Origin of the sequence: Streptomyces sp. NPDC050439 (genome assembly GCF_040655335.1) — a bacterium.
In the GTDB taxonomy this organism is placed as follows: Bacteria; Actinomycetota; Actinomycetes; order Streptomycetales; family Streptomycetaceae; genus Streptomyces.
On sequence record NZ_JBFAJT010000003.1, the window covers coordinates 220350 to 451035 of the forward strand.

Here is a 230686-nt window from a genome sequence, read left to right on the forward strand (position 1 = left end):
GAGAAGGAGAAGAAGACGAACCACGAACAGAACAACTCCCGCAAAGAGACCGGGACTTCGGAATCGGAGAAGCTGCTCTTCGGCGGGCCCCTGCGCTACGACACCGGCTGGGCCCAGTACGAGGAGGCGTTCCTCCAGCTGGGGTTCCGGTCCATGCTGAAGCGGCTTCCCGCGCTGCTCGCCGCCAGCTTCCGGCTCGCGTGGCAGGCCGACCGGTCGGCGGCGCGCATCGTCGTCACCGCCGAGGTGGGCCGCGGCCTCGCCCAGGCGGTGAGCCTCCTCGCGGTCAACAGCGTGCTCGCGCGCCTGCTGACCGACGCCCCGATCGCCGACCGGCTGCGCGGCGCTGCGCCCGCCCTGGTGACGGTGGCGTCCGTGCTGTTCGTGGCCGCGCTGCTGCGCGCTGCGTCGACGTACGCGACGGGGCGTCTCGAACCGAAGGTCGAACGCGTCGCCACCGAGCAGTACTTGGAGCGAGCGGCGTCGGTGGAGCTGTCGGCCATCGAGGACGACGCGTTCCACAAACTCCTCGACACGGCGCAGTACGGGGCCGCGTCCGCGCGCCGCATGATCAGCATCGCGACCCGTGTGGTGAACGCGCTGATCTCGCTGGTCGCCGCGGCGAGCGTGCTGACCGTCCTGCATCCCGCGCTGCTTCCGCTCCTGGTGACGATGACCCTGCCGAGCGCGTGGAGCGCCCTGACGATCGCCCGGCGCCGCTATGTCTCCTTCCACGCGTGGGTGCAGCACGCCCGCGCGGGCCGCCTCATCGGCAGCCTGCTCACGGAGGAGCGGGCGGCACCGGAGATCCGCGTGCACGGCGTGGGTCCTTTCCTGCTGCGGCACTTCCGGTTCATGTCGGAGGCCGCGGAGGAGGAGCAGGCGCGCCTGGCGCGCCTGGCCGCCCGGACGGGTCTGATCGCGGCGGCCTGGACGGGCGTCGCCACCGTGGCGACGTACGCGACGCTCGGCGGCCTGATGCTCGCCGGGGCGATGGCGCTGTCCGTCGCGGGCACCGCCGTCATCGCGATCCGTACCGGCGCGTCCAATCTCGACACGCTCGTCGTGGAGATCAACTCCCTGCACGAGGATGCCCTGTTCGTCGGCGACCTGGAGCGGCTCTTCGTGGAGGCGGCGCAGCGCGAGATCCCGGTCGGCGGCGCCGAACTGCCGCCCGAGCCTGGGGAGATACGGTTCGAGAACGTCACCTTCCGCTACCCGGGGGCCTCGGAGAAGGACGCGCTCAGCGATGTCTCCCTCACCCTGCCCACCGGGAAGATCGTCGCGCTCGTGGGCGAGAACGGCTCCGGCAAGACCACGCTGGTGAAGCTGCTCGCCGGTCTGTACGCGCCGAAGAGCGGCCGGATCATGTGGGACGACGTCGACGCGGCGACCGCGGACCGGCAGCAGCTGGCGGAACGCATCGCCATGGTGGCGCAGGACTTCAAGCGCTGGCCGTTCACGGCGCGGGTGAACATCGCGATCGGCCGGTCGTCGGTGCCGCTGACGGACGACCGGATCGGCGCGGCGGTCGAGGAGGCCGGCGCCGATGACGTCGTGGCCGATCTGCCGCGCGGGCTCGACACACTCCTTGCCCGCGCGTTCACCGGCGGACACCAGCTGTCGGGCGGTCAGTGGCAGCGGCTCGGCATCGCGCGCGCCGCCTACCGGCGCGGCAGCATCCTCATCGTGGACGAGCCGACGGCGGCGCTCGACGCCCGCGCCGAGCTCGAGGTCTTCGAGAAGATCCGGGCCCTCGCCGGGACGGGCCAGACCGTCATCCTCATCACCCACCGCCTGGCGTCGGTGCGCCACGCCGACCTGGTCCATGTCCTGGACGGCGGGCGCCTGGTCGAGTCGGGCACCCCGGACGAACTCCTGAGGACAGGCGGTGTCTACGCGGAGCTGTACGCGCTGCAGGCCGACCAGTTCACGGCGAAGGTGCCCTCGCCGAACGGGCACGCCGAGCGCTGAGTCGAGCGCTGCGGGATGTCGTGCCCGGTCCTATGCCGCGGCGGCTATCTCCGACAGGTCGGTGACGGCGGACTCGCCCGCCACGGGCTCGCGCACGATCACCAGGAAGGCGTCGGACGCGAGGTCCATCACGACCTCCGCCCGCTGTCCTTCCATGCGGCGGGCCCGCGCGAAGTCCTCCGCGGGCCACGATCCTCGCGGCCCACCGGCCGGAAAGCGTTCCAGTACGACTCGACTGTTCATCATCGTCCTTCTGTTCCCCCGTTGGCAGTCCTTATGGACTCTTTCGGAGAAGAACGCGCCCAGGGGCGGAAAGGACTCGCAACGTGACGGACCTGACACCTGGTTGTACCGGTTCCTCACATCTCGTACTCGTCGTGATACCTGAGCCGGTCGCTGCCCGCGGGCGCCCCGAGCCCCGTCGCCCGGCCCTTGGGCTCCTCCCACTCCTCCTGGCGGCCGAGGGCGGTGAGGTCGAGGAGGCTCGAGTAGGAGGCGACCCAGTCGGTGCCGCGTGCGTATGTCGAGTACGTGTGGAAGACGCGGTCGCCGTCCCGCAGGAAGCAGCTGAGGCCCGGCTGCTCGTAGGAATCGTCGCCCTCGCCGACGGTGGCGTCGAAGTCGTGGTTGAAGTCGCCGCCGTGCGAGGAGTACCACGGCACGGTCCAGCCCATCCGCGCCTTGAAGGGCAGGATCTTGGTGAAGGGCGCGCGGGAGACGGCGATGAAGTTGGTGCTGCGGGACCGCAGATGGGCCAGGTGTCCGATCTGGTCGAGGAAGGCCGAGCAGCTGCGGCAGCCCGCGTCCCACTCCGGGGCGAACATGAAGTGATAGACGATCAGTTGGGAGTCGCCGTCGAAGAGGTCGAACAGCGTGGCCTTGCCGTCGGAGCCGTCGAAGAGGTACTCCTTGCCGATCTCGACCATCGGGAGCCGCCGCCGCTCGGCGTTGAGCGCGTCACGCGCCCGTGTCTGCGCCTTCTCCTTGGCGAGCAGTTCCTGGCGCGCGGCGAGCCACTCCTCGCGCGTGACGATGTCGGGAAGTCGCATGATCCCTCAGTCCCTCCTGCGGACCCGCCCCTCGGATCCGTGCCTCTGCGAGGGGTGACCCGCGCGGTCATCGGAACTCATCGGTCGCGGCGGAGAAACTTCGGGGAATTCTTCAGCCCTCGTAATCCTGGATACGTTTGCCGTGGCTGCGGTCGATCAGGGCGGGCAGTTCGGCGGCCATCTCCCGTACGGTCTCGGGCACGTCGACGGTCAGGAGCCGCCGGTCGCGCATCAGGATCCGACCGTCGACGATCGTCGTGGTGACGTCCGACGAGCGGGCGCTGTGCACGAGCGTGGCCGCGAGGTCGTGCACGGGCTGGGTGTGCGGTCCCGCGAGGTCGACGAGGACGATGTCGGCGCGGCGGCCCGGCGCGAGACTGCCGATCTCATCGCCCAGGCCGACGGCCCGCGCGCTCTGCACCGTGGCGTGACCGAGCGCCTGGCGCGCGGTCAGCCAGGCCGGGTCGCGCCGCGTGGACTTCTGGACGAGGGCGGTCAGCGTCATGGACTCCCAGACGTCCAGGGTGTTGTTCGACGCTGCGCCGTCCGTGGCGAGCCCGACGGGGATGCCGATGTCGCTCAGGGCGCGCACGGGCGTGGTGTCCCAGCCGAACTTCAGGTAACCGCGGGGCGCGGACGCCACGGCGATACGTCCCGTGCCCTGCCCGAGGACGGGCAGGTCGCGGTCGAGGATGCCGGTCCCGTGGGCGATGAGGACATCGACGTCGAGCAGTCCGGTGCTGTGCAGGATCTCGATGGGGGTGCGGCCGTGGCGCTCCAGGCTGTTGTCGGTCTGGGCGCGGTTCTCGGCGGCGTGCAGATGGACCATGAGGCCGTGCTCGCGGGCGAGTTCCGCGGTGGCGGCGAGGTCCGCGTCGTCGACGGTGTACGGGGCGTGCGGGGCGAGCGAGGTGGTGATGCGGCCGCCCGCGGCGCCGCGCTGCCGCAGCGCGAACTCCAGGGAAGCGGCGCGCCCCTCGGGCCCTTGAGAAGAGAAGTAGGCCGCGCCGAGGTTGGCGCGCAGACCGCTCTCCGCCACGACGTCGGCGACGGTGTCCATCGCGAAGTAGTGGTCGGCGAAGGTCGTCACGCCGCCCCTGATCATCTCGGCGCAGGCGAGCCGCGCGCCGAGCCCGACGACCCGCTCGGTCAGGTTGGACTCGATGGGCCAGATCCAGTCGTTGAACCACTCGTGCGCCGGCAGATCCTCGGCGAGGCCGCGCAGCGCCACCATCGGCGTGTGCGTATGGCAGTTGATCAGCCCCGGCAGGGCCGCCTGGCCACGGGCGTCGATGCGTTCGGCGGCCTTGAGTCCGGTGACGTCGGGGGTGGTGGTGACGGCTTCGATGCGACCGCCGCGTACGACGACTGCGGCGTCGTCGAGGAATCCGATCCGGCCCTCCGTGTCGTGGACGAGGGCCGTGCAGCCCGTGATGACGAGATCGGCGGGGCCGTGCGCGGAAGGCGGCGTCATCTCTTCAAGGTACGGGGAGTGCGCATCCCGTGCCCTGTCGCGTCACCGGTTTCGCGGGCACGCTGACGTCAACCCGCCGACCACGACGAACAGTTGGAGCCCGCCATGCTCGTCGGCACCTGGAACCTGGAGAACCTCTACCGGCCCGGCGGAAAGTTCGGGCCCAAGGACAAGGCCGCGTACGAGGCGAAACTGGCCTCGCTCGCGGCGACGATCATGGCGCTGAACCCGAGCGTGCTCGGCGTGCAGGAGGTCGGCGACCCCGAGGCCCTGTCGGATCTGGCCGGGATGCTGGAGGGCACCTGGCACACCACGCTCTCGGAGCACGCGGACGAGCGCGGCACCCGCGTCGGCTTCCTCAGCACGCTGCCGGTGTTCGTCGTGGCCGACGAGGTCCGCTTCCCCGAACCGCTGCGCCCGGTGCAGTCCGGCGACGCGGGCAGGCCGGTGACGCGGGCGGGCCGCGGGGTCCTGGCGGTGACGGTGACGACGCGCGCCTTCTTCTTCGACGTGGCCGTCTGCCACCTGAAGTCGAAGCTCCTGTCCTACGGCAACGGCCGGTTCCAGCCGCGGGACGAGGGCGAGCGGGCCCGCTTCGGGGCGTACGCGCTCTACCGGCGTGCGGCGGAGGCCACGCTGGTGCGCTCGCTGTCCGACCGCCTCCTGAAGGGCGACGGCCGCCGGCACGACGTCGTCGTGCTCGGAGACCTGAACGACGAGGTGGCCGCGGCGACGACCCAGATCCTGCTCGGCCCGCCCGGCTCCGAGATCGGCACCCCCGGGTTCGACAGGGCGGACAAAGGCGACGCGCACCGGCTGTGGAACGTGGCCCCGCTCATCCCGCCCGAGCAGCGCTGCTCGCGCATCCACGCGGGCCGCCGCGAGCTGATCGACCACGTCCTGGTGAGCCGCGGCTTCCTGAACCTGGTCAAGGCCGCGGGCACGGGCGTGCCGGGCCCGACGGCGACCGCGCTGCCGTCGGTGGAGGACGGGGACCCGGCGGAGCGCCGGGACGCGACGGGCTCGGACCACGCCCCGGTCTGGGTACGGATCGAACGCTAGCCGCGCGGGAGCACTGTCGAGAGGACGCCCGGCAGCGGGTACCAGTCCGACGAGACGATGCTGGCGTTGCCGCGCGCGAGCAGGGCGACGCGGTCACGGGCCTGCGTCTCGGTCGGGTGCACGGCGTCGATGGCCGGGGCGACGTTGTGGGCGTCGGACATGACGACCAGATAGCGCCGGTCGGCGTACCACTTGGTGTCGATGGTGCCCCCCGCGTACTTCGACGCGTCGCCGTCGAACAGCACGAACCAGGGCCGGATCGCCGCGTCCGCGTACCGCCCGCGCGGGTCGCCCGCCTCGGCGCCGAGCACGGCGGGGAAGGCGGCGGCATCGTCCAGGCGCCCGGCGGCCTTGAGGTCGCGCAGATGGGTGGCGTACTCGCGGTCGGTCCACAGGGTGTCCGCCGGGTTGCCCTGTTCGACGGTGCCGGGGATCAGCTCGACGATGAACTTGCCCGCGAGGGCACTGCGCGAGGGCCAGCCGTCGCTGCGTACGGCGTCGTCGAGGGTGGCGTGCCCTCCGATGAGCTGGCCGGGGCGGTAGACGGCGTCGCCCAGCTTGCTCTTCAGGAGGGTGTCGAGGGCGGCGGGCCCGCGTCCGTTCCTCCCCTGGAAGCCGTCCTTCAGCTCCACCTTGAGGAGGATGGGCCGGTGGCCGGGGTGGGCGTCGTGCCAGCTCCGCATGTCCGTGAGGCACCCGGCGAGGCTCTGGTTGCGGGCCTTGGTGCGCAATTCGGCCGGACTCGCGGCGTTCTCGCAGTTGTTGTCGTTGCCGACCGGGTTGCTGTGCGAGACCCGCCAGCCGCTGCCGAACACGTTGGTCCACACGTCGAGTTCGAGCATGCCCGCGCCGGAGTCGAGCGCGTCCGCGAAGTACGGGTACTTCGCCTTCTCGTAGGCGTTGTGGACGCCGACGCCGGTGGTGGACGCGTACGGCGACTGCGGGGCGGGGTCGGCGGCGGCCGAGCCGGCGGTGCCGCTCGCCGACCCCGCGGTTCCGAACGCCAGTACGGCTGCTGCCGCGACGGCCATGGCGAGGCCTGTCCTGGTGCGTGTCGTGGCGCCTATCCCGGTACGTGCACTCATGCCCGCTGTCCGTCCCCTCCGCAGCTCCCGTCAAGTACCCGGCAACGTATGGGGGTTGAGTGTCGTATGGGAAGACGGCGACTTACGTGCGGGGAGAGATATCCAGCCGTACGGCCGTACGGGAGGGGGCGCGGAGCGTGGCGTGTCGGCTACCGTCTGCGCCCGTTATGGATCAACGTACGCAGAGATCCATACGCCTGTAGACCCTGATCTGCCCCCGCCGAAAGGGATCAGCCGCCATGCCCCGCACCCTCTCCCGCATCTCCCGCACCCGTCTCGCCGTGACGGCGGCCGCCGCCACGGTCCTGGCGGTCGGCGCGCCGGCCGCGTACGCGTCGTTCGACACCGCCACGGACACGCGTTCGCCCCGCACGACCACCACGGCGCAGATCTCCCGGGGAGACGCATACACCGAGACGCGCCTCCTCTTCGGGACCGAGCGCCCCGACGGCGGACCCGATGTGACCGACAAGCAGTTCATGAGGTTCATCGACGACGAGGTGACGCCGTCGTTCCCCGACGGGCTCACGGTGCAGGACGGCCGCGGCCAGTGGCGGGACTCGAACGGCAAGATCGAGCGTGAGCGCTCGTACGAGCTGATCCTGCTGTATCCGACGTCGCAGGCGCACCAGCGTGACGGTCTGATCGAGGAGATCCGTGAAGACTACGTGAAGGAGTACGCGCAGGATTCCGTGGCACGACTCGACGACCGGGTGCGGGTGGACTTCTGATAACTGCCCGGCCCGTGGGTGCCGTGGGTCCGGCGCTCGGGGGTCACGCCACCGCGGTGAGCTCCAGTTCCGCGAGCAGCGCGTCGATGCGCTCCGCGTGCCGCCGCGGCAGGTGTCCCGTGTCGTCGACGTGCACCGCGCAGGCGGTCGTGGTGTCGACGAGGCGTTCGAGGGTGGCCGCCAGGTCGATCGCGGCGCGGGCCTCGGCCAGCGTCCGGTAGGCCTCGCGCCGCAGGGCCCAGCGGGCGGCGCGGTGGTCGGCGTCCGCCGCCCCGTCGGCGTGGGCGCCGCTCAGGACATGGCGCAGATAGGCGGTCGCGCACGCACGGGCGAGCTACGCGCGAACTAAACGGACTCACCGTGCTCCTGTGTCGTCATGGGGCGTGCATGGACGGATGGGCGCCGCCGAACGACATCGGCCTGGGCTTGTGATCAACCGTAAACACGCATTGCCCGCGCAGTCTCAACTAGAGCGCACCAGAGCCTAGTTGTCCGTCATATCCCCCGGCACCATTGCATACATGAACAGCGGCACCGGACCCACGCCACCGTCACCTCCCCCCTTGCCGCCGGTGAGGCGACGCAACACGGTGCTCAGGCTCTACGACGCCCCGCTGTACCGGGACTGGGCGGCTTGGACGACTGCCTTCATGGTGGTGATGACGGCTTTCGCCATCGGAACGAGCGACGAACCGCGTGGCATGCCCGCATGGCTGGACACATTGCTGGCCACCATCACGCTCACCGCCCTGTTCGGCGTATTACCGGCGTGGATTCGGCTTTGGATCAGGCGCAGAAGATGGCGTACGCACGACGCATTCACGAACGTGCATCCGAACCACGCCTTCGCACCGCTACCGGTCCAGGGAATGCCACCTCCCGCGGAGCCCGCGGAGCCCGTGCAGCCCGTCGAGAGGGACACCCGAGCGCAGCCCTACCCCGCTCCCACGTTCGTATCGGCTCCGCGAGGGGGCAGCTCCGACCCGGTGGACACGTCCCGGGTACTGACGCGCGCAAGGCAGACCCTGCCGCACCCGGTCGCCCGCTCCGTCCGCGCGTTCCAGCAGGCGGACACCCCCAAGGACCAGTACGAAGCGATGCTCGACGCCGCCGAGAACCTCGCCCTCACCGCATGCGTCACGGCGGCCGCGCTGCTGCACCGAACGGGCAGGGACGCAGGGTCTGGCGTCTTGTCCGAGCTGAGGAACGCCTACGTCGGACGGGGCGCCATGTTCGGCACGTGGACAGTCGGTCTCCAGCGGGTCTGCGACGAGGCCACGGAACACCCGCACCTGCTGCCCGTGCGATTCGCCTCAGGCGTGGCAGGCATGGTCGACGATCTCAGGGCCCTGAAAACGGAACGTAATCGCACCGCCCACGGCGACAAGCCGCTCAGCCAGCCCGAGTCCGCCCTGCGCGTGGCCGAGTGCAGAGAAATCCTGGAACACGCCCTTCGGGCAGCCCAGTTTCTGGAAGAAATTCCCTGGCTGTGCATCGCGTCGTGTGACTACCGGCAGAGAACGAGGAACTTCCACGTCGTGGCGCGGAACGCGACCGGCGACCACCCTGTCTTCGAACGCCAGACGTATGAGTGGGACGAGCCCGTGGCCGGCGACGCGTTCTACCTGCTCGCGCCGGAAGGCCGAGTACCCCTCTCCCCCTTCGTCACGTATACGTTCTGCCCCCAATGCAGGCAGACGGAGACCTGCTACGCCTCGCGCGTCCCGAAGCGCGAGAGCCACGCAACGGTCAAGAGCTTCAGCCGAGGCCATGAAATCGCCGTACCAGAGCTGGGTGACGAAATCCGCGGGTTGCCGAGCCGAAGGTGAGGACATGGAACTGTGGCTGGGAATATTGGGCGCACTGACCGCCACCGGCGGGATGTACTACGCGTGGCGAGCGCTAGATCGTGCCGCCGTCGAGCAGTCCCACGCATCCTTCGTCAAGGAGCGCGCAGACCTGCGTCAACGCTTCGTCCCGCTCTGCGAGTTGGCCGCCGAGATGCACATGCTCGCCCGCCCCTCCTTGGAGCGGATCGGTGGCACCTCGCTGCTGTGGGAGGAAACCATGCGCCCGCCGACTCCTGTGCCGCTGTCGGCGGTGGCGATGGAGTGGCAGGACACGCCACCACCCCTCAACCTGCCTTTGCTGCGCACGGCACAACTCTGCCTGCCGAAGGAGTCGCGAGCGCATCGCTACGAACGCTATTCCTCGGCAATGGGGGACCTGGCGCGACCGGCCCTCTTCGAGGACCGCCCGTCCTTTCGTCTCGCGAGCGCCGACTGGTCTGATCCGGCAAGACCTCGTCTTACATTCGGCACCGGACAGTACTTCGACCTCATCGACCAGAACGAAGCCGTGGCCCACGAATTGGCCGCGGCCACGCGCCGGAATCCGCAAGAGAAGCCGCGCTGGCGGAACGTGCCCATGCGCAAATTGCTGGCCGCCGATCCGCTGCTTCTCGGGGAACGCGTCGTACTTCCCTCCGTCGCCACGCTGACCCTGCGCCGGACGCCCGACGGCCAAGGCAGGTTCTTCCTTCTTCTCAGAGAAGCCGGGCAGGTCGCGACGGGCGAGGGTATTTACGGCCCGATCCCTGCCGGCATGGTTCAGCCCGCGTCGTTCTCGCCTCTCGCCCACCGCCGGGACCTGGACCTGTGGCGCACCATCATGCGCGAATACAACGAGGAATTGCTCGGCGCGCCGGAGGCCAAAGGGGGCCTGGGCACAGAGGTGGATTACGAGCAGCCCCCTTACAGCTCCTTCAACACCGCTTTGGCCGATGGCTCTTTACGTGTGTGGTGCCTGGGAATGGCCCTGGAACCCCTGAACCTCGCCGTATGCATTCTCACCGTGGCCGTCTTCGAAGCGGACACTTTCGACACGATCTTCGCCGAGGCGGTCGAGCGCAACGAAGAAGGTCTGGTGATCGGCGGCACACGCGTCAACGGCACCATCACCGGGCTGCCCCTCGACGCCACGTCCGTCGACGACCTCGCCGCGAACAACATGTCGCCTCCCGCCGCGGGGCTGCTCCGGCTGGCTCTGCGCCATCGGGATCTCCTGCTTTCGTAGGTTCCGGGTGCGCTCCCCCGCTGCGCGCCCGCAGCCGAAGGAGCGGGATCATGAAGCAATGACCGACAAGCACAGGAAGGCGAACCCGGTGGAGGAGAGCATTCCGGAACCGGGCCTTTCCGCGTACCAGCGCACCCTGCGCGAGCGGCTTCTCGCCGCCCCCGCGGTGACCGCGCCGGCACCCTGGCGGCCTGTCTACGAGAGCGAGTACGGCCGGCCTGTCGGCGGGCTTCTCGGGATCGGCTTCGCTTCGCATCCCGACAGTGGCCGTGACCTGGTGATGGTTGTCTCCGGAGACGGTCATGGGCTCCTCGATGCCGTCACCGGGGAGAAGATCGCCAGGGATCGCGACCCCGACCCCGATTCCGATCCCGATGACAGCGCCTCCGACGTCGTCGCCGACCTGACCTGCCCGGGGTTGGGACCGATCGCAGGCACGCGCGTACACATCGCCGGGCTGTTCGGCGGCGGGCTGCACACCACGACCAGGGACGGGTGGACCCTGGAGGCCGTCACCCCGGCCTGGCCCCACCATCGCGTGCTCCTCTCGACCGACGGCGGACTCCCCCACTCAGGACCCCACGGAGAGAGGTGGTGGCACATCTTCCACTCCACCTACTCGGAACTCCGGGCCTTCGGCTTCTCCCCGTCCGGAGAGACGATCGCCGTCGCGACGAGCAGCGACGTATCTCTGTGGACTCGCAGCCCTGAGCGCAGCAATGGCCAGAACGGTTCGGGGCTGCAAACGTCTCAAGACGTAGTGCTGTCTGCAGTCGGTCTGCGCCTACCAGGCTTCGATCTTCCGCATGGGTGCGTAGCGAACCAGTAGCCTCTTGACGCGCCTTCGCGGCCCGAAGGACACGGTGACCTGCACATTCTGCCCGTCGCCCTGCACGTCAAGCACAGTACCAACGCCAAACTTGGTGTGCTCAACGACGTCGCCCACGTCCAAGCCGTCGAAACTGACTCCGAGGGGTCCGTACCTCGGTACAGAGGCGTTCCTTTCGGCACGGTATTGCTCGACAGCTCGCATACCCACTGGAAATTCGGATGCGCTGTCCGGCGCGGGCTCAATGGGCGCAAGCTCGTCAGGTCCCGCTGACCACCAGGCATTGACATCCGGTGATGACGCCGCGTTCGGAGGTCGGGTCGGAGGTGGCGGCGAGAGGTTCCGTGCGGTGCGCGTGGGCTGCTCCCACCACGGTCCGACCTCGCTGTCAGGCGAGGTTCGTCCTGTAGGCGCGCCATCGTCTGCTGCAGTGACGGGGTTGTCCAGCAAATACAGAACGTTTATGGCAGTGGGCCGCTCGGCCGGGTCTTTCGAGAGGCAGCCAAAGACGGCCAGCAGCAGTTCCGTGGGGAAGGTCGAGAAGTCAGGTTCATCGTGAACCACCCGGTAAAGGAGTGCAGGAACGTTGCCACATCCGAACGGATCCTGGCCGGTGGCCGCATAGTAGAGCACGGCACCGAGGGAGAAGACATCGCTGGCAGAGGTTGCGGTCTCGCCCTGAGCTTGCTCCGGAGACATGTATCCGGGCGTGCCGATTATGCCACCATGTGCAGTGAGGGTGACGTTGTTGTATTCCACTCTGGCGATACCGAAGTCGATGATCCGGGGTCCATCGTCGGTGATCAGGATATTCGCCGGTTTGAGGTCGCGATGGACCAACCCTGTCTGGTGGATTGCATCCAGGGCTTCCCCCAAACCTGCCGCGAGCAGATGCAGCGCAGATCCGGTCGGGGGACCGTGTCGCCGAACGTACTCGTTGAGATTGGGGGCATCTACGTACGCGGTGGCGACCCACGGCATGGGCGCGTCGACGTCAGCGTCTACCACAGGCGCCGTCCAGAAACCGCTGACCCGGCGAGCCGCGTCGACCTCACGGCGAAAGCGTTCCCGGAAGGTGGGATCCACTGCGTGCTCGGCGTGGATTGTCTTGACTGCGACGCGACGGCCGCCGGGTGACTTGGCGAGGTAGACGGTGCCCATACCGCCGGCGCCAAGTCGGCCAAGTATGAGAAAGGGTCCGATCCAGTCAGGATCACCCGCAAGAGGCGCTTGCATTCTTCCCCCACGCTCGTCGCCGGACAACTGCACACGCATCTTGAAGCGCTCCCCCGTCTCCGCCCGCTGCCGCTCCGACCTCACCCCGCACAGGCAACAATCCGATCCCGTGTCCCGCTCAGCCGTCCTTGCCCGAAGAGAGATGCCAAGTCGGACTCGAGCGCGACCTTGATGTCCGAGCCCAGTCGCTTCCATCCGAAGAACTCGCACACCTGCTTGAGCAGCTCTTCTCCCGACATCCCAGGGCACTCCGCGGCGAGTTCGGCAAGCACCAGCTGACGTTCCGCTGGAGGAATGAGGGCTACTTTGCGGGCGCAGCCCGGGACAGGGCGACGCGCCAGCTCACCCGCATATCCAGCCACCTGAACGAAGGCCTCGTCCCGCTCCACTTGTCCCTGCCTCACAAGCGCGCCAAGGACCTGCGCGATGTTGGCCCTGATCCGAGGCCCGGCCTTGGTCACACCCCATGCCTCACGCGTCCGCTGCACCAACAGGTCCTCGTGCAGAGGCCCTTCCTTCTCGATGATCTGCATCAGTGCATGCCGCAGTGCACGGCGTGCCTCCGGTGTATGCAGCTCGGCAGCGGACCCCACGAAGAGCTCGGTCGTCTCATATGGAGCGCTCCACGGCCTGTCGGGTTCGAGATCAACAGCCACCCGCACCGGTTCGGGGACTACCTGCGGCCCTTCCGCCGCTGGGTGGACGACAGCGCCCGAGGGTTGCGCGTCGTCCTCTCCGGACGCGCCCGTTCCTTGCAACACGCCCGGCGGCTCCTCTGCCAATGCCTGTTCCACGGCCTCTCTGAGCCGGGCTTCAGCCGCCACGCGGTCCCGATACCAGTCCGTGCCCCAGATCCGGTGAAGCCGCCAGCCGAGCCCTTCGAGGACCTGCTGACGCAGCCGGTCGCGGTCCCGGGCCACTCGTGAGGAGTGGTACATGGCGCCGTCGCATTCAATGCCGAGTGCGTACGATCCTGGAGCTTCGGGATGCTTGAGACCGAGATCGATGCGGTAGCCGGCAACACCCACTTGTGGCTGCACCGCATGGCCCCAGCGTTCCAGCACATTCAGCACGGATTCTTCGAAGGGGCTCTCCGTCTCCACCGTCTGGTCCTGCACGACATCCTGCGCGAGCACGGCCACGCCGTTCTCCGCGTATTCGAGGTAGCGCTTGAGGTGCTGAACGCTCTCGTTCTGGCTGTCTTCAAGCTGGCCACCGCGGAAGGAAGCCACCACCTCCATGCGGTAACGGGCTCTGGTCACCGCTACGTTGAGGCGTCGCCAGCCGCCCTCCCTGTTGATGGGGCCGAAGGCCCGCCCGACCCTGCCGTGATCGTCGGGGCCGTAGCCCACCGACATGATCATTACGTCACGTTCATCGCCCTGCACCGATTCGAGGTTCTTGATGAAGAAGCCGTTGAGTCGGTCTTCCTCGGTGAACCAGCGATCGAGGTCGGGCCTGGCAATCCTGGCCTGCTGCACGGCCTGGTCGATCGCTGAGGCCTGAGCCTGCGAAAGGGCCACCACGCCGAGGCTGCTGCCGGGCCGCGTGTCGAAATGGTGGATGACGCGGCTCGCCACCAGTTCCGCTTCAACGACGTTGTCCCTGCGACCACCTCGGTCATAGACACCGTCCGCTTTGAAGAAGGTGACTCCGACATCGTTTCCGTGGTCCCGGGCGCCAGGGAAAGTGACCATCGAATTGCGATAGAACGAGCGGTTGCTGAAGGTGATGAGGTCTTCGTGACGGCTGCGGTAGTGCCAGCGCAGCGGCAGAACCCGCATGGCTCCTGCCTTGCAGGCGTGGAGCAGAGACTCGAAGGAATCGGGTACGTCCTCGTCGTACTCGTCCGATTCGTCGCCCACGGACGCGTCGAAGAACGAGGTGGGCGGCAGCTGGTTCTCGTCACCGGCGACGATCAGGGAACGTCCACGGTAGATGGAGTTCGCCGCGTCGCTGGGCCGCACCTGCGACGCCTCATCGAAGATGACCACGTCGAACTGGTAGTCAGAGGGCAGAAACTGGCTGACAGTCAGCGGGCTCATCATGAAGCACGGCTTGATCGCGGGCACTACTTCCCGCGTGCGTCCGAGCAGTTCCCGTACGGGCATGTGCCGGATCTTCAGTTCGGCCTGCCTGGTGATCACCGCGGCGGCGCCGCCGCCGAAGCTGCGCGGCCTGCGGCGGTTGCACGCCTCGATCACAGCGCCGTGCGCCGCGGCGACCAGCCGCTGATCGGCCTCGCGGAAGTCGTGGAGCCTCGCGTCCAGGTCGGCGGAGCGGGTGACGCGCAGCCGCGGATCAGCGGCGAGAGTGGCGTCTGCCCACGCCTGGAGGAGGGCGCGTTCGACCACGGCGGGCAGTTGGGCGGCATCCACGCCGCGCTCCGCGCAGCGCTGTGCGAGCTCTCCGGCCCCGTACCGGTTCAGCACGTCGAGCCCGTCGCTGTAGGCGCGCCATTCCTCCGGCCCGTGCGGATCCGCCTGCAGGACGGACACTGCGCGCTGGGCCTGCTCCAGCGTTCCCATCACCTCTGGGTACAGATGCATCCGGCGTACGTCGTCGAAGAGCGCGAGCAGCCGGGCAGCGGCCTGTTCCCACTGCTCCGCTCGCCGCTCGGTGATGTCACACCAGTCGGCGAGGGCGGTGCGGGCAGTCCGTGCCTGAAGTCCGGTCAAGGGGTTCGCAACGGTTCCGTCCGCGAGCTGCGCGGCGAGCAGGTCACGCTGTCCGGTTAGGCCGGCGAGTTCGCCGATGCGCCCTGCGACGGCCAGCGCGGCGTCGAGCGGCTCGAAGTCGCTCTCCCGACGGGGCGTGTAGCGGCCGAGCAGCCCGCTGCTCGCGTCCGCGAGCCGGGTTGTCTCGGCCACGGCCTGCTGCCACGCGAGCGCCTGACCGAGCCGAGCGGCGTACGCCTTGTCCCACGCGCCGCCGTGAGTGAGTCCCGCGACTTCTTCCCTGTCCGCCTTGAACTGCGCGGAGAATCGCGCCATCAACCCCTTGTGCTGGGTGGCGAACCGTTCAACAAGGCTTGACAGACCATGTGCTGCCAGCACTTGCTCGCCGAAGACATCCTCGGCGGCCGTTCGAGCGGCGGTCTCTTCCGCCACCGTACGGCGCAGTTCATCCGCCGCGTCTCGCGCCCTGCGCAGCGCGGCAGGCTCGAACCATTGCATCGGCGGCCGGTGGCCGACCTCTGCGAGGTCCGCCAACTCAGCAAGGTCAAAGGCCTCTTCAGCACCCTGCGGTTTCGTCACGCCAAGGCTGTCCGCGAGCTGTGCGAGCAGAGCCGAGGGATCGTCAGGCAGCGCGTCGGTGGACGCCGCCGTGGCCCGGTTCGGCAGGCCGGTGCGAAGCGCACGTACGGCTTGTCCGACGTCATGGGCCGTGTGGAGATCCGGGCCGGTGGCCGCGAACGGCCGCCGTTCGGCCGCAGCCCGCAGACCGGCCAGCGCGTCGGCCGCCTCGGCGAGGACGACGAGCGGGGCCTCCCCCTCCACCAACCCCCGCCAGGCGAAGGCATCCCCCTCGGCAGCGGGCCGCCATGCCCGGCTGACTGCCCCGGCCGCGACGATCAGTTCCTGCAGCGCGCCGGCGCCGATGGTGCGGATGCGCTCTGTACTGCCGTATCGAAGTGCCAGTTGTGGCGTGTCTTGCTGATCGAACAGCACCAGGCGTCCCAGGACATTGTGCAGCGTCCGCTCAATCGGCTCGCGCGCCTCGTTCATAGCGGCCGCGTACGCGGACAGCTCTTCGCGCAGTTGCTGTGCGCGGTCGAGCTCGTGCGCGGCTGCTCCCGAGGCTCGGATCTTCGTGGTCAGCACGCGGCACAGTTCGGTGGCGACCGCCTTCTTCGTCGTGTCACCGCTGTGGAGAGCGAGCACGAAGTCGTCGAGGCCTACATCCCGCAGCCGGTTGCGTACGACGTCCAGGGCAGCGGCCTTCTCGCTGACGAAGAGAACGCTGCGACCCGCGTGCATCAAGGCGGCGATCATGTTCGTGATGGTCTGGCTCTTGCCCGTGCCGGGCGGGCCGCTCATCACGAACGACCGGCCGTCGAGGGCTGCGGCGATGCACTGCCGCTGCGACGCATCGGCGTCCAGGACAAGTGGTGTGTTCTCCGGCAGCTGGAGCTCGTCGATCCGTTCCAGCTCGGGTGGATCGAAGCCGATCAGATCGTCGGGCAGCCCCGAGTCCGGGCCGAGGGCGACGGCCCGGATCAGCGGATGCTCCAGAATGCGTTCCTCGTTCTGCTGGAGGTCTTGGTACATGGCCTCCTTGTGGGAGTGGAACAGTCCGAGCACGACCCGTTCGGTCACGGCCCAGCCGTCTTGCGAGGCGGCGACACGGCGAGCCGTGGCGAGCACCGCGGGCAGGTCGTCGGCGTCGGCCTCTGTCACCGCCTCCCAGTCGTCGACTCCCGCCCGGGCCAGCCGGACGGCGAGCGCCGGGTTGTGCATCGACTCCTGGTCCTGGGCCGCACGCAGGCTCGCCCGCCCCTGGCCGTCACGATCCAGCTCGACGGGGACAAGGACGAGCGGGGCGGCACTGGTGCCCTCCTGGACGTCCCCTTCCTTCCAGTCGAGCATCCCAACGCCCAACCACAGCACCCACAAGCCGTAGTCGTTGAACGCCTGGCGGGACTGCGTGCGCAGCCGGTACAAGGCGGTGTCGAGCTGGGTCTGCGTGGTCTTGTGCGTGACCAGTCCGGCAGCCCGCCCCGCGGGCACCGCCTTCGCCAGTTCGACGCCCTCTCCGGAATCCGTGTCCTCTTCGGCATCCTCGACCGGCGCGAAGTCCCAGCCTCGTCCCAGACCAGCGAGGACGGCAGCGGCCTGCGGTGACTGGATCTCCAGCGTCGCCGTCCGGGTGTGACGGAAGTTCAGCAGCCTGTTCCGCCCGCCCATGTCCAGCAACGCGTCCCGCCATCCGCTCAGCGAGGACCGCAGCCGCTCGAGCGGGACGTCTGCGCCCGGGCCGGGACTGCCGCTCATCGGTGTGGTGTGCATCGGCCGTACCCCCGTGGCAATCGCAGTGAACTCAGGGCCACCCTTCGCACAGGTGGCCCTCTACCACGCTTGTAACAGCAGTCCGCCCGCGACACGGCAGAGACGGCGTTTTCCGCCAGGTTGAAAGGCTTGAACTGCATGCCCTGAAGTCACCGGTCACCTCCGGATTTGCCGGTCGCTCAGGACCGGGTACGCACCACCGTCCGTTCGACTACCGTTACGGCTGGCATATACCGGCTGGCCAGCGCGAAGGGACGACTCAAGTGAATGCGGCGCCGCTGAGCCCCGAGGATCCGACCGAGCTCGGTGATTTCGAACTGCTCGGGCGCATCGGCCACGGCGGCATGGGACAAGTTTATCTCGGTGAGTCCCAAGGCGGTGAACCCGCGGCCGTCAAGGTCATCAAGCCTTCGGTGGTCGATTCGGAGACGCGCCTGCGTTTCGCCCAGGAGATCGAGGTCTTGAAGACGATCTGGGGCCCGCGCATCGCAGCATTCATGGACGCGGATCCCGAGGCCGAGCAGCCCTGGCTGGCCACGGAGTATGTCGATGGCCCTGACCTGCGCAAACACGTGGGCACCCACGGCCCGCTACCCGGTGTTCTGGTCGCATCGCTCGGTGCCACGCTCGCCGAGGCGCTCGCCGGGGTCCACAAGCAGGGGCTGCTCCACCGGGACCTCAAGCCCGCCAACATCCTGCTGGGCCCCAACGGTCCGAAGATCATCGACTTCGGGCTCGCGGTGTTCACCGAGTCCAGCGCATCGCTCACCGCTCCGAACACGGTCCTGGGTACACCCGCCTGCATGGCTCCCGAGCAGGCAAACGGAGTCAAGCCGCTGACGTCGGCGGTCGACGCATACGCACTCGGAGCTGTTCTTCTCCACTCGGCGACGGGTCACTATCCCTTCCAGGCCGACAACATCCACGCGCTCTTCCACTTGATCACCAAGGCGGACCAGGCACCCGACTTGGGCGGGGCCCCAGCCGATCTGGTCCCACTTCTTTCGGCGATGCTCGCGTACGACCCGTTGGCTCGCCCCTCGCTGCGCGAGATCGTCCAGCAGTGCCGTGCCGTGATCGAAGCGCAGGGTCTCAAGGTCGCGCAGGCCAGGCGCCGCCTCACGGCGCACACCATGGCCACTGCTCAGCAGGACGCCCCCGTCGCTCCGCCCCTGCCGCCTGTCCCCGCTTCCGCGGCCGCGTTCGCGGACCTGCCCACCGAGACGCTGACCTCACCGGCCACACCAACCGCTGTCACGGTCCCGCTCGCTCAGGAAGACTCAGCTCCGGCTGAGTACACCCCCACGGTGAAAACCGAGCCGGACCCCACCGTCCGCGCACAGCCTCCAACCCGCCCCATCGCCGCTCCGGGCACACCACCGCCCGCCCGCCGCGGCCGGGCACGCACCGGCCCCGGGCCTCTGCGCAACTCAGCACAAGCCAGGCGCGTCGCCCAGCAGCTTCGTGAGGCCTACGCTCAGGGCGCGAAGTTCTGACTCCGGATCCAGCCGCCAAGTCCCTTGCGGACAGGCGCCACAAGCACCACATGAGATTCACCAGCATCAGCAGGAGGCACGGCACGTGACCGTCGACCAGGCCGGCGTAGCTCAGGACGCTCCGCAGGACAGCGAGCCGCAGGATGCCAAATACCCGCCGGGATCGCAGATCGAGGTCCGTGACGAGGAGTGGCTCGTACGGAATGTGACAGGCACCGACCATGACGGCGATCGCATCGATGTGGTCGGCGTCTCGGAGTTCGTGCGTGATCAGGAGGCCGTGTTCTTCACGGAACTCGACGACGTGCAACTGCTGGATCCACGCCGGACCAAGCTGACCGCAGACGACTCCCCCAACTTCCGCCGCAGTCGTCTGTTCCTCGAAGCGGTCCTGCGCAAGACCCCACTTCCCCAGTCGGAGCGCGGCCTGGCCTTGGCGGACAGTTTTCTGCTGGACTCGCTCCCCTACCAGCACCGCCCGGCGCAGCTCGCGCTCTCCGGCAAAAATCTGCGTCCCCGCATGCTGATCGCGGATGTGGTCGGTCTCGGCAAGACCCTGGAAATCGGCCTGACACTCGCCGAGTTGATCCGCAGGGGTCGCGGCGAACGCATCCTGGTCGTGACACCGCAGCACGTCCTTGAACAGTTTCAGCACGAGCTTTGGACACGTTTCGCGATTCCGCTGATCCGACTCGACTCCGCGGGCATCGAGAAGGTGCAGCGAGAGATTCCGGCGGGCCGGAACCCGTTCACGTACTTCAAGCGCGTCATCGTCTCCATCGACACACTCAAGAACACCGACCAGTACAAGCATCACCTGGAACACATTAAGTGGGACGCGGTCGTCATCGACGAGTCCCACAACCTCATCAACCGCGGATCGCTCCGCAACCAGCTCGCCCGCGTCCTCGCCCCGCAGACCGACGCCCTCATCCTGGCCTCGGCAACTCCACACAACGGAGATGCCCGCTCCTTCGCCGAGCTGATCTCGCTCCTCGACCCGGCCGCGATCCGTGATCCGGAGCACTACGAGGCAGACGACATCAAGCATCTCTTCATGCGCCGTACGAAGGTGAGCCCCGAGGTCCGGGAGCAGATGAAGGGCCAGTGGGCCGACCGGGGCCCGAGCGAGTCGGTGCACTGTCCGGCGACCCCGGCAGAGGAGCAGATCTTCGAGGAGCTGGCACAGGTGTGGATGCCGGCGGAGGGCACGTCGGTGAGTGCCGTGCCGCTCTTCCCGTACACGCTGCTGAAGTCTTTCCTCTCGTCGCCCGCGGCGCTGCGGTCCACGGTGGCCACCCGCATCAAGACCCTGGAGAAGAAGGACGACCCGGCCGCGACGGCGGCGGAGCTCACCGCGCTGCACCGCCTGGCGGAGCTAACGGCGGACTTTCCCGACGCGGACTCGGCCAAATTCACCGCGCTGGTGGAGCAGTTGAAGGCCATCGGTGTGGGGCCGCGCAGCGAGCAGCGGGTGGTCGTGTTCTCCGAGCGTGTCCAGACCCTTGAGTGGCTGCGGTCGGCTGTCCCGGCTGCTCTCGGATTCAAGGGCAAGGCCCTGCGCGAGGCGGCGCGCGTCATGCACGGCGGCCTCTCCGACGAGCAGCAGATGCAGTGCGTGGAGGACTTCGGCCTCGCGGACACCCCCGTACGCATCCTGTTCACGGGCGATGTGGCCTCCGAGGGCGTCAACCTTCACCGCCAGTGCCACCAGCTCATCCACTACGACGTGCCGTGGTCCCTGATCCGCATCGAGCAGCGCAACGGCCGCATCGACCGCTACGGCCAGGCGCACAAGCCGCAGTTCCGAGCGCTGATCCTGACGAGCGGGGTCGAGGACGCGAAGGACGACCGCACGGTCGCCGAACGCCTCCTGGAACGCGAGGACGAGGCCCACCGCAGCATGGGTACGGCCGAGGCAGTCTCGGGCCTGTACCGGGCGGAGGCGGAGGAGAAGTCCCTCGTCCAGGACCTGCTGCGCGGCCGCACGGTCGACGAGTCCCTGGATTCCACAGCCCAGGCCGCAGCGGCAGAGGACTCCGGCACTGACTTCCTGGCAGACCTCTTCGGTGCGGTGGGAGATGACCCCAAGGAGGTGGACGGCGATGCGGCGCCCGCCCCCGCGGACGTGCCGCGCCTGTTCACGGGCACGCGCGAGTTCATCGACGAGGCGGTACGCGAAGTCTTCCCCGACGCGCAGAAGCAACTGGATCTGGACCAGGACCCGGAGACCGGCCTGATCTCCTTCAAGCCGCCGACCGACCTGGCCCACCGCATGAAGGCGCTCCCTCCGGACTACCGACGCGAACAGCGCCTGAACGAGCGGCTGCTGGTGACCCTGAACCGCAAGCTGGCGAACCTCTCCCTCACGCGAGCCCGCGAATCGTCCTCGTCCAGCTGGCCGGAGATCTCGCTCCTCACCGACCTCCATCCGGTCGTGGAATGGCTGACGGACAAGGTCCTGGTACGCCTGGGCCGCCAGGAGGCGCCGGTCATCACGGCGGACGTGGAAGCCCCCGTCTACCTCGTCCAAGGCATCTTCTCGAATGCTCTCGGCCGCCCGACGGTGGTGAAGTGGATGGCGGTGCGAGCGGGTGAGGTGACCGACGACATGGTCGGCATACTGCGCAGTGCGGGCGTCGGCCCCAAGATGGCCAACCCTCTCCACGCTCACGACCTCGACTTGCTCGGTGCCGGCATTCCCGGGGCCCTGGAGGCAGCGGAGGATTTCCTGCGCCGCCACAGTGCCGACTGGGACGAGGCGCTGCACAAACCGATCGAGGACTACAAGCTGCGCCTGGGCAACTGGGAACAGCCGACGCTGGCGGGCGAGAACACCAAGTCCAAGCTCTCGGACCTGGCCGACTCGCTCCTCACCACCGGCCGCCCCATGCTCCGGGTACTCGCCGTCCTCGACTCCGCCGCCTGATCCCACGAGGTTCTTTCAGCCATGACGTATGACTCCCTCGTCAACCGCGGCGAATACTTCTCCGCGCACTACCTGGCCGAGGTCTTCCCCAAGGACCTCAAGTCGGGCCTGCTCGCGACATGGAAGGAGCGGGAGGACGCGGCGAAGGACGCCGATTCCGCGGACGCCCCGTCCGACGCGGTCGGCGCCGAGGCCCTGCCTACGACCCCGCGCATCGGGCTGCGCGAACTGCGCCGCACCTACTTCAAGGCGCGCTCCTCTTTCGCCGAAGCGGCGACGGCACAGGCTGACGCCGATGCCACGACGTACGACTCCCCCACATGGCGGGAGCAGGCAGCAGAGCTCAACGCATCACTGCTGCGCGCGCTGGGCTACGACGCCAAACCGCAGACGTTGACCGTGGAGCGCGCGGACCACACCTACGAGGTGCGGGTCGCGCACGCGGAGCCGGGCCTGGTGGCCCTGGACTGCGGCTGGGCGGCGGAACCGGACGCGGCACTGGAGCCGGACGGGGCGGGCCGCCTGCTGCACCGCCTGCCGCTGGAAGGCTCCGCGGAGATCACGACGGGCTCGAAGCTGGCCTCGTTCCTGTTCGCATGCGAAGAGGCGCCGCGCTACGTCCTGCTGCTGGTGGGCGGCGTGGTCGTGCTGGCCGACCGGGCGGTGTGGGGCGAGGGCCGCTACCTGGCGGCCTCACTGGACGCGGCGCTGGAGCGCAACGATGCCCGCGCGGGCGGCGAGCTGGACACCGTGGCGGCCCTGTTCGGCGCGGATTCCTTGCGTACGCCGGAGGAGGGCGGCGAGAACCCACTCTCAGGCCTCGTCGACAAGTCCACGAAGCACGCGGTGGGAGTGTCGTCGGAGCTGCGGGACGGCCTGCGCACGTCGGTGGAACTGATCGCGAACGAGATCCTGGAGCGGATGCGGGGTGCGGGGGTCCGCCCGGAGGACGTGAAGGAACTCCCGGAGCTGTCCAGGGAGTTGACGCGCGAATCCCTTCGCTACCTGTACCGGATCCTGTTCCTGCTGTACGCGGAGGCGCGCCCGGAACTGGGCATCGTGCCGTCGGACTACCCGGAGTACCACCAAGGTTACGGGCTCGGACGGCTCGGGGAGCTGGTGGCGGAGAGGGACTTGGTCGGGGAGAAGGCGCGGGAGGGCTTTTACCTGTACGAGTCGCTCGACCTGCTGTTCCGGAAGGTGCAGGAGGGGTACCGGGCGAGGCGTACGCATGGGGAGGCGGCGGTGGACCAATCCGCCGGCGCTGGCGGGAAGGTCTCCGAGGACATCGGCCTGCGCTTCGAGCCCCTTCACTCCAAGCTCTTCGAGCCGGAGTCGATCAAGCTGATCGGCAAGGAGTCGGTCCGGGATCCGCGCTTCGATGAGGACGAGACCGGCTTCGCTCGTTACGTGGACACCCGGTTGCGCAATGCCACGCTGTACCGGGTCTTGCGCCTGCTGATGCTGACGCGAGGCAAGCGGGGCGAGCGCGGCGGCTTCATCTCGTACGCACAGCTCGGGATCAACCAACTGGGTGCGGTGTACGAGGGGTTGATGTCGTACTCGGGCTTCGTGGCGAGCGAGGAGCTGTACGAGGTCGCGAAGGGCGGCGACTCCAAGGACGGCTCATGGCTGGTCCCGGCATCGAAGGCGGACGAGTACGCGGACTCTGTCTTCGTGCGGCGCAAGGACGAGGAGACCGGCGAGGAGGTACGGGTCCGGTACCGGCCGGGGTCGTTCGTGTACCGCCTGTCGGGGCGCGACCGTCAGACGTCGGCGTCGTACTACACGCCGGAGTCTCTGACGAAGGTGACGGTGCAGCTGGCGTTGCAGCATCGCTTGGACCAGGACGGGGTGGTGACTCCGGCGCGGGAAATGCTGGACTGGAAGATCTGTGAACCGGCGCTGGGGTCGGGTGCATTCCTGAACGAGGCCATCAACCAGGTGGCGGTGGAGTATCTGCGGCGACGGCAGGACGAGCTGGGCGTCGCGATCGACACGGAACGCTACGCGATCGAGTTGCAGCGCGCGAAGGCGTACATCGCGCTCCACAACTCCTACGGCGTGGACCTGAATTCGACGGCCGTGGAGCTGGCGGAGGTCTCGCTGTGGCTGAACACGATGCATCCGGGGATGGAGGCGCCGTGGTTCGGGCTGCATTTGCGCAGGGGTAACTCGCTTATTGGGGGACGGCGGGAAATCTATGCGGAGGAGCGGCTGAAGAAGGGTGGCTGGCTGGGCTGCACGCCGGAACGCTTCCCGCTGACTGAGGCGCCTGGTGGCCTGCCTGCTGGGGCGGTGCATCACTTCCTCCTTCCCGCGAAGGAGTGGGGCGCGGTCGCCGCCGAGAAGGAGGCGAAGGCGCTGGCGCCGGAGGAGGCGAAGGCGCTGGCCGCGTGGCGGAAGGCGATCACGAAGTCGCCGTCGAAGCGGCAGACGGAACGGTTGCAGGGGCTGGCTCGGCGGGCCGAGTACCTGTGGGGGCTTGTCACTCGGCGTCTGGAGATCTCTGAGCGGGACATCTCGCGGCGGATCGAGGTGTGGGGCGCGGAGGACGGCTGGTTGCGCGCGCCTGAGGTGGCGGTGCAGCGGGAGAAGGTCCTGGCGGATCTGGAGGCCGTGGATACGCCGTACTGGCGCCTGAAGAAGGTCATGGACGCGTGGTGTGCGTTGTGGTTCTGGCCGGTGCAGGAAGCGGGGCTTCTCGACGGCTCGGACGGGATCTATCCGCGGGCTGAGGATGCGGCGGCGCGGGGTTCTGCGCTGGGCGGCGGGGAGGTTGGGGGTGCGCCGGACGCTGCCGAGGTGATCCGTACGTACGAGGAGGTCGACCTCCTCGGCAACGTCACGGTCCGGGAGGTCACTCGGGCCGACATCGACAAGCGCCGGAAGGGTTCCCGCAAGGAGGAGAAGGCTTTCGCCGGACAGCGCCGCGATGTGATCCCGCTAGCTGACCTAGGTGACTGGCTCGACTTCGCCGAAGCGCTGCTGGGTACGCACAGTGTCTCGGAGGAGTTCCTCGTTGGGTCCTTCGACAATCTCGATGATCTTGAGCGCTACGAGGACGAGCTGCCCGACTGGATGGGCATGGATCGCTCGTACTGGCTGGAGAGCCGGTTCCCGTGGACGGCTGTGGCTACGGAGATCGCTGGGGAGCAGGGGTTCTTTCACTGGGAGTTGGAGTTCGCGCAGGTGTTTGCCGCGCGGGGTGGTTTTGATTTGCAGGTGGGGAATCCGCCTTGGGTGCGGCCTCGGTGGCAGGAGGATGTGATTCTCGCCGAGTTGCAGCCTTGGTTTGCGCTAGCGGAGAAGCCAAGTGCAGAGGAATGGCGGCTCCGTAAGGAGGAAGTACTAGACGACTCTGCGAACAGTAAGGACTTCCTCCTGAGCGAGCTGGCCGATCACTCTGGAGCGGTCGCCGTACTGGGGAGCGCGGCAGTTTATCCGCTGATTGTCGGTACCCAAGGCGACATGTACCGGGCCTTCATGGCGCAGGTATGGCAGCACATCGCGCCTCACGGCAGCGCAGGTCTGATCCACCCAGATACGCATTTCGACGGTGTCCGCGAGGGTTCGATCCGGGGCTCCACGTACCGGCACCTCCGTGTCCACGCGCACTTTGTCAACTCGGCGAACTGGGCGTTCGAAGATCTAGATCGTGCCCAGCAGTTCGGGATGCACATTTACGGCACGTCGCAGAATCCCGACTTCCTGCATCTCAGCGAACTCCGCGGTGCCGAAGTCGTGCCCGAATCGCTGACCCATGACGGACGAAACCCTACCCCCGGCATCAAACACAATGGCTCGTGGGACATTCGGCCGCACCGCGAACGTGTGGTGCACGTGAACACTGCACTACTGACCAGTTGGCATGCCCTGTCAAGCGCGGCGGGTGAAGCGACTCAGACTCCACTTCTGTATCCGGTCCTCGTCAGCGAGCAGGGGGCGATTGAGGCGCTGGCTGCACATCGTGAAAGCGTTGCCGATTACCACCCTTTGATCTCAAGCGGATACCACGAAGGCGGCGCCAAGAAAGCCGGGCTGATTCGCTGGGGCAATCAGACTGTACCCGAGCTCGCCGATGTCATTTTGCAGGGGCCGCACTTCGCCTCGGCGCTTCCCTTTTCAAAAGAGCCTAGAGTACCTTGTCAGAGCAACAGAGACTGGGGCTCGCTCAAGCTGACGGAGCTGCCCGCCACCTACGTCCCCGTGACCAACTACGTGCGGGCCACCGACGAATTGACGTACTTGGCAGCGCAAGACTCCTGGCGTGGAAAACCAACCACGTCACACTTCCGCCTTGCATGGCGAGAGATGATCCCTTTCAACAACAGCCGCAGTCTGCAAGCCGCTCTTCTCCCACCAGGGCCAGCTCACGTCAACGCTGTGCGGACGATGGCTTTGGAAAGCAACCGGCTCACTGCCCTGCAAGCAGGCTTCTGGGCAACATTGCCCCTTGACTACCTACTCCGCATCACAGGACGCGGCCACATCGATGTCTCTGGTGCACGAAAGATGCCTGCCGCCGCCCCGGATCACCCTCTCGCCCCCTCCCTCCTCCTACGTACCCTGCGCCTGAATGCCCTCACTACTCACTACGCCCCCCTGTGGGCGGAGCTGTTCGACCCTCAGTGGGCAGGTTACGAGGACTGGGCCAACCCCAACTGGCCTAACCTGAAACCCCTCGCCGCCTCCCTCAAGTCCACGTGGGATTACCCCACTCCGCTTCGCACCGAACACGAGCGCCGCGCAGCGCAAGTCGAACTCGACGCTCTCGCCTCCGTATGGCTCGGCATCACCGCCGACCAGCTCGTCGCGATTTTCAAGTCCCGCTTCCCGCAGCTGTACGACTACGAGTCGGCGACCTACTTCGACGCCAACGGCCGCAAGATCGCCGCCGACTTCAACACCTACGGCCACGGCCAGACCAAGCAGGACTACCTCGACCTGCTGGACCACTTGGAAGACCCGGAGCGCACCCCGCCCCCTGCCGGCTACCAGGCCCCCTTCTACAAAGCCGACCGAGAAGCCGAAATGCGTGCCGCCCACGCACACTTCCAGTCCCGCTTGGACGCCGAGATCGCGGCTGGCCGCTGGTCCCCTCCTGCGCCTGCCTCCGCCTCGGTCCCGGAGCCGACCGATGCCTGACGCCAGCCTGTGCGTCCGGCAGACTCCAGACGAACGCTCGCGGGCAGACCTGCCCATCGCCGCCGAACTGCAGCGATAGGCACACGAGTGCCCCATGACCGATCGTGGACCGTCATGGGGCACTCGTGCAGAAGTCGCACTCGTCTTACATGGTGTGCGTGGCGGCAAAACCAACGAACTCGGTCCAGGTAGTCGACGTGAGGCTCACTATGGGCCCCGCCTTGTCCTTCGAGTCGCGAACATGCGTCATGCCCGTCCAGGACGCGACCTCGACGCACTCGCCCCCTTGTCCCGTGCTGTAGCTGCTCGTGAACCAGGCCAACGCGGGAACAGCCTGCTCAGGTCCTTCGAGGTTCATCTCTCTCCCAGCAACTTCTCTACGAGGGCCATCGATTCCTGCGGAGTCAGAGCCTGCGCGCGAACGATCCCATACTGTTCTGCGATCTCTCGGACGGACGCCCGGTCTGAGAAGAGGCGGCTGCTCTTGTACGACTCCACGTATGCGATCCTCTGCCCATCCTTGGTCTCGATCAAGGTGAAAGGGCCTTCCAACCCGGCGTGCTCCTGTCGCTCGATCGGCATCACCTGAATTTCGACGTTGTGCCGATGCCCGTGCAACAGAGTCTGCTCCAACTGCCCACGCCACACTGTCCGCCCGCCAAGCGGCCGACGCAACACAGCTTCTTCGATGACGAAGCTGATTGTGGGCAATGGCTTACGCGCGAAGATCTCCTGGCGTGCCATGCGCGACTCAACGCGCTGACGGACAACGTCCTCGTCGAGCAGCGGCCGCCACATCGCAAAGACTGCCTCGGCGTACTCCGGCGTCTGGAGCAACCCAGGTACCGCCTTCGTCGCCAGGGCATGCAGCTCAACCGCCGTCGCCTCCAACCGAGCGGCATCCTGAAAGAACGCCGGATACTGCGCCCGCCCCACCTCCTCCTTGCCCGCCCTCAATACCCGGCCTGCATCCAGCACTTCATCCGCCCGATCGATGAACCTCGGCGGCGCAATCCGTCTCCCCTGCTCAAAAGACGCGATCGTCGACGCCGAGTACCCCGTCCGAGCCCCCAACTCCGCCCGATCAAGCCCCGCCCGCTCCCGGCACAGCTTCAGCTGCCGCCCGAAGACATGCAGAATCCCCGCCCCGGACTCGTACTCACCCTCGCCCTCGCCCTCCGCCTGGTTCTGCTCTTCCACGCGCCCGGCTCCTCCCGCTACTTACGCACCGCCCCGCGATCAACCAACCGCACCCGAAACAGGTCACGCCGCACCCCGCGTACAACCACCCACCGACCGCGTACAACCGGCACCGGTCAACGCATCACGCCTGTTCAAAGCTACGCACACACCGCGACCGTTGCCCCCATGAAGCCAGCAACTCCCCCACAAGGGCATATGCCACAACGCACGGCGCCCGCACACGAGTTCGCGATGCAGTTCACCTCAACCCCACGCGGCGCACGACTAGCCCGCCGTCTCACCTCTCACCGCCTGAACGAATGGGGCCACCCCTACACCTCACCCGCCAACGAGGCCGTCACCCTCATCACCGCAGAGCTCACCGCGAACGCCGTCCGCCACGGCCACGTCCCCGGCCGCGACTTCCATCTCCGTCTCACCAAGACCGAGGACACTCTCCGCATCGAAGTCACGGACACCCGAACGGATCGGCCGCTCACCTCCCCCATTGACCCGGACGAGATCCCAGACCCCGAATCCGAGTCCGGCCGCGGGCTCCTCCTCGTGGCCGCCCTGTCCTCCAAATGGGACTCCGCACCCCGCAACGGAGGCCCAGGTAAAACAGTCTGGGCCGAGCTTCATCTGCGCAGGCCAGAAGGCGAACGGTGACGTGTTGTCAGTGGTCGGGTGCAGACTGTCGACCGGCCGTTGGAGCGCAGGGCTCCATACGAGCAACCGACGTACAGGATCCGCACTTTGGGCAAGTCCAAGAAGCGTGACCGGCGCACTCCCCGCACCGATCGCCGCCGCACCGCTCCCACCCCGCCTGCGCGCTGGCGCGTCGGTTACTTCTTCGTGCACGGCGTGGGCACCCAGCGCCCCGGCGACGCCCTCGCCTGGGGAGAATCCGTCACCGGCGTGCTTCGAGACGTACACGGCGCGCACGCCGTGCAGTGGCAGGATCAGCCGCTCTCGGCGACGCGAGAAGACCGCGAGATCCGCCACGCCGAGGTCACAGTGAACTTCGGCGACGGCCGCCCGCGCACCGCGCTGTTCGCCGAGGCCCTGTGGTCCGAGAAGTTCGTCTCCTTGGGGCGTCCCTCCATGCGTCGGACTCTCGCCTTCCTCCTGGCCGCCCTCCCGCTGCTGGCCTGGATCATCGGGCCGGACCGTCGCGATCTACAGATGCTCGCCCCTGGCCCGCCCTCCTGGCGACAAGCTCTGCGTGACGGCCTGGTCGGTGCGGGCCGGACCATCACCTCGCCCTTCCGATCGATCGCCTCATCGGAGAACCGCAGCGTAGGGAGGATGATGTGGCGCGTGCTGACCTTGGTGCTGCTGGCGTGGCTGCTGCCCTACAGCATCGCCCTCGCGGTCAGTGGCTCCACAGGATCCAGGGTCTTCCTGTTTTTCCTTCTGGCCGCATTGGCCTGGTGGGCGCGCTCGCACAAGAACATCATCTGGCACGTGCGGGTCGCGGCGACGGACGAGGCCCGCACGCAGCAGCTCCTGGATCATCTCCACCAAAAGCTGAACTGGATGGAGCGCCACTGCGACGAGGTGATCGTGATCGCCCACTCCCAGGGCGGATACTTGATGCACCGCGTTCTGGCGCCGGGCTCGCCTCAACAGCATGGCAAAGTACGGCGGTTCGTCGGAGTGGGATCCGGTTTGAAGCCCATCTCTCTGCTCAAGACGTTCCACCGCCCTGAGATCAGAACCCCGGTCTGGGTCGCGACCCTCTGCGTGCCTCTCCTCCTCTGGGGGATTGGCCCGATCACATGGGAGGCGTTCGGCCCCGAGCTGAGCGCGTTCCTTCACCTCAATTACACGGCACTGCACGCCACAGTGATGCCTCTGTCGCTCTTCTCCGACCCTGAAGTCATGCATTCGTGGTCCATGGGGGTCATCGATGCCTCGCTGCAGCTGGTGAAGGCCGTACTGTCCAGCCTGCATCTCGACTTCGCGCACATGGCCGCCATCGCCGCAGGCATCTCCCCTTCCATGTTCGCCGGGCGGGTCGCCAATGCCGCCCTGAGCTCCCAGCCGCCCGACTCGTTCGCCCTCGATCACCAACGTCGTGGCATCGAGTGGCGTGAATACACGAGCCCCCACGACATGGTCGGCCGCATGCTGGGGCCGGAAGTGCCCGAAGGCGTCGATCAGCCTTGGATCTCCGCGACCGGAAACCCTGTCGCGGACCACACCCTCTACTTCCATGCCAGCGGGGTTCTGCCACGGAGACTGGCCGCGGACCTGCTCCAGGACCTGTCGGCGGGAGAGCCGAACGCCATGAGGCCGGCAGCCGATGCCTGGGCCGGGGCCGTCGCAGCATTCGATGACGCCCGTCGGCAGCAGGCCGCTCGGCGCCGCATGCTGCACGGCCTGTTGTTCGGCCTCGCCGCAGCCCTCCTGCTGGCGCCTGCCCTCTACCAGCGCGCTTCCTTCCTAGGCGCGCTCCTGGGCCACTCGTTGCACCTGGTTTCCGTGCTCCTGATGTTGACCCTGCTGTTCGCCTGGATCGCGCATCGGTCCGCCGTCGCGAGCGCACGTGCCTTCACGCGCCGACTTATCGACGGCGGCGACACCGACGACAAACCGTGGCAGGTACGCATCGTGCCACCGGGCCTGCGCACCGTACCGGCCGTCGCTGCGGGGGTCGGAGGGCTTCTCTCCCTGTTCGGCTGCGTCTGGTTCACCAGGGTCGCCATCCGGTACGGCGACGATTCTGTCTGGCTGGGCTACCCGCTCCTGCTGCCTCTCGCCGTCGGTCTGCCCCTACTGGCCTGCGCGACCGCGGCCGGCTACCCCGTGCGCAAACGCTGGCCTGTCCTTCTCACTCTCTCGGCCGCCCTCGCCCTGTGCAGTCCTCCTGCCCGCCACACGCCCGGACTGCCGTGGGACCTGCGAGCGGAAGTGTCGCTGACCTTTGGCATCACTCTCTGCGCCCTGGTCTGCCTGCTGGGCGTACTGAACGCCCGGCGTCGCACCGCATCGGGCAGAATCGGTCCCCTGGGATGACGTCATGAACCAGGAGACGGGACGCGAGGACATATGTCGCTGGAGGACAGCATCGGCAGCCGCCGCGCGGCAGCCAGGGAGCAGCAGTCGCTGTTCGAGCGCTACCAGGACGAGGCCTCGGCCGAGGACAGCGGAGGCTTCCGGGTCGAGGTCGGTGCCGATGGCCGGGGGACGGACGTGGAGCTGGAGCTCCCCGACCCCGAGTCGGAGGACGGGGCCGACCAGATCACGGCGCCGTACGACCCGTCCAAGATTGAGATCCAGACCAGCAACCCGACCATCAACCTGCTCATGTCCCGGCTGAGCAACGGCATGATCGACCTCGCCCCGGACTTTCAGCGGCGGGCCGGAATCTGGTCGGACGAGCAGCAGAGCCGGCTGATCGAGTCGCTGCTGCTGCGCATTCCCATCCCTTCCTTCTACGCGGCGGAGCTCGACGACAGCTCATGGAGCCAGGACAGCTCCTGGGCGATCGTCGACGGCATCCAGCGGCTGACGGCCATTGCCAGGTTCATCGCGCCCGAGGCGCTGGCCCAGGTGGCGGGCATCAACGCTGGGCCGCTCCGGCTGCGCGGGCTCGAGTACCTGCGGGAAGAGTTCGAGGGCAAGGGCTACACCGACCTCACGGGACGGCTGCAGATCCGGCTCAACGAGACGCAGGTCGTCGTCCATGTCATCCGCCCCGGCACTCCGGAAGCGGTCAAGTTCAACATCTTCGCCCGGATCAATACGGGAGGGCTCCCGCTCACCCGTCAGGAGATCCGGCACGCCCTCATTCCCGGGCCGGCCCGGGAGCTGCTCTCCTCACTCGCCGAATCGCCGGAGTTCGTGTCGGCCACCAGCAGCGGCGTCTACAGCGAGCGCATGGCCGATCGCGAGATGGTACTCCGCGCCCTGGCTTTTCGACTCTCGCCGCCGGACTCCTTCAAGGCCCAGGATTTCGACCAGTTCCTCGCTCTCACCATGCGGCAGATCAATCGGCTGTCACCCGAGGACCGGAGCGCTCACGCCGAAGACTTCAAACGGGCGATGGCCACCGCCGAGCAGATCTTCGACGGGCATGCCTTCCGCAAGCTCTACCCGGGGCAGACGCGGCGCTCGCCGGTCAACAAAGCCATTTTCGAGACGGTGGCGGTGAACCTCGCCGAACTCACAGATACCGAACGCGCCTCGCTGGTAGCGTCCCGCGAGATGGTGATCGAAGGGTTCCAACTGCTCATGACGGACCGGGACTTCGAGCGTGCCGTGTCCGTGGGTACGGGTGACAGGGCCAAGGTGGTCCGCAGGTTCGCCCGGATCCGTGATCTCTTCCGTACCATCCTGGAATCCGACGGGGGCAGTACCCAGTGATCGACCAGTTGTCGCTGATCAACTTCAAGGCCTTCCGGTCGGCGGACATCCGCCTCGCCCCGGTCACGCTCCTCACCGGTCTCAACTCGTCCGGCAAGAGCACGGTTCTGCAAGCACTGGCCCTGCTGCGCCAGTCGTACGACTCCGGCATCCTGCTCTCCACCGACGGTGATCCCGACAGCCGCGGCGGATTCCTCCTCGACGGCGATCTGGTGGAGCTGGGCACCGGCCAGGACCTGCTCCACGAGGACTTCGTCAGCGTCGACGGCGAGCCCGAGCCGCTCATCACGGTGGAGTTCCGCACGGACAGCGGGCAGGACTACGTGTGGGCCGCACGGTACGCGCCGGAGCAGGACGTACTCGCCCTGCGTCGCACCGACGCGCCCGCGGCGCCCGAGCATTGGGGCGAGGTCCCGCTCTTCTCCCGGCGCTTCCAGTATCTCAAGGCCGACCGCATCGTCCCGGCCACCTCCTATCCCCGGTCGCACCACCAGGCGATCGGCCGCCGCTTTCTGGGCTCACGCGGCGAGCACACCGTCAACTTCCTCCGCCATCACGCGCAGGACATCGTCCCTGACGGACCGCTGCGCCACCCCGAAGCTCGCGCGCACACCCTCCTCGACCAGGTCGTGGCGTGGATGCAGGAGCTGTGCCCGGGAATCAATCTCGAGGCGACGGAGATCCCCGGAATCGACTCCGTACGACTGAGCTACGGATTCGGCGGCACGACCGGCCTGGACTCCTCGCGACGCCGTCGCCCCACGAACGTCGGTTTCGGCCTCACTTACGCGCTGCCCATCGTCGTGGCCTGCCTGACGGCGACACCCGGCAGCCTCGTCCTCCTGGAAAACCCCGAGGCTCATCTCCACCCGCGTGGCCAGGCACGGATGGCAACGCTCATCGCCGCCGCGGCCTCCGCAGGGGCGCAACTGATCGTCGAAACACACAGCGATCACGTCCTCGACGGCACCCGCCTCGCAGTCAAGCAGGGCCGCCTGAAGGCCGCCGACACCGCCATCCACTACTTCCGCGGCAACGGAACCGGCGTGGAGATCGTCACTCCGGCAGTCGGCGAGGACGGCATGCTCTCCGAGTGGCCCGAAGGGTTCTTCGACGAGACGGATCACACGCTCGACCAGCTTCTCGACTGAGCGCCTCGCCGACGGTCAGTCTTCTCAAGTCGCCAGGGGGGCGCATCAGTGGTGCTGTTGTTCTTCAACGAGAAGTCCTGTGCTTCCCGGTCCACGCCGGACGAGGCCCGGCAGGACATGCACGACTTCATCAAGGTCTGCCAGGACATCTGGAAGATCCACCGTGGTGCGACGCTGGTGAGTGAAGTCCGCCTGGAGGACGTGGAGATCGCCCCCGGCTACTACCTTCAGCAGTGGCGCAACGAACCCAGGAATCACGACGCCTGGCAGTTCATGCGGCGCGTGCTGCAACGCAAGGCCCCGCTCTCCGGCGTACTGCCCAAGCCGCCGGACAACCAGGAGAGCGAGTATCACCACGAAGGCTTCCCGGTGCTCGGACTGGCTGCCGCCCACCTCATGAACTCTCTCGCCGTCAGCCTCCCCTCCGCTCCGTGCTGGGATGCTTCGTGGCTCAAGCTGGACTACGAGCTTCTCGACGAGGACGACTACCTCAAGGGCAGCTCCGATGTCCGGCACGCCGCAGCGCACGCGCATGTCGTGGAACATGAGGAGTGGATCCGCGACACCGCCGCGGCGTCGGTGACCACGGGCACGGAGCTGTGGTCCGGTCGAAAGGACCTGTTCCCTCAACTTCAGTTCGTTCCGGGCGTGGAGGAGAACCTCAAGGATCTCCCTGGCGTGGCCGTCCCCTCCGTACGCGAAGAACTGCTACGGCTGAATGCGGCGGCGGAGGCCTGGCGCCCCGGAGAGTCGGAGCCGGCCTGGGCCGTCAAGGTCGTACCCGAGAGCGAGAGCCGCATCAATCTCGGGCTGTGCGACTTCACCGACTTCGGCGGGGTCAAGCGGCTGTTCAGCCTTCATACGCGCTACCAGCCACGGCCGGGACGGATCCATTTCCGCCTGATCACGGAAGAGGGCAAGATTCGCATCGGCTACATCGGCCGCAAGCGGCTGGAGGAGGGAGTGCCTCGCCGGGCACGCTGACCATTTGTCCCGAGGTCCCAGGGACTTGGAGCGCCATCTCACAAGCCTCGAACCCGATGAAGGCATGGCCGATGTGGGCGGCCTGGAAGCGCCGCCTGTCAGCCCCCTTGAGCCAGCCTCTGAACAGGCAGCGCCCCGCAGCGGCACCTCCCGAAGAGGCTCTCCGCGCCGAGACTCCCGTCGTCATGGCCCCCGAGACGAACAGAGCCCGCAGTAATGGATCACATTGTCAGCACCGCGAAGTAGGCGGCATGCCCATTACAAGCTAGCCTGCGGTCATGTTAGGAATCCTACGGCGCAAGAAGAGCCGCCAAGAGGCCGCCGCCGCACAGCAATGGGAGCGTCTCCACGCCTCCCTGCGACAACTCGGACCTAATTTCCACATCGTCCAGGTCGCCGAAATTTACCAACGAGCAAAGAACGGCTCCAAGGCGTATGTGATCTGGACCGAGACTGGGGCCAAGCAGGACACCTGGTTTGAGGGGTGGGTTCCTCAGCCAGGGTCCTTTCTCCTGGTACGGGGATCCGTAGGGTACGGCCCTCATAACAACAATCCCACGGTGCTCTACATCGGATCCGGCGGTGTTCACAGCACAGCTGCCCCCAATGCCTGGAGCGCCTGGCAGCGTCAGCAGAGTGGCCAGGTATAGGCGGCAGGGATCAGGAGGGATGCCGGTCGCCACGGAGCGGATCGAAACCGCACACTTCACGGCAGCCAGCGACGAGCCTGATCACGGCTAACGCGTGCGGCGTCGACGTACCAGAGCCCCTTCGGCTTGTCCCACCGGGCATTGAGCAGCTTCTTCGCCTCGTCTTTCTCGGCGAAGGGAACATCGAGATAGAGGCGTCCGTCCACGACCGTTCCAGGGCCTATGCCGTCAGGCATCGCCGCGCGGCGAGTGCCACCTGTGTCTCTGCCCTGCACGCCGGCACCCGCTGCTCGCGGGTTCCAGGCCGGTTTGTCCTTCCGGGCCCGTTCGATGACCCTGCTGACCCGCTCGCAGGACGCTGGGTCCGTGAAGCGCATCATCAGGTCCGTCGGGCCACTGTTCGCCAGCAAGTTGAGCGAACCGTGCCAGAGGACCGTACTGTCGAGGATAAGTACCTTCTCGTGCATACGCTCCCGGAAGTCCACCTCGCAGCCGACCGCGCGAAGTTGATCAATCCGCTGCTGATGCTTCTCGGCCGAGGCATCGTCGCGCTGCTCTTCCGCGGCACGGGTGTAGACGACAACTCGGACGCCGTCACTCGCGCGCTGCCCGAGCAGACTGGACCACTTGCGGACCGGAGCGGGGTCGAGAAAAGGGCAGTAGACCTCAATGCTCGCGTCCGCCCGCTCGATGTCCCACTCCACCGCCTTGTAGACCTCGTCGGCTGGAAAGAAGGCGGGGCGTGACAATTCCTCCTCGGAGAGACTGGAAAGTTGGGCTGCTTCCCGGGTGGGCACAAGCTGGTCGGCCGACATCACCTGCGCGTGGCTCTCGAGGTGGTCGATCATGACGCGGGCCTCACTGTGCGGCGCGAGATGCTTCCGCAAGTGTTCGAGGTCGGCGACGACGACGAGGTGATCCTGGGCACGACTCAGGGCGACGTTCAGAAGGCGGCAGGTCTGCGAGGAGAGACCGGTCCCCTTGTAGAAGATGCCGGGGTCCTTACCTGCGCCTACGGCCGTATCGAATACGACGATCGGGCGTTGACTGCCCTGAAACCGGTGGATCGTGTCGACCAGGCCTTCGTATTCCTCTCCGAACCGGTATTTCAAACTGCCCTGAAGCGCCTTCACTTGGGCACGGTACGGGGCAATGACAGCAAGGCTGTCGGTGGCCCGTCCATTCCCCGGCGCACCCCCGTCGCCCCACTTCCGTCCCGGGAGGACTCCCTCGTACTGAAGACCGCGTACGAGTTCATGCACCACAGCCTCGTTCACCGTGTTCGCCTTGTAGTCAGGCCCAGCGATGCGCTGTTTGGAAGTGTCGATGAGGAGGACCGGAGCCTCCACCAGCGGATTGAAGGGAACTCTGCTGCGATCGTCACGACCTGTGGCGAGCGGTGCGTCGGGATAGGCGACCGCGTTCACCAGTCCACAGATGGGCTCGCGCATACGGTACTGAGTGTCCAGGGCCACAAGCCGGGGATCCTGGCGGACTCCTCCGGAAGCGGACACCAGACCTGCTGCGTGAAAGGCGTCGCGAGCGGCCCACTCCCGTGAGTGTGCGCGTTCCTCGTCCGTTGCCTTCCGGTCACCGTCACCCTTGGTCACAGCCGGCAGCTGCCGGAAGTCACCTGCGACAACGACTCTCTTCCCGGCCAGGCCCGCAGCCAACCAAGCCGAGGGAAGATCAACCATTCCTGCCTCATCGATCACGACAACGTCCACACGGTCGAGCAGCTTGCGCGATTGGACCGCCTTGGCAACAGTCGCCCCCATGACCCGGCACTTCGACCGCACCGTGTCCTGGATCTTCCTACGCTGCCGATCAAGTTCGTCGAGCTGCTTCTGCAGGGTCTCGGCCTGGCCGGCGAGTACCGGACGTGCGGGAGCCCCTACGAGGCGAGACCGGGCAGAGGCAAGACGTCCGCTCAATTCGCCGATCTCCGCAGCGGCCTCGTCGGCCCGACGCTTGGCAGCTACGCGGCACTGTGCCGCACTCGACGCAGCGGTACCGGCCCGTCCGAGCTCGGCATGGAGTACAGCGAGCTGCGCTTCCTTCCTTTTCGCGAAGAGACCGCCAGGTTGCCCCAACTGACCTATCGCGAGGCGCAGCTGTTCTGCATCGGCTTGTGCGCGCAGCGCTTCGTGCTCGGCAGCCGCGCTTGTCGCCGCAGCCTCGGCGTTCGTCGCGCGGGCCGCTGCAAGCCGCTCGTCCAGGGAGCGTAGGTCATCATGCAAAGCAATGAGGGCGCGGGATTCCTTGAGGGCGTCCTTCGCCCGAGTGAGAGCCTCGTCCAACTGGGCGGCAATACGGGCAGCGATTTGCGTCGTGTCGACGTACTCGCCGTATCGCTCGCGCAGAGACGGGACTTCAATGTCGCCCGCTCGTTGGACCAACCCCTCCGAGAAGCCGTCCTGAGTGGCAAGGAGGTCGCAGATGCGTTCCAGCGCTTGGTCGACCGCGACCTTTGTCGGAGCTAGGAATAGGATATTGAGTCCCTGGCGGAAGTTGCCCTCGACAATGTGCCCGACGACATCCGTCTTTCCCGTTCCAGGTGGTCCCCAAAGGAAAAGGATCTGACTTGCCAGCGCCTGCTCGACGGCGAACCTTTGGCGTGAATTCAACTTCAGGGACTGCCAGTTTGCAATCCAGCGGCCCGGGTCCGTATTGCGTGCGTTCTTCGGACTGCCCTGACCGACGATCCAGCCGGCGCTCTCCACATGTACTGCGCTGTCGGTTTCGCCCACCGATTCAAGACGCTCGGCGATGGCGGCCAACCCAGCGGAATCGTCCCTCCGGACCTGCGCATTGGGCACCGATTGCCCCAGATCCGCTGCGGTGACCAGCCGCACGCCTCCGTCAGGCTTACGCGACGCCTCCGCCGTTACCCAAGGACCACGCGATCGTGAGGCTCGTACGAGTACAGGCATTCCGTCCAGGGACTCGTGCCACTTCCTGCACACAAAGAGGTACTCGAAGCGGTCCGCAACCGATGACACGAGGCGACCGCCGGAAAGTGAGACTTTTTGCGCGTCGCCCCCGTCATTTCGCCGCTCTGCCAGAATTTCCGACCGAACGGCTCTCAGTAGATCCGCCACCGGATACGGCTTCTTGGCCTCGACCATGCACGCACTCCCCCGATCTCTCCCGCACCTGTCCCACGCTCGGCTCATCGACCAACCAGGTGACTGTACGTGGGCAGCAAGGACGGGCGGGCTCCTTTTGGCCAGGGCCATCGGCACGCACGTGACTCCGGCCTCGGCCCACTCGTGCGAGCCGAGATTCGACGGACGCGGACAGGTGCCCGCTATACGGTTGACCTGGACAACAACCTGCCACGAAGGAGCACGTCGTGAGGCCAACCCTGGCCGCCGCCCAGATCCGCGGCAGTCTGACCCAATACCTCACGACGACCTACGCCCTGACCGACGGCGACACACGCCTCGCGCTGGAGCGCTTCCTCGGTCACCCCGAGACAGGTATCTTCCGCGGGCCGTATCTGCGCATCAGGACCCCGTTCCACACGGCCGACGACGGGTGGCAGCAGCACCTCGACTGGATTCCGGGATTTCCGCCCTATCGGCACCAGGCCAAGGCCTGGGAACGGCTCTCGACTCTTCGCGGGCCGGCCCGGCCGACGCTGATCACCACCGGTACCGGATCCGGGAAGACCGAGTCCTTCCTCGTTCCCGTCCTTGACCACTGCCGCCGGGAGAAGGCCCGCGGGCGGAGCGGGATCAAGGCCGTACTGCTGTATCCGATGAACGCCCTGGCCACGGACCAGGCCGGTCGTATCGGGGAATACCTCGCGCAGCCCGAGCTCGCCCAGGTGACAGCCGGGCTGTATATCGGGGACCGGCCCGACACCGACTTCCGACGCGTGATGACACGGCGCGAGGAGATGCGGGCCTCACCTCCGGATGTGTTGATCACCAACTACAAAATGCTCGACCTGCTGCTGCAGCGCGGCGAGGACCGGGCGCTGTGGGAAGACGCGGACATCACCCACGTGGTGCTCGACGAGTTCCACACGTATGACGGGGCCCAGGGCACGGATGTCGCCATGCTGCTTCGTAGGCTCGCGTCCGCCACGGGGAAGAACCGCCCCGGGCAGCCACTCGGGTCCATCTGCCCCGTTGCCACATCGGCAACGCTCGGCGAGGGAGGGAACGGGAGCTCAAGCAGCCAGAGCAGCGGGATCCGCGATGTGGCGGAGCAGGTCTTCGGGATGCCGTTCGCGGCTGACGCGGTAATCGGTGAAGAGCGGATGTCCGCCGGACAGTTCACCGGGGAGGTCGACTACGAACTGCCCGAGCCGCCGACACCGAGAGAAGTGATCGAAAGCTCCGGCGGGCCAGGCGTCGAGGCCCGACCGGACCTGCTGGATCTGGACGGGCTCGCAGAGAAGCTGCTGGGGCGGCGTCGCCTTGATGTGTTTCAGATCGGCAGGCTGCTCAAACGGCACGACTTCACGCATGGTGTGCTGTCCCTCCTGGACGGCGAGCCGCTCAGTGAATGGGAACTGCGCGACCGGATGAGCCGGTTCGGATACGCGTGGGGGCGAGCCGCCCGGGAGAATCCGAGACTGGTGCTCCAGGCCCTGTCGCGGTTCGTGGCACTGCTGTCCGCGGCCAGGGACCCCGATTCGGACGAGAAGCGGCCGCGGCCCCTGCTCCACGTCGAGGCTCATCTCTGGGTGCGGCCCGTCACCCGTGTGCTGCGAGGCGTGGGGCCGAGCCCTGAATTCCGGTGGTACGAAGATGACCGCACCGCCGCACGCAGGGCGGCCCTCGCCGCGCCTCCCGTCGGGACCGGCGAAGAGGACGAGCGGTCGTCCGGCGGGTGGCCGTCGGGCGATGCACGTCGGGCGCTGGCACAGCCGGGATCCGATACCGCGATGCGCCCGGCCGCCGTGCATCTGCCCGCCGTCTACTGCCGAAACTGCGGGCGTTCCGGGTGGGCAGCGCTCTCGCCAGAGGCGGATCCGCAGCAGCTCGTCATGGCACAGGACAAGGTGTGGCGTGCCGGAGTCGGGCGTGACAAGCGGCGCATCCGCTATTTCATCGCTGCTACCGCTGCCGAGCGGGACGATGCTCTCAACGCTCTGACCGGCACGAACCCATCCTCCGGCGGTGTCGATCCACTCTCGGTCGTGGTGCTCGACGGTGCGCAGGGGACGTATCGCATGCCCGTGGCCACGGATCGCGACGATCTTCAGGACGGGTGGTTCGCGCTAGCCATCACGGACAAGAAGTCGGCGGACAAGGCCGCCGTCGACGACCGTTGTCCTGCCTGCAACACCGACAACGGCATTCGCTTTCTCGGCACGTCGCTGGCCGCCCTCGCCTCCGCGACAGTCACCCAGCTGTTCACGGGGGGCGACATCGCCCTCGTACCGGAAGAACGCAAGACACTGCTCTTCAACGACTCGACGCAGGACGCCGCGCACCGCGCCGGATACGTCGCCAACGCCTCGTACAAGTTCTCGCTGCGGTCGCTGCTGGCCCACAATCTCGCGGATTCCGATGAGCCGTTGGCCCTCAACGACCTGATCGGAAACGTACTCGACTCCGTCGACGACCCCCAGGCGCTTGCCGCCGTCGTACCGCCGGATCTGCACGACGAACCGGGAGTGGACCGGCTGCTGTCCGGACGCGGCACGGGTGATGCCCGCACGTGGAAACTCATCGGCGAGCGGCTCGCCTTCGCCACCGTGATGGAGTTCGGGCTGCGCTCGCGCCAGGGCCGCACTCTGGAGCTCACGCGTACAGCCGCGGCCGAGATCGTCCTTCAGGACCCGGAGCGCATCACCGCGCTCGCCAGGGATCTGCATCTTTCCCTGCCCGGGCAGTTGGTGGTGGCGGGAGGGCTGCCTACCTACGACCGCTATCTGGCCTTCGTACGGGGGTTGCTGGAGCGCATCCGGCTGCGCGGAGGTGTGCGGCATCGGTGGCTGGAGCCGTGGATGCGCGACGCGGGCGTCACCCGGTTCAAGGTGTGGGGCGGGCGGCCGGACGGCATGCCGGCCTTCCCCGACGGTGTCGCGGCTCCTCGGTTCCTTCTCGATGCGCCGAAGGAGAAGTCGTCCTTCGACGCCGCTACCGGCAGGCTCGGCTGGTACCAGGACTGGACCCGCCGGTGCCTCGGCCTGGACGCGGCAGGGGCCAGTGAGTATCTGCGCAGACTGCTGCCCGTGCTCGCCGAGGAGCATGTACTGGCGGTCCGTACAGCGCAGGACCGGACGACCCGGGTGTACGGACTGCAGCCGGGCCACATCGAGGTGCGCCTGCTGGACGACGCCTCCGTCAACAAAGCCTTCGTCAGCTGCGCCGATTGCGGCTGGGAGCAGGTTGTTCTGCCGGACCGCAGGACGCGTTGGTACGGGCACCCGTGCCCGCGCTACCGCTGCAAGGGGGTGCTGAGGCCCCCGCAGGACGACGTCTCCCTCAGTGTGACCAGCACCTCGGGCAGCTTCGGCGGCTCGCGTGAACGCGACTATCAGAACGACTACTACCGGCGCCTGTACGTGACGGGCGGCACGTTCCGGGTCGTCACGGCAGAACACACGGGCATGCTCACCCGCCCCCAGCGTGAACGCGTCGAGCGGACCTTCCGGGAAGGTACGCACTACACCGACCCCAATGTCCTGTCATGCACCCCTACCCTCGAACTGGGCATCGACATCGGCGACTTGTCGGCCGTACTCCTCGGATCCCTCCCGAAGGGCCCGGCCAACTACGTCCAGCGCGCCGGGCGGGCCGGCCGCAAGACCGGCAACGCACTCGTGGTCGGCTTCGGCGGGCGGCGTGCGCGCGACCTGTACTACCTCGACGAACCGCGCGAGATGATCGCAGGCGACATCGTGCCGCCCGGCTGCTACCTCTCCGCGGTGGAGATCCTGCGCCGTCAGTACACGGCACATCTACTGGACCTCGCCGCCCGGGGCTCGCTCGCCACAGCGGACGCCGAACAGCTTCAGCCTGTGCCGCGGCTGGTATCAGCCCTCTTCGGCACCACCGGCTGGTGTCAGGACCTCGCGGACGCCGCCCTCACCCACGGCGCCACGCTGGTCGAAAGCTTCCTGTCCCTCTTCCCCCGCTCGGGCACGGAAGGTACGGGAGTCTCCGAACATGCCGCCGACGAGCTGCGCAGGTACGCCACGGGTGGGATCGTCCGTGCCCTTCAAGAGGCCGAGGAGGACTGGACAGCGCGTCGCGAGGATCTTCGGCGGCGGATCTCGGCCATCGACACAGCGATGGACGGCCTCGTCCGCTCCGACCCTGAACAGGACCGTGAGCACCGGGAGTTGTTCGCCGAGCGCCGCGCCACTGGTGATCTGCTGCGTGAGCTCAGCCAGACCAGCGCACATGGCGCGCTGGTCGACCTGGGGCTGCTGCCGAACTACAGCCTCGCCGATACGACGACTCAGCTCGAAGCGACCCTCTACTGGACCGAGGAACAGGCCGAGAGCGACGGTGACGCTGTCGGCGCGAAAAAGACGTACCGCAGTGAAGTACGGGACTACGAGCGCTCCCGCAGGCTCTCCCTCTCCGAGCTCGCCCCTGGTAACAGCTTCTACGTCAACGGCTACAAGCATGTCGTACGCGCACTCGACATCGGCAGCCCGGACCGACGCGCCTGGTCGGTGTGGCGGCTCTGCCCTGCCTGCGGCTACGCCAGGACCGAGAACGCCAAGACGGACACGTCACCGTGCCCACGCTGCAACGGCCGGGAGATCGCAGACGCCGGATGCGTCCAATACGTACTCGAACCCAAGCGCGTCATCGCCCGGGACAAGCGCGATGACGCGCGAGTCCGGGACGACAAGGACGAGCGGGACCGCCGCCGGTATTCCATGCTCACCGCGGTCGACATCGACCCGGTCCACCTCATGCCCGGGTCGTGGCGGCACGACACAGCCATCTTCGGTGTGGACTTCTCCCGACGCGCGGTGATCAGGACACTCAACCTGGGGCTCGACCGGCAGGACGGCAGCAGCACCGCCCCCATCGCCGGCGAAGACGTACGGCTCAACCCCTTCTACGTCTGCACGAGTTGTGGAGGCTCCACCGCTGAGGGCCGCCCCGTGGTCGAGCAATCTCAGAACGCCCTGACCGAATCCCTGGCGGCCGGTACCAGAGCCAGTGCACATCACTTGCTCTGGTGCCCCCGCCGAAAAGCACGGTCCGCCGGCGCCGAGGAACAGGGCAAGGGCCAGGATGTGCCACTGCTGCTCGCCCACGAACTGGTCACCGAAGCCGTACGCATCCTCCTCCCGGCCTCCGTCGCCCGCGCCAAGGAACGGCTTGCCTCCTTCACCGCGGCTCTGTTCGTGGGGATCGCCGCGCGCTACGGCGGGGACCCCGATCACATCGACATCGCGTCCGCCTCGATGCCGGACGGGAGCGACTCCGACTGGCCCCGGCGTTTCTTGGTCGTCTACGACCGGCTGCCGGGCGGCACCGGCTATCTGCATCGCCTCGCGTCCGCAGGCGGGTTCCGTGAAGTGCTGCTCAAGGCACGGGATGTGATCGAAAGCTGTCCGTGCATCGAAAAGGGCCTGGACGGCTGCCACCGCTGCCTCCTGCGCCGTGTGCCTGCCACCGACTACGACCGGGTCAGCAGAAGCGAAGTGCGACAGATGCTGGACGAGTTGCTGGGTGAAGCCGGCGAGCGCTGGCAGACCTCACCGGTCGCCGCCACTCATCACATCCCGCTGGAACGTCAGGCCGAGAGCGACCTCGAGGTCATGTTCATCGACACGCTCAAGGAGTGGTCCGGGCAGCCCGGCTCCCAGGCAAGTGCGGACGCGTACACGACGACAGCAGGCACGTACTCATTGGACCTACGGCTGACCGGATCGGGTGGCAGCACGCTCAGTTGGCGAGTTTCCCAGCAGCGCGTTCTGGACGGGACACGGCCGGACGTGCTCTTCGAGCGCCTGGACGCTCCCGGCCCCCGCCTCGCCCTCTACCTCGACGGCTACGAATTCCATGCCAGCACCAAGCACAACCGGCTTGCCGACGACGCCGTCAAGCGCACCCGCCTGCGCGCGGAGGGACTCCGGGTCTTCCAACTGACGTACTACGACGTCAAGGAGTGGCGCACACGCGTGCGCGACACCGGCTATGCCGCGGCGGGACCGGCGCAACCGGTGTGGCAGCCGTATGGAGACGGCGGGCAACGCCAGGCCCGTGACTACTACGCCAAGACGCGGGGTGGCCTGCCGGGCGAGCTCGCCGAGAACGTATGGATCAATCCTGCGGATCTTCTGCTCGCCTACCTCCGCTCTCCGGATGCGGGTAGGTGGCTATGGCGGACAGAGGCTGCCGTGGCCGGGCTGACCGGGACACGGCCCCATGTGGCGGCGATGTCCGGGGAGGCCGTCGGCGCTCAGCTCACTGCGGCGCTCGGCGGTACTTCCCCTCGCGGTGAGGGCGGGCCGCTTCATGTCCTTGCCGCGGAGGATCGGTCCGGGTGCCGGGTCACAGCTGTGGCTGACGGTCGACGCAAGCCCCCGTCCTGGACGGCGGTCACCGTCCTGGACGACAGTGCGACCGCCGTCGACGACACCGACGCGCACAAGAAGCGCTGGCGCGCCTGGCTCTTCTGGAGCAATCTGCTGCAATTCCTCGAACATGGAGGAGGCGACAGCGCTCAGCTGACCACGAGCCTGCTGGACGGCTTCTCGGCCGACACACTCGCTGTCACCGGTGGCTCTGGGCTGCTCACCTCGACGCGGCTCGATCTGGGAATGATCACAGAACCCGAGGTGAAAGAGTCGGCACAGGTGATGACCGTGCCCGAGCCGGACGTCGCAAATTCGGAATCGTCCGAGTCCCACACCCACACAAGCTGGGCAGCGGTACTGGACCTCCTTGATCCAGATGAACCCGATCTGCTGCTGCTGGCAACGGCACTGGCCTCCATCGAGGTGCCCGCGCCTGTGGATGGCTTCGAACTCGATGAGCACGGATGGATGGCCGAACTGGCCTGGCCGGACTTCAAGGTCGGTGTGGTGCTGCCCCATCGCCCATCGAATACCGATCCGGATTACGAGGCCGAGGACCGGGACCGGGCATTCGCAGCTGCTGGGTGGGATGTACGACCCGCGAGCGATTGGACCGCCAGAGACCTGGCCCAGCGGCTCGGCGTGCAACCATCCGCGCCCGACGAGCATCGTGATCAGCAAGACAACGGATCGATCCATGGGGAGCCCCACCGATGAACACCGCGAGTGTGACGCTGCGTCTGCTCGACAAAGCTGACAAGGAGATCCTCAAGCTCCCCCGCACGGTCAAAGGCGCTCTGTACGACTTTCAGCACAAGTTCAAGTCGAATCCGCAGGCGACAGGCCTGCAGCTGAAGCAGCTGAAGGGCGACAGCAGGCTTTGGTCCGCACGCGTCAACGACGAGTACCGTGCCCTGCTGCTGCGGCTGGCCGACGACGACTGGCTGATCGTCTCGGTCAAGCACCGCAAAGAGGTCTACGAGAACCTCGACCGCCTCGCATACGGCATCAACCAAGTCACGGGTGGCATCGAGTACGTCGACCTTCAGGTCGTCGAAGAGAGCGTCCTGCGACGGGATGCTGCCGCTCAGCCCGCGCCTGCTCCCCGCCCTCAGACTCCAGTCGAACGCCCCTCCCCCGAGCCGCTCTTTGTACGCTTCTCGGACCAGCAGCTCACCGACCTCGGCGTCGCCGAACCGCTCGTACCTGTGGTGCGCACCCTCACCACCGAGGATCAGTTGCTCGGGCTCATCGAGTATGCGCCCCAGCTGACCGGCGAGATTCTGCTGTCGCTCTTCGACGGCAAGTCGTTCGACGACGTACTGGACCAGGTCACGGCCCCCGTCACCACCCCGGACGCCGTCGACGTCCACGACTTCCAAGCCGCCGCCGAACGGCCGGCGACGATGGTCACGACCACCGACGAGGCGCTGCGAGAAGCCCTTGAGGGCGAGGACTTCGGACGCTGGAAGGTATTCCTGCATCCCACGCAGTCCAAGCTGGTGGAGCGCGACTACTCAGGACCGGCTCGCGTAGGCGGTGGCCCAGGCACAGGAAAGACCATCGTTGCCCTGCATCGCGTGAAGCATCTGGTCGAGAAGCTCCCCCAGGGCCGTAACAAGCCGGTACTGCTCACCACGTACAACAAAAACCTCGCAGCCGATCTGCGTGCCCGACTGCTGGAACTCGGTGGCGAGCAGCTGCTGACCCGCGTCGAGGTCAGCCACGTCGATCAGCTGGCGCTGCGCGTGGTCCGGGAGGCCGAGCCCGGTAGCAACAAACAGACGATCGACGACAACCAAGTGCTGCGCGAGTGGCGTTCGATGCTCGACGAACTCGACGAGACAGGCTGGGACGCGGAGTTCCTGCACGACGAGTGGACTCAAGTGATCCTCGGCCAGGCAGTGGTCTCGCGTACCGAGTACTTCCGTGCGCGCAGGGCCGGCCGCGGCCGCAACGTCACACGTGCCGAGCGTGCTGAAATCTGGCAGCTCGCCGAAAAGTTCACCCAGAGGCTCGATCGACTGGGTCGTCAGACGTGGGCGCAGGTAGCCGAACGGGCCGCCCGTCTGGAGATGGAGCGCGAGCAGCGCATCCAGGGGATCGAGCAGCGGCGTGAAGAAGCCGGGGGCCTGGATAACATCCACCTGCAGGACGGTTCCGCGGGCTGGCTGCGATACCGCTACCAGCACATCGTCGTGGACGAGGCTCAGGACCTACGGCCCGGTCACTGGAAGATGCTGCGGGCTATGGTCGCGCGCGACCGCAACGACATCTTCCTCGTCGGCGACACCCATCAGCGGATCTACAACAACCAAGTGACACTCGGCAGCCTGGGCATCAATATCCGTGGGCGCTCAGCCAAGTTGACTCTCAGCTACCGCACCACTCGGCAGATTCTCGGGTCGGCGCTCGAAGTGCTGAGCGGCGAAGCGTTCGACGATCTCGACGGGAATGCCGAGTCTCTCGCCGGGTACCGGTCGGTGCTCAGCGGGGCACGCCCACAGCTTCACGGCAGCACCGACTGGGAATCGGAGTGCGCGTCCATCGCAGCCCTCGTCGCCGAGTGGGACGACATCCCTCGCGAACAGATCGCGATCTGCGTTCCGACCAATGCCATGGCCCGGGAAGTGGCAGTAGCCCTCGCGCCGGCGGGCATCAGGGCGCTCGAGATCGGCCCGGACGGCCCGCGTGGCGACGACGGGGTACACATCGGCACCATGTTCCGGTTCAAAGGGCTGGAGTACCAGCGCATGATCATCGCCGGTGTGAGCGAAGGGCTGGTGCCTCGGCAGGCTGTACTTCAACTACAGCGAACCGACGCGTTGCGCTACCGACGCGAACTACAGCGAGCGCGTTCGCTGTTGTTCGTGGCGGCGACCCGGTCACGCGATGCGCTTGCCATCTCTTGGCACGGCGCGCCGAGCCGCTTCCTGAAGCCCTTGCTGTCGCCGTGAATGGTTCGGGTTCCGACGGCTGGGCGGGATGCGCGAAGAATGAAGAACGGAACTCGGACGCCCGCCAAGGAAGCAGCGGCTGTTACGTCCCGATCATTCCCGTGACCGCACCCACCGGATCCGCGTCGGCCTCCCCCTCCGGCCACCAGTCGTCCCGTCCCGGCTCGCTCCGGTACGGGTACCAGCGGCCGTCGCGGCCGAAGCGGAGTTGCAAGGAACCCTGTGCGTCCGTGAGTTGGTTCCGGTGGATCGTCATGCGCGGGAGGTCCGCCGCGAGCAGCGCGCCCCTCGCCCGGTCGAAGGGGCCCGCCGGAGGGTCCCACGGGGATTCCAGGACCGCCAGACCCTCCTCGCCGCCCTGGCGCCAGGCCGCCGCCGCACGGGCGAGGTCCGCGGGGGTGTGGTCCACCGACTGTGCCAGTTCGGCGAATTGGCGGCTGAAGCTGCGGCGGCCCGTGAGGCCGGGGTGGGAGGCCGCGAGGCGGACCGCGTCGTGCCAGGGGTCAGTGGCGGGGAAGGGGTCCGCGCCCGCGGTCAGGTACGCGTGCGCCCGGTTCGCCGTGTCCGTGGCGAGGAACTCCAGGGAGGTGGGGCTGGGAGCGCCCGGGACCGACGGGAGGAGCGGGGGTTCGCCCGGGTGGGCGGGGGGTGCCATCGGAGGTGGGAGCGGGGGGCGGTACTCCGTGGCCAGGACGTCCCGGGCCAGGGTGCCGGGGAGCGCTGCGGTGGTCGCGCCCCGCGTGGTGTCGGACTGCTCGCGCGCCGCCTGGTGCGCGTTGCGCTGGGCCAGCTCGTCGAGGAGCGCCTGTTCGTCCCCGCCGCGCAGGAGGAGGAGCACGAAGGGGTCGGCGTCGAGGAGTCTGGCCGTCTGGTAGGTGAGGGCTGCCGCGTGCTTGCACGGGCGGCCGTGATCCGGGCAGGTACAGGAGGGAACCAAGTCGCCGGGGCCCGGGAGGAGTTGGACGCCGGAGCGTTCGGCCGCGTCCACCAGCGCGTGCGGCATGTCCTTGTCCAGGAGCGCCGCGATGTGCGCGGGTTCCGTGGCCACCGCGTCCAGGAAGCGGTCCCAGTCCTCTGGCTCGAGGGTGCGCATACGGATCTCGGCGCGGTAGGGACGCGGACGGCTTCCGTGTACGTACGCCACGATGCGGCCCGGCGCCACCGTGATCGTGTCGACGTGCCCCTCGCGGGCGTAGGCCCGGCCGCGGGTGAGCCGCCCCGCGTCGAGCGACGTCCCCTCCAGCGCGCCGATCCAGGCGTTCCCCCACCAGGAGGTGGCGAACGGCGCCTGGGGGTCGGGGTGTTGGGGCAGCGGAGGGAAGACGCGGCCTGCGCCCTGTGCTCGCCCGCCGACGCGCCCGCCCCTCACGACACCCTCCGCAACGACACCAGGTCCGCCAGGTCCGCGTCCGACAGCTCCGTGAGCGCCGATTCGCCGCCCTCGCCGAGGACCGCGTCCGCCAACGCCTGCTTCGCCGCCAGGAGTTCGGCGATGCGGTCCTCCACCGTGCCCTCCGTGATCAGGCGGTGGACCTGGACCGGCTGGGTCTGGCCGATGCGGTAGGCGCGGTCCGTGGCCTGTTCCTCCACCGCCGGGTTCCACCAGCGGTCGTAGTGGATGACGTGGCCCGCCCGGGTGAGGTTGAGGCCGGTGCCGGCCGCCTTGAGGGAGAGGAGGAACACGGGGACCTCGCCCGACTGGAAGCGGTCCACCATCTCCTCCCTCCGCCTGACCGGCGTACCCCCGTGCAGGAGCTGGGTGCCGATGCCGCGCCCCGACAGGTGCGATTCGAGGAGGCGGGCCATCTCCACGTACTGCGTGAAGATCAGCACGGAGCCGTCCTCGGCCAGGATCGTGTCGAGGAGTTCGTCGAGGAGCTCCAGCTTCCCCGAGCGCGAGCGGCCCGCCCGCGTGGCGATCGCGCCGTCCTTCAGGTACTGCGCCGGGTGGTTGCAGATCTGCTTCAGCGCCATCAGCAGTTTCATGACCAGGCCCCTGCGCGCGATGCCCTCCGACGCCTCGATGCGGGCCAGGGTCTCGCGTACGACGGCCTCGTAGAGCGACGCCTGTTCGCGGGTGAGCGTCACCGGGTGGTCCGTCTCCGTCTTGGGCGGCAGCTCCGGGGCGATGCCCGGGTCGGACTTCTTGCGGCGCAGGAGGAAGGGGCGCACCAGGCGGGCGAGGCGGGCCATCGCCTCGTCGTTCTCGGCGAACTCGCCGCCCTCCGCCAGGCGGGCGTGGCGGGCCCGGAACGCCTTGAGCGGGCCGAGCAGACCCGGCGTCGTCCAGTCGAGGAGGGCCCAGAGCTCGGAGAGATTGTTCTCGACCGGGGTGCCGGTGAGGGCGACGCGCGCCGCGGAGGGGATCGTGCGCAGCGCCTTCGCCGTCGCCGCATGGGGGTTCTTGACGTGCTGGGCCTCGTCCGCCACCACCAATCCCCAGGCGTGAGCGGCCAGTTCGGAGGCGCTCGTACGCATCGTTCCGTACGTCGTCAGGACGAAGCCGCCGTCCAGGTCGCCGTCCAGGCTGCGGCCCGTCCCGTGGAAGCGGCGCACCGGGACGCCCGGCGCGAATCGCTCGATCTCGCGCTGCCAGTTGCCGAGGAGCGAGGCCGGGCAGACCACCAGCGTCGGCTCCGGCCTGGCCCGGTGCAGGTGGAGGGCGATCAGCGTGACCGTCTTGCCGAGGCCCATGTCGTCGGCGAGGCAGCCGCCGAGGCCGAGGGACGTCATGCGGTCCAGCCAGGCCAGGCCCCGGAGCTGGTAATCGCGGAGGGTGGCGGCGAGCGCGGGCGGCGGCGTGACGGTGCGCAGGTCGTCGGTCAGGCGTTCGCGCAGGTGGGCCAGGGCGCCGATCGGGACCGCCTCGACGCGCTCGCCCTCCACCTCCGCCGTTCCCGTCAGCGCGACGGACAGCGCGTCCACCGGGTCCAGGAGACCCAGGTCCCGCTTGCGCGCCTTGCGTACGAGTTCGGGGTCGACCAGGACCCATTGGTCACGGAGGCGTACGACGGGGCGGTGCGCTTCCGCCAGGATGTCCATCTCCGCCTCGGTGAGGGGCCCTCCGGTGCCGTCGCCTTCACCTCCACCTTCGCCGTCCTCCGACCCGAGCGCCAACTGCCATCTGAATTCCAGCAGTTGCTCGGTCTTGAAGAAGTCGAAGTTGTCGGCTGCCGTGCCGGGTGCGGGGCGTACGACCGCGGTCGCCGTCAGCCCGCGCGTCAGCTCGCGGGGCCAGTGCACGGCCACGCCCGCGGCGGCGAGCCTGGTCGCCGCCGCGCCGAGGAGCTCGTACAACTCCCCCTCGCCCAGCGGCAGTACGTCGGGCCGGGGCCGTTCGAGGAGGCGGGTCAGCGGCGGCCATACGCGGGCCGCGCGCCGCACCGCGAGGAGCGTGTCCACGCGGGCACGGGGGCCGAAGTGGTCGGCGCCCGACCACAGTTGGGCGGCGTCCGCCACGAGGGTGGGATCGGCGAGGCTGTGCACCTGCACGACGGCCGCGGCCGGGCTGGCCATGCTTTCGCCGGCACCCTCCGTCCGCCTGCCGTGCGGAACATCCTCAGGTACGCCCTCAGGTACGCCCTCAGGAACGCCGCCGGGCCCGTCGTCCGTCGCCCCGTCGAACACCTCGTGCGCCTGAAGGTCGAGCCGCAGCGACACTCGTACGCCGGCGTCCATCCCGGCAGCCACCTCCGCGGCCCACTCCCGCGCGCCCGGCAGCCGCTGCGGCTCGCGCGCGGCGAAGGGCGCGCCGACCGCGTGCGGCGCGGCGGGCGTACGCGGCAGGGTGTCCACCACGGCGTCGACGAAGGCCCTGACCAGGGCGAAGGGCTCGGGCAGCAGAAGGGGCCTGCTGCCGGGCAGCGGTACGGCGTGCGCCTCGGCCGGCATCGCCGAGGCGATGGCCCGCAGCTGCGTGACGTCGGCGGCGTCCAGCGGCCCCGCACGCCACGCGTCGAGATCACCGCCGGTCAGCCCGGGCAGCAGCCGGCCCCGCGCGGCCAGGTGCAGGGCGTGCCGGGCGGCGGCGGCCCAGCAGGCCACGGCGGGGTGCGGGGGCGTGGCGCGCAGCAGTAGCGGGAGGGCCTCCGCCACGGGCAGGGTCCACGCGGGGACGGTACGCGTACGGACGCCCTTGCCGTGGCGGCGTACGACGGCGATTTCCTCCTCGGCGCCGGGGGGCACGGGTCTCTTGGGGGCGCCATCAGCGGGGGCTGCCTCAGCCGTGGCTCCGGGCTCCCCATGCCTTGCGGAACCGGCCAGACCGCCCCCGGCACCACCACGAACCCCAGCCAGGCCGCGTCCAGAAGTACCCTCCGGAGCCCAGAACGCGAGCCGTCCCTCCCTCGGCACCTCGGCCGGCAGGAACACCGCGGCGCACGACCGCACCAGCTCCCCGAGCAGCCGCTCGGCGTCAGTGGAAGGCCCGGCGTCGGCGGCGTCCGTGTTCGCGGCGGCCCCCGCCCTCACGTGCACCACCTCGATCACCCTCAGTCACTCGTGCGGCGTTCCCGCACCTCAGCACCTCGTCACCTCAGCCTAGGCCAGCCGTCACGCGGCCGACGCCGCCCGCCCCGGCTGAATTCGGATGCGCCCCCGTACCCCGCTCCCCCAGGATCGGCCCCATGACCACCACACAGCGCACCGTCGTGCCCACCCTCTTCCCGCCGCCCGGTTACGCCCACGCCGCCCTCGTCGAGGCCGGCACCACGCTCGCCTTCATGGCGGGTTCCGTGCCGCTGGACCCCGAGGGGAACCTCGTCGGAGAGGGAGACGTGGCGCGCCAGACCGGACAGGTCATCGCCAATCTCGACGAGGCCCTGCGCGCGATCGGCAGTGATCTGACGCAGGTGGTGGCCAGCACGGTGTACGTCGTGAGCACCGAGCCCGGCCCGCTGAGCGAGGCATGGGAGGTGATCCGCGCCTCCGACCTGCTCGCGAAGGGCCCGCACACCTCGACGCTGCTCGGCACGACGTGCCTCGGCTACCCCGGGCAGCTGGTCGAGATCACCGCCACGGCCGTGGTGCCGGACCCGCGCCCCTAACCGGCCTCCCGTGCCCTGCTCGCGAGCCCCAGCGCGTATTCCGGCCACCACTGCCCCGCCTTCGGCCCGCCACGGCACGTCCCGTCGGACTCGCCGGGACGCTTGATCCACAGGTAGGCGTCGAGGACGGGGTCGCCGGTGGCGGTGGTGGGCGGGGTGCCGAGGGCGCGGCCCGGGGGGTTGCACCAGGGCTCCTTGTCGTCGCCGGTGTAGGGACCGTTTCCGTTGCGGCTGCTGTCCACGACGAAGTGTCTGGCGCCGCCGAGTGCCGCGGCGATGCGGTGTCCGTACGCCGAACTCTCGGCGTTGGTGTGGTAGTTGGACGTGTTGACGGCGAAGCCGTCGGCCCGGGCGACGCCGGACTGCCGCAGCGGGGCGACGAGGCGCCGCTCGTCGGGGATCCAGCCGGAGTTGCCCGCGTCCAGGTAGACCTTGGTGTGCGGGCGGGCCTTGAGCCGGTCGACGACGTGGGCGAGGAGGGCGTACCGCTCGTCGGCGTCGGCCTTCGCGCAGCCCGCGATCTCCTGCGCGACGGCGTCCGGTTCGACGATGACGTACGCGGCGCGGTCGCCGATGCCCGCGGCGAGTTCGTCGGCCCACGTCCGGTACTCCGCCGCGGTCGCCGCCCCGCCTCCGGAGTAGTCGCCGCAGTCGCGGTGCGGGATGAAGTACGCGACGAGCACGGGGGTGCGCCGTGCCTCGGTGGCCGCCAGCGTGACCGCGCGGGCGGTGGGTCCGGGGTCGGCGCCGTACAGCCAGACGGCCTGGGGGCGCCCCGCGATGCGCTGGATGAGCTGGGCGTCGGCGGCACGGCCCTGGCTTCGCCATGCGGTGACCTGGCGGGCGGCGGCGCTGTCCGGGTCGACCCAGAAGTCGGTGGCCGCCGGGGCGGACGCGGGCCCGCCCCCGTCACGGTGGCCGCCGCCGTCCGCCTGAGCGGCGCCGCCCACCGCCGCGCTCACCAGGAGCGTGGCGGCGAGGAGCCGGACGAGGCGGGGGCGCGCTCGGCCGGGTGATCGGAAGGGCGGCTGCGACACCGGGCACCTCCAGTTGCTCGGCACCGGACGGCCCCGGCGCGTTCCCCGGAGTCTGCGGTGGTCAGGGCGCCGCCACGCTTCCTGCACCGCCGGTCGGGCGACAGTACACCGGAAGAATCACTCCGACGGCGGCCCGAGCACCCACCCCAGGCCCGCGCCCCAAGTGCCCGCTCCCCGCACACGCTTGGCATGACCACCGACGCGTGCCAGCCCAACCCGGGCCCGACAACCGACCGCCTACGAAGGGCCGCTCCACCCCCACCCCAAGCCCGCGCCTCAAGTGCGCGCCGCCCGCGGACGCTTGGCATGACCACCAACGCGCGCCCGCTCAGCCCAGCCCCGACGCCCGACCACCTACGAAGGTCCGCCCCACCCCCGCCCCCAAGTCCGCTCCTTGGGGAGGGGTTTGGCGTAACCGGCCGCTCGGCTCGTGTTCAAGCCCAGGGTGACGAGCGACTCGGCGAGTTTCACCGCTGCCGCCACTCCGTCGACCACCGGCATGTCGAGGGCCGTGCCGACCTTCTCCTGCAGGCCGGTCATGCCCGCGCAGCCGAGGACCAGGACCTCGGCGCCCGCGTCGCGGGCCCGTTCGGCGGCGGCCAGGAAGGCCCGCGTGGTGACCTCGGAGTCGCCGAGGTCGAGGACGCCGAGCCCGGTGCCGATCACCGCCGCGCAGTTCTGCGCGACGCCCGCCGCGTGCAGGCTGTCCTCGATCTGGCCGCGCGTCCGGTCGAGGGTGGTGACGACGCCGTACCGCCGCCCGAGCAGGCAGGCGAGATGCGCGGCGGCCTCGGTGATGTCGACGACGGGCACGTCGAGGAGTTCCCGGGCGCCCTCGCGCCCGTGCTCGCCGAAACCGGCCATGACGACTGCGTCGTACGCCTCATCGTAGCCGCGCAGGGTGTCCAGGACCGCGGCCGCCGAGAGGTAGCTGTCGAGCCACCCCTCGGCGGACTCGGGACCCCAGGCGGGGGTGAGCCCGGAGATCGTGGTGCCGGGGGCGGCCGCGCCCCTGGCACCCCGCACGATCTCCTCGGTCATCGCCCGGGTGGTGTTGCAGTTGGTGACGACGATGCGCACTAGGCCTCCACCTCGGCGACGGATTCGGTCACAGCCCCCGCGGCCCGCTCGGCGCGGCACAGCGCCGCGTACAGCAGCGCAGCCGTGGCGGTCCCGATGAACCAGGAGTACGGCGCGACGTAGTCGAAGAACGGCACGAGCGCGCACACCGCGGCGACACCCGCGGTCGGCACGAAGGCCCCCAGCGCCTTCGGGTTGACGCCCCGCTTGTAGTAGTAGGGCGATCCGGGCTCGGCCTTGAAGAGCGCCTCGGCGTCGATGCGGCCGCGCTTCACCCAGAAGTAGTCGACCGCGATGATCCCGAACAGCGGTCCGAGGAAAGCGCCGAGACCGCCGAGGAAGTAGTTCACGACGGTCGGGTTGGAGTAGAGGTTCCACGGGGTGACGAGCAGGGCCGCCACCGTGGAGATGATGCCGCCGATCTTGAAGGTGATCTTCTGCGGCCAGACGTTGGCCAGGTCGTACGCGGGCGAGACGAAGTTGGCCACGATGTTCACGCCCATCGTGGCGACGGCGAAGGTGAGCGCCCCGAAGATGAGGACCCAGGTGTTGCCGATCTCGGCGACCAGCTCGGCGGGGTCGGTGATGGCCTTGCCGAAGACCTCCAGGCTGCCCGCGGTGACGATGACGGAGAGGATCACGAAGGCCGTGGAGTTGATGGGAAGGCCCCAGAAGTTGCCGCGCTTGACGGTGCGGTAGTCGGGGGCGAAGCGCGAGAAGTCGCAGAAGTTGAGCATCAGCGTGCCGTAGGTGGCGAGGATGAGACCGATGGCGCCGAACCACTGCCGCACCTGCTCACCGGTGGAGACCGGGTGGGGGGTGCTGGTGAGCGAGATGGTCCAGCCCGCCTTCCAGAGGATCCACACCGCGAGGGCGATCATCACGACCCAGATGGCCGGCCCGCAGAAGTCCTGGAACTTCCGTACGGATTCCATGCCTTGGGTCATGATCAGCCCCTGGACGAGCCAGAGGGCGACGAACGAACACCAGCCGAGCGCGTGCAGGCCGAGGAAGGAGTGCTCGGTCCACGAGTCCAGACTCGGGAAGGCGGCGATCAGCATGACGTTGACCGCGATGGACGCCAGATAGGTCTGGATTCCGTACCACATGATGGCGATCACGGCCCGGATCAGGGCGGGGATGTTGGCGCCCCAGACGCCGAAGCTGATGCGGCTGACGACGGGGAACGGCACGCCGTGGCGCTGGCCGATGCGCCCCATCATGTTCATCCCGACGTAGATGAGCACGAAGCCGACGAGCAGGGAGGTGAAGATCTGCCAGACGTTCAGGCCGAGGACCAACAGGCCTGCCGCGAACGTGTAGTTGCCCAGGTTGTGGACGTCCGACATCCACAGGGCGAAGAGGTCGAAGACCTTCCACTTGCGCTCGGCGGAGGGGGCGAGGTCCTCGTTGGTGAGGCGGGGGTCCGGCACGAAGTCGGTGGCGACGCCTGGGGAGTCGGCGCCTGGGGAGTCGGCGCCTCGGGTGGGAGTCACGGGCGTGAGGGACACGGGGCCTCCTGCGAAGGGGACGGAGGTGCGGCACCCTTTGGTATACCAAGTTTTGGTATACCAAAGATTCCGACATGCTCCCGCTCCCGCAGGCGCCCGGCAATGTCCGTACGGTTACGAATCGGTAAATCGATGCGGGGTTCGGCAATGATGGACCCCATGACGACCGTGGAGCAGCCGCTGGCCGCCGTACGCGAACGCGTGCTCGCCGAGCTGCGGCAGGAGATCATCGCCGGACGCCTGGGACCGGGCGACCGCCTGGTGGAACGCGAGCTCGCGGAGCGCCTGGGGGTGTCCAGGGTGCCGGTCCGCGAGGCGATCCGGGCGCTGGTCGCCGAGGGCTTCGTCACCTTCGAGACCCCGCGCAGGACCGTGGTCCGGCGTCTGACCCGCACCGACGTGGCCGAACTGTTCGAGCTGCGCGAGGCGTTGGAGGTGTTCGCGACGGGGCGCGCGGCGGAACGGGCCACCGAGGAGGGCCTCGCGGAGCTCTCCGCGCTGCTCGACAGCGCGGCCGAGGCGACCCGCACGGCGGACGCCGAGTCGATCACGGACATCAACACGCGCTTCCACGACCGCCTGCTCGCGATGGCGGGCAACGGCCTGCTGACCTCGGTCATGGAGCCGGTGGACGGCCGCCTTCGGTGGATGACGCGGCGCAACGAGGAGTGGACGCATCTGCTCGCGGAGCACCGGGAGTTGTACGAGGCGGTGGCGTCCGGGGACGCGGAGCGCGCGCGTGGCGTGGCGCTGGCCCACGTACGGACCAACTACCGCTCCACGGTGCGGCACCTCTTCGGCGAGGAGGAGGACTAACCCCAGGCCCCTCCCCCAACGCCGGGCGGGCTGCGAGATCCAGCCCGTCCGGCGTTTGAGGACGAACTCGGCGGAGCCGGTGATGCCGGCGTAGCAGGCCGCCCGCGCCGGCGGGTTTCCGACCACCGGTAGCACCGGTAGCACCGGTAGCACCGGTTACGAGGCTCGCAGCCCCCGCATCCGCCCGTACGCGTACACGCAGCCCGCGAGCGCCAGGTCCGAGAGCAGCATGAAGCCGATCGAGTACGAGTCCTTGGCGCTGTAGATCGCCCCCATGACCAGCGGTGGCACGAAGCCTCCGAGGCCGCCCATCGCTCCCACGATTCCGGTCACGGAGCCGACCTGCGCCTGTGGTGTCACCTGGGAGACGAGGGCGAAGACGCTGCCGCTCGCCGTGCCGAGCCCGGCCGCCATGACCAGGAAGCAGATCGTGCCGCCCGGGTTCAGCGACGGCTCGAAGGCCTGCGCGATGGCGAAGACGGCGACGACGGCCAGCGCCACCGAGGTGACCGAGGCGGGGTGGATACGGTCGGACAGCCAGCCGCCGACGGGCCGGAAGATGACCGTGACCAGCGCGAATCCGGCCGCCTTGGTGCCCGCGTCGGTGGGCGAGAGGTCGTACCAGGTCTTCAGGTACGTGGGCAGATAGACCCCGAAGGCGACGATGCCGCCGAAGCCGATCGCGTACAGCGCGGAAAGCTCCCACGTCACCCGCAGCCGTCCCGCCTCGCCGAGGCGGGTGGTGAGGGGGCTCGTCGGCACCGGCCGGTCGGGGCGGTCAGTGATGAGCAGCGCGGCGACCACCGCGAACGCCGCGAGGGCGATCGCCACGACCAGGAACGGGAGATTGTCGCCGTGCTTGGCGATACGGGGCGTGAAGTAGCCGGAGAGCGCCACACCGCCCATGCCCATGCCGAAGACGCCGAGCGCGAAGCCGCGGTGCGCGGGCGGGAACCAGGAGTTGACCAGCGGGATGCCGATCGCGAACGTCGTCCCGCCGAGGCCGAGCAGGAAGCCGACCGCGAGCATCGCGACGTAGTTGTCCTTGGCCGGGATGATCAGCAGCACCGGCACGATGGTGAGCGCCGAGACCAGCGGGAACATCAGCTTGGCGCCGTAGCGGTCGGTGAGCGCGCCGACCGGGACGCGGCCGAGCGAGCCGACGATGACCGGCACTGCGACCAGCAGGGACTGCGCGAACGAGGAGAGCCCGAGCCGCTCCCCGAAGTCGCTGCCGAGCGGCGCGATCAGGTCCCACGCCCAGAAGGTGAGGGTGAACCCGACGGTGGCCACGAGGAGATTGCGGTAGGCGGCGGCCGAGGGGCGGGCCGCCGCGGGCGTGGCTGTGGCTGGTGCGTTCGTTGTCATGTGAGAGCCGCTCCAAGCGCCACGAAGGCGCAGATCAGGACGAACAGGATGGCGAGCAGCGGCCACACGAAGCGCAGGTACTTGTCGTAACCGACCTTCGCGAGTGCGACGCCGCCGATGGTCACGGCCGTGGTCGGGACCCAGAGGTTCATCCAGCCGCTCGCCGCCTGCCAGGCCGTGACGACGACGGAGCGCGAGACCCCGGCGAAGTCGGCGAGCGGGGCGAGGATCGGCATGGCGAGGGTCGCGTGGCCTGAGGTGGACGGGATGAGGAAGGCGAGCGGCAGGTTCACGACGAAGACGATGATCGCGAAGAGGCCGGAGGACGTGCCCTTCACCACGCCCTCGATGGAGTGCAGGACGGTGTCCGTGACCTTCGAGTTGTTCATGATCACCGTGACGCCGCGGGCGAGCACGATGACCAGCGCGGGCGAGATGAAGTCGGCCGCGCCCTGGGTGATGGTCGAGCTGAGCTTCTGCTCGCCCATCCGTGCCACGCACCCGACGAGCACGGCCGCGACGAGGAAGAGCGCCGCCAGCTGCGGGAAGGACCAGCCGAGTTCGAAGCCGTACGGCTCGGCGTCCGCCTTGCCCGTGAGCGCGCTCGACCAGGGCACCACCGAGAAGATCATGAACGCGAAGACGAGCGCGACCAGGGCGAGCACGGCCTTGTGCAGGCGCGTCAGCTCGGGCACCTCGCCCGCGTCGGCGGCGGTCTGCTCGCGGTCACCGGGCAGGAAACCGGAGAGGGAACGAGCCGGGTTCTTCTGTACGCGCTTCGCGTAGCGGATGACGTAGGCGATGGTGACCGCGGTCAGGACGATCCACATCGCGAACCGCAGGATGATGCCGTCGCCGAGCGAGATGTCGGCGGCGGACGAGGCGACGCCGGTCGCGAACGGGTTGACCGTCGAGCAGAGCACGCCGATCCCGGCGCCCAGGATGATCGCGCCGACCGCGACCATGCGGTCGTAGCCGAGGGCGAGCATCAGCGGCACGATCAGGCCGTAGAAGCCGAGGGTCTCCTCCGCGAAGCCCTCGACCGTGCCGAGGACGGAGAAGACGAGCATCACTCCCGCGATCAGCATCGCGCCGCGCTCGCGCAGCCGGTGGGCGAGGCGGCCGATGCCGCGGTCGAGGGCGCCGGTGGCGAAGACGACGGTGATGAACGCGCCGATGGCGAGCACGAACAGGAAGACGCCCGCGCTGCCGTACAGCTCACCGGCCAGGTCGGGGCCGACCACGCCCGACTTCTCGTCCTGGATGCCGTAAAGGCCGTTGACCGGGGCGAGGAAGAGGTCGTTGAGCCGGTCGACGAAGGTCTGGCCCGAGTCGACGCGGTGGTAGCTGCCCTGGACGGGGGCGCCCTTGTCGTTGCGGTCGTAGGCGCCGGACGGGATGAGGAAGGCGAGCAGCCAGACGGCGACGGTGACGATCGCGAGGATGGTCAGGGCGCTGGGGAAGGTGAACTTCCCCTTGTGCTGCGGCTCTTCGGTGCCGGGGTCGGTCGCGGTGGTGCTCATGCGCCGCTCTTCCCGTTTCCGGTGGCGCCACCGAAGTCCGCGGCGTACTCGCGCACGAAGGCCGCCATGGCGACGACGGTGTTGCGCAGCTCGGAGAAGAGGACGCGTTCGTTCGGGGCGTGCAGATTGCACATGCTGTCCTGGGCGCCGAAGAGCAGGACCTCGGCGCCGGGTGCCGCCTTCGCGAGGCCGTTGACCAGCGGGATGGAGCCTCCGGTCGCCACGAAGGAGGCCTCCTCGCCCCAGGCCTCCTTGAGCGCGGCGCGGGCGGCTCGGTAGGCGGGTCCGCCGGTCGCGGCCTCGTAGCCGGGGCCGGTGTCGCCGGGCGTGACGGTGAGGGGGACGCCGAAGGGGGTGAGTGACCGCAGGTGGTCGACGAGCTTCGCCTGGGCTTCCTGCGCGCCCTGACGGGGATGGAAGCGGAGGTTCAACTTGGCGCGCGCGTACGGCACGACCGCTGACGCCGCGTGCTCGACGCTGGGCGCGTCCAGGCCGACGACGGTGATCGCGGGGCCGCTCCAGAGCCGCTCGCCGAGGCTGCCGCTGCCGACGAGCGGCACCCCGTCCACTACCCCGGCGAGCTCGCGGAACTCCTCGTCGGTGTAGCCCGTGCCGCTCCAGTCCTCGCGCCGCAGCCCCTCCACGGCCACATCGCCGTGTACGTCGTGAAGGGTGGCCAGGGCCTTGAGCAGCACGAGCAGCGCGTCGGGCGCCGCGCCGCCGAACTCCCCGCTGTGGCGCGGCTCGTCGAGGGTGCGTACCTCCACCACGACCTCGGACGCGCCGCGCAGGGCGGTGGTGAGGGTGGGGGTGCCCGGCCGCAGGTTGCCGAGGTCGGCGACGACCATGGCATCGCAGGCGAAGCGTTCCGGGTCGGTGGGCGGATAGTCGTCGAAGGCGCTGCCGTACTCCTCCTGGCCCTCGATGACGATCTTGATCCCGACGGGCGGGCGGCCGCCGTAGGCCCGCAGCATTCCCAGGTGCGCGATGACGTTGGACTTGTCGTCCGCGATGCCGCGGGCGCGCAGGCCGCTGCCCGCCTCGTCGATGGGGGTCGGCTCGAAGGGCGGCGACTTCCACAGGCTCTCGTCGCCGGGCGGCTGGACGTCGTAGTGGCCGTAGAGCAGGACGGTCGGCGCCTCGGGGGTCGGCGGCGGAATCTCTCCGTAGATCACGGGCGCGGTGTCCGGCAGGTCCAGCCGCTCGACATGGGGCACCCCCGCTTCCCGCAGCAGATCGGCCAGCAGGTCGTGCGCCTCGTGCACCGGTGCGGCCGGGAAGCCGGGGAAGGCGATCGACGGGATCGCGGCGAGGCGTACGAGGTCGGCCCGCAACGTGTCCATCAGGCCATCGACGGTGGCTTCGAGCTTCATGGGCGGCACCCCTCGGTCTACGTCCCGCTTTGCGGCGAATAGACCGAATTATCGGACTCCGAGGGGAGGGGTTTCCGTGCGGCTCGCCGGGCGGGCGGGGATGCCGCACTGCTGCCGCACAGCCCGCACCCCGGCCCTGAACCGCCGGGCAGGCATTAAAGTCGGGGCATGGCTTCGCAGAATTCAGGCGGTGCGGGCAGCGGTGACGGGACCGGGGGAGCTCCGGCGGGCACGGCCACGGGCAGCGGTCCGGGCGGTGGCCCAGGCGGGGCCGGGGGCTCGGTGCGGGTCGACGCCTGGATCTGGTCCGTACGCCTGGTCAAGACCCGCTCCGCGGGCGCGGCGGCCTGCAAGGGCGGACATGTGCGGGTCAACGGCGAGCGCGTGAAGCCCGCTTACGGTGTCCACGTCGGTGACGAGGTGCGCCTGCGCCACGCGGGCGGCCGCGAACACGTCGTCATCGTCAAGCGCCTCATCCGCAAGCGCGTCGGCGCCCCGGTGGCCGTCGAGTGCTACGTCGACAACAGCCCTCCCCCGCCGCCCCGCGAGGCAGTCGCCCCCGCCGGCATCCGTGACCGGGGAACAGGCCGCCCCACCAAACGCGACCGCCGCGAACTGGAACGCCTGCGCGGCCTGGAAGGCTGACAACGCGGGGACGAAACCTCACCCCCGAGCGGCAGAACCAGGACAAGCGGCGTACCGGCGTTCTCCCCACCAGACGCGACCGCCGCGAACTGGAACGCCTGCGCGGCTTGGACGGCTGACGGCTCGGGGGCGGAACCTCACCCCCGAGCCCCGTCCCTCACTCCCCGCGCCCCGCGCCCCGCGCCCCGCGAGAAGACGCACCAGCTCCGTCGTCCGCCCACGCCGCGCCCACGCAATCCACGCGAGCGGCAGGATCAGGACGAGCGGCGTCGCGGCGTTCTCCCCGCCGAGCGCGGACACGCTCGCGATGAACGCGCCGATCATCAGCGCGATCAGGGCCGTCGCGCCGACGGAGCCGAGCACCGGAATCAGCAGGGCGATCCCGCCGAGCACCTCCAGCGCGCCGATCGTGTACATCCCCGGGTCGCCCCACCCGAGTCTCTCGAAGGTCTCGACAGCCGTGGAATGCGCGATCAGCTTGGGCGCGCCACTGGCGAGAACGAAGAACAGGCCGAGCACCACCTGGACCGTGCGCAGCGTGACGCGCACGGAGCGGCGGCCCGCGACGGTGGGGGCGGCGGAGGCGGCAGGGGTGGAGGCGGCGGCCGTGGTCATGGTGATCTCCTCGGTGAGCAGGGGGTGTTGTGCTTGTGCTGTCACCTGGATAGACCGGCCCGCCCCACAGAACTCATCGCCCGTCAGCACACCATCTCCGCCCCGCGCCGAACTACCGGATCGGCAGCGCCCGGACCCAGATCCCGTCCTCCGTCAGGTACTTGTCGACCCTCAGTCCTGCCTCCTCAAGGGCCTGCTCGAACTCTTCCTTCGTGAGCGGCCGGGCGCGGAACGTCTGGGTCCATACGGCGTCCGGGAAGACATACTCCGCGCGCACCTCGTTCACGCCGTCGCCTATCGGTTCCGCCGACAGGATCCGCACGGTGTAGCCCGCCGGGTCGACCCGCTCCCTCGGCAGGTTCGTGTGATAGTCCGCGCCCTCCCGCTGGATCAGCACACAGCCGTCGTCCGTCACATGGCTGCGGCAGGCCCGCAGCATCCCGCGCCGGACCGCCGTGTCGCCGTCGTGCACGAGGAACGACGCGAGCATCACCACCTCGAACCGCTCCCCCAGGTCGAGTGTCTCGATCGGGCTCCGGACCGTGCGCACCCGCCCGTCGAGCGCGGAGACCTTCTCCAGCATCTCGGCGGACTCGTCCACCGCCGTGACCCGGAACCCCCGCTCGAGCAGGGGACGCGTCACCCGTCCCGCGCCGCAGCCCAGCTCCAGGATGTGCGCCCCGGCCGGCACCGCCCCGGCGATGACCTCGGGCTCGTCCCCGACGGACAGGCGCGCGTAGAGCTCGACCGCGCAGCCGTCCGGCGTGATCGCTCCGGGCCCCGTCCCCTCGTATCCCTCACGCATCTCCACAGTCATGCCACCTCAACGAAGCGCCCCGGGGGCCCGTTCCCGCCTCGCCCGAAGGCCCCGCGGTCTACAGCGGGAACCAGCCATGCTCCCCGTACCAATGGCCACCCGCCCGCAGATGGTCGCCCACGGCCCGCTCCACGCTTGTCCGCCTGGGCAGTTCGGCCACCGGCAGGTCGCGGTCGCCGAAGACGAAGGCGACGGGGGTCGCGTCGTCCGCCTTCCGCTCGTATCCGGACGCGAGGCGGAAACGCTCCTGGAAGCGGACGATGTTCGCGTCGGTCGGCAGATAGTGCCGCAGTTGCGGATCGAGCAGCCAGGAGTGGCACACGGCTGTCTCATATCGCTCCTCCGGATAGTGCCGCGCGAAGAACTCCCGCGCCAGCGCCAGCGAACGGTCGCAGGCCTCCGGGGACAGGGGCCCGTGGAAGTCGGCGATGTGGAGGTTCAGACAGGGATCGCCCCGGCCCGCGGAGTGCCCCGCCGCGGCCACCGCCCCGCCCATCCGCTCCCCCAGCACGGCACGCTGGAACTGCAGCCGCCCCAGTTGGTAGAGCTCGCCCCGGAAATGCAGGGCGTTCCAGCCCGGGTGCAGCAGCCCGGGCCCACCACGCGCCCGGCGGTGCACCGCCATGTGCCGTCCGAGGTCCGCGAGCGTACGCCGGGAGACGTCGTCCGGGATGCCACGGCTCCGGTGATACGCGCGTACGTGCGGCACGGTCGCCACGAACACGAACACGTGGAAGAGGGCCCCGAGCGCGCCCAGCTCCGCAGGCAGAGGCGGGTACTGCGGGTCATCACCGACCTTCCCCATGTCCCGCACCATCGCGTCGACGCCGCGGTCGAGCAGCCACCGCGCCTCCGGGTCGCCCAACAGCCGCCCGCGCAGGGCCACCAGGTCGTTGATGTCCTCGTGCGGCACGGCCAGGTCGAGCAGTACGTCCGGCAGCTCGTCGGCAGGGGGCAGCACCGCCTCGCTCCGCGGCTCCCCCGCGGCCTCGAGATCCTTCAGCCACCCCGCGAGCCACTCGTCGGTCCTCGCCCGTTTCCTCAGTACGTCCAGCACAGCCATACCCCCGATCGTCGCATCTACGATCTTGAAGCCGCAGGCCCTTCCGGTCCTCCGTCCACGGGTGGATGCTGGGAGGTGGAGACGTCCGGGGCAGGGCGGACTGGGAGGAGATGACCTCTCGTGATGCGCACGGGCAGTGAACCGGTGACCGCGCGCAGTCCCCTGCGCATGCGCTTCTGGCTCAGCGTGTGGGGTCTGATCTGGGCCACGTTCGGCACCGTCGCCTTCGCCATGACGGGCCGTCCCGGGTGGGCCGCGGTGTGCGGGGCGCTCTGGCTGATCGTCACCGTGGACATGGCGATGATCCTGCGCCACATCCACCAGGGCCCGCACTATCAGCCGGGCCGCGACATCCCGCCGTACGAGCCTCCGTACGAGCCTCCGAGGGCCGGTTAGCCCCCGGTCAGCCGTCGGTCGGCCTCGGTCAGCCCTCGTCGTCGAAGCGCGCCGCCGCCACGTACTCCGGCTGCGGGTCGAGCGCCGCGGCCAGCCGGAAGTGGCGCCGCGCCTGGTCGGGCCGCGCCCCGCGCTCGTACGTGCGGGCGAGTGCGAAGTGGGCGAACGCGTTGTCCGGCTCACGCTCCAGGACGATGCTGAACTCCAGCTCGGCGGCCCGCAGTTGGGCGGCGGCGAAGAAGGCACGGGCCCGCAGCAGCCGCGCCGCCGTGTTCTCGGGGTGGGCCGCGATGACCGTGTCGAGCAGCTTCACGGCGCCTCTGGGGTCCCGGGCGGCAAGGAGCTGCTCCGCCGCACGGAAGTCGATGACATGAGTCTCCGGGGTTATTTCGGGCACGCGTGACTCCTTCCCTCGCTGCACTGTGTCAACGCCCCACACGCCGCCCTCTATTCCGTTCCCGCCGCTAGGCCGCCCGCGCCCGCCGTGCGAGCTCCGCCCAGACCTCGCCGACCCGCTGCTCCAGGCCTTCCAGCGGGCCGTCGTTGTCGATCACGAGGTCGGCGATCTCCAGCCTCTTCTCGCGCGTGGCCTGAGCGGCCATCCGCGCGCGGGCGTCCTCCTCGCTCATGCCGCGCAGCCGCACGAGGCGGTCCAGCTGGGTCTCGGGGCGCGCGTCGACGACGACCACCAGGTCGTACAGGGGTGCCAGGCCGTTCTCCGCGAGCAGCGGCACATCATGGATGACCACGGCGTCCTCGGGAGCGGCCTCCTCCAGCTCCGCCGAGCGCGCGCCGACCAAGGGGTGCACGATCGCGTTCAGCGCGGCGAGCTTCTTCGGGTCGGCGAAGACGACCGAGCCGAGCTTCGGCCGGTCGAGGGTGCCGTCCGGGGCGAGGATCTCCTGGCCGAAGGCTTCAACGACCTTGGCCAGGCCCTCGGTTCCGGGCTCCACGACTTCCCGCGCGATCTTGTCGGCGTCGATCAGCACGGCTCCCGACACGACGAGGAGACGCGATACTTCACTCTTGCCGGCGCCGATACCGCCGGTCAGGCCCACCTTCAGCATGACCGGCAGCTTAGGGGGTGGCCCCCTTCGCTATGCGTCGCCCTCCCGCTCGGCGAGGAAGCGCTCGAATTCCTGGCCGATCTCGTCGGCCGACGGGGTGTCCATGGGCTCCGCGAGCATGTTGCCGCGCGCGTCGCCGCCCGCCGCCGCGTCGTACTGGTGCTCAAGTCCCTGCACGAGGGCGACCAGTTCCTCGTCGCCCTCCTGGATCTGCCGGTCGATCTCGGTCTGGGTGCGGTGCGCCTCCGTACGCAGGCCGTGCGCGACGCTCGGCAGCACGAGGCCCGTCGCCGCGGTGATCGTCTCCAGGACCGTGAGGGCGGCGTCCGGGTAAGCGGAGCGCGCGATGTAGTGCGGGACGTGCGCGGCGACACCGAGCACGTCGTGGCCCGCCTCCAGGAGGCGGTACTCGACGAGCGAGGCGGCGCTGCCCGGCACCTGCGCCTCGTCGAAGGGGCTGCGGTGCCCCGGCACCAGGTCGGTGCGGTTGCCGTGCGGCGTGAGGCCCACGGGACGGGTGTGCGGCACGCCCATGGGGATGCCGTGGAAGTTCACCGCGAGGCGCACGCCGAGCCGCTCCACGATCTGCTCGATCGCCGCCGCGAACCGCTCCCACTCGATGTCGGGCTCGGGCCCGGAGAGCAGCAGGAAGGGCGCTCCCGTGGCGTCCTGGAGCAGCCGCACCTCCAGCGTGGGCACCTCGTAGTCCGTCCAGCGGTCGCGCCGGAACGTGAGCAGCGGGCGGCGGGCGCGGTAGTCGACGAGACGGTCGTGGTCGAAGCGTGCGACCACCTGTCCCGGCAGGCTGTCCGTGAGCCGCTCGACGATCTGGTCGCCGGTCTCACCCGCGTCGATGTAGCCGTCGAAGTGGTAGAGCATGACCAGTCCGGCCGACTCCTGGGCGAGCGCCATGTCGACGACGGCAAGGCCCTTCGGCTCCCATGCGTACAAATCCTGCGGATCAAGCACTGTGACCGCTCCTCGCCCTCTTCGTCGTGACTCGTACATCAGAACGCCCGCGGCGACGCGCGCATTCCCTCCGCCGCCTCTTCACGGCGGCTTCTTGTGTCACGGCGAACCCCCGCAAGGGGTGGCCGAGTTCACGACGGCGGCGAGCGAACGCACTGCGGGCCCGCACCTCCGAAGAGGTACGGGCCCGCAGTTCTCAGCTGTTACCGCCTAGGGGCGAGCCTCAGCTCTGGCCGCCGGCGAGCTTCTCGCGCAGCGCGGCAAGCGCCTCGTCCGACGCCAGGGCGCCGGAGTTGTCGTCCGACTCCGAGGAGTACGAACCGCCGCCGCCACCGCCGCTGCCACCGGCAGCCGGGGTGCCGGACGAGGACGCGGGAGCCGCAGCACCCTCGGCCTCGGCCTGGGCGTCCGCCTCGCGGGACTTGATGACCTGGGCCTGGTGCTGCTCGAAGCGCGTCTGCGCCTCGGCGTACTGACCCTCCCAAGCCTCACGCTGGGTCTCGAAGCCCTCGAGCCAGTCGTTCGTCTCGGGGTCGAAGCCCTCGGGGTAGATGTAGTTGCCCTGGTCGTCGTAGGACGCGGCCATGCCGTACAGGGTCGGGTCGAACTCGACGGCCGACGGGTCGGCGCCGAAGGACTCGTTGGCCTGCTTCAGCGACAGCGAGATCCGGCGACGCTCGAGGTCGATGTCGATGACCTTGACGAAGATCTCGTCGTTGACCTGGACGACCTGCTCCGGGATCTCCACGTGGCGCTCGGCCAGCTCGGAGATGTGGACCAGGCCCTCGATGCCCTCGTCGACGCGCACGAACGCACCGAAGGGAACGAGCTTGGTGACCTTGCCGGGAACAACCTGCCCGATCTGGTGCGTGCGGGCGAACTGCTGCCACGGGTCTTCCTGCGTCGCCTTGAGCGACAGGGACACGCGCTCGCGGTCCATGTCCACGTCGAGAACCTCGACGGTGACTTCCTGGCCGACCTCGACAACCTCGGAGGGGTGGTCGATGTGCTTCCAGGAGAGCTCGGAGACGTGCACGAGACCGTCGACGCCGCCGAGGTCCACGAACGCACCGAAGTTGACGATCGAGGAAACGACGCCGGAGCGGACCTGACCCTTCTGCAGGGTCGTGAGGAACGTCTGGCGAACCTCGGACTGGGTCTGCTCGAGCCAGGCACGGCGGGACAGGACCACGTTGTTGCGGTTCTTGTCCAGCTCGATGATCTTGGCCTCGAGCTCCTTGCCCACGTAAGGCTGGAGGTCGCGGACGCGGCGCATCTCGACGAGGGAGGCCGGCAGGAAGCCACGGAGGCCGATGTCGAGGATGAGACCACCCTTGACGACCTCGATGACGGTACCGGTGACGATGCCGTCTTCTTCCTTGATCTTCTCGATCGTGCCCCAGGCACGCTCGTACTGAGCGCGCTTCTTGGACAGGATCAGACGGCCTTCCTTGTCCTCCTTCTGGAGAACCAGGGCCTCGATCTCGTCACCAACCGCGACGACCTCGTTCGGGTCGACGTCGTGCTTGATGGAGAGCTCGCGGCTCGGGATGACGCCTTCGGTCTTGTAACCGATGTCGAGCAGGACCTCGTCCCGGTCGACCTTCACGATGACGCCGTCGACGATGTCGCCGTCGTTGAAGTACTTGATCGTCTCGTCGATCGCGGCGAGGAAGGCTTCCTCGTTACCGATGTCGTTGACCGCTACCTGCGGAGTGGTGGCGGTGGTCTCGGTGCTGCTCGTCATGTGGGAAAGGGCTCCGGTACGGACAGAAGTCGTAGGTACTGCTAGCGCCGGAACCGATTTCGCAACTGAAGAAGCCGGACAGCCTGGGAAGCGCCGATTCCTGAGTTTCCGAAGAAACGGAAGGCGCCTCGACAACCGAGGGGACATACAACAGACGCGAGCGCATCCTGCTAGGTCTGAGGACGGCAGGCTCGCAGCGCAACTTGTAGCATACGGGGGCAGCCGGACAGGGTCAATGCGCGAAGGCGCACACCCGGGGCGGAAGGCCGCAAACCCGGCACAAATGCTGTCGCGTGAGGCCACATGGGCCGCACAGCGCCCTGTCGCGACGCCTTCACGGCGTCCCGCGAGCGCCTCATCGCGACGAGCCTCGACGAAGCCAGACGGAAGAGTACGACGATGGAGCCGATCATCCAAGAGTCCGAGCTGCCCGAGACGCCCGAGCCCGAGGCCACCCGCCGTGACGCGGGAGTCACGGAGAGCAGTCGCGCCAATCGCGGCTGGTGGGACAGGAACGCGGACGACTACCAGATCGAGCACGGCACCTTCCTGGGTGACGACCGGTTCGTGTGGGGTCCCGAAGGTCTCGACGAGGTGGAGGCCGAGCTCCTGGGCCCGCCCGAGGAACTCAAGGGCAAGGACATCCTGGAGATCGGCTCCGGGGCGGCGCAGTGCTCGCGCTGGCTCGCCGCGCAGGGCGCGCGTCCGGTCGCCCTCGACCTCTCCCACCGCCAGCTGCAGCACGCGCTGCGGATCGGCGGGAGCGTTCCGCTGGTCCAGGCCGATGCCGGGGTGCTGCCCTTCAAGGACGGCGCCTTCGACCTCGTCTGCTCCGCCTACGGGGTGATGCCTTTCGTCGCCGACCCGGTGCTGGTCCTCAAGGAGGTGCGGCGCGTCCTGCGCCCCGGGGGCCGGTTCGTCTTCTCCGCCACGCACCCCATCCGCTGGGCGTTCCCGGACGAGCCGGGTCCCGAGGGGCTCTCCGTGTCCGCCTCCTACTTCGATCGCACTCCTTATGTGGAGCAGGACGAGGACGGGAACGCGGTCTACGTGGAGCATCACCGGACGCTCGGCGACCGGGTGCGGGACATCGTGGCCTCCGGTCTGCGGCTGGTCGACGTGGTGGAGCCGGAGTGGCCCGCGTGGAACACCCAGGAGTGGGGCGGCTGGTCCCCGTTGCGCGGGAACCTGATCCCGGGGTCGGCGATCTTCGTGTGCGTACGAGACTGAGTGCGTGACCCGACTGCGTGACGAAGCCCTCGACCTGCCCGTGAGCGGCGCGCTGCCCGCGCTGCGTTCCGCTCTGGAGGGGCCGGGCGGCGCCGTGCTGTGCGCGCCTCCCGGCACGGGCAAGACGACGCTGGTGCCGCTGGCCCTCGCGGGGCTGCTCGGGGACGCGCCCGTACGTCGTGTGGTGGTCGCCGAGCCCCGGCGCATCGCCGCCCGGGCCGCCGCGCGGCGGATGGCGTGGCTGCTCGGCGAGAAGGTCGGGGAGAGCGTCGGGTACACGGTGCGCGGTGAGCGTGTCGTGGGGCGCCACGCGCGCGTGGAGGTCGTCACGACGGGTGTCCTGTTGCAGCGGCTGCAGCGGGACCAGGAGTTGGCCGGTGTGGACGTCGTGATCATCGACGAGTGCCACGAGCGGCATCTGGACGCGGACACCGTGGCGGCGTTCCTGGTCGACGTACGGGCGGCGCTGCGGCCCGAGCTGAGCCTGGTGGCCGCGTCGGCGACGACGGACGCGGAGGGTTGGGCGCGGATCCTGGGGGACGCTCCCGTGGTGGAGGCGCGGGGCGTCTCGCATCCGGTCGAGGTCCTCTGGGCGCCGCCGGCCCGTCCGGTGCGGCCGCCGCACGGGATGCGGGTCGACCCGGCGCTGCTCACGCATGTGGCGTCGGTGGTGCGGCGGGCGCTGGCCGAGCGGGACGGGGACGTGCTGTGTTTCCTGCCCGGGGTCGGCGAGATCGCGCGGGTCGCGGGACAGCTGGGGGACGTGTCCGCGGAGGTCCTTCAGGTGCATGGGCGGGCGCCCGCTGCGGTGCAGGACGCGGTGCTCGCGGGCTCGGACGGCACCCGGCGGGTGGTCCTCGCGACCTCGGTGGCCGAGTCTTCGCTGACGGTGCCCGGGGTGCGGGTCGTCGTCGACTCGGGCCTTGCGCGTGAGCCGCGCGTCGATCACGCGCGCGGGCTGAGCGCGCTGACGACCGTACGGGCTTCGCAGGCGGCGGGACGGCAGCGGGCGGGCCGGGCGGGACGTGAGGCGCCGGGGGCCGTGTACCGGTGCTGGGCGGAGGCCGAGGACGCGCGTCTGCCGCGTTTTCCGGCGCCGGAGATCAAGCTGGCCGACCTCTCCGCGTTCGCCCTGCAGACGGCCTGCTGGGGCGATCCCGATGCCTCCGGTCTGGCCCTGCTCGATCCCCCGCCGGCCGGCGCGATGGCGGCGGCGCGTTCCGTCCTGACGGCGGTGGGGGCCGTGTCCCCGGAGTCGGGGCGCGTCACGGAGCGGGGCGCACGGATGGCGCGGGTCGGTCTGCACCCCCGTCTGGCGCGGGCCCTGCTGGACGCGGCTCCCCTGGTGGGCGCCCGCCGCGCGGCCGAGGTGGTGGCCCTCCTGAGCGAGGAGCCGCCGCGTGAGTACGGCGACGACCTCGCGGCGGCCTGGCGTGCTGCCCGGCGGGGCGGGGACGGGTATGCGGCACGGTGGCGCACGGAGGTACGGCGGCTGACCGCGGCGGTGCCCCCGGCTGCGGAGCCGCGGGACGCCGGAAGCGATGAGCGGGCCGCCGGGCTCGTCGCCGCTCTCGCCTTTCCCGAGCGGGTCGCCCGGAGCCGAGGCGACGGGGCTTACCTCATGGTGAACGGCACCCGGGCCGAGGTGCGGGCGGGGTCCGCGCTGACCGGGGCGGAGTGGATCGCGGTGGCCGTGGCCGACCGGCCGGTGGGCGCCGGGCACGCGCGCGTGCTGCTCGGCGGGCACATCGACGAGGACGTCGCACGGAGCGCGGCCGCCTCGCTGCACGCCGAGGGGGACGAGGTCGTCTGGGGCGACGGGGATCTCGTCGCGCGGCACGTGGAGCGGCTCGGCGCCGTGGAGCTGACGGTGCGGCCCCTCAAGAAGCCCGCCCCGGGACTCGTACGGGAAGGGCTGCTCGCGGGGCTCAGGGAAGAAGGGACCGCCCTCCTGAACTGGTCCCAGGGCGCACGGGAGCTGCGGGAGCGGCTCGCCTTCCTGCACCGGCATCTCGGCGCGCCCTGGCCCGACGTGTCCGAGAGCGCCCTGCACGCGCGCGTGGACGAGTGGTTGGAGCCCGAGCTGTCGAAAGCGCGGCGCCGGGCCGACCTGCGGCGCATCGACGCGGGGCAGGCCCTGAACCGGCTTCTGCCCTGGGCGACCGGTGAGGCGACGCGCCTCGACGCGCTCGCCCCGGAGCGGGTGGCGGTGCCCAGTGGCTCCAGGATCCGGATCGACTACTCCGACCCCGGACAGCCGGTGCTCGCGGTGAAGTTGCAGGAGATGTTCGGGCTCGCCGAGACCCCGCGGATCGCGGACGGCGGCGTGCCCCTCCTGGTGCATCTGCTCTCCCCCGCGGGGCGCCCCGCCGCCGTCACCGCCGACCTCGCCTCCTTCTGGCGGGACGGCTACCGGGCCGTGCGGGCCGAGCTGCGCGGGCGGTATCCGAAGCATCCGTGGCCGGAGGATCCGGCGGGCGCCGAGGCGACGCGGTTCACCAACGCCCGGCTCAGGCGTTGACCGGTTCCGGCTCGGGCGCCGCCGTGGCCTCCGGCTCGCCGGGCCTGCGGCTGCGGGCCTCCAGCCAGAGGGAGAGAGCCAGCAGGAGCAGGCCGAGGCCCAGGAAGCCCCAGGGGAGATAGGACGTCATGAGGAGGACGAGGACGCGCTGGGACTTCACCAGGTCGACCGTGTCCTTGATGTAGTCCTCGCGCATCTTCACGTGGCCCGCGAAGACCGTGACCTTGTCGCGGTCGCCGAGGAGCGTGCCGCCGCGCAGCTCGTTCTTCTGGATCTCCTCGCCGTAGACGGGCGCTCCGGTGGTCGGCTCGACCCAGAACTTGCGCACCGTGGTGTACCAGCGCGTGGTGCCGGTCTTGGCGAGGGACTCCGGGGTGATGCCCTTGACCGGCATGGTCTTGGGGAAGGGCACCTTGGTCCAGGGGATGATCTGCTCGAAGTAGTAGACGTCGACGCCACGGAAGGTCTGCGTGCCCTTGTAGTGGATGGGCTTGGTGACGCGGGCCTGGGCGTCGAAGTACTCGTAGTCCCGCTTCTCGGTGAGGAAGGGCCACTTGAACTCGATGCCCTCGCGCTTGACCGGGTCTCCGTCGACCATCTCGCCGGTCGCGTGCACCGGTTCCTGGCTGTGCGCGTCGAAGATGTATCGCTCGGGGACCTTGGAGACCATCTTTCCGTCGCCGTCCTGCACGTAGGAGAGGGCGTCCCAGACGACGACGTCACGGTCCGCACTCTTCTCGATCTTCTCCGAGGCCTCCACGTTGCCCTTGAGCGTCTGCACGATGGTGACCTTGTCGATCTTCTTGGCCTGCATGCTGCCGTAGTCGATGAGGGTCGGGTTCTTCGCCTCGAGCACCGCCTCCTGGTACTGGCTCGGCGGGATCTTGGCGAGGCGCGGGAAGGCGTACCAGCGCATGAGCGGGGACATCGCCGTGAAGAACACGGCGAAGGCGAGCAGGATCAGGCTGGCCTTACGGCGCATCGCGGCGGCCCTCCCTAGGGAGTCAGGGGTGCTTGGGGACGGTGGTGAGCAGCGGCTCCGGCGAGGTCTCGCCGGGCGGGGCTCCCATCGCGGTGATCGTCAGGACCAGGGCGAGGGCGACGGCAAGACCGGTCGCGGCGGCGATGAGAGCGCGCATGCGGATCCTCCCGAGGCGGGGAACAGACGGCGTCGAGGGCGGCGACCATGAACTGACAGGTCGTCAGGGCTGGGGCACCGTAGCAACGCGGCGGCCAGATGAGAACACGTTGCACACACAACGACGCCCCCGCGCCGGAAGGGCGCGGGGGCGTTGCGTGCAAGGGCGTGCGGGAGCACGCAGGGGAGGGTCCGGGGCTAGGCCGCGGGTGCCGCCACCTTCAGTTCGACCGTGAGCGTCGCGCCGCCCGCGGTGGTGACGCGCAGCAGATACGTGCCTGCCGCGTCGTCGGCGTACATCTTGGGGAGCTTGAGCACGCCGTTCGCGTCCGTCTTCAGGGCCTTGAGGGTGCGGACCGGCTTGCCGTCCGCGTCCTTGAAGTACGGGCCCTTGTCGTTGGCCGTGGCGTCCGTCGCCGACTTGATCATGGTGGCGGTGGCCGCCACGCGGTCGGCGGCCTCTCCCTTGTACGTCGCCTTGGCCTCGAGCTGCTCGGCGAACTCCTTGCCCGGCTCGCAGGTCAGGGCCTTGTCGCCGGTCCTGGTCAGGGCGTCGGCCTGGCGGGCGGTCACCGTGGCCGTATAGTCGAGGCCGGGCAGTGACCGGCCGACGACGGTGGCCCGGACCGTGAACTGACCGGTCTTCTCGCCCGACTTGAGCACCGGGGCGGTGGCCTTGCCGGTGGCGCCCGTGGTGACGGTGGCGCTGGTCGCACCGCCGGAGAAACGCGCGTCGGTGTCGCCGACGATCACGAACCGCACCTTGGCCTTGGCCACGCCGGAGCCCGAAGTGGCCACCGTGCGCACCTGGACGCGCTCGGCGAAGGCGTCGCCCGCCGTCGCGGCGAGCTTGCCGGTGCCGGCGTCCTCCAGGCGTGCGACCCGGTCGGTGGGCGACGGGGAGGGAGTGGGGCTCTCGGAGCCGCCGCCGGTCGGCGGGGGCGTGGTCGAGCCTCCGCCGCCTCCGCCGGTGCCGGGCTCCTTGCCGCCGGAGCCGGGCTTGTCGTCGCCGGTCTTGGGCGGCTTCGGCGAGGGCGAATGGGATGCCGGGGGCGTGGGCGTGGGCGTGGGGCTCGTGCCCGGGATGTTGCTGTCGCTGCGGTCGCCCGGCAGGTCGCCCGTGCCGTCGGGGATCTCGCTGATGCCCTTGCGGTAGTGCTCCAGCCACCTCAGGACCGTGTTCAGGTAGTCCGTCGAGTGGTTGTAACTGAGGATCGCCTTGCGCAGGTCGGCGTCGACGGACAGGTCGCGGTCGTTCGCGCAGAGGTAGCTTCCGGCGGCGAGCGCGGCGTCGTAGATGTTGTTCGGGTCCGACTTGCCGTCCGCGTTGCCGTCCTGCCCCCAGGTCTCCCACGTAGAGGGAATGAACTGCATGGGGCCGACCGCGCGGTCGTGCGTCTTGTCGCCGTCGTACGCGCCGTTGTCGGTGTCGGTGATCTTCGCGAAGCCGTTGCCGTTCAGGGGCGGGCCGAGGATCTCTCCGATCGTCCTGCCGTTCGCGTCCACGCGGCCGCCACGCGCCTGCCCTGACTCGACCTTGCCTATCGCGGCCAGCAGCTCCCAGGGGAGGTTGCAGCCCGGCTTGGAGGTGGCCAGGGAGGCCTCGGCCTTCTTGTACGCGTCGAGGACGGTGGCCGGGATCTCCGAGTCGGTTTCCGCGTCGCCGGTGCCGCCGTCGGGTGCTCCGGTCGGCGGGACCGGGCTCTTCAGCTCCGGCAGATCGGTGTAGTAGGGGGAGTTGCCGGTCGCGGAGTCCTCGGCCGGCGGTGTGGCGCCGGAAGCCCCCGCCCGCTCGTCGCGAGGGACGTCCGTCACGCCCGGGGCCTGGGAGGCCGCGAGCGCGGCCACCGCCGCCGCGGCCACCGCGGTGGTCACCGCTCCCCTGCGCAACCGCCTGCCGAATACCGCCGCCATGACCGTGAACCCCTCCCCTTGACGACTGTGTGTGCCGCCGCCCCGCTCTGTTGTGCTCCCCGTGTTGCTCCCCAGCGGGCCGACGCAGGCGACACTACGACAACTTCCGGCGCCCAGACACCCGTTCGTGCCCGATTTTCACCGGTTGGCCGCGTCCTGTTCGGACGGGGCCGAAGGGTCGGTGAGGGGATGGCCCGCCGAGGATGCCGCTCCAGCCGGACGCGGTCAGTGCGCCGCCGACTCCCAGTCCGGCCCCACGCCCACCGACACGTCCAGCGGAGCCCGCAGCGACACCGCGCCCGCCATCTCGCGGCGGACCAGCTCCTCCACCTCGGTGCGCTCGCCCGGAGCGATCTCCAGGACGATTTCGTCGTGTACCTGGAGCAGCATGCGGGAGTCGAGCTTCGCCTCCGTCAGCGCGCGGTGCACGTTCAGCATGGCGATCTTGACGATGTCCGCGGCCGTGCCCTGGATCGGTGCGTTCAGGGCCATCCGCTCGGCCATCTCGCGGCGCTGGCGGTTGTCGCTGTTGAGGTCGGGGAGATACCGGCGGCGGCCCAGCATCGTCTCCGTGTACCCCGTCGCGCGGGCCTCGTCGACGGCTCGGCGCAGATAGTCGCGTACGCCGCCGAACCGCTCGAAGTAGGTGTCCATCAGGGCTCGGGCCTCGCCCGCCTCGATGTTCAGCTGCTGGGAGAGACCGAACGCGGAGAGGCCGTACGCCAAGCCGTACGACATGGCCTTGATCTTGCGGCGCATCTCGGCGTCGACGGCGGAGCCCTCGACGGAGAAGACCTGGGAGGCGACCGTCGTGTGCAGGTCCTCGCCCGAGCCGAACGCCTCCAGAAGGCCCTCGTCCTCGGAGAGGTGGGCCATCACGCGCAGTTCGATCTGGCTGTAGTCCGCGGTCATCAGGGACTCGAAGCCCTCGCCGACCACGAAGCCGCGGCGGATCGCGCGGCCCTCGTCCGTCCGGACGGGGATGTTCTGGAGGTTCGGGTCGGTGGAGGACAGGCGGCCCGTCGCCGCGACGGTCTGGTTGAACGTCGTGTGGATGCGGGTGTCCGCGGCGATCGACTTGATCAGGCCCTCGACCGTCACACGGAGCTTCGCCTGCTCGCGGTGGCGCAGCATGATGACCGGCAGTTCGTTCTCGGTCTGGGCCGCGAGCCAGGCCAGGGCGTCGGCGTCCGTGGTGTAACCGGTCTTGGTCTTCTTCGTCTTGGGGAGGTTCAGCTCACCGAAGAGGACCTCCTGGAGCTGCTTGGGCGAGCCGAGGTTGAACTCGTGGCCCGCCGCCGCGTGGGCCTCCTTCACCGCCTGCTGCACCGCGCCCGCGAACTGCTGCTCCATCGCCTCCAGATGGGCGCGGTCCGCCGCGATGCCGTGCCGCTCAAGGCGGGCGAGGAGGATGGACGTGGGCAGTTCGATGTCCGTGAGGAGATTGCCCGCGCCGACTTCCGGCAGCTTCTCGCCGAAGGCCGTGCCCAGGTCGAGGATCGTGCGGGCCTGCGACATCAGCGCGTCCGCCTCGGCCTGGTCGTCCTCCTCCGTGCCGAAGGCGAGCTGGCCCTCGGCCGCCGAGGCGGGCGCCAGCTCCCGGCCCAGATATTCGAGGGACAGGGCGTCCAGGGCGAAGGAGCGGCGGCCGGGCTTGACCAGGTACGCGGCGAGCGCCGTGTCCATGCTGACGCCGTCCACCGTCCAGCCGTGCTCGGGGAAGACCCGCATCGTGGCCTTGGCGTTGTGCAGGACCTTGGGCTTCTTCGGGTCGGCGATCCAGGCGGCGAAGGCCTTCTCGTCGGCCTCGTCCAGGCGGGAGGGGTCGAACCAGGCCGCCGCTCCGCCGGCCGCGGCGAGGGCGACCTCGGTCACCGAGCCCGTGCCGAGCTGCCAGGTGTCGACCGTGGCCATGCCGAGGACGGCCTTGCCGTGCTCGGCGAGCCACGGGGCGAGCTCACCCGCGCCGATCACCGTGCCGTCCAGCTCCACGCCGGGCTCCGCCGGGGTCTGGTCGGCCTCCTCCGCGCCCGGGTCGACGGCCAGGAGGCGCTCGCGCAGCGAGGGGTTACGGATCTCCAGGGTGTCCAGGACCATGGCGAGGGCCGTGCGGTCGTACGGAGCGCGCTCCAGCTCGGTGACCGTCTTGGGGAGCTCGACGTCGCGGACCATCTCCGTGAGGAGGCGGTTCAGCTTCACCGCGTCCAGGTGGTCGCGGAAGTTCTGTCCGGCCTTGCCCTTGACCTCTTCGGCGCGCTCGACGAGCTCCGCGAAGGAACCGAACTGGTTGATCCACTTCGCGGCGGTCTTCTCGCCCACTCCGGGGATGCCGGGGAGGTTGTCGGACGGGTCGCCGCGCAGGGCCGCGAAGTCCGGATACTGGCTGGGCGTGAGGCCGTACTTCTCCTCGACCTTCTCCGGGGTGAAGCGCGTCAGCTCCGACACACCCTTGGTCGGGTACAGCACGGTCACGTGGTCGGTGATCAGCTGGAAGGAGTCGCGGTCGCCGGTGACGATCAGGACGTCGAAGCCGGCCGCCTCGGCCTGGGTGGCGAGGGTGGCGATGACGTCGTCGGCCTCGAAGCCGTCCACCGCGAACCGCACGGCGTTCATCGCGTCGAGGACCTCGCCGATCAGCTCGACCTGCCCCTTGAACTCGTCCGGGGTCTTGGAGCGGTTCGCCTTGTACTCGGGGAACTCCGTGGAGCGCCACGTCTTGCGCGAGACGTCGAAGGCGACCGCGAAGTGCGTGGGCGCCTCGTCGCGCAGGGTGTTCGCCAGCATCGACGCGAAGCCGTAGATCGCGTTCGTCGGCTGGCCCGTCGCGGTCGTGAAGTTCTCCGCGGGCAGCGCGAAGAACGCCCGGTAGGCCAGGGAGTGCCCGTCCATGAGGAGCAGGCGCGGACGCTGCTCGCCAGTCGGCTTCGTCGCGGTCTCGGACTTCTTCTTCGCTGCTTTTTCTGCCACGTCCCCGATCCTGCCACGCCCCACTGACACTCAGGCCCAACCCTCACCCGCGAGGGCTCCGCCGGCGGCGCGTGGGAGGATCGGAGACATAGCTCACGCACGTGCTCGAAGGGGAGCCGACCATGGCAAGGAAGTCGCCCAAGGGTGATCCGGTCCAGGACGCGCCGCAGGTCGCGCAGGCGCAGCACTCCGCGGCGGGCATTCCCGCCATCGGGCACTCGCTGCGCATGGCCCAGCAGCAGATGGGCGTGCGCCGCACGGCGCTGACGCTGCTGCGGGTCAATCAGAAGGACGGCTTCGACTGCCCCGGCTGCGCCTGGCCCGAGCCCGAGCACCGGCACACGGCGGAGTTCTGCGAGAACGGCGCGAAGGCCGTCGCCGAGGAGGCCACGCTGCGCCGTGTCACCCCCGACTTCTTCGCCGCGCACCCCGTGGCCGACCTTGCCACCCGCAGTGGGTACTGGCTGGGTCAGCAGGGCCGCCTCACCCACCCGGTGTATCTGGCGGAGGGCGCCGAGCGCTATGAACCCGTCCCCTGGGAGCGGGCCTTCGACATCATCGGCGAGGAACTGGCCGCGCTGGACAGCCCTGACGAGTCCGTTTACTACACCTCGGGCCGCACCAGCAACGAAGCGGCGTTCCTGTACCAGCTGTTCGCCCGTGAGCTGGGCACGAACAACCTGCCCGACTGCTCGAACATGTGCCATGAGTCGTCGGGCTCCGCGCTCACCGAGACGATCGGTGTCGGCAAGGGCAGCGTCCTCCTGGAGGACCTCTACAAGTCGGACCTGATCATCGTCGCGGGGCAGAACCCGGGCACGAACCACCCCCGCATGCTCTCCGCCCTGGAGAAGGCGAAGAACAACGGCGCGAAGATCATCACGGTCAATCCGCTGCCCGAGGCGGGCCTGGAGCGCTTCAAGAACCCGCAGACCCCGCAGGGCATGCTCAAGGGCACCGCCCTCACCGACCTCTTCCTGCAGATCCGCCTCGGCGGCGACCAGGCCCTGTTCCGTCTCCTCAACAAGCTCATCCTGGAGACGGAAGGAGCCGTGGACGAGGAGTTCGTCCGCGAGCACACCCATGGGTACGAGGCGTTCACCGAGGCCGCGCGCGGCGCCGACTGGGACGAGACCCTCGCCGCGACCGGCCTCGAACGCGAGCGCATCGAGGAAGCCCTCGCCATGGTCCTCGCGTCGAAGCGCACCGTCGTGTGCTGGGCGATGGGCCTGACCCAGCACAAGCACGCCGTTCCGACCATCCGCGAGGTCGTCAACTTCCTTCTGCTGCGCGGCAACATCGGCCGTCCGGGCGCGGGCGTGTGCCCGGTGCGCGGGCACTCGAACGTGCAGGGCGACCGCACGATGGGCATCTTCGAGCGGCCCGCGCCGGCCTTCCTCGACGCCCTGGAGAAGGAGTTCGGCTTCGCGCCGCCGCGCGAGCACGGCCTGGACGTCGTCCGCGCGATCGAGGCACTGCGGGACGGCAGGGCGAAGGTGTTCTTCGCGATGGGCGGCAACTTCGTGGCGGCCTCGCCCGACACGGAGGTGACGGAGGCGGCGATGCGCAAGGCCCGCCTGACCGTGCATGTGTCGACGAAGCTGAACCGTTCGCACGCCGTCACGGGCGCGCGCGCCCTGATCCTGCCGACGCTCGGGCGCACCGAGCGGGACGTCCAGGGCGGCGGCGAGCAGTTCGTGACCGTCGAGGACTCCATGGGCATGGTGCACGCCTCACGCGGCCGCCTGGAGCCCGCGAGCCCGCACCTGCTCTCCGAGCCGGCCATCGTGTGCCGCCTCGCCCGCCGCGTCCTGGGCCCCGATTCGGCCACTCCCTGGGAGGAGTTCGAGAAGGACTACGCCACGGTGCGCGACCGCATCGCCCGCGTTATCCCCGGCTTCGAGAACTTCAACGCGCGCGTGGCCGACCCCGCGGGCTTCACCCTGCCGCACGCCCCGCGCGACGAGCGCCGTTTCCCCACGGCCACCGGCAAGGCGAACTTCACCGCGGCGCCGGTGGAGTTCCCGGCCCTGCCGAAGGGCCGCCTGCTGCTGCAGACGCTGCGCTCGCACGACCAGTACAACACCACGATCTACGGCCTGGACGACCGCTACCGGGGCATCAAGAACGGCCGCCGGGTCGTCCTGGTCAACCCCGACGACGCGCGTGAGCTCGGCCTCGCCGACGGGTCGTACGCGGACCTCGTGAGCGAGTGGAGGGACGGCGTCGAGCGGCGCGCGCCCGGCTTCCGGGTCGTGCACTACCCGACGGCCCGGGGCTGCGCGGCGGCGTACTACCCGGAGACGAACGTGCTGATCCCGCTGGACGCGACCGCCGACACCAGCAACACCCCCGCCAGCAAGTCCGTCGTCGTGCGCCTGGAACAATCGGGGACCGACTGAGCGTTCGCTCAGTGAGGTGAGGACGACGAACGGAGCCGGGTCCCATGGGCGAGCAGCACAGCGTGAAGTTCCCGCAAGAGGTCATCGACGAGTACGCGGCGCTCGGTGTGGACCTGCCCGCCCTCTTCTCCGCGGGTGACCTGGGCACCAGGATGGGCGTCGAGATCGTCGAGGCCTCCGCCGATCGCGTCGTGGGCACGATGCCGGTCGAGGGCAACACCCAGCCGTACGGCCTGCTGCACGGCGGTGCGTCCGCCGTGCTCGCCGAGACCCTCGGCTCGGTCGGCTCGATGCTGCACGGCGGGAGCACGAAGCTCGCCGTCGGCGTCGACCTGAACTGCACGCATCACCGCGGCGCGCGGTCGGGTCTGGTCACCGGCGTGGCGACGCCCGTGCACCGGGGCCGCTCCACTGCGACGTACGAGATCGTGATCACCGACGAGCAGGACAAGCGGGTGTGCACCGCGCGGCTGACCTGCCTGCTGCGCGACGTGCAGCCCAACGGCGCGGCCGCATAGGCAGGTTGAGGGCGGGCGCGCCTCGCGGAACCTGACCGAGGCAGGCGCGCCCCACGCATTGTCGGGGCATGCGGCGCCGGTCTAGCGTCGGTGCATGAGGCACCGGAAACAGCTCTGTGCGCTCGCCCTCACCACTCTCCTCGCCACCGCGGGGTGCGAGAACGAACCCTCCGCCGAGGCCCCCGCACCCTCCCCCGCCACCACCTCCCCCGAGGACCTCTGCACGGCCCTGATCACCAAGTGGGCGCGGCAGATCTACGACTCGGGCAAGGAGACCTACGGCGACTACCAGTCGATGGGTCTCTCCAACGGTCAGTACATGATCCTGCGGGACACCCTCGACCGGGCCCGTGCCGAGCGGAAGCGCCAAGGAGCCGACGCGGGGCGTAAGTTGATCGACCGTCAGGCCCGTGAGCGCTGCGCGAAGCGCTACCGCCACGGGGAGCCGAGCGGCGGGCCGTGGGTGTGAACGCCATCGGCCCCATCGAGCCCGGCGACGACACCTACGAGACCCGAGCCGCCAGCGCCACCGCCACGGATCCGGCCACCGCCCCCGCCCGCATCCGCTCGCCCCTCACCCGGCGTCGACGGGCCCTCCTGGCACTCGCCGCGGCCGTGATCGTCGCCGCCGGCGGCCTCGGCCTCTACCTGGCCCGCCCGCAGCCCCCCGCACCCCCGCCGCCGCTCCACCCGTCGCAGACCGTCTCCGTGACCTACAGGGGCGACATGACGCACCCGCGGGCCGGCGACCGGACGTTCGGCTTCACCGTCGCCCTGCGCCAGGACGAGGGACCCCCGGTGTCCGTCAGACGGATCACGCAGCCGTCGGCGGCGCTGTCGGTCACCGTCGCCCCCCATACCCCATTCACCGTGAAAACGGGAAGCCCTCGTACGGCACGAATCACGATGCACATTCGCGAATGCGGAAAGGTGCAACGGAATGCCGGACTCCCTTTCCTGGTGGTAACACTGCGTAATGTGCGCGCAATGCAGTTACAGGCCTTCATCCTCGGCGAGAGGTACGCGAAAGATCTTTCTCGGGCCCTGACAGCCGCATGCCCCCCGAACACTGATGTCATGAGTAAAACACCCTGACAGTCCTGCAAGTTCTCAGCATGCGGGATGCGCCGAAGACGGCTTATTCCACCCCAACCACCCCCTGAGTTCCACCGCGGAATACTCCGTGGCATAACAAGAGCGTCACACCTTTGGCCTGACCACTCCACCAGGAACAAAGCGGCCCTTAGAGTCACGGCCAGTCACCGCGCCCACCGGATTCCTCTCAGTTCGGTTCTGCGCTCGACCCGGCCACCCAACAGGGGACGGCCGTGCCAGGGGAAAGGACTGATCGTGCGTCAACGTTCGCTCATAGCCATCACCGCTGCACTCACCGCGGGGGCACTCACCCTCACCGCCTGTGGCTCACGCGACGACAAGGACAAGGGAGACGAGGCGGGCGGCGGTACCACCGTGGTCATCGGCGTCGACGCGCCGCTGACCGGCGACCTGTCCGCGCTGGGCCTCGGCATCCGCAACTCCGTGCAGCTCGCCGCCAAGCAGGCCAACGAGAAGAAGCACGTCGAAGGCATCACCTTCAAGGTGGAGTCCGCCGACGACCAGGGGCAGCCCGCCTCGGGCCAGACCAACGCCACCAAGTTCGTCGCGAACAAGGAAATCCTCGGCGCCGTCGGCCCCCTGAACTCCTCCGTCGGCGAGTCGATGCAGAAGGTCTTCGACGACGCGAAGCTCGTCCAGGTCTCCCCCGCCAACACCAACCCGGCCATGACCCAGGGCCAGGACTGGAACGGCGGCAAGAAGGTCCGTCCGTACAAGGCCTACTTCCGTACGGCCACCACGGACGCCGTCCAGGGGCCGTTCGCGGCGCAGTACCTGTACAACGACGCGAAGAAGAAGAAGGTCTTCGTGGTCGACGACAAGAAGACCTACGGTGCCGGCCTGGCCGCCACCTTCACGGACGAGTTCAAGAAGCTCGGCGGCAAGGTCGCCGGCACCGAGCACGTGAACCCGGACACCAAGGACTTCGGCGCCGTCGCCACCAAGATCAAGAACTCGGACGCGGACGTCGTCTACTACGGCGGCGAGTACCCCGCGGCCGGCCCGCTCAGCAAGCAGATGAAGAAGGCCGGGGCCAAGATCCCGCTCGTCGGCGGAGACGGCATCTACAGCGCCGACTTCGTCAAGCTCGCCGGCAAGGAGGGCAAGGGCGACATGGCCACCTCCATCGGCCAGCCCGTCGAGCAGCTGCCGTCCGCCAAGGAGTTCATCGCGAACTACGAGAAGGCCGGCTACAAGGAGGCCTACGAGGCCTACGGCGGCTACTCCTACGACTCGGCCTGGGCGATCATCGAAGCGGTCAAGAAGGTCGTCGAGGACAACGACGGCAAGCTTCCCGACGACGCCCGCGCCAAGATCGTCGAGGCGATGCAGGACGTCTCCTTCGACGGTGTCACCGGCAAGGTCTCCTTCGACGAGTACGGCGACGCGACCAACAAGCAGCTCACCGTGTACGAGGTGAAGTCCACCGAGGACCCGACCAAGGGCTGGAAGCCGGTCAAGTCCGGCACGTTCACCGGCTGATCCACCCCGCAGCCAACGACACCACCGCGCGGGGCGCTGCCTCTGCAGCGCCCCGCGCGGCGTCGCATCCGTCACCTAAGCCGTACGGCCGGCGAGGCCCACCGCCACCGCCCCCCGGCCGAACGACACCGAAAGACTCGGAGGACCTGCGGTGCACGAACTGCCGCAACAGCTGGTCAACGGCCTGCTACTGGGATCCATGTACGGCCTGATCGCCATCGGCTACACAATGGTCTACGGCATCGTCCAGCTCATCAACTTCGCCCATGGCGAGATCTTCATGGTCGGCGGCTTCGGCGCCCTCACCGTCTGGCTGTGGCTGCCCGGCGGCACCAGCATGTGGATCGCCCTGCCGCTGATGCTCATAGGCGCCGTCATCGTCTCCACCCTCATAGCGGTCGGAGCCGAACGCTTCGCCTACCGCCCGTTGCGCGGCGCACCCCGCCTCGCACCGCTCATCACCGCCATCGGCCTCTCGCTCGCGCTGCAGCAGGCCGTCTGGGCCTGGTACCCCAACGCGAAGTCGTCCCGCACCTTCCCCGAGATGCCCGGCGACTCCATCCACCTGGGCTCCGTCACCATCCAGCCCGGCGACATCTTCCTGCTGATCACCGCCCCGATCTGCATGTTCGCCCTCGGCTACTTCGTGATGAAGACCCGCGTCGGACGCGGCATGCAGGCCACCGCGCAGGACCCCGACACCGCCAAACTCATGGGCGTCAACACCGACCGCGTCATCGTCGTGGCCTTCGCGATCGGCGCCGCCTTCGCCGGCATCGCCGCCGTCGCCTACGGCTTCCGCTACGGCGAAGTCCAGTTCCGCATGGGCTTCCTCTGGGGCCTCAAGGCCTTCACCGCGGCCGTGCTCGGCGGCATCGGCAACATCTACGGCGCGATGATCGGCGGCCTCGTCCTCGGCATCGCCGAAGCCATGGCCACCGCCTACATGAACGACATCCCCGGCATGAGCCAGCTCGGCGGGCAGTCCTGGGCCGACGTCTGGGCCTTCGTACTCCTCATCGTCGTACTCCTCGTCAGGCCACAAGGTCTCCTTGGCGAGCGCGTCGCGGACAGGGCGTGAGAACCATGACCACACAGACCACTGCGGCCGACACGCCAAGCCCCAAGCAGGACCACACCGCCACCGGCCTCATCGCCATCCCCGAGGGCCCCGCCCGCGCCCTGGCCACCGGCGGCGGCATCCTCACCATCATCTCCACGTTCATGGCATGGACCTGGACCGCGGCGTTCCCCGGCGACCTCACCGTCTACGGCTACCCCGGCGGCCTCCAGGTGCTCGTCCTGATCGCCGGAATCCTGACCACGCTCTTCGGCCTCGCCTCCTACGGCGTCAAGGGCGTCCGCACACTGGCCCCCGGCGGCGCCGACGCCGCGCTGAAGTACGCGGCCCTCGCGGCCTTCGCCACCACCTGGTACACGGTCATCTCGATCAGCTACCAGCTCGGCGGCCTCGCCAACCTGGACCCCGGCGCCTGGGTCGCCGCCATCGCCACCCTGGCCGCCTTCGTCGGCGCCCTCGCCCTGCCCTTCGTACGACCGCACACCTACGCGGTCGACCCCGAGGACAGCGGCGGCGAACAGTTCAAGCACCGCATGCGCAACGGCATGACCATCTTCAAGGGCGCCTTCGCCGCGGAGGCCCCGCCCACGCCGCGCAAGCTCCCCAGCTACCTCGAGATCCTGATCATCGTCGCCGCGCTCGCCGTCGGCCTCCTGGTCTTCACCTACGGCATCGGCACCGAGTACGACGAGCTCTTCATCGGCTTCCTGATCACCGTCGCGTTCAGCTTCGCCGCACTGTCCAAGGCGGGCCTCGTCGCACAGGTCTCCACGTACACCGCACGGCACCGCAACATCACGCTCATCGGCGCCTTCGTGGCCGCCGCCGCCTTCCCGTTCACCCAGAGCGACGACCAGTACGCCACCATCGGCGTCTACATCCTCATCTTCGCCACCGTCGCACTCGGCCTGAACATCGTCGTCGGCCTCGCGGGCCTCCTCGACCTCGGATACGTCGCCTTCCTCGGCGTCGGCGCCTACGCGGCATCCATGGTCTCCGGATCGCCCTCCTCCCCCTTCGACGTCCACCTGCCGTTCTGGGGCGCCATCCTCGTCGGCGCGGGCGCATCACTGATCTTCGGCGTGCTCATCGGCGCCCCGACCCTGCGGCTGCGCGGCGACTACCTCGCCATCGTCACCCTCGGCTTCGGTGAGATCTTCCGGCTCGTCGCGATGAACTCCGACGGCACGTCCGGCCCGGACATCACCAACGGCTCGAACGGCATCTCCTCGATCCCGAACCTGAAGATCCTCGGCTTCGACTTCGGCATCGAGCACACCATCTTCGGCGTCACCATCGGCCGCTTCGCGAACTACTTCTTCCTGATGCTGCTCATCACCCTCGTCGTCGTGCTGGTCTTCCGGCGCAGCGGCGACTCCCGCATCGGGCGCGCCTGGGTCGCCATCCGCGAGGACGAGACCGCGGCGCTCGCCATGGGCATCAACGGCTTCCGCGTGAAGCTCATCGCCTTCGCACTCGGCGCCTCGCTCGCCGGACTCGCGGGCACGGTGCAGGCACACGTCACCTACACCGTCACCCCCGAGCAGTACCAGTTCGCCAACACCGTCCCGCCCAACTCCGCGTTCCTGCTCGCCGCGGTCGTCCTCGGCGGCATGGGCACCATCAGCGGACCCCTCGTCGGCGCGGCACTGCTCTACCTCATCCCGAGCAAGCTCTCGTTCCTGGGCGACTACCAGCTCTTCGCCTTCGGCCTCGCGCTCGTGCTCCTCATGCGCTTCCGCCCCGAAGGCCTCATCCCCAACCGCCGCCGCCAGCTCGAATTCCACGAGGCCGACCTGGCACCCGGCGACACGCCGCCACCCACAGTCCTCAGCAAGACAGGGGCCTGAGCCATGACCACCGACACCACCACCAGCAAGGACAGCCCCGCCGCCACGCCGGCCGGGCAGACCGTCCTGGACGCCCGGGGCGTCACCATGCGGTTCGGCGGCCTCACCGCCGTGCGCTCCGTCGACCTCACCGTCAACAGCGGCGAGATCGTCGGCCTCATCGGACCCAACGGCGCGGGCAAGACGACCTTCTTCAACTGCCTCACCGGCCTCTACATCCCCACCGAGGGCGAAGTCCGGTACAAGGACAAGGTCCTGCCCAGCAAGTCCTTCAAGGTCACCGCGGCCGGCGTGGCCCGCACCTTCCAGAACATCCGTCTGTTCGCGAACATGACGGTCCTGGAGAACGTCCTCGTCGGACGCCACACGCGTACGAAGGAAGGCCTCTGGTCGGCCCTCCTGCGCGGGCCGGGCTTCCACAAGGCGGAGGCCAAGTCCAGGGAACGCGCCATGGAGCTGCTCGAATTCGTCGGCCTCGCCGAGAAGGCGGAGCACCTCTCCCGCAACCTGCCCTACGGCGAGCAGCGCAAGCTGGAGATCGCCCGCGCGCTGGCCAGCGAGCCGGGCCTGCTCCTCCTGGACGAGCCCACCGCGGGCATGAACCCCCAGGAGACCCGCGCCACCGAGGAACTCGTCCTCGCCATCCGGGACATGGGCATCGCCGTCCTCGTCATCGAGCACGACATGCGCTTCATCTTCAACCTGTGCGACCGCGTGGCCGTACTCGTCCAGGGCGAGAAACTCGTCGAGGGCGACAGTGAGACCGTCCAGCAGGACGACCGCGTCATCGCCGCCTACCTGGGCGAGCCCTTCGAAGGAGCCCCCGGCAGCACGGAAGCCGACGCCACGGGCAACGAGGAGACCAGCTGATGACCGCACTGCTCGAAGTCGAGGACCTCAAGGTCGCCTACGGCAAGATCGAGGCCGTCAAAGGCATCTCCTTCAAGGTCGAGGCCGGCGAGGTCGTCACGCTGATCGGCACGAACGGCGCAGGCAAGACCACCACGCTGCGCACGCTGTCCGGACTGCTCAAGCCGGTCGGCGGCTCCATCAAATTCAACGGAAAAGCACTGCGGAAATACCGCGCCGACCAGATCGTCTCGCTCGGCCTGGCCCACTCTCCCGAGGGCCGGCACATCTTCCCGCGCATGACGATCGAGAACAATCTGCGGCTCGGCGCATATCTGCGCAGCGACAAGGGCGGCATCGAAAAGGACATCGCGCGCGCCTACGACCTCTTCCCCATTCTCGGGGAACGCAGAAAGCAGGCGGCGGGCACGCTCTCCGGCGGCGAGCAGCAAATGCTCGCCATGGGCCGCGCCCTGATGTCCCAGCCGAAACTGCTCATGCTCGACGAACCCTCCATGGGACTTTCGCCGATCATGATGCAGAAGATCATGGCGACCATCGCCGAGCTCAAGTCCCAGGGCACGACCATTCTGCTCGTCGAGCAGAATGCGCAGGCGGCGCTCTCGCTCGCCGACCACGGTCATGTCATGGAGGTCGGCAAGATCGTCCTGTCCGGTACGGGGAACGACCTGCTGCACGACGAGTCCGTGCGCAAGGCGTACCTGGGCGAGGACTAGGACTCCGTCGTCCCCCTCCGTACGAGAAGGCCCGCACCCCGAATCCGGGGTGCGGGCCTTCGCCGTACGTACGCGCGTGACGCTCGCGAGGGCTACTGCCCCTTCGCCGCCTTCTTCTCGTCGGCGTCCTCGATGACCGCCTCCGCGACCTGCTGCATCGACAGACGGCGGTCCATCGACGTCTTCTGGATCCACCGGAAGGCGGCGGGCTCGGTCAAGCCATACTCGGTCTGAAGAATCGACTTGGCCCGGTCCACCAGCTTCCGCGTCTCCAGACGCAGGGTGAGGTCGGCGACCTCGCTCTCCAGCGTCTTCAGCTCCGTGTAGCGCGAGACGGCCATCTCGATGGCCGGCACCACGTCGGTCTTGCTGAAGGGCTTCACGAGGTACGCCATCGCACCGGCGTCCCTGGCCCGCTCGACCAGGTCACGCTGCGAGAAGGCGGTCAGCATGAGCACCGGGGCAATGCTCTCCTCGGCGATCTTCTCGGCCGCCGAGATGCCGTCCATGACGGGCATCTTCACGTCAAGGATCACCAGGTCCGGCTTGTGCTCGCGGGCCAGCTCGACGGCTTTCGCACCGTCTCCGGCCTCACCGACGACGGTGTAGCCCTCCTCCTCGAGCATCTCCTTGAGGTCGAGCCGAATGAGAGCCTCGTCCTCGGCGATGACGACACGGGTCGTCAGCGGAGGCACATGCGACTTGTCGTCGTCATCGGCTACGGGCTGGGGCGACTCGGGGGAAGTCACGGGGGCTCCTTGTTACGGGCCGGGCAGGTACTGCTGCCTCGCCAGCCTACCTAGCTGCAGCGTCCGGCGGTGACCCGGTATAGTTCCGGCAGTGCCTGCCGGGTTGGTGGAACGGTATACACGGAGGTCTCAAACACCTCTGCCTGAAAGGGCTTGCGGGTTCGAATCCCGCACCCGGCACATCGCAGGAAAAAGCGGACGCCCACGATTTTGTGTGCGTCCGCTTTTTTGCTGTGCGACCCCCGGGGCTGCTCATCACGGACAGTAGCCGTACGGCCGCGAGGCACGGCCCCGCACCCGCCCCGCGCCGCCCGCGCAATAGGACGCGTCACTCCCCTCCCCCGCCCCTCCTGGGAGCTGCCCCAAATCCTCCGGAAACCCTTGCCCCGCCCCAGGGCCCGCTGCGATCTTCGGCCGCATGACTCCCTTGAACCGGCGTACCTTCGTCGCTGCCGCAGCGGGGGCCGCCGCTGCGGCCGTGGCCATGAATCCTCAGACCGCCTTCGCGATCGACCGTGAGGGCAGCAGTAAGGGCGGGGACGACTTTGCCGATGCCGAAAAGGGGTTCGTCGCCGCCCTCACCCCCGGGGTCGTGAAGAACGCCAAGGGGCAGGTCGTCTGGGACGCCGACGCGTATGACTTCCTGGAGAAGGGTGCGCCCAAAACCGCGCACAAGAGTCTGTGGCGGCAGTCGCAGCTCGTGTCGAAGCAGGGGCTCTACAAGGTCACTGACCGTGTCTATCAGGTGCGAGGGCTTGATCTGTCGAACATGACGCTCATCGAGGGGGACACCGGGGTCGTCGTCATCGATCCGCTGATCTCCGCGGAGACCGCCGCCGCCGCGCTGAAGCTGTATCGCGAGCATCGCGGGGAGAAGGTGGTCACCGGGCTCATCTACACCCATCCGCACGTCGATCACTTCGGCGGTTGCAGGGGGGTACTGCCTGATGGGGGCGGTGACGTGCCGGTTCTCGCTCCTGACGGTTTCATGGAGCATGCCGTCTCGGAGAACGTCTACGCCGGGACCGCCATGCAGCGGCGTTCCGGGTACATGTACGGGGCGCTGCTGCCCAAGTCGCCCGCGGGGCAGATCGGTTGTGGGCTCGGGCAGACCGTGTCCCTGGGGTCGATCGGGCTGATACCGCCGACCACGGACATCACCGAGACCGGTCAGGTCGAGACCGTGGACGGGGTGCGTTTCGAGTTCCAGATGACGCCGGGGACCGAGGCCCCTGCCGAGATGAACTTCGTGCTCCCGGACCTGCGTGCCGTCTGCATGGCGGAGAACGCGACCCACACGATGCACAACATCATCACGCTGCGCGGGGCGCAGGTGCGGGACGCCCGGCAGTGGGCGCACTATCTGGGCGAGTCTGTGGTGTTGTTCGACGGGCGGGTCGATGTTGCGTTCGCTTCACATCACTGGCCCACGTGGGGTGGCGACACGATCGTGGAGTTGCTTGAGCAGCAGCGGGATCTGTACGCGTACATGCATGACCAGACGTTGCGGATGATCAATGCGGGGATGACGGGGCGGGAGATCGCCGAGGAGATCGAGTTGCCGCCGGCGCTGGCGGGGGTGTGGGCGAACCGGGGGTATTACGGGTCCCTGAGTCACAACGTGAAAGGCATCTATCAGCGGTACATGGGCTGGTTCGACGGCAATCCCGCGCACTTGTGGGAGCACCCGCCCGTCGAGGAGGCCGAGCGGTACGTCAAGGCCATGGGGGGCCGTACGGCGACGGTCGCCAAGGCCAAGGCGTTCGCGAAGAGTGGTGATCTGCGGTTCGCCGTGACGCTGCTCAATCATGTGGTGTTCGCGGACCCGGGACACAAGACGGCGAAGGCTGAACTCGCCCGGCTGTACACCACGTTGGGGCAGGCCTCCGAGAACGCCGTGTGGCGCAACTTCTATCTGACCGGTGCGCAGGAGCTGCGTGAGGGCGTACGGGACTCCCCCACGACCGTGGCCAGCGCGGACATGCTGATGGCGCTCTCCGTGGATCAGTTGATCGACTCCGTGGCGATCCGGGTGAACGGGCCGAAGGCGTGGGACCTGAGGCTGCGGATGGACTGGAGTCTTCCGGCGCTGGGCAAGGTGTGGCATCTGACCTTGCGGCACGGGGTGTTGACGTATCGCAGCGACACGAAGAAGGACCCGGAGGCGGGTGTGACGCTGACGATGACCAAGCCTCAGTTGCTCGCGATGCTGGGCGGCAAGGGGCTCGGTGACATCAAGGTCGAGGGTGACGCGTCGCTTCTCACCGACCTGCTCGGCGTGGTGGAGAAGCCTGATCCGAAGTTCGCCATCGTCACCCCGTAGGCATTGGGCGCCAGGCGCGCGGCATGAGCGAGGGGCCGCTCCCCCCGGAGCGGCCCCTCGGCCCACGTACGCGGTCCGCCTACTTGGGGCTGTCGTCCTCGCCGATGTGGTGGATGCGTACGAGGTTGGTGGAGCCGGCGACTCCGGGCGGGGAGCCGGCGGTGATGACGACCACGTCGCCCTTCTCGCAGCGCCCGTACTTCAGGAGGAGTTCGTCGACCTGGCGGACCATGGCGTCGGTGGACTCGACGTGCGGGCCGAGGAAGGTCTCGACGCCCCAGGTGAGGTTCAGCTGCGAGCACGTGGCCCGGTCCGGGGTGAAGGCGAGCAGCGGGATCGGGGAGCGGTAGCGCGAGAGGCGGCGGACGGTGTCGCCGGACTGCGTGAAGGCGACGAGGCACTTGGCGCCGAGGAAGTCGCCCATCTCGGCGGCGGCGCGGGCGACGGCTCCGCCCTGGGTGCGGGGCTTGTTCCGTTCGGTCAGCGGCGGCAGGCCCTTGGCGAGGATGTCCTCCTCGGCGGCCTCGACGATGCGGCCCATCGTGCGGACGGTCTCGATGGGGTATTTGCCGACGCTGGTCTCGCCGGAGAGCATCACGGCGTCCGTGCCGTCGATGACGGCGTTGGCGACGTCCGAGGCCTCGGCGCGTGTGGGCCGGGAGTTGTCGATCATCGAGTCGAGCATCTGGGTGGCGACGATGACCGGCTTGGCGTTCCGCTTGGCGAGCTTGATGGCGCGCTTCTGGACGATCGGCACCTGTTCGAGGGGCATCTCGACGCCGAGGTCACCGCGGGCGACCATGATCGCGTCGAAGGCGGCGACGATGTCGTCGATGTTCTCGACGGCCTGTGGCTTCTCGACCTTGGCGATGACGGGGAGGCGGCGGCCTTCCTCGTCCATGATGCGGTGCACGGCCTCGATGTCGCGGCCGCTGCGGACGAAGGACAGGGCGATGACGTCGAACCCTGAACGCAGGGCCCAGCGCAGGTCGGCCTCGTCCTTGTCGGAGAGGGCGGGGACGGAGACGGCGACGCCGGGGAGGTTGAGTCCCTTGTGGTCGGAGACCATGCCGCCCTCGACCACGGTGGTGGTGACTCGGGGACCGTCGACCGCGGTGACCTCCAGGGTCACTTTGCCGTCGTCCACGAGGATGCGTTCACCGGGGGTGACATCGCCGGCGAGGCCGTCGTAGGTCGTGCCGCAGGTCTGGCGGTCGCCTTCGACGCCTTCTTCGACGGTGATGGTGAACTCGTCTCCCCGTTCAAGGAGTACAGGTCCTTCGCTGAAGCGGCCGAGGCGGATCTTCGGGCCTTGAAGGTCGGCGAGGATGCCGACGCTGCGGCCCGTCTCGTCGGATGCCTTCCGTACGCGCTGATAGCGCTCCTCGTGCTCGGCGTAGGTGCCGTGGCTGAGGTTGAAGCGGGCCACGTCCATTCCGGCTTCGACCAGTGCCTTGATCTGGTCGTACGAGTCGGTGGCGGGGCCCAGGGTGCAGACGATTTTTGCTCGGCGCATGGTTCGAGCCTAGGGCTTACCGGCCGGTAGAGAATTGGCTGGGCATGACTACTCAACAACCTTTGCATGAAAGGTTATTGACAAGTGTTGAATTGTGCGGGGCGCTGCTCTGATGAGCGATTTACCGGGCGCCCCGCCACGTAAAGCCACTCCGTGACTACAGCCGCGGGGGTGTCATCGTGAAGCGTGCGTTGACTTGTGCGTAGACGTGCTGCCGTTGGGGTTCGAGGTCGAGGGGGGCCGCTTCCTGGACCATGTCGGCGGCGCCTCCGTACGCGACGGTGCGCATGGCGGGCGTCGGGCCGCCGTAGCCGAACGGCTGGGCGTTCTCGGCGCCGATGTCGGCGAGCTCGACGAGGGCGGCGAGCGTGGTCCCCAGCGCCTCGGCGTATTCCCTGCCGCGCTGCACGGCTTCCCTGACCGCCTGTTGCCGGGCCTGGCGGTGGGTGGGCGAGTCGGGGCGCAGCGCCCAGTAGGGGCCGTCGACGCGGGTCAGTTCGAGGTCGGCGAGGCGGGTGGTGAGCTCGCCGAGCGCGGTGAAGTCGCTGAGCTCCGCGGTCACGTGAACGCGGCCGTGGTAGGCGCGGACGCGTTCGCCGCGGCCGTGCTTGGTCAGTTCGGGGCTGATGGAGAAGGCGCCGGTCTCCAGGGTCTCGACGGATTCGCCGTAGGACTTCACGAGGTCGATGACGGTGGCGTTGCGGCGGGTCAGGTCGTTGAGGGCCTCGCGCCGGTCGGTACCGCGCGCGCTGACGGTGATGCCGATGCGGGCGATCTCGGGGTCGACTTCGAGGTGTGCCTCGCCCTTCACGGCCAGGCGCGGGGCGCCGGGGGTGCCGTAGGGGGCCGGAGTGGGGGTGGTCTCGGGGGTGGTCTCGGGGGTGGTCTCGTCCATGCGGCCACTCTCGCACCGGGGCGCGGCAGCGGACAGGGAATGGACGCGGCACCGGACAGTCATCGGATCGAAACCTGCGGGGTCTGTTGCCGGTGGTGTGGTCGGGGTCAGAATCTACGCGCGTTATCTACGCGCGTTACACCGATGGCCATGGGTCCAAGGAGAGTACGAAATGCCGCTGAACCGCCGGAAGTTCCTGGGCAGGTCCGCCGCCGTCACGGGCGTGGCGCTCGCGGGCGGGGCGGCCGCCGCCCCCTCCGCGTCGGCGCAGGCGCCCGGGAAGCCCGCCAGGCGGAAGAAGCGCTATTCGTTCACCGTGATGGGCACGACGGACCTGCACGGCAATGTCTTCAACTGGGACTACTTCACGGACAAGGAATTCGACGACAAGGACCACAACGACGTGGGCCTGGCGAAGATCTCCACCCTCGTGAACGAGATCCGCGAGGAGAGAGGGCGCCGCAACACGCTCCTCATCGACGCGGGCGACACCATTCAGGGCACGCAGCTCTCGTACTACTACGCCAAGATCGACCCGATCACGGCCGAGCACGGCCCGGTCCACCCGATGGCGCAGGCGATGAACAGCATCGGTTACGACGCCGCGGCGCTCGGAAATCACGAGTTCAATTACGGCATTCCCGTGCTGCGTAAGTTCGAGGAGCAGTGCGACTTCCCGCTGCTCGGCGCCAACGCCCTCGACGCGAAGACGCAGAAGCCGGCTTTCCCGCCGTACTTCATGAGGCGCCTGCGCACCCCGCACGGCCGTGACGTGAAGGTGGCGGTGCTCGGCCTGACCAACCCCGGCATCGCGATCTGGGACAAGGCGAACGTGCAGGGCAAGATGACGTTCCCGGGTCTGGAGGAGCAGGCGGCGAAGTGGGTGCCGAAGCTGCGCTCCATGGGCGCGGACGTCGTGATCGTCTCGGCGCACTCCGGCTCCAGCGGCACGTCCTCGTACGGTGACCAGCTCCCGCACATCGAGAACGCGGCCGGTCTGGTGGCCGAGCAGGTGCCCGGCATCGACGCGATCCTGGTCGGGCACGCGCACACGGAGATCCCCGAGTACTTCGTGCAGAACAAGGAGACCGGCAAGCAGGTCGTCCTGTCCGAGCCGCTGAAGTGGGGCCAGCGCCTCACCCTCTTCGACTTCGACCTGGTGTGGGCCAAGGGCCGCTGGACGGTGGAGAAGGTCGGCGCGCAGGTCCTCAACTCCAACACGGCGAAGGAGGACCGCAAGATCACCCGGTTGCTCGCCGACGAGCACAAGAAGGTCGTCGCGTACGTCAACCAGGTCATCGGTACGTCGACGCAGGCGATGAGCACGGCCGAGGGCCCGTACAAGGATGTCGCGATCATCGACCTGATCAGCCATGTCCAGGCGGAGACGGTGAAGGAGGCTCTCAAGGGCGGCCAGTACGCGGCGCTTCCCGTGCTCTCGCAGGCCTCGTGCTTCTCGCGTACGGCGGGCATCCCCGCGGGCGAAGTGACGATCAAGGACGCGGCGGGGCTCTACCCGTTCGAGAACACCCTGGAGGCGCGGCTCATCACGGGCGCCCAGCTCAAGGAGTACCTGGAGTACTCGGCGCGCTACTACGTGCAGACGGCGGCCGGCGCCCCGGTGGACCCGGCGAAGCTGACGAACGCGGGCAACACCCCGGACTACAACTACGACGCGCTGTACGGCGTGACGTACGAGATCGACATCGCCAAGCCGGCGGGTTCCCGCATCGCGAAGCTGAGCTTCGAGGGCAAGGAGCTCGACCCGAAGGCCGAGTTCGTGCTCGCGGTCAACAACTACCGGGCCAGCGGCGGCGGCAACTTCCCGCATGTGGCCGGCGCCAAGCAGCTGTGGGCGAACTCCGACGAGATCCGCAACACGATCATCCAGTGGGTGCAGGCCAAGGGAACGGTCGACCCGGCCCAGTTCGCGTCGGTGGACTGGAAGCTGACCCGGGACGGCACTCCGGTGTTCTGATCCCCGTCAGTTCTTGAGGCGTACGAGGTTGCCGCGCTGCTCGCCGATCAGGCCGGTGGCGCGGCGGGCCTGGGTGTCCTGGAGGCCGAAGCTGGTGAACGCGGTGCGCTGCGGGAGCGGGTAAGGGGGCTCCTCCAGCAGGTTGTTGAGGATGGTGGCGCTGCGCCAGGCGGCGAGTCCCAGGTCGGGGGCGCCGACGCCGTGGGTGTGGCGTTCGGCGTTCTGTACGTAGACGTTGCTGCCGGTGCCGGTGACGGAGGGGTCGAGGACGAGGCGGTACTGCTCGTCGATGCGGGGGCGCTCGGCGGAGTCCCGGCGCATGTACGGGTCGAGGCCCGCGAGGAGCTGGTCCAGGGGGCGCTCGCGGTAGCCGGTGGCGAGCACGACCGCGTCCGTGGTGAGGCGGGAGCGGGTGCCCTGCTGGAGGTGTTCCAGGTGGAGTTCCACGCGGGTGGTGGCGACGCGGCCCGCGGTGCGCACGGAGACGCCCGGGGTGAGCACGGCGTCGGGCCAGCCGCCGTGCAGGGTGCGGCGGTAGAGCTCGTCGTGGATGGCGGCGATGGTGTCGGCGTCGATGCCCTTGTGGAGCTGCCACTGCTGGGGGACGAGTCCGTCGCGCACGGCTTCGGGCAGGGAGTGGAAGTAGCGGGTGTAGTCCGGGGTGAAGTGTTCCAGGCCGAGCTTGGAGTACTCCATGGGGGCGAAGGCCTCGGTGCGGGCGAGCCAGTGGATCTTCTCGGCGCCGGCCGGGCGGTGCTTGAGCAGGTCGAGGAAGACCTCCGCGCCGGACTGGCCCGAGCCGATGACGGTGATGTGGTCGGCGGCGAGCAGCCGGTCGCGGTGCAGGAGATAGTCCGCGGAGTGGATCACGGGCACGGCGGGGGCGTCGGCCAGCGGCTTCAGGGGCTCGGGGATGTAGGGCGCGGTGCCGACGCCGACGGCGATGTTCTTCGTGTACGTCCGGCCGAGCGCCTCGGCCTCCCCCTCGGCGTCGAGCTGCGTGAAGTCGACCTCGAAGAGGTCCCGTTCGGCGTTCCAGCGCACCGCGTCGACCTGGTGGCCGAAGTGCAGCGCGGGGAGGTTCTCGCTGACCCAGCGGCAGTACGCGTCGTACTCGGCGCGCTGGATGTGGAACCGCTCGGCGAAGTAGAAGGGGAAGAGCCGTTCGCGGGTCTTGAGGTAGCTGAGGAAGGACCAGGGGTTGGCCGGGTCGGCGAGGGTCACCAGATCGGCGAGGAACGGCACTTGGAGGCTGGCGCCGTCGATGAGGAGCCCCGGGTGCCAGTGGAAGCCGGGCCGCTGTTCGTAGAAGGCGGCGTCGAGTCCGGCGAGTGGCTGGGCGAGGGCGGCGAGGGAGAGGTTGAAGGGGCCGATGCCGATGCCGACCAGGTCCCGGGGTTCCTCGGGGGTGGTGAGCGGCGGGGCGGGCTTGTCGTTCTGGCCGGTCATCGGGGGGTGGTTCCTTCCACGAGCTTCAGGAGCTCGGCGAGGTCGCCGGGCCGGGTGTGCGGGTTGAGCAGGGTGGCCTTGAGCCACCGGCGGCCGTCGATGCAGGCCCGCCCGAGTACGGCGCGGCCCTGGCCGAGGAGTTCGCGCCGGATGTACGCGATGTGGTCGTCGTCGGCGCCGACGGGCCGGAACAGGACGGTGCTGATGACGGGCCGGTCGTACAGCTCGAAGCCGGGGTGCGCGGCGACGAGCCCGGCGAACTCCTGCGCCTGCAGACAGACTTGGTCGACGAGCGCGCCGACCCCTTCCCTCCCCAGGGCCTTGAGGGTGACGGCGAGTTTGAGGACGTCGGGCCGGCGCGTGGTGCGCAGGGAGCGGCCGAGGAGGTCGGGCAGGCCCGCTTCGGTGTCGTCGTCGGCGTTGAGGTAGTCGGCGTGGTGGCCAAGGGCCGTGAGGTCGCGGCCGTCACGGACCAGGAGCAGCCCGGCGGCGACGGGCTGCCAGCCGAGCTTGTGCAGGTCGAAGGTGATGCTGTCGGCGCGCTCCATGCCGTGCAGGAGTCCTCTTCGTACGTCGCTGAAGAGGAGCGGGCCGCCGTACGCGGCGTCGACGTGCAGGCGGGCGCCGTGGTCCGCGCAGAGGGCGGCGATCTGGTCGAGGGGGTCGACGAGGCCCGCGTCGGTGGTGCCCGCGGTGGCGGCGACGAGGAACGAGTCCGGTGGCCCGGTGAGTCCGGACAGCGCCTCGTCGAGTGCGGCCGGGTCGAGGACTCCGGCGGGCGCGGGGACGGTGACGGGTTCCGGCATGCCGAGGAGCCAGGCGGCGCGGGCGAGCGAGTGGTGGGCGTTCTCGCCGACGACCAGTTGGACGGGGCCGTGCGTGGCGGTGCGTTCGCGGGCCAGGAGCAGGGCGAGCTGGTTGGCCTCGGTACCGCCGGTGGTGACGAGGGCGTCTCCCCCGCCGGTGCCGTGGACGCCGCTGCCGTAGACCTCCGTGGTGAGGGCGCGGGTGACCAGGGCTTCGATCTCGGAGGCGGCGGGGGCCTGGTCCCAGGAGTCCATCGAGGGGTTGAGCGCGGACGCGGCCAGGTCGGCGGCGACGGCGACCGCGAGCGGCGGGCAGTGCAGGTGGGCGGCGCAGAGGGCGTCAGCGGGGTCGGCGGCGCCTTCGGCAAGGGCGTGGACGAGTGTGCGCAGGGCCGCTTCCTCGCCCTCGCCGCGGGCGGGCAGGACCTCGCCCGCGGCCTCGCGCACCCTGGCCGCCACGGCGGTGGGGCCGCCTGCCGGGAGCGGGCCGCCGCGGGCGGTCGCTCCGGTGCGCAGGGCGTCCAGGGCGGCGCTGAGCAAGGGCCGCAGAGCGTCCGGGCCTCGGGCTCCTCCGGCGAGGGGCGGCGGAGTGCTCATGGGCGACGTCCTTCGGGTGCGCGCGGGCGGGGACAACCAGCCTGTCCGCCGAGCGGACGGCACGCCCGAAGAGCTCAACGATCCGAACCCGAAAGTGGTACTGCCGCGGGGAGAGGGGGTGCCGGGGCGAGCTGGGGTGCTAGGCGCTTCGCGGGTCGGCGGTGTACTGGCCCCGCGGTGCCCGCGGGGGGGCGGTGCTCTGCCCCTGCGGGTGCCGCGGGGGCACTGGCGCACTGCCCCTGCGGGTGCGTCGTGGCTTGGCGCGCCGTTCCCCGCGCCCCTGTCGGGGCGCCGGTGCCGCTTCGACCCTGCGGGTGCGTCGTGGCTTGGCGCGCCGTTCCCCGCGCCCCTTTCGGGGCGCGGGTATTGCTCAGCCCTGCGGGTGCGTTGTCGCTTGGTGCGCCGTTTCTCGCGTCCCTATTGGGGTGCCTGGTTCGCCGTCCGCACTCGCAACGCCCTTGCGAGGTCGTCCAGTTGGTCGGTGAGTTTGCGGTGCAGGGCCGGGATGGGGTTCGCGTCGCGCAGGCATTCCTTGCCCAGGCGGAGTGTTTCGGGGTTTACCTCGGAGGCGGGGAAGGCCCAGCGGCCCGCTACGTCGGCGATGGCCGGGCCGCGGCGGGCCGCGACGGCCACCGCGTCCGTGAAGTAGCGGGGGATGTACTCCCGTACGAGATCGGTCTGTTCGGGTTGCCAGAAGCCCTGGGCGGTGGCGGTGAGGAGGTAGTTGGAGAGGTCGTCGGAGGCGAACATCGCCTCCCACGCGCGGCGCTTGGCCTCCGGGTCGGGCAGCGCGGCACGGCAGCGGGCCGCGCCCTCCTGCCCGGTGGCGCTGGGGTCACGCTCCAGCTCGGCGGCGATCGCGGGCTCGTCGGCGGCGCCGAGGACGGCGAGGCGGGTCAGGACGCGCCAGCGCAGCTCGGGGTCGAGTTCGGGGCCGCCGGGGACGGTGCCCTCGGTGAGCCACTCCTGGAGCGGGTCGGGCCGCGACGCCACGTCGATGAGGCCGCGTACGGCGGTGAGCCGCAGGCCCTCGTGGGAGCCGTCCTCGGTGCGCCGGATCAGGTCGCGGCACAGCTCGGTGAGGGTGGTGAGGGCGGCCGGCCGCAGCGCCGGGGGCAGGAAGCGGTCCGCGACGTGGGTGGAGGCGAAGGCGAGGACGCCCTGGACGAGGGCGAGGTCGGTCTCGTCGGGCAGATGCGCGCGGGCCGCCTCCAGGTAGGCCATGCCTTCGAGCTCGCCGTCGCGGACCATGTCGCGCAGGCTGTTCCACAGGACGGCGCGGGTGAGCGCGTCCGGGACGCGGGAGAGGCTGCGCAGGGCCGTCTCCATGGAGTTCTCGTCGAGGCGGATCTTGGCGTACGTGAGGTCCTGGTCGTTGGGGACGATCAGGGCGGGGCGCCCGCCGTCACGCGGCGCGGTGGTCCCGGTGTGCGGGACGTCCCGTTCGTACCGCTCGCGCAGCACCAGGCCCTGGGGGTCGGTGGGGTCGCGGTCGTACACGCCGACGGCGACGCGGTGGGGGCGGCTGCCGTCGCGGTCGACGGACAGGCTCCACTCCCGGGCGTCGTGCGTGACCGTGGAGGTGAGCGTGTCGACGCCGGTGGTGCGCAGCCAGGCGTCGGCCCAGCCGTGCACGTCGCGGTCGGTGTTGTGCGCGAGGGACTCGATGAAGTCGGCGAGGGTGGCGTTGGCGAACTTGTGCCGGGCGATGTGGGTGTTGATGCCGGCGAGGAAGTCCTTCTCGCCGAGCCAGGCGACGAGTTGGCGCAGGGCGGAGGCGCCCTTGGCGTACGAGATGCCGTCGAAGTTGAGCATCGCGGAGGCGGTGTCGGGCACGGCGTCCGGGTCCGGTGCGACGGGGTGGGTGGAGGGGCGCTGGTCGGCGTCGTACCCCCAGGACTTGCGGGCGACGCCGAAGTCGGTCCAGGTGTCGCCGAAGCGGGTGGCCTCGGCGGTGGTCTGGAAGCCCATGTACTCCGCGAAGGACTCGTTCAGCCAGATGTCGTCCCACCACCGCAGGGTGACGAGGTCGCCGAACCACATGTGGGCCATCTCGTGGGCGATGACCATGGCGCGGGTCTGCCGCTCGGTCTCGGTGACGGCGGAGCGGTAGATGAACTCGTCGCGGAAGGTGACGAGTCCGGGGTTCTCCATCGCGCCCGCGTTGAACTCGGGGACGAACGCCTGGTCGTACGAGTCGAAGGGGTAGGGCTCCTCGAACTTCTCGTGGTAGCGGTCGTAGCACGCGCGCGTGACGTCGAGGATCTCGTCGGCGTCGGCCTCCAGGAAGGGGGCGAGCGAACGGCGGCAGTGGATGCCGAAGGGCAGCCCGCGGTGCTCGGTGCGGACCGAGTGCCAGGGCCCCGCGGCGACGGCGACGAGGTACGTGGAGATCAGCGGGGTGGCCGCCGCGCGCCACGTCCCGTCGCCGAGGTGCTCGGTGACGCCGTTCGCGAGGACCGTCCAGCCTTCCGGGGCGGTGACGGTCAGCTCGAAGACGGACTTCAGGTCGGGCTGGTCGAAGGCGGCGAAGACCCGCTGCACGTCCTCCATGAACAGCTGCGTGTACGTGTACGTCTCGCCGTCCGTGGGGTCGGTGAAGCGGTGCATGCCCTCGCCCGTGTGCGAGTAGCGCATGGCCGCGTCGATCCGCAGCTCGTGCTCGCCCGTGGTGAGCCCGGTGAGCGCGAGCCGGTTCTCGACGAGGCCCCCGGGGTCGAGGGCCTGCCCGTCCAGGGTCACGGCGCGCAGCTCGGCGGGCTTCAGCTCGACGAAGGTGTCCACCGTGGCCGCGGGCTCGCCGAGCGCCGTGAACCGGATGACGGTGCGGGAGTCGAAGGTCTCGGCTCCGCGGGTCAGGTCGAGCTCGACCGTGTACCGCTGGACGTCGATGAGCCGGGCTCGGGTCTGCGCTTCGTCGCGCGTCAGTACGGGCATGGGTCCATGCTGCCTGATGTCACCGACAAGCAGTCCCGGCGGTCCGGTTCACGACGACTTGGCGATGGTCTCGTGGTGGCGGATGACCTCCGCGATGATGAAGTTGAGCAGCTTCTCGGCGAACGCCGGATCGAGCTTCGCGCTCTCCGCGAGCTCGCGGAGCCGGGCGATCTGCCGGGCCTCGCGGTCGGGGTCGGCGGGTGGGAGGTGGTGGTTGGCCTTCAGGTGGCCGACCTGCTGGGTGCACTTGAAGCGCTCGGCGAGCATGTGGACGACGGCGGCGTCGATGTTGTCGATGCTGTCGCGCAGGCGGGACAGCTCGGCGCGCACGGCTGCGTCCGTGGCGGACGCGGCGTCGGCGCTGTTCGCGTCACTTGTGTGGCGGGTGGTCATGGTCCACGAGCCTACGTTGCCGGTCCTTCGCCGCCGACGGCGGAAGAGCGCAGGATCGGCGGGTGGTCCGGGTCGGGGATCTGCTGCGACCAGCCGCCGGGGACCGCGCGCCCCTGCTGCTCGCGGAAGCGCACGGGTGCCGTGCCCACGCGGCGCGTGAAGAGCCGCGAGAAGTACGCGGGGTCGTCGTAGCCGACGCGGCGTGCGACGGCCGCGACCGGGAGCTCCGTGGCCGCGAGGAGTTCCTTGGCGCGTCCCAGGCGGATGCCGAGGAGGTAGTCCTTGGGGCTGCAGCCCGCGCCTCTGCGCACCGCCGTGCGCAGCTCCGCGGGTGTCATGCCGTGCCGTGCCGCGTGTCCCGCGACGGAGAGCGGCTGGAAGGCGTCGCGGGCCAGCGCCTGGAGGACCGGGTCGCCGTCGGGGGCGATGTCGGCGCGGGCCCTGCGCAGCGCGACGAGCAGTTCGTGGACGGCGGCGCCCGTCTCGACCTCCAGGAGCGGATTGCCGCGCCGTGCGGCGCGCGCGATGCGTCCGACGGCGGCCCGTGCCCCGGTGGCGTCGGAGAGCGGCACCACGGGCCGGTCGGGTTCGATGTAGCCGAGTTCGGTGTACGTCGTCGTGGCGGGCCCGGTGAAGTCGACGAAGCATTCGTCCCAGCCGGTCTCCGGGTCGGGCCCGTAGTGGTGGCGCACTCCGGGGGTGAGCCAGATCAGGGCGGGCGCCGTCACCGTCGTACGTCTGCCGTCGGGGTTCTGGAACCAGCCGCCGCCCGCGCTGATGACGACGGCCACGTGGTGGTCGAGGGTGCGCGGGCCCACGGTCGGCAGGAGGCCGTGCTGCAGGCCGACGCCGAGGCAGGCGAGGCCGAGGCGGTGGTGGGCCGGGCTCGGCGTGAAATACCGCATCCACGTGTGGTACATCCGCTGGTGCCCCCTTCGTCCGGTTCTGTCCGGGCCGTGGCCCGCTCGCTGCGTCCAACCCGCCTAGATCTTTGTCCATGGACCCTGCCGCCCGCCAGAGGTGATCGTGACGGAGGGGTCATGCGAGCGAGAGGGACACAGGGAAGAGATGAACGGCTTCAGGGTGGGCGAGGACGATTTCGAACTGGACGGGCGGCCCGTACGGCTGCTCTCCGGGGCGCTGCACTACTTCCGGGTGCATGAGGCGCAGTGGGGCCACCGTCTCGCGATGCTGCGCGCCATGGGGCTCAACTGCGTGGAGACGTACGTCCCGTGGAACCTGCACGAGCCGCGTCCCGGGGAGTTCAGGGACGTCGAGGCGCTCGGCCGTTTCCTGGACGCCGCCCGGGACGCGGGCCTGTGGGCGATCGTCCGGCCCGGCCCGTACATCTGCGCCGAGTGGGAGAACGGCGGGCTCCCGCACTGGCTGACGGGCGCGGTGGGTCCACGCGCGCGGACCCGCGACGCGGAGTATCTGGGGCATGTGGACCGCTGGTTCGGCCGTCTCATGACGGAGGTCGTCCCGCGTCAGCACGACCGGGGCGGTCCAGTGATCATGGTGCAGGTGGAGAACGAGTACGGCAGTTACGGCTCGGACCAGGTCTACCTCCGCCATCTCGCCGACCTGCTGCGGGCCCAGGGCGTGACCATGCCGCTGTTCACCTCGGACGGCCCCGAGGACCACATGCTGACCGGTGGCTCCGTCCCCGGTGTCATGGCGACGGCCAACTTCGGCTCGCAGGCCCGCGCGGGCTTCGCGACGCTGCGCGGGCACCGTCCGAAGGGGCCGTTGATGTGCATGGAGTTCTGGTGCGGCTGGTTCGACCACTGGGGCGCCGGGCATGTCGTGCGGGACGCGGCCGACGCCGCGGACGCGCTGCGGGAGATCCTGGAGTGCGGGGCCTCGGTCAACCTCTACATGGCGCACGGCGGCACCAACTTCGCCGGGTGGGCGGGGGCGAACCGGGGCGGCGGCGCCCTGCACGACGGTGTCCTGGAGCCGGACGTCACCTCGTACGACTATGACGCGCCCATCGACGAGTTCGGGCGCCCCACGGAGAAGTTCTGGCTCTTCCGTGAGGTGCTCGCCCCGTATGCGGAGGGGCCGCTGCCGGAGCCGCCCGCGGCGCTGCCCGCTCTCGGGGAGCGCGCTGCGGTCGGCCTGCCGGAGTGGGCGCCGCTGTCCGCCGTGCTGGACGCGCTCGGCGGCCCGTCCGCGGAATACGCCGTACCGCCCACCTTCGAAGAGCTCGACGTGGACCGCGGCCTGGTCCAGTACACGCTGACCGTGCCGGGCCCGAGGCAGCCCTATCCGCTGCGTGTGCGGGGGCTGCGGGACCTGGCCGTGGTGTACGTGGACGGGGTACGGGCCGGGGTCCTGACCGAGGAGGAACCGGCGCTGGCCGAGCCTGTCGCGGGGCACGCGCGCGTGGAGCTCTGGGTGGAGTCCCTGGGGAGGGTCAACTACGGGCCACGGACCGGCGAGGCGAAGGGCATCACCGGTGGGGTGCTGCATGAGCGGCAGTACCTGCACGGGGTGACGGCCAGGGGGCTGCGGCTCGACGCGTTCTCCTCGGCGGAGGCCGTCAGGGGCGTGCCCGTCACGGGGGCCGAGGGCGGGCGCCCGGGGCTCTACCGGGGTTCGGCGGTTGTCCGTGGCGCCGGGGACGCGGTGCTGGAACTGCCGGGCTGGGAGCGGGGGTTCGTGTGGGTGAACGGCTTCAATCTGGGCCGGTACTGGACCGTGGGGCCGCAGTCCTCGCTGTACGTCCCCGGAGCGGTGCTCCAGGAGGGGGAGAACGAGGTGTGGGTGCTTGAGCTGGAGGGGGCGGCCGAGGCAGGGACGGTTTCCCTTTCCCCTCTCCCGGCCCTCCCCGAGTCCGGCTCCGCCGGCCGGTGAGCACCGGTCTCGACGCCGGGCGGGCCGAGAGATCGGCCCGCCCGGCGGAGCATCAGGCCTCCCGTACCTCGAAGGCGTCCAGCGCGAACTCGGCGGTCCCGTCGTCCCCGGTCTTGCGCAGCCCGACCCACGCCTCGCCCTTCGCGGGGGCCGTGAACTCGTAGGTCAGGACGGTGGGTGCGGTCGCGACGGGCAGCTCCTTGCGGTCGAGTTCACGGGTTCCGGGCTCGTCGACGGCGGTGATCCACGCGTACTGCCCCGCCTTCTCGTTCTCGTACCGGAACGAGACGCGGTAGCGCTTGCCCGCCTCGAAGCGGACGGTGTGCGGGACGGTGCGGTAGACGAGCCCGGCGTTCTCGCCGCGTGACTTGAGGGACTGCGAGCCGTCGATGACGTCATCGATGGCCTTGCCGTTCCAGCCGCGCTGCGTGTAGGGGGCGTGCCGTTGCGCGATGTGCGTGCGCGGATCGGTGACGTTCCCCGCGTCGCCCTTCACGAACGGTCCCCAGCCCTGCGGCACGTGCTCGAAGTCCTCGCTGACGAGGCTGCCCTCTCCGGGGGCGCCGCCTCGCGTGGTGGAGACGATCCGTACGTTGTCGAAGCGCACGCGCGCGTGGCCCGCGTCGGCCCGCAGGGTCAGCTCGGCCGAACCGCCGCCCTCGGGGACGGTGAAGGGCACGGACATCCGCTGGAAGCGGGTGCCGTGCTTGCGGTCGGCCGCCACGTAGTTGCCCGCGGTGGAGGTCCGCGTCCAGTTGGCGGCGGTGACACCGTCGGCGGTGCGCACTTCGAGGGCGGCCTTGCGCTCGTCGCCCGCCTTCTCCCCGACCTCGACCTGCACGGAGGCCACGTACGCTCCCGCCTTCAGGCGGCGCAGCCGCTGGCCGACGGCTGCCTTGCCGCCCGGGGCGACGACGAGTTCGTGGTCACCGAGTTTGCTGAGCACGACGGAGGCGGGCCCGGAGACCTTCCACCCCCGCAGTGACCCGGAGTTGAAGCCGGGGTCGTGCAGAGGGGTGGCCTGCCCCCAGCCGGGGTCGGGCAGCGCGGCGGCGCGGCGGCGGTAGAGGACGTAGGGCTGCTTGGCCTTGGCATCGAGGGTGACCTTGCCGCCGCGCACCGGGACATCGGCGACGAAGACCCGCCCCTGGTCGGTGAGCCGGTACAGCGCGACCTTCGAGAGCCCGGCCCAGCCGCGCGGCAGCCGCCAACTCCCCTTACCGCCCTTGGGGTTGTAGTGGTAGAGCTTGCCGGGGTCGGTGGCCTTGCGGGGTTCCCAGGGCAGCAGATAGCTGCCCCCGTCATAGACGACACGGCCGTCGGTCACGATCCGACGGGTGCCGTCGGCGTCGGAGACCGTCGTCCCGCCCTCCCCGAAGAAACTGACCTCGTGCTCGCCCCAGGACTTGATGGGATAAGCCTGGAGATACTTGGCGGGCAGCGAGTCCGTCCAGATCAGATCGTAGAAATACGACCAGTCCGTCTTGCCGACCCATCCCTCGAAATTGCCCATGCGGGCAATTCCCAGAAGGGTCGGCCATTTGTCGGCGAACACGTCCTTCTGGTGGTTCCGGATGAAGCGGATGAGCCGCGAGTTGATTCCTCGGGAGGTGTCGGGGCCGTAATCCGGTTCCGTCGCCCAGTGCGACCAGACGGACGACCGCTCGAAGCCGTGCCCCCATTCGCTGGTGACGATCCAGCCCTGCTGGCGCAGGGCGCGCTGCAGCCGGTCGGACGTCCACCCCGACTCACGGAACACGTCGATGTAGAGGGCGTTGAGCGCGCCGTCGGCCTCGTCGCGCAGGTCGGCGAAGCGCTTGACGATGTCGCCGGAGACCAGGTCCCTGCGCTGGTCGATGCGGTAGCTCTGATCAAGCCAGTCCCACTGCTCGTTCGCCTTGTCGACGAGTTTCTCGGAGAAGGCGTTCGCGACGGGATAGGACTCCGTGGCGTTCACATGCACACTGAAGTCGCTGTTCCACTTCTTGCCCTCCCTGACGAGGGTGTTGAGGTCGTCGAGGCCGCCCGCACGCGTGTTGTAGTTGCCCGCGTAATCGGGGTGCGCGGAGTCGTGCCCCTCGGACTGATAGCCCTTGAGCAGCGTGTACTGGCGCAGCCCGTCCGTCGCCAGATGGATCCGTTTGACGTTGTCGAGGGTCATCAGGAACGGGTTCGTCGCCTGCGAGGCGAAGTTGAACGGAATGTGCGGGACGACACGCAGATGCTGCTCGTCCGCGCCCAGCGGCTTCACCATGATGTCGCGGAACGCGATGGCGGCGTCCTGCCAGTCGACCTTGCCGTCGCCGTTGCGGTCACCGGTGATGACGACGGTGGCGTACGGCAGGGGCTCGGTGTCGCCGACGGCGGCGGTCGCCGCGCGGTGCGTCCACTGGCCGGGGGTCAGCCTGGCCTCCACGTACCCGCTCTTCCTGACGGTCTCCCGCCAGAGGCGGCCGTTGTCCCAGGTCGTCCCGGCCTCGGTGGTGGGCTTGTCGTAGACGGTGTTGGTCTCGACGGCGCCGCCCAGCGTGTCGTGCGCGACGACGGCGTACGCGCATCCGGTGGCCGCCTCGGCGGCGGTGCCCGAGGCCGGCTTGACCTCGGTGTCCCCGCTCTTGGCCTTGTCGAGCTGGACCTTGGCGGCGAGCAGGGTGGCGCCCGGCTGATCGCTGCGTACGGCGAGCAGGGCGAGCCCGGGGATGCGCAGCGTGCCCACGCGCAGCGCGTCGGTGTCGTCGATCTCCGTCACCCGCCACCGCACCTGGCGCCCCTTGACGACGATCTCGACGGTGAGGGTGGTCCCGCCGCCGAGCGCGAGGACGTACTCGGCCCGGTCGCCCCCGTCGCCGGTGAAGGTCACCTCCGGGGTGTGCGTCACGTCGTCCACCAGGAGCGTGGTGACGGCCTCCGACTGCGCGTGCAGGACCGCCTTGGAGGCGCGGTCCGTGTACGAGACGACGCGGGGGAAGTCGGTGGCGACGCGTACCTCCAGGTCGGCGGAGCGCAGGACGGCTTCGCGCGCCGCGGCCGGCTTCGCAAGAGCGGTCCCGCCCCCGAGGCCGACGGCGGCACCGACCCCGGCCAGCGCGCCCGTGGCGACTACGGCTCTGCGGCTCGGTCCGGACGTGTCTGACGGCTGCATGGCACCCCTCCGTGGGACGGAATTCGGTGCGGTCACCCTGCGCCGGAAGGGGCTTGCGGGCCCATGGACAAAGGAGAGTCAGGACTTGGACTCTCCCGCACAGCAAGAACGCGGGGCCCGACCAGCACTGGTCGGACCCCGCGTCCGGCGGAACCTCAGAGTTCCGATGCCGCCTTCTCTATGTCACCGGCGAACGTCGACACCTCGGTGTAGACCCCGGGGAACTTGGGCTGCGCGCACCCGTTGCCCCAGCTGACGATGCCGACCTGGATGTACTCACCGGCCTCGTCCTTGCGGAACATGGGGCCGCCGGAGTCACCCTGGCAGGTGTCCACGCCGCCCTCCGCCAGCTTCCCGGCGCAGAGCTCCTCACCGGGGGTGAGGTCGGCGCCGTACGCGGCCTCGCAGTCCGCGTCGCTCACGAAGGGGACCTTCGCCTTGAGGAGATGACGCTGCTGCTGGCCACCTTCCTTGTCGGCACCCCAGCCGGCGATGTCGAACTCGCCCTCGTTGTACTTGGTGTCCTTGGCGATCTTCAGCGTGGGCTGGTCGATCGGCTTCGCCAGCTTGATGAGCGCCCAGTCCTTGCCCTTGCCGTCGTAACCCGGCGCCTGCAGGACCTTCGTGGACTTCACCTTGATGGCGTCCGGGCTCTCCAGGTCCACGACACCACCGGTCGCGGTGATGCTCGTGTTGTCACCGGAGCCGTCCACGCAGTGGGCGGCGGTCAGCACGACGTCCTGGGCGTACAGCGCGCCGCCGCAGCCCATCGACAGACGGACCATGAACGGGAATTCACCCTGCTCGGCGGGGGTGCCGCCGACCACGCGCTCGCCCGGGGTGGGGCCCGGGTGCGGGGCCGCGGAGGCGGCGAAGGGCTGCAGGCTGACGGCGGCGAGGGCGATGGCACCGAGGGTGGCGGCTCTCTTGACTCCACGCAGCTTGGTGTTCAACGGGTACTCCTTCGTGGGGGGTTCGTGGGGGGTTTCGTGGGGGGTTGCCCGCGACGGCGGAAATGGCATGAGCCCGCCAAAGCGTTGTTGCGGATTATGGAGATCGGTGTCCGCATAGAGCAAGGGGCGGTTTTCGGCCAGCGCCTTCCGCGTCACCTGGTTCCACCGGCGGGGACCCGCCTTACAGTGGAGGCGAGTTGAGGACGTCTCCAGGGGGTGCCGGCATGACGGACGGCGGGCCGGTGGTGCACGGATACCCCCACCTGGACACGGTGCGCTCCGCGATCACCGCGCTCTACAGACGCCTGTCGTACGACACCGTCCACACCTTCGGCACCAGCGTCGCCCCCGCCGACGTCGCCTTCTCCGACCAGGACGACCTGCATCTGGGCGTGCAGCGCGTGGCCCGCGAGATGGTGCGTCACCTGCGGCTTCCGGACGCCCGCGTGATCGTCAGCTTCCGCGGGATGGAACACGCGGCGAACGTCGAACTCACCGCCGGGCCGGAGTACTTCATCGAACTCAACGACCGGTTCCGCACGCACCGCAGGGACATCGGCGCGGCGCTCGCCCACGAGATCATGCACGTGTATCTGCACCGGCTTGATCTGGTGTTCCCCGGCACGCGCGACAACGAGATCCTCACGGACACCGCCACCACGTATCTGGGGGCGGGGTGGCTCCTTCTGGACGCCTACCGGGAGGACGGCGCCTCGTCCCAGAAGCTCGGCTATCTCACGCCGGAGGAGTTCGGGTACGTCCTGGCCAAGCGGGCCATCGCCTTCGGTGAGGCACCGGAGACGTGGTTCACCAGCGCGCAGGCGTACACCGCCTATACGAAGGGCCTCGAACAGGCCCGGCGCGACGAACAGCAGCCACCGCTGACGGCCGCGGGATGGGCGGGGCGGCGGCGGTACGCGAAGGACCGGCGGCATGCGCTCGGCTCCGGTGGACCGGGGTCGCCCGCCGGGGGCGGAACGTACTCCTTCTCCCGCGGGTCAGGCGGGGCCGCCGAGCCGCTGCGGGTGTCGTTCCCCTGCCCCACGTGTCAGCAGCGGATCCGGTTGCCCGCCCGGGGGCGGATGCGGGCGCGGTGCACCTTGTGCCGGACGGTGCTTGAGTGCGATACGTGAAGCCCTGAGCTCAGGCCGGGGTTGACCTAGCCCCAGTGCGCGGGACGGGCCAGGGCCGGCGGGAGCTTCGTCTCCGCGTCGCCCTTCGCCGCGTTCACCTGCGACTGCGTCAGGAAGATGCTGCCGGTGAGGTCCGCGCCCCGCAGGTCCGCGTCCCGGAAGTCCGCGCCGATCAGATCGGCCTGCCGCAGGTCGGCGCCGCTGAGATCGGCGGCGATGAGGCAGGCGCCGCGGAGGGTGACACCGCGGAGGTCGGCGCCGCGGAGACGGGCGCCGAAGAGGTCGGCTCCCCTGCGGTCCTTCTTCTTCCTGCGGATGTCCGCGCGCACCAGGTCGCTGGTGCGCAGGAGCAGGACGTTGACGTCCGCCCGGTGTGCGGCCACGTCCGTCCCGGCCACGTCGGCCGGGGTGCCCTGGGTGAGGTGCTCGACCTTCTCCAGCGCGCTTTGGAGCTCCGCCCGGAGGGGGCGGGTCTGGGGCAGGGCGATCGCCTCGGTCAAGTACCAGAGCAGTTCGTGCAGTTGGCGCATCACCGGGAGGACGTCGAACATCTGGCGGGCGGTGGAAGGGTCCTGCCGCCAGTCGACGCCGCCGTAGGTGGTCCGGGAGACCTTCTGACCGGCACCGAAGCAGTCGTAGACCGTGCAGCCCGAGTAGCCCTTCGGGCGCAGCTTGTCGTGGATGCCGCAGCGGAAGTCCTGCCGGAGGTTGGCGCAGGGGGTGCCGGCCGCCTTGTCGACGGGAAAGTCCGACGACTTGGAGAAGGTGAGGGCCACGCAGCAGAGCCCGAAGCAACTCGCGCAGTCGGCACGCAGATCCTGCCGGTCATCGCCCTCCACGACGGGCAGGAGCTGACGCCGGGGATGCTTCTCGTCGTCAGTCATCAGATCCTCCCACCAGAGAGCCCGCCCCGGCAGGGGGCCAAGCCCCCCGCCAGGGTCACGCGCTACGCCGCCTTGCGCCCCGCGCCCCCGGAGGGACGGCCACCGCGCCGGGCACGGCCGCCACCGGCCCCGCCACCGGCGGAGGGACGGCCCCCACCGGCGGACGGCCTGCCGCCCTGGGACTGGGACCGCGGCTGGGACTGCGACCGGGACTGACCCTGACCGCCCTGGGACTGCGACTGCCCCTGCCCCTGGGGGCGCGAGCGGCGCTGGCCCTGGCCTCCCCCGCCCTGCCCGGCGGGACGCCCGCGCCGGGCCCGCTGCGGCGAGGCCTGCTGCTGCTGCGGAACCTCGATCACCACCGGCACCCCGGAAGGCTCGCGCGCCCCGGTGATACGGGAGAGTTCCTCGTCCGTGGACTTCACCCGCGCCGTCATCGGGTTGATCTCCGCGTCGGACATCAGACGCGTCATCTCCCGCTTCTCGTCCGGCAGGACGAGCGTGACGACACTGCCGGACTCACCGGCACGCGCGGTGCGCCCACCGCGGTGGAGGTAGTCCTTGTGGTCGGTGGGCGGGTCGACGTTCACGACGAGGTCGAGGTCGTCGACGTGGATGCCACGGGCCGCCACGTTCGTGGCGACGAGCGCCGTGACCTGCCCGGTCTTGAACTGGTCCAGGGTCCGGTTGCGCTGCGGTTGCGAGCGGCCGCCGTGCAGCCCGGAGGCCCGTACACCGTTGGCGAGCAGCCGCTTGGTGAAGCGGTCCACCGCGCGCTTGGTGTCCAGGAACATGATCACGCGGCCCTCACGGGCGGCGATGCGCAGGGCGACGGCCTTCTTGTCGGTCTCGTCCTGCACGTACAGGACGTGGTGTTCCATCGTCGTGACCGCGCCCGCGGACGGGTCGACCGAGTGGACGACCGGGTCGGTGAGGAACATCCGGACCAGGCGGTCGATGTTCTTGTCGAGCGTGGCGGAGAAGAGCATCGTCTGACCGCCCTGCTCCACCTGCTTCAGGAGCGCGGTGACCTGCGGCATGAAGCCCATGTCGGCCATCTGGTCGGCCTCGTCGAGGACCGTCGTGCGCACCTGCGAGAGATCGGCGTCGCCGCGCTCGATGAGGTCCTTGAGACGGCCGGGCGTCGCCACCATGATCTCGGCGCCGCGACGGAGCGTCCCCGCCTGCTTGGTGATGGACAGGCCGCCGACGACCGTCGACATGCGCAGGTTCACGGACGTCGCGTACGGCGTCAGGGCGTCGGTCACCTGCTGCGCGAGCTCACGCGTGGGGACCAGGACCAGGGCGAGGGGCGAGCGCGGCTCGGCGCGGCGGCCCGCGGTGCGGGCGAGCAGCGCGAGGCCGAAGGCGAGGGTCTTGCCGGAGCCGGTGCGGCCACGGCCCAGGATGTCGCGGCCCGCGAGGGAGTTGGGGAGCGTGGCTGCCTGGATCGGGAAGGGCTCGGTCACGCCCTGCGCGGCCAGCGTCTTCAGGAGGGCCTCGGGCATGTCCAGGTCGGCGAACGCCTCGACCGCGGGCAGCGCGGGCTCAATGCTCTCGGGCAGCGCGAATTCACCGCCGACGGGCCTCGGCTTGGCGCGGCCCGGCTTCTTCGCGGCGCCCTTCGCCTGGCCGCCGCCGGCCACCGGGGCCTTTCCGCGTGCGTTCGTGGAGCGCCTGCGGGCAGGACGCGCAGGGCGTTCGGAGCGATTCATACGGAAATGCCTTCCTGGACCTGGTGACAGCACAAGCCGGGACCCGCACCTTTCTGGTGCGGGCCCCGGCTATGAGGTTCGCGTGCTACGACGATCAGGCGGGAACGATGTTCTCGGCCTGCAGGCCCTTCTGGCCCTGCGTGACGTCGAAGGAGACCTTCTGGCCCTCGAGGAGCTCACGGAAGCCCGAGGACGCGATGTTCGAGTAGTGGGCGAAGACGTCGGGGCCGCCGCCGTCCTGCTCGATGAAGCCGAAGCCCTTTTCCGAGTTGAACCACTTAACGGTGCCGGTTGCCATGTCAATCTCCTCAACAGGGGCAGAGTAAGGAAAACCACGGAATTGTGGATTCCAAGCGCTGCAATGACCCCCATCCCGGAGAGAACCGGAAAAAAACAATAGTGCGCCTTCGGAGCATTCCCGTCAGGCGCACATAAAGTTCATGGGTACCAAAACTGCGACGCATAAGCCTAACACGGACGAGGGACCCCCCGTCCGCCCCGGGTCGCGAGATACCTGCCACGCACATCTTCCTCCTTCACGGGCACCCCGCTACCTTCTACCAAACAATCGCTTGGTTGAGCGACGTGTGGCCATGGCGACCGCTACCGAGGAAGGCGGCCCGATGCGCATCTCCCGAACCCGTACGGCAGTCGGAGCGGCGGTCTGCGCGCTCGCGCTGAGCACCCTGCCCGCGTGGGCGGCCCACGCGGGTCCGGCCGCACCCGAGCGCGGCACGGCCCGGCACGCCCCGCACCACCCCGGGCCCGCGTACGACGGCGTGCGCCAGATCCCCCTCCAAGGCGCCGTCAACGTACGAGACCTGGGTGGCTATCGCACCTACGACGGCGAGCGGGTCCGTCACGGCCAGGTCTTCCGCGCCGACGCCCTCACGAAGCTCACCGACACCGACGTCGCCACCCTCGCCGGGCTCCGCCTGAAGAAGGTCGTCGACTTCCGGGTGCCCGCCGAGGTCCAGTACGACGGACCCGACCGGTTGCCCGCCGGACTCTCCCCCACGGCCCGCCCCGTCAGCGACAACGGCCTCTTCACGACCCTGATGACCGTGATCGGCTCCCGGGACCCGGTCAAGCAGGAGGAAATGCTGGGCAACGGCAGGGCGGACGCCTTCATGCGCGACGTCTACCGCACCTTCGTCACCGACGGCCCCAACCGCGCGCAATTCGCGGCGACCCTGCGCGACATCGCGCAGGGCGGCAAGGCGTCACCGCTGCTCTTCCACTGCACGGCAGGCAAGGACCGCACCGGCTGGACCAGCTATCTGCTGCTGCGTGCCGTCGGCGTCCCCGAGCAGACCGTCGTACGCGACTTCCTGGCGTCCAACACCTACCGCGCCGCGTACGACGCCAAGGTGCGCGAGGGCCTGAAGCAGGGCGGTCTGATGCAGAACCCCGATCTGCTCATCCCGCTGCAAGAGGTCCGCACCGGCTATCTGGAGGCAGCACTGACCGAGGTGAAGAAGGAGTACGGCAGCCTCAACGGCTATCTGCGGAAGGGACTTGGGCTTGATGCGCGGACGATGCTCGCGCTGCGGCAGCGCATGGTCGGCTAAAGCAATCGGCGGGCGGGCGCCGCGGGGATCAGGTGGTCACGATCCCCTGCGCCCGCGCCGCCGCGAGCCAGGCCGGGAACTCTCCCACCAACTGGTCGTACAGCCGGTCGTCCGGGACGGTGCGCGGGTCGTGCCCCGCGTGGAAGAAGCCCGCGTTGTCGACGGCGCGCTTGGCGGGGACGGCGAGTTCGTCGAGTTTGCGGAGGTAGTCGAACTGCTTGCTCTTCGCGTCCCCGAAGCCGATGAACTGCCAGAACAGCGGCAGCCTCGACGCCTTGCACAGATACCGCTCGGCGGCGAGCTTGTTGATGGGGCCGCCGTCGGTCTGGAAGACGACCAGGGCGGGCGCGGTGGAACCGCTGTCGACGTAGTGGTCGATCACGGCGTCCATCGCCAGGTGATAGCTGGTCTTGCCCATGTGACCGAGCCCGGCGACGATCTCGTCGACGCGCCCGTGGTGGCGGCCGAGGGCGATCTCCGTGACGGCGTCGACGTCCGTGGAGAAGAAGACCGTGGGCACGGTGCCGTCGTCGTCGAAGTGCGCGGACAGGCCGAGGACGCGGTCGGCGAGTGCCTGGACGGTGCCGTCCTTGTAGTACGGCTTCATGGAGCCGGAGTAGTCGACGACGAGGTAGACGGCGGCGCGTTCGCCTTGCAGACCGTGCTTGTCGAGGCTGGCCCCGGCGGTCTTGTAGAGGTTCACGAGGGCGGGCGCCGCCTCTTCCACCTTGCTCAGGCTGATCGCCGGTCCCATGTGCGGCCCCATTCTCTCGGCTACGGTCCGCTCCTGGCGGCGACGTGATCTCTTACGGGCTTGAGGGCAAGACGGTACTCATCACCGGTGCGGGCCGTGGGCAGGGGGCCGCCGAGGCGCGGCTCTTCGCGGAGGCGGGGGCGCGGGTCGTGGTGACGGATGTCCGCGAGGAGGAGGGGCGGGAGGTCGCCGACTCCCTTGGCGCGCACGGCCTCTTCGTACGTCACGACGTCACGGACGCGGAGAGCTGGGCGGCCGCCGTGGCGGCCGGTCTTGCGGCCTTCGGCCGCCTGGACGCGCTCGTGAACAACGCGGCGCTGTGGCGGACGGCTTCCGTGGAGAAGGAGACGTACGAGAACTTCGACGCGTTGATCCGGGTCAATCTCCTCGGGCCGTTCCTGGGCATCCAGGCGGTGCTGCCCGCGCTGCGGGAGGTGGGGGGCGGGTCGATCGTGAACGTGTCGTCGACGGCGGGGCTGGTGGGGATTCGGGGGCATGCGGCGTACGGGTCCACGAAGTTCGGGCTCCGGGGGCTGACGCGGTCCTCTGCGCTGGACCTCGCCGGGTTCGGGGTGCGGGTCAACTCCGTTCACCCCGGGGCCGTCGACACCCCGATGATCTCCTCGGCGTCCGCCGGCCGTGACTGGTCGCATCTGCCGCTGGGGCGGATGGGCCGCCCCGAGGAGGTGGGAGAGCTGGTCCTCTTCCTCGCCTCTGAGGCGTCCTCGTACATCACGGGGGCGGAGTTCGCGGTGGACGGGGGGTCGACGGCAGGGTAGGGCTGCTGGATCCGGAAGGCGCGCTACCGCGAAACCGCACGTACTCTTGTGCGAATGAAACGTGCAGGCCTCCTCCTTCTCGCCGTCGCCCCGGTCGCCACCGTCGCCGTCTACCTCCTGGGCGGGGACTCGGACAGCGATGCCGCCGCGGGCCCGCACGGGCCCGGCACCCAGCGTCCCTACGACAAGGACAAGTCGGCGGACGAGATCAAGGCCGACGACAAGCTGATCGCGAGCCTGCCTGCGGGCCTCGCGACGCCCCCCAAGAAGGAGCTCGCCCAGAAGCTCGTGACGAGCGCGGAGAACTCCACGTTGAACTGGCGCGGCCAGTACGGCTACATCGAGGACATCGGCGACGGGAACGGCTACACCGCGGGCATCATCGGCTTCTGCACCGGCACCAACGACCTGCTGACCCTCGTAGAGCGCTACACGAAGGATCACCCGGACAACGGCCTGGCCCGCTATCTGCCCGCCCTGCGCAAGGTCGACGGCAGTGATTCGCACGAGGGCCTGGACCCCGGCTTCACCAAGGCGTGGAAGGCGGAGGCACTGAAGCCCGCGTTCCGGAAGGCCCAGGACAGGACGCGTGACCGCGTCTACTTCGATCCGGCGGTGCGCCTGGCCAAGCTCGACGGGCTCGGCACGCTGGGCCAGTTCATCTACTACGACGCGATGGTCCTGCACGGCCCCGGCACCGGGCCGCGCGGCTTTTACGGTCTGCGCGAGGCGGCGCTGAAGGAGGCGAACACGCCCGCGCAGGGCGGCAAGGAGAAGGCCTACCTGGACATCTTCCTCGACGTCCGCACCAAGGCGATGAAGGAGAAGAAGGCCCACCGCGACACGACCCGCGTCGAGACGGCCCAGCGACAGTTCCTCTACGACGGCAATCTGGCCCTGAAGACGCCGCTGACCTGGAAGGTGTACGGGGAGACGTTCAAGGTCCCGTAACCCTGAACGTCCCCCGGCCGGTCAGTCGCTCAGCCCTTCACCGCTCCCGCGGCCAGGCCCGAGCCGAGCTTCCGGTGCACGATCACGAAGAAGATCATCACCGGCACGGTGACCAGCGTGGAGCTGGCCATGACGGGGCCCCAGGCCGTGGAGTTCTCACCGAAGAACTGGTAGATGCCCACGGCGGCCGTGTACTTGTCGCTGCCCTTCATGAACGTGTAAGCGAAGACGAACTCGTTCCACGCCGTGATGAAGGCGAAGATCGAGGTGGCGACGAGTCCGGGCGCCACCAGCGGAAGCAGCACGGAGCGGAACATCCGGAACCAGGACGCCCCGTCGATGTACGCGGCCTCCTCGACCTCCTTCGGCACGGTCTGGACGAAGCCGCGCAGGGTCCAGATCGCGAAGGGCAGCGAGAGCGCGACGTACACGATCGTCAGGCCGAGCAGCGAGTTGAGCATGTCGTAGTCCCGCATCTGGATGAAGAGCGGGATGACGAGCGCCTCGAGCGGCACCATCTGCACTATCAGGACCATGATCAGCACAGAGGTGCGGAACCGGAACTTGAAGCGGGCCACCGCGATGGCCGCGAAGAGCGAGAGCACCCCGGCGGCGAGGATCGTGCCGAAGCCGACGAGCGCCGAGTTCAGCAGGTACGTGCCGAAGTTGCCCTTCTCGAACACGTAGGTGAAGTGCTCGAAGCTGAGGCCGCTCGGCAGCACGTCCGAGCCACGCGTGACGGCCTTCGGGTCGAGTGCCGTGGAGATCATCCAGTACACGGGGAAGAGCGTGAAGAGCAGCAGCGCGGCGACCGCGACGGGCAGGCCGATGCGTGCGGCGGGTGTGGTGCGACGGGCACTCACAGGTCCTCCTCCCCCTGCCGGAACAGCGTGCGGATGTAGACGATCGTGATGGCCAGGAGCAGCAGCGTCAGCAGGACGGCGGCCGCCGCGCCCGTGCCGTAGTCGTTCTTGGCGAACGCCTGGATGTAGGAGAAGACGCCCAGGTTGTAGACCTCTTCGTTGGCGCCGTCACCGCCCGGCATCAGATAGATCTGGGTGAAGACCTTGAAGTCCCAGATGGTGGAGAGGATGGTCACCACGAGGAAGACGGGCTTGATCGTCGGCACGGTGATCTTCCAGAACCGCTGCCAGGCGTTGGCGCCGTCCAGTTCCCCCGCTTCGTAGAGCTCCTTGGGGATCGTCATCAGGCCCGCGAGGACGGTGATGGCGACGAACGGGAAGCCGTGGTGCACGACGTTCAGGGTCGCGATCGCGTAGAACGGCCCCCGCTCGGTGAACCAGTTTGTGGTCTCGGGGTCGATGAGCCCGATCGAGCCCGCGATCTGGCTGACCATGCCGTCCTGCGGCTGGAAGAGCCAGATCCAGACGTACGTCCCGGTGACGGCGGGCATGGCCCACGCCGCCAGGATCGCGATGGAGCAGATCAGCCGCCAGGCGGGGCCGAGGCGGTTGAGCAGCAGCGCGACGAGCGTGCCGAGCGCGACGGTGAGGCCGACGCAGGCGATCGCGAAGAACGCCGTGTTGGGCAGGACCGTCTTCCACAGGAGTCCGCTGCCGAGCAGGTCGGTGTAGTGGTCGAATCCGGTGAACGTGCCCACTCCGCCGCCGAACTTGACGGCGTAGTCCTGCATGGAGAGCTTGCCGACCTGGATCAGCGGCCAGAGCAGCAGGCCCGCGAGGACCAGGAGGGAGGGCGCGAGGAGCAGCCACGGCCGGGCGAGACCGACCAGTTTCTTCTTGCGGAGGGCCGCTTCGTGTTCCGGTCGGGGGGCGGCGGGGCGACGGGTCCCGGTGTCCTGGGGCCCGTCACCCACCAGCGTGTCTTTCACTTTCACGGTGCCGACTCGCCCTTGCCTACTTGTCCTTGGCGAAGATGGCGTCCATGTCCTTGGCGGCCTTGTCCGCCGCGTCCTGGACGGAGGACTTGCCGGTCAGGATCGACTGCACCATGCCGGGGATGACCTTCGACGCCTGGATCTCGCCGTACGCCTTGGTCTTGGGGACGGTCGCGCCGGCCTCCAGCATCTGCTTCGCGAACGGCTCGACGAGCGGGTCCTTCTTGGCCTCGATCTTCTTCAGCTCGGAGTTCTGACCGGGGAAGTAGTTGGTCTCGGCGGCCCACTTGGCCGCGAAGTCACCCGTGGTCAGCATTTTCACGAACTCCCAGGCGAGGTCCTTCTTGTCCGTGTTGAACGTGGACAGGTAGGAGCCGCCCAGGAAGGACTTGCTCATGCCGCCGGTCTGGCCGGGGATCGGCACGGCGCCGAGCTTGCCCTTGAGGTCCGGGTTGGCCTCGACGATGGCCTTGGGGGTCCAGTTGCCGTTGACCGACATCGCGACCTGGCCCTTGCCCCAGGCGTCGCCGACCTCCTTCTCCGTCCAGGTGTTCACCTTGGCCGGGGAGACCTTGTCCTTGGTGGCGAGGCCCGTGTAGAACTCGATGCCCTTGACGGCCTCGGGCGAGTTGATGCCGGACTTCCACGTGCCGCCCTGCTCGGTGGCGAGTTCGCCTCCGGCGCCCCAGATGAAGGGGGTGGCGAACATCTCGGCGCCGCCCGCGACCGGGAAGGGGATCATCCCGGGCTCCTTGTCCTTCAGCGTCTTCGCCGCGGACTGGAGCTCCTTCCAAGTGGTGGGCGCCTTGAGCTTGTGCTTCTCGAAGACGTCCTTGCGGTAGACGATGCTGCGTACGCCCGCGTACCACGGCATGCCGTACTGCTTGCCGTCGAGCGTGCCCGCGTCCTTGAGGCCCTCGACGAGGTCGTCGTTCAGGCCCGACTTCTTGACGTCGTCGGTCACGTCGACGAGGGCGCCGGTCTCGGCGAACTGGGGCACCCAGGTCGTGCCGACCTCGGCCACGTCGGGGACCTGGTCCTCGCCGCCCTCGATGGCGGTGGTGAACTTCTTCTGGGCGGTGGCCCACTGCTGGTACTCGACGTGGATCTTGGCGCCGGTCTTCTTCTGGAACGCCTTCTCGGCCTCCTTGAAGAAGGGCCTGGCGTCGGGGTTGGTCCCCTCCATGATCCAGACGGTGAGCGTCTTGCCCTTGCCGTCCGTCGCCTTGCCGCCGCTGTCGCTCCCGTCATCGCTGCCGCATGCCGTCGCGGTCAGTCCGAGCGTCATGGCGATACCTGCCGCGATGACCCGTCGCTTCATACCGGCCCCCTCATGGGTACGTGCTGTCACTGCGCCGATCCGTTTGTGGGAGCGATTGTGGACACAGGCCCAGGGTGCGGTCTAGACCCATTCGGCTAAGGGGTCCGAAACGTGATTTGCGTTGCAAGCAATGCACGTTGCACCGGCTGCAACGCGGAGACGCGCCAGCGGGGCCCGGAAACGCCACGACGCCCGCCCTGGTCCGGTCGGGGACAAGGCGGGCGTCGCATCAGTTCCGTACGCCGTTGTACGGGACGTATGAGGGGTCGTACGGACGAACCGTACGGGATCAGACCATCAGAGATCGGTCCGTGGGTCGAATCGGCGACGGGAGGTCGCTCGCACCGGTGAGGAAACGGTCCACGCCCCGCGCGGCCGAGCGGCCCTCGGCGATCGCCCAGACGATGAGCGACTGACCGCGGCCCGCGTCACCGGCGACGAAGACGCCGGGCACGTTCGTCTGGAACTCGGCGTCACGGGCCACGTTCCCGCGCTCGTCGAGGTCCAGGGAGAACTGGTCCACCAGACCGTTCTCGCGGTCCGTGCCCGTGAAGCCCATGGCGAGGGTGACCAGCTGGGCGGGGATCTTGCGCTCCGTGCCCGGCTTCGGGGTCAGCTTGCCGTCGATGAACTCCACCTCGGTGAGGTGCAGGGACTGGACGTTGCCGTCCTCGTCGCCCTCGAAGTGGGTGGTCGAGACGGAGTAGACCCGCTCGCCGCCCTCCTCGTGCGCGGAGGTCACCTTGTAGAGCATGGGGAAGGTCGGCCACGGCTGGTTGGCGTTCCGGTCCTCGCCCGGACGCGGCATGATCTCCAGCTGCGTGACCGAGGCCGCGCCCTGGCGGTGGGCGGTGCCCACGCAGTCCGCGCCGGTGTCGCCGCCGCCGATGACGACGACGTGCTTGCCCTCGGCCGAGACCGGGGTCGTGACGTAGTCGCCCTCCTGGACCTTGTTGGCCAGGGGCAGGTACTCCATCGCCTGGTAGACGCCCTTGAGCTCACGGCCGGGGACCGGGAGGTCGCGGGACGTCGTGGCGCCCGCGGCGATGACCACCGCGTCGTGCCGCTTGCGCAGCTTGACCGCGTCTATGTCGCGGCCGATCTCCACGCCCGTACGGAACTTGGTGCCCTCCGCGCGCATCTGCTCGATGCGGCGGTTGATGTGGCGCTTCTCCATCTTGAACTCGGGGATGCCGTAGCGAAGGAGGCCGCCGATGCGGTCGGCGCGCTCGTACACGACGACCGTGTGGCCGGCCCGGGTCAGCTGCTGCGCGGCGGCGAGACCGGCCGGGCCGGAGCCGATGACGGCCACGGTCTTGCCGGAGAGCCGGTCGGGCGCCTGGGGAAGGACGTCGTTGGCGTCCCACGCCTTGTCGATGATGGAGACTTCGACGTTCTTGATCGTGACGGCCGGCTGGTTGATGCCGAGCACGCACGCCGACTCACAGGGCGCGGGGCAGAGGCGCCCGGTGAACTCCGGGAAGTTGTTCGTGGCGTGCAGCCGCTCGGAGGCTGCCGACCAGTCCTCGCGGTACGCGAAGTCGTTCCACTCCGGGATCAGGTTGCCCAGCGGACAGCCCTGGTGGCAGAACGGGATACCGCAGTCCATGCAGCGCGACGCCTGCTTGGAGATGATCGGGAGGAGGGAGCCGGGAACGTAGACCTCGTTCCAGTCCCGGACGCGCTCACCGACCGGGCGGGTCTGCGCGACCTCGCGGCCATGGTTCAAAAAGCCCTTGGGATCAGCCATTGGTCGCCGCCTCCATCATCTTCTCGGTGATCTCGGTCTCGGAGAGACCGGCTCGCTCGGCGGCGTCCTTGGCGGCGAGCACTGCCTTGTACGTGCTGGGGATGATCCTGCTGAAGCGCTCCACGGCGGAGTCCCACTCGGCGAGCAGCTTCTCGGCGACGGTCGAGCCCGTCTCCTCCTGGTGGCGGCGCACGACGTCGTGCAGCCACTTCTTGTCGGAGTCGTCCAGGGCCTCGACGGCGCCCAGGTTACCGGCGTTGACGTTGTCCCGGTCGAGGTCGATGACGTACGCGATGCCGCCCGACATGCCGGCCGCGAAGTTGCGGCCCGTCTCGCCGAGGACCACCGCGTGGCCACCGGTCATGTACTCGCAGCCGTGGTCGCCCACGCCCTCGGATACGACCGTCGCACCGGAGTTGCGGACGCAGAACCGCTCGCCCGTGCGACCACGGAGGAACAGCTCGCCGCCGGTCGCGCCGTACGCGATGGTGTTGCCCGCGATCGTCGAGTACTCGGCGAGGTGGTCGGCGCCGCGGTCCGGGCGGACGATGACTCGGCCGCCGGAGAGGCCCTTGCCGACGTAGTCGTTGGCGTCGCCCTCCAGGCGCAGCGTCACGCCGCGCGGCACGAAGGCGCCGAACGACTGGCCCGCCGAGCCGGTGAAGGTGATGTCGATGGTGTCGTCGGGCAGACCCGCGCCACCGAACTTCTTCGTCACCTCGTGGCCGAGCATGGTGCCGACCGTGCGGTTGATGTTGCGGATCGCGACCTGCGCGCGGACCGGCTGGGCGTCGGTCGCGCCGGCGGCGGAGAGCGCGTCGGCGGCGAGCTTGATCAGCTCGTTGTCGAGCGCCTTCTCCAGGCCGTGGTCCTGGACCGCGATCTGGTGGCGCACGGCGCCGCCGGGCAGCGACGGCACGTGGAAGAGGGGCTCCAGGTCCAGGCCCTGCGCCTTCCAGTGCTTCACGGCGCGCTCGGTGTCCAGGAGCTCGGCGTGGCCGACGGCCTCCTCGATGGTGCGGAAGCCCAGCTCGGCGAGGATCTCGCGGACCTCTTCGGCGATGAACTCGAAGAAGTTGACGATGTACTCGGCCTTGCCGGAGAACCGCTCGCGCAGCGCCGGGTTCTGCGTGGCGATGCCGACCGGGCAGGTGTCCAGGTGGCAGACGCGCATCATGACGCAGCCGGAGACGACGAGCGGCGCGGTCGCGAAACCGAACTCCTCGGCGCCGAGCAGCGCGGCGATGACGACGTCACGGCCGGTCTTGAGCTGACCGTCCGTCTGGACCACGATGCGGTCGCGCAGGCCGTTGAGGAGCAGCGTCTGCTGGGTCTCGGCGAGGCCGAGCTCCCAGGGACCGCCCGCGTGCTTGAGCGAGGTGAGCGGCGAGGCGCCCGTACCGCCGTCGTGGCCGGAGATCAGGACGACGTCCGCGTGCGCCTTGGAGACACCCGCGGCGACCGTGCCGACGCCGACCTCGGAGACCAGCTTCACGTGAATCCGCGCCTGCGGGTTCGCGTTCTTCAGGTCGTGGATCAGCTGGGCCAGGTCCTCGATGGAGTAGATGTCGTGGTGCGGCGGCGGGGAGATCAGGCCCACGCCCGGCGTCGAGTGACGCGTCTTGGCGACCCACGGGTAGACCTTGTGGCCGGGCAGCTGGCCGCCCTCGCCGGGCTTGGCGCCCTGCGCCATCTTGATCTGGATGTCGTCCGCGTTGACCAGGTACTCCGAGGTCACACCGAAGCGGCCGGAGGCGACCTGCTTGATGGACGAGCGGCGCGCCGGGTCGTACAGGCGGTCCGGGTCCTCGCCGCCCTCACCGGTGTTGGACTTGCCGCCCAGCTGGTTCATGGCGATGGCGAGGGTCTCGTGCGCCTCGCGTGAGATCGAGCCGTACGACATGGCGCCGGTCGAGAACCGCTTGACGATGTCGGCGGCCGACTCGACCTCGTCGACGGAGATCGACGGGCGGTCCGACTTCAGGTTGAACAGACCGCGCAGCGTCATGAGGCGCTCGGACTGCTCGTTCACGCGGTCCGTGTACTTCTTGAAGATGTCGTAGCGGCGGTTGCGCGTGGCGTGCTGCAGGCGGAAGACCGTCTCCGGGTCGAAGAGGTGCGGCTCGCCCTCACGGCGCCACTGGTACTCACCGCCTATGTCGAGCGCGCGGTGCGCGGAGGCGATGCCCGAGCTCGGGTAGGCCTTGGCGTGCCGGGCGGCGACCTCCTGCGCGACGACGTCGATGCCGACTCCGCCGATCTTGGACGTCGTGCCGACGAAGTACTTCGCGACGAAGTCCTCCTGGAGGCCCACGGCCTCGAAGACCTGCGCGCCGCGGTAGGAGGCGACGGTCGAGATGCCCATCTTGGACATGACCTTCAGGACGCCCTTGCCGAGCGCGTAGATCAGGTTGCGGATGGCCGACTCGGCGCCACCCTCTTCGTCGGCGTCCAGGAACGTGCCGGCGCGGACGAGGTCCTCGACGGACTCCATCGCGAGGTACGGGTTGACGGCCGCGGCGCCGTAGCCGATGAGGAGGGCCACGTGGTGGACCTCGCGGACGTCGCCCGCCTCGACGAGCAGGCCCACCTGGGTGCGCTGCTTGGTGCGGATGAGGTGGTGGTGGACGGCCGCGGTGAGCAGCAGCGAGGGGATCGGCGCGTGCTCGGCGTCGGAGTGCCGGTCGGAGAGCACGATCAGGCGGGCGCCGGCCTCTATGGCGGCGTCGGCCTCGGTGCAGATCTCCTCGATGCGGGCGGCCAGCGCGTCGCCGCCGCCGCTGACGCGGTAGAGACCGGAGAGGGTCGCGGCCGTCATGCCGGGCATGTCGCCGTCGGCGTTGATGTGGATGAGCTTGGCGAGCTCGTCGTTGTCGATCACCGGGAAGGGCAGCGTGACGCTGCGGCACGTCGCGGCGGTCGGCTCCAGGATGTTGCCCTGCGGGCCGAGCGAGGAGTGCAGCGAGGTGACGAGCTCTTCACGGATGGCGTCAAGCGGCGGGTTGGTGACCTGCGCGAACAGCTGCGTGAAGTAGTCGAAGATCAGCCGCGGGCGCTCGGAGAGAGCCGCGATGGGGGTGTCCGTGCCCATGGAGCCGAGCGGCTCGCCGCCGGTCTTGGCCATCGGCGCGAGGATGATGCGCAGCTCTTCCTCGGTGTAGCCGAAGGTCTGCTGGCGGCGCGTGACGGAGGCATGCGTGTGCACGATGTGCTCGCGCTCGGGAAGGTCGGAGAGCTCGATCTCGCCGGCTTCCAGCCACTCCTGGTACGGGTTCTCGGCGGCGAGGGCGGCCTTGATCTCGTCGTCCTCGACGATGCGGTGCTCGGCGGTGTCGACGAGGAACATCTTGCCGGGCTGCAGGCGGCCCTTGCGGACGACCTTCGCGGGGTCGATGTCCAGGACGCCGACCTCGGAGCCGAGGACGACGAGGCCGTCGTCGGTGACCCAGTAGCGGCCGGGGCGCAGACCGTTGCGGTCGAGAACGGCGCCGACCTGGGTGCCGTCGGTGAAGGTGACACAGGCCGGGCCGTCCCAGGGCTCCATCATCGTGGAGTGGTACTGGTAGAAGGCACGGCGGGCCGGGTCCATCGAGCGATGGTTCTCCCACGCCTCGGGGATCATCATCAGGACCGAGTGCGGAAGCGAACGGCCGCCGAGGTGGAGGAGTTCGAGCACCTCGTCGAAGGACGCCGAGTCGGAGGCGTCCGGGGTGCAGATCGGGAAGACGCGGTCCAGCTTCTCGGTGCTGTGCTCGCCGGCGGAGGCGAACAGGCCGGAGGCGAGCTGCGACTCACGCGCCCGCATCCAGTTCCGGTTGCCCTTGACCGTGTTGATCTCGCCGTTGTGCGCGACGAAGCGGTACGGGTGTGCGAGCGGCCAGCTCGGGAACGTGTTCGTGGAGAAGCGCGAGTGGACGAGCGCGACGGCCGTGGCGAAACGGCGGTCGGACAGGTCGGGGAAGAACGGCTCCAGCTGGCCGGTGGTCAGCATGCCCTTGTAGACGATGGTGCGGGCGGAGAGCGAGGGGAAGTACGTCCCGGCCTCACGCTCGGCGCGCTTGCGCAGCACGAAGGCCTTGCGGTCGAGCGCCACGCCGGTGCTCTCGCCGTCGGCCACGAAGATCTGCCGGAAGACCGGCATCGTCGAGCGGGCGGTGGACCCGAGCAGTTCGGGGGCGACGGGGACGTCGCGCCAGCCGAGGACCGTCAGGCCTTCCTCCGAGGCGATCGTCTCGATCTGTGAGACGGCGCCGTCGGTCGTGCCCGCGGTGTCGACGGGCAGGAAGGCGATGCCGACGGCGTACGCACCGGCATCGGGGAGCGCGAAGCCGGCGACCTCGCGCAGGAAGGCATCCGGCACCTGGAGCAGGATTCCGGCGCCGTCACCGGAGTCGGGCTCGGAGCCGGTGGCACCACGGTGTTCGAGATTGCGCAGTACGGTCAGCGCCTGTTCGACAAGCTCATGGCTGGCTACACCGGTGAGGGTGGCCACGAACCCGACACCACAGGCGTCGTGCTCGTTACGGGGGTCGTACATGCCCTGGGGGGCGGGGCGACCGTCCATGGGCGACCAGGCGTGCGTACGCATTGGCTCTCCCGTCGTCGTCGTGGCATAGGCAAAAAGGCGAGGGACGACGTTGGCCCAGGCAAAATTTCGTGCAGGTTACATGATGGAACGCTTCTCGAAAAGCGGATAGCTCATTCCACCATGTGGACACCGCTCGGGGGCGTGGGAGCGGCGGGGGACCTCCGCGGACAGATCGATGACCGCAGGCCCGAAAGCGGCACGGGCCTCATTGCCCGCAGCGCTTACGGCTCATGCCCGGTGGTCAGGGATTCGAAACCGCCGAGTAACGGCTAGTTATGCAGGGTCCCGCATAGGACTGCAAGGGTTCATCCTACGGCGGTACCGAACAAGCTGCCCAGGGCGTACGTCACACCCGCCGCCGCCCCGCCGAGCGCGAGCTGCCGCAGACCGCTGAACCACCACGACCGCGCGGTCACCTTCGCCACGACGGCGCCGCACACGAAGAGGCCGATCAGCGCGAGCAGCAGCGCGGGCCAGAACGTGTCGGCGCCGAGCAGATACGGCAGCACGGGAAGCAGGGCGCCGAGCGCGAAGGCACCGAAGGAGGAGACCGCGGCGACGAGCGGGGAGGGCAGATCGCCGGGATCGATGCCCAGCTCCTCGCGCGCGTGGATCTCCAGGGCCTGCTCGGGGTCCTTGGACAGCTGCCTGGCGACCTCGCGGGCCAGGCCCGGCTCGACGCCACGGGACTCGTAGAGCTCGGCGAGCTCCCGCTCCTCGTCCGCCGGGTGCTTGCGCAACTCCCGCCGCTCCACGTCGAGTTCGGCCTGGACGAGCTCACGCTGCGAGGCGACGGAGGTGTACTCACCGGCCGCCATGGAGAAGGCACCCGCGGCGAGACCGACGAGGCCCGTCACGACGATGGTCTGCTGCGAGACGGCACCGCCCGCGACACCGGTCATCAGGGCCAGGTTGGACACCAGGCCGTCCATCGCGCCGAAGACGGCGGGGCGCAGCCAGCCGCCGTTGACGTCGCGGTGGGTGTGGTTGTCGCGGTGTGCCTCGTGCAGTGCCGCTTCGGTCTCGATGATCGCCATGGTGGGCCCCCTCAGTGCTTGGACGATCTCGAAAGTACGCGCGAAAAATCGCTCTCGCCAGCAAGGAAGGCCGTACTTACCTGCCTGAACAGGCGTCTGTCGAACCGGTGAGCGCATGGGTCGGAGGGGTGACGTGAGCGGTGCGGATGCTCGCCTCGGGGGCGCCGCGTGGCAGGGATACCCGCAACGTCTTCGCACCATGGAGGCACGGCATGACGAGCTCGACCGGTGTGACAGGAGCGATCGGCCTGAGAGAGCGGGCGCGCGGCGCCCTTCTCGGCCTCGCGGTCGGCGACGCGCTGGGCGCGCCCGCCGAGAACATGAAGCCGTCGGAGATCCGCCGCCGCTGGGGACGCATCACCGGATACGTCGCCGAGCATCCCGCCGGCACGGACGACACCGAGTACGCGATCTTCTCCGGGCTCCTCCTGGCCCGGCACGGCTCGGCGCTCACCGTCGCGCATGTCGAGGCGGCCTGGCACGAGTGGATCGCGGACCTCGACGAGGGCCCTTTCCGGGGCGCGGGCTTCAGCGAGCGCGGCACCCTGGAGAACCTGCGCCGCGGCCTCGCGGCGCCCATCTCGGCGCAGCACCGGCACGCCTGGAGCGACGGCCTCGCGATGCGGGCCGCCCCGTTCGGGGTCTTCGCCGCGGGGCTCCCCGCCGAAGCGGCCCGGCTGGTGGCGATCGACGGCTCCGTCAGCCATGACGGCGAGGGCATCTACGGCGGTCAGGCGGTGGCCGCGGGGGTCGCGGCGGCGATGGGCGGCGAGCCGGTGGACTCCGTGGTGGCCGCGGCCCTGTCCGTCATCCCGGAGGACTGCTGGACGTCCCGCTCGCTGCGGCGGGCGGTGGCGGTGGCCCACCGCGGCGAACGCGCAGTCCGCTCCGCGGTGGTGATCGGCGGCTACCCCTGGACCGACCTCGCCCCCGAGGCGGTGGGGCTCGCCTTCGGGGCGTACGCGGCGGCCTCCGGGGAGTTCTCCGGTGCGGTGCTCACCGCCGTGAACATGGGGCGGGACGCGGATACGACTGCCGCGGTGGCGGGGGCGCTGGCCGGGGCGTCATGCGGAGTCTCGGCGATTCCCCCGCCCTGGGCTGCGGCGATCGGCCCCGTGCGGGGCAGCTGCCTTCCCTCCATGCGGGGCCACCACGTGCTGGACGTGGCGGAGTTGCTTGTCTCTGACCTGGGGGTCTCATGACGGAGAACAAGCCCGCCGCTTCGCGGCGGATGCCTCCCACCCACCCACCCGTATGCCCGGCAGCCGTCTCCGCCACGAAGGTCGAGGGCCTGCTGCTGGGTCTCGCCGCGGGCGACGCCGCGGGTTGGCCCGCCGCCCGCCACAGAGCCGCCCGCATGCCCGAGTGGACACGGCGACTCACCCGCGAACTCGACACCTTCGCCGAGCAGAACGCCACCACCACCCTCCCCGTCCCCATCGCGCTCAACCAGCCCCCGGAACCACTGCGCCTCGGCCCCTCCGACGACGCAGAATGGGCGGCCTTCGCCGCCGAGTCGCTGCTCCGCGCGGCGGACGGGACGCTCGACCCCCGGCTGTCCCCGGACCGCCGGGTCCGCGCGGCGCTCGACCTCGCCTGGAACACCCTCGCCAGCGAAATCGCCGCGGCAGCGGCCCGCGCCCCCGAGGTCGAGTCAGCCGTACTCCCCCTGCGCGCCCGCATCTCCGTGCGCGCGGGCCTCGGCAACCTCGCCACCGGCCTGCGCCCGCCCGCCACCGGCCACGACAACCCCCACTTCTTCGACGACGCAGCCTGCGTACGCGCCTGCGTCCTCGCCCTCGTCCACCCCGGCGAGCCCGAACAGGCCGCCGCCCTGGCCGAGTTCGACGCCCGCTACTCCCAGGACGGCGACGGCGTGCACGGCGCCCGCGCCATGGCCGCGGCCATCGCGGCGGCGCTCGGCGGCGCGGACGTCGACGCCACCGTGGACGCCGCCCTCGCCCAGCTCCCGGAGCACACCGAGATCGGCCGCAACGCCTGGCACGCCGTCAAGCTCGCCCGCAGCCAGCCCGAGGACGGCGCGTTCGGTCTCGTCCCGCTCCTGGAGCACCAGATCGTCGACCACGTCTACAGCTACGGCATCGCCGCCGCCGAGACCGTCCCGGTCGCCCTCGCCCTGACCACCGCGGCCCGCGGCCGCATCCGTGACGCGGTCCCCGCCGCCGCCTGCCTCTCCCGCGTCGCCGACTCCGCCCCCGCCCTGGCCGGCGCCCTGACCGGGGTACTCGGCACGGCCACCGCCATCCCCGAGGCCTGGCGCGACGCCTGCCGCACCCTCTCCGGCTGCGCGCTCCCCCGCCTCGCGGGCACCGACCTGGTGGAACTCGCCGGGCACATCGCAGCCACGGAACTGACCGTCCCGGGAGGACAATTCCGACATGACGTCACCAAGCACCCGGACACCCCGGACCCCGGCCACTGAACTGCTCCCCACCGACCTGCCCCTGTCCGAGCGCATCACCGCCTGCCTGGTCGGTGCGGCAGTGGGCGACGCCCTCGGCGGCCCCGTCGAGGGCTACTCCCCCGAGCAGATCGTCGAACGGCACGGCGGCCGCGTACACGGCATCGTCGGCCCCTGGAACGGCGACCAATGGCGCACCGCCCGCCCCATCGCGCCGTACCACAAGGGCGACGGGCACATCACCGACGACACCTTGATGACGCACGCGCTCATCCGCGTGTACGCCACCGTCCGCGACCACCTGGACGCCTACGCGGTCGCCGACCACCTGGTCCCCGACCTCATGACACACCCGCGCTGGATCCCGGAACTGGAGACGGAGGCCATCCCGCTGCACCGCCTGTTCCTCGCCGAGAAGTGGATCGTCGCCCGCCTCCACTACGGGCACGTCGACCCGCGCGAGGCGGGCACGGGAAACATCGTCAACTGCGGCGCCGCGATGTACATGGCCCCGGTCGGCCTGGTCAACGCGGCGAACCCGGCGGGTGCGTACGCCGAGGCCCTCGACGTCGCGGGCGCCCACCAGTCGTCGTACGGACGTGAGGCGGCCGCGGTCTTCGCGGCGGCGGTGGCGGCGGCCTGCGCGCCGGGCGCGACTCCGACCTCGGTCATCGACACCGCGCTCTGTCTCGCGAAGGACGGCACGCGGGCCGCGATCGAGTCGGCGGCCGAAGTCGCGGCTCATTACACGGACTTCGAGTCGGCGCTCACCCCTCTCCGCACCGCCGTCACCCCCTTCGACACGGTCGGCCAGGACTACCGCGCGCCCTCGCTCGGAGCCCGCCGCCCCTCCCGCCTGCACGCCATCGAGGAACTCCCGATCGCGCTCGGCATGCTCCTGGTGGGCGACGGCGACTACCGCCATACGGTGCTCGGCTCGGTCAACTATGGCCGTGACTGCGACTCCATCGCCACCATGAGCGGCGCGATCGCCGGCGCGCTCGGCTCGGAGGCACCGGCCGAGTGGTCGAAGACGGTCGCGGAGGCGAGCCGCCTGGACCTGCACGCCCCCGCGACGACGCTCACGGAGGTCACCCAGGAGATCTTCACCCGCGACGTACGCCGCCGCCGGGCCCACGAGTCGGCGTACGCGGCCCTGACGGCCACCCCATGATCCGCCTCACCTGGGTCCAGCCGGAGGACTTGATCGGCCACGAACTCCGCCAGTCGGAGGAGGAGGGCAAGGACGTGGCATCGGCCCGCACCCGCTGGCTGACAGCGGGCGGCCACATGGCCCCACCAAGAGCAGGCGCGTCCCCAACACCCCCCGCTCCCCACCTACGGGCTCTGGCGGAGGAACTCCTGACAGAACTGTCGCAGCCGCTTTCGTTGTGGGCAGACGTTCCGCAGGGCGGAACGGGTGGGCACAACACCACGAACCGACCCGCACCAGAGAACAAAGCCCCGCTGCAGGCGGTTTCGGGAAGGGGCGGGCTTGGGGGAAAAGAAGCTCTACGCCCCCGCCTACACGCCGCCTGGCTAGGCAGAGCAGCAGGCTGCCTCCTGGGCAAACCAGTGGAAAAGCTCCCGCTAAACGCCATCCGCAGCCTCGCCCAGGCAACAGGCAACTGGCCCCTGACCACCTGGTTCACAGAAAGAGGCCTCCCCAGGGAGCTGAAAGAAACCCACCCCTGGAACAAACGCTCCGCCCAAACCTCCCTCGCCGAGAACATCGACGGCATGCCCGAGGACGACGACCTCAACTACCCCCTCCTCAACCTCCGCCTCCTCCAGCGCCACGGCAGGAAGTTCACCACCACGGACGTGGCAAAGCTCTGGCTGGACGAACTCCCCGCGGCCCGCACCTTCACCGCCGAACGCATCGCCTACCGCAACCTCCTCAACGGCATCGAGCCCCCGCACACCGCCACCCACCACAACCCGTTCCGCGAGTGGATCGGCGCCCTGATCCGCGCAGACGTCCACGGCTGGACGAACCCGGGCGCACCCGAGGCCGCCGCCGACCAGGCCCGCCGCGACGCGACCCTCACCCACACCGCCAACGGCGTGTACGGCGCGATGTTCGTGGCGGCCACCATCGCCGAGGCGGCGGCAGGCACCGGAGACGTCCACCACTGCCTGCGCACGGGCCTCACCGTCGTACCGCAGGACTCACGCCTGTCCCACGCGATCCACCACGGCATCCAACTGGCAAGCAAGACAGAGCACTTCGACGACGTCGTGGACGATCTCCACACGACCCACGCCCACCTCCACTGGGTCCACGTCATCCCCAACGCCGCCCTCCTGGCCGCCGCCCTCACCCACGCCGACGGCGACTTCACCGGCTCCATCACGCGCGCGGTGTCCGGCGGCTGGGACACCGACTCGAACGGCGCCACCGCGGGCTCGATCGCGGGCCTGCTCGCGGGCCACCCGGACGCGCTCCCGGACCGCTGGACCGCTCCGCTCAAGAACCGCCTGGCCAGCTCCGTCCACGGCTTCGACGGCATCGGTTTCGACACCCTCGCCGACCTCACCACCGAACTCGCCCAGGAGAGGCCCCACCCATGACCCACATCGCCGTGCTCGGCAGCACGAACATGGACCTCGTCGCGTACGTCGCCAAGGCACCGCAGCGCGGAGAGACCGTCACCGGGCGCGAGTTCCGCACGCTTCCCGGCGGCAAGGGCGCCAACCAGGCCGTCGCCGCGGCCCGCGCGGGCGCCGACGCCGTGTCGATGATCGGCGCGGTCGGCGCCGACGCCTTCGGCACCCAGCTGCGCAGCGCGCTCGAACACTCCGGTGTCGACACCGACCTGCTGCGCACCGTGGACACCGCGGCCACCGGCACCGCGCACATCGTGGTCGACGACGAGGGCGGCAACGCGATCGTCGTCATCCCCGGCGCCAACGCCACGCTCACCGCGCTCGCCCCCGGCGACGAGGGCCTGATCACCTCCGCCGACACCCTCCTGCTCCAGCTGGAGATCCCGGTGGAGGGAGTGCTCGCCGCTGCGCAGGCCGCCCGCAGGCACGGCGTACGCACCATCCTCACCCCGGCACCCGCCCAGCCCCTGCCCCCCGAACTCCTCGACTCCATCGACCTGTTGGTGCCGAACGAGTACGAGGCGGCCACCCTCACCGGCCTGACCGATCCGCACGACGCCGCCCGTTCGCTGCTCTCCCAGGTCCCCGAAGTCGTCGTCACGCTCGGCTCGCGCGGCAGTCTGTACGCGGCCAGGGGCGCCGAGCCGGTCATGGTCGAGGCCCCGCACGTCACCGCCGTGGACACGACCGGCGCGGGCGACACCTTCGTCGGCACCCTCGCGGTGGCGCTCGCCGAGGGCGGCTCCGTGCCGGACGCGCTCACCTGGGCGTCGTCGGCCGCCGCGCTCTCCGTCCAGCGCCCGGGGGCGTCGTCGTCCATGCCGTTCCGCTCCGAGATCGACACCCAGGCGAACGGCGCCCAGTCGAACAGCGCCCAGTCGAACGACACCGCCTCATGACCGCGCCCCTCAGCGGACTCCGCGTCCTGGACCTGGCGACGCTCTTCGCGGGCCCGCTCGCCGCCACGATGCTCGGCGACTTCGGCGCGGAGGTCATCAAGGTCGAGCACCCGCGCAAGCCCGACCCGTCCCGTGGGCACGGTCCGTCCAAGGACGGCGTCGGTCTCTGGTGGAAGATCCTGGGCCGCAACAAGCGCACGATGACCCTCGATCTCTCCGCGCCCGGCGGCCGCGCGACCCTGCTGCGCCTGGCCGCCACGGCGGACGTGGTCGTCGAGAACTTCCGTCCGGGGACCCTGGAGAAGTGGGATCTGGGCTGGGAGGAGCTGAGCGCGGTGAACCCCCGCCTCGTCCTCACCCGGGTCACGGGCTTCGGCCAGTTCGGCCCGTACTCCCGCCGCCCCGGCTTCGGCACCCTCGCGGAGGCGATGAGCGGTTTCGCCGCGATCACCGGCGAGCCCGACGGGCCGCCGACGCTGCCGCCCTTCGGCCTCGCCGACTCGATCGCGGGCCTCGCCACGGCGTACGCGGTGATGACGGCGCTCGCGGCCCGCGACCGGACGGGCAAGGGCCAGGTGGTGGACATGGCGATCATCGAGCCGATCCTCACGGTCCTCGGGCCGCAGCCGCTCTGGTACGACCAGCTCGGCCACGTCCAGCCCCGCACCGGCAACCGCTCCACCAACAACGCGCCCCGCAACACCTACCGCACGGCGGACGGCAGTTGGGTCGCCGTCTCCACCTCCGCCCAGTCGATCGCGGAGCGCGTGATGCGCCTGGTGGGCCGCCCGGAGCTGATCGCCGAGCCCTGGTTCGCGACGGGCGCGGACCGCGCGGCCCACGCGGACGAGCTCGACGGCGCGGTCGGCGGCTGGATCGCCCTGCACACCCGCGACGAGGTGATCGAGGCCTTCGAGAAGGCGGAGGCCGCGGTCGCCCCCATCCAGGACGTACGCGACGTGATGACCGATCCGCAGTACGCGGCCCTGGACACCGTCACCACGGTCGACGACCCGGAGCTCGGCCCGCTGCGCATGCAGAACGTCCTCTTCCGGCTCTCCGAGACCCCCGGCTCGATCGGCTGGGCGGGCCGCCCGCACGGAGCGGACACCGAGGAGGTCCTGACCGAGCTCGGCCTGACGGAGAGCGAGATCGCGAGGCTGCGCAAGGAGGGCGCCCTGTGAGAGACACGGCGCGGGACACGGTGAGGGAAACCCCCCTGACCTGGCTCTACGCACCCGGAGACCGGCCCTCCGTCGTGGCGAAGGCGCTCCTCGCGGGCGCCGACGTCGTCATCGTCGACCTGGAGGACGCGGTCGCCCCCGACCGCAAGGAGTACGCGCGGGCGGCTACGGCCGAGCTGCTCGCCGAGCCTCCCGCCGTCCCGGTCCACGTCCGCGTGAACGCCCTGGACGGCCCGCTCGCCGAGGCCGACCTCGGCGCGATCGCGCACCTGCCCGGGGTCTCCGGTCTCCGCCTGCCGAAGGTGACCTGCCCCGCCGACGTCGTGCGCGTCGCGGAACGGTCGGCTCCGGCGGACGGCGGCGCCCCCGCCCTGCACGCCCTCATCGAATCGGCGGTCGGCCTGGAGCACGCCTTCGCCATCGCCACCGCGCACCATGCCCTGCACGGCCTCTCACTCGGCGAGGCGGACCTCCGCGCCGACCTGGGAGTACGTGACGACGCGGGCCTCGACTGGTCCCGCGCGCGCGTCGTGGTGGCCGCGCGGGCCGCGGGCCTCGCGCCGCCCGCGCAGTCGGTGTACGCCGACATCCGTGACATCCAGGGCCTGACGGCATCCTGCGCGCACGGCCGCGCCCTGGGGTTCCTGGGCCGCGCCGCGATCCATCCCCGCCAGCTCCCGGCCATCGAACGCGCCTACCTCCCCACCCCGGAGGAGATCGACCACGCCGAGCAGATCGTCAAGGCGTCGACGACGGAGGCGGGCGCCCTGGCGCTCCCGGACGGCACGTTCGTGGACAAGGCCGTGGTGGACGGGGCGCGGCGGGTCCTGGACCTGGCCCGGCGCTCATAGCGGCGGGGCCGCCGGATCAGTGATCCGGCGGCCCCGTCGACGTACTGAGCAGAGAGCGTCCGCGCGTCAGCCCTTCTTGGCGGACCCGGCCCCGTCCTTGTCCGCGTCCTTGGCCGTGTCCGCGTCCTTGGAAAGCTCGGCCTTGTCCTCGGCCTTGTCCTCGACCTTGGGCGACTCGTCGTCCGAGGTGTCCTCGCCCTCGGGCACGGGTTCGACGATCTCCTCGCGGCCGGGGTGCTTCTTCGCGGAGAGCACGAAGTACACGACGGCGAGCACGAAGACCGCGATGGCGGTCCAGACGTTGAGGCGCAGGCCGAGCACGTGGTGCGCGTCGTCGACGCGCATGTACTCGATCCAGCCGCGCCCGGCGCAGTACGAGGCGACGTACAGCGCGAACGCCCGGCCGTGTCCCAGCTTGAAGCGGCGGTCGGCCCAGATGACCAGGAAGCCGACGCCGATGCACCAGAGGGACTCGTAGAGGAACGTCGGGTGGTACGTGCCGGGCACCCGGCCGTCCTCCGCCGACGTGATCTTCAGGGCCCACGGCAGATCCGTGGCCTTGCCGTACAGCTCCTGGTTGAACCAGTTGCCCCAGCGGCCGATCGCCTGGGCGAAGGCGATGCCGGGGGCGAGGGCGTCGGCCCAGGCCGGCAGCGGGATGCCGCGCCGGCGACAGCCGATCCAGGCACCGACCGCGCCGAACGCGATCGCGCCCCAGATACCGAGGCCGCCCTCCCAGATCTTGAAGGCGTCCACCCAGTCACGGCCCTCGCTGAAGTACAGCTGGTAGTCCGTGATCACGTGATAGAGACGCCCGCCGACGAGGCCGAACGGCACGGCCCAGACGGAGATGTCGGCCACGGTGCCTGGGCGGCCCCCGCGAGCGATCCACCGTTTGTTGCCGAGCCAGACGGCGACGAAGACGCCGATGATGATGCAGAACGCGTAGGCGCGCAGCGGAATGGGTCCGAGATCGACCACACCGCGCGACGGGCTGGGAATGAAGGCAAGGTCCATGGCAGGTCCGACGCTACCGTGCCGGGTGGTGCCCGGGGCAACCAGCCCGGCTACGTCTCCATAACAGGACCGCCGGGCGGGGCCCCGGAAGGGCCCCGCACCGGGAGGCGGTCAGCCCCTGTTGGCTTCCGCGACCTTCGCCTTCAGCTTCGCCGGGGTCAGCGGGTTCTTCTGGTCCCCGAAGATGTTCTTGCCGTCGAGCAGCACGCTGGGCGTGCCCTGCAGGCCCGCTTCCTGGAACGCCTTGTTCGACTTCTGGGCCCAGCTGTCGTGCTTGCCGTCGTCCACGCACTTCTTGAAGGTGTCGTTCACAAGGCCGTCCACCTTGCCCGCGAGCTCGATCAGCTTGCTGTTCTTGCTGAACGCGTCGTCCGTCTCCGGGGGTTGGTTCGTGAACAGCACGTCGTGGTACGGGGTGAACTTCCCGGCGTCCTGGGCGCAGGCGGCCGCGTTGGCCGCGCGCAGGGAGCCGCTGCCGCCCATGTTCCCGTCGATGATCGTCGCCAGGTGGTACTCGACCTTGAGCTGGCCCTTGTCGGTGAGTTCGTGGATGGTCTTGCGGTACATGTCCTCGAACTGCTTGCAGGCGGGGCAGCGGAAGTCCTCCCAGATGGTGAGGGTGGACTTGGCGCTGTCCTTGCCGACGGGGATCGCGAGCTGATTCTCGCCGACCGCCCCCTTGGGGACCGACAACGGACCCGAAGTGTCCTTGTCGTCACCTGAGTTGGCGGCGACCAGACCCGCCACGGCGGCGAGCGCGAGGACACCCACGACGGCGGCACTCACGATCAACACCCTGCGCTGCTTGTCCCGCGACTTCTGCCGCTCTCGCTCTTCCGCCAGCCGGTCGCGGGCCGCGCGCTTTCCCTCACGGTTCTTCTCGCTCACACCCCGCCAACGAACCGGGGAGGCACGAGCATGCCTCCCCGGTCCCAGGTCCACCCGTACGAGTTACGCGTTGCCGCGAACTCCCTGCGCGAGATCACTCGCGAGCGCGCGGACGGCGTCGAGTCCCGCGGCCTCGTCCTCGGCGTCCAGCATCCGCTGCACGAAGGCCGACCCGACGATCACGCCGTCGGCGAAGCCGGCGACCTCTGCCGCCTGGCGGGCGTTGGAGACACCGAGGCCGACGCAGACCGGCAGGTCGGTGGTGGCCTTGGTGCGCCGCACCAGTTCCTGCGCCTGCTCGCCCACGGACTCACGGGTGCCGGTGACGCCCATCAGCGACGCCGCGTACACGAAGCCCGAACCGGCCGCCGTGATGGTGGCGAGCCGCTCGTCCTTGCTGCTCGGCGCGACGACGAAGACCGTGGCGAGGCCGTGCTTCTCGGCGTGCTCCCTCCACAGGCCCGACTCCTGGACGGGCAGGTCGGGCAGGATGCAGCCCGCGCCGCCCGCCTCGGCGAGCTCGGCGGTGAAGCGCTCGACGCCGTAGCGGTCGATGGGGTTCCAGTACGTCATGACGAGCACCGGCTTGCCCGTGGCCTCGTGGGCCTCGCGCACCGTGCGCATCACGTCAGCGATCTTCAGGCCCGCCTTGAGCGCGATGTCGTCGGCGGTCTGGATGACGGGGCCGTCGAGGACCGGGTCGCTGTGCGGGAGACCGACCTCCACGACGTCGGCGCCGCCGTCGAAGACGGCCTTGATGGCCGCGATGCCGCCGTCCACGGTCGGGAACCCGGCCGGGAGGTAGGCGATGAGGGCGGAGCGCCCCTCGGCCCTGGCGGCCGCGAGGGTCTCGTCCAGCAGTCGGATGTTGCCGCTCACTTGGCGTCCCCCTCGATCTCCGCGCCGGTGCCGGCCGCGTCCGCCTCTACGGCGGCGTCCGTGTCGTACAGGCCGAAGTAGCGGGCGGCCGTGTCCATGTCCTTGTCGCCACGCCCGGACAGGTTGATGATGATCAGCCCGTCCTTGCCCAGCTCCTTGCCGACCTCGAGGGCCCCGGCGAGCGCGTGGGCGCTCTCGATGGCGGGGATGATGCCCTCGGTGCGCGACAGGAGACGCAGGGCCTGCATGGCCGCGTCGTCCGTGACGGCGCGGTACTCGCCGCGTCCGCTGTCCTTGAGGTAGGCGTGCTCGGGGCCGATGCCCGGGTAGTCGAGTCCGGCGGAGATCGAGTAGGGCTCGGTGATCTGCCCCTCCTCGTCCTGGAGGACGTACGACCGCGAGCCGTGCAAGATGCCCGGCTCTCCGGCGGTCAGCGTGGCCGCGTGCTCGCCGGTCTCGACGCCGTGGCCCGCGGGCTCGCACCCGATGAGCCGGACGTCGGCGTCGGGGATGAAGGCGTGGAAGAGGCCGATGGCGTTCGAGCCACCGCCCACGCACGCGACGGCGGCGTCGGGAAGACCGCCCGCGCGCTCGATGATCTGGCGCCGCGCCTCCACCCCGATGACGCGGTGGAAGTCACGCACCATGGCGGGGAAGGGGTGCGGACCCGCCACGGTCCCGAACAGGTAGTGCGTGCGGTCGACGTTGGCGACCCAGTCGCGGAACGCCTCGTTGATGGCGTCCTTCAGGGTGCGGCTGCCGGACTTCACGGCGATGACCTCGGCGCCGAGCATCCGCATGCGGGCCACGTTCAGGGCCTGGCGCTCGGTGTCGATCTCGCCCATGTAGATCGTGCATTCGAGGCCGAAGAGCGCGCAGGCGGTGGCGGTCGCCACGCCGTGCTGTCCGGCGCCGGTCTCCGCGATGACGCGGGTCTTGCCCATGCGCTTGGTGAGCAGGGCCTGGCCGAGCACGTTGTTGATCTTGTGCGAGCCGGTGTGGTTCAGGTCCTCGCGCTTGAGGAAGACGCGGGCGCCGCCCGCGTGTTCGGCGAACCGGGGCACCTCGGTGAGGCTGCTCGGGCGGCCGGTGTAGTTGACCAGGAGGTCGTCGAGCTCGCGGGCGAACTCGGGGTCGCTCTTGGCCTTGTCGTACTCGACGGCGACCTCGTCCACGGCGGCGACGAGCGCCTCCGGGATGAACTTGCCGCCGAACGCGCCGAAGTAGCCTTCGGCGCTGGGGACTTGACCCTCGGGGTCGGGGATGAAGAACTGGCTGGGCATGGCGTGGGCCTCCCTGGGGCGTTACAGAGCCCCCGGTCTGGGATGGACGTCTGGCATGGGTACGCCCTGGCGCCATTGCTGGTTGAGGTGATCTCGCGACTACTGCCCGTCGTGGGCTGATCGCGCAGTTCCCCGTGCCCCTTAAGGGGCACGTCTCAGCTCTGGCGGCGTCAGGCGCCGCCCTGCCATCGCATGCCGTTGACCTGGCCGGGTTCGTCACCGATGACGTACCGCACCCTGCGGCCATGCACACGCCGTGCCGGCGCCCGGCAGCCGCGAGGGCGGCAACCGGGTGCGAGGCGGACGGCGATGGACATGGGCGGGGTCAGCTCCGTCCGTGCCGCAGGGCGGGGTGCGCGCCCGCGGCGACGAGGTCGGAGACCGCGCCCTTCGGGTCGCGGCCGGTGACCAGGGACTCCCCGACGAGCACCGCGTCGGCGCCCGCGTTGGCGAACGCGATGAGGTCGTGCGGCCCGCGCACACCGGACTCGGCGATCTTGACGACGTTGTCCGGCAGCTCGGGGGCGACGCGCTCGAAGGTGGAGCGGTCGACCTTCAGGGTCTTGAGGTCGCGGTTGTTCACGCCGATGATCCGCGCGCCCGCGTCCACGGCCCGCTCGGCCTCGTCCTCGTCGTGCACCTCGACGATCGGCGAGAGGCCGATCGAATGGGCGCGCTCGATGAGCGACTCGAGGGCGGGCTGCTCCAGGGCGGCCACGATCAGCAGGGCGAGGTCGGCGCCGTACGCCCGCGCCTCCCACAGCTGGTACGAGGTGACGATGAAGTCCTTGCGGAGCACCGGGATGTCGACCTTGGCCCGGACGGCCTCCAGGTCGGCGAGCGAACCGCCGAAGCGGCGCTCCTCGGTGAGCACGGAGATGACGGCCGCGCCGCCCGCCTCGTAGTCGGCGGCGAGCCCGGCCGGGTCGGCGATCGCGGCGAGCGCGCCCTTGGACGGGCTGGAGCGCTTGACCTCACAGATGACCTTGACGCCGTCGCCACGCAGCGCGGCGACCCCGTCCTTGGCCGCAGGAGCCTTCGCCGCGCGCTCCTTGAGCTCGTCGAGGCTGACGCGCGCCTGCCGTTCCGCGAGGTCGGCACGGACTCCGTCGATGATCTCGTCGAGCACACTCACGCGAGCGGCCCCCTTCCCTGACGGTGAAGCTGCTGTTTGCACCTCAAGCTGTTCGGCTGCCTCATCCGGCATTCCGATGGTCACTGCGATGGTATCCGCAGGAGGGCGAAGGCCCCGCATCCGGTTGACGCCAGTCCCACGTCCTGGACACCCGCCGGGCCCGCTGCCTGGGCTTTCTCGGCATTCAGGGATGTAGCCATGCCCCGAACGGCAGATTGCGCACGAGGGTGAAAAGCGCGATCAGCACCCCGAGCCCGTACAGCTGTGCGGACCCCAACTCGATCCGCAGACGTCGTCCGCGCACCGCGCGGGCCGCCCAGAGGGTCCACAGGACCGCGAAGACGCCGTACCCGACGACGGCCAGGGCGTTGGCGCCGAGTGCCGTGACGAGGTCGCCGTGGATGAAGGCGTGCGCGCTGCGCAGACCGCCGCAGCCGGGGCAGAAGACGCCGGTGAGCTGCAGCAGCGGGCAGGCGGGGTAGTGGCCGGGATCGTTCGGGTCGACCGTCCCGACGTAGGCGAAGGCGGCGATCACGGAGCCGAGCACGCCGACGGGCACGACGAGGCGCCGCAGTGCGGGTCCTGCGGGTGGTGCCGCGCTCTCGGGTTCAGCGTTCACCCGATGCATTGTGCCCTTCGGCGGCGGCCTTTGCCCGGCGGGGAAACGCGAGAGGAGGCGGTCCCGGCACCTGCCGGACCGCCTCCTCGTACGCCGGTGGGACTCAGCCCTCGGAGTGCGCGAGCTGGCCCCGCTGCGGCTGCGGGCTGCGCTTGGCCTGGCCGAGGCCCGCGGCACGCATGGCCATGCCCACGACGCCGCCCGCGACGACGATGACCATGCCGGCCCAGAAGCCCAGCGGATTGGCCATCACCATGAAGGCACCCGAAACGCAGAAACCGATGAAGGCGATGATGACACCGGTCCAGGCGGCCGGGGTGTGTCCGTGGCTCGTGCCCGCCATGACTTGCTCCTCGTTGCTGTGTGCGTGGTGGTGGTGCGTGGGGTGAGCCGAACGCTCACCGCTCCATTGTCCCGTACTCGCGCATGTGCCATGAGCGCGGGGTCATGCCTCGCGCGTCGGGTCCTCGCCGCGGTCGAGAGCCTTCCACAGGTCCTCGGGACGGTCCGGGTCGACCTTGGCCGGCGCCTTGCGCGGGCGCGGGGCGCCGTCGCGTTCGTAGCGTCCCGACATCGCGGGCCAGTTGCGGCCGTACGTCAGGGCGAGCAGCCCGGCGATCATGATGAGCGCGCCCGCGGCGGCCGCCGCGTACGGCCAGGCCGTGTGGCTGAGATCACCGATCGTGGCGGCGGCGTCGCCGGAGGCCTCGGCGGCCTTCTCGTCGAGCGCGCCGCTGTCGTCCGCGGCGAGGAGGGCGGCGGCCACGGTGCCCGCGCCGCTCAGCGCGAGCAGCAGCGAGACGAGCATCCGTCCGGCCCTGCGGACGGCGAAGACGGCGACGAGCGCGGCGAGGCCCACTATCGCGAGGGCCGCGGGCACGCCCGTGACATCGCTGCCCGTGGCGCTCAGCGGCAGGTCGCCGCCCGCCACCGAAACGGTGCCGTTGGCCCAGGTCTGGCGGGACGCGAGCAACGCGAGGGCCGCGCCGACCGCGCCGAACAGCAGGGCGACGGCGATGCTGCGCCGGCCGCTGCGCTGGGCCCGGGTCTCGGGCTCGGCGTCGGCATCGGCGGCGTCGGCGGCCTGGGTGCGGGGCGGAGGTACGGCAGAAGTCACCCCTCCACTATCCCTCACGTCCATCGGGGCGATGCAGCCGGTTCGCCGTGTGGATGGCCCGCAGGACCGCCGCCGCCTTGTTGCGGCACTCGGTGTCCTCGGCCACCGGGTCGGAGTCGGCGACGACCCCGGCTCCGGCCTGGACGTACGCCGTGCCGTCGCGCAGGAGCGCGGTCCGGATGGCGATGGCGGTGTCGGAGTCGCCCGCGAAGTCGAGATACCCGACACAGCCGCCGTACAGGCCGCGCCGGGAGGGTTCCAGTTCGTCGATGATCTGCATCGCGCGCGGCTTGGGGGCGCCGGAGAGGGTGCCCGCGGGGAAGCAGGCGGTGAGGACGTCGAAGGCGGTGCGGCCCTCGGCGACCTGGCCGGTGACCGTCGACACGATGTGCATGACGTGGGAGTACCGCTCGATGGACATGAAGTCGACGACCTCGACCGAGCCGGGCTCGCAGACGCGCCCCAGGTCGTTGCGGCCCAGGTCGACGAGCATCAGGTGTTCGGCCCGCTCCTTGGGGTCGGCGAGCAGCTCGTCGGCGAGGGCCTGGTCCTCCTGCGGGGTCGCGCCGCGCGGCCGGGTGCCCGCGATGGGGTGCACCATGGCGCGGCCGTCCTCGACCTTGACGAGGGCCTCGGGCGACGACCCGACGACGTCGAATCCGTCGAGCCGGAAGAGGTACATGTACGGCGACGGGTTGGTGGCCCGCAGCACGCGGTAGACGTCCAACGCGCTTGCCGCGCAAGGGGTTTCGAAGCGCTGCGAGGGGACGACCTGGAAGGCCTCGCCCGCGCGGATGCGCTCCTTGATGTCCTCGACGGCTTCCTGGTACTGCTCGCCGCCCCACAGCGCGGTGTACTCGGGGAGCTCGGAGGGCGGCAGGGCCGCCGGGGGCTGGGAGACGGCCCGCGACAGGTCGGCCTCCATGGCGTCGAGCCGGGCCACCGCGTCGGCGTACGCCTCGTCGACGCCCGTCTCCAGGTCGTTGTGGTTGATCGCGTTGGCGATCAGGAGCACGGACCCGTCCCAGTGGTCGAGGACGGCGAGGTCGCTGGTGAGCAGCATGGTCAGCTCGGGCAGTTTGAGGTCGTCCCGCTCGCCGGGGCCGATCTTCTCCAGGCGCCGCACGATGTCGTAGCCGAGGTAGCCGACCATCCCTCCGGTGAAGGGCGGCATCCCGGACGCCAGGTCGCGCGGGGTGTGCAGGGCCTCGACGGTGGCGCGCAGGGCGTCGAGCGGGTCACCGGAGGTGGGGACGCCGACGGGCGGGGTGCCCAGCCAGTGGGCCTCGCCATTCCGGCTGGTGAGGGTGGCGGCGCTGCGGACTCCGACGAAGGAGTAGCGAGACCAGGACCGGCCGTTCTCCGCGGACTCCAGGAGGAACGTGCCGGGCCGCTCTGCGGCGAGCTTGCGGTACAGCCCGACGGGAGTGTCGCCGTCCGCGAGGAGCCTGCGGCTGACGGGGATCACACGGCGGTCGCTCGCGAGCTTGCGGAAGGTCTCGAGATCCATGGGAGGAGCTTACGGCCGTGCGGGTGGCCGACGGTGTCGCGGACCACCAGGCGGAACTCGGGCCACTAGAACGGGACGATGACCGACCGCCGTATGCTGCCCGCCTTCGCCCTCCTCCTCGCCTCGACCGCGTTCGCGGCGGCCGCCGCTCCCGAGCCCGTGGTGTGGCCCGCCCCCAAGAACGTGCCCGAGCGGGTCCGCGCCGCCGGCCTGGAGATGCTCGACTCCGAGGCGATGGACATGCACATCCACACCACCCTGAAGGTGTACTCGGGGGCCAGCCCCGTCACGGTCCCCGCGGACATCGGCATCGACCGCTCGGGCCCGAAGCCCCGCTACAGCCCCCTGCACACGCATGACACCAGCGGCACCCTGCACGTGGAGTCGGAGGAGTGGCGCGACTTCACCCTGGGTCAGTTCATGACGGAGTGGGGCGTGAGCGGCGTACGCGAGAAGTGCCGCGCGGATGTCGCCGGGCGCTCCGTCGCCGGCGACCCGTCCCGCATCGTGCTGCGGGACGGCGAGACGATCACGCTTCGGTGCCGGTGAAGGTGACCGGGAGGGAGTCGGCGTCGAAGCACGTGCGGGTGCCCGTGTGACAGGCGGCGCCGACCTGGTCGACCTGGACCAGGACGGTGTCCGCGTCGCAGTCCAGGGCCACGGACTTCACGTACTGGAAGTGGCCGGACGTGTCGCCCTTGACCCAGTACTCCTGACGGCTGCGCGACCAGTACGTGCAGCGCCCCGTGGTGAGCGTGCGGTGCAGCGCCTCGTCGTCCATCCAGCCCAGCATCAGCACCTCGCCGGTGTCGTACTGCTGGGCGATCGCGGGGAAGAGGCCGTCGGCGCCGCGCTTGAGGCGGGCGGCGATCTCGGGGTCGAGGCTGCTGGGCGGGGGCGTGGCGGTCATGGGGCCATTGTGCCGCGCCCGCGGGCATCGGCCCGGCCGTGTCCACTGGGCGGGCCGGATGCCGAGTCGTAGGCTGGACGGTATGTCGACCCATGCCAAGCGTGAACGACTTCTCCTCGCCGATCTGTTGGAGGCGGAGGGCCCAGATGCCCCCACTCTCTGCGACGGCTGGAACACCCGTGACCTCGCGGCCCATGTGGTGGTCCGCGAGCGCCGCGCGGACGCCGCGGGCGGGCTTCTCATCAAGCAGCTGGCCTCGCGCCTGGAGCGGGTGCAGGCCGAGTTCACCGCGAAGCCGTACGAGGAACTGATCCAGCTGATCCGGACGGGACCGCCGCGCTTCTCCCCCTTCTCCCTCAAGCAGATCGACGAGGCGTCGAACGCCGTCGAGTTCTATGTCCACACCGAGGACGTGCGGCGCGCCCGGCCCGACTGGACGCCGCGCGAGATCGACCCGGTCTTCTCGGACGCCCTGTGGTCCCGCCTGGAGCGGATGGCCCGCCTGGTGGGCCGCAAGGCGCCGGTGGGCGTGGTCCTGCGGCGCCCCGACGGCCAGACGGTGGTGGCGCACCGCGGCGTTCCCGTGGTGACGGTGACCGGCGAGCCCGCCGAGCTGCTGATGTTCGTGCACGGGCGGCAGGACGCGGCCAACGTCGAGCTGGACGGCGACAAGGACGCGATCGCCAGGCTGCACGAGACGAAGCAACTGGGCATCTGATGATCCGGGTCGCGATGACCGGGGTGTACGTGGACGACGTGGACAGAGCCCACGCGTTCTACACGGACGTCCTGGGCTTCGAGACCCGTCATCACGTGTGGCCGGGCGGTGGCACGCCCTTCGTGACGGTCGGGGCGGCGGGCGGTCACAACGACGTGGAGCTGCTCCTGGAGCCGGGCGAGGGGCCCATCGCCGAGCCCTACCGCAAGGCGCTGCACGCGGCGGGCATCCCGTGCATCGTCCTCGGGGTGGACGACGTGCGGGCCGAGCACGAACGGCTCGTCGGCCTGGGCGTGCGGTTCGCCCACGGCCCCGAGAAGCAGGGTCCGGTGATCACCGCGGTGCTCGACGACACGGTGGGGAATCTGGTGCAGCTGATGCAGGGAAGGGCGTAGACGGTCTCCGGTACGCGGGTTCAGCGGGGCAGTTCCGCTTCGCGCAGTCCGCGGGAGCACAGCCCCAGCAGACCGGCGAGCCCGCACGCCGCCGCGCTCACGGTGAACACCGGCGCCGTGCCCCACGACTCCACGGCCACGCCCGTCAGCGGATACGTCAGCGGTGCCACGCCCAGGCTGACGAGGCTGCCCACCGAGGTCACCCGCCCCACGTAGGCCGGGTCGGCCTCGGTCTGCGCCAGCGCCGCGCACACCGCCCCCGTCAGCCCGATCAGCAGTCCCACCAGCAACGCGACCCCCGCGGCGGCCCAGAGGACGGGCACGTACGCCACGGCGCCCACCCCCACGGCTCCGGCGAGGCACGTCACCGACAGCACGAGACCGGCCCTCGGCACCCTCCCCCGCACCGTCAGGTAGAGCGCGGAGAGACCGGCGCCCGCCCCGAACCCGGCGAGGACGAGACCGACCCCCGAAGCTCCCCATCCGCGCTCGTCGGCCAGCAGGGTGAGCCCGATGTTCAGCGGCCCGACGAAGCCCAGGTCGGCCAGGGCGACGAGCGCCATCAGGGGTGCGAGAACGCGATGTCCCCGGATGTACCGCAGCCCGTCGCCCAGTTCGTTCCACGCGGTCCGTCTGTCCGCCCTGCCGTCGTCCGGCAGCTCCTTCATCCGCAGGGAGATCAGCAGCGGCAGCGACACCGCGAACAGCGCCCCCGCGATGCCGAAGGCCGCCGCGGAGCCGCCGAGCGCGACCCCGAGACCCCCGAGCGGTGCGCCCACGACGTTGGCGAGCCGGACCACCAGGCCCCGCATCCCCTGCACCCGCGCCAGCTGGTCCCGTTCCGTGACGCGGGCGGGCAGCGCTCCGACGGCGGGCATGAACAGCGCGTCGACCGTCCCGAAGACCAGCCCCAGCGCGGCGAGCAGCCACACCCCGGGGCTCGCCACGACCAGCAGCCCCGCCACCGCGAACACCGCCGCGCACCGCACCGCGTCACTGCCGATGACGACTTTGCGCGGCCCGAAGCGGTCGGCGACGACTCCCCCGCCCAGCATCAGGAGCGCTCGCGGCACGGCGCTCACGGCCATCACCAGGCCTGCCTGCGCGGGGCCCCCGGACCGCACCGCGGCCCAGGACAGGGCCAGGTAGTAGACGTTGTCGCCGACCGCGGACGCGCTGTAGGCGCCGAGCCAGCGCAGGACGTTGCCGTCCTTGTGCGCGGGCCTTCCCGTGGCGGGGGCCGTGCGTATGGCGGTGGTGGTCATGTGGGGCAGCCCTCTCAGAGCCGGAAGGGGAAGCTGGCCAGGTGCACGGCGACGTTCTCGCGCCCCTCGGTGTCGCCCGCGGCCTCGGCGGCCTTGCCCTGCTCCTCGTACGTCTTGACCAGGGCGTGGATCTCGGCGTTGAGGCGGGTGAGTTCGGCGGGGTTCAGGCGGGCGAGGAAGTCCGACTGGTCGGCTGCGATGCGCCAACTGGCGCCCCAGGCCTCCTGCTGGTCCAAATAGGTCTCGTACTGCTCCCGGCGATACGAGATCAGGCTGCGCACGACGGCCGCGTGCGTGGCCGCCCCTTCGGGTGAGTCCCTGAAGTCCTCGTGCCGGAAGCTCAGGTTGTCCTGGGCCGCCTGCCACCACCTCTCACGCGCGTCCCCGCTCTGTACCTCGGCCTCCTCGATGAGGCCGTGCTCCGCGAGCTTGCGCAGGTGGTAGCTGACGAGGGAGACCGCCTCATCGACCTGCGAGGCGAGCTGGGACGCCGTCGACGGGCCCGACACCCGCAGCGCTCCATACACCCTCAGACGCAACGGATGTCCCAGTGCCTTGAGCGTGCCGAGATCGGTGATGCGGCGTGGCTCGCCTGATTTCTGCTGGTCTTCCATACACCGACCGTAGATACAAAAGAAAACTTGCGCAATATAAATTGCGCAACTTTCCCTTCGCATCAGGGCAGCGATAAGCCCTGGCCACCCGGTGGCCAGGGCTCGTCGCACAGCGGTACGCCTCAGCGCACGGGGTGTCCGGCCTCCCGCAGCGTGTCCTTGACCTCGCCGATCCGCAGATCCCCGAAGTGGAAGACCGAAGCGGCGAGGACCGCGTCCGCGCCCGCGCCGATCGCGGGCGGGAAGTGGTCCAGGCGGCCCGCGCCGCCGGACGCGATGACGGGGACGGTGACGTGACGCCGTACCGCCGCGATCATCTCGATGTCGTAGCCGTCCTTGGTGCCGTCCGCGTCCATCGAGTTGAGGAGGATCTCGCCCGCGCCCAACTCAGCGGCCTGGTGGGCCCATTCGACGGCGTCGATCCCGGCGGACTTGCGGCCGCCGTGGGTCGTCACCTCGAAGCTGCCGGACGCGGTGCGCCGCGCGTCCACCGAGAGGACGAGCACCTGGCGGCCGAACCGCTCCGCGATCTCGCGGATCAGCTCCGGCCGTGCGATGGCGGCCGTGTTCACGCCCACCTTGTCCGCGCCGGCCCGCAGGAGCTTGTCGACGTCCTCGGCCGTGCGGACGCCGCCGCCCACCGTGAGCGGGATGAAGACCTGCTCGGCGGTGCGGCGGACCACGTCGTACGTGGTCTCGCGGTTGCCCGAGGACGCCGTGATGTCCAGGAAGGTGAGCTCGTCGGCGCCCTCGGCGTCGTACACCTTGGCCATCTCGACGGGGTCGCCCGCATCGCGCAGGTTCTGGAAGTTGACGCCCTTGACGACCCGGCCGTTGTCCACGTCCAGGCAGGGGATGACGCGTACGGAGAGGGTCATTCGGCACCGTCCCGTGCGCGCGGACCGTACGCCTCGACCTCGACCTCGACGACCAGGCTCGGGTCGATGAAGCCGGAGACGATGAGCATCGTCGCGGCCGGGCGGACGTCGTCGAAGAGCTCCTTGTGGGCCCGGCCGACCTCCTCCACGTCCCGTGCGTGGGTCAGGTACATGCGGGTGCGTACGACGTGCTCCCGGCCGAGGCCCAGCTTCTTCAGGGCCTCGACGGCGACGTGGAAGGCGTTGGCCGCCTGCTCGTAGGGGGTCCCGGCGTCTATGACGCCGTCCACCACCGACGTGCAGCCCGACACCAGGACGAGGCCGTTGGGGAGCTCGACCGCGCGGGAGTAGCCGATGGCTTCCTCCCACGGTCCGCCCGAGCTCACCCGGCGGACAAGGTGGTTGCTCATGACGTCGCCACCGCGGCGAGGGCCTCTTCGAGGGTGAAGGCCTTCGCGTACAGCGCCTTGCCGACGATCGCGCCCTCGACGCCCTGCGGGACGAGCTCGGCGATCGCGCGCAGGTCGTCCAGGGACGAGACGCCGCCGGAAGCCACCACCGGGCGGTCCGTGGCCGCGCAGACGTTGCGCAGGAGCTCCAGGTTCGGGCCCTGCAGCGTGCCGTCCTTGGCGATGTCGGTGACGACGTAGCGGGCGCAGCCCTCGGAGTCGAGGCGCGCCAGCGTCTCGTAGAGGTCGCCGCCGTCGCGGGTCCAGCCGCGGCCACGGAGGGTGGTCCCGCGGACATCGAGGCCGACGGCGATCTTGTCACCGTGCGACGCGATGATCTTGGCGACCCACTCCGGGGTCTCCAGGGCGGCCGTGCCGAGGTTCACGCGCGTGCAGCCGGTGGCGAGCGCGGCCTCCAGGGACGCGTCGTCGCGGATGCCGCCGGACAGCTCGACCTTGATGTCCATGGCGCCCGCGACCTCGGCGATGAGCGCGCGGTTGTCGCCGGTGCCGAACGCGGCGTCCAGGTCGACCAGGTGCAGCCACTCGGCGCCCGACCGCTGCCAGGAGAGGGCGGCCTCCAGCGGGGAGCCGTAGGAGGTCTCAGAGCCGGACTCGCCGTGGACGAGGCGTACGGCCTGGCCGTCGCGGACGTCGACGGCGGGAAGGAGTTCGAGCTTGCTCACAGAGGTCCCTGACATTCCTAGAGGGTTCCGATCCAGTTGGTGAGGAGCTGGGCGCCGGCGTCGCCGGACTTCTCGGGGTGGAACTGCGTGGCCCACAGCGCGCCGTTCTCGACGGCGGCCACGAAGGGCTCGCCGTGCGTGGTCCAGGCGACCTTGGGCGCGCGGAAGGCGGGGTTGCCGACCTCGAAGTCCCAGTGGTGCACGGCGTACGAGTGCACGAAGTAGTAGCGGGCTTCGTCGTCGAGGCCCGCGAACAGCTGGGAGTCGTCCGGCGCCTGGACCGTGTTCCAGCCCATGTGCGGGACGATCTCGGCCTTCAGCGGCTCGACGGTGCCGGGCCACTCGTCGAGGCCCTCGGCCTCCACGTCGTGCTCGATGCCGCGCGCGAAGAGGATCTGCATGCCGACGCAGATGCCCATCACCGGGCGGCCGCCCGCGAGCCTGCGGCCCACGATCCAGTCGCCGCGCGCCTCCTTGAGCCCCTGCATGCAGGCGGCGAAGGCGCCCACACCGGGGACGAGGAGGCCGTCGGCGGCCATGGCCTTGTCGTAGTCACGGGTGATCTCGACGTCCGCGCCGGCCCGTGCGAGGGCGCGCTCGGCGGAACGGACGTTCCCGAAGCCGTAGTCGAAGACGACGACCTTCTTGGGAGCGGTCATACGTGGATCAGCTCCCCTCAGTTCCAGTAGTCGAGCCGCATGACCCCGGCGACGATGCACATGGCCGCGCCGATGGAGAGCAGCGTGATCAGGCTCTTGGGCATCCCCTGCTTGACGAAGGAGATGATGCCGCCGATCAGGAAGAGACCGACGACGATCAGGATGGTGGTCAGACCGGTCATGGCTTTACAGCGCGCCCTTCGTGGAGGGAAGGATGCCTGCGGCGCGCGGGTCACGCTCGGAGGCGTAACGCAGGGCGCGGGCCAGGGCCTTGAACTGGCACTCCACGATGTGGTGGGCGTTGCGGCCGTAGGGCACGTGGACGTGCAGGGCGATCTGGGCCTGCGCGACGAAGGACTCCAGGATGTGCCGGGTCATCGTCGTGTCGTACGTGCCGATCATCGGCGCCATCGTCTCGGGCTCGGTGTGCACGAGGTACGGACGGCCGCTGAGGTCGACGGTCACCTGGGCGAGCGACTCGTCGAGCGGGACCGTGCAGTTGCCGAAGCGGTAGATGCCCACCTTGTCGCCGAGCGCCTGCTTGAAGGCGGCGCCCAGGGCGAGGGCGGTGTCCTCGATGGTGTGGTGGGTGTCGATGTGCAGGTCGCCCTCGGTCTTGACCGTGAGGTCGAAGAGGCCGTGGCGGCCGAGCTGGTCGAGCATGTGGTCGTAGAAGCCGACACCCGTCGACACCTCGACCTTGCCGGTGCCGTCGAGATCGATCTCGACGAGGACCGACGTCTCCTTGGTGGTCCGTTCGACCCGTCCAACGCGGCTCATGCCTGCTGCTCCTTCTTCAGTTCGCGTACCGCATCGAGGAACGCGTCGTTCTCTTCGGGGGTTCCCGCGCTGACCCGCAGCCAGCCCGGCACTCCGTTGTCCCGGACCAGGACGCCCCGGTCGAGGATCCGCTGCCAGACCGCGTGGGCGGCCCCTTCGCCGTCGAATCGCCCGAACTGGACGAAGTTGGCGTCGGAGTCGGTCACCTCGTAGCCGATCGCCCGCAGCTCGCTCACCAGCCGGTCGCGCTCCTGCTTCAGCTGCTCGACGTACTTCAGGAGCGTGTCGGTGTGCTCCAGGGCGGCAAGCGCGGTGGCCTGCGTGACGGCCGACAGGTGGTACGGCAGCCGGACGAGCTGCACGGCGTCGACCACCGCGGGGTCCGCGGCGAGGTAGCCCAGGCGCAGCCCGGCCGCGCCGAAGGCCTTCGACATCGTGCGGGAGACGACCAGGTTCGGGCGCCCCGCGAGCAGCGGGAGCAGCGAGTCGCCGTGGCTGAACTCCACGTACGCCTCGTCGATCACGACCATCGACGGCTTGGCGGCCTGCGCGGCTTCGTAGAGCGCGAGGACCGTCTGCGCCGAGACGGCGTTGCCCGTGGGGTTGTTGGGCGTGGTGATGAAGACGACGTCGGGCTGGTTCTCGGCGATGGCCTTCGTGGCCGCCTCGACGTCGATGGTGAAGTCGTCGCCGCGGGGGCCCGAGATCCAGCCCGTGCCGGTGCCGCGCGCGATGAGGCCGTGCATCGAGTACGAGGGCTCGAAGCCGATGGCGGTGCGTCCTGGACCGCCGAAGGTCTGCAGGAGCTGCTGGATCACTTCGTTCGAGCCGTTGGCCGCCCACACGTTCGCGAGGGAGACCTCGTGGCCGCCGGTCTTCGTGAGGTAGCGCGCGAGCTCGGTGCGCAGCTCGACCGCGTCGCGGTCGGGGTAGCGGTTGAGGTCGCGGGCCGCCTCGCGCACCCGCTCGGCGATGCGCTCGACGAGCGGTTCGGGGAGCGGGTACGGGTTCTCGTTCGTGTTCAGACGCACGGGGACGTCGAGCTGGGGCGCGCCGTAGGGGGACTTGCCGCGCAGTTCGTCGCGGATGGGGAGTTCGTCCCAGGGGGACAAAGAGGCGTTGTGGGTCACTTGGTCTGAGGCACCTTCCATCCGAAGCGCGCCTTGACGGCCGCGCCGTGCGCCGGCAGGTCCTCGGCCTCGGCGAGCGTCACCACGTGCTGGGCGACGTCGGCGAGCGCGTCGCGCGTGTAGTCGACGATGTGGATGCCGCGCAGGAACGACTGCACGGACAGGCCCGAGGAGTGGCAGGCGCAGCCGCCGGTCGGCAGGACGTGGTTGGAGCCCGCGCAGTAGTCGCCGAGCGAGACGGGGGCCCAGGGGCCCACGAAGATCGCGCCCGCGTTCTTGACGCGGTCCGCGACGGCGGCGGCGTCCGCGGTCTGGATCTCCAGGTGCTCGGCGCCGTACGCGTCGGCGACGCGCAGGCCCTCCTCCAGGCCGTCGACCAGGACGATCGCGGACTGCCTGCCCTCCAGGGCGGGGACGATCCGGTCCTGGACGTGCTTGGTCGCGGCGATCTGCGGCTCCAGCTCCTTGGCGACGGCGTCGGCCAGGGCGAGGGAGTCGGTGACGAGCACGGCGGCGGCGAGCGGGTCGTGCTCGGCCTGGCTGATCAGGTCGGACGCGACGTGCACGGCGTCGGCCGTGTCGTCGGCGAGGACCGCGATCTCGGTCGGTCCGGCCTCGGTGTCGATGCCGATGCGCCCGGTGAAGTAGCGCTTGGCGGCCGCGACCCAGATGTTGCCGGGCCCGGTGACCATGTTGGCCGGGGCGCAGGTCTCGGTGCCGTACGCGAACATCGCGACGGCCTGGGCGCCGCCGACCGCGTACACCTCGTCGATGCCGAGGAGGGCGCAGGCGGCCAGGATCGTCGGGTGCGGAAGGCCGTCGAAGTCGCTCTGCGGCGGCGACGCGAGCGCCATCGACGCGACGCCCGCCTCCTGCGCCGGGACCGCGTTCATGATCACGGAGGAGGGGTAGACGGAGCGGCCGCCGGGGGCGTAGAGCCCGACGCGCTCGACCGGCACCCACTTCTCGGTGACCGAGCCGCCGGGCACGACCTGGGTGGTGTGCGGGGCGCGGCGCTGCTCGCGGTGGACGATGCGGGCGCGGCGGATCGACTCCTCCAGGGCCTCGCGCACGACCGGGTCGAGGCCGGTCAGGGCCTCGGCGATGGCGGTGGCGGGGACACGGACCTGCGTCAGTCGTACTCCGTCGAACTTCTCCGCGTATTCGATCAGCGCCGCGTCGCCACGATGATGCACGTCCTCGCAGATGGGCCGCACCTTCTCCAGGGCGGCCGCGACGTCGAAGTCGGCACGGGGCAGCAGGGCGCGCAGGGCGGGGCCCTCGGGGAGGGCGTCGCCGCGCAGATCGATTCGGGAGATCACATGGCCAATTCTCTCAGACCCTGATTCCCGGCCGAACGCCGTATCACTGGCTGATATGGATCCCGGAAGACCTCGTTCACCACTAGCGTTCAGCCCGTCACTGAGCGGGCATGAAACAGGTGTACGAGACCAGGGCGCATCGCAGGACCAGCACGCGGCACGGGATCGCAGTACGGGGAGGACAACAGCAGTGGTCGACGACACCGGCATCGGTGATCCGCCGGACGGGCTGACCGCCGCCGAGATCGGCATGTGGCAGGCCTTTCGCAACGGCAGCGTGTACGACCTCCGGTCGGGGGACGCGATGGCGGACGATCCGCACGGCGGCCACCCCTGGGGTCCGGAGCGCAGCGTGCGCGCCCGCATCGTGTGCTGGCTGCTCCTGGAGGGGCCGCCCGCGCTCTCCGGCCGGGTCTCCTCGCTCAAGCTCTCGGGCCTCCAGATCACGGACGTGCTCGATCTGGCGGGCGGCGAGGTCCTGCCCTACGCCGAGCTGAAGCACTGCCGCTTCGAGAAGGAAGTACTGGTCCCCGAGGCCAAGTTCACCACTCTGCGGCTCGTCAACTGCTCGATCCCGCGCGTGGAGGCGGCCCGCCTGCACACGGAGGGCGACCTGCATCTGCCGCGCTGCCGGATCCACAACGGCATGCGGCTCACGGACGCCCAGATCGGCACCGACCTGCTGATCAACCAGGCCGTGATCTACCGCGACCGGCGCGGCAACTCGATCATGGGCGACGGACTCTCGGTCGGGCAGGACCTGCAGGCCGAGATGATGGAGTCGCACGGCCAGCTGAGCCTGCGCGGCGCGAAGATCGGCGTCTCCTTCAGCCTGCGCGGCAGCAAGCTCGCCAATCCGTACGGCCAGCGGGCGCTCAACGCCCCGCAGATGACCGTGGAACGCACCCTCTACATGACGCCCGCCGCCCTCGGCGATCCCCCCATGACCAGCGGCACCACTCCCCCGCGCGGCACCCGCGTGCAGCGCTTCGAGTGCCAGGGCGGCATCAGGCTCGACGACGGGCGCTTCGGGGACGCCGTCGACCTGGCCCAGGCGCGCTTCACCCTGGAGAACGACCAGGAGGTGTCGCTGCGCCGCGTCCAGACCCCCGAGCTGCGCTTCCTCGGCGAGGCCCCGCAGCGCGGCAAGATCATTCTGTCCGGCGCCAAGGTCGTCAACCTCATCGACAAGTCGACCAGCTGGCCGGGCCCCGGCGGCCTCCAGATGGGCGGCTTCAGCTACGAGAACCTCGTCCCGCAGGGCAGCTTCCCGCTCGCCCGGCGCCTTGCCTGGGTGGCGGCCGCGACCGCCGAGTACAACCCAGAGCCGTACGAGAAGCTGGCCGCCGTCCTGCGCAACGGCGGCGAGGACGCCGACGCCCGCGAGGTCCTGCTCGCCAAGCAGCGCCGACGCCGCGAGACCCTGCCGCTGGCGGCGAAGCTCTGGGGCTTCGCCCAGGACTGGACGGTGGCCTACGGCTACCGGCCAGGACGTGCCGCCCTGTGGATGGCGGTGCTCTGGGCGGTGAGCGCGGTGGCCTTCGCCCGCGCCGACCACCCGGCGATCAAACCGGGCGAGCACCCGAACTGGAACCCCGCGCTCTTCTCCCTCGACCTGCTGCTCCCGGTCATCAACCTCGGCCAGGACAGCTACTGGCAGTTGCGCGGCGGCTGGCAGTGGTTCGCGGCCATCCTGATCCTGCTCGGCTGGGTGCTCGCGACGACGGTGGCGGCGGGGGCGACCAGGCTGCTGCGGAGGAACTGAAGGGCCTGCGGGGCTGCCCGGGAACAGAGATTTTGCCAGCCCTTGACCATGTGTCAGGCAACCTAACGACTGATGCCAAAGCTTCACCGGCCATCCTCTGGCACTGCCCCGACCTGCGGATTTCAATACCCACACGATGGCATTTCTGCGCGCCCTGATCCGCACCGCTCGCATGGTCAGGAACACACCACTCCTCGCCTCCGGTCTGACCCCCGACGACGAGGTGCTCCTCGACGCGCCCGATGACCGGCTCGGCCCCGCACTCGTCGCCGCCGGCCGCGGCGATCACGGCCCCGCCGCGAAACTGCTCGCCATGACGCGCGAGGGCAACGAATGGGAGAACCGCGACCGCTACACGACGCGTCTGGCCGCTTTCGCCCGCTCCCGCCCCGAGTGGTTCGACGACTGGCAGGCCGCGTCGCCGCACGACCCGGACGCGCTGCTCGTCAAGGCCGAGCTCGCGGTCGTCCGCGGCTGGGAATCGCCCGCCCGCGTCGAGCTCCTTCGCGAGACGGCGCCCCTGATCACCGCCGCCGCCGAGGCGGACCCGCGCGACCCCGTGCCGTGGCGGATCGCCCTGGACCACGCGCGCGGCACCCATGCCCCGCACTCGGTCTTCGACGAGATCCGCGCCGAGGCGGTGCACCGCTCCTCGCACCACTACGGCTGCCACGCCTCGGCGCTCCAGTACCTCTCCGCGTCCTGGTACGGCTCGCACGGCCAGTGCTTCGACTTCGCCGAGCGGGCCGCCCGCGACGCGCTGCCCGGCTCGCTGATCCAGGCGCTGCCCGCGCGGGCCGCCTTCGCGTACCTCACCAGCGCCTCGGGGAGCGTGCCGCGCGAGCGCCTGGACGCCGCGGCCGACCTGGGGATCGCGGTGTCCGACGAGTACGAGGCCGGGGACCCCTGGCCCGCCGAGGTCCGCAACGTCCTCGCGTTCGTCCTCGTACGCCTGGAGCGGTGGAGCGACGCCCTGGAACAGATGCGCCTCATCGGGCCCCGCGCGACGTCCTTCCCCTGGGACCGCATGTCCGACGATCCGCTCGGCCAGTTCCTGGAACTGCGCGACGGCATACGCATCGAGGTGGCCTCCGGGACCCCGCTGCGCACCGGTGGCGGACGAGCGGGCTCCGGCGACCATTAGGCTTGCAGCTCGTGACCACCGTCCGGCTTCCGCTCTTCCCGCTCAACTCGGTGCTGTTCCCGGGACTCGTCCTCCCGCTGAACGTGTTCGAGGAGCGTTATCGCGCCATGATGCGCGATCTGCTCAAGACTCCCGACGAGGAGCAGCGCCTCTTCGCGGTCGTCGCCATCCGTGACGGCCTCGAGGTCGCCCCAAGCGCCCCGGGCCTCCCGGACCCCACCGCACAGCCCGAGCAGGGCCCGACCGCGGGCTTCGGCGACGATCCGCTCAAGGCCTTCCACGCGGTGGGCTGCATCGCGGACGCGGCGACGATCAGGGAGCGCGCCGACGGCGGCTTCGAGGTGCTCGCCACCGGCACCACCCGCGTGCGCCTGCACTCGGTGGACGCGTCGGGCGCCTTCCTGACCGCGGAGGTCGAGGAGCTGCCCGAGGAGCCGGGCGAGGAGGCGGGCGCCCTTGCCGAGGGCGTCCTGCGGGCGTTCCGCGCCTACCAGAAGCGGCTTGCCGGGGCGCGCGAGCGGTCCCTGTCCACGGGCGCCGAACTGCCGGACGACCCGTCCGTGGTGTCGTACCTGGTCGCCGCCGCGGCCGTCCTCGACACCCCCACGAAGCAGCGGCTCCTGGAGGCGCCGGACACGGCGTCGCGCCTGCACGAGGAGCTGAAAGTCCTTCGCGCCGAGACCGCGATCATCCGTAATCTGCCGTCGTTGCCCGCGACGGACCTCACGCGCGGCACCACGAGCCTCAACTGACGTAAGGCGCGAGCGCTTTGGCGAAGAAGCAGAAGAAACAGCAGAAGCAGTCGGGCACGGGCGGCACCCCGGCGACGGTGGCCCTCACGGCAGCGGGCGCCGACCACACGGTGCACGCCTACGAACACGACCCCGCGCACCCCTCGTACGGCGAGGAGGCGGCCCAGGCCATGGGCGTCTCCCCCGCCCGGGTCTTCAAGACCCTGGTCGCGGAGGTCGACGGCGAGCTGACGGTGGCCGTGGTCCCGGTGGCGGGCACCCTGAACCTCAAGGCCCTGGCGGCGGCGGTCTCCGGCAAACGCGCGGTGATGGCGGACCCCGCCGCCGCCGAACGCACCACGGGGTACGTACGGGGCGGCATCTCACCCCTCGGCCAGCGCAGGAAGCTCCGCACCGTCCTGGACGACTCGGCCTCCTCGCACACCACGATCTGCGTGTCGGCGGGCCGCCGGGGCCTCGAGGTCGAACTGGCCCCCGATGAACTGGCGCGTCTCACGGACGCGGTACTGGCCCCGATCGGGCGTGAATAGGCCCTCGACGGGGGCCACGGGCTCGACTAGTACCACCCTCATGTCGAAGAAGACGCGCAAGAGGAAGTGGCGGGTGCGCAAGGGCAAGGCGAACCACGGAAAGCGCCCCGCCTGACCGTCCGACCCGCCTGACGTCCACGAGCGGCCCGGGGGGCGGTCTCACGCCCCGGTCGCGTCCGAGCTGCCCTCTGCCCGCCCGGGGTCCCCGTAGGGCAGGGGGTACGGCTCGGGGTCCCGCGGCCCGAAGAGCCCGGTAAGACCCAGGTGCACGAGCAGCGCGGCTACGGGCCAGGCGAGCAGCGCGCCCTTGGCCTTGAGCTCCATCGGGGCGTCGAACGCCACGCCCTTGCCCACGGACTTCGCATGGGCGACGACATCCGTCTCGGGCCCGAGGAAGATCCCGAGCCGCCAGGCGAGCACGGCCCCCAGCAGGCTCCCGGCCGCCAGGCCGACGACCAGCGGAATGCCGCCCCGCCTGCGCAGCAGGAACACCACGGCGCCGCTCACCGCGCCGAACGCCAGCGCGAGCAGGGTGAACGTTCCGTCGACGCCGATCGCCTGCTCCCCCTCGGTGTCCTTGAGGTACACCGTCTCGCTGTCGGCGATCAACGGCACACGGGGCGCGAGCCACAGCCACAGCAGGCCGAGCACCACGCCGCAGACAGCCACCACGACCGCGATCACCGCGGCCTGCCGCACTTCGGTCTTCATGCCAGGACCGTCCTCCTCGTCCGCCTGCGGGGGAACGGCTCCGGACGGCTGAGCGGCTTGCTGCCAGGGGTCGTGCGGGGGCCGGTCGTGGGGCGGCTGGGAGGGCGTCAGCGGTGCAGTCACCCACACATGGTGCCAGTACTACCTGAGGACCGCTTCACCGCACGGCGAGGGCCGCGTCATCGCACGGCCGCACGGCGGTACGCCCAGGTGGCGATCGCGAGCGAGGCGACGCCGACCCCCGCGCAGACGGCGAGATCGAGGACGACGGTCGCCCAGTCCGGATGCGGCCCGAAGGTACGGGCGAACGCCTCGACCCCGTACGTCGAGGGCAGCAGGTCACGCGCGTACTGCAGGAACCCGGGCATCCGCTCGGCCGGCAGCACACCGAGGAGCAGCGCCGCCGACATGCCCAACTGGCCGAGCAGCGTGGCCAGTTCGGGGCGGGGCGCGAGCAGCCCGAGGGCGGCGCCGAGCCCGGCGAGCGCGGCACCGGCCAACGGGATCACCGCGGCGAGCACCCAGAGGTTCGCCATCGGGAGCCCGAAGAGACCGCACCCGACGACCGCGGTGACGAGCGTGCCCGGCACGGTGAACGAGGCGTAGGCGGCCGCGGCGCCGAGGACCACCGCGGCGGGCGGCACGGGCAGCGTGGCGTAGTGGTCGAGGCCGCCGTCGGCCCGCAGCTGCCCGAAGTACTGGGCGAGCAGGTTGAGCGCGACGAACGCGACGACGAGCACGGAGGACCCGGCGACGACGGCACGCGCCTCACCGCCCCCGTCCACGACGCCCCGCATCAGGATCATGATCCCGACGGACTGGAAGGTGGCCACGAAGAGCAGCGGGATGCGTGCGACGCGGGCCCGTGACAGCTGCGCCCGGTAGACGGCCGCGAGCGCGGGAAACAGCCGCGCACGGGGCCCCAGGGGCTCGGCGGCCTCGGCCTGCCACTCTCGGTCGTCGGCCCGTACGGCCGCTTCCAGGGGAACGGCACTCACCGAACGGCCCTCCTGCTCTCGCTGTTCATCCGTCCGGCGAAGGTCACGCCTTCACCAGCCCTTCCCCGTTCCCGCCCAGGGCGAGATACACGTCCTCCAGACTCGGTGTGGCCAAGGTGAAGTCGTCGAGCGCGGCGAAGGCGGCCCCGCCGGTGACCGCCGCCACGGCGGCCCGTGCCTCGTCGGGGGCCAGCCGCAGCGACCAGCGCCGGCCGGACTCCACCGCGGAGGAGCGCAGCGCGGCGACCTCGGGGACGTCGAGCGGCGCCCGCTCCCGCCAGACGAGCTCGACCCGCACCTCGCCGGCGACCTGCTCCTTCAGCCCCACGGGGCTGTCGCAGGCGATGACCTTGCCGTGGTCGAGGACGGCGACGCGGTCCAGGACCGTCTCGGCCTCGATGACGTTGTGGGTGACGAGCAGCACCGTCGTGCCGTGCTCGGCCCTGCGCCGGTCGACCGCGCCCCAGACGGCGCGCCGCGCGATGGGGTCCATGCCGGTCGTCGGCTCGTCGAGGACGAGCAGCGGCCGCTGCCCCACCAGGGCGGTGGCGAAGCAGGCGAGCCTGCGCTGCCCGCCGGAAAGCTTCTTCAGCGGCCGTGATGCGAGGGGGGTGAGCGCGAGCTCCTCGAGTACGCCGTCCCGCTCGGCCCGCGCCGCGCGGACGTCGAGGCCGCGCAGCCGCGCGGTCGTCTCGACGGCGAGCGAGACGGTCAGCTCGTCGAGCGCGGTGGACTCCTGGCCCAGGTACGCGAGGATCCGCGCGGCCCGCTCGGGGTGGCGCAGGATGTCGTGCCCGAGGATCTCGACGCTCCCGCTGTCGGGCCGCATCAGGCCGGTCAGCTGGCGTACGAGGGTGGACTTGCCCGCGCCGTTGGGCCCGAGCAGGCCGAAGATCTCGCCGCGCCGCACCTCGAGGCTGATGCCGTCGGTGGCGCGCACCTCGGGCGTCGCGGGCGTGCCGCGCCTGCCGCGGGCGGCGGGATAGGTCTTGACGAGGTCGCGCACCGCGCAGACGGCATCACTGCCGTGACCCTGTCGGAGCCCCTGTCGGACTCCCTGTGCCGAGCGCGTACTCACGAAGGACGAGGGTACGGGGTCCCGCGCCCGGTACGTCGCCCGGGGCGCCCAGTACGCCCCGTATCAGTCATCTGCGGACGTGTTCCGTCACTCGTTCGCGTCCCTGTTCGGTCACTCGCCGGAGCGGTCGCCCACCGGTGCGTGCTCCACCGCCGTGTGCACGTCGATCTCGCGCCAGAAGCCGGCCCGGATCGCGTACCGGTCGTGTTCGTCGATCTGGTCGTCCTTGTGGGCGAGCAGGCCGAAGCGGGCCGCGTACCGCAGGAGCTCGCCGTCGACGCGGTGCGGGATGCGCGGGTACATCGTCGAGAGCTTCTGCAGGTTGTGCTGTTCCGGCAGGCGGGCCATCCAGCGGCGCGCGAACACCTGCCCGACCTCGAAGGGGTCACCGCCGACGGTGGTGATGTCCTCCTCGCGGTCCGCCCAGCGCTGCTCGGCCGTCGTCAGCTGGGCGAGCGTCGGCAGGGCCGCGGCCTCCGGGCTCTCCGCGGCTCCGCCGGGGCGCTCGACCCAGCCCTTGTCGGAGGACCAGCGCAGCGTGGCGTTGGTGGGGTGCGGGGCGGCTGCCTGGGTGCCGGGGCCGCGCAGGGCGGCCAGGTCCTTGGGGGTGGGCACGCCCTTGCCCGGCGGGATGTGGTGGGCGCCGCCGCTGTCGCCGTTGGCCCCGGCTTCGGCGTGCTGCTCGTGTGAGGGGTGCTCGCCGTGCTGGGCGTGCCGGGCGACTCCTGCGGCCTCCTCGGCGGCGCGCTGGGCGCCGGCCGCGAGGGCGGACTCCGGCAGGGGCGCGGAGAGGATGGCGGCGATCTCGGGGCGCGGAATGGGGGAGGGCGCGCAGACGCCGGTGAGCTCCTTGGGGCGTACGGCCTTGGTGATCCAGGCCCGGTCCAGGACGCGCCGCTCGTCGGCCTCGGCCACCAGGTCCTCGGACTGGTTGTAGTCCCCGTCGGCGGCCTGGACGGCCCACAGGTGGACGGCGACGCCGTGCTCCTTGGCGGCCATCATGCCGGGCAGCAGATCCCCGTCGCCGGTGACGAGCACGATGTCCGAGCAGGCGCGGTTGCGGGCCAGCTCCGTCAGCTCGGCGTGCATGGCGGCGTCGACGCCCTTCTGGGCCCACCGTCCGTCGCTGCGGGTCAGGGCGCCGAGCCGGACCGTCACACGGGGCATGACGCGCAGTCTGCGGTGCTCGGGCTGCGGCACGCGGTCGGGGGCTCCGTCGAACCAGTAGATCCGGAGCAGGGGGCGCTCGGTGTCGGATTCGGCGCGCTCGCGGATGCCCTGGATGAGGGCGGTGTGATCGACGGTGATCCGGGACCGGGAGGGCTCGCCCGCGAGGAGACTCGCGGCGGCGCCCAGCAGATACCCGGCGTCCACCAGGACGATGCAGCGGTCCACGCGATCCACCCTCTTTCCCTGGAGCTTTCCCTGGAGATTCCCTGGAAGTAATGGTTCGGGTTTCCTTCGAGTCTGCCCGACCCGGCGGAGGTTAACGGCCGGAACTCGATCTTCGGCGTGGCGTATCTCGACTTCACTCTCCGACAGGGCTTATTACGCACGGTAATTCTCTGAAATGCGCAGCTTGTCGCCGTATGTGAATCTGGTCGCATCCTGGCCCCCAGATCCCCCTCAGGAGGAAGATCACCATGGCCAAGAACAAGAACCGCAAGCAGGGTGGCGACCAGAACCGCGCCTCGGCCGCCGAGCAGGCCCAGGAGCAGGCCAAGTCGTCCTCGGAGCAGGCCGAGTCGCGCATGAAGGACGCCGTGCAGTCGCAGGGCAGCCCGGCCGAGGTCGCGCGCAAGCATCAGCGCCGCTTCGGCCACAACTGACGCCTGACCGACGCCCACACGGGCGGATAAGCGTGAAGGGGCGCACCCGGAATTCCGGGTGCGCCCCTTCACATGAATCTGGCCTTACCCGGCCAGGCAGGACGGGCCGAGCAGCACCTTCAGGTCACCGAAAAGGGCGGGATCCGGTTGGACCCGGTGCCGGTCGAGCCGCAGCACCGTCGTCTTCTGGGCCCCCTGGAGCTTGATCCGCACCTCGCTGTTGCCGCGGTGGTGGCTGAGGATCTCGCCGAGGCGGCTGACCATCGGCGGGGTCACCTTCACCGTCGGAATGGTGATCAGGACGGGCGCGTTGGTGCCCGCGTTCGACAGGTCGGGCACCTGCATCTCCATCGCGACCAGGCGCGGCACGTCCTCGCGCTTGTCGAGGCGGCCCTTGACGAACACCACGGCGTCCTCGACGAGTTGGGTCGACACCAGCTGATAGGTCGCCGGGAAGAACATGCACTCGATGGAGCCCGCGAGGTCCTCGACGGTCGCGATCGCCCACGCGTTGCCCTGCTTGGTCATCTTGCGCTGGAGGCCGGAGATGATGCCGCCGATGGTGACGATCGAGCCGTCCGAGTAGTCACCGCCGGTGAGCTGTCCGATGCCCGCGTCGGCCTTGTCGGACAGGACGTGCTCCAGGCCGAAGAGGGGGTGGTCGGAGACGTACAGACCGAGCATCTCCCGTTCCTGGGCGAGGAGATACGTCTTCTCCCACTCGTCGGTGGAGAACTCCACGTCGAGCCCGAAGCCCGGCTCGCCGCCGGTCTCCTCGCCCCCTCCGAAGAGGTCGAACTGCCCTTCCGCCTCCTTGCGCTTGACCTGCACCACGTTGTCGATCATGGGCTCGTACTGCGCGGTGAGGCCCTTGCGGGTGTGCCCCATGGTGTCGAAGGCGCCCGCCTTGATCAGGGACTCCGTGGTGCGCTTGTTGCAGGCGGCGGCCTCGACCTTGTCGAGGTAGTCGGGGAAGGAGGCGAACTTCCCCTTGGCCTTGCGCGAGCGGACGATCGACTCGACCACGTTCGTGCCGACGTTCCGGACGGCCTCCAGGCCGAAGAGGATCACGTCGTCGCCCTGGGCGGCGAAGTTGTGCACGGACTCGTTCACGTTGGGCGGCAGGACCTTGATGCCCATGCGCCGGCACTCGTTCAGGTAGATGGCCGACTTGTCCTTGTCGTCCTTCACCGAGGTGAGCAGCGCCGCCATGTACTCGGCGGGGTAGTTCGCCTTGAGGTAGGCGGTCCAGTACGTGACGAGGCCGTACGCGGAGGAGTGCGCCTTGTTGAACGCGTATCCGGCGAAGGGGACCAGGACGTCCCACAGGGCCTGGATCGCGGCGTCCGAGTAGCCGTTCTTCTTCGCGCCCTCCTGGAACAGGACGAAGTTCTTCGCCAGCTCGTCGGGCTTCTTCTTGCCCATCACACGGCGCAGGATGTCGGCTTCGCCGAGGGAGTAGCCGGCGATGATCTGCGCGGCCTTCTGCACCTGCTCCTGGTACACGATGAGGCCGTAGGTCAGACCGAGCGTCTCCTTCAGGGGCTCTTCGAGCTCCGGGTGGATCGGCGTGATCTCCTGGCGGCCGTTCTTGCGCTCCGCGTAGTTGATGTGCGAGTTCATGCCCATCGGGCCCGGCCGGTACAGGGCCGAGACGGCGGAAATGTCCTCGAAGTTGTCGGGCTGCATCTGGCGGAGCAGCGAGCGCATCGGGCCGCCGTCGAACTGGAAGACGCCGAGCGTGTCACCGCGGCAGAGCAGTTCGAAGGTCTTGGGGTCGTCGAGCGGGAGCGAGAGCATCTCCAGGTCGATGCCCTTGTCGTTGCGCACCATCTTGACGGCGTCGTCCATGATGGTGAGGTTGCGCAGGCCCAGGAAGTCCATCTTGAGCAGGCCGAGCGACTCGCACTGGGGGTAGTCCCACTGCGTGATCGTCACGCCGTCCGTGTGCCGCACCCAGATCGGCGCATGGTCCACGATCGGCTCGCTGGACATGATGACGCCGGCCGCGTGCACGCCCATCTGCCGGACCAGGCCCTCCACACCCTTGGCGGTGTCGATGACCTTCTTCACGTCCGGTTCGTTCTCGTACATCCCCCGGATCTCGCCCGCCTCGCTGTAGCGCGGGTGCTTGGGGTCGGTGATGCCGGAGAGGTCGATGCCCTTGCCGAGGACGTCGGCGGGCATCGCCTTGGTGAGGCGGTCTCCCATCGCGTACGGATATCCGAGCACGCGCGCGGAGTCCTTGATGGCGTTCTTCGCCTTGATCTTTCCGTACGTGCCGATCATGGCGACCTTGTCGGCGCCGTACTTCTCGGTCACGTACCGGATCACCTCGACGCGCCTGCGCTCGTCGAAGTCGATGTCGACATCGGGCATGGAGACGCGCTCGGGGTTGAGGAACCGCTCGAAGATCAGGCCGTGCGTGATGGGGTCGAGGTCGGTGATGCCCATGGCGTACGCGACGATCGAGCCGGCCGCGGAGCCACGGCCGGGGCCCACCGCGATGCCGTTGTTCTTGGCCCACATGATGAAGTCGGCGACCACCAGGAAGTACCCCGGGAACCCCATCTGGATGATGATGTCCATCTCGTACTCGGCCTGCTGCTGCCGGTCCTCGGGGACACCGCCCGGGTAGCGGCGGTTCATGCCGACCCGGACCTCCTCCTGGAACCAGGTGACCTCGGTGAAGCCCTCCGGGATGTCGAACTTCGGCATGAGGTCGCGCTTCTCGAACATGCCGGTGGTGTCGATCTGCTCGGCCACCAGGAGCGTGTTGCGGCAGCCCTCCTGCCAGGCGTCCGAGGAGTCGATGGCGTACATCTCGTCCGTGGACTTCAGGTAGTAACCGGTGCCGTCGAAGCGGAAGCGGTCCGGGTCCGAGAGGTTCTTGCCGGTCTGGATGCAGAGCAGGGCGTCGTGCGCGACGGACTCGTGCGCGTACGTGTAGTGCGAGTCGTTCGTCACCAGGGGCGGGATGCCCAGCTTCTTGCCGACCCGCAGGAGGTCGTCGCGGACCCGGCGCTCGATGTCAATGCCGTGGTCCATCAGCTCCAGGAAGTACCGGTCCTTGCCGAAGATGTCCTGGTACTCGGCGGCGGCCTTGACGGCCTCGTCGAACTGGCCGAGGCGCAGCCGGGTCTGGAGCTCGCCGGAGGGGCAGCCGGTGGAGGCGATCAGGCCCTCCGACCACTGGGAGATGGTCTCCTTGTCCATGCGCGGCCACTTCTGCAGCCAGCCCTCGGCGTACGCGTCCGACGACAGCCGGAAGAGGTTGTGCAGCCCGGTGTTGTTCGCCGCCCAGATCGTCTTGTGGGTGTAACCACCCGAACCGGACACGTCGTCACGCTTCTGGTGCGGCTGGCCCCACTTGATCTTCCGCTTGTTGCGGCGGGACTCGGGCGCCACATACGCCTCGATGCCGATGATCGGCGTCACGCCCGCCTTCTGCGCCGAGTGGAAGAAGTCGTACGCCCCGTGGAGGTTGCCGTGGTCGGACATGGCGACATGCGTCATGCCCATCTCATTACAGGCGTCGAACATGTCCTTGAGCCGCGCGGCACCGTCCAGCAGCGAGTACTGGGTGTGGACGTGGAGGTGCGTAAAGGGCGGCTTGGTCACGGCGGAAGGCCTCCGGAGAACGAATGGTGACAGGCTGCGGGCAGTCTGGGGGGACAGCGTGGAAGTCTAATCCGGAGCTCTGACAAGCGGCGGGCACTCGGGGGTACCGTCGTGCGTTGGACAGGTCGGAACACCTGTCCAAAATGTCATGCACCACCTGGCACCACCCGTTACCTGGAGGCACCCCGCGATGTCGGAACCGCAGCCCACCGCTGAGCAGCGCGGCGAGCAGATCCTCTCCGTCTTCGACACCGCGTTCGGCGAGCTGCTTGCCGCGGACCCCGCCGCGTTCCGGGTGAAGTTCCGGAAGATGGCCGGCTCCGCCTTCGCGTTCTACCGCGGCACGGCCTGCCTCTTCTACGGGGACCTGGAGCGCGAGCAGCACGGCGGTCCCTACCTGGACGAGCGCACGGGGCGGGTGTGGATCCACGGCGACCTGCACGCGGAGAACTTCGGCACGTACATGGACGCCCAGGGCCGCCTGATCTTCAACGTGAACGACTTCGACGAGGCGTACGTCGGCCCCTTCACCTGGGACCTGAAGCGCTTCGCCGCCTCCGTGGCCCTGATCGGGTACACGAAGGCGCTCAGCGACGAGCAGATCACCGACCTGGTCCGGATCTACGCGGCGGCGTACCGCGAGCGGATCCACGACCTGGCGACCGGCGCCAAGAGCGACGAGGTGCCGCCCTTCACGCTGGACACCGCCCAGGGCCCGCTCCTGGACGCGCTGCGCGACGCGCGTTCGCTGACCCGCTTCGGTCTCCTGGACTCCATGACGGAGATCCGCGACTTCGAGCGCCGCTTCGCGCCGGGCGGCGGCTCCATCGAGCTCGACGCGGCCACGCGGTACAAGGTGCTCGCCGCCTTCGACGGCTATCTGGAGACACTGCCCGAGTCATCGCTCACCCGCCCCGACTCGTACCGCGTCAAGGACGTCGTCGGCCGGCGCGGCATCGGCATCGGCTCCGCGGGCCTGCCCTCGTACAACATCCTCCTGGAGGGCAACAGCGACGCGTTGGAGAACGACGTCGTGATCTACCTCAAGCAGGCGCAGACCCCGGCCGTCTCGCGGCACATCACCGACGGCGCGGCCCGCGACTACTTCCGGCACGAGGGCCACCGCACGGTCATCTCGCAGCGCGCGCTGCAGGCGCACGCCGACCCGTGGCTGGGCTGGACCGAGCTGGACGGCGCCGGACAGCTGGTCGCCGAGGTCTCTCCGTACGCGGTGGACCTGGACTGGTCGGACATCGACGACTGGGAGGAGATCGCCGCGGTCATCGCCGACCTGGGCCGCGCCACCGCCACGATGCACTCCGCCGCGGACGACGAGAGCGGCCACTCGGACCTGGTGCCGTTCTCCACGGAGCGCGCGATCGACGCCGCCATCGCGGCGGACGAGGAGGGCTTCGGCGACCTGCTCGTGGACTTCGCGCACGAGTACGGCGCGCGGGCCCGCAGGGACCACCAGATCTTCGTCGACCTGTTCCGCAACGGCCGGATCCCGGGTCTGTAGGCACGAAGACGACGCCGTGCGACTCATAGGCACCCTTTAGGGCTGCCTTACGGGAGCACATGGCACACTCAGCTGCGCGATGGACATATCCGGGACCCAGCTCAGAGCCGTGCGTGCGGCGCTCTTCACGGCGCTCGTCGTGACGCTCTCCGCCGCGTCGCACGTGCTGCTGTCCCGCGCCCCGCTGCCGCTGACCACCGTCGCGGTGATCTCCGGCGCGGTCTTCGTCATCGCGTACGCGCTGGCGGGCCGCGAGCGTGGCTACGGCCGCATCGCCGCCCTGCTCATCCCCCTCGAGCTGGCTGCCGACACGGTGTTCACCGCGGGGCAGCACGTCTGTTACGGCCAGGCGGGCGGCCCCGTCGCGGGCCCGCTGCGCTCCGTCGGCTTCGACGTGCTGTGCGGCGGCGCCGGCGTCGGCACCCCGCTGGCCCAGATGACCGGCGGCGACGGGCACCGGGCCACCGTGCTGCTCGCCGACGCCGAGCCGAGTGCCGCCTGGCTGCTGCTCGGCGCGCACATCGCGGTCGGCCTGCTCGCGGCCGCCTGGCTGCGGCGCGGGGAACGCGCCCTGGCGCAGGTACTGCGCGCGGTGACCGCCTCCACCTTCCGGCCGCTGCTCGTCGCGGTCGCCGCGGCGGGCATCCGCCCGCGGCCCGTCCTGCGGGCCCCGCGTCCCGTGCGCCGGGTGCGTACCGCGCGTACGCGGCTTCTCGTGCACTTCGTGGGACGGCGTGGACCGCCGTGCTCGGCCGTCTTCGCCTGAGCACCACCGTCCCCACGCACGTCACCCCTACGGAGAACAACATCATGAGCAAGCGCAACAGCCAGGCGGCCAAGTCGGCGGCCCGCGAGCGGATCCGCGCCCAGCAGGAAGCCGAGCGCAAGCGGCAGAAGCGGAAGCGGTCGATGGTCGTCGGTGTCTCCGTCGTCGCGGTCCTGGCGATCGCGGGCGGCGTCGGCTACGCCGTCATGCAGGCCAACAAGCCCGACCACTGGGAAGCCGCCAAGGACGAGAAGCTGGTCAAGCCGACCAACTCCACGGGCACGGACGGCACGACCGTCGTCCTCGGCAAGGACAGCGCCAAGAAGACCCTCAAGGTCTACGAGGACCCGCGCTGCCCGGTCTGCGCCAGCTTCGAGCAGACCGTGGGCCCGACGGTCGAGAAGGACCTGAAGGACGGCAAGTACAAGATCCAGTTCATCGGCGCCTCGTTCCTCGACCGCAACCTCACGGGTGAGGGCTCCAAGAACGCGCTCAGCGCGATGGGTGCCGCCCTGAACGTGAGCGACCAGGCCTTCCTGGACTACAAGAAGGCGCTGTTCTCCAAGGAGAACCACCCCTCCGAGACGGAGGACAAGTTCAAGGACGACGCCTACCTGACCAAGATCGCGAATCAGGTCCCGGAGCTCAAGAAGAGCAAGACCTTCGCGAAGGACGTCAAGGACGGCACGTACGACCGCTGGGCCCTGGAGATGTCGAAGAAGTTCGACGACAACAAGGACGGCGTCGACGGCACCCCCTCCTTCGTCATGGACGGCAAGAAGCTGACCGGCTCCGACAAGAAGAACGCGCCCTCGACGGTCGAGGAGTACAAGACGGCCATCGACGCGGCGCTCAAGGCCTGAGCGGACAGCGGGCCGCTCGCTGAGCGGCGCACGGCGAAAGAGCGGGCGAACGTTTCCTTGTTCGCCCGCTCTTGGCGATTACTGATCAGTAAGGTAATCGCTCGTGACCAGTCGAAACAGCGCACACAGACCGCTCAACTCCCCTGCCCCGAGCCGCCGTACGGTCGTCAAGGCCGCTGCCGCCACCGCGGCCCTCGCGCCGCTCGCCGCCGCTCCCCTCGCCCACGCCGCCGCGGGACCCGCGTTCCACCACGGCGTCGCGTCGGGGGACCCGCTGCCCGACGGTGTCCTGCTGTGGACCCGCCTGACGCCGACGCCCGAGGCCACGCCGGGCTCCGGCAAGGGCCCCGACACCGAAGTGCGCTGGGAGATCGCCAAGGACAAGGGCTTCGCCCAGGTCGTCGGCCACGGCAGCACGACCGCGCGGGCCACGGCCGACCACACGGTCAAGGCCGACGTAAGGGGCTTGAGCCCTTGCACCACCTATTACTTCCGCTTCTCCGTGGGCGGCTCCGGGTCCGACGGAACCCCGGTACACTCCCCCGTGGGCCGCACCCGCACCACTCCCGCGCACGAATCGGCCGCCCCTGGTGTCCGGTTCGGGGTGGTCTCCTGCGCCAACTGGGAGGCGGGCTACTTCTCCGCGTACCGCCATCTCGCGGCCCGCACCGAGCTCGACGCGGTGCTGCACATCGGCGACTACATCTACGAGTACCAGAGCGGCGAATACCCGGCCGCCGAGTACGGGGTGCGGCAGCACGAGCCGCGGCACGAGATCGTCAGCCTCGCCGACTACCGCACCCGGCACGGCGCCCACAAGACGGACCCGGACGCGCAGGCGATGCACGCCACGCACCCCCTGATCGCGATATGGGACGACCACGAGTTCGCCGACAACACCTGGTCGGGCGGCGCGGTGAACCACTCCCCCGAGTCCGAGGGCGGCTGGGCACAGCGCATGGCGGCCGCCAAGCAGGCGTACTTCGAGTGGATGCCCGTACGCCCTTCCACCGAAGGCACCGTCTACCGCCGCCTGCGCTTCGGCAAGCTGGCCGATCTGCACCTGCTCGACCTGCGCTCCTTCCGCTCCGAGCAGGCGGGGTTCGGCAGCGGTGACGTGGACGACCCCGACCGTACGATCACGGGTCGCGCCCAGCTGGACTGGCTGAAGGCGGGCCTGGCCTCGTCAGACGCCTCCTGGAAGCTGGTCGGCACCTCGGTGATGATCTCGCCGGTGGCCTTCGGCTCCGTGCCCGCCCATCTCCTGGAGCCCATCGCGGAGTTGCTCGGGCTGCCCAAGGAAGGTCTCGCCGTCAACGGCGACCAGTGGGACGGCTACACCGACGACCGCAAGGAGCTCATCTCCCACCTGGTCGACCAGGCGATCCGGAACACGGTCTTCCTCACCGGCGACATCCACATGGCGTGGGCGAACGACGTGCCGGTCAGGGCCGCCACGTACCCCGGATCGCCCTCCGCGGCCACGGAGTTCGTGGTCACGTCCGTGACCTCCGACAACGTGGACGACATGCTGCACGTCGCCCCGCACACCCTCTCGCTGGTCGCCGTCGGCGCGGTGAAGGCGGCCAACCGCCATGTGAAGTGGCTGGACATGGACTCGCACGGCTACGGCGTACTCGACGTCACCGCCGAGCGCTCGCAGATGGACTACTACGTCCTCTCCGACCGCAAGGACCCTGACGCGACCTCCAAGTGGGCCCGTTCGTACCGCACCCTCAGCGGCACCCAGCGGGTCGAGCGGGCGTACGCGCCGGTGCGCTGACCGGGTCACGTGCGTCGCTGCCGAAGCCGCCCCTTACTCTGACGGCATGAGTGACCCGGGGGACGTGGTGGACGGTCGTTTCGAGCTCATCGAGCGGCTCGGCAGCGGAGGCATGGGCACGGTGTGGCGGGCGCGCGACACCGTGCTGCACCGAGAGGTGGCCGTCAAGGAAGTGCGCCCCGCGCTGCACGAGCTGACGGACGAACAGTCGCGCGTCCTGCGGGAGCGGGTGCTGCGCGAGGCCAGGGCGCTGGCCCGCCTCAACCACCCCCATGTGGTGACGATCCACCACATCGTGGACACGGGCCCGCACCCCTGGCTCGTGATGGAGCTGTTGCCGGGGCGCACGCTCCAAGACCTCCTGGAGCAGGGCACCTTGCCGCCCCGGGAGGCGGCCCGCATCGGCCGCCAGCTGCTCTCGGCGCTGCGCGTCGCCCACGCGGCGGGCATCCTGCACCGGGACGTGAAGCCCGCGAACATCCTGCTGCGGGAGGAGGCCCCCGGCACCGGCGTCTCCGTGGTCCTCACCGACTTCGGCATCGCCTCCCTCCAGGGCTCCACGCAGCTCACCGCGACCGGCGACCTGATCGGCTCGCCGGAGTACATCGCGCCCGAGCGCATCCGCGGCACGGACCGGGGTCCGGCCGGCGACCTCTGGTCACTCGGCGTCGTCCTCTACGTCGCCGTGGAGGGCGTCAGCCCGCTGCGCCGCGCCACGACCCTCGCCACGCTCGCCGCCGTGCTCGACGAACCGGTGCCGCCGCCCGTGCGCTCGGAGGCGCTCACCCCGGTCCTGACCGCCCTGCTGGTGCGGGACCCGGCGCTGCGCCCGGACGCGGAGCACCTCGACGCGCTGCTCGCCGACGTGGCGAACGGCGTCACCCGGCAGCCGACGCCGGCCGCGCCCCGGTCGGCGACCCTGGTGGGGCAGCCGCCCGCCAAGACCCGCAGACGTACGCCCACGCTCGTCGCGGCGGTCTCGGTGGCGCTCGCCCTGGTGGCCGGCGCCGCCCTGGTGCTGGCGCTGCAGGACGGGACGAAGACGGACAGGGCGCAGGGCAAGGGCGGTGCGCGCGCCTCCGCGGAGGCTTCGCCCGAAGCGTCGCCGAAGACGCCGAAGCCCGGCAAGACGCCCGGGCACCCGGAGTCCTCTCCCGGCGTCCCGCCCGCGTCGGGCAGCTGGATCGCCCAGCTCTTCTCCGAGCCCGTCGGCTCCAGTACGGAGGACCGCGACCGCCGGCTGGCGGCCGTGCGCGAGGACGTGCCGGAGGCGCGCTACCTGCGCAGCGACGACTACGCGTCGCTGCGGCCGGGCTACTGGGTGATCTACGCCCCCGGGCCCTTCGCGGACGGCCGGGCCGCGCTGCGGTTCTGCGCCGAGCGCGGCAGGACCACCGACAAGGACTGCGCGGGGCGCTACCTCAGCTCCAGCGACGCCGACTTCGGCATCATGTGCAAGCCGCCCGCCGACGCCCCCGTGGGACGCTGCACGCGCGCGTGAAGGGCCAGGAGGCACCCTGCTAGAGCGTCTCCAGGAAGCCGATCGCCGTCCGCCACGTCGCCTCCGCCGCCTCGGCGTCGTAGTCGTCCAGGTCGGGGTCGGTGAAGATGTGGCCCGCTCCCGCGTAGCGGTAGACCTCGACGTCGGCGCCCGTGCGGCCCATCTGGAGGTACCACGCGCTCAGCCAGTCGTCCGTCTCGAACGGGTCGGGCTCGGCGACGTGCAACTGCACCGGCAGCTCGTCCACCGTCGTGTTCTCGGCGATGTCGGACGTGCCGTGCAGGAGCAGCAGTCCGCGCGCCTTGTCGTCGCCGAGGGCCAGGGTCTGCGCGGTGGCGGCGCCGAACGAGAACCCGGCGTAGACGAGACCCCGCTCGGAGTAGGGCGCGGCGGCCAGGATCGCCCTCTTCAGGAGCTCGTCCTTGCCGAGCTCGTCCTTGAAGGCCATGCCCTGCTCGACGGTGTCGAAGGTGCGCCCGTCGAACAGATCGGGCGTCCACACCTCGTGGCCTTCCGCGCGCAGCCGGTCGGCCGCCGCGTGCACCGCGGGCCGCAGCCCGTACGTCGAGTGGAAAAGCATGATGTTCATGAGGCCATCGTGCCACCTACCCTCGGGGGCATGGAGAACGTACTGCGTCCGTTGATCGTGGTCGGCGGCTCGGTCGTGCTCACGCTGGCCGTGGTTTGGCTGGCCGACGTACTGCTGCGCCGGGCCGATGACCGCCACCCCGACAACCCACTGTGGGGTCTGCTGCGCCGCTGCCGACTGCCACTGCAACTGTCCCTGTGTGCTGCCCTGTTGCGCGGCTCATTCGAACAAGCGGAGATCGGAAAGGACCATTCCGCGGGGATCGCGCAGACCCTGACCCTGGTGCTCATCGGGTCGGTGGCCTGGCTCCTCGTCCGTATCGCGACCGCCATCGTGGAGGCCACCTACGCCCAGTACGCCAACGCGCACCGCGATCCCGCCCGCGTCCGGCGGGTGCGCACGCAGGTCACCCTCATCCAGCGGGTGGTCAGCGCGATCGTCGGCGTCGTGGCCGTCGGTGCGATGCTTCTCACTTTCCCCGCCATGCAGGCTGCCGGGACGTCGCTGCTCGCGTCGGCCGGTGTCCTCGGCATCGTCGCGGGCGTCGCCGCCCAGTCCACGCTGTCGAATCTCTTCGCGGGGCTGCAGATCGCCTTCGGCGACATGGTGCGGATCGGCGACACGGTCGTCGTGGACGGCGAGTGGGGCACGATCGACGAGATCACCCTGACCTTCCTGGCCGTACGGACCTGGGACGAGCGCCGGATCACGATGCCGGTGTCCTACTTCGTGTCGAAGCCCTTCGAGAACTGGTCGCGCGGCGGCTCCCAGATGACCGGCACGGTCTTCTTCCAGCTGGACCACACCGCGCCCATCACCGAGATGCGCGAGAAGCTGCAGGACATCCTGCGCGAGTGCGCCGCCTGGGACGGCAGGGACTGGGGCCTCGCGGTCACGGACACGACGCCGAACACGATCCAGGTGCGCGCCCTGGTCACCGCCAAGGACGCGGACGACATCTGGACGGTGCGGGTCACCGTGCGCGAGCACCTGGTCCGCTGGCTGACCGAACACCACGCGTACGCGCTGCCCAAGGTCAGCACGGCCTGGGCCGAACTGCCGCCGGAGGACGACGGTCCGCATGCGCCGCCGCCGATAGTGCCCCGCACGGGCCGGGGCTGAGCCCCGGGCCGCCCTCAGGACCGCAGGCTGCGTACGTCGAGCTGGTGCAGGACCCGGTCGACGATCTCCGGATCGGCGCCGGGTTCGCTGCGTGCGGCGAGGATCTCGTGGCGTGCGGCCGACATCATGTCGCGCTGGATGCGCTGGACCGCCTTGAGACGGTCGGCCCGCTTGGAGTACCGCTCGCGCCGCTCGTCGTCGACGATGTCGGGGCTGATCCTGGCCCCGATGTCGAAGGCGCCGCGCAGCAGCCGCTCCGAGAGGTCCTCCGGCAGCTCCTCGACCTCCTCGATCTCCTTCAGGCGGCGCTTGGCCGCCTTGGCGGCCCGGATGGCGAGGTCCCGCTCGGCGGCGCGCTCGGCGTCCGTGTCCGCGCGCACCCCGAGCTTCTTCACCAGCCAGGGCAGGGTGAGCCCCTGCACGACGAGCGTGGCCATGATCACGCAGAAGGCGGTGAAGATGATCTCGTCGCGGGCCGGGAAGGGGTCGCCGTTCTCCGTCTTGAGCGGAATGGCCAGGGCGAGGGCGACGGACGCCACGCCGCGCATCCCGGACCACCACATGACGACGGTCTCGCGCCAGGTCGTGGGGATTTCCTCGTCGTAGTCCCGCAGCTTGTGCAGCCGCTTGGCCAGCCAGGTCGCGGGCAGCAGCCACAGCAGCCGTACACCGATGACGACGGCGACGATCGCCGCGCCCCAGCCGATCATCTGCAGCTCACGGCCGTTCGCCGTGCCGAAGACGTTGTGCAGTTCGAGCCCGATGAGCCCGAAGGCGACGCCGGTGACCAAGGTGTCGACGATCTGCCAGAACGTCTGCCCGGTGATCCGGCCGAGCACGTCGTCCGCGTCGGCGCCGTGCTCCGCCAGATAGAGCGCGGTGGTCAGCACGGCGAGCACGCCGGAGCCGAGGAGCTCCTCGGCGAGCACGTAGCTCACGAAGGGCACGAGCAGCGTCAGGCCGGTCTGCAGGGTGGCCTCGCCGAGCACCCCCATGAGCTTGTTGGTCAGCCAGCCGAGCGCGACGCCCACGGCGACGGCGACCACTCCGGAGAGCACCAGCTGCCCCACCGCCGACGGCCAGGAGAACGTCCCGCTGATCGCCGCCGCGATCGCCACGTGGTAGAGCACGATCGCCGTGACGTCGTTGAAGAGACCCTCCCCCTCCAGGATCGACACGAGCCGCCGCGGCAGGCCGAGCGACCCGGCGACGGCGGTCGCGGCGACCGGGTCGGGCGGCGCCACGAGCGCGCCGAGCGCCACCGCCGCGGCGATGGGGAGGCCGGGGACCACCGAGTTGGCGATGGCGGCGACCGCGGCTGTCGTCACGAAGACCAGGGCCACGGCGAGCAGGAAGATGGGGCGTCTGTTGGCCGCGAACTGCCGCCAGGAGGTGCGCTGGACGGCCGCGTACAGGAGGGGCGGGAGGACCAGCGGCAGGATGTAGTCGGGCGGGATCTCGACGTTCGGGACCCAGCTGACGAAGGCGAGCGCGATCCCGGCCAGCGTCATGAGGACGGGCGCGGGCAGCCCGAGCCGCTCCCCCAACGGCACCGTCACGACGGCACCGAGCAACAGAATGAGCAGCAGCGCCAGTTGGTCCACGGTGCGCCCTCCGGCGGTTCGAGACGGTTGAAGGCAGCTCGCCGGCCCGGGGCTGTCGGGACTGTCCGGGGCTCAGACGATCAAGACCTCAACCCTGCCACGCACTCCCCGCGAACCGGCCGATGCCCCTCCGGGCGCCCGCCCCGCTCGCTAGACCAGCGCCTTGCGCATCGCCCGGTGCGGGATCCCGGCGTCCGGGAACTCGGGGCCGTAGACCTCGTACCCCAGGCGCTCGTAGAACCCGAGGGCGTGCGTCTGCGCGTGCAGGTCGACGGCGGTGAGGTCACGCGCGCGTGCCGCGTCCTCTATCGCCCGCACCAGGGCCGCGCCCACACCGAGGCCGCGCGCCGCCTTGGTCACCGCGAGCCGGCCGAGGGCGCCCACCTCTGCGTTCCCGCCGTTCTTCGCGGCGGCCGCCGCACCGGCGAGCAGGCGGCCCGTGCCCAGCGCAAGACCGTCGTCGCGGACCGCGATGACGTGCACCGCGTCGGCGTCGTACGCGTCGTACTCAAGATCTTCGGGGACCTGCTGCTCCACGACGAAGACTTCCTTGCGGACCGCGAAGCAGGCCTCCAGGTCGTCGGTCCCGACCGCGACCCGGCAGGTGACCGCGGCGCTCACGAGCTCTCCGCGCGGACGCGGTCCAGCGCCTGCTGGAGGTCGTCCGGATAGGTGCTCTCGAACTCCACCCACTGCCCGTCCCCGGGGTGCTCGAAGCCGAGGCGCACCGCGTGCAGCCACTGGCGGGTGAGACCGAGCCGCTTGGAGAGGGTCGGGTCGGCTCCGTACGTCAGGTCGCCCACGCACGGGTGGCGGTGGGCCGCCATGTGCACGCGGATCTGGTGCGTGCGGCCCGTCTCCAGCTTGATGTCGAGCAGCGAGGCCGCGCGGAACGCCTCGATGAGGTCGTAGTGCGTGACGGAGGGCTTGCCCTCGGCCGTGACCGCCCACTTGTAGTCGTGGTTCGGGTGGCGGCCGATGGGGGCGTCGATCGTGCCGCTCATCGGGTCGGGGTGGCCCTGCACGAGCGCGTTGTACCGCTTGTCGACCGTGCGCTCCTTGAACTGCCGCTTCAGGGAGGTGTACGCGCGCTCCGACTTGGCGACCACCATCAGACCGGAGGTGCCCACGTCCAGGCGGTGCACGATGCCCTGGCGCTCGGCGGCACCGGAGGTCGAGATGCGGTACCCGGCGGCCGCGAGGCCGCCGATCACCGTGGTGCCGGTCCAGCCGGGGCTCGGGTGCGCGGCCACGCCCACCGGCTTGACGATCACGAGGATGTCGTCGTCGTCATGGATGATCTCCATGCCCTCAACGGGCTCGGCGACGATCTGCACCGGGGCGGCCGCCTGCGGCATCTCCACCTCCAGCCAGGCGCCGCCGTGCACACGCTCGGACTTGCCGACCACGCTGCCGTCGACCATCACCTTGCCTGCCGCCGCCAGCTCGGCGGCCTTCGTGCGGGAAAAACCGAACATGCGGGAGATGGCGGCGTCGACGCGCTCGCCCTCCAGGCCGTCCGGCACGGGCAGGGTACGGATCTCGGGAATCGTGCTCACCCATTGAGTATGCAGGAGGCCGCCGACAGTCCCGCACCGCGAGCCCCTCGCCCCGGGCGCTCAGTCCTTGTGGACGGTGCCGTCCGGGTCCAGGCCGCGGAAGGACAGGATCACGATCAGGAAGCCGCCGCACACGATCGCCGAGTCGGCGAGGTTGAAGACCGCGAAGCCCTTGGGCGCGATGAAGTCGACCACCGCTCCCTCGAACACACCGGGGGAACGGAAGATCCGGTCGGTGAGGTTGCCCAGGGCGCCGCCCAGCAGCATGCCGAGCGCGATCGCCCACGGCATGCTGTAGAGCTTGCGGGCCAGGCGGGCGATGACCACGATCACCGCCGTCGCGATGAAGGTGAAGATCACGGTGAACGCCTCGCCCATCCCGAAGGCCGCGCCCGCGTTCCGGATGGCGTTGAACTGGAGCCAGTCCCCGATGATCGCGATCGGCTCGTGGTGTTCGAGCTTCGCGACGACGATCATCTTGCTGACGAGATCCAGGGCGTACGCGATCACGGCCACCGCGAACAGGGCCAGGAGCTTGCGCTTCCCCTTGCCCTGGGGGCCCTGCTCGTCCGGCGACGCCGGCTCGTCCTGCCCCGCGGCCTCGCCGGAGCCCGAGGCGGACTGCTCCGGCTCGGCCCCGTCGGCCTCGGGGATATCCGGCGTACCGATGATGCGCTCCGCCTCTGCCACGTGAGTCCCTCAACCTAGGTACCTGACTGGGGACGAGGGTACGGCACACACGTACGGCACCAGGTGGTCAGGCCGCCTTCAGTAGCGCCGTTCCTGCTTCTGCTTGCAGTCCATGCACAGGGTCGCGCGGGGGAAGGCCTGCATCCGCGCCTTGCCGATGGGACTACCGCAGTTCTCGCAGATGCCGTACGTCCCCGCGTCGAGGCGCTCCAGGGCGCGCTCCGTCTGTTCGAGCATCTCGCGCGCGTTGGCGGCCAGCGACATCTCGTGTTCCCGCGTGATGTTCTTCGTGCCGGTGTCCGCGTCGTCGTCGCCCGCGCCGTCCCCGGAGTCGCGCATCAGGCCCGCGAGGGCGTCCTCGGACGAGGCGATCTCGCTGCCGAGCCGCAGTGCCTCGCTCTGGAGCTCCGCGCGGGCCTCCTCGACCTCCTCCGGGGTCCAGGGGTCCTCGCCGGGGCGGACCGCGAGCTCACCGGGCTCCGCGGCGGCGATGCGCGCCTTGGGCACCGCCGTCGGCTTCTTGGCCGCCGTCGCCGTGCCCGGAGTCTTCTTCGTGACCACTGTCGTGGCTCCCGTCGTCTCCGCGGCCTGAGCCGCACCCTCGGCCGCGGTCGCGGCCGTCTTCTTGGCCGTGCTCTTCTTGGCAGCTGTCTTCTTGGCCGCGGGGGCCTTCTTCGCCGCGGCGGCCTTCTTCGAGGCGGGCTCCTTGGCCTCGCTCTCGTCGGCGTCCGTCTTCTTGCCGAGGTCGGCGACCTTGGCGACCGCCTTCTTGGCGACGGCCTTCTTCACGGCAGCCTTCTTCGCCACGGCTTCCTTGGCGGCGGTCTTCTTTGTAGCCGTCTTTGTGGCTGTCTTCTTTGCGGCTGTCTTCTCTGCGGCTGTCTTCGTGGCGGCGGTCTTCTTCGTGTCCGCGCCCGTGGATCTGCCCGACGCCGGATGCTGTACGGCGGTCTTCTTCGCCACCATGGCCGCGGCCCCTTCACATATTGTGATCTTGCTCGCGATTCGTGCTGGGACGATAAATCGACTCAGAGCCCGCGGCAACGGGGCACGCCGCCTGATGCGCCCGCCCCACGGGTGCCGCGCGGCGAGCATGCAAGCGTTGTGCCCAGCTCCCAGCCCGGTAATCCGCCCGTCGGGACGGGCCGGGAACCGGGCTTCCCGCATGTCGCCATTCGGGTCAGCCCGGGCGGCCCCGACCGAACCGGGCCCGAGCTCGTTTCGAGGCCGGAAACGGGAATAAACTGGTGCATAACCGAAGAAGGTGCGTTATGCGCAAAACAGCCGACTGCAGAGAATTCCCGAGCGAGACCAACTGCACCCTCGCCATCTCCGGCGAGGAGGAGGAAGTGGTCCGCGCCGCCAGTGAGCACGCCGTGTCGGTCCACGGCCACACCGACAGCGCGGAGCTGCGCAAGATGGTCCGCGAATCCCTCCGGGACGAGGTCCCCCAGCACGCCTGAAGCCCCCGCGAAAACCGGTCGGCCGCGTTCGCCCGGGGCCCTTACACTGGGCGGAGCGAGAAGCGTGGATGGGGACGAGTAGCGGCGTACGCGGCCATGAGCGACCCGGGGACGGTGTGAGCCCGGGGGCAGGCACGACGTGAAGATCACCCCGGAGCCGCCGGAAGAACCGCCGGCAGTGGACCCCCGGGTCCGCCGCAGGCCAGTAGACCCGGCATCGCGACCCCAATGAGGGGGCTTTTCCGTGCGCCACACGCGCAGGGAAGGCCAAGGAGGGTGGTACCGCGGGAGCACGACAAGGGCTCTCGTCCCTCCGACGGAACGGAATCGTCCGCCGGAGGAAGCGCGTTGAACACGCAGCCGTTGCATTCGCAGCCGCAGTACCGCCAGGTGCCCGCCCAGGTCGACCTGCCCGCCCTTGAGCACGCCGTGCTCGACTTCTGGCGCGAGCAGAAGATCTTCGCCAAGAGCCTGGAGCAGTCCGAGGGCCGCCCCGAGTGGGTGTTCTACGAAGGACCGCCCACCGCCAACGGCATGCCGGGCGCCCACCACATCGAGGCCCGCGTCTTCAAGGACGTCTTCCCGCGCTTCCGCACCATGCGGGGCTACCACGTCGCCCGCAAGGCCGGCTGGGACTGCCACGGCCTGCCGGTCGAGCTCGCGGTCGAGAAGGAGCTCGGGTTCAACGGCAAGAAGGACATCGAGGCGTACGGCATCGCCGAGTTCAACGCCAAGTGCCGCGAGTCCGTGACCCGGCACACCGACGCCTTCGCCGACCTCACGACCCGCATGGGCTACTGGGTCGATCTGGACGACGCGTACCGGACGATGAACCCCGAGTACGTCGACTCCGTCTGGTGGTCCCTGAAGGAGATCTTCAACAAGGACCTCCTCGTCCAGGACCACCGCGTCGCCCCCTGGTGCCCCCGCTGCGGCACGGGCCTCTCCGACCACGAGCTGGCACAGGGGTACGAGACGGTCGTCGACCCCTCCGTCTTCGTCCGCTTCCCGCTCACCGGCGGCCCGCTGGCGGGCGAGGCGGCCCTCCTGGTGTGGACGACCACTCCGTGGACCCTCGTCTCCAACACCGCGGTCGCCGCGCACCCGGACGTCACGTACGTCGTGGCGACGAACGGTGAAGAGAAGCTCGTCGTCGCCGAGCCGCTCGTCGAGAAGGCCCTCGGCGAGGGCTGGGAGACCACGGGACAGACCTTCACCGGCGCCGAGATGGAGCGCTGGACCTACCAGCGCCCCTTCGAGCTGGTCGAGTTCCCGGCTCCCGCGCACTACGTGGTCAACGCCGACTACGTGACCACCGAGGACGGCACCGGTCTGGTCCACCAGTCCCCCGCCTTCGGTGAGGACGACCTCAAGGTCTGCCGCTCGTACGGCCTCCCGGTCGTGAACCCGGTGCGCCCCGACGGCACCTTCGAGGAGGAAGTACCGCTCGTGGGCGGCGTCTTCTTCAAGAAGGCCGACGAAAAGCTCACCGAGGACCTCCAGGACCGCGGCCTGCTCTTCAAGCACATCCCGTACGAGCACAGCTATCCGCACTGCTGGCGGTGCCACACCGCGCTCCTCTACTACGCGCAGCCGTCCTGGTACATCCGCACCACGGCCATCAAGGACCGTCTCCTCCAGGAGAACGAGAAGACCAACTGGTTCCCCGACTCGGTCAAGCACGGCCGCTTCGGCGACTGGCTGAACAACAACGTCGACTGGGCGCTGTCCCGCAACCGCTACTGGGGCACCCCGCTGCCCATCTGGCGCTGCGAGGAAGGCCACTTGACGTGCGTGGGCTCGCGCGCCGAGCTCTCCGACCTGACGGGCACCGACCAGTCGGAGCTCGACCCGCACCGCCCGTACATCGACGCGGTCACCTTCCCCTGCCCGACCTGCCAGGAGACCGCGACGCGCGTCCCCGAGGTCATCGACGCCTGGTACGACTCCGGTTCGATGCCCTTCGCGCAGTGGGGATACCCGTACAAGAACAAGGAGCTCTTCGAGAGCCGGTACCCGGCGCAGTTCATCTCGGAGGCCATCGACCAGACACGCGGCTGGTTCTACACGCTGATGGCGGTCGGCACGCTCGTCTTCGACAAGTCGTCCTACGAGAACGTGGTCTGCCTGGGCCACATCCTCGCCGAGGACGGCCGCAAGATGTCCAAGCACCTGGGCAACATCCTCCAGCCGATCCCGCTCATGGACCAGCACGGCGCCGACGCCGTGCGCTGGTTCATGGCGGCCGGCGGCTCCCCGTGGGCCGCACGCCGCGTGGGCCACGGCACCATCCAGGAGGTCGTCCGCAAGACGCTCCTCACGTACTGGAACACGGTCGCCTTCCAGGCCCTGTACGCCCGTACGTCGAAGTGGGCCCCCAGTGACGCCGACCCGGCTCCCGCGCAGCGCCCGCTCCTGGACCGCTGGCTGCTCAGCGAGCTGCACGCGCTGACCGACCAGGTCACGCAGTCCCTCGAGAGCTATGACACCCAGCGCGCGGGCAAGCTCCTGTCCACGTTCGTCGACAACCTCTCGAACTGGTACGTACGCCGTTCCCGCCGCCGCTTCTGGCAGGGCGACAAGGCGGCCCTGCGCACCCTGCACGAGGTCCTGGAGACGGTCACGCGCCTGATGGCCCCGCTGACGCCGTTCATCACGGAGCGCGTCTGGCAGGACCTGGTGGTGCCGGTCACCCCGGACGCCACGGAGTCGGTCCACCTGACGTCCTGGCCCGAGGCCGACCTGTCGGCGATCGACCCGGAGCTGTCGAAGCAGATGGTGCTCGTGCGCCGCCTGGTGGAGCTGGGCCGCGCCACGCGCGCGGAGTCGGGCGTCAAGACCCGTCAGCCGCTGTCCCGCGCCCTGGTGGCGGCCACGGGCTTCGACTCGCTCAACCCGGAGCTGCACGCGCAGATCACCGAGGAGCTCAACGTCTCCTCGCTCGCGTCGCTCTCCGAGGTCGGCGGGTCACTGGTCGACACGACCGCCAAGGCCAACTTCCGCGCCCTCGGCAAGCGGTTCGGCAAGGGCGTCCAGGCGGTCGCCAAGGCCGTCGCCGACACCGACGCCGCCGCGCTGTCCCTGGCCCTGCGCGAGGGCACGGCGTCGGTCGAGGTGGAGGGCGAGAAGATCACGCTGGCCCCGGACGAGGTCATCATCACGGAGACCCCGCGCGAGGGCTGGTCGGTGGCGTCCGACTCCGGCGCCACGGTCGCCCTCGACCTGGAGATCACCGAGGAGCTGCGCCGGGCCGGCCTGGCCCGTGACGCGATCCGCCTGATCCAGGAGGCCCGCAAGAACAGCGGCCTGGACGTCGCGGACCGGATCGCCCTGCGCTGGACCTCCACGGACCCGGTCGTGCTCACGGCCCTGGCCGACCACGCCGAGCTCATCGCGGACGAGGTCCTCGCCACGGCCTTCGAGCAGGGCGAAGGGGACGACACGTACGGCGAGCCGTTCACGGACGAGTCCCTGTCGCTCACGTTCCGTCTGCGCAAGGCGTAGCCACCGGCAAGCAGCGAAGGCCCGGCCCCGCCAGGAGATCCTGGCGGGGCCGGGCCTTTCCCGTTGTGTGCCTCCCGCACAAAAGGGCGAGGCCCCCAGAAGAACTGGGGGCCTCGCCCTGAACGCTGCCGACGCCTAAGGCGTGGAAACGGCCGTCAGTTGTCGTCCTCGTCGATGAGGAAGCCACGCATCGGCGACGGAGCCTGCTGCATGGGCTGGGGGGCCTGCGGCCGCACCGGCGCCATCGGCTGGGTCATCGCCGGCGACATCTGCTGCTGGCCGCCGTAGGACGGACCGGCGGTGGGCTGGTTGCCGCCCATCGACTGCTGGCCGCCGTATGACGGGGCGCCCGCGCCGGCCGGTGCCATGGAAGGCGCCGGGGACGGCGGAAGGGAAGCCGTCGCCGGGGTCCGCGGCGGGGCCAGCGAGTCGTCGGCCTGGGTCTCCAGCTGACGGAGCTGCGACTCCAGGTAGGACTTCAGACGCGTGCGGTACTCGCGCTCGAAGCCGCGCAGGTCCTCGACCTTGCGCTCCAGCGTGGCGCGGGCGGACTCCAGGGAGCCCATCGCGACGCGGTGCTTCTCCTGCGCGTCCCGCTCCAGGGCGTCAGCCTTGGCACGGGCGTCACGCTCAAGGCCCTCGGCGCGCGAACGAGCCTCGCCGACGATCTTGTTGGCCTCGGAACGGGCCTCCGCGATCGCCTGGTCAGCGGTCTGCTGGGCGAGGGAGAGCACGCGCGCGGCGCTGTCGCCGCCGGGGCCCTGACCGGGCTGGGGCATCTGCGGACCGTGGCCGCCCATGGGTCCACCCATGGGGCCGCCCATCGGACCCTGACCCATCGGGCCGGGACCCTGCGGACCACCCTGCGGGCCGTGCCCACTGGGACCCGCGGGCAGCTGCGGCGCACCACCGGGCAGCTGCGGCGGGCCGCCCATCTGCTGGTGCTGCGGGTGCTGCTGCTGCGGCGGCACCGGCTGCGGTCCTGATATTGCGGCGGGCACCGGGGCGCCCGGACCGCGCTGGTCCTGCGGTTCCGGGGGCTTGCGCATGCCGCCCTGCTGCTGGTTCTGCGCAGCGGCGCGGGTGGCAGCGGCCAGTTTGGCGCGCAAGTCCTCGTTCTCGCGGAGCAAGCGAGTCAGTTCGGCTTCGACCTCATCGAGGAAGGCATCGACCTCGTCCTCGTCATAGCCTTCTCGGAGGCGGACGGTCGTGAACTGCTTGTTCCGCACGTCCTCGGGGGTCAACGGCATCTCTTCACCTCAACGTAGTCGTCGGCATTCGGCAAGACCGTATCGTTCACACAGACACCGACCTGACGACGGTGATCAGGATGTAGACGATGATCATCAGTACGAAGAAGGACAGGTCGAGCGCCACGCCCCCGAGACGCAGCGGCGGGATGAACCGCCGCAGAAGCTTGAGCGGTGGATCAGTGACAGTGTAGGTGGCCTCCAAAATGACCACCATCGCCTTGCCGGGTTGCCATGAGCGGGCGAACTGGAAGACGTAGTCCATGACCAACCGGAAGATCAGCACGATGAGGAAGCACATCAGCGCGATGTAAAGCACTTGCCAGACCACGCCCATGTTCGCGGTTCCCTCTCCCCTGTTACTCGTACTGCGTTCGCCGGTTCTGCGTTACTGCTTCACTTACGTCTCAGCTCTGGTTGAAGAACCCGCCCTCTGCGATGCGAGCCTTGTCCTCCGCCGTTACATCGACGTTAGCAGGCGACAACAGGAACACCTTCTGCGTCACTCGCTCAATGCTGCCATGGAGACCGAACACCAGACCGGCGGCAAAGTCGACAAGTCGCTTCGCATCCGTGTCGTCCATCTCGGTCAGATTCATGATCACCGGAGTGCCCTCGCGGAAGTGTTCCCCGATGGTACGGGCCTCGTTGTACGTCCGCGGGTGCAGCGTGGTGATGCGGTAGGGCTCCCGCTCGGACACGACCTTGGGCATGATCACCGGTGCGTTCTTCTCCAGGCTCTGACGTTCAGGTGTGATGGATGCCACGGGGGCGATACGTGCCGGACGTCCGGATTCCGCGGCTAGCGAAGCGGAATGGGCGGCGGGCTCACGCTGTGCGGGGGGCTGCACCACTCGTACCGATTCGTCCCTTTCAGGCACGTGTGCCTGACGGGACTGATGGGACTGGTGCGGCGGCTCGTGCCGCCTGCGGTCCCTCTCGGGCTCCGGCTCGGGTTCGAACTCGTCATCGGGGTCGAACCCCGGACCGTCGTACCCATCGTCCTCCACGAGGCCGAGGTAGACCGCCATCTTGCGCATCGCGCCGGCCATGCTCTGAGTCCTCCGCTCTGTGGTGGATCGGCTGTCGTCACCAACTGCCCGCGATCCACGAGGCCTCCCCGCCCAACAGCGAGAATGACCATATTTTCTGCTGTGGTCCGACTTCTTGGCGACGTTACCCGAGCCCGGGTCGGACTCCGAGTACCGCCGTACCGACGCGCACATGTGTCGCTCCGGCCGCCACGGCCTGTTCGAGGTCCGCACTCATCCCTGCCGACACCATGTTCGCAGCCGGATGAGTCGCGCGCATGAGGGTTGAGAATTCCATCAGCCGCTCGAACGCCGCCTGTTGCCGACCCGCGTACGGACCGGTGAGCGGCGCCACGGTCATCAGACCGTCGAGCCGCAGCCCCGGGGCCCCGGCCACCAGCCCGGCCAACTCCTCGATCCCGCCGGGACCCACACCCCCGCGCTCGCCCCGGCCGTTCTCCTCGGCGTCGAGGGCGACCTGGATCAGGCAGCCGATCTCCCGCTCGGCCCGCACGGCACCGGCCGACAGGGCGGTGACGAGCTTGGGGCGGTCCACGGACTGGACCACATCGGCATAACTGACCACAGAACGGACCTTGTTGGTCTGCAATTGACCGACGAAGTGCCAGTCGAGAGTCAGATCCGAGCAGTCGGCGGCCTTGGGGGACGCGTCCTGGTCACGGTTCTCGGCGACATGACGCACGCCGAGTTCCGAGAGGATCCGCACATCGCTCGCGGGATAGGTCTTGGTGACCACGATCAGGGTCACCTCTTCCCGCTTGCGTCCGGCCGCCGCGCACGCCGCGGCGATGCGCTCCTCGACCTGCGCCAGATTTGCGGCGAGTTGAGACTTACGGTCCGTCATGCCCTATCAGTCCAGCCAGACATAGCCCGCGAGACGACCGGTGGTCCGGTCGCGGCGGTAAGAGAAGTGGTCACCGGATTCCAGGGTGCACACCGGCGACTGCTCCCGGTCACGCACCCCGAGCCGCTCCAGCTGGGCGTGCACCCCCGCGGTCACGTCGACCGCGGGCGTGCCCCAGCTCGTCTCGGCGTACGCCGCGGGCTCGATCGCGGCGACATCGGCGCGCATCTCCTTTGGCACCTCGTAGCAGCGGCCGCAGACTGCGGGGCCGGTGCGGGCGACCACACGGGCCGGGTCCGCGCCGAGCTTCACCATCGCCTCGACGGCCGCGGGCACGACCCCGGCGATCATGCCGGGCCTGCCCGCGTGCGCCGCGGCGGCCACCTTGGCCACCGGGTCGGCGAGCAGGACGGGCGTGCAGTCCGCGGTGAGGACCGCCAGGGCGAGGCCGCGGCGGGCGGTCACCACGGCGTCGACCGCCGGGATCTCGGCGTCGGAGCCCCAGGGCCCGTCGACCACGACGACATCGGGGCCATGGACCTGGTTCATCCAGACCACACGCCCCGGCTCGATGCCCAGCGACGTGGCGGCCAGCGCACGGTTCGTGCGCACGGCCTCGGGATCGTCGCCGACCGCGCCGCCGAGATTGAGCTGTTCGTACGGAACGGCGCTCACTCCGCCCCACCTGTCGGTGAAGGCGAAGTGCGCGCCGCTCACGGTGCTGTGCGGGCTTATCACTTCAGGAAGTCCGGCACGTCCAGCTCTTCGGCCTGGCTGTCCGAGTAGGGACGGGCCGGCGGCACCTGCGGCGGGGCCACGGGCGCGGACGGGGTTTCGTTGACCGGGGTCACCTCGACCGGCTCCGGGGCCGACGGCTCCTCGTGCGACGTGACGCTGCCGAGGCCGCCGTAAGGCGAACGGGACTCGGCCGGACGGCTCGTGGCCGCCGGCGTCTCGTCACGCTGCTTGCCCGCCGACGCCGAGCCGAGGACGGTGTCGCGCTTGGACGGCGGCTGCCCGCCGTCGAAGCCCGCCGCGATGACGGTGACCCGGACCTCGTCGCCCAGGGCGTCGTCGATGACGGCGCCGAAGATGATGTTGGCCTCGGGGTGGGCCGCCTCGCTGACCAGTTGGGCCGCTTCGTTGATCTCGAAGAGGCCGAGGTCGGAGCCGCCGGAGATGGAGAGCAGGACTCCCCGCGCTCCGTCGATGGACGCCTCCAGGAGCGGCGAGGAGATCGCCATCTCGGCGGCGGCCACCGCGCGGTCGTCGCCGCGGGCCGAGCCGATGCCCATGAGGGCCGAACCGGCCTCGGACATGACCGACTTGACGTCGGCGAAGTCGAGGTTGATCAGACCCGGGGTCGTGATGAGGTCGGTGATGCCCTGGACACCGGAGAGCAGGACCTGGTCCGCCGACTTGAAGGCGTCCAGAACGCTGACCTGGCGGTCCGAGATGGACAGGAGCCGGTCGTTGGGGATGACGATGAGGGTGTCGACCTCTTCGCGCAGCTCCGCGATCCCGTCCTCGGCCTGGTTGGCGCGACGACGGCCCTCGAAGGTGAACGGGCGGGTCACGACGCCGATGGTCAGGGCGCCCAGGGAGCGGGCGATGTTGGCGACGACAGGTGCGCCGCCGGTGCCGGTGCCACCGCCTTCGCCGGCGGTCACGAAGACCATGTCGGCCCCCTTGAGGACCTCCTCGATCTCCTCGCGGTGGTCCTCGGCCGCCTTGCGGCCGACTGCCGGGTTGGCTCCGGCGCCGAGGCCACGGGTGAGTTCCCGGCCTACGTCGAGCTTGACGTCGGCGTCGCTCATCAACAGGGCTTGCGCGTCGGTGTTGATGGCGATGAACTCGACGCCCTTGAGACCGACCTCGATCATCCGGTTGATGGCATTGACACCACCGCCGCCGACACCGATGACTTTGATGACTGCGAGGTAGTTCTGCGGTGCTGCCACGTCGAAGGCCTCTCGCCTCGAGTTACGTGTCGCCGCCTCGCGGTCAAGCGCCGCGACGACTGATGCCGAATGGGACGGTCCGAACGCCGACCCGAACCCTAACGCTGAAGTTTAGGGTTACCAGTGTGTCTGTTCCTTGGACTCTTCCGAACAGGACACTAAGTCGACAAGTGGCGCACGTTCAACGAACACGCCGAACCTCCCGTTTTTCTTTTCACCCTATGTGATCAGCCGTAGCGCTGCCGAACCAGGGTGCTGGCCTGCGACGATATGCGTCAACTCGCCGACGAGGCGGGGGCGGTGGGGACACTCACATCGAAGTGCCCTGCCTTGGGGGCGGCTTTCATCAGGGCGCTGAGTGTGCTTGCCTTCGTCCGGCCCTTCTCGCTGCTGCCCCACTCCACGGTGCGTCCGCCGCTCAACTCCAACGAGATGGAGTCGTACGAACGGACCTTGACGGCTCGAGTATCGCGGGCGACCGGTGCGGGCAGCGCACCCGCGACCTGCACTGCCTCTCGCCGGAGTCGGTGCGAGTCAAAACGGCGCAGACTCGCCTCCGCGTTCTCCTGATCCGGCCTCAATTCGAGCAGCGGAACACCCTTGGGCGCGCGTCCACTCGTGGCGAATCGCACTCCCTTGACGTCCACTTCGACGAACTTTTCGCCCTTTTCGATGAGCAGAACCGGCTTGCGTTCGGTCACTTTCAGACCGATCGAGTGCGGCCAGGACCGGTCGACCTCGACCGAGTCGATACGCGGAAGTCTCTTCCGCAGCCGGTCCTCGATGGCATCGGTGTCGACCGAGATCAGGGGTGACCCGACCGGGGCCGCGGCCGCGTCGAGCACCTCCTGGGGCGTCAGGACCCGGGTCCCCGACGTCGTCACGCGCTCCACGCGCAGCCACTGCGAGCCGTAGAACAGCCAAAACCCTCCCGTACCGACCAGCGCGAGTGCGATCAGCGAGAGGATCAGGGTGCGCGGGCGCGGCATGCGGACGCGGGGTCCCCGAGTACGCGGAGGGCGGGGCGGGCGGGACCCACCAGAAGCGGGCTTCTGCCGTTCGGCGGTGGTCGGTCCGGCCACGGTCCCCTGCCTTCTCGCGCTTCTAGTGGCGTCTCACCCGTTGCGGCGTGAGGCGATCGCCTCGTACACCATGCCGACGAGGAGGTCGTCGGCGTCCCTTCGGCCGAACTCCGAGGCCGCACGGGACATCTCGTACAGCCGGTGCGGATCGGCGAGCACCGGAAGCACGTTGCCCTGCACCCACTCGGGCGTCAGTTCGGCGTCGTCCACCAGGAGTCCACCGCCGGCCTTGACCACCGGCTGGGCGTTCAGCCGCTGTTCGCCGTTGCCGATGGGCAGCGGGACGTAGGCGGCCGGCAGCCCGACGGCGGAGAGTTCGGCGACGGTCATCGCGCCCGCACGGCAGAGCATCATGTCCGCCGCGGCGTACGCGAGGTCCATCCGGTCCACGTACGGTACCGGGATGTAGGGCGGCATACCGGGCATGTTCTCGACGTACGGCATTTCGTTCTTCGGGCCGACCGCGTGCAGGATCTGGATTCCGGCGCGCTGCAGGACCGGAGCGACCTGCTGGACGACCTCGTTGAGGCGCCGTGCGCCCTGCGAGCCACCGGAGACGAGCAGCGTCGGGAGGTTCGGGTCGAGGCCGAAGGCGGCGCGCGCCTCCGGGCGGACCCGGGCCCTGTCGAGCGTGGCGATGGTGTGGCGCAGCGGGATGCCGATATAGCGGGAGTTGCGCAGCTTGCTGTCCGGCGTGGCGACGGCCACCCCGGCGGCGTACCGCGAACCGATCTTGTTGGCGAGGCCGGGGCGCGCGTTGGCCTCGTGCACGACGATCGGCGTGCCCGTCCGCTTGGCCGCGAGGTACCCCGGCAGTGCGACGTAGCCGCCGAAGCCGACCACGCAGTCCGCCTTCGTGCGCTCCAGGATCTGCTCGGCCGCCTTGATCGTGCCGCGCAGCCGTCCCGGGACGGTGATCAGCTCAGGAGTGGGCTTGCGCGGCAGCGGAACGGCCGGGATCAGCGCGAGTTCGTAGCCCCGCTCGGGTACGAGTCGGGTCTCGAGTCCACGCTCCGTGCCCAGGGCCGTGATGCCCACGGTCGGGTCCTGCCTCCGCAGGGCGTCCGCGAGGGCGAGCGCGGGCTCGATGTGGCCGGCGGTCCCCCCACCGGCGAGTACGACATGCACCGAAATTCACCGCTCTCCGGACGAACGCGCCTTGACGCGCCGTCTCATCGTGTTCCATCTCACCCGAGGTTGCCGCATGGCCAGGGCCGCCTTTGCCGCCGGGTCCTGTCGCGCGAAGGCGATGAGGAGTCCGATGGCGAACATGGTCGGCAGCAGGGCCGAACCCCCGTAGGAGAACAGCGGGAGCGGGACACCGGCGATCGGCAGCAGACCGAGCACCGCACCGACGTTGATCACGGCCTGCGCCGTGATCCAGGTGGTCACGCCTCCCGCGGCATACCGTACGAAGGGGTCCTCCGTGCGTCCGGCCACGCGGATACCCGCATAGCCTAGAGCCGCGAACAGGGCGAGCACCGACAGCGTCCCCGCCAGGCCGAGTTCCTCCCCTGTGATGGCGAAGATGAAGTCGGTGTGCGGTTCCGGCAGTTGACCCCATTTTTCCACACTCGCGCCGAGGCCGGAACCGAAGAATCCGCCGGAGGCCAGGGCGTAGATGCCGTGCACGGCCTGCCAGCACTGGTCGCCGGGGCCCGGATCGGTGGCGCCGATGCAGGCGAGCCTCGCCATGCGGTTGGGGCTGGTCTTGATGAGGATCACGCCGAGCAGGGCCGCGATCGAGAGCACTCCCGCGAAGAGCCGCGTGGGCGCCCCCGCGAGCCAGAGCAGGCCGAAAAGGATCGCCGTGAGGATGATCGCCGTGCCCATGTCGCCGCCCAGCATGATCAGGCCGAGCAGCATGAAGGCGACCGGGACGAGCGGCACCAGCATGTGCTTCCACTGGGTGAGGAGCCGCTTGTCGTGTTTGCGGGCGAGCAGATCGGCGCCCCACAGGACGAGGGCGAGCTTGGCGAACTCACTGGGCTGGAGCTGGAAGGGGCCGCCCAGATAGATCCAGTTCTGGTTTCCGTTGACGCTGCGCCCTATCCCGGGGACCTGCACGAGCACCATCAAAAAGACGGTCACGGCGAGGATGGGATAGGCGAGCGCCCGGTGCAGCTTGACGGGCATCCGCATGGCCACGAGCAGCAGGATCGAGCCCAGCACGGCGGCGACGAACTGCTTGCGGAAGAAGTACGCGGCGGGCAGGTCGAGCTGCAGCGCCTGGATCATCGACGCCGAGTAGACCATCACCAGGCCGAGCACGGTGATCAGCAGGCTGCTGCCGAAGATGAGGTAGTAGGCCGTCAACGGCCGGTCCCAGGCGCGCTTGACCCGGGTGACGAACCGCCGCACCGCGTTCTCGCTCGGCGGGCGCGGAGCCCGCGGGGAGCGGACCGGCGCGGGCCGCCTGGCAAGGCGCGTGGGCGCGCGCCCGCTACTGCCGGCCATAAGGACCCCCGCCCAGCCACCAAGACGCTGCCACGTGCCCTCCTAAGGGTGCCGGGCGCCCCGGGCCGCTGGGGCCCGCGTCAGGCGCTCGCGCCGAGTTCGCGGACCGCGTCCGCGAACGCGTCACCACGCTTGTTGTAGTTGGTGAACATGTCCATCGACGCACAGGCCGGAGCCATCAGTACGGTGTCCCCCGGCTCCGCGAGCCGTGCCGCCTGTCGTACCGCCTCGGACATCGCCCCAGTGTCGGTCCGGTCGAGGTCGACGACCGGGACCTCGGGCGCGTGTCGCGCCAGGGCTTCGCGGATCAGCGCGCGGTCCGCGCCGATCAGGACGACACCCCGAAGCCGCTTGGCCGACTTGGTGACGAGCTCGTCGAAGGTGGCGCCCTTGGCGAGCCCGCCCGCGATCCAGACGATCGATTCGTACGCCGCCAACGAGGCTTCCGCGGCGTGGGTGTTGGTGGCCTTGGAGTCGTCCACGTACGCCACCTCGGCCACGTCGGCGACATGTTCGATGCGGTGGGCGTCCGGACGGAAGGCGCGCAGGCCGTCGCGCACGGCCGTCGCGGGCACGCCGTAGGCGCGCGCGAGAGCGGCCGCGGCCAGGGCGTTGGCGATGTTGTGCGGCGCGGGCGGCTGCACGTCGGAGATCTCGGCGAGCTCCTGCGCCTGCTTCTGACGGTCCGGCACGAACGCACGGTCGACCAGAATGCCGTCCACGACGCCCAGTTGCGAGGGCGCGGGCGCATTCAGCGTGAAACCGATGGCACGGCAGCCCTCTTCGACGTCGGCCTCGCGGACGAGGTCCTCCGTCGCTTTGTCGGCCACGTTGTAGACGCAGGCGACCTGATTGCCCTCGTACACGCGGCCCTTGTCAGCGGCGTACGCCTCCATGGAGCCGTGCCAGTCCAGGTGGTCGGGCGCGAGGTTCAGGACGGCCGCGGAGTGGGCGCGCAGCGAGGGCGCCCAGTGCAGCTGATAGCTGGAGAGCTCGACGGCGAGCACGTCGTACGGCTCGTCGCCGGTGACGACGTCGAGCAGCGAGACCCCGATGTTGCCGACGGCGGCGGTCCGCAGACCGGCCGCCTCCAGGATCGAGGCCAGCATCCGTACGGTCGTGGTCTTGCCGTTCGTGCCGGTGACCGCGAGCCAGGGAGCGGCGTCGGGGCCGCGCAGGCGCCAGGCCAGCTCGACGTCGCCCCACACCTCGACGCCGGCCGCCTCGGCAGCCGCGAAGAGCGGCTTGCCGGGCTTCCAGCCGGGTGCGGTGACGACGAGCTCGGTGCCTTCGGGCAGGGTGTCGCCGTCGCCGAGGCGGACGGTGACGCCCAGGGCCTCGAGTTCGGCGGCCTGCGTGCGGGAACGCTCGTCGTCGCCTTCGTTGACGACGGTGACGACGGCTCCGAGGCCGTGCAGCACGCGGGCCGCCGGGACGCCCGAGACACCGAGCCCCGCGACAGTGACGTTCTTTCCTGCCCAGGTCATTACTTCTTGGCTGCCCATCCTGCGTAGAAGAGGCCGAGTCCGACGATCACGCACATGCCCTGGATGATCCAGAAGCGGACCACCACAAGGACCTCGGACCACCCCTTGAGTTCGAAGTGGTGCTGCAGTGGCGCCATGCGGAAGACGCGCTTGCCGGTCATGCGGAAGGAGCCGACCTGGATGACGACCGACATCGTGATGAGCACGAAGAGGCCGCCGAGCAGGGCGAGGAGCATCTCGGTGCGCGAGCAGATCGCGAGTCCGGCGAGCGCGCCGCCGAGGGCGAGCGAGCCGGTGTCACCCATGAAGATCTTGGCGGGCGAGGTGTTCCACCACAGGAAGCCGAAGCAGGCACCCATCAGCGCGGAGGCCACCACGGCCAGGTCGAGTGGGTCTCTGACCTCGAAACACGCCTGTGGGTTGGTCAGCGTGACGGCGTTGGCGCAGGACTCCTGGTACTGCCAGACACCGATGAAGGTGTACGCGCCGAAGACCATCACCGAGGCGCCGGTGGCGAGGCCGTCGAGGCCGTCGGTGAGGTTCACGCCGTTCGACATCGCGAGAATCATGAACAGCGCCCAGACCACGAAGAGCACCGGGCCGATCGACCAGCCGAAGTCCGTGACGAACGACAGCTTGGTGGAGGCCGGGGTCTGGTTGCGGTTGTCCGGCCAGTTCAGCGCCAGCACGGCGAAGCCGATGCCGACGATCAGCTGTCCGGCCATCTTCGCCTTGGCGCGCAGACCGAGCGAACGCTGCTTGACGATCTTGATGTAGTCGTCGAGGAAGCCGACGAGGCCCATGCCCGCCATCAGGAAGAGCACGAGGAGTCCGGAGAGCGTGGTCTCCGTACCCGTGATGATCTTCGTGAGGAAGTACGCGATGAGCGTCGCGAGGATGAAGGCGATGCCACCCATGGTCGGCGTACCGCGCTTGCTGTGGTGCTCGCGCGGGCCGTCGTCCCGGATGAACTGCCCATAGCCCTTGCGGGCCAGGAACTTGATCAGGAGCGGGGTTCCGACCAGGGTCAGGAAGAGCCCGATCACACCCGCGAAGAGGATCTGCCTCATCGGCCGGCGACCTGCCCCTCGGACGACGCGGCGTCATCGAGCAGCGCCGTGGCGACCCGCTCGAGACCGACCGATCTGGAAGCCTTCACCAGCACGACGTCTCCCGGGCGCAGCTCGCTGCGCAGCAGGTCGATCGCCGCCTGTGCGTCGGACACGTGCACCGACTCCTCACCCCACGAACCCTCGTTGTATGCGCCCAGTTGGAGCCAGGACGCTTCCCTGCCCCCGACTGCCACGAGCTTGCTCACGTTCAGCCGGACAGCGAGCCGTCCGACCGCGTCGTGTTCGGCGAGCCCCTCGTCACCGAGCTCGGCCATATGACCGAGCACCGCCCACGTACGACGTCCCTTGGCCATGGACGCGAGCGCGCGCAGGGCGGCTCGCATGGACTCGGGGTTCGCGTTGTAGGCGTCGTTGACGACCGTCACGCCGTCCGGGCGCTCGGTGACCTCCATCCGCCAGCGGGACAGCGTGCCCGCCTCGGAGAGCGCGCGGGCGATCTCGTCTGCGGACATGCCCAGCTCATGGGCGACGGCGGCCGCGGCAAGCGCGTTCGACACGTGGTGCTCACCGTACAGCCGCAAGGTCACGTCGCTGCACCCGGAGGGTGTGTGCAGCGTAAAGGCAGGCTGTCCGATCTCCGTGAGCCGGACATTCTCGGCACGTACGTCGGCGTCGGCGGCCTCTCCGAAGAGCAGGACGCGCGCCTTCGTGCGCGAAGCCATGGCGCGGACGAGCGGGTCGTCGGCGTTGAGGACGGCGGTGCCGTCGGCGGGGAGACTCTCGACGAGTTCACCCTTCGCCACTGCGATCTGCTCGCGTCCGCCGAACTCGCCGATGTGGGCGGTGCCGACGTTGAGCACGAGGCCGATCTTCGGCGGGGTGAGGCCGGTGAGGTAGCGGATGTGGCCGATGCCGCGTGCGCCCATCTCCAGGACGAGGAACTTCGTCTCGTCGGTGGCGCTGAGGGCGGTGAGCGGCAGGCCGATCTCGTTGTTGAGCGAGCCCGGCGTGAAGACCGTGGGCGCCTTGCTCCGCAGGACCTGGGCGAGCAGGTCCTTGGAGCTCGTCTTGCCGACCGAACCGGTGAGCGCCACGAGCGTGGCGCCAAGGCGCTCCACGACGTGCCGCGCGAGGGCGCCGATCGCCACCTGCACGTCGTCGACGACGATGGCGGGCACGCCGACGGGGCGCGCTGCCAGGACGGCGGCGGCGCCCGCCTCGATCACCGCGGACGCGTAGTCGTGGCCGTCGACGCGCTCGCCGGCGAAGGCGACGAAGAGGCTGCCGGGCTCCACTTCACGGGAGTCCCTGACGACCGGTCCGGTGACCTGGACGGACGGATCCGGTATGTCGTACGTCTGCCCGCCGACGACACGGGCGATCTCGGCGAGGGAGAGGGCGATCACAGATTCATCCCTGGGTTTGCTGGATTGCTTCGCGAAGTACCTGGCGGTCGTCGAAGGGACGCACCACCCCGGCGATGTCCTGTCCCTGCTCGTGGCCCTTGCCCGCGACGAGCACCGTGTCGCCCGGCTGGGCGCGGGCGACGGCCGCGCGGATGGCGGCGGCGCGGTCCTCGAAGACGGCGACGTCACCGCGCTCGTGGATCGGCACGTCGGCGGCGCCCGCGAGCATCGTGGCGAGGATCGCGAGGGGGTCCTCGCCGCGGGGGTTGTCCGCGGTGAGTACGGCGGTGTCGGCGAGCCGGGCCGCCGCGGCGCCCATCGGCATCCGCTTGGTCTTGTCCCGGTCGCCGCCGCAGCCGAGCACGATGTGCAGCTTGTTCTCGGTGACCTTGCGCAGGGCGCGCAGGACCGATTCGACGGCGTCCGTCTTGTGGGCGTAGTCGACGACCGCGAGGTAGGGCTGGCCCGCGTCGATGCGCTCCAGGCGGCCCGGGACGCCCGCCACGGCGCCGATGCCGTCGGCGGCCTGCTGCGGGTCGATCCCGGCGACGGCCAGCGAGACGATCGCGGAGAGCGTGTTGGCGACGTTGAAAGGCCCGGCCAGCGGGGACTTGGCGGTGATCCGCTCGCCCTGCGGGCCGACCACGACGAACGTGGAGTCGAACGGCGTGACCTCGACGCCTTCCGCGCGCCAGTCGGCGTCGGGGTGGCCCTCGGCGGAGAAGGTGGTGACGGGGACCTCGGACTCGTCGATGAGCCGACGCCCGTACTCGTCGTCGAAGTTGACCACGCCGACCTTGGAACGCAGCTTGGTGAACAGCTGCGCCTTGGCCTGGAAGTAGTCCTCCATGTCGGAGTGGAACTCCATGTGCTCCGGGCTGAGGTTGTTGAAGACGGCGACGTCGAAGACGCAGCCGTCCACCCGGCCGAGCACGAGGGCGTGGCTGGAGACCTCCATGGCGACGGCCTCGACGCCGCGCTCGCGCATCACCGCGAACAACGCCTGGAGGTCGGTCGCCTCGGGGGTCGTGCGTTCGGACTTGATCCGCTCGTCGCCGATGCGCATCTCGACCGTGCCGATGAGGCCGGTCGACTTCACGCCCTTGAGACCGCCCTCGACGAGGTACGCCGTGGTGGTCTTGCCGGACGTGCCGGTGATGCCGATCTGCAGCAGATCGCGGCCCGGATGGCCGTAGACCGTGGCCGCGAGCTCCCCCATGGAGCCGCGCGGATTCTCCACGACCAGGACCGGCAGGCCCGTGACGGCGGCGCGTTCGGCGCCCGTCGGGTCGGTGAGGATCGCGGCGGCGCCGAGGTCGGCCGCCTGGGCGACGAAGTCGGCGCCATGCAGCCGGGCGCCGGGCAGCGCGGCGTAGATGTCGCCGGGGCGGACCGCGCGGGAGTCGTGCGTGATGCCGCTGACCTCCCCGGTGCCCGGGGCGGCGACGCCCAGCTGATCGGCGATCCTGGCGAGCGGCGTCGCGGAGACCTGGACCGGCCGCGGCGGTCCCGGATATGTCACGGGAACGCCCTTCTGGGTGGTTTGGGACTGATCAGCGTGTGGCACGGCGGTGAGCGTACCGGGCGCACCGGGCTCAGGGCGAAGCGGGCGGTGTGGCGGGGGCTGGTTCCCCGGCCGCGGAGTGATCGTTGTCACGGGTTTGTCCTGGTGGGGCTCAGGGTTCGAAGGTGACGGGGAGCCGGGCCGCGCCCTTGCCGGTGGGCGGGACCTGGAGCGTCTTGAGGGCGAACTGCATGACCTCCTTGTAGATGGGACCGCAGATCTGGCCGCCGAAGTAGCTGCCCTTGGTGGCGTTCTGGATGGCGCAGTAGACGGTGACGCGCGGCTTGTCGGCGGGCGCGAACCCCGCGAACGACGAGGTGTAGCCCTTGTACTTGCCGGTCTCGGGGTCGACCCGGTTGGCCGTACCCGTCTTGCCCGCGACCCGGTAGCCGGGGATGCGGGCCTTGGTGCCCGTGCCCTCTTCGTCGTCGACGACGGACTCGAGCATCCGCGACACCGTCTTGGCGGTCTTCGCGCTCACCACCCGGGTCTTCTTGGGCTTGGGTGCGGGCGTGAAGCGGCCGTCGGGCCCCTTCGTGCCGCGCACCAGCGAGGGCTCGATGCGTACGCCGTCGTTGGCGATGGTCGAGTAGACGGAGGCCGCCTGCATCGCGTTGATGGAGAAGCCCTGGCCGAACGGGATCGTGTACTGCTGCGAGGTGGACCACTTGTCGGCGGGCGCGAAGATGCCGGAGGTCTCGCCGGGGAAGCCGAGCCCGGTCTCCCTGCCGATGCCGAACTTGCGCAGGTACGAGTAGAGCGACCGGTTGGCCTCCTTCTGGGTCTTGCCCAGCTCGCCGGTGGCCAGGATCGTGCCGATGTTGCTGGACTTGGCGAGCACGCCGTTGAGCGTGAGGTGCCAGGTCGGGTGGTCGATGTCGTCCTGGAAGAGCCGGTCGCCGCGGTGCAGCCGGTTGGGGACCGTCACATGGGTGGCGGGCGTGGCCGCCTTCTCCTCCAGGACGGCCGCCATCGACATGACCTTGGCGGTGGACCCCGGCTCGAAGGCGTCCTGGAGCGACGCGTTGCCCAGGGCCGTCCCGTCGGCCTGCGAGAGGTCGTTCGGGTCGAAGCCCGGGGAGTTGGCCATCGCGAGGATCTCGCCGGTCTTGTTGTCCTGCACTATCACGTAGCCGCGGTCCGCCCGGGACTTCTCCACCTGCCTGGTGATGGCGCTCTGCGCGGCCCACTGGATGTCGCGGTCGATGGTGAGCTCGACGTCCGAGCCGGGCACGGCGGGCGTCTCGGTGCTGCCCGCGGTGGGCACCTGGTGGCCGCCGGACTGGGCGTACCTGATCTTGCCGTCCTTGCCCGCGAGCTCCTTGTTGAGCTGCTGCTCCAGGCCGCCCGCGCCCTTGCCCTCGGCGTTGACCCAGCCCAGTATCCCGGCGCCCAGATCGGCGTTCGGGTACACGCGCTTGCTGCTGGGGTCCTGGAAGACGCCCGCCAGGATGTTGGCGCTCTTCTTGTCGGCACTCGCCTTGTCGGCGAGCGCGCTGCGCAGGTCCTTGATCTGCTTCCAGACCTGCGGGGTCTGCCTGCGGGCGAGCAGGACGTAGCGCGTCTTGGGGGTCTTCAGCTGTTCGGTGAGCCGGTCGGCGTCCTTGTCGAGGATCGGCGCGAGGAGGGCGGCGGCCTGCTCGGGCGCGTCCTTGATGCCCATCTCCTTGGCGGTGAACATCGTGGGGTCCGCCGTGATGTCGTACGCGTCCACGCTGGCGGCCAGTTCGACGCCGCGGCGGTCGGTGATGCCGCCGCGCTCGGCGGTCAGGACATGGCTGAAGTAGCGGTTCTTCTCGGCCTTGGCGGTATAGACGCTCGCGTCGACCGCCTGCACCTGGAGAAGGCGTACGACGAAGGCCAGCATCACCAGGGTCAGTCCGAGGCTCACCATGCGCAGGCGGGGCCGCGGGCTGCCCAGGCGGATGGTGCGGGGCGGCTGCCTGGGGGCGGCGGGGCGCGGGCGGCGGGCGGCGGGGCGGGGCCCCGATCCCTGGCGGCGCTGTTCGCCGGGGCGGGCGGGGCGCGAGGGCCGCGCGGGTCCCGGGACCCTGCGTCGCGGGGGTTGGCGGTCCGTCACTTACGTCACCTGCCGGAGGTCGTGGGGCCGGGCGTCGCGGAGGGGTGGGGCGTGGGCGAGGCGTCCGGGGCCGGGGCGGAGGGCGCCGGGGACGCCTGGGGCGGTGCGGGCGAGGCCGCCACCGGGAGCGAGACCGAGGGCGCCGGGGACGCCACCTCCTGCGGGCGCGGGTCCGGGCGCAGCGCGGAGGACTGCTCGGCGGCTCCGGGAACACCGCGCACGGTGCCGTCCGGGTTCAGGAAGGCCGGGTCGCCGCCCGGCACCATGCCGAGCTCACGGGCGCGGCGCTGAAGGGCCTCGGGGGCGGCGTAGGCGTCCACGTCCCGCTGGAGCTCCTGCTCCTGGTCGGTGAGCTCCGTCGTCTCCTTCTTGAGCTCGCTCAGCTGGAACGAGCCTTCGTTGAGCGAGGAGTTCAGGATCAGAAGGGTGATCAGACCGCCGCCGAGCAGCAGCACGACGAGCAGCACGAACGGCGTGCGCGCGGCCTGGCTCGGCCCCGACGGCAGCAGCCGCGCGAGGCGGGCGGCCCTCCCCCGCAGCTCGGGCTTCTTGCTCATGGGGCCTCCTCAGGGACGCCGTTCACGGGTCCTCCCGGCGGGCGCGTTTCACGGGGCCTCCTCGCGGATGCGCTGCGCACCCCGCAGCCGTGCCGGGGCCGCCCGGCGGTTCTCGGCGACCTCTTCCTCGGCGGGGAGTTCGGCGCCGCGCGTGAGCAGCTTGAGCCGGGGCTGGTAGCGCTCGGGGACGACGGGCAGGCCGGGCGGCGCGGTCGTCGCGGCGCCGGCCGCGAACACCTGCTTGACCAGCCGGTCCTCCAGCGAGTGGTACGACAGGACGGCGATGCGGCCGCCGACGGCGAGCGCCTTCACGGCTGCCGGGATGGCCGCCTCCAGGACGCTCAGCTCGCCGTTGACCTCGATGCGCAGGGCCTGGAAGGTGCGCTTGGCGGGGTTGCCGCCGGTGCGCTTGGCGGCCTGCGGCAGGGAGTCACGGATCAGCTCGACGAGCCGCGCGCTGTTGCTGAACGGCTCCTTCTCGCGCTCGCGGACGACCGCGCTCACGATCCGCTTGGCCTGCTTCTCCTCGCCGTACTGGCGCAGGATGCGCACCAGTTCGCCCGGGGCGTACGTGTTGAGGACCTCGGCGGCGCTCATGCCGGTGCTCTGGTCCATGCGCATGTCCAGGGGCGCGTCCTGCGCGTAGGCGAAGCCCCGGTCGGCCTCGTCGAGTTGCATCGAGGAGACGCCGAGGTCGAACAGGACGCCCTGCACCTTCGCGATGCCGAGCCGGTCGAGCACCTCGGGCAGTTCGTCGTAGACCGCGTGCACGAGTTCGGCCCGGTCGCCGAAGGGGGCGAGCCGCTCTCCGGAGAGCCGCAGCGCTTCCTTGTCCCGGTCGAGGCCGATGAGGCGGGCCGAGGGGAAGGTGGAAAGCAGCGCCTCGCTGTGGCCGCCGAGTCCGAGGGTGCAGTCGACGACGACCGCGCCCGGCTCGGCGAGCGCGGGGGCCAACAGGTCCAGGCATCGCTGGAGCATCACCGGGACGTGTCGGGTATGGCTCAAAGGGCCCTCTCAGGTCCGGCGCGGAGCGCGGTGCGCACGGCCGGGTCCCCGCCCGCTCCAGAAGGGGAATGGCCTGCTGGCGCCGGGGAAGTGGCGTCAGCCGACCGGGAGCGGGAGGAGGCCGAGCCGTACGTACGCGCGGCGCACGTGGGGGGATTCAGGGAATCTCCGGGTGAACAGTCCAGCGGGGAGCAGGGTCACGGCTCCCACTTCGCGTCACTTTAGTCCACCGTGTCGCCCGGTCAATCAACTGGCCTGCGCGTCGCGGACGGGTCGTCGACGGGTCGCGAAAGACACCTCGTCACCCGTTCGGGCGAAGGCGCCACACCCCTGTGGGTTAGCTCACAACAAGACTCATTGACGTTCTTTGTCCCTTCTCACAGCGGGCCCGGGTGATCAGTGACGACTACCGTCATAGCCATGTCGACTTCCGCATCGCCCACGGGCTTCCCCACAGAGCCGACCGGCGGCATAGCCGCCGGCGACACCGTCACGGACCGCCTCGTCGAGGCGAACAAGCGGTACTCATCCGCATTCACGGACCCCGGCATGGACGCACGACCCGTCCTCGGTGTGGCCGTCGTCTCCTGCATGGACGCCCGCATCGATCTGCACGCCGCGCTCGGTCTCGAACTGGGCGACTGCCACACGATCCGCAACGCGGGCGGCGTGGTCACCGACGACGTCATGCGCTCCCTGACGATCAGCCAGCGCGCGCTCGGCACGCGCAGCGTCGTGCTGATCCACCACACCAGCTGCGGCCTGGAGAGCCTCACCGAGGAGTTCCGGCACGAGCTGGAGCTCGAGGTCGGCCAGCGGCCCGCCTGGGCGGTGGAGTCCTTCCGGGACGTCGATCAGGACGTGCGCCAGTCGATGGAGCGGGTGCGGACCTCGCCGTTCCTCCTGCACACCGACGATGTGCGGGGATTCGTCTTCGATGTGACCACCGGTCTGCTGCGGGAGATCGACCCTGCGTGACCGGGTCCGGAGCGGATCTTTCCGGAACACCTCGGCAGGCAAAAGGCCGTAAGAGCTGACATATCGCCGCCAGTTATCCGCGGGCGAGTGACACAACCCGGTATGCCCAACAAGAATGCGGGGTGGGCACCACGCTGAACGATTCGTGCGTGGTGTCCGTGATTCGGGGTGGGCCGGGCCGCACACACATGCGTCGGCCCGGGAGAACGTGTCCGAGGAGGGCCGGGTGACGACCTATGACGATCGAGCGAGCCTCACAGATCTGACCGCCACAGCGGAGCGTGTCCGCGGGTCGGTCGAGGGTGTGATCGAGGGCAAGCCAGAGGTCGTACGGCTTTCGCTGACCGTGCTCCTCGCCGAGGGGCATCTGCTGATCGAGGATGTACCGGGCGTGGGCAAGACCATGCTCGCCAAGGCGCTGGCGCGGTCCATCGACTGCTCCGTGCGGCGCATCCAGTTCACGCCCGACCTGCTGCCGTCGGACATCACTGGTGTGTCCATCTTCGACCAGCAGCGCCGGGACTTCGAGTTCAAGCCCGGCGCGATCTTCGCGCAGATCGTGATCGGCGACGAGATCAACCGCGCGTCCCCCAAGACGCAGTCGGCGCTCCTGGAGTCCATGGAGGAGCGCCAGGTCACCATCGACGGGCAGACCTACGAACTGCCGAGCCCCTTCATGGTGGTGGCGACGCAGAACCCCGTCGAGATGGAGGGGACCTATCCCCTCCCCGAGGCGCAGCGCGACCGTTTCATGGCGCGCGTCTCGATCGGCTATCCGAACGCGGAGGCCGAGCTGCAGATGCTGGACGTGCACGGCGGTGTCTCGCCGCTCGACGACCTCCAGCCGGTGGCGCACGCGCACGACATCGTGAAGCTCATCGACGCGGTCCGCACGGTCCACGTCGCCGAGGCCGTCCGGCGGTACGCCGTGGACCTGGTGGCGGCGACCCGCAACCACCCGGACCTGAGACTCGGGGCATCGCCGCGCGCGACGCTGCACCTGCTGCGGGCGGCCAAGGCCTCCGCGGCGCTCAGCGGCCGTGACTTCGCCCTGCCGGACGACGTCCAGGCCCTCGCCGTGGCGGTGCTCGCGCACCGGCTGCTGCCCACGGCCCAGGCCCAGTTGAACCGGCGTACGGCTGAATCCGTCGTGCTGGAGATCCTCCAGCGCACCCCCGTGCCCGCCGCCGTCCAGCCGAACAGCGGCTACTTCAACCAGCAGCCGCCCGGCGCGCGGAGGCTGTGATGGCGGCCGGGGGGCCGCAGCCGGCGCAGGACGAGGAGGGCAAGGGCGGACTGCGGACCGCGCTCGCGGGGCTGACCACGCGCGGGCGTTCGTTCCTCGCGGCCGGGGTCGCCGCGGCCATCTGCGCGTACGTCCTGGGGCAGAGTGATCTGCTCCGGGTCGGGCTGCTGCTCGCCGTGCTGCCCCTGGTGTGCGCGACGGTGCTCTACCGCACCCGCTACCGCGTCGCGGGCAGCCGCAGGCTCTCCCCCGCGCGCGTGCCCGCCAGTTCGGAGGCGCGGGTCCATCTGCGGATGGACAACGTCTCGCGGCTGCCCACGGGGCTGCTCATGCTCCAGGACCGGGTGCCCTACGTCCTGGGGCCGCGGCCCCGTTTCGTGCTCGACCGGGTGGAGGCGGGGGGCCGCCGTGAGGTGTCCTACCGCGTCCGCTCGGACCTGCGGGGGCGCTATCCGCTGGGGCCGCTGCAGCTGCGTCTGACGGACCCGTTCGGGATGTGCGAACTGACCCGCTCCTTCTCCACGTACGACACCCTGACGGTCATCCCGCGGGTGGAGGCCCTGCCTCCTGTGCGGCTCACCGGCGAGGCCAAGGGGTACGGCGACGGGCGCAACCGCTCGCTCGCCCTCGCGGGCGAGGACGACGTGATCCCGCGGGGCTACCGCCACGGCGACGACCTGCGCCGCGTCCACTGGCGCTCCACGGCCCGCTACGGAGAGCTCATGGTGCGCCGCGAGGAGCAGCCCCAGCGGGCCCGCTGCACGGTGCTGCTCGACACCCGGGCGCGTGCCTTCCGGGGCGCCGGGCCCGACTCGGCCTTCGAGTGGGCGGTGTCGGGCACGGCGTCCGCCCTGGTCCACATGCTCGAACGGGGCTTTTCCGTACGGCTGTTGACCGACACCGGGAATTCCGTGCCCGGCGAGGGCTCGGACGGCTTCGCGGGCGCGAGCCAGGAGTCCGCGGACGCGGCGGGGCTGATGATGGACACCCTCGCGGTGATCGACCACTCGGACGGCACGGGGCTCTCCCCGGCGTACGACGTGCTGCGCGGGGGCAACGAAGGCCTGCTGATCGCCTTCTTCGGCGACCTCGACGAGGAACAGGCGACGGTGGCCGCCAAGATGCGCCAGCGCAGCGGCGCCGCGGTCGCCTTCGTCCTGGACGCCACGGGCTGGGCACAGGGTGCCGGCGGGGTTCCCGCGGGTCCCGGCGACGAGCGCGTCCGGATGCTGCGCGAGGCGGGCTGGACGGCCGTGGCGGTGCCTCCCGGGGTCGCCCTGGTGGACCTGTGGCGCCAGGCGGACCATCTGCGGGCGGGCGCCGGCCCGGCTCCCACGGCGGGCACGACGACCGGGGGCTGGGGATGAGCCGTACGACGACGCGTACGACAACAGGGGGACGTTCATGAGTGGGCGCGCGCGACTCGCGCTCTGCGCCACGGCGGCCACGCTGATGGCGTCGGGGGCGCTGCTGCCGCTCGTCGATCCGGCGACGTGGTTCGTCCAGGCGGCGATCCTGCTCGCGCTGCAGAGCGGCGTGGGGGCGCTCACCCGGCGGGTCCCGCTGGCCCGGCCGGTCACGGTCGCGGTGCAGGCCCTGGTGACGCTGCTGATGCTGACGCTGGTGTTCGCCCGCGGGCAGGCGATCGGCGGCGTGCTCCCGGGCCCCGACGTGTTCCGGGAGTTCGGGCTGCTCCTGGAGGCGGGCGGCAACGACGTCGGGCAGTACGCGATCCCGGCGCCGCTCAGTGACGGCATCCGGCTGATGCTGGTCGGCGGCGTCCTGGTGATCGGCCTCGCGGTGGACGCCCTCGCGGTGACGTTCCGTACGGCGGCGCCCGCGGGGCTCCCGCTGCTCGCGCTGTACTCGGTCGCGGCGGGGCTCTCCGGGGACGGGGCCGGGTGGCTGTGGTTCCTGCTCGCGGCCGCCGGGTATCTGCTGCTGCTCCTGGCGGAGGGCCGGGACCGGCTCTCCCAGTGGGGGCGGGTCTTCGGGGGCGCGGCGCGCGCGCCCGGACGGATCTCCGGGGGCCTGGAGACCGACAGCGGCGCGATCGCCCCGGTCCGCACGGGCCGGCGCATCGGCGCGGTGGCCCTGGGCATCGCCCTGGTGGTGCCGCTCGCGCTGCCCGCCCTGGACGGCGGGCTCCTCGACGGTTCCGGCGGCGCCGGAGGCTCGGGTTCCGGTGGCGGCGGCACGATCTCCGCGGTGAACCCGCTGGTCGCGCTCCAGGACAGCCTGAACGAACCGGACGACCGCGAGGTCATCTCGTACAAGACGAACGCCAAGGAGACGGAGAACCTCTACCTGCGGATCGTCTCCCTCGACCAGTTCGACGGCACGACCTGGAAGACCACCGTCCGCAGCATCGAGGACGTGCCCCCGCGCCTGCAGGACCCGCCGGGGCTCTATCCCGACGTCCGCAGGAGCGAGATCCAGACGAACATCTCGGCCGCCGACAGCTACGCGCAGAACTGGCTGCCGATGCCCTACCCAGCCAGTGAGGTGAAGATCAACGGCCGCTGGCGGTACGAGCCGGTGGGGCGCGCCCTGGTGGGCGACCGCGGGCAGACGACACGCGGCGCCCAGTACGAGGTCAAGAGCCTCATCGTGCAGCCCACGGCCGAGCAGCTGGCCAACGCCGCCGAGCCGCCGAGGCAGATCGCGCGGGAGTTCACCAAGGTGCCCGAGACCTTGCCGTCCGTGGTGGCGTCCGAGGCCCGCAAGATCACCAAGGGTTCGTCGAACGACTACGAGAAAGCGGTCAAGCTCCAGGACTACTTCGCCTCGGAGGGCGGCTTCACCTACAACACGCAGGTGCGCGCGGGCAGCGGCCCGGCGGCTATCGCCCGCTTCCTGGAGCAGAAGGAAGGCTTCTGCGTCCACTTCTCGTTCGCGATGGCCTCGATGGCGCGGACGCTGGACATCCCCGCGCGCGTGGCGGTGGGCTTCACGCCCGGCGCCGCGCAGGGGGACGGCTCCATGTCGGTGGGTCTGCGGGACGCGCACGCCTGGCCCGAGCTGTACTTCGAGGGCGTGGGCTGGACCCGCTTCGAGCCCACCCCGAACCGCGGCACGGTGCCGGACTACACGCGCCCGGACACCCCGTCCGACAGCGCGAGCGACCCGGCGGCGCCCGAGGAGTCCTCGTCGTCGGCTCCCTCCGACGAGCCCTCCGCCTCCGCGAGCTGCCCGCCCGACCAGCAGCGGCAGGGCGGCTGCGCGAGCACGGCCCCGGCCATCGCGGGCGGTTCGGGCGACGACGGACCGCCGATCGACACCATCGTGTGGCTGACCCTGGGGGCGCTGGTGGTCCTCGGCGTGCCCTTGCTGCCGATGCTGTGGCGTCGGCGCATCCGTGCGGTGCGCCTGGGCTCCACGGGCCGTACGGAGGCGGACGCGGCCGCTCGGACCCTGGCCGCCTGGCTCGAGGTGACCGACACGGCCTGGGACCACGGGATCACGCCGGACGAGTCACAGACCCCGCGCAAGGCGGCGGCCCGGATCGTCCGGATCGGTCAGCTCACCGGGGCACCCGCGGATTCCGTCCACCGGCTGGCCGCGGCGGTCGAGCAGGTGCTCTACGCGCCCCGGCCGCAGCTGACGGCGGGCCTCGCCGATGACGTGCACCGCGTGTCGGACGGTCTGCTGGCCACGTCGAACCGCTCGGCACGGCTCCGGGCGACACTCGCCCCGCGTTCGGCCGCTCGGGTGGTGTGGGCGGTCTCGGACCGCTGGACGGCGGTCAAGGCACGGTGGTCCGAGCGGATCGCCAGGCGGTGGACGGCACTGCGGAAGCCTTCGCAGCAGGAGAGCTAGAGAGCACGCGTAAGGGGTGACCGCCTGGGCGGTCACCCCTTTCGCACTGCTGAAAAGCTAAGAACTCATTGGCCCTGTTCGTCGCGGCGGCGCTGCCAACGCTGCTCGATCCGGTCCATCATCGACCGGCGCTGCCTGGTCTGCCGACGGGCCGGGGTGCTGCCCGGGGCCGTTGACGCGCCGGCGGCGGGCTGTTCACCTGGCTTGGGCGCCTTGCGCCATCCGGTGACGGCGAGCACCGCACAGCCCAGCATGACGAGGAAACCGACCACGCTCACCCAGATCTGCTGGGCGACCATTCCCGCCATGAGAAGGGCAATACCCACAAGGAAGCCCGCGACCGCTTGGTAGACCCGTCGCCGGGTGTACGTACGCAGCCCGCTTCCCTCGAGCGCTGTCGCGAACTTGGGATCTTCGGCGTACAGCGCTCGCTCCATCTGCTCGAGCATGCGCTGCTCGTGCTCCGAGAGCGGCACGGAGTCCTCCTCATCGTGCAGTCGCCGGGGCGACCGGGGGTCCCCTTCAGGATAGGCAGGGAATCGCCCCCGTGAAACCCGCCCCTCTGCGCCAACTTCACCAAACCGGACCACCCTGCCGCTCCGGCTCGCTGAAGCGTTCATTCCCCAGCGGCCGATCCGGCATGCCGGACGGTCTGCCTCGATCATACGGCGCCCGTAGCCCGTTCGGGGGGTGTGTGCCGTACTCCATGTGCGGCTGCGCCGCTGATCAGCGGGGCGGCCATGCCGGACATCAGGCCTCGGCGGCATCCCGGGTCTCACCGAGCACGTGCAACTGGGTGGCCACGGAGTGGAAGGCGGCGAGCTCCGCGGCGGCCGCCTCCAGCTTGAGCAGGGCCTCCAGGGCGCCGGGCTCGGTGTCCACGAGGACGCCGGGAACCAGGTCGGCGAAGACCCGCACACCGTGCACGGCATCCACCCTGACGCCCGCGCCCTCGACCAGATCGGTGAGCTGTTCGGCGGTGAAGCGCCGCGGCACCGGGTCACCCTCGCCCCAGCGGCCCGCCGGGTCGTCGAGCGCCTGCCTGGCCTCGGTGAAGTGCCCGGCGAGCGCCCTGGCGAGCACGGCTCCGCCGAGACCGGCGGCGAGCAGGCTCAGGGTGCCGGAGGGCCGCAGCGCGCTGACCGCGTTGCGCACGCCCTCGGCGGGGTCGTCCACGTACTCCAGGACGCCGTGGCACAGGACGGCGTCGAACCCGGCCCGCTCCACGACGTCGAAGAGGCCGTGCACGTCGCCCTGGACGCCGCGCACGCGGTCGGCGACGCCTGCCTCGGCGGCCCGGCGCTCGAGAGCGAAGAGGGCGTTCGGGCTGGGGTCGACGACGGTGACGCGGTGGCCGAGGCGGGCGACGGGCACGGCGAAGTTTCCGCTGCCGCCTCCGGTGTCGAGCACGTCGAGGGAGTGTGACTCCCGGCCCGTGGCCTTGACCCGGCGGTCGAGGGCGTCCTTGAGGACCTCCCAGACCACGGCGGTACGGAGAGAAGCGCGGGGGCGCATCGGGTCCGACACGGCAGTTGACTCCTCGGCGCGTCCACCGCACGTCCGCGGCGGAGCTAGGGGGTTCCCTCCGCCTGCTCTTGCGGCAGCCGGGAGGGTGCGGGCGCTCCCACCCTATTGCCTTCGGACGGCTGCCCCGTCACCCGTCTCGGCTCGCGTCCGGCGGCTCCCGCCTGGGCTGGGGCAGCACGGGCTGCAGCCCCAGCATCCGCTCGACGAGGCGTAAGAACATCCCGACGTCGCGCAGCAGATCGTCCGCGTCCCGGACGGTGGCCGCGCCCTGTATGCCGGCCTCCGCGCGGGCCCTGCGCGGCGCTCCGGAGGCGAACAGGGCGCTCCACTCGGCCAGTTCGGGTGCTATCTCGGGGAGCACTTCCCAGGCGCTCCGGATGCGCTGCCTGCGGCGCGGGGTCGCCTCGGGCCGGCCGCGGGCGGCGAGGACGGCGGCCGCGGTGCGCAGGGCCGCGAGGTGGGCGGTGGCATAGCGCTCGTTCGGAGGCGCCAGGTGCGCGGCCTCGTCGATGCCGGCGCGGGCCTGGGCGAGCAGTTCGAGTGCGGCGGGCGGGGCCGTGGCCCGGCGCAGGACGGGGTGCACGTCGCTCGCGGGGCCGGTCAGTGAGGGGGCAGGGCCGACGGGGCGGTGCCGACGTGCGGCTGCTGCGGAAGTGCTGGCCATGACGAACCTCCTGTCGTCGCGTAACGGCTATGTGGCCGTATGTGCACATCGTGTAGTACGCCACTGACAATCGGCCCTGACCTGCGCTTTTGCCTCGATCGGCGGTTCGCGTTAGTTTTTGCACTGACCAGTCAGTTCAAAAAGAGGGCGCGAGGGGGAACTGTGGACGGGCCGAACGACGGCGAGCGGGGAGCCGCCGTCACAGCGCGGGAGTTCGGGCTCAAGGGGCCGCGGGGCTGGGCGTTTCGCGGGGTCGGCGTCGAGGCCGCACCCGGATCGCTGATCGCGGTCCAGGGGGCTTCGGGGTCGGGCCGCACCTGTCTGCTGCTCGCGCTGACCGGGCGGATGCGCCCCACCGAGGGAGAGGCCTCGGTGGGGGGCTTCCGGCTGCCCAAGCAGCTCGCGGCGGTGCGCCGCATCAGCGCGCTCGGGCCCGTGCCCGGCGTGACGGACCTCGATCCGGCGCTGACCGTCGCCGAGCATCTGCACGAACGGGCGCTGCTGCAACGGCGGTTCGGCGGTTCCCTGCGGGGCCTGCTGAGGCCCCGGTCCGAGCGGAAGGCCGAGGCGCGGCTGCGGGTCGACTCGGCGCTGACCGCCGCGGGGCTCGACCTGGAGTCGCTGCCCAAGGGGCGGCGGACCTCCGTACGCGATCTGGAGCGCCTGGAGATCCTGCGGCTCTCCGTGGCCCTGGCGCTGATCGGGCGGCCCCTGCTGCTCGGCGTCGACGACGTCGACCTCAAGCTGTCGGACGCCGAACGGCGCGAGGCCTGGGACCTGTTGAGGTCCCTGACGCAGAGCGGCATCACCGTGGTGGCCGTGTGCAACGAAGCCCCCGACGACGCGATCGCCGTGTGCACGGACCGCGCCGACGACAACGACGACAACCACGCCGACGACGACAAGGAGAAGGCGGATGCGCTCGCCGAAGCTGGCCTCGCTTGAGCTCAGGCGCTTCGGCAGGGGGAAGCTGCCGCGTGCCGCGCTCGTCGCGCTCCTGCTGCTGCCCCTGCTGTACGGCGCGCTGTACCTCTGCTCGTTCTGGGACCCGTACGGCCGCCTCGACCGCATACCCGTGGCGCTCGTCAACGACGACAAGGGCGCCACGGCCTCGGGCAAGAAGCTCGCGGTGGGCGACGGCATCGTCGACGGGCTCCGGGACAGCAAGACCTTCGACTGGCACGAGGTGAGTTCCGCCGAGGCGCGTGAAGGGGTCGAGGACGGGACGTACTACCTGTCGCTGACGATGCCGTCCGACTTCAGCAAGCGCGTCGCGTCGAGTTCGGGCGACTCCCCGGAGACGAGCGCGCTGCAGGTCCGCACGAACGACGCCAACAACTACATCGTCGGGCAGATCTCCCGGACGGTCTTCTCCGAGGTGCGCACGGCGGCCTCCACGAAGGCCTCGCGCTCCTTCCTCGACAAGATCTTCATCTCGTTCTCCGACATCCACGGGGAGACGGAGAAGGCCGCCAAGGGTGCCGACAAGCTCGACAGCGGCATCGGTGAGGCCGAGAAGGGCTCCAAGAAGCTCGCGACCGGCCTCAAGGACGCCAAGAAGGGCAGCGGGGATCTGGCCGGGGGCATCAAGAAGCTCGACAAGGGCGCCGGTGAACTGGAGACCGGGTCGAAGAAGGTCTCGGACGGCACCCAGAGGCTGGCCGACAAGGTGAACGGCGCCGCGGACGAGGTGCGGCCCTTCCTGAAGGACAACGGCAAGACCATCGGCGACACGGCCAAGCTCGTCGCCGACTCCTCCAAGGCCCTGCGGAACAACCTGGACACCTGGGTCAGGCTTGCACCCGGGGCGGCCAAAGGCGCCAAGGAGGGGTCCGAGATCATCGACGGCCTCTACACGGATCGCTGCGAGAACCTCCCGGTGCCCGACCCGGCCTGCCCGCAGATCAAGAAGGCCAAGACGGCCGCCGAGAACGTGTCGACCGTCGCGGACGACATGAACACCGTGATCAAGGACCAGAACAGCGACGTCACGAAGCTCAAGAAGCACCTCGCCACGCTGGAGAAGAAGTCGAAGGCGCTCGCCGAGCGGGCCCCGCACCTGGACGAGGACCTGAACAAGGCCGTCACCCAGATCAACGACCTCAACACGGGCGCGGGGAAGGTCGCCAAGGGCGCCAAGAAGCTGCACACGGGCCTCGGCACCGCCAAGACCGGCGCCGACGACCTCGACACCGGCATCGGCAAGCTCAAGACGGGCGCGGAGGACCTCAAGGGCGGCCTGTTCAAGCTGGCCGACGGCTCCGGGAAGCTGTCCGGCGGGCTGCACGACGGCGTCAAGAAGATCCCCGACTACGACAAGAAGGACCGCGACCAGCGCACCGACGTCATGGCCGACCCGGTGCAGCTCGCCTCCCAGTCGATGCACAAGGCGCCCAACTACGGCACGGGCTTCGCCCCGTACTTCATCCCGCTGTCCCTGTGGGTCGGCGCGATGGTGGCGTACATGCTGATCCAGCCGCTCAACCGGCGCGCGCTCGCGGCGGGCGCCTCCGCCTGGCGGATCGCGTTCGCCGGCTGGCTGCCGGTCGCGGCGCTCGGCGTGCTCCAGACGGCGGCCCTGATGTCGGTCCTGCACTGGGGCCTCGGCCTGCAGATGGCGCGGGCCGCCGGGACGGTGGGCTTCCTCTGCCTGGTGACGTGCTGCTTCGCGGCGATCGTGCAGTGGCTGAACGCGCGCTTCGGGGCGGCCGGGCGCATCCTCGTCCTCGCGGTCCTGATGCTCCAGCTGACCTCGGCGGGCGGCACGTACCCCGTCCAGACGAGTCCGTCCTTCTTCGGCGCGATCCACCCCTTCTTGCCGATGAGTTACGTGGTCGACGCCCTGAGGAGACTCATCACGGGCGGCGGGCTCGGCCCCGTCTGGCAGGCGTGCGTGGTCCTCACGGCCTTCACGGCGGGCGCCCTCGCGCTGACCGCGCTCTCCGCACGCCAGAAGCAGGTGTGGACCCTGGACCGCCTGCACCCGGAGCTGAGCCTGTGAGACCCGCAAGTGCGCCTGCCGGGGCGCCCAGACCTGTGAGAATCGGGCCCATGGACAGCAGCGCAACCAGCACCCGGCGTGAGGCCACCCGGCAGAAACTCTACGAGGCGGCCGTCACCCTCATCGCGGAGCAGGGCTTCTCGGCCACGACGGTCGACGAGATCGCCGAGCGGGCCGGGGTCGCGAAGGGCACGGTCTACTACAACTTCGCGAGCAAGTCGGTCCTCTTCGAAGAGCTGCTGCGGCACGGCGTCGGCCTGCTCACCGCCTCCCTGAAGGAGGCGTCCGAGAAGGCGGCGGAGCGCGGCGGCAGCCAGGTCGACGCGCTGGACGCGATGATCCGGGCGGGCCTGGTCTTCATCGACCGCTATCCCGCCTTCACCCAGCTGTACGTCGCCGAGCTGTGGCGCACCAACCGCGCCTGGCAGTCCACCCTGATGGTGGTCAGGCAGCAGGCGGTCGCCGTCGTGGAGGACGTGCTGCGCGCGGGCGTGGAGAACGGCGAGCTCAGCGAGGAGATCGACATCCCCCTGACGGCCGCCGCGCTCGTCGGGATGGTCCTGGTGGCGGCCCTGGACTGGCAGGCCTTCCAGCCGGAGCGCTCCCTGGACGACGTGCACTCGGCGCTCTCGCGCCTGCTGCAGGGCCGGGTGAGCGGCGGCCGCTGAGCCGCGTCGGGGCACGCACGACAAGGCGCCGGTCCGGTGCCGCCCGGAGATCGGGCGGCACCGGACCGGCGCTCTCGTGTTCCCCCGCAGTCCCCCGTTCGGCCCCTCGGGTGGTCGTTCCCGAGCCGCCGTCCGTCTCCCCGCGTCTCACTCCCACCTTCGGTGGGGTGGGAGGAGCGGCCAAGGGCGCCGCGCCGTTCCGCCGCCCCGTGTCGGCGGTACGGGCGCTGCGCCCTTCTCCGTGTCCCTCACTCTTCCGTCTGCGCAGGTCGGGACCCATCCGCGCAGGTACTCATCTCCATCACTAGGTACGGATACTCAGACCTGGGCACTCATCCCCAGGCCGGGACGTTCCCGACTGGTTACGATCGCGTCCGTGTCCGTACTCCCCCTGGTCTTCACCAGCGGCTGGGCGAGCGGGATCAACGCGTACGCCGTGGTCCTGCTGCTCGGTCTCTACGGCGCGACCGGGATCGTATCCGGCGGTTCCTGCGGCGCAGGGCGCAGCGGCGCGAGGAGAAGCAGCTGGCGGCGCACGCGGGCCGGCCGCCGGACTGAGGGCTCCGGGCGTGACTGTCGGTGGCGGCCGATAAAGTCCCTGGCATGGCACGGATTGTGGTGATCGGCGCCGGGATGGGCGCGATGACGGCGGCCGCCCGGCTGGCCGTCGCGGGCCACCGGGTGGTGGTCCACGAGCGGTCGGGGACGTACGGCGGCGCGCTCGGCAGCTTCGAGCGGGACGGCTTCGCCTTCGACACGGGCCCGGGCCTCCTGCAGCTCCCCGCCGTCTATCGCGACCTGTTCGTCAAGACGGGCAAGGAACCGCTGGAGAAGTGCGTCGAGCTCTCCCAGGTGGAGCCCGCCGTGCGGCACGTCTTCGCGGACGGCACGAAGGCCGACCTGCCGAACGCCTCGCGCGCGGGCGTCGGCGAGGCCCTGGACGCGGCGCTCGGCAGCGGCGCGGGCGCCCGCTGGTCGGCGTACATGAACCGTGCCCGGGAGGCCTGGGACCGCACCCGGCGCCCCCTCCTGGAGGAACCCCTCTGGCCGAACTGGCAGGTGCTCGCCGAGCGCGAGCCCTATCCCTCGGTGCCGCACAAGCGCCTCCTGCGGCGCGAGCGGCGCGCGACGACCCTCACCGAGGCCGGTGAGCTCGAACTGGGCGGCGACGCACGCCTCCTGGCGCTCCTCGAGCAGTACGCCCTCGCGAACGGCCTGGACCCCCGGGCGACCCCCGCGAGCGCGGCCGTCCTGCCCTACATGGAGCACACCTTCGGCGCGTGGTCCGTGCGCGGCGGGATGCGCGCGCTCGCCCGTGCCGTGTACGAGCGGTGTCTCGCCCGGCGCGTCGAGTTCGCGTTCGACTCCCCCGTGGCCCGGATCATCGAGAAGGACGGCCGCGCGGCGGGCGTCGAGCTCGCCGACGGGACGGCGCACGAGGCGGACTTCGTGGTCGCCGGGGTCGCGCCCGGCGCACTGGACGGCTTGTTGTCCGGTGTATCCGGCATGCCCGGCGGCTCCGGTGTGAACATACGGGCGGAGGGTGAGATCCAGGCCCGCTCCGGTCTCCCCAGCCGCCTGATGATCTTCCTGGCGCTGACCGGCGCGCGGCCGGACGGCGCGCCCCACCGCACGGTGCTGCACACCCCCGACCGCCGGGACGAGCTCGACCGGCTCTTCGGGGACCGCCCGGGGCTGCCCACTGCCCCCACCCTCACGGTGCTGCGCCCGGCCGACCCGGCGCTCACGCCCGACGCCGGGCACGAGGCGGTCACGCTCACGGTCACGGTGCCCGCGCACACGGAGGTCACCGAAGCGGACGTGGAGAGGTTGCTCGACCGTGCCGAGGCCGTGCTGCCCGGACTCCGGGACCGCCTGCTGTGGCACGAGGTGCGCACCCCCGCCGACATCGCGGAGGCCACCGGCGCCGACGGCGGCGCGGTCCCGCCCCCGTCCCTCGCGGCGGGTGAGGGCCGGCTGCTCCACCCGGCCAACAGCACACGGCTGCCCGGGCTCTTCGCGGCCGGCGGCTGGGCCCATCCCGGCGGCGGCCTTCCGCACGCGGGCATGTCCGGCACGCTGGTCGCCGGACTGATCGTGGAGGGACCGGAGTTCCGGGGCTCGCAGTGAGCAGGACCCCGGGCCCGCGAACTCAGTAGCGGTACTGCTCGTTGTAGCCCGCGTCGTACCCGTTCCCCTGGGCCTGCTCGCCCTGGTAGGGGTAGGGCTGCTCCGGCGGGAGTTCGCCGCCGTACTGCCCGTAGGGGTCCTCCACGTTGCGCTGCTGGGGCACCCAGACTCCGCCGGGCGGCGTCTCGTTGTACGTCCCGGCGCCGCTGCCGTAGGGATCGGCGGTGGGATAGGGCGCGTACTGCTGCTGGTCGCCGTACGCGTCGTAGCTCTGCTGGCCGCCGTAGGACTGCGTCCCGATGTACGGGTCGGAGTACGCGGCGTACTGCTGCTGCCCCGTCTCGCCGTACGCGTAGGGCTGCTGGGGGTCATAACCCGCCGTGGCATACATGTCGTAGCCGTAGGCGCCGTCCTGCTGGGCGGACTGCTGGGCCTGCTGCTGTGCGTACGCGTCGTCGCTGTAGACGCCGTACTGCCCGGTGTCGTCGGGCATCGGCTCCGGTGCGTAGACCCCGCCGCCGGGAGGGGTCTCGGGCGGCGGTCCTGCGGGGCCCGCCGCCTCGTACTCCAGGTCGGAGACCTGGAGCGTCGGTTCCTGGGATGCCTCCGCGCCCCGCTGCGTCGTCTTGCGGCGCTTGCTCAGGCCGGGCTGGCCGCCGAGCGCCCAGCCGGTGGAGAAGCCTCGCCGGAAGGACAGCGTCACGTACGTCTGTCCCGTGGCGAAGGCGATCGCGCCCGCACCGATGACGATCACCGACGGCAGCAGCACGCCGATGACCACGCCGAGGAAGCCGCCGAAGGCGAGCAGCCGCCAGCGCAGCCGCGCCTTGTACTGCAGCAGCACTTCGCCGAGCAGCCACAGCGCGACGCATCCGAACGCGATGTAGAGGACCGTCCAGCCCATGTACGCCCCTCTCCCCGCGGCCGCCGCCCCCAGGGGTACGACCGGTCAGGTCTGCGGGTGATGCAGACCCAGATTCTCGTAGATTTCCAGCGTCGCCGTGGAGTTGTTCAGCGTGATGAAGTGCAACCCCGGCACACCCTCGTCAAGGAGCCGCGCGCAGAACTCCGTCGCGAACTCGATGCCAATGGAGCGTACAGCCGCCGGATCGTCTTTGGCTGTGAGGATGCGCTCTTTGAGCGCCGGGGGGAAGGAAGCGTTGCTGAGCTGGGGCAGCCGCTCCAGCATGCGCACGTTCGTCACCGGCATGATCTCGGGGATGATCGGCGTCGAACAGCCCGCGGCCTCGACCCGGTCGCGAAGGCGCAGATACTCCTCCGGGTAGAAGAACATCTGTGTGATCGCGTAATCGGCGCCGGCGCGGCACTTGTCGACGAAGTGCCGGACGTCGGTGTCCCATTCCTCCGAGCGCGGGTGCATCGCGGGGAAGGCCGCGACGCCCACGCAGAAGTCACCGGACTCCTTGATCAGCTGGACCAGTTCGGCGGCGTACGTCAGGCCCTCGGGGTGCTTGACCCAGTCCGCGAGGGGGTCGCCGGGCGGGTCGCCGCGGACCGCGAGCATGTTCCTGATGCCGGCGTCCGCGTACTGCCCGATGATGTTGCGCAGCTCGGCCACGGAGTGGTCGACCGCGGTGAGGTGGGCGACGGGCGTGAGCGTCGAGTCGGCGACGATCTGCTGCGTCTCCTTGACCGTGCCCGCGCGCGTGGAGCCGCCCGCTCCGTACGTCACGGAGACGAAGCTGGGGGCCACCGCCTCGACCCGGCGCAGGGCGTTCCACAGGTTGCGCTCGCCCTTCGCGGTCTTCGGCGCCGAGAACTCGAACGAGTACGTCGTCTTGCCGGTCGCGAGCATGTCGCGCACGGTGCGTGCGCGATCAGTTCTGGTGGAAGCAGTGCCTAGGGCCATACGGGCAGATTAGCTACGGGGCACCGCTACCGGCCAATCCCCGTCCACCCTGCGGACAGCGTCGCCGAAGGTTGGCCGAAGATCGCCGATCAGGCCGTACGCAGCCGCTTCGCGAACTCGGCGGCCGCGGCACCCGGATCGTCCGCCTCCGTGATGGCCCGCACGACGACGACACGGCGGGCGCCCGCTTCGAGCACCTCGTCGAGGTTGCCCGCGTCGATGCCGCCGATGGCGAACCACGGGCGGTCGGTGCCCAGCGAGGCCGTGTACCGGACGAGGTCGAGTCCGGGGGCGTACCGGCCGGGCTTGGTGGGGGTCGGCCAGCAGGGCCCCGTGCAGAAGTAGTCCACGCCCTCCTGCGTCGCCGCGGCGGCGGCCTCCGTGTCGGCGTGCGTGGAGCGGCCGATGAGGACGTCCTGGCCGAGGACGGCGCGGGCCGCGGGGACGGGCAGGTCGCCCTGGCCCAGGTGCAGCACGTCGGCGCCGATGGCGTGCGCGACGTCCGCGCGGTCGTTCACCGCGAGGAGCTTGCCGTGCCGGCGGGCCGCGTCGGCGAAGACCTGGAGGTGGTCCAGCTCCTCGGCCGCCTCCATGCCCTTGTCGCGCAGCTGCACGATGTCGACGCCGCCGGCGAGGACGGCGTCGAGGAACTCCGGGAGGTCTCCCTGGCGCTTGCGGGCGTCCACACACAGGTAGAGGCGGGCGTCGGCGAGCTGCGCGCGGGCAGGCTTGGTGGCCATGGAAAGGTCCCCCCGGTCGTCGGTGGCCTACGGGCCGCGTGTCCCCGGGGGATCCGCGGCCCGTACGCAACGGTTTTCCGTTTCGGTCAGACGGCGAGCGCCTGGGCGCGGCGCTTCACCTCCGTGCCGCGATTCTCGCTCAGGGCCTGCGCGGGGGTGCCGGGCAGGGTCGGGTCGGGAGTGAAGAGCCACTCCAGCATCTCTTCGTCGGAGAAGCCGTCGTCCTTCAGGAGCGTCAGGGTGCCGGTCAGGCCCTTGACGACCTTGTCGCCGTCGATGAAGGCGGCCGGCACCTGAAGCGCGCGGTTCTCACCACGGCGTACGGCAATCAGCTGGCCCTCCTTGACCAGCTGGCGAACACGCGTCACCTCGACGTCGAGCATTTCTGCGATGTCGGGAAGGTGGAGCCACTCGGGGACGAGAGCATCAGTCTTTGCGTCAATCTCGGTCACGGGAACAAGGGTATCGCCGGGCACCGACAGCGGCCGGGCAGAGGCCCCCGGTGACGGTGGCACCGCTACGCCAGCAGTGCCTTCTTCAGCGGAACCGCGGGGTCCGAGGCCAGCTCGGCGGAGAGCCTGGCGCCCGCCTCGATCAGCTTGCGGCCCTGTGCCAGGTCCCGGGGGCGGCCCACCGCGAGGAGGGCCACCAGGGCCCCCTGCCGCAGCCAGCACACGCTCCAGGCCGCGCCCGAAGGGTCGCCGCGCCACACCAGCTCGTCGGCGGATGCGTGATGTCCCGCGTACTGGACGAAGCGGCCGAACTGCTCCGACCAGAAGTACGGCACGGGGTCGTACGCCGAAGGGGTCTCGCCGATGATGTTCGCGGCCACCGTGCGCGGGCCCTGGAGCGCGTTGTCCCAGTGGTGGACGAGCAGACGCTCGCCATACCTTCCCGAAGGGAAGGAGGAGCAGTCGCCGACCGCGTACACATCGGGTTGTGACGTCCTCAGGTGGTCGTCGGCGAGGATCTCCCGGTGGGCGCCCAGGGTGATGCCGGAGTCCGCGAGCCATCCCGTGGCGGGGCGTGCGCCGATGCCGACGACGACCGCGTCCGCGGGCAGCCGGGTGCCGTCGGCCAGGTGGACGCTGCCGGGCTCGACGCGGTCCACGCGCGCGTGGGTGCGCAGTTCGGTCCCGGAGTCGGCGTACCAGGCCGTCATCGGGGTGGAGACCTCCGCGGGCAGCGCCCCGGCGAGCGGACGCTCCGCGGCCTCGACGACCGTGACCGGGCAGCCCGCCTCGCGCGCCGCGGTCGCGAACTCGGCGCCGATCCAGCCCGCGCCGACGACCACGATGCGGTGCTGCCCGGCGAGCACGGGCCGCAGCCGCTCGGCGTCGTCGAGCGTGCGCAGCAGGTGGACGCCGGGTACTCCGGAGACCCCGGGGAGCACGATCGGTTCGGCTCCGGTGGCGATGACCAGTGCGTCGTAGGGAACGGGCCCCGTCGCGGTGTCCAGTTCGTGCTCGGCGGGGCGGACCCCCGTGACCTCGCGGCCCAGGCTCAGCTCGATGCCGAGCGCCTCGAAGTCGATGTCGAAGGCGGAGCCCTCCGCCTTGCCGAGCAGCACGGCCTTGGACAACGGCGGCCTGTCGTACGGCTGGTGGGGCTCCGCGCCGATCACGGTGACCGCACCGGCGAACCCCTGCTCGCGCAGGGCCACGGCGGTCTGCACCCCGGCCATCCCCGCACCCACGACGACGACCCTGCGCTCTTCCTGCCTCCGCTGCTCACTCACCCGATCACTCTAGGACGGCGGACGAGGCGCGCCTCAGGGCGCGACGGCGAGATCTCTGACACACCGTCACAGCCCGTGACCGCGGAGCTGCCCTACCTGCCCCGGGGCACCAAGGGCTAGGGTTGCCGTGCAGAGCACTCGCGGGAGCCCGGACGCACCGGGCTGAGAGGGAGGCTGGACGGCCTCCGACCGTACGAACCTGATCCGGGTCATGCCGGCGAAGGGAGGGGCTGGACACCCATGCATCCACGAACACCACCCCGTACGACGCACACGACCGACGTCCTGGTCGTCGGGGGCGGCATCATCGGCCTGGTCACGGCCTGGCGGGCGGCGCAGCGCGGCCTGTCCGTCGCGGTCGTGGACCCCGAGCCCGGCGGCGGCGCGGCGCAGGTCGCCGCGGGCATGCTGGCCGCCGTCACCGAGCTGCACTACGGGGAGCAGACGCTGCTCGGCCTGAATCTGGCCTCCGCGCGGCGCTATCCCGACTTCGCGGCCGAGCTGGCGGAGGCGAGCGGCCGCGATCTCGGCTACCGCGCGTGCGGCACGCTCGCCGTCGCGCTGGACTCCGACGACCGTGCCCATCTGCGGGAGCTGCACGCCCTTCAGCAGCAGTCGGGGCTCACGTCGGAATGGCTGAGCGGCCGCGAGTGCCGCCGCCTCGAACCGATGCTCGCGCCGGGCGTCCGGGGCGGCCTCCGGGTCGACGGCGATCACCAGGTCGACCCGCGCAGGCTCGCCGCGGCGCTCCTGGTGGCCTGCGAGCGGGCCGGCGTGGTCCTCCACCACGCGTGGGCGGAGCGCCTCTCGGTGGCGGGCGACCGGGCCACCGGAGTCGTCCTCGCCGACAGCACCGCCCTGGAGGCCGGCCAGACCGTGCTCGCCGCGGGCAGCCTCAGCGGGCGCCTCGCCGGGGTGCCGGAGGGCGTCCTGCCGCCCGTGCGCCCCGTGAAGGGCCAGGTGCTGCGGCTCACGGTGCCGCAGCGTCTCGCGCCGTTCCTGAGCCGCACCGTGCGCGCCGTGGTGCGCGGCAGCCACGTCTACCTGGTGCCGCGCGAGAACGGCGAGCTCGTCGTCGGCGCGACCAGCGAGGAGCTCGGCTGGGACACGACGGTCACGGCCGGCGGCGTGTACGAGCTGCTGCGGGACGCCCACGAGCTCGTGCCCGGCATCACGGAACTGCCGCTGACGGAGACCCGCGCGGGCCTGCGCCCCGGCTCCCCCGACAACGCGCCGCTGCTCGGCCCGACCGCGCTCCCCGGCCTGCAGCTGGCCACCGGGCACTACCGCAACGGCGTCCTCCTGACGCCCGTCACCGGCGACGTGCTCGCGCACTCCCTGACCACCGGGGAACTGCCGGACGAGGCACGGGGGTTCACCCCCCTGCGTTTCGTCCGCGGCCCCCTCACGCAGCGTTTCCTGGAGCAGCCCGCATGACTCTCCCGTCCGACACAGCCGTCACCGCCGTCTCCGTCAACGGAGAAGCACGCGACGTGGCCGCGGGCACCACGCTCGAAGCCCTCGTCGCCACCCTGACCGCGGCCCCGTCCGGGGTCGCCGCCGCCCTCAACGAAACCGTCGTCCCGCGCGCGCGGTGGTCCACCACGCCGCTCACCGACGGGGACCGCGTCGAGGTCCTCACCGCCGTCCAAGGAGGCTGAACCGACATGGCAGACGACCCCTTCGTCATCGGCGGGCTCACCCTTTCCTCCCGCCTGATCATGGGTACGGGCGGTGCGCCGAGCCTGGACGTCCTGGAACGCTCCCTCGTCGCCTCCGGCACGGAGCTGACGACGGTCGCGATGCGCCGCCTCGACCCCGGGGTGCAGGGCTCGGTGCTCTCCGTCCTCGACCGGCTCGGCATCCGCGTCCTGCCGAACACGGCGGGCTGTTTCACCGCGGGCGAGGCCGTCCTGACCGCCCGGCTCGCGCGGGAGGCGCTCGGCACCGACCTGGTCAAGCTGGAGGTCATCGCGGACGAGCGCACCCTGCTGCCCGACCCGATCGAGCTCATCGACGCCGCCGAGATCCTCGTCGACGACGGCTTCACGGTCCTCCCGTACACGAACGACGACCCGGTGCTCGCCCGGAAACTGGAGGACGTGGGCTGTGCGGCGATCATGCCGCTCGGCTCCCCCATCGGCTCCGGACTCGGCATCCGCAACCCGCACAACTTCCAGCTGATCGTCGAGCGCGCGGGCGTTCCGGTGATCCTGGACGCGGGCGCGGGGACGGCGTCCGACGCGACCCTCGCCATGGAACTCGGCTGCGCGGGTGTGATGCTCGCCTCGGCCGTGACGCGGGCGCAGGAGCCGGTCCTGATGGCCGAGGGCATGCGGCACGGCGTCGAGGCGGGGCGGCTCGCGTACCGGGCCGGGCGCATCCCCCGGCGGCACTTCGCCGAGGCGTCATCGCCCGTGGAAGGCATGGCCCGGCTCGACCCGGAGCGGCCCGCCTTCTGAGCGCCGCCCGCCTGTCACAGCTCGGCTGCAGTCGAGGCCCGAGCGTGCCCGGGCGGGCAACGGTGTCGGTGGTGGCTCGTAGACTCCCTGCGTGGACACGACCCTTCAGGACCCGCTCGTCGGGCAGGTGCTCGACGGCCGCTATCGCGTGGACGGGCGGATCGCGGTCGGCGGGATGGCCACGGTCTACCGGGCCGTGGACACCCGCCTGGACCGCGTGCTCGCGCTCAAGGTGATGCACCCGACGCTGGCCGCCGACGTCTCGTTCGTCGAGCGCTTCATCCGCGAGGCCAAGTCGATCGCCCGGCTCTCGCACCCGAACGTGGTGGGGGTGTACGACCAGGGCGCCGACGGCGCGTACGTCTACCTCGCGATGGAGTACGTCGCCGGCTGCACCCTGCGTGACGTGCTCCGCGACCGCGGCGCCCTGCAGCCGCGCGCGGCCCTGGACATCCTGGAGCCGGTCCTGGCCGCGCTCGGCGCCGCGCACCGCGCGGGCTTCGTGCACCGCGACATGAAGCCGGAGAACGTCCTCATAGGGGACGACGGCCGGGTCAAGGTCGCCGACTTCGGGCTCGTGCGCGCGGTGGACACCGTCACGAACACGACCGGCACGGTCCTGGGCACCGTCTCCTATCTCGCCCCCGAGCAGATAGAGCACGGCACCGCCGACACCCGTGTGGACGTGTACGCGTGCGGCGTCGTGCTCTACGAGATGCTGACCGGCGCCAAGCCGCACTCCGGTGAGTCGCCCGCCCAGGTGCTCTACCAACACCTCCACGAGGACGTACCGCCCCCTTCGGCGGCCGTCCCGGGTCTCGCCGTCGAGCTCGACGAGCTCGTGGCCTCCGCGACCGCCCGCACGCCCGACGTCCGCCCGTACGACGCGGTGGCGCTCCTCGGGCAGGCCAGGGTGGCGCGCTCCGCGCTCTCCGTCGAACAGCTGGACGCGGTGCCGCCGCAGGCCCACGCCGCGGACCACGACGACGCGCGGCGCGACAACTCCGACGACCGTACGAACGTGATTCCGCGCGCGGTGCGTCCCGTACAGCTGCCGCTCCCCACGGACGGCGACCAGGACCGCCAGGACCAGCTCAACCGCACGAGCATCCTGGCGTCACCTCCGCCGCCGCCCGCTCCGCCGGCCGCGCCCGGCCGCAGGGGCCTCGATCCGCGCCGCCGCACGCTGGCCGTGGTCGCCGCCGTGCTGCTCGCCCTCGGCCTCGGCGCCGGTGTCTGGTACATCAACTCCGGCCAGTTCACGAAGGTCCCGCCGCTTCTGGCGAAGACCGAGTCGGCGGCCAAGAAGCGCCTCGGCGAAGAGGGGCTCGAGGTCAACGCCGTCAAGCGCGCCTACAGCGACACCGACAAGCGCGGCACGGTCATGGCCACCGACCCCGAGGCGGGCGAGCGCATCCGTGACAACGACGGGGTGACGCTGACCATCTCGAAGGGTCCCGAGATCGTGAAGGTCCCGAGCCTTTCGGGCACCCCCTTGGCCAAGGCGAAGGACGAGCTCAAGGACGCCGGGTTCGCTCCCGGGATGACGAACAAGGCCTTCAGCGACGAGGTGCGCAAGGGCTCCGTGATCGGCACGGACCCGAAGGCGGGCATCAAGCGCAAGGCGGGCTCGGCCATCGCGATCACCGTCAGCAAGGGGCCCGAGGTCGAGGTCCCCGACGTGACGGGCGACTCCCAGGCCGACGCCACCTCCGAGCTGGAGGACCTGGGCCTGAAGGTCGAGATCGAGACGAAGCGGATCCACTCCGACGAGGACAAGGGCACGGTCCTCGACCAGTCCCCCAGGGAGGGCCAGAAGCGGCTCGCCGAGGGCGACACGGTCAAGCTGACGCTGTCCAAGGGCCCGGAGATGATCGAGGTGCCGGACGTCGAGGGCATGAAGGTCGACGAGGCCACGCAGGAGCTGGAGGCTGTCGGCTTCGACGTCGACAAGGACCGGGGCCTGCTGGGTCTCTTCGCGGACAAGGTGGAGAGCCAGTCCGTGGAGGGCGGCGACAAGGCCCCCAAGGGTTCCACGATCACCATCAAGATCCGCTGATCCTGGCCGGGGGCCTGTGGCATACGTCCGGGCCCCCGGCGCAGGCCGGCGGACGGGCGCGGGCCGGCCTGCCTGTTCCGATCTGCGGGCCGTCTGTGGCTGGTCGCGCAGTTCCCCGCGCCCCTGCGGCGCCCGGCCGACCGGGATCCGCCGGCGGACCCCCCTCACTCGCATGCCACCCTTTAGCGCGTGAGCAGCAATAAGTCCCCCAGCGCCAAGTCCAGCGGCCCCCTGTCCCGCAATCCCGTCGGCGGCCATGTCCCCGTCGCGGGTGGCCTCGCCTCCATCGGGCTCTCGTACGCCCGTGACCTGGGCGCCGAGGCCGTCCAGGTGTTCGTGGCCAATCCGCGGGGCTGGGCCACGCCGCCCGGCAATCCGAAGCAGGACGAGCAGTTCCGCGCGGCCTGTGCCGCCGAGGGGATTCCCGCGTACGTCCACGCGCCCTACCTCATCAACTTCGGCTCGCACACCGAGGCGACCGTGGAGAAGTCCGTGGAGTCCCTGCGCCACTCGCTGCGCAGGGCCCGCGCGATCGGCGCGCTCGGGGTCGTCGTGCACACCGGTTCCGCGACCGGCGGCCGGGACCGCGCCGTGGCCCTGCGGCAGGTGCGCGACCGGATGCTGCCGCTGCTCGACGAGCTGACGCACGAGGACGACCCGTTCCTCCTCCTGGAGTCGACCGCGGGCCAGGGCTTCTCGCTCTGCTCACGCACCTGGGACTTCGGCCCGTACTTCGACGCGCTGGACGCCCACCCGAAGCTGGGCGTCTGCCTGGACACCTGCCACATCTTCGCGGCGGGCCACGACCTGGCCGGCCCCGGCGGCATGAAGGAGACGCTTGACCTGCTGGTCGACACCGTCGGCGAGAGCCGTCTGAAGCTGGTGCACGCCAATGACTCCAAGGATGTGGTCGGCGCCCACAAGGACCGTCACGAGAACATCGGCACCGGCCACATCGGCGAGGAGCCCTTCCGCGAGCTGATGACCCACCCGGCGACCGAGAACGTGCCGCTGATCATCGAGACGCCCGGCGGCAAGGAAGGGCATGCCGCGGATGTGGCGCGCCTGAAGGAGCTCAGGACCATCTAGAGACCTGACCTCAGCGACCCCACCGACCCCGGAGACCCCTTGAGGGAATACCCCCTAGGGGTATACGGTTCTTGCCAGGCGGCAGGAACCGTTGTCCGACGTTGGGGGATTCTCATGCAGCACGATCACGACACCCAGGCCGAGCACGCTCACCATGACGAGCACCAGCACGCGGGGCACCACGAGCACCACGAGCACCAGCACGGCATGGGCAAGGTCAGCTGGCGCATGGCGGCGCAGGCCACCCTCCACTGCCTCACCGGGTGCGCCATCGGCGAGATCCTCGGCATGGTCATCGGCACCGCGCTGGGCTGGGGGAACGTGCAGACGATGATCCTCGCGATCACCCTGGCCTTCTTCTTCGGTTACGCCCTGACCCTGCGCGGCATCCTGAAGGCGGGGGTCGATTTCAGGACGGCGTTCCGGGTCGCGCTCGCCGCGGACACCCTGTCCATCGCGGTGATGGAGCTCATCGACAACGGCGTGATCGCGCTCTGGCCGGGAGCGATGGACGCCCACCTGGCGGACCCGATGTTCTGGTACATCCTGGCCATCGCGCTGGCCGCCGCCTTCGTGATCACCGTCCCGGTCAACAAGTGGATGATCGGCCGCGGCAAGGGCCACGCGGTGGTGCACCAGTACCACCACTGACGGAAGCCAGGACCAGGGCGCCGACAGAAGCCAGGACTAGAGCTCGGGGCCGTCCCCGGGCTCTTCCTGGTACGAGTAGCGCTGCTCGGTCCAGGGGTCGCCGACGTTGTGATAGCCGCGCTCCTCCCAGAAGCCGCGGCGGTCGGCGGTCATGTACTCCACGCCACGGACCCACTTGGGGCCCTTCCAGGCGTACAGATGAGGCACCACGAGCCGCAGCGGGAATCCGTGCTCCGCGGTCAGCAGCTCGCCCCCTTTGTGGGTGGCGAAGATCGTGCGCTCATCCATGAAGTCGGCCATCCGCAGGTTGGAGCTGAAGCCGTACTCGGCCCAGACCATCACATGGGTGGCGTCCGGCGCCGGCGGTGCGATCTCGAGCAGGGCCCGCGCGGGCACCCCGCCCCATTCGGCGCCTAGCATGCTGAACTTCGTGACGCAGTGCAGATCGCCGACCACGGTGGCGTACGGAAGAGCCGAGAACTCCTCGTGCGTCCAGCAGTGTTTGTCCCCGTCGGCGGTGGCCCCGAAGACCCTGAACTCCCAGCGCTCCGGACGGAACTTCGGCACCGGCCCGTAGTGGGTGACCGGCCAGCCTCTTTGCAGTCGCTGCCCCGGTGGGAGCTCCGGCTCCACTGCTTCCCGAGATGCGCGATCCGCCGACTGACCCATGCGTCCATCCTGACAGACCCGGGTAGGTGGACGTGACCAGGAGGCCGCCGACCGGCGCCGGTCGGCGGCTGATTGGGGCAACTCCTACTAAGCATGCACTTACTGGACGGTCTCCCGTACCGGTGCAAGGATGCGCGGAACCTGCCCAGTTACCACGTGGAAGGAGCCTCTGCGATGCAGGGCGACCCCGAGGTCATCGAATTTCTCAACGAGCAGCTGACCGCCGAGCTCACGGCGATCAACCAGTACTTTCTCCACGCCAAGATGCAGGAGAACTTCGGCTGGCCCAAGCTCGCGAAGTACACCCGGTCCGAGTCGATCGACGAGATGAAGCACGCGGAGATCCTGACCGACCGGATTCTCTTCCTCGACGGCCTGCCCAACTACCAGCGGCTCTTCCACGTACGCGTGGGCCAGACCGTCACGGAGATGTTCCAGGCCGACCGGCAGATCGAGGCGGAGGCGATCGACCGCCTCAAGCGCGGGATCGAGGTGATGCGCGGCAAGGGAGACATCACTTCCGCGAACATCTTCGAGTCGATCCTGGAGGACGAGGAGCACCACATCGACTATCTCGACACCCAGCTCGAACTGGTCGAGAAGCTCGGTGAGCCGCTCTACATCGCGCAGCTGATCGAGCAGCCGGAGAGCTGACGCGGGCTAGGCGGCCTCGTCCAGGGCGGTGTCGAGGCCGGCGTCCACGCCGGTGAGCACGGGCTTCCCCTGGTCGGCCAGCTCCCTGCGGGGGCACGTGCCCCGGCCCAGGAGCGCCTGGATGCTCCGCACACAGGAACCGCAGTCGGTGCCCGCCTTGCTGGCGGACGCTATCTGGCGGGGCGTGCAGGCGCCGTCCGCCGCGTGCTGCTTCACCTGCGCCTCGGTTACTCCGAAGCAGTTGCAGACGTACACGCGGTTCACCTCCCGGGCAGGATTGATCGGCGGCGCCATCCCGTTTAATCGGTGAGGCTAACCTAACCTTACCCACGTCCCCGGGTCCACAAAAGCCCTGATACGCCGGTGGGGCACGGATCACATGGATCCGTGCCCCACCATCGCGTCATGCGGGAATACCAGCTGATGCCTGCTGATTCCTACTGGTCGCGGTACATCTCCGCCACCAGGAACGCCAGGTCCAGGGACTGGCTGCGGTTCAGACGCGGGTCGCAGGCCGTCTCGTAGCGCTGGTGCAGGTCGTCGACGAAGATCTCGTCGCCGCCGCCCACGCACTCGGTGACGTCGTCACCGGTGAGCTCGACGTGGATGCCGCCCGGGTGCGTGCCGAGACCCTTGTGGACCTCGAAGAAGCCCTTGACCTCGTCGAGCACGTCGTCGAAGCGGCGGGTCTTGTGACCGGAGGCCGCCTCGAAGGTGTTGCCGTGCATCGGGTCGGTCACCCAGGCGACGGTCGCGCCGGAGGCGGTGACCTTCTCGACGAGCTCCGGGAGCTTGTCCCGGACCTTGTCGGCGCCCATGCGGACGATGAAGGTCAGCCGGCCGGGCTCACGGTCCGGGTCGAGGCGCTCGATGTACTGCAGCGCCTCCTCCGGGGTCGTCGTCGGGCCGAGCTTGATGCCGATGGGGTTGCGCACCTTGGAGGCGAACTCGATGTGCGCGCCGTCCAGTTGACGGGTGCGCTCACCGATCCAGACCATGTGGCCCGAGGTGTCGTAGAGCCGCCCGGTGCGCGAGTCCACGCGGGTGAGGGCCGACTCGTAGTCGAGGAGCAGCGCCTCGTGCGAGGCGTAGAACTCGACGGTCTTGAACTCTTCCGGGTCCGTCCCGCAGGCCTTCATGAAGTTGAGCGCGTTGTCGATCTCGCGGGCCAGCTGCTCGTAGCGCTGGCCCGAGGGGGACGACTTCACGAAGTCCTGGTTCCAGGCGTGCACCTGGTGCAGGTCGGCGTAACCGCCGGTGGTGAAGGCGCGCACCAGGTTGAGCGTGGAGGCGGACGCGTTGTACATCCGCTTCAGGCGCTCGGGGTCCGGGACGCGGGACTTCTCGTCGAAGTCGAAGCCGTTGACCGAGTCGCCGCGGTACGTCGGCAGGGTCACGCCGTCGCGGGTCTCGGTGCCCTTGGAGCGCGGCTTCGAGTACTGCCCGGCGATGCGGCCGACCTTCACGACGGGCACGGAGGCCGCGTACGTCAGGACGGCGCCCATCTGGAGCAGCGTCTTCAGTTTGTTGCGGATGTGGTCGGCCGACACGGCGTCGAAGGCCTCGGCGCAGTCGCCGCCCTGAAGCAGGAACGCCTCTCCCTTGGCGACGGAGGCCAGTCGGGCGCGCAGCTGGTCGCACTCGCCCGCGAAGACGAGCGGCGGATACGACTCGAGGTCCGCGATCACATCGCGCAGAGCCTCGGCATCGGGGTACTCAGGCTGCTGCGCCGCGGGAAGGTCTCGCCAGGTGTTGCCACCGTCAGGGGTGGTCTTAGCGTTCACGGTCACCCCCACAACATTACGGGGTGATGTCCGCCGTCCATTCACCCGCTCACCAAGTGAGACGGACCCGACACAGCCGAGCGCCGCCCCGGTGATGCGCTAGTGTGCCGGACATGCACACGCAGACGAACCGAAACTGGTGGTGGCCCGCTCATCCGGCGGCCCACTGATTCTGCGCGTATCGAGACTCGCGAAGGCCGCCCGAGGGGCGGCCTTCAGTGTTTTCCGGAGCATGGTCTCCGGACCGGGCCGTTCCTCTCCGAGTGAGAAGGAACAAGACCCGATGGACATCCCGAACCAGCTCGCCGGTCTGCTGACGGACGACCGCCCGTTCGCCGTGCTCCGCCGCCGCACGCCCGGCCACGACCACGACACGGTCGAGGTCCTGATCGGCGCGGTCGGCACGTACGACCGGCTCGCCGACATCCCCGACGAGGGCCTCGCCCTGATCCCCTTCCGGCAGATCAGGGAGCGCGGATTCGACGTACGTGACGACGGCACGCCGCTCACGGTCCTGACCCCCGACGAGATGTACGAACTACCGCTCTCCGAAGCCCTGTCGACGCTGCCCTCCCATGACGTGCGGGTCGAGGGCGGGGCCTTCGACGTCGACGACGACGCCTACGCGGAGATCGTCGGACGGGTCCTGCGCGAGGAGATCGGGCGGGGCGAGGGCGCGAACTTCGTCATCCGGCGTACGTACGAGGGTGAGATCCCCGGCTTTTCCAGGGCGGACGCCCTGGCTCTCTTCCGCAGGCTGCTCGTGGGCGAGCGGGGCGCCTATTGGACGTACGTCGTGCACACCGGGGAGCGGACCCTGGTCGGGGCGAGTCCCGAGGTGCATGTGCGGATGTCCGGCGGGACGGTCGTCATGAACCCGATCAGCGGGACCTACCGCTACCCGGCCGAAGGGCCCACGGCGGACGATCTGCTCGGCTTCCTCGCCGACGGCAAGGAGACCGAGGAGCTGTCGATGGTCGTCGACGAGGAGCTCAAGATGATGTGCACCGTCGGCGACATGGGCGGTGTCGTCGTCGGGCCGCGGCTCAAGGAGATGGCGCACCTCGCGCACACCGAGTACGAGCTGCGCGGCAAGTCGTCCCTGGATGTGCGCGAGGTACTGAAGGAGACGATGTTCGCGGCGACCGTCACCGGCTCGCCCGTGCAGAACGCCTGCCGCGTCATCGAGCGTCACGAGACGGGCGGGCGCGGCTACTACGCGGGCGCCCTCGCCCTCATCGGCCGGGACGCCGGCGGCGCGCAGACCCTGGACTCCCCCATCCTGATCCGCACCGCCGACATCTCCGCGGACGGAAGGCTGCGGGTCCCGGTCGGCGCGACGCTCGTACGGGGCTCCGACCCGGCGGGTGAGGTGGCCGAGACGCACGCCAAGGCAGCCGGCGTGCTCACCGCGCTCGGGGTGCGTCCGGGGCGCCCCCGCGACGAGCGCGTACGCCCCGCCCTGGCCGACGACCCGCGGGTGCGGGCGGCCCTCGACAGCCGGCGGGCCGGCCTCGCGCCGTTCTGGCTGCGGATGCAGGAGCAGACCGCCGAGCTGTCCGGGCACGCCCTGGTGATCGACGGCGAGGACACGTTCACGTCGATGCTGGCGCATCTGCTCCGCTCCTCGGGCCTCACGGTCACCGTGCGCCGCTACGACGAGCCGGGTCTGCGGGAGGCCGCCCTGGCCCACGAGGGCCCGCTGGTCCTGGGCCCCGGCCCCGGCAACCCCTCGGACCCCGACGACCCGAAGATGACCTTCCTGCGCTCACTGACCGCCGAGGTGA

At 70.0% G+C, this 230686-nt stretch carries 182 protein-coding genes, 1 tRNA gene, 3 pseudogenes and 1 riboswitch (2 of these 187 only partly in view); of the genes and pseudogenes, 79 read left to right on the forward strand and 107 right to left on the reverse strand.

Translation table 11 applies throughout. The features are described from left to right. On the forward strand, window positions 1-1974 hold the 3' portion of the coding sequence (locus AB0I66_RS14130) for an ABC transporter ATP-binding protein (RefSeq protein ID WP_363208099.1). Its footprint begins 87 nt before the window's first position; 1974 of the gene's 2061 nt are visible here — the last part of the coding sequence; its start codon lies beyond the left edge, outside the window; the stop codon is at window positions 1972-1974. A gap of 30 nt (window positions 1975-2004) precedes the next feature. Here AB0I66_RS14130 and AB0I66_RS14135 read toward each other — a convergent pair whose 3' ends face one another. From AB0I66_RS14135 to AB0I66_RS14145, 3 genes are all read right to left on the reverse strand, one after another. Then, a complete protein-coding gene (locus tag AB0I66_RS14135; protein WP_363208668.1) occupies window positions 2005-2217 on the reverse strand; it encodes a hypothetical protein in 213 nt (70 codons plus the stop codon). 116 nt (window positions 2218-2333) lie between these two features. Continuing rightward, window positions 2334-3023: a DUF899 domain-containing protein gene (locus AB0I66_RS14140; RefSeq protein ID WP_363208100.1), complete on the reverse strand. Its 690-nt coding sequence runs from the start codon at window positions 3021-3023 to the stop codon at window positions 2334-2336. A gap of 112 nt (window positions 3024-3135) precedes the next feature. Next, window positions 3136-4497, reverse strand: coding sequence for an amidohydrolase (locus tag AB0I66_RS14145; RefSeq protein WP_363208101.1), 1362 nt, complete (start codon window positions 4495-4497; stop codon window positions 3136-3138). Window positions 4498-4602: 105 nt separating this feature from the next. Here AB0I66_RS14145 and AB0I66_RS14150 point away from each other — a divergent pair, with 105 nt between their 5' ends. Beyond that, the gene (locus AB0I66_RS14150) at window positions 4603-5559 is read left to right on the forward strand and encodes an endonuclease/exonuclease/phosphatase family protein (protein ID WP_363208102.1); all 957 of its coding nucleotides are present in this window, start codon (window positions 4603-4605) and stop codon (window positions 5557-5559) included. Here AB0I66_RS14150 and AB0I66_RS14155 read toward each other — a convergent pair. Continuing rightward, window positions 5556-6644: a phosphatidylinositol-specific phospholipase C domain-containing protein gene (locus AB0I66_RS14155; protein ID WP_363208103.1), complete on the reverse strand. Its 1089-nt coding sequence runs from the start codon at window positions 6642-6644 to the stop codon at window positions 5556-5558. The two genes, AB0I66_RS14150 and AB0I66_RS14155, sit on opposite strands and share 4 nt — an antisense overlap. Before the next feature lie 239 nt (window positions 6645-6883). Between AB0I66_RS14155 and AB0I66_RS14160 the strand changes: the two genes are divergently transcribed. Further along, window positions 6884-7375, forward strand: coding sequence for a DUF3574 domain-containing protein (locus AB0I66_RS14160; protein WP_363208104.1), 492 nt, complete (start codon window positions 6884-6886; stop codon window positions 7373-7375). A gap of 43 nt (window positions 7376-7418) precedes the next feature. On the opposite strand, the pseudogene AB0I66_RS14165 reads toward AB0I66_RS14160, so the two are convergent. Beyond that, window positions 7419-7721: pseudogene (locus AB0I66_RS14165) on the reverse strand (FUSC family protein); the annotation flags it as partial. A gap of 175 nt (window positions 7722-7896) precedes the next feature. On the opposite strand from AB0I66_RS14165, the gene AB0I66_RS14170 reads away from it, so the two are divergent. From AB0I66_RS14170 to AB0I66_RS14180, 3 genes are read left to right on the forward strand one after another with little or no spacing between them, the layout of a single operon-like run. Further along, window positions 7897-9204 carry a hypothetical protein gene (locus tag AB0I66_RS14170; protein WP_363208105.1) on the forward strand — a complete coding sequence of 436 codons (1308 nt, stop codon included), beginning with the start codon at window positions 7897-7899 and terminating at the stop codon, window positions 9202-9204. Window positions 9205-9208: 4 nt separating this feature from the next. After that, on the forward strand, window positions 9209-10450 hold the full coding sequence (locus AB0I66_RS14175) for a transcriptional regulator (protein WP_363208106.1): 1242 nt from the start codon (window positions 9209-9211) through the stop codon (window positions 10448-10450). 58 nt (window positions 10451-10508) lie between these two features. Beyond that, a complete protein-coding gene (locus tag AB0I66_RS14180; protein ID WP_363208107.1) occupies window positions 10509-11279 on the forward strand; it encodes a hypothetical protein in 771 nt (256 codons plus the stop codon). On the opposite strand, the gene AB0I66_RS14185 is transcribed toward AB0I66_RS14180, so the two are convergent. Together AB0I66_RS14185 and AB0I66_RS14190 are read right to left on the reverse strand one after the other, a co-directional pair. Then, window positions 11235-12554, reverse strand: a complete 1320-nt coding sequence (locus AB0I66_RS14185) for a serine/threonine-protein kinase (protein ID WP_363208108.1) — start codon at window positions 12552-12554, stop codon at window positions 11235-11237. The two genes, AB0I66_RS14180 and AB0I66_RS14185, sit on opposite strands and share 45 nt — an antisense overlap. Window positions 12555-12595: 41 nt before the next feature. After that, window positions 12596-17524 (reverse strand): DUF3320 domain-containing protein, encoded by a 4929-nt coding sequence (locus AB0I66_RS14190; protein WP_363208109.1) that lies wholly within the window; start codon window positions 17522-17524, stop codon window positions 12596-12598. 263 nt (window positions 17525-17787) lie between these two features. On the opposite strand from AB0I66_RS14190, the gene AB0I66_RS14195 reads away from it, so the two are divergent. The 3 genes from AB0I66_RS14195 (at window position 17788) to AB0I66_RS14205 (ending at window position 27097) form a co-directional block, all read left to right on the forward strand. After that, window positions 17788-19020 carry a protein kinase gene (locus tag AB0I66_RS14195; RefSeq protein ID WP_363208110.1) on the forward strand — a complete coding sequence of 411 codons (1233 nt, stop codon included), beginning with the start codon at window positions 17788-17790 and terminating at the stop codon, window positions 19018-19020. An 85-nt stretch (window positions 19021-19105) separates the two neighbouring features. After that, window positions 19106-21949: a DEAD/DEAH box helicase gene (locus tag AB0I66_RS14200; protein WP_363208111.1), complete on the forward strand. Its 2844-nt coding sequence runs from the start codon at window positions 19106-19108 to the stop codon at window positions 21947-21949. Between the two features lie 21 nt (window positions 21950-21970). After that, on the forward strand, window positions 21971-27097 hold the full coding sequence (locus AB0I66_RS14205) for a class I SAM-dependent DNA methyltransferase (protein WP_363208112.1): 5127 nt from the start codon (window positions 21971-21973) through the stop codon (window positions 27095-27097). 145 nt (window positions 27098-27242) lie between these two features. Here the strand turns inward: AB0I66_RS14205 and AB0I66_RS14210 are convergent, their stop codons facing one another. Together AB0I66_RS14210 and AB0I66_RS14215 are read right to left on the reverse strand one after the other, a co-directional pair. Next, window positions 27243-27455 carry a DUF397 domain-containing protein gene (locus tag AB0I66_RS14210; protein ID WP_363208113.1) on the reverse strand — a complete coding sequence of 71 codons (213 nt, stop codon included), beginning with the start codon at window positions 27453-27455 and terminating at the stop codon, window positions 27243-27245. Then, a complete protein-coding gene (locus AB0I66_RS14215) occupies window positions 27452-28297 on the reverse strand; it encodes a helix-turn-helix transcriptional regulator (protein ID WP_363208114.1) in 846 nt (281 codons plus the stop codon). The genes AB0I66_RS14210 and AB0I66_RS14215 overlap by 4 nt, the downstream gene beginning before the upstream one ends. A 234-nt stretch (window positions 28298-28531) precedes the next feature. Here AB0I66_RS14215 and AB0I66_RS14220 point away from each other — a divergent pair, with 234 nt between their 5' ends. From AB0I66_RS14220 to AB0I66_RS14240, 5 genes are all read left to right on the forward strand, one after another. Next, on the forward strand, window positions 28532-28948 hold the full coding sequence (locus AB0I66_RS14220; protein ID WP_363208115.1) for an ATP-binding protein: 417 nt from the start codon (window positions 28532-28534) through the stop codon (window positions 28946-28948). Between the two features lie 87 nt (window positions 28949-29035). Further along, the gene (locus AB0I66_RS14225) at window positions 29036-31300 is read left to right on the forward strand and encodes a hypothetical protein (protein ID WP_363208116.1); all 2265 of its coding nucleotides are present in this window, start codon (window positions 29036-29038) and stop codon (window positions 31298-31300) included. A 33-nt stretch (window positions 31301-31333) separates the two neighbouring features. Further along, on the forward strand, window positions 31334-32650 hold the full coding sequence (locus AB0I66_RS14230) for a DUF262 domain-containing protein (RefSeq protein WP_363208117.1): 1317 nt from the start codon (window positions 31334-31336) through the stop codon (window positions 32648-32650). After that, window positions 32647-33801 (forward strand): DUF3696 domain-containing protein, encoded by a 1155-nt coding sequence (locus AB0I66_RS14235; protein WP_363208118.1) that lies wholly within the window; start codon window positions 32647-32649, stop codon window positions 33799-33801. Before AB0I66_RS14230 ends, AB0I66_RS14235 begins: the two co-directional genes overlap by 4 nt. A gap of 48 nt (window positions 33802-33849) precedes the next feature. Further along, window positions 33850-34785, forward strand: coding sequence for a hypothetical protein (locus AB0I66_RS14240; protein WP_363208119.1), 936 nt, complete (start codon window positions 33850-33852; stop codon window positions 34783-34785). Between the two features lie 706 nt (window positions 34786-35491). On the opposite strand, the gene AB0I66_RS14245 is transcribed toward AB0I66_RS14240, so the two are convergent. Continuing rightward, window positions 35492-38563, reverse strand: coding sequence for an AAA domain-containing protein (locus AB0I66_RS14245; protein WP_363208120.1), 3072 nt, complete (start codon window positions 38561-38563; stop codon window positions 35492-35494). 227 nt (window positions 38564-38790) lie between these two features. Between AB0I66_RS14245 and AB0I66_RS14250 the strand changes: the two genes are divergently transcribed. Then, entirely contained in the window at window positions 38791-45666 is a 6876-nt protein-coding gene (locus AB0I66_RS14250) for a DEAD/DEAH box helicase (RefSeq protein WP_363208121.1), read from the forward strand. Beyond that, window positions 45663-47906 carry a UvrD-helicase domain-containing protein gene (locus AB0I66_RS14255; protein ID WP_363208122.1) on the forward strand — a complete coding sequence of 748 codons (2244 nt, stop codon included), beginning with the start codon at window positions 45663-45665 and terminating at the stop codon, window positions 47904-47906. Before AB0I66_RS14250 ends, AB0I66_RS14255 begins: the two co-directional genes overlap by 4 nt. An 82-nt stretch (window positions 47907-47988) precedes the next feature. Here the strand turns inward: AB0I66_RS14255 and AB0I66_RS14260 are convergent, their stop codons facing one another. Further along, entirely contained in the window at window positions 47989-49275 is a 1287-nt protein-coding gene (locus AB0I66_RS14260; RefSeq protein WP_363208123.1) for an SWIM zinc finger family protein, read from the reverse strand. Beyond that, the gene (locus AB0I66_RS14265) at window positions 49272-52310 is read right to left on the reverse strand and encodes a DEAD/DEAH box helicase (RefSeq protein ID WP_363208669.1); all 3039 of its coding nucleotides are present in this window, start codon (window positions 52308-52310) and stop codon (window positions 49272-49274) included. Before AB0I66_RS14265 ends, AB0I66_RS14260 begins: the two co-directional genes overlap by 4 nt. Window positions 52311-52531: 221 nt before the next feature. On the opposite strand from AB0I66_RS14265, the gene AB0I66_RS14270 reads away from it, so the two are divergent. Then, complete coding sequence (locus tag AB0I66_RS14270; protein ID WP_363208124.1) at window positions 52532-52951, forward strand: RidA family protein; 420 nt, start codon at window positions 52532-52534, stop codon at window positions 52949-52951. Here AB0I66_RS14270 and AB0I66_RS14275 read toward each other — a convergent pair. From AB0I66_RS14275 to AB0I66_RS14285, 3 genes are all read right to left on the reverse strand, one after another. Then, entirely contained in the window at window positions 52948-53988 is a 1041-nt protein-coding gene (locus AB0I66_RS14275) for a glycoside hydrolase family 6 protein (protein WP_363208125.1), read from the reverse strand. The two genes, AB0I66_RS14270 and AB0I66_RS14275, sit on opposite strands and share 4 nt — an antisense overlap. Window positions 53989-54342: 354 nt before the next feature. Beyond that, window positions 54343-55068 carry an aspartate/glutamate racemase family protein gene (locus AB0I66_RS14280; protein WP_363208126.1) on the reverse strand — a complete coding sequence of 242 codons (726 nt, stop codon included), beginning with the start codon at window positions 55066-55068 and terminating at the stop codon, window positions 54343-54345. Beyond that, a complete protein-coding gene (locus AB0I66_RS14285) occupies window positions 55068-56564 on the reverse strand; it encodes an NCS1 family nucleobase:cation symporter-1 (RefSeq protein ID WP_363208670.1) in 1497 nt (498 codons plus the stop codon). Before AB0I66_RS14285 ends, AB0I66_RS14280 begins: the two co-directional genes overlap by 1 nt. Before the next feature lie 174 nt (window positions 56565-56738). Here AB0I66_RS14285 and AB0I66_RS14290 point away from each other — a divergent pair, with 174 nt between their 5' ends. Further along, the gene (locus AB0I66_RS14290) at window positions 56739-57395 is read left to right on the forward strand and encodes a GntR family transcriptional regulator (protein ID WP_363208127.1); all 657 of its coding nucleotides are present in this window, start codon (window positions 56739-56741) and stop codon (window positions 57393-57395) included. A 156-nt stretch (window positions 57396-57551) separates the two neighbouring features. Here AB0I66_RS14290 and AB0I66_RS14295 read toward each other — a convergent pair whose 3' ends face one another. Genes AB0I66_RS14295 through AB0I66_RS14305 form a run of 3 tightly spaced genes read right to left on the reverse strand, consistent with a single transcriptional unit; the run spans window position 57552 to window position 61659 of the window. Further along, complete coding sequence (locus AB0I66_RS14295) at window positions 57552-58763, reverse strand: MFS transporter (protein WP_363208128.1); 1212 nt, start codon at window positions 58761-58763, stop codon at window positions 57552-57554. After that, entirely contained in the window at window positions 58760-60286 is a 1527-nt protein-coding gene (locus AB0I66_RS14300) for a Na+/H+ antiporter NhaC family protein (protein WP_363208129.1), read from the reverse strand. The genes AB0I66_RS14295 and AB0I66_RS14300 overlap by 4 nt, the downstream gene beginning before the upstream one ends. Next, window positions 60283-61659, reverse strand: a complete 1377-nt coding sequence (locus AB0I66_RS14305; RefSeq protein ID WP_363208130.1) for a M20/M25/M40 family metallo-hydrolase — start codon at window positions 61657-61659, stop codon at window positions 60283-60285. The genes AB0I66_RS14300 and AB0I66_RS14305 overlap by 4 nt, the downstream gene beginning before the upstream one ends. A 168-nt stretch (window positions 61660-61827) precedes the next feature. On the opposite strand from AB0I66_RS14305, the gene AB0I66_RS14310 reads away from it, so the two are divergent. Then, window positions 61828-62304, forward strand: a complete 477-nt coding sequence (locus tag AB0I66_RS14310; protein WP_363208131.1) for an RNA-binding S4 domain-containing protein — start codon at window positions 61828-61830, stop codon at window positions 62302-62304. 18 nt (window positions 62305-62322) lie between these two features. Here AB0I66_RS14310 and AB0I66_RS14315 read toward each other — a convergent pair whose 3' ends face one another. From AB0I66_RS14315 to AB0I66_RS14325, 3 genes are all read right to left on the reverse strand, one after another. Next, a complete protein-coding gene (locus AB0I66_RS14315) occupies window positions 62323-62919 on the reverse strand; it encodes a DoxX family protein (protein WP_363208132.1) in 597 nt (198 codons plus the stop codon). A gap of 112 nt (window positions 62920-63031) precedes the next feature. After that, window positions 63032-63736: a class I SAM-dependent methyltransferase gene (locus AB0I66_RS14320; RefSeq protein ID WP_363208133.1), complete on the reverse strand. Its 705-nt coding sequence runs from the start codon at window positions 63734-63736 to the stop codon at window positions 63032-63034. A gap of 58 nt (window positions 63737-63794) precedes the next feature. Then, window positions 63795-64697: an acyltransferase domain-containing protein gene (locus AB0I66_RS14325; protein WP_363208671.1), complete on the reverse strand. Its 903-nt coding sequence runs from the start codon at window positions 64695-64697 to the stop codon at window positions 63795-63797. Between the two features lie 225 nt (window positions 64698-64922). Between AB0I66_RS14325 and AB0I66_RS14330 the strand changes: the two genes are divergently transcribed. Beyond that, window positions 64923-65195 carry a DUF6343 family protein gene (locus AB0I66_RS14330; protein ID WP_363208134.1) on the forward strand — a complete coding sequence of 91 codons (273 nt, stop codon included), beginning with the start codon at window positions 64923-64925 and terminating at the stop codon, window positions 65193-65195. Between the two features lie 28 nt (window positions 65196-65223). On the opposite strand, the gene AB0I66_RS14335 is transcribed toward AB0I66_RS14330, so the two are convergent. The 4 genes from AB0I66_RS14335 to rpsA form a co-directional block, all read right to left on the reverse strand. Next, the gene (locus tag AB0I66_RS14335; protein WP_363208135.1) at window positions 65224-65592 is read right to left on the reverse strand and encodes a tetratricopeptide repeat protein; all 369 of its coding nucleotides are present in this window, start codon (window positions 65590-65592) and stop codon (window positions 65224-65226) included. Window positions 65593-65659: 67 nt separating this feature from the next. Then, window positions 65660-66262 (reverse strand): dephospho-CoA kinase, encoded by a 603-nt coding sequence (coaE, locus tag AB0I66_RS14340; RefSeq protein ID WP_363208136.1) that lies wholly within the window; start codon window positions 66260-66262, stop codon window positions 65660-65662. Between the two features lie 30 nt (window positions 66263-66292). Next, window positions 66293-67231 (reverse strand): PAC2 family protein, encoded by a 939-nt coding sequence (locus AB0I66_RS14345; RefSeq protein ID WP_363208137.1) that lies wholly within the window; start codon window positions 67229-67231, stop codon window positions 66293-66295. Between the two features lie 223 nt (window positions 67232-67454). Next, window positions 67455-68978 carry a 30S ribosomal protein S1 gene (rpsA, locus tag AB0I66_RS14350; protein ID WP_363208138.1) on the reverse strand — a complete coding sequence of 508 codons (1524 nt, stop codon included), beginning with the start codon at window positions 68976-68978 and terminating at the stop codon, window positions 67455-67457. 399 nt (window positions 68979-69377) lie between these two features. Here rpsA and AB0I66_RS14355 point away from each other — a divergent pair, with 399 nt between their 5' ends. Next, entirely contained in the window at window positions 69378-70208 is an 831-nt protein-coding gene (locus AB0I66_RS14355; protein WP_363208139.1) for a class I SAM-dependent methyltransferase, read from the forward strand. Between the two features lie 4 nt (window positions 70209-70212). Further along, window positions 70213-72729: an ATP-dependent helicase HrpB gene (gene hrpB / locus AB0I66_RS14360; protein WP_363208140.1), complete on the forward strand. Its 2517-nt coding sequence runs from the start codon at window positions 70213-70215 to the stop codon at window positions 72727-72729. Here the strand turns inward: hrpB and AB0I66_RS14365 are convergent. The 4 genes and pseudogenes from AB0I66_RS14365 to polA all read right to left on the reverse strand — a co-directional run bounded on the left by AB0I66_RS14365 (window position 72719) and on the right by polA (window position 78748). Beyond that, the gene (locus AB0I66_RS14365) at window positions 72719-73711 is read right to left on the reverse strand and encodes a DUF3068 domain-containing protein (protein WP_363208141.1); all 993 of its coding nucleotides are present in this window, start codon (window positions 73709-73711) and stop codon (window positions 72719-72721) included. The genes hrpB and AB0I66_RS14365 overlap by 11 nt on opposite strands. Window positions 73712-73733: 22 nt before the next feature. After that, on the reverse strand, window positions 73734-73868 hold the full coding sequence (locus AB0I66_RS14370) for an SPW_0924 family protein (protein WP_160504431.1): 135 nt from the start codon (window positions 73866-73868) through the stop codon (window positions 73734-73736). 209 nt (window positions 73869-74077) lie between these two features. Further along, window positions 74078-75781, reverse strand: a pseudogene (locus tag AB0I66_RS14375) (lytic transglycosylase); the annotation flags it as partial. Between the two features lie 225 nt (window positions 75782-76006). Then, window positions 76007-78748 carry a DNA polymerase I gene (polA, locus tag AB0I66_RS14380; RefSeq protein WP_363208142.1) on the reverse strand — a complete coding sequence of 914 codons (2742 nt, stop codon included), beginning with the start codon at window positions 78746-78748 and terminating at the stop codon, window positions 76007-76009. 122 nt (window positions 78749-78870) lie between these two features. Here polA and AB0I66_RS14385 point away from each other — a divergent pair, with 122 nt between their 5' ends. The 9 genes from AB0I66_RS14385 to AB0I66_RS14425 all read left to right on the forward strand — a co-directional run bounded on the left by AB0I66_RS14385 (window position 78871) and on the right by AB0I66_RS14425 (window position 88783). After that, window positions 78871-81150: an FdhF/YdeP family oxidoreductase gene (locus tag AB0I66_RS14385; protein ID WP_363208143.1), complete on the forward strand. Its 2280-nt coding sequence runs from the start codon at window positions 78871-78873 to the stop codon at window positions 81148-81150. Between the two features lie 44 nt (window positions 81151-81194). Continuing rightward, window positions 81195-81668 (forward strand): hotdog fold thioesterase, encoded by a 474-nt coding sequence (locus AB0I66_RS14390; protein ID WP_363208144.1) that lies wholly within the window; start codon window positions 81195-81197, stop codon window positions 81666-81668. A 94-nt stretch (window positions 81669-81762) separates the two neighbouring features. Next, window positions 81763-82137: a hypothetical protein gene (locus AB0I66_RS14395; RefSeq protein ID WP_363208145.1), complete on the forward strand. Its 375-nt coding sequence runs from the start codon at window positions 81763-81765 to the stop codon at window positions 82135-82137. Further along, on the forward strand, window positions 82128-82763 hold the full coding sequence (locus AB0I66_RS14400; RefSeq protein ID WP_363208146.1) for a Tat pathway signal sequence domain protein: 636 nt from the start codon (window positions 82128-82130) through the stop codon (window positions 82761-82763). The genes AB0I66_RS14395 and AB0I66_RS14400 overlap by 10 nt, the downstream gene beginning before the upstream one ends. A gap of 255 nt (window positions 82764-83018) precedes the next feature. Next, on the forward strand, window positions 83019-84266 hold the full coding sequence (locus AB0I66_RS14405; RefSeq protein ID WP_363208147.1) for a branched-chain amino acid ABC transporter substrate-binding protein: 1248 nt from the start codon (window positions 83019-83021) through the stop codon (window positions 84264-84266). Between the two features lie 151 nt (window positions 84267-84417). Continuing rightward, window positions 84418-85347, forward strand: a complete 930-nt coding sequence (locus AB0I66_RS14410) for a branched-chain amino acid ABC transporter permease (RefSeq protein ID WP_363208148.1) — start codon at window positions 84418-84420, stop codon at window positions 85345-85347. A 5-nt stretch (window positions 85348-85352) separates the two neighbouring features. Next, window positions 85353-87197: a branched-chain amino acid ABC transporter permease gene (locus AB0I66_RS14415; protein WP_363208149.1), complete on the forward strand. Its 1845-nt coding sequence runs from the start codon at window positions 85353-85355 to the stop codon at window positions 87195-87197. Window positions 87198-87200: 3 nt separating this feature from the next. Then, the gene (locus AB0I66_RS14420) at window positions 87201-88067 is read left to right on the forward strand and encodes an ABC transporter ATP-binding protein (RefSeq protein ID WP_363208150.1); all 867 of its coding nucleotides are present in this window, start codon (window positions 87201-87203) and stop codon (window positions 88065-88067) included. Further along, window positions 88067-88783 carry an ABC transporter ATP-binding protein gene (locus tag AB0I66_RS14425; RefSeq protein ID WP_363208151.1) on the forward strand — a complete coding sequence of 239 codons (717 nt, stop codon included), beginning with the start codon at window positions 88067-88069 and terminating at the stop codon, window positions 88781-88783. The genes AB0I66_RS14420 and AB0I66_RS14425 overlap by 1 nt, the downstream gene beginning before the upstream one ends. A gap of 92 nt (window positions 88784-88875) precedes the next feature. On the opposite strand, the gene AB0I66_RS14430 is transcribed toward AB0I66_RS14425, so the two are convergent. After that, window positions 88876-89532: a response regulator gene (locus AB0I66_RS14430; RefSeq protein ID WP_363208152.1), complete on the reverse strand. Its 657-nt coding sequence runs from the start codon at window positions 89530-89532 to the stop codon at window positions 88876-88878. Between the two features lie 97 nt (window positions 89533-89629). Here AB0I66_RS14430 and AB0I66_RS14435 point away from each other — a divergent pair. Together AB0I66_RS14435 and AB0I66_RS14440 are read left to right on the forward strand one after the other, a co-directional pair. Further along, a tRNA-Leu gene (locus AB0I66_RS14435) sits at window positions 89630-89712 on the forward strand. A 238-nt stretch (window positions 89713-89950) separates the two neighbouring features. Beyond that, entirely contained in the window at window positions 89951-91855 is a 1905-nt protein-coding gene (locus AB0I66_RS14440) for an alkyl sulfatase dimerization domain-containing protein (protein WP_363208153.1), read from the forward strand. A 79-nt stretch (window positions 91856-91934) separates the two neighbouring features. Here the strand turns inward: AB0I66_RS14440 and pyk are convergent, their stop codons facing one another. Both pyk and AB0I66_RS14450 read right to left on the reverse strand, forming a co-directional pair. After that, on the reverse strand, window positions 91935-93371 hold the full coding sequence (pyk, locus tag AB0I66_RS14445; protein ID WP_363208154.1) for a pyruvate kinase: 1437 nt from the start codon (window positions 93369-93371) through the stop codon (window positions 91935-91937). Between the two features lie 157 nt (window positions 93372-93528). Next, on the reverse strand, window positions 93529-94266 hold the full coding sequence (locus AB0I66_RS14450; protein ID WP_363208155.1) for an SIMPL domain-containing protein: 738 nt from the start codon (window positions 94264-94266) through the stop codon (window positions 93529-93531). A gap of 172 nt (window positions 94267-94438) precedes the next feature. On the opposite strand from AB0I66_RS14450, the gene AB0I66_RS14455 reads away from it, so the two are divergent. Then, window positions 94439-96244, forward strand: a complete 1806-nt coding sequence (locus AB0I66_RS14455) for a 5'-nucleotidase C-terminal domain-containing protein (protein ID WP_363208156.1) — start codon at window positions 94439-94441, stop codon at window positions 96242-96244. Between the two features lie 6 nt (window positions 96245-96250). On the opposite strand, the gene AB0I66_RS14460 is transcribed toward AB0I66_RS14455, so the two are convergent. The 5 genes from AB0I66_RS14460 to AB0I66_RS14480 form a co-directional block, all read right to left on the reverse strand. Then, window positions 96251-97693: a SidA/IucD/PvdA family monooxygenase gene (locus tag AB0I66_RS14460; RefSeq protein WP_363208157.1), complete on the reverse strand. Its 1443-nt coding sequence runs from the start codon at window positions 97691-97693 to the stop codon at window positions 96251-96253. Next, the gene (locus tag AB0I66_RS14465; protein WP_363208158.1) at window positions 97690-99096 is read right to left on the reverse strand and encodes an aminotransferase class V-fold PLP-dependent enzyme; all 1407 of its coding nucleotides are present in this window, start codon (window positions 99094-99096) and stop codon (window positions 97690-97692) included. The genes AB0I66_RS14460 and AB0I66_RS14465 overlap by 4 nt, the downstream gene beginning before the upstream one ends. Window positions 99097-99513: 417 nt before the next feature. Beyond that, complete coding sequence (gene pepN, locus AB0I66_RS14470) at window positions 99514-102033, reverse strand: aminopeptidase N (RefSeq protein ID WP_363208159.1); 2520 nt, start codon at window positions 102031-102033, stop codon at window positions 99514-99516. A gap of 48 nt (window positions 102034-102081) precedes the next feature. Then, window positions 102082-102426, reverse strand: coding sequence for a chorismate mutase (locus AB0I66_RS14475; protein WP_363208160.1), 345 nt, complete (start codon window positions 102424-102426; stop codon window positions 102082-102084). 11 nt (window positions 102427-102437) lie between these two features. Continuing rightward, complete coding sequence (locus AB0I66_RS14480; protein WP_363208161.1) at window positions 102438-103346, reverse strand: AraC family transcriptional regulator; 909 nt, start codon at window positions 103344-103346, stop codon at window positions 102438-102440. A 148-nt stretch (window positions 103347-103494) separates the two neighbouring features. On the opposite strand from AB0I66_RS14480, the gene AB0I66_RS14485 reads away from it, so the two are divergent. Then, window positions 103495-105285 (forward strand): beta-galactosidase family protein, encoded by a 1791-nt coding sequence (locus AB0I66_RS14485; RefSeq protein WP_363208162.1) that lies wholly within the window; start codon window positions 103495-103497, stop codon window positions 105283-105285. A gap of 52 nt (window positions 105286-105337) precedes the next feature. On the opposite strand, the gene AB0I66_RS14490 is transcribed toward AB0I66_RS14485, so the two are convergent. Next, complete coding sequence (locus AB0I66_RS14490) at window positions 105338-108427, reverse strand: endo-alpha-N-acetylgalactosaminidase family protein (RefSeq protein ID WP_363208163.1); 3090 nt, start codon at window positions 108425-108427, stop codon at window positions 105338-105340. Window positions 108428-108582: 155 nt separating this feature from the next. Further along, a complete protein-coding gene (locus tag AB0I66_RS14495) occupies window positions 108583-109380 on the reverse strand; it encodes a serine protease (protein WP_363208164.1) in 798 nt (265 codons plus the stop codon). Between the two features lie 224 nt (window positions 109381-109604). Here AB0I66_RS14495 and AB0I66_RS14500 point away from each other — a divergent pair, with 224 nt between their 5' ends. Beyond that, on the forward strand, window positions 109605-110513 hold the full coding sequence (locus AB0I66_RS14500) for a hypothetical protein (protein ID WP_363208165.1): 909 nt from the start codon (window positions 109605-109607) through the stop codon (window positions 110511-110513). A 26-nt stretch (window positions 110514-110539) separates the two neighbouring features. Here AB0I66_RS14500 and AB0I66_RS14505 read toward each other — a convergent pair whose 3' ends face one another. The 3 genes from AB0I66_RS14505 to AB0I66_RS14515 form a co-directional block, all read right to left on the reverse strand. Further along, window positions 110540-111397 (reverse strand): pentapeptide repeat-containing protein, encoded by an 858-nt coding sequence (locus AB0I66_RS14505; RefSeq protein ID WP_363208166.1) that lies wholly within the window; start codon window positions 111395-111397, stop codon window positions 110540-110542. A gap of 62 nt (window positions 111398-111459) precedes the next feature. Beyond that, on the reverse strand, window positions 111460-113112 hold the full coding sequence (locus AB0I66_RS14510) for a DEAD/DEAH box helicase (RefSeq protein ID WP_363208167.1): 1653 nt from the start codon (window positions 113110-113112) through the stop codon (window positions 111460-111462). Between the two features lie 94 nt (window positions 113113-113206). Further along, entirely contained in the window at window positions 113207-113410 is a 204-nt protein-coding gene (locus tag AB0I66_RS14515; protein WP_037661310.1) for a cold-shock protein, read from the reverse strand. A gap of 325 nt (window positions 113411-113735) precedes the next feature. Between AB0I66_RS14515 and AB0I66_RS14520 the strand changes: the two genes are divergently transcribed. Continuing rightward, the gene (locus AB0I66_RS14520; protein WP_363208168.1) at window positions 113736-114683 is read left to right on the forward strand and encodes a tyrosine-protein phosphatase; all 948 of its coding nucleotides are present in this window, start codon (window positions 113736-113738) and stop codon (window positions 114681-114683) included. A 28-nt stretch (window positions 114684-114711) separates the two neighbouring features. Here the strand turns inward: AB0I66_RS14520 and AB0I66_RS14525 are convergent, their stop codons facing one another. Further along, window positions 114712-115437 carry a VWA domain-containing protein gene (locus tag AB0I66_RS14525; RefSeq protein WP_363208169.1) on the reverse strand — a complete coding sequence of 242 codons (726 nt, stop codon included), beginning with the start codon at window positions 115435-115437 and terminating at the stop codon, window positions 114712-114714. 47 nt (window positions 115438-115484) lie between these two features. Between AB0I66_RS14525 and AB0I66_RS14530 the strand changes: the two genes are divergently transcribed. Beyond that, complete coding sequence (locus tag AB0I66_RS14530; RefSeq protein ID WP_363208672.1) at window positions 115485-116216, forward strand: glucose 1-dehydrogenase; 732 nt, start codon at window positions 115485-115487, stop codon at window positions 116214-116216. A gap of 54 nt (window positions 116217-116270) precedes the next feature. After that, complete coding sequence (locus tag AB0I66_RS14535; RefSeq protein WP_363208170.1) at window positions 116271-117167, forward strand: chitosanase; 897 nt, start codon at window positions 116271-116273, stop codon at window positions 117165-117167. A 29-nt stretch (window positions 117168-117196) separates the two neighbouring features. On the opposite strand, the gene AB0I66_RS14540 is transcribed toward AB0I66_RS14535, so the two are convergent. From AB0I66_RS14540 to AB0I66_RS14565, 6 genes are all read right to left on the reverse strand, one after another. After that, window positions 117197-118030 (reverse strand): carbohydrate ABC transporter permease, encoded by an 834-nt coding sequence (locus AB0I66_RS14540; RefSeq protein WP_363208171.1) that lies wholly within the window; start codon window positions 118028-118030, stop codon window positions 117197-117199. Continuing rightward, on the reverse strand, window positions 118027-119004 hold the full coding sequence (locus AB0I66_RS14545; RefSeq protein ID WP_363208673.1) for a sugar ABC transporter permease: 978 nt from the start codon (window positions 119002-119004) through the stop codon (window positions 118027-118029). Before AB0I66_RS14545 ends, AB0I66_RS14540 begins: the two co-directional genes overlap by 4 nt. A 40-nt stretch (window positions 119005-119044) precedes the next feature. Continuing rightward, window positions 119045-120346 (reverse strand): sugar ABC transporter substrate-binding protein, encoded by a 1302-nt coding sequence (locus AB0I66_RS14550; protein ID WP_363208172.1) that lies wholly within the window; start codon window positions 120344-120346, stop codon window positions 119045-119047. Between the two features lie 289 nt (window positions 120347-120635). After that, entirely contained in the window at window positions 120636-122096 is a 1461-nt protein-coding gene (locus AB0I66_RS14555; RefSeq protein WP_363208173.1) for a glutamate synthase subunit beta, read from the reverse strand. Next, window positions 122089-126684, reverse strand: coding sequence for a glutamate synthase large subunit (gltB, locus tag AB0I66_RS14560; protein WP_363208174.1), 4596 nt, complete (start codon window positions 126682-126684; stop codon window positions 122089-122091). The genes AB0I66_RS14555 and gltB overlap by 8 nt, the downstream gene beginning before the upstream one ends. A gap of 305 nt (window positions 126685-126989) precedes the next feature. After that, window positions 126990-127721: a VIT1/CCC1 transporter family protein gene (locus tag AB0I66_RS14565; protein WP_363208175.1), complete on the reverse strand. Its 732-nt coding sequence runs from the start codon at window positions 127719-127721 to the stop codon at window positions 126990-126992. A gap of 212 nt (window positions 127722-127933) precedes the next feature. On the opposite strand from AB0I66_RS14565, the gene AB0I66_RS14570 reads away from it, so the two are divergent. Genes AB0I66_RS14570 through AB0I66_RS14600 form a run of 7 tightly spaced genes read left to right on the forward strand, consistent with a single transcriptional unit; the run spans window position 127934 to window position 135687 of the window. Then, entirely contained in the window at window positions 127934-128923 is a 990-nt protein-coding gene (locus AB0I66_RS14570) for an ADP-ribosylglycohydrolase family protein (protein WP_363208176.1), read from the forward strand. Window positions 128924-128952: 29 nt separating this feature from the next. Next, window positions 128953-130164 carry an ADP-ribosylglycohydrolase family protein gene (locus tag AB0I66_RS14575; protein ID WP_363208674.1) on the forward strand — a complete coding sequence of 404 codons (1212 nt, stop codon included), beginning with the start codon at window positions 128953-128955 and terminating at the stop codon, window positions 130162-130164. After that, on the forward strand, window positions 130121-131317 hold the full coding sequence (locus tag AB0I66_RS14580) for an ADP-ribosylglycohydrolase family protein (protein ID WP_363208177.1): 1197 nt from the start codon (window positions 130121-130123) through the stop codon (window positions 131315-131317). Before AB0I66_RS14575 ends, AB0I66_RS14580 begins: the two co-directional genes overlap by 44 nt. After that, complete coding sequence (locus tag AB0I66_RS14585; protein WP_363208178.1) at window positions 131314-132717, forward strand: ADP-ribosylglycohydrolase family protein; 1404 nt, start codon at window positions 131314-131316, stop codon at window positions 132715-132717. The genes AB0I66_RS14580 and AB0I66_RS14585 overlap by 4 nt, the downstream gene beginning before the upstream one ends. Then, on the forward strand, window positions 132714-133652 hold the full coding sequence (gene rbsK, locus AB0I66_RS14590) for a ribokinase (protein ID WP_363208179.1): 939 nt from the start codon (window positions 132714-132716) through the stop codon (window positions 133650-133652). The genes AB0I66_RS14585 and rbsK overlap by 4 nt, the downstream gene beginning before the upstream one ends. Continuing rightward, on the forward strand, window positions 133649-134836 hold the full coding sequence (locus AB0I66_RS14595) for a CoA transferase (protein WP_363208180.1): 1188 nt from the start codon (window positions 133649-133651) through the stop codon (window positions 134834-134836). Before rbsK ends, AB0I66_RS14595 begins: the two co-directional genes overlap by 4 nt. A gap of 20 nt (window positions 134837-134856) precedes the next feature. Then, on the forward strand, window positions 134857-135687 hold the full coding sequence (locus tag AB0I66_RS14600; protein ID WP_363208676.1) for a CoA ester lyase: 831 nt from the start codon (window positions 134857-134859) through the stop codon (window positions 135685-135687). Window positions 135688-135753: 66 nt separating this feature from the next. Here AB0I66_RS14600 and lgt read toward each other — a convergent pair whose 3' ends face one another. The 9 genes from lgt to AB0I66_RS14645 all read right to left on the reverse strand — a co-directional run bounded on the left by lgt (window position 135754) and on the right by AB0I66_RS14645 (window position 144135). After that, entirely contained in the window at window positions 135754-136704 is a 951-nt protein-coding gene (gene lgt, locus AB0I66_RS14605) for a prolipoprotein diacylglyceryl transferase (RefSeq protein ID WP_363208181.1), read from the reverse strand. A gap of 111 nt (window positions 136705-136815) precedes the next feature. Beyond that, window positions 136816-137592: a thioredoxin domain-containing protein gene (locus AB0I66_RS14610; protein ID WP_363208182.1), complete on the reverse strand. Its 777-nt coding sequence runs from the start codon at window positions 137590-137592 to the stop codon at window positions 136816-136818. Window positions 137593-137655: 63 nt separating this feature from the next. Next, window positions 137656-138471, reverse strand: coding sequence for a tryptophan synthase subunit alpha (gene trpA, locus AB0I66_RS14615; protein WP_363208183.1), 816 nt, complete (start codon window positions 138469-138471; stop codon window positions 137656-137658). Beyond that, window positions 138468-139754, reverse strand: coding sequence for a tryptophan synthase subunit beta (trpB, locus tag AB0I66_RS14620; RefSeq protein ID WP_363208184.1), 1287 nt, complete (start codon window positions 139752-139754; stop codon window positions 138468-138470). Before trpB ends, trpA begins: the two co-directional genes overlap by 4 nt. Before the next feature lie 325 nt (window positions 139755-140079). After that, the gene (trpC, locus tag AB0I66_RS14625) at window positions 140080-140889 is read right to left on the reverse strand and encodes an indole-3-glycerol phosphate synthase TrpC (RefSeq protein ID WP_363208185.1); all 810 of its coding nucleotides are present in this window, start codon (window positions 140887-140889) and stop codon (window positions 140080-140082) included. A 184-nt stretch (window positions 140890-141073) separates the two neighbouring features. Then, the gene (locus AB0I66_RS14630; protein ID WP_363208186.1) at window positions 141074-141517 is read right to left on the reverse strand and encodes a DUF2752 domain-containing protein; all 444 of its coding nucleotides are present in this window, start codon (window positions 141515-141517) and stop codon (window positions 141074-141076) included. Between the two features lie 94 nt (window positions 141518-141611). After that, entirely contained in the window at window positions 141612-141851 is a 240-nt protein-coding gene (locus AB0I66_RS14635) for an HGxxPAAW family protein (protein ID WP_363208187.1), read from the reverse strand. Between the two features lie 102 nt (window positions 141852-141953). Next, a complete protein-coding gene (locus AB0I66_RS14640; RefSeq protein ID WP_363208188.1) occupies window positions 141954-142625 on the reverse strand; it encodes a TIGR02234 family membrane protein in 672 nt (223 codons plus the stop codon). Window positions 142626-142632: 7 nt separating this feature from the next. Then, a complete protein-coding gene (locus tag AB0I66_RS14645; RefSeq protein WP_363208189.1) occupies window positions 142633-144135 on the reverse strand; it encodes an anthranilate synthase component I in 1503 nt (500 codons plus the stop codon). Between the two features lie 78 nt (window positions 144136-144213). Here AB0I66_RS14645 and AB0I66_RS14650 point away from each other — a divergent pair, with 78 nt between their 5' ends. Beyond that, window positions 144214-144684: a hypothetical protein gene (locus tag AB0I66_RS14650; RefSeq protein WP_363208190.1), complete on the forward strand. Its 471-nt coding sequence runs from the start codon at window positions 144214-144216 to the stop codon at window positions 144682-144684. On the opposite strand, the gene hisI is transcribed toward AB0I66_RS14650, so the two are convergent. Continuing rightward, on the reverse strand, window positions 144665-145045 hold the full coding sequence (gene hisI, locus AB0I66_RS14655) for a phosphoribosyl-AMP cyclohydrolase (protein WP_363208191.1): 381 nt from the start codon (window positions 145043-145045) through the stop codon (window positions 144665-144667). The genes AB0I66_RS14650 and hisI overlap by 20 nt on opposite strands. A gap of 82 nt (window positions 145046-145127) precedes the next feature. Between hisI and AB0I66_RS14660 the strand changes: the two genes are divergently transcribed. Both AB0I66_RS14660 and AB0I66_RS14665 read left to right on the forward strand, forming a co-directional pair. Continuing rightward, window positions 145128-145763, forward strand: a complete 636-nt coding sequence (locus AB0I66_RS14660) for a TIGR03085 family metal-binding protein (RefSeq protein ID WP_363208192.1) — start codon at window positions 145128-145130, stop codon at window positions 145761-145763. After that, on the forward strand, window positions 145763-146158 hold the full coding sequence (locus AB0I66_RS14665; protein ID WP_363208193.1) for a VOC family protein: 396 nt from the start codon (window positions 145763-145765) through the stop codon (window positions 146156-146158). The genes AB0I66_RS14660 and AB0I66_RS14665 overlap by 1 nt, the downstream gene beginning before the upstream one ends. A gap of 20 nt (window positions 146159-146178) precedes the next feature. On the opposite strand, the gene AB0I66_RS14670 is transcribed toward AB0I66_RS14665, so the two are convergent. The 10 genes from AB0I66_RS14670 to hisD all read right to left on the reverse strand — a co-directional run bounded on the left by AB0I66_RS14670 (window position 146179) and on the right by hisD (window position 153941). Continuing rightward, on the reverse strand, window positions 146179-147423 hold the full coding sequence (locus tag AB0I66_RS14670; protein WP_363208194.1) for an MFS transporter: 1245 nt from the start codon (window positions 147421-147423) through the stop codon (window positions 146179-146181). Window positions 147424-147437: 14 nt separating this feature from the next. Then, window positions 147438-148037, reverse strand: coding sequence for a helix-turn-helix domain-containing protein (locus AB0I66_RS14675; RefSeq protein WP_363208195.1), 600 nt, complete (start codon window positions 148035-148037; stop codon window positions 147438-147440). Window positions 148038-148159: 122 nt separating this feature from the next. Continuing rightward, complete coding sequence (gene hisF / locus AB0I66_RS14680; RefSeq protein ID WP_363208196.1) at window positions 148160-148915, reverse strand: imidazole glycerol phosphate synthase subunit HisF; 756 nt, start codon at window positions 148913-148915, stop codon at window positions 148160-148162. Further along, window positions 148912-149325: a RidA family protein gene (locus AB0I66_RS14685; protein WP_363208197.1), complete on the reverse strand. Its 414-nt coding sequence runs from the start codon at window positions 149323-149325 to the stop codon at window positions 148912-148914. Before AB0I66_RS14685 ends, hisF begins: the two co-directional genes overlap by 4 nt. Beyond that, window positions 149322-150050 (reverse strand): bifunctional 1-(5-phosphoribosyl)-5-((5-phosphoribosylamino)methylideneamino)imidazole-4-carboxamide isomerase/phosphoribosylanthranilate isomerase PriA, encoded by a 729-nt coding sequence (priA, locus tag AB0I66_RS14690; RefSeq protein ID WP_363208677.1) that lies wholly within the window; start codon window positions 150048-150050, stop codon window positions 149322-149324. Before priA ends, AB0I66_RS14685 begins: the two co-directional genes overlap by 4 nt. Window positions 150051-150067: 17 nt before the next feature. Continuing rightward, window positions 150068-150709, reverse strand: coding sequence for an imidazole glycerol phosphate synthase subunit HisH (gene hisH / locus AB0I66_RS14695; RefSeq protein WP_363208198.1), 642 nt, complete (start codon window positions 150707-150709; stop codon window positions 150068-150070). Window positions 150710-150726: 17 nt separating this feature from the next. Continuing rightward, window positions 150727-150891, reverse strand: a complete 165-nt coding sequence (locus tag AB0I66_RS14700) for a hypothetical protein (RefSeq protein ID WP_363208199.1) — start codon at window positions 150889-150891, stop codon at window positions 150727-150729. 4 nt (window positions 150892-150895) lie between these two features. Then, a complete protein-coding gene (gene hisB / locus AB0I66_RS14705; RefSeq protein ID WP_135330188.1) occupies window positions 150896-151489 on the reverse strand; it encodes an imidazoleglycerol-phosphate dehydratase HisB in 594 nt (197 codons plus the stop codon). Next, window positions 151486-152601, reverse strand: coding sequence for a histidinol-phosphate transaminase (locus AB0I66_RS14710; RefSeq protein ID WP_363208678.1), 1116 nt, complete (start codon window positions 152599-152601; stop codon window positions 151486-151488). The genes hisB and AB0I66_RS14710 overlap by 4 nt, the downstream gene beginning before the upstream one ends. 14 nt (window positions 152602-152615) lie before the next feature. Then, on the reverse strand, window positions 152616-153941 hold the full coding sequence (hisD, locus tag AB0I66_RS14715; protein ID WP_363208200.1) for a histidinol dehydrogenase: 1326 nt from the start codon (window positions 153939-153941) through the stop codon (window positions 152616-152618). Window positions 153942-154131: 190 nt separating this feature from the next. Here hisD and AB0I66_RS14720 point away from each other — a divergent pair, with 190 nt between their 5' ends. The 4 genes from AB0I66_RS14720 (at window position 154132) to ybaK (ending at window position 158132) form a co-directional block, all read left to right on the forward strand. Further along, window positions 154132-155706 (forward strand): oxidoreductase, encoded by a 1575-nt coding sequence (locus AB0I66_RS14720; RefSeq protein ID WP_363208201.1) that lies wholly within the window; start codon window positions 154132-154134, stop codon window positions 155704-155706. Window positions 155707-155842: 136 nt separating this feature from the next. Then, window positions 155843-156850, forward strand: a complete 1008-nt coding sequence (locus tag AB0I66_RS14725; RefSeq protein ID WP_363208202.1) for a hypothetical protein — start codon at window positions 155843-155845, stop codon at window positions 156848-156850. A gap of 11 nt (window positions 156851-156861) precedes the next feature. Further along, window positions 156862-157602 carry an LON peptidase substrate-binding domain-containing protein gene (locus AB0I66_RS14730; protein WP_363208203.1) on the forward strand — a complete coding sequence of 247 codons (741 nt, stop codon included), beginning with the start codon at window positions 156862-156864 and terminating at the stop codon, window positions 157600-157602. 17 nt (window positions 157603-157619) lie between these two features. Continuing rightward, window positions 157620-158132 carry a Cys-tRNA(Pro) deacylase gene (gene ybaK, locus AB0I66_RS14735; protein WP_363208204.1) on the forward strand — a complete coding sequence of 171 codons (513 nt, stop codon included), beginning with the start codon at window positions 157620-157622 and terminating at the stop codon, window positions 158130-158132. Between the two features lie 159 nt (window positions 158133-158291). Here the strand turns inward: ybaK and AB0I66_RS14740 are convergent, their stop codons facing one another. The 4 genes from AB0I66_RS14740 to AB0I66_RS14755 all read right to left on the reverse strand — a co-directional run bounded on the left by AB0I66_RS14740 (window position 158292) and on the right by AB0I66_RS14755 (window position 162314). Then, entirely contained in the window at window positions 158292-158966 is a 675-nt protein-coding gene (locus tag AB0I66_RS14740; RefSeq protein ID WP_363208205.1) for a DUF2567 domain-containing protein, read from the reverse strand. Window positions 158967-159022: 56 nt separating this feature from the next. Next, window positions 159023-159826, reverse strand: a complete 804-nt coding sequence (locus tag AB0I66_RS14745) for an ABC transporter permease (RefSeq protein ID WP_363208679.1) — start codon at window positions 159824-159826, stop codon at window positions 159023-159025. Window positions 159827-159884: 58 nt separating this feature from the next. Further along, complete coding sequence (locus tag AB0I66_RS14750) at window positions 159885-160847, reverse strand: ABC transporter ATP-binding protein (protein ID WP_363208206.1); 963 nt, start codon at window positions 160845-160847, stop codon at window positions 159885-159887. A 183-nt stretch (window positions 160848-161030) separates the two neighbouring features. Beyond that, on the reverse strand, window positions 161031-162314 hold the full coding sequence (locus tag AB0I66_RS14755; protein ID WP_363208207.1) for an NYN domain-containing protein: 1284 nt from the start codon (window positions 162312-162314) through the stop codon (window positions 161031-161033). Between the two features lie 248 nt (window positions 162315-162562). On the opposite strand from AB0I66_RS14755, the gene AB0I66_RS14760 reads away from it, so the two are divergent. Next, window positions 162563-162748, forward strand: a complete 186-nt coding sequence (locus AB0I66_RS14760; protein WP_363208208.1) for a hypothetical protein — start codon at window positions 162563-162565, stop codon at window positions 162746-162748. 84 nt (window positions 162749-162832) lie between these two features. On the opposite strand, the gene dnaE is transcribed toward AB0I66_RS14760, so the two are convergent. After that, window positions 162833-166369 carry a DNA polymerase III subunit alpha gene (gene dnaE, locus AB0I66_RS14765; RefSeq protein WP_363208209.1) on the reverse strand — a complete coding sequence of 1179 codons (3537 nt, stop codon included), beginning with the start codon at window positions 166367-166369 and terminating at the stop codon, window positions 162833-162835. 190 nt (window positions 166370-166559) lie between these two features. On the opposite strand from dnaE, the gene AB0I66_RS14770 reads away from it, so the two are divergent. The 5 genes from AB0I66_RS14770 (at window position 166560) to AB0I66_RS14790 (ending at window position 172801) form a co-directional block, all read left to right on the forward strand. Beyond that, window positions 166560-167888, forward strand: a complete 1329-nt coding sequence (locus tag AB0I66_RS14770; protein ID WP_363208210.1) for a DUF2252 domain-containing protein — start codon at window positions 166560-166562, stop codon at window positions 167886-167888. A gap of 79 nt (window positions 167889-167967) precedes the next feature. Beyond that, window positions 167968-168654: a hypothetical protein gene (locus AB0I66_RS14775; protein ID WP_363208211.1), complete on the forward strand. Its 687-nt coding sequence runs from the start codon at window positions 167968-167970 to the stop codon at window positions 168652-168654. Window positions 168655-168698: 44 nt separating this feature from the next. Next, window positions 168699-169517, forward strand: a complete 819-nt coding sequence (locus tag AB0I66_RS14780) for a thioredoxin domain-containing protein (RefSeq protein WP_363208212.1) — start codon at window positions 168699-168701, stop codon at window positions 169515-169517. Window positions 169518-169620: 103 nt separating this feature from the next. Beyond that, a complete protein-coding gene (locus tag AB0I66_RS14785; protein WP_363208213.1) occupies window positions 169621-171300 on the forward strand; it encodes an alkaline phosphatase D family protein in 1680 nt (559 codons plus the stop codon). 46 nt (window positions 171301-171346) lie between these two features. Beyond that, entirely contained in the window at window positions 171347-172801 is a 1455-nt protein-coding gene (locus AB0I66_RS14790) for a protein kinase (protein ID WP_363208214.1), read from the forward strand. 19 nt (window positions 172802-172820) lie between these two features. Here the strand turns inward: AB0I66_RS14790 and AB0I66_RS14795 are convergent, their stop codons facing one another. After that, window positions 172821-173390 carry a dienelactone hydrolase family protein gene (locus AB0I66_RS14795; protein ID WP_363208215.1) on the reverse strand — a complete coding sequence of 190 codons (570 nt, stop codon included), beginning with the start codon at window positions 173388-173390 and terminating at the stop codon, window positions 172821-172823. A 30-nt stretch (window positions 173391-173420) separates the two neighbouring features. Between AB0I66_RS14795 and AB0I66_RS14800 the strand changes: the two genes are divergently transcribed. Beyond that, window positions 173421-174512: a mechanosensitive ion channel domain-containing protein gene (locus AB0I66_RS14800; protein WP_363208216.1), complete on the forward strand. Its 1092-nt coding sequence runs from the start codon at window positions 173421-173423 to the stop codon at window positions 174510-174512. 14 nt (window positions 174513-174526) lie between these two features. Here the strand turns inward: AB0I66_RS14800 and AB0I66_RS14805 are convergent, their stop codons facing one another. The 5 genes from AB0I66_RS14805 to AB0I66_RS14825 all read right to left on the reverse strand — a co-directional run bounded on the left by AB0I66_RS14805 (window position 174527) and on the right by AB0I66_RS14825 (window position 179331). Beyond that, a complete protein-coding gene (locus AB0I66_RS14805; protein WP_363208217.1) occupies window positions 174527-176116 on the reverse strand; it encodes a Na+/H+ antiporter in 1590 nt (529 codons plus the stop codon). A 150-nt stretch (window positions 176117-176266) separates the two neighbouring features. Continuing rightward, window positions 176267-176737 carry a GNAT family N-acetyltransferase gene (locus tag AB0I66_RS14810; RefSeq protein WP_363208218.1) on the reverse strand — a complete coding sequence of 157 codons (471 nt, stop codon included), beginning with the start codon at window positions 176735-176737 and terminating at the stop codon, window positions 176267-176269. Continuing rightward, window positions 176734-177675 carry an RluA family pseudouridine synthase gene (locus AB0I66_RS14815; RefSeq protein WP_363208219.1) on the reverse strand — a complete coding sequence of 314 codons (942 nt, stop codon included), beginning with the start codon at window positions 177673-177675 and terminating at the stop codon, window positions 176734-176736. The genes AB0I66_RS14810 and AB0I66_RS14815 overlap by 4 nt, the downstream gene beginning before the upstream one ends. 60 nt (window positions 177676-177735) lie before the next feature. Further along, window positions 177736-178365, reverse strand: a complete 630-nt coding sequence (gene lspA / locus AB0I66_RS14820; RefSeq protein WP_363208220.1) for a signal peptidase II — start codon at window positions 178363-178365, stop codon at window positions 177736-177738. A gap of 78 nt (window positions 178366-178443) precedes the next feature. Then, window positions 178444-179331: a TraR/DksA C4-type zinc finger protein gene (locus AB0I66_RS14825; protein WP_363208221.1), complete on the reverse strand. Its 888-nt coding sequence runs from the start codon at window positions 179329-179331 to the stop codon at window positions 178444-178446. Window positions 179332-179636: 305 nt separating this feature from the next. Between AB0I66_RS14825 and AB0I66_RS14830 the strand changes: the two genes are divergently transcribed. Then, the gene (locus AB0I66_RS14830; protein ID WP_363208222.1) at window positions 179637-179828 is read left to right on the forward strand and encodes a DUF1059 domain-containing protein; all 192 of its coding nucleotides are present in this window, start codon (window positions 179637-179639) and stop codon (window positions 179826-179828) included. A gap of 363 nt (window positions 179829-180191) precedes the next feature. Then, a complete protein-coding gene (ileS, locus tag AB0I66_RS14835; protein ID WP_363208680.1) occupies window positions 180192-183332 on the forward strand; it encodes an isoleucine--tRNA ligase in 3141 nt (1046 codons plus the stop codon). A 155-nt stretch (window positions 183333-183487) separates the two neighbouring features. Here ileS and AB0I66_RS14840 read toward each other — a convergent pair whose 3' ends face one another. The 16 genes from AB0I66_RS14840 to rsmH form a co-directional block, all read right to left on the reverse strand. Then, entirely contained in the window at window positions 183488-184582 is a 1095-nt protein-coding gene (locus tag AB0I66_RS14840; RefSeq protein WP_363208223.1) for a DivIVA domain-containing protein, read from the reverse strand. Between the two features lie 46 nt (window positions 184583-184628). Further along, window positions 184629-184919: a YggT family protein gene (locus AB0I66_RS14845; RefSeq protein WP_363208224.1), complete on the reverse strand. Its 291-nt coding sequence runs from the start codon at window positions 184917-184919 to the stop codon at window positions 184629-184631. A gap of 70 nt (window positions 184920-184989) precedes the next feature. Further along, window positions 184990-185634: a cell division protein SepF gene (gene sepF, locus AB0I66_RS14850; RefSeq protein WP_363208225.1), complete on the reverse strand. Its 645-nt coding sequence runs from the start codon at window positions 185632-185634 to the stop codon at window positions 184990-184992. Between the two features lie 124 nt (window positions 185635-185758). Further along, window positions 185759-186478 carry a YggS family pyridoxal phosphate-dependent enzyme gene (locus AB0I66_RS14855; protein ID WP_363208226.1) on the reverse strand — a complete coding sequence of 240 codons (720 nt, stop codon included), beginning with the start codon at window positions 186476-186478 and terminating at the stop codon, window positions 185759-185761. Window positions 186479-186484: 6 nt separating this feature from the next. Next, window positions 186485-187216 (reverse strand): peptidoglycan editing factor PgeF, encoded by a 732-nt coding sequence (pgeF, locus tag AB0I66_RS14860; RefSeq protein WP_363208227.1) that lies wholly within the window; start codon window positions 187214-187216, stop codon window positions 186485-186487. Next, window positions 187213-188439: a cell division protein FtsZ gene (gene ftsZ / locus AB0I66_RS14865; protein ID WP_363208228.1), complete on the reverse strand. Its 1227-nt coding sequence runs from the start codon at window positions 188437-188439 to the stop codon at window positions 187213-187215. The genes pgeF and ftsZ overlap by 4 nt, the downstream gene beginning before the upstream one ends. A 275-nt stretch (window positions 188440-188714) precedes the next feature. Next, entirely contained in the window at window positions 188715-189521 is an 807-nt protein-coding gene (locus AB0I66_RS14870) for an FtsQ-type POTRA domain-containing protein (RefSeq protein WP_363208229.1), read from the reverse strand. A 33-nt stretch (window positions 189522-189554) separates the two neighbouring features. Continuing rightward, window positions 189555-190649 (reverse strand): undecaprenyldiphospho-muramoylpentapeptide beta-N-acetylglucosaminyltransferase, encoded by a 1095-nt coding sequence (murG, locus tag AB0I66_RS14875; RefSeq protein WP_361188817.1) that lies wholly within the window; start codon window positions 190647-190649, stop codon window positions 189555-189557. A gap of 6 nt (window positions 190650-190655) precedes the next feature. Next, window positions 190656-191978 (reverse strand): putative lipid II flippase FtsW, encoded by a 1323-nt coding sequence (gene ftsW / locus AB0I66_RS14880; RefSeq protein WP_363208230.1) that lies wholly within the window; start codon window positions 191976-191978, stop codon window positions 190656-190658. Between the two features lie 80 nt (window positions 191979-192058). Then, window positions 192059-193483: a UDP-N-acetylmuramoyl-L-alanine--D-glutamate ligase gene (murD, locus tag AB0I66_RS14885; protein ID WP_363208231.1), complete on the reverse strand. Its 1425-nt coding sequence runs from the start codon at window positions 193481-193483 to the stop codon at window positions 192059-192061. Then, a complete protein-coding gene (gene mraY / locus AB0I66_RS14890; RefSeq protein WP_160504534.1) occupies window positions 193465-194535 on the reverse strand; it encodes a phospho-N-acetylmuramoyl-pentapeptide-transferase in 1071 nt (356 codons plus the stop codon). The genes murD and mraY overlap by 19 nt, the downstream gene beginning before the upstream one ends. Further along, window positions 194532-195944, reverse strand: a complete 1413-nt coding sequence (gene murF, locus AB0I66_RS14895; protein ID WP_363208232.1) for a UDP-N-acetylmuramoyl-tripeptide--D-alanyl-D-alanine ligase — start codon at window positions 195942-195944, stop codon at window positions 194532-194534. Before murF ends, mraY begins: the two co-directional genes overlap by 4 nt. Before the next feature lie 4 nt (window positions 195945-195948). Further along, window positions 195949-197601: a UDP-N-acetylmuramoyl-L-alanyl-D-glutamate--2,6-diaminopimelate ligase gene (locus tag AB0I66_RS14900; RefSeq protein ID WP_363208233.1), complete on the reverse strand. Its 1653-nt coding sequence runs from the start codon at window positions 197599-197601 to the stop codon at window positions 195949-195951. 19 nt (window positions 197602-197620) lie between these two features. Beyond that, window positions 197621-199588, reverse strand: a complete 1968-nt coding sequence (locus AB0I66_RS14905; RefSeq protein ID WP_363208234.1) for a penicillin-binding protein 2 — start codon at window positions 199586-199588, stop codon at window positions 197621-197623. Between the two features lie 5 nt (window positions 199589-199593). Next, window positions 199594-200145, reverse strand: a complete 552-nt coding sequence (locus AB0I66_RS14910) for a cell division protein FtsL (RefSeq protein ID WP_363208235.1) — start codon at window positions 200143-200145, stop codon at window positions 199594-199596. A 48-nt stretch (window positions 200146-200193) separates the two neighbouring features. Further along, a complete protein-coding gene (gene rsmH / locus AB0I66_RS14915) occupies window positions 200194-201150 on the reverse strand; it encodes a 16S rRNA (cytosine(1402)-N(4))-methyltransferase RsmH (protein WP_363208236.1) in 957 nt (318 codons plus the stop codon). Window positions 201151-201570: 420 nt separating this feature from the next. Between rsmH and AB0I66_RS14920 the strand changes: the two genes are divergently transcribed. The 4 genes from AB0I66_RS14920 to AB0I66_RS14935 all read left to right on the forward strand — a co-directional run bounded on the left by AB0I66_RS14920 (window position 201571) and on the right by AB0I66_RS14935 (window position 207193). Continuing rightward, window positions 201571-202128: a carbonic anhydrase gene (locus AB0I66_RS14920; RefSeq protein WP_363208237.1), complete on the forward strand. Its 558-nt coding sequence runs from the start codon at window positions 201571-201573 to the stop codon at window positions 202126-202128. Window positions 202129-202354: 226 nt separating this feature from the next. Then, complete coding sequence (locus AB0I66_RS14925) at window positions 202355-203374, forward strand: MoxR family ATPase (RefSeq protein WP_363208238.1); 1020 nt, start codon at window positions 202355-202357, stop codon at window positions 203372-203374. Beyond that, a complete protein-coding gene (locus AB0I66_RS14930) occupies window positions 203374-204741 on the forward strand; it encodes a DUF58 domain-containing protein (protein ID WP_363208239.1) in 1368 nt (455 codons plus the stop codon). The genes AB0I66_RS14925 and AB0I66_RS14930 overlap by 1 nt, the downstream gene beginning before the upstream one ends. Window positions 204742-204778: 37 nt before the next feature. Next, window positions 204779-207193, forward strand: a complete 2415-nt coding sequence (locus AB0I66_RS14935) for a DUF3488 and transglutaminase-like domain-containing protein (protein WP_363208240.1) — start codon at window positions 204779-204781, stop codon at window positions 207191-207193. 65 nt (window positions 207194-207258) lie between these two features. On the opposite strand, the gene AB0I66_RS14940 is transcribed toward AB0I66_RS14935, so the two are convergent. From AB0I66_RS14940 to AB0I66_RS14950, 3 genes are all read right to left on the reverse strand, one after another. Continuing rightward, the gene (locus AB0I66_RS14940; protein WP_363208241.1) at window positions 207259-207669 is read right to left on the reverse strand and encodes a DUF3040 domain-containing protein; all 411 of its coding nucleotides are present in this window, start codon (window positions 207667-207669) and stop codon (window positions 207259-207261) included. Between the two features lie 274 nt (window positions 207670-207943). After that, window positions 207944-208720 (reverse strand): methyltransferase, encoded by a 777-nt coding sequence (locus tag AB0I66_RS14945; protein WP_363208242.1) that lies wholly within the window; start codon window positions 208718-208720, stop codon window positions 207944-207946. 127 nt (window positions 208721-208847) lie between these two features. Next, a complete protein-coding gene (locus AB0I66_RS14950) occupies window positions 208848-209384 on the reverse strand; it encodes an SAV_6107 family HEPN domain-containing protein (RefSeq protein WP_363208243.1) in 537 nt (178 codons plus the stop codon). Window positions 209385-209546: 162 nt separating this feature from the next. Here AB0I66_RS14950 and AB0I66_RS14955 point away from each other — a divergent pair, with 162 nt between their 5' ends. From AB0I66_RS14955 to AB0I66_RS14975, 5 genes and pseudogenes are all read left to right on the forward strand, one after another. Continuing rightward, on the forward strand, window positions 209547-210329 hold the full coding sequence (locus AB0I66_RS14955) for an ATP-binding cassette domain-containing protein (RefSeq protein ID WP_363208244.1): 783 nt from the start codon (window positions 209547-209549) through the stop codon (window positions 210327-210329). Beyond that, window positions 210301-212385, forward strand: a complete 2085-nt coding sequence (locus tag AB0I66_RS14960; RefSeq protein WP_363208245.1) for a YhgE/Pip domain-containing protein — start codon at window positions 210301-210303, stop codon at window positions 212383-212385. Before AB0I66_RS14955 ends, AB0I66_RS14960 begins: the two co-directional genes overlap by 29 nt. A gap of 50 nt (window positions 212386-212435) precedes the next feature. After that, on the forward strand, window positions 212436-213053 hold the full coding sequence (locus tag AB0I66_RS14965) for a TetR/AcrR family transcriptional regulator (protein WP_363208246.1): 618 nt from the start codon (window positions 212436-212438) through the stop codon (window positions 213051-213053). A gap of 376 nt (window positions 213054-213429) precedes the next feature. Further along, window positions 213430-213528, forward strand: a pseudogene (locus tag AB0I66_RS14970) (DUF4126 domain-containing protein); the annotation flags it as partial. Between the two features lie 128 nt (window positions 213529-213656). After that, window positions 213657-215183 carry an NAD(P)/FAD-dependent oxidoreductase gene (locus AB0I66_RS14975; protein WP_363208247.1) on the forward strand — a complete coding sequence of 509 codons (1527 nt, stop codon included), beginning with the start codon at window positions 213657-213659 and terminating at the stop codon, window positions 215181-215183. A gap of 22 nt (window positions 215184-215205) precedes the next feature. On the opposite strand, the gene AB0I66_RS14980 is transcribed toward AB0I66_RS14975, so the two are convergent. The 5 genes from AB0I66_RS14980 to AB0I66_RS15000 form a co-directional block, all read right to left on the reverse strand. After that, window positions 215206-216087 (reverse strand): hypothetical protein, encoded by an 882-nt coding sequence (locus tag AB0I66_RS14980; RefSeq protein ID WP_363208248.1) that lies wholly within the window; start codon window positions 216085-216087, stop codon window positions 215206-215208. A 45-nt stretch (window positions 216088-216132) separates the two neighbouring features. Further along, window positions 216133-217053 carry a methylenetetrahydrofolate reductase [NAD(P)H] gene (gene metF, locus AB0I66_RS14985; RefSeq protein ID WP_363208249.1) on the reverse strand — a complete coding sequence of 307 codons (921 nt, stop codon included), beginning with the start codon at window positions 217051-217053 and terminating at the stop codon, window positions 216133-216135. 89 nt (window positions 217054-217142) lie between these two features. Continuing rightward, entirely contained in the window at window positions 217143-217793 is a 651-nt protein-coding gene (gene thiE, locus AB0I66_RS14990; protein ID WP_363208250.1) for a thiamine phosphate synthase, read from the reverse strand. 86 nt (window positions 217794-217879) lie between these two features. Continuing rightward, window positions 217880-218245 (reverse strand): Rv2175c family DNA-binding protein, encoded by a 366-nt coding sequence (locus tag AB0I66_RS14995; protein ID WP_363208251.1) that lies wholly within the window; start codon window positions 218243-218245, stop codon window positions 217880-217882. A gap of 65 nt (window positions 218246-218310) precedes the next feature. After that, complete coding sequence (locus tag AB0I66_RS15000) at window positions 218311-219477, reverse strand: FAD-dependent oxidoreductase (RefSeq protein WP_363208681.1); 1167 nt, start codon at window positions 219475-219477, stop codon at window positions 218311-218313. Window positions 219478-219661: 184 nt separating this feature from the next. After that, window positions 219662-219774: riboswitch (TPP riboswitch) on the forward strand. Between AB0I66_RS15000 and thiO the strand changes: the two genes are divergently transcribed. From thiO to AB0I66_RS15030, 6 genes are all read left to right on the forward strand, one after another. Beyond that, window positions 219772-220968, forward strand: coding sequence for a glycine oxidase ThiO (thiO, locus tag AB0I66_RS15005; RefSeq protein WP_363208252.1), 1197 nt, complete (start codon window positions 219772-219774; stop codon window positions 220966-220968). (Overlaps the previous riboswitch by 3 nt.) After that, the gene (gene thiS, locus AB0I66_RS15010) at window positions 220965-221192 is read left to right on the forward strand and encodes a sulfur carrier protein ThiS (protein ID WP_363208253.1); all 228 of its coding nucleotides are present in this window, start codon (window positions 220965-220967) and stop codon (window positions 221190-221192) included. Before thiO ends, thiS begins: the two co-directional genes overlap by 4 nt. 6 nt (window positions 221193-221198) lie before the next feature. Continuing rightward, window positions 221199-221993 (forward strand): thiazole synthase, encoded by a 795-nt coding sequence (locus AB0I66_RS15015; RefSeq protein WP_363208254.1) that lies wholly within the window; start codon window positions 221199-221201, stop codon window positions 221991-221993. 91 nt (window positions 221994-222084) lie between these two features. Then, window positions 222085-224052, forward strand: coding sequence for a Stk1 family PASTA domain-containing Ser/Thr kinase (pknB, locus tag AB0I66_RS15020; RefSeq protein WP_363208255.1), 1968 nt, complete (start codon window positions 222085-222087; stop codon window positions 224050-224052). 189 nt (window positions 224053-224241) lie between these two features. Continuing rightward, window positions 224242-225141, forward strand: a complete 900-nt coding sequence (locus tag AB0I66_RS15025; protein WP_363208256.1) for a deoxyribonuclease IV — start codon at window positions 224242-224244, stop codon at window positions 225139-225141. Between the two features lie 207 nt (window positions 225142-225348). Beyond that, entirely contained in the window at window positions 225349-225792 is a 444-nt protein-coding gene (locus tag AB0I66_RS15030; RefSeq protein WP_363208682.1) for a DUF4396 domain-containing protein, read from the forward strand. A gap of 36 nt (window positions 225793-225828) precedes the next feature. Here the strand turns inward: AB0I66_RS15030 and AB0I66_RS15035 are convergent, their stop codons facing one another. Further along, on the reverse strand, window positions 225829-226461 hold the full coding sequence (locus tag AB0I66_RS15035; RefSeq protein ID WP_361045532.1) for a sulfite oxidase-like oxidoreductase: 633 nt from the start codon (window positions 226459-226461) through the stop codon (window positions 225829-225831). A 174-nt stretch (window positions 226462-226635) separates the two neighbouring features. Between AB0I66_RS15035 and bfr the strand changes: the two genes are divergently transcribed. Continuing rightward, window positions 226636-227115: a bacterioferritin gene (bfr, locus tag AB0I66_RS15040; RefSeq protein ID WP_363208257.1), complete on the forward strand. Its 480-nt coding sequence runs from the start codon at window positions 226636-226638 to the stop codon at window positions 227113-227115. Window positions 227116-227121: 6 nt separating this feature from the next. On the opposite strand, the gene AB0I66_RS15045 is transcribed toward bfr, so the two are convergent. Then, entirely contained in the window at window positions 227122-227379 is a 258-nt protein-coding gene (locus AB0I66_RS15045) for a (2Fe-2S)-binding protein (protein ID WP_363208683.1), read from the reverse strand. 173 nt (window positions 227380-227552) lie between these two features. After that, complete coding sequence (locus tag AB0I66_RS15050; RefSeq protein WP_363208258.1) at window positions 227553-228905, reverse strand: class II 3-deoxy-7-phosphoheptulonate synthase; 1353 nt, start codon at window positions 228903-228905, stop codon at window positions 227553-227555. A gap of 277 nt (window positions 228906-229182) precedes the next feature. On the opposite strand from AB0I66_RS15050, the gene AB0I66_RS15055 reads away from it, so the two are divergent. Next, window positions 229183-230686, forward strand: partial view of an anthranilate synthase family protein gene (locus AB0I66_RS15055; protein ID WP_363208259.1) — the 5' portion only. Its footprint extends 380 nt past the window's final position; the window shows 1504 of its 1884 coding nt (coding positions 1-1504); its start codon is at window positions 229183-229185; its stop codon lies beyond the right edge, outside the window.

Excerpts from the sequence above, each read along its gene's own strand:
- metF (WP_363208249.1), bottom strand. The coding sequence starts at position 217,053 with ATGGCCCTAGGCACTGCTTCCACCAGAACTGATCGCGCACGCACCGTG.
- AB0I66_RS14145 (WP_363208101.1), bottom strand. The coding sequence starts at position 4,497 with ATGACGCCGCCTTCCGCGCACGGCCCCGCCGATCTCGTCATCACGGGC.
- AB0I66_RS14270 (WP_363208124.1), top strand. The coding sequence starts at position 52,532 with ATGACCACCACACAGCGCACCGTCGTGCCCACCCTCTTCCCGCCGCCC.
- rbsK (WP_363208179.1), top strand. The coding sequence starts at position 132,714 with ATGACCCACATCGCCGTGCTCGGCAGCACGAACATGGACCTCGTCGCG.
- coaE (WP_363208136.1), bottom strand. The coding sequence starts at position 66,262 with ATGCTGAAGGTGGGCCTGACCGGCGGTATCGGCGCCGGCAAGAGTGAA.
- AB0I66_RS14635 (WP_363208187.1), bottom strand. The coding sequence starts at position 141,851 with ATGGCGGGCACGAGCCACGGACACACCCCGGCCGCCTGGACCGGTGTC.
- thiE (WP_363208250.1), bottom strand. The coding sequence starts at position 217,793 with ATGGCCACCAAGCCTGCCCGCGCGCAGCTCGCCGACGCCCGCCTCTAC.
- AB0I66_RS14505 (WP_363208166.1), bottom strand. The coding sequence starts at position 111,397 with ATGACTGACGACGAGAAGCATCCCCGGCGTCAGCTCCTGCCCGTCGTG.
- AB0I66_RS14910 (WP_363208235.1), bottom strand. The coding sequence starts at position 200,145 with ATGAGCAAGAAGCCCGAGCTGCGGGGGAGGGCCGCCCGCCTCGCGCGG.
- AB0I66_RS14665 (WP_363208193.1), top strand. The coding sequence starts at position 145,763 with ATGATCCGGGTCGCGATGACCGGGGTGTACGTGGACGACGTGGACAGA.
- AB0I66_RS14150 (WP_363208102.1), top strand. The coding sequence starts at position 4,603 with ATGCTCGTCGGCACCTGGAACCTGGAGAACCTCTACCGGCCCGGCGGA.
- AB0I66_RS14670 (WP_363208194.1), bottom strand. The coding sequence starts at position 147,423 with ATGACCACCACCGCCATACGCACGGCCCCCGCCACGGGAAGGCCCGCG.
- AB0I66_RS14660 (WP_363208192.1), top strand. The coding sequence starts at position 145,128 with ATGTCGACCCATGCCAAGCGTGAACGACTTCTCCTCGCCGATCTGTTG.
- AB0I66_RS14845 (WP_363208224.1), bottom strand. The coding sequence starts at position 184,919 with ATGGGCGTGGTCTGGCAAGTGCTTTACATCGCGCTGATGTGCTTCCTC.
- AB0I66_RS15035 (WP_361045532.1), bottom strand. The coding sequence starts at position 226,461 with ATGGGTCAGTCGGCGGATCGCGCATCTCGGGAAGCAGTGGAGCCGGAG.
- AB0I66_RS14305 (WP_363208130.1), bottom strand. The coding sequence starts at position 61,659 with ATGAAGCTCGAAGCCACCGTCGATGGCCTGATGGACACGTTGCGGGCC.
- AB0I66_RS14295 (WP_363208128.1), bottom strand. The coding sequence starts at position 58,763 with ATGACAACGAACGCACCAGCCACAGCCACGCCCGCGGCGGCCCGCCCC.
- murD (WP_363208231.1), bottom strand. The coding sequence starts at position 193,483 with ATGGGCAGCCAAGAAGTAATGACCTGGGCAGGAAAGAACGTCACTGTC.
- mraY (WP_160504534.1), bottom strand. The coding sequence starts at position 194,535 with ATGAGGCAGATCCTCTTCGCGGGTGTGATCGGGCTCTTCCTGACCCTG.
- AB0I66_RS14415 (WP_363208149.1), top strand. The coding sequence starts at position 85,353 with ATGACCACACAGACCACTGCGGCCGACACGCCAAGCCCCAAGCAGGAC.
- gltB (WP_363208174.1), bottom strand. The coding sequence starts at position 126,684 with ATGCGTACGCACGCCTGGTCGCCCATGGACGGTCGCCCCGCCCCCCAG.
- AB0I66_RS14370 (WP_160504431.1), bottom strand. The coding sequence starts at position 73,868 with ATGCGCGCTCTCATCGCCGCCGCGACCGGTCTTGCCGTCGCCCTCGCC.
- AB0I66_RS14965 (WP_363208246.1), top strand. The coding sequence starts at position 212,436 with ATGGACAGCAGCGCAACCAGCACCCGGCGTGAGGCCACCCGGCAGAAA.
- AB0I66_RS14220 (WP_363208115.1), top strand. The coding sequence starts at position 28,532 with ATGCAGTTCACCTCAACCCCACGCGGCGCACGACTAGCCCGCCGTCTC.
- AB0I66_RS14460 (WP_363208157.1), bottom strand. The coding sequence starts at position 97,693 with ATGACCGGCCAGAACGACAAGCCCGCCCCGCCGCTCACCACCCCCGAG.
- AB0I66_RS15015 (WP_363208254.1), top strand. The coding sequence starts at position 221,199 with ATGGCAGACGACCCCTTCGTCATCGGCGGGCTCACCCTTTCCTCCCGC.
- ftsW (WP_363208230.1), bottom strand. The coding sequence starts at position 191,978 with ATGGCCGGCAGTAGCGGGCGCGCGCCCACGCGCCTTGCCAGGCGGCCC.
- AB0I66_RS14535 (WP_363208170.1), top strand. The coding sequence starts at position 116,271 with ATGAAACGTGCAGGCCTCCTCCTTCTCGCCGTCGCCCCGGTCGCCACC.
- AB0I66_RS14935 (WP_363208240.1), top strand. The coding sequence starts at position 204,779 with ATGAGTGGGCGCGCGCGACTCGCGCTCTGCGCCACGGCGGCCACGCTG.
- AB0I66_RS14320 (WP_363208133.1), bottom strand. The coding sequence starts at position 63,736 with ATGACTGTGGAGATGCGTGAGGGATACGAGGGGACGGGGCCCGGAGCG.
- AB0I66_RS14580 (WP_363208177.1), top strand. The coding sequence starts at position 130,121 with ATGACGTCACCAAGCACCCGGACACCCCGGACCCCGGCCACTGAACTG.
- AB0I66_RS14475 (WP_363208160.1), bottom strand. The coding sequence starts at position 102,426 with ATGACCACCCGCCACACAAGTGACGCGAACAGCGCCGACGCCGCGTCC.
- AB0I66_RS14175 (WP_363208106.1), top strand. The coding sequence starts at position 9,209 with ATGGAACTGTGGCTGGGAATATTGGGCGCACTGACCGCCACCGGCGGG.
- AB0I66_RS14950 (WP_363208243.1), bottom strand. The coding sequence starts at position 209,384 with ATGGCCAGCACTTCCGCAGCAGCCGCACGTCGGCACCGCCCCGTCGGC.
- rpsA (WP_363208138.1), bottom strand. The coding sequence starts at position 68,978 with ATGACGAGCAGCACCGAGACCACCGCCACCACTCCGCAGGTAGCGGTC.
- AB0I66_RS14310 (WP_363208131.1), top strand. The coding sequence starts at position 61,828 with ATGGCTTCGCAGAATTCAGGCGGTGCGGGCAGCGGTGACGGGACCGGG.
- pyk (WP_363208154.1), bottom strand. The coding sequence starts at position 93,371 with ATGCGCCGAGCAAAAATCGTCTGCACCCTGGGCCCCGCCACCGACTCG.
- AB0I66_RS14780 (WP_363208212.1), top strand. The coding sequence starts at position 168,699 with ATGAGCAAGCGCAACAGCCAGGCGGCCAAGTCGGCGGCCCGCGAGCGG.
- AB0I66_RS14565 (WP_363208175.1), bottom strand. The coding sequence starts at position 127,721 with ATGGCGATCATCGAGACCGAAGCGGCACTGCACGAGGCACACCGCGAC.
- AB0I66_RS14490 (WP_363208163.1), bottom strand. The coding sequence starts at position 108,427 with ATGCAGCCGTCAGACACGTCCGGACCGAGCCGCAGAGCCGTAGTCGCC.
- AB0I66_RS14185 (WP_363208108.1), bottom strand. The coding sequence starts at position 12,554 with ATGCGTGTGCAGTTGTCCGGCGACGAGCGTGGGGGAAGAATGCAAGCG.
- AB0I66_RS14440 (WP_363208153.1), top strand. The coding sequence starts at position 89,951 with ATGACTCCCTTGAACCGGCGTACCTTCGTCGCTGCCGCAGCGGGGGCC.
- AB0I66_RS14300 (WP_363208129.1), bottom strand. The coding sequence starts at position 60,286 with ATGAGCACCACCGCGACCGACCCCGGCACCGAAGAGCCGCAGCACAAG.
- AB0I66_RS14465 (WP_363208158.1), bottom strand. The coding sequence starts at position 99,096 with ATGAGCACTCCGCCGCCCCTCGCCGGAGGAGCCCGAGGCCCGGACGCT.
- lgt (WP_363208181.1), bottom strand. The coding sequence starts at position 136,704 with ATGGACCTTGCCTTCATTCCCAGCCCGTCGCGCGGTGTGGTCGATCTC.
- AB0I66_RS14575 (WP_363208674.1), top strand. The coding sequence starts at position 128,953 with ATGCCTCCCACCCACCCACCCGTATGCCCGGCAGCCGTCTCCGCCACG.
- AB0I66_RS14245 (WP_363208120.1), bottom strand. The coding sequence starts at position 38,563 with ATGGTCGAGGCCAAGAAGCCGTATCCGGTGGCGGATCTACTGAGAGCC.
- AB0I66_RS14315 (WP_363208132.1), bottom strand. The coding sequence starts at position 62,919 with ATGACCACGGCCGCCGCCTCCACCCCTGCCGCCTCCGCCGCCCCCACC.
- AB0I66_RS14500 (WP_363208165.1), top strand. The coding sequence starts at position 109,605 with ATGACGGACGGCGGGCCGGTGGTGCACGGATACCCCCACCTGGACACG.
- AB0I66_RS14160 (WP_363208104.1), top strand. The coding sequence starts at position 6,884 with ATGCCCCGCACCCTCTCCCGCATCTCCCGCACCCGTCTCGCCGTGACG.
- AB0I66_RS14855 (WP_363208226.1), bottom strand. The coding sequence starts at position 186,478 with ATGACGGACCGTAAGTCTCAACTCGCCGCAAATCTGGCGCAGGTCGAG.
- AB0I66_RS14140 (WP_363208100.1), bottom strand. The coding sequence starts at position 3,023 with ATGCGACTTCCCGACATCGTCACGCGCGAGGAGTGGCTCGCCGCGCGC.
- AB0I66_RS14675 (WP_363208195.1), bottom strand. The coding sequence starts at position 148,037 with ATGGAAGACCAGCAGAAATCAGGCGAGCCACGCCGCATCACCGATCTC.
- AB0I66_RS14800 (WP_363208216.1), top strand. The coding sequence starts at position 173,421 with ATGGAGAACGTACTGCGTCCGTTGATCGTGGTCGGCGGCTCGGTCGTG.
- hisH (WP_363208198.1), bottom strand. The coding sequence starts at position 150,709 with ATGACCGCTCCCAAGAAGGTCGTCGTCTTCGACTACGGCTTCGGGAAC.
- AB0I66_RS14170 (WP_363208105.1), top strand. The coding sequence starts at position 7,897 with ATGAACAGCGGCACCGGACCCACGCCACCGTCACCTCCCCCCTTGCCG.
- trpB (WP_363208184.1), bottom strand. The coding sequence starts at position 139,754 with ATGCCCAGCCAGTTCTTCATCCCCGACCCCGAGGGTCAAGTCCCCAGC.
- AB0I66_RS14525 (WP_363208169.1), bottom strand. The coding sequence starts at position 115,437 with ATGGGACCGGCGATCAGCCTGAGCAAGGTGGAAGAGGCGGCGCCCGCC.
- AB0I66_RS14520 (WP_363208168.1), top strand. The coding sequence starts at position 113,736 with ATGCGCATCTCCCGAACCCGTACGGCAGTCGGAGCGGCGGTCTGCGCG.
- AB0I66_RS14180 (WP_363208107.1), top strand. The coding sequence starts at position 10,509 with ATGACCGACAAGCACAGGAAGGCGAACCCGGTGGAGGAGAGCATTCCG.
- sepF (WP_363208225.1), bottom strand. The coding sequence starts at position 185,634 with ATGGCCGGCGCGATGCGCAAGATGGCGGTCTACCTCGGCCTCGTGGAG.
- AB0I66_RS14330 (WP_363208134.1), top strand. The coding sequence starts at position 64,923 with ATGCGCACGGGCAGTGAACCGGTGACCGCGCGCAGTCCCCTGCGCATG.
- AB0I66_RS14230 (WP_363208117.1), top strand. The coding sequence starts at position 31,334 with ATGTCGCTGGAGGACAGCATCGGCAGCCGCCGCGCGGCAGCCAGGGAG.
- AB0I66_RS14770 (WP_363208210.1), top strand. The coding sequence starts at position 166,560 with ATGTCGGAACCGCAGCCCACCGCTGAGCAGCGCGGCGAGCAGATCCTC.
- AB0I66_RS14645 (WP_363208189.1), bottom strand. The coding sequence starts at position 144,135 with ATGGATCTCGAGACCTTCCGCAAGCTCGCGAGCGACCGCCGTGTGATC.
- AB0I66_RS14725 (WP_363208202.1), top strand. The coding sequence starts at position 155,843 with ATGGCATTTCTGCGCGCCCTGATCCGCACCGCTCGCATGGTCAGGAAC.
- AB0I66_RS14550 (WP_363208172.1), bottom strand. The coding sequence starts at position 120,346 with ATGAAGCGACGGGTCATCGCGGCAGGTATCGCCATGACGCTCGGACTG.
- AB0I66_RS14255 (WP_363208122.1), top strand. The coding sequence starts at position 45,663 with ATGAACACCGCGAGTGTGACGCTGCGTCTGCTCGACAAAGCTGACAAG.
- AB0I66_RS14650 (WP_363208190.1), top strand. The coding sequence starts at position 144,214 with ATGACCGACCGCCGTATGCTGCCCGCCTTCGCCCTCCTCCTCGCCTCG.
- AB0I66_RS14385 (WP_363208143.1), top strand. The coding sequence starts at position 78,871 with ATGGCAAGGAAGTCGCCCAAGGGTGATCCGGTCCAGGACGCGCCGCAG.
- AB0I66_RS14980 (WP_363208248.1), bottom strand. The coding sequence starts at position 216,087 with ATGGGCTGGACGGTCCTCTACATCGCGTTCGGATGCGTCGCGCTGTGG.
- AB0I66_RS14795 (WP_363208215.1), bottom strand. The coding sequence starts at position 173,390 with ATGAACATCATGCTTTTCCACTCGACGTACGGGCTGCGGCCCGCGGTG.
- AB0I66_RS14760 (WP_363208208.1), top strand. The coding sequence starts at position 162,563 with ATGGCCAAGAACAAGAACCGCAAGCAGGGTGGCGACCAGAACCGCGCC.
- hisB (WP_135330188.1), bottom strand. The coding sequence starts at position 151,489 with ATGAGCCGCGTTGGACGGGTCGAACGGACCACCAAGGAGACGTCGGTC.
- AB0I66_RS14825 (WP_363208221.1), bottom strand. The coding sequence starts at position 179,331 with ATGGTGGCGAAGAAGACCGCCGTACAGCATCCGGCGTCGGGCAGATCC.
- AB0I66_RS14685 (WP_363208197.1), bottom strand. The coding sequence starts at position 149,325 with ATGAGCAACCACCTTGTCCGCCGGGTGAGCTCGGGCGGACCGTGGGAG.
- AB0I66_RS14155 (WP_363208103.1), bottom strand. The coding sequence starts at position 6,644 with ATGAGTGCACGTACCGGGATAGGCGCCACGACACGCACCAGGACAGGC.
- AB0I66_RS14485 (WP_363208162.1), top strand. The coding sequence starts at position 103,495 with ATGAACGGCTTCAGGGTGGGCGAGGACGATTTCGAACTGGACGGGCGG.
- AB0I66_RS14960 (WP_363208245.1), top strand. The coding sequence starts at position 210,301 with ATGCGCTCGCCGAAGCTGGCCTCGCTTGAGCTCAGGCGCTTCGGCAGG.
- AB0I66_RS14920 (WP_363208237.1), top strand. The coding sequence starts at position 201,571 with ATGTCGACTTCCGCATCGCCCACGGGCTTCCCCACAGAGCCGACCGGC.
- AB0I66_RS14585 (WP_363208178.1), top strand. The coding sequence starts at position 131,314 with ATGATCCGCCTCACCTGGGTCCAGCCGGAGGACTTGATCGGCCACGAA.
- AB0I66_RS14790 (WP_363208214.1), top strand. The coding sequence starts at position 171,347 with ATGAGTGACCCGGGGGACGTGGTGGACGGTCGTTTCGAGCTCATCGAG.
- AB0I66_RS14205 (WP_363208112.1), top strand. The coding sequence starts at position 21,971 with ATGACGTATGACTCCCTCGTCAACCGCGGCGAATACTTCTCCGCGCAC.
- AB0I66_RS14570 (WP_363208176.1), top strand. The coding sequence starts at position 127,934 with ATGACGAGCTCGACCGGTGTGACAGGAGCGATCGGCCTGAGAGAGCGG.
- AB0I66_RS14480 (WP_363208161.1), bottom strand. The coding sequence starts at position 103,346 with ATGTACCACACGTGGATGCGGTATTTCACGCCGAGCCCGGCCCACCAC.
- pepN (WP_363208159.1), bottom strand. The coding sequence starts at position 102,033 with ATGCCCGTACTGACGCGCGACGAAGCGCAGACCCGAGCCCGGCTCATC.
- AB0I66_RS14355 (WP_363208139.1), top strand. The coding sequence starts at position 69,378 with ATGGAGCCGATCATCCAAGAGTCCGAGCTGCCCGAGACGCCCGAGCCC.
- AB0I66_RS14595 (WP_363208180.1), top strand. The coding sequence starts at position 133,649 with ATGACCGCGCCCCTCAGCGGACTCCGCGTCCTGGACCTGGCGACGCTC.
- AB0I66_RS14420 (WP_363208150.1), top strand. The coding sequence starts at position 87,201 with ATGACCACCGACACCACCACCAGCAAGGACAGCCCCGCCGCCACGCCG.
- AB0I66_RS14425 (WP_363208151.1), top strand. The coding sequence starts at position 88,067 with ATGACCGCACTGCTCGAAGTCGAGGACCTCAAGGTCGCCTACGGCAAG.
- AB0I66_RS14455 (WP_363208156.1), top strand. The coding sequence starts at position 94,439 with ATGCCGCTGAACCGCCGGAAGTTCCTGGGCAGGTCCGCCGCCGTCACG.
- AB0I66_RS14290 (WP_363208127.1), top strand. The coding sequence starts at position 56,739 with ATGACGACCGTGGAGCAGCCGCTGGCCGCCGTACGCGAACGCGTGCTC.
- AB0I66_RS14700 (WP_363208199.1), bottom strand. The coding sequence starts at position 150,891 with ATGACCGGTCTGACCACCATCCTGATCGTCGTCGGTCTCTTCCTGATC.
- AB0I66_RS15000 (WP_363208681.1), bottom strand. The coding sequence starts at position 219,477 with ATGGCCGGGGTGCAGACCGCCGTGGCCCTGCGCGAGCAGGGGTTCGCC.
- AB0I66_RS14555 (WP_363208173.1), bottom strand. The coding sequence starts at position 122,096 with ATGGCTGATCCCAAGGGCTTTTTGAACCATGGCCGCGAGGTCGCGCAG.
- AB0I66_RS14930 (WP_363208239.1), top strand. The coding sequence starts at position 203,374 with ATGGCGGCCGGGGGGCCGCAGCCGGCGCAGGACGAGGAGGGCAAGGGC.
- hisF (WP_363208196.1), bottom strand. The coding sequence starts at position 148,915 with ATGACCCTCTCCGTACGCGTCATCCCCTGCCTGGACGTGGACAACGGC.
- AB0I66_RS14450 (WP_363208155.1), bottom strand. The coding sequence starts at position 94,266 with ATGGACGAGACCACCCCCGAGACCACCCCCGAGACCACCCCCACTCCG.
- AB0I66_RS14830 (WP_363208222.1), top strand. The coding sequence starts at position 179,637 with ATGCGCAAAACAGCCGACTGCAGAGAATTCCCGAGCGAGACCAACTGC.
- bfr (WP_363208257.1), top strand. The coding sequence starts at position 226,636 with ATGCAGGGCGACCCCGAGGTCATCGAATTTCTCAACGAGCAGCTGACC.
- AB0I66_RS14515 (WP_037661310.1), bottom strand. The coding sequence starts at position 113,410 with ATGGCAACCGGCACCGTTAAGTGGTTCAACTCGGAAAAGGGCTTCGGC.
- AB0I66_RS14630 (WP_363208186.1), bottom strand. The coding sequence starts at position 141,517 with ATGCATCGGGTGAACGCTGAACCCGAGAGCGCGGCACCACCCGCAGGA.
- AB0I66_RS14975 (WP_363208247.1), top strand. The coding sequence starts at position 213,657 with ATGGCACGGATTGTGGTGATCGGCGCCGGGATGGGCGCGATGACGGCG.
- AB0I66_RS14510 (WP_363208167.1), bottom strand. The coding sequence starts at position 113,112 with ATGAATCGCTCCGAACGCCCTGCGCGTCCTGCCCGCAGGCGCTCCACG.
- AB0I66_RS14390 (WP_363208144.1), top strand. The coding sequence starts at position 81,195 with ATGGGCGAGCAGCACAGCGTGAAGTTCCCGCAAGAGGTCATCGACGAG.
- thiS (WP_363208253.1), top strand. The coding sequence starts at position 220,965 with ATGACTCTCCCGTCCGACACAGCCGTCACCGCCGTCTCCGTCAACGGA.
- AB0I66_RS14395 (WP_363208145.1), top strand. The coding sequence starts at position 81,763 with ATGAGGCACCGGAAACAGCTCTGTGCGCTCGCCCTCACCACTCTCCTC.
- AB0I66_RS14210 (WP_363208113.1), bottom strand. The coding sequence starts at position 27,455 with ATGAACCTCGAAGGACCTGAGCAGGCTGTTCCCGCGTTGGCCTGGTTC.
- AB0I66_RS14190 (WP_363208109.1), bottom strand. The coding sequence starts at position 17,524 with ATGCACACCACACCGATGAGCGGCAGTCCCGGCCCGGGCGCAGACGTC.
- thiO (WP_363208252.1), top strand. The coding sequence starts at position 219,772 with ATGCATCCACGAACACCACCCCGTACGACGCACACGACCGACGTCCTG.
- AB0I66_RS14365 (WP_363208141.1), bottom strand. The coding sequence starts at position 73,711 with ATGCGCCGTAAGGCCAGCCTGATCCTGCTCGCCTTCGCCGTGTTCTTC.
- AB0I66_RS14775 (WP_363208211.1), top strand. The coding sequence starts at position 167,968 with ATGGACATATCCGGGACCCAGCTCAGAGCCGTGCGTGCGGCGCTCTTC.
- AB0I66_RS15030 (WP_363208682.1), top strand. The coding sequence starts at position 225,349 with ATGGGCAAGGTCAGCTGGCGCATGGCGGCGCAGGCCACCCTCCACTGC.
- AB0I66_RS14840 (WP_363208223.1), bottom strand. The coding sequence starts at position 184,582 with ATGCCGTTGACCCCCGAGGACGTGCGGAACAAGCAGTTCACGACCGTC.
- hisI (WP_363208191.1), bottom strand. The coding sequence starts at position 145,045 with ATGACCGCCACGCCCCCGCCCAGCAGCCTCGACCCCGAGATCGCCGCC.
- AB0I66_RS14135 (WP_363208668.1), bottom strand. The coding sequence starts at position 2,217 with ATGAACAGTCGAGTCGTACTGGAACGCTTTCCGGCCGGTGGGCCGCGA.